General features: G+C 41.5%; 177 protein-coding genes and 6 pseudogenes (2 of these 183 only partly in view). 122 read left to right on the top strand and 61 right to left on the bottom strand.

Going from position 1 to position 230686, the window contains the following annotated elements; genetic code table 11:
- From QR40_RS10655 to QR40_RS10640, 4 genes are all read right to left on the bottom strand, one after another.
- Positions 1 to 144, bottom strand: the start of a protein-coding gene (locus QR40_RS10655; protein ID WP_044294840.1) for an ABC transporter ATP-binding protein. It extends 624 nt beyond the left edge of the window; only the first 144 of its 768 coding nucleotides appear in the window; it begins with the start codon at positions 142 to 144; its stop codon lies off the left edge, out of view.
- A 3-nt stretch (positions 145 to 147) separates the two neighbouring features.
- On the bottom strand, positions 148 to 2466 hold the full coding sequence (locus QR40_RS10650; protein WP_044294839.1) for an ABC transporter permease: 2319 nt from the start codon (positions 2464 to 2466) through the stop codon (positions 148 to 150).
- The gene (locus tag QR40_RS10645; protein WP_044288937.1) at positions 2459 to 3145 is read right to left on the bottom strand and encodes a TetR/AcrR family transcriptional regulator; all 687 of its coding nucleotides are present in this window, start codon (positions 3143 to 3145) and stop codon (positions 2459 to 2461) included. Before QR40_RS10645 ends, QR40_RS10650 begins: the two co-directional genes overlap by 8 nt.
- A gap of 342 nt (positions 3146 to 3487) precedes the next feature.
- Complete coding sequence (locus QR40_RS10640) at positions 3488 to 4240, bottom strand: GntR family transcriptional regulator (RefSeq protein WP_027292860.1); 753 nt, start codon at positions 4238 to 4240, stop codon at positions 3488 to 3490.
- Between the two features lie 166 nt (positions 4241 to 4406).
- On the opposite strand from QR40_RS10640, the gene QR40_RS10635 reads away from it, so the two are divergent.
- Both QR40_RS10635 and deoC read left to right on the top strand, forming a co-directional pair.
- Positions 4407 to 5441: a zinc-dependent alcohol dehydrogenase gene (locus QR40_RS10635; RefSeq protein ID WP_027292859.1), complete on the top strand. Its 1035-nt coding sequence runs from the start codon at positions 4407 to 4409 to the stop codon at positions 5439 to 5441.
- A gap of 34 nt (positions 5442 to 5475) precedes the next feature.
- Positions 5476 to 6171 (top strand): deoxyribose-phosphate aldolase, encoded by a 696-nt coding sequence (deoC, locus tag QR40_RS10630; protein ID WP_027292858.1) that lies wholly within the window; start codon positions 5476 to 5478, stop codon positions 6169 to 6171.
- Positions 6172 to 6359: 188 nt separating this feature from the next.
- Here deoC and QR40_RS10625 read toward each other — a convergent pair whose 3' ends face one another.
- The 10 genes from QR40_RS10625 to QR40_RS10580 all read right to left on the bottom strand — a co-directional run bounded on the left by QR40_RS10625 (position 6360) and on the right by QR40_RS10580 (position 20145).
- A complete protein-coding gene (locus QR40_RS10625; RefSeq protein WP_027292857.1) occupies positions 6360 to 7352 on the bottom strand; it encodes an SMP-30/gluconolactonase/LRE family protein in 993 nt (330 codons plus the stop codon).
- A 129-nt stretch (positions 7353 to 7481) separates the two neighbouring features.
- Positions 7482 to 9560 carry a pyruvate formate lyase family protein gene (locus QR40_RS10620; protein WP_044294837.1) on the bottom strand — a complete coding sequence of 693 codons (2079 nt, stop codon included), beginning with the start codon at positions 9558 to 9560 and terminating at the stop codon, positions 7482 to 7484.
- 157 nt (positions 9561 to 9717) lie between these two features.
- Positions 9718 to 10575: a glycyl-radical enzyme activating protein gene (locus QR40_RS10615; protein ID WP_044288936.1), complete on the bottom strand. Its 858-nt coding sequence runs from the start codon at positions 10573 to 10575 to the stop codon at positions 9718 to 9720.
- A gap of 11 nt (positions 10576 to 10586) precedes the next feature.
- Positions 10587 to 11576, bottom strand: coding sequence for an aldo/keto reductase (locus tag QR40_RS10610; protein WP_044294836.1), 990 nt, complete (start codon positions 11574 to 11576; stop codon positions 10587 to 10589).
- A gap of 46 nt (positions 11577 to 11622) precedes the next feature.
- A complete protein-coding gene (locus tag QR40_RS10605) occupies positions 11623 to 12699 on the bottom strand; it encodes a LacI family DNA-binding transcriptional regulator (protein ID WP_027292854.1) in 1077 nt (358 codons plus the stop codon).
- Positions 12700 to 12715: 16 nt separating this feature from the next.
- Positions 12716 to 13675, bottom strand: coding sequence for a glycoside hydrolase family 88 protein (locus QR40_RS10600; protein WP_027292853.1), 960 nt, complete (start codon positions 13673 to 13675; stop codon positions 12716 to 12718).
- A 14-nt stretch (positions 13676 to 13689) separates the two neighbouring features.
- Complete coding sequence (locus QR40_RS10595) at positions 13690 to 14643, bottom strand: ABC transporter permease (protein ID WP_027292852.1); 954 nt, start codon at positions 14641 to 14643, stop codon at positions 13690 to 13692.
- A gap of 1 nt (position 14644) precedes the next feature.
- Positions 14645 to 16135, bottom strand: a complete 1491-nt coding sequence (locus tag QR40_RS10590) for a sugar ABC transporter ATP-binding protein (protein WP_152614197.1) — start codon at positions 16133 to 16135, stop codon at positions 14645 to 14647.
- A 104-nt stretch (positions 16136 to 16239) separates the two neighbouring features.
- Positions 16240 to 17388, bottom strand: coding sequence for a sugar ABC transporter substrate-binding protein (locus QR40_RS10585; RefSeq protein WP_044294834.1), 1149 nt, complete (start codon positions 17386 to 17388; stop codon positions 16240 to 16242).
- Between the two features lie 15 nt (positions 17389 to 17403).
- Positions 17404 to 20145 carry an alpha-L-rhamnosidase gene (locus QR40_RS10580; protein ID WP_160295797.1) on the bottom strand — a complete coding sequence of 914 codons (2742 nt, stop codon included), beginning with the start codon at positions 20143 to 20145 and terminating at the stop codon, positions 17404 to 17406.
- Between the two features lie 474 nt (positions 20146 to 20619).
- Here QR40_RS10580 and QR40_RS10575 point away from each other — a divergent pair, with 474 nt between their 5' ends.
- Together QR40_RS10575 and QR40_RS10570 are read left to right on the top strand one after the other, a co-directional pair.
- On the top strand, positions 20620 to 22134 hold the full coding sequence (locus QR40_RS10575; protein ID WP_044294830.1) for a xylulokinase: 1515 nt from the start codon (positions 20620 to 20622) through the stop codon (positions 22132 to 22134).
- 137 nt (positions 22135 to 22271) lie between these two features.
- Complete coding sequence (locus QR40_RS10570) at positions 22272 to 24305, top strand: LacI family DNA-binding transcriptional regulator (protein ID WP_044294829.1); 2034 nt, start codon at positions 22272 to 22274, stop codon at positions 24303 to 24305.
- 161 nt (positions 24306 to 24466) lie between these two features.
- On the opposite strand, the gene QR40_RS10565 is transcribed toward QR40_RS10570, so the two are convergent.
- The 6 genes from QR40_RS10565 to QR40_RS10540 all read right to left on the bottom strand — a co-directional run bounded on the left by QR40_RS10565 (position 24467) and on the right by QR40_RS10540 (position 31843).
- A complete protein-coding gene (locus QR40_RS10565; RefSeq protein ID WP_044294828.1) occupies positions 24467 to 25444 on the bottom strand; it encodes an Rpn family recombination-promoting nuclease/putative transposase in 978 nt (325 codons plus the stop codon).
- A 594-nt stretch (positions 25445 to 26038) separates the two neighbouring features.
- Positions 26039 to 27214, bottom strand: coding sequence for a Gfo/Idh/MocA family protein (locus QR40_RS10560; RefSeq protein WP_027292845.1), 1176 nt, complete (start codon positions 27212 to 27214; stop codon positions 26039 to 26041).
- 57 nt (positions 27215 to 27271) lie between these two features.
- A complete protein-coding gene (locus QR40_RS10555) occupies positions 27272 to 28237 on the bottom strand; it encodes an ABC transporter permease (protein ID WP_027292844.1) in 966 nt (321 codons plus the stop codon).
- On the bottom strand, positions 28215 to 29720 hold the full coding sequence (locus QR40_RS10550) for a sugar ABC transporter ATP-binding protein (RefSeq protein ID WP_044294826.1): 1506 nt from the start codon (positions 29718 to 29720) through the stop codon (positions 28215 to 28217). Before QR40_RS10550 ends, QR40_RS10555 begins: the two co-directional genes overlap by 23 nt.
- Positions 29721 to 29837: 117 nt before the next feature.
- Positions 29838 to 30998 carry a substrate-binding domain-containing protein gene (locus tag QR40_RS10545; RefSeq protein ID WP_044294824.1) on the bottom strand — a complete coding sequence of 387 codons (1161 nt, stop codon included), beginning with the start codon at positions 30996 to 30998 and terminating at the stop codon, positions 29838 to 29840.
- 29 nt (positions 30999 to 31027) lie between these two features.
- The gene (locus QR40_RS10540) at positions 31028 to 31843 is read right to left on the bottom strand and encodes a sugar phosphate isomerase/epimerase family protein (RefSeq protein WP_027292841.1); all 816 of its coding nucleotides are present in this window, start codon (positions 31841 to 31843) and stop codon (positions 31028 to 31030) included.
- Between the two features lie 408 nt (positions 31844 to 32251).
- Here QR40_RS10540 and QR40_RS10535 point away from each other — a divergent pair, with 408 nt between their 5' ends.
- The 6 genes from QR40_RS10535 (at position 32252) to QR40_RS10510 (ending at position 39697) form a co-directional block, all read left to right on the top strand.
- Complete coding sequence (locus tag QR40_RS10535) at positions 32252 to 33166, top strand: sugar phosphate isomerase/epimerase family protein (protein WP_027292840.1); 915 nt, start codon at positions 32252 to 32254, stop codon at positions 33164 to 33166.
- 12 nt (positions 33167 to 33178) lie between these two features.
- Positions 33179 to 34357, top strand: coding sequence for a levoglucosan dehydrogenase (locus tag QR40_RS10530; protein ID WP_044294823.1), 1179 nt, complete (start codon positions 33179 to 33181; stop codon positions 34355 to 34357).
- Between the two features lie 184 nt (positions 34358 to 34541).
- Complete coding sequence (locus QR40_RS10525) at positions 34542 to 35288, top strand: ABC transporter ATP-binding protein (protein ID WP_044294822.1); 747 nt, start codon at positions 34542 to 34544, stop codon at positions 35286 to 35288.
- 12 nt (positions 35289 to 35300) lie between these two features.
- Positions 35301 to 37481 (top strand): FtsX-like permease family protein, encoded by a 2181-nt coding sequence (locus QR40_RS10520; RefSeq protein ID WP_044294821.1) that lies wholly within the window; start codon positions 35301 to 35303, stop codon positions 37479 to 37481.
- A 70-nt stretch (positions 37482 to 37551) separates the two neighbouring features.
- Positions 37552 to 39117 carry a sensor histidine kinase gene (locus QR40_RS10515; RefSeq protein ID WP_044294820.1) on the top strand — a complete coding sequence of 522 codons (1566 nt, stop codon included), beginning with the start codon at positions 37552 to 37554 and terminating at the stop codon, positions 39115 to 39117.
- Positions 39095 to 39697 carry a response regulator transcription factor gene (locus tag QR40_RS10510; protein WP_027292836.1) on the top strand — a complete coding sequence of 201 codons (603 nt, stop codon included), beginning with the start codon at positions 39095 to 39097 and terminating at the stop codon, positions 39695 to 39697. Before QR40_RS10515 ends, QR40_RS10510 begins: the two co-directional genes overlap by 23 nt.
- Positions 39698 to 39762: 65 nt before the next feature.
- Here the strand turns inward: QR40_RS10510 and QR40_RS10505 are convergent, their stop codons facing one another.
- Positions 39763 to 40566, bottom strand: a complete 804-nt coding sequence (locus QR40_RS10505) for a helix-turn-helix domain-containing protein (RefSeq protein ID WP_044294818.1) — start codon at positions 40564 to 40566, stop codon at positions 39763 to 39765.
- Between the two features lie 125 nt (positions 40567 to 40691).
- Here QR40_RS10505 and QR40_RS10500 point away from each other — a divergent pair, with 125 nt between their 5' ends.
- Positions 40692 to 41795 carry a uroporphyrinogen decarboxylase family protein gene (locus QR40_RS10500; protein ID WP_044294817.1) on the top strand — a complete coding sequence of 368 codons (1104 nt, stop codon included), beginning with the start codon at positions 40692 to 40694 and terminating at the stop codon, positions 41793 to 41795.
- A 230-nt stretch (positions 41796 to 42025) separates the two neighbouring features.
- On the opposite strand, the gene QR40_RS10495 is transcribed toward QR40_RS10500, so the two are convergent.
- The 16 genes from QR40_RS10495 to QR40_RS10425 form a co-directional block, all read right to left on the bottom strand.
- The gene (locus QR40_RS10495) at positions 42026 to 42235 is read right to left on the bottom strand and encodes a hypothetical protein (protein ID WP_027292833.1); all 210 of its coding nucleotides are present in this window, start codon (positions 42233 to 42235) and stop codon (positions 42026 to 42028) included.
- 206 nt (positions 42236 to 42441) lie between these two features.
- A complete protein-coding gene (locus tag QR40_RS10490) occupies positions 42442 to 43980 on the bottom strand; it encodes a M56 family metallopeptidase (protein WP_160295796.1) in 1539 nt (512 codons plus the stop codon).
- Entirely contained in the window at positions 43925 to 44293 is a 369-nt protein-coding gene (locus QR40_RS10485; RefSeq protein ID WP_027292831.1) for a BlaI/MecI/CopY family transcriptional regulator, read from the bottom strand. The genes QR40_RS10490 and QR40_RS10485 overlap by 56 nt, the downstream gene beginning before the upstream one ends.
- Before the next feature lie 12 nt (positions 44294 to 44305).
- Positions 44306 to 45157: a TraX family protein gene (locus tag QR40_RS10480; RefSeq protein WP_044294813.1), complete on the bottom strand. Its 852-nt coding sequence runs from the start codon at positions 45155 to 45157 to the stop codon at positions 44306 to 44308.
- A 344-nt stretch (positions 45158 to 45501) separates the two neighbouring features.
- Positions 45502 to 47910 (bottom strand): beta-mannosidase, encoded by a 2409-nt coding sequence (locus tag QR40_RS10475; RefSeq protein WP_044294811.1) that lies wholly within the window; start codon positions 47908 to 47910, stop codon positions 45502 to 45504.
- Positions 47911 to 47984: 74 nt separating this feature from the next.
- Positions 47985 to 50438 (bottom strand): glycoside hydrolase family 95 protein, encoded by a 2454-nt coding sequence (locus QR40_RS10470; RefSeq protein WP_044294809.1) that lies wholly within the window; start codon positions 50436 to 50438, stop codon positions 47985 to 47987.
- A 42-nt stretch (positions 50439 to 50480) separates the two neighbouring features.
- Positions 50481 to 51398: a carbohydrate ABC transporter permease gene (locus tag QR40_RS10465; protein ID WP_052430791.1), complete on the bottom strand. Its 918-nt coding sequence runs from the start codon at positions 51396 to 51398 to the stop codon at positions 50481 to 50483.
- Between the two features lie 121 nt (positions 51399 to 51519).
- A complete protein-coding gene (locus QR40_RS10460; protein WP_242849053.1) occupies positions 51520 to 52452 on the bottom strand; it encodes an ABC transporter permease subunit in 933 nt (310 codons plus the stop codon).
- 22 nt (positions 52453 to 52474) lie between these two features.
- Positions 52475 to 54316: an extracellular solute-binding protein gene (locus QR40_RS10455; RefSeq protein ID WP_044294807.1), complete on the bottom strand. Its 1842-nt coding sequence runs from the start codon at positions 54314 to 54316 to the stop codon at positions 52475 to 52477.
- Between the two features lie 306 nt (positions 54317 to 54622).
- Complete coding sequence (locus tag QR40_RS10450; protein ID WP_027292824.1) at positions 54623 to 55042, bottom strand: pyridoxamine 5'-phosphate oxidase family protein; 420 nt, start codon at positions 55040 to 55042, stop codon at positions 54623 to 54625.
- A gap of 73 nt (positions 55043 to 55115) precedes the next feature.
- Positions 55116 to 55472: a winged helix-turn-helix transcriptional regulator gene (locus QR40_RS10445; protein WP_044294805.1), complete on the bottom strand. Its 357-nt coding sequence runs from the start codon at positions 55470 to 55472 to the stop codon at positions 55116 to 55118.
- Positions 55473 to 55586: 114 nt separating this feature from the next.
- The gene (locus QR40_RS10440; RefSeq protein ID WP_044294802.1) at positions 55587 to 56822 is read right to left on the bottom strand and encodes a response regulator transcription factor; all 1236 of its coding nucleotides are present in this window, start codon (positions 56820 to 56822) and stop codon (positions 55587 to 55589) included.
- Positions 56800 to 58611 (bottom strand): sensor histidine kinase, encoded by a 1812-nt coding sequence (locus QR40_RS10435; RefSeq protein WP_044294800.1) that lies wholly within the window; start codon positions 58609 to 58611, stop codon positions 56800 to 56802. The genes QR40_RS10440 and QR40_RS10435 overlap by 23 nt, the downstream gene beginning before the upstream one ends.
- Positions 58612 to 58920: 309 nt before the next feature.
- The gene (locus QR40_RS10430; RefSeq protein WP_027292820.1) at positions 58921 to 59352 is read right to left on the bottom strand and encodes a hypothetical protein; all 432 of its coding nucleotides are present in this window, start codon (positions 59350 to 59352) and stop codon (positions 58921 to 58923) included.
- A gap of 912 nt (positions 59353 to 60264) precedes the next feature.
- Positions 60265 to 60387 carry a hypothetical protein gene (locus QR40_RS32535; RefSeq protein WP_255348041.1) on the bottom strand — a complete coding sequence of 41 codons (123 nt, stop codon included), beginning with the start codon at positions 60385 to 60387 and terminating at the stop codon, positions 60265 to 60267.
- Positions 60388 to 60492: 105 nt separating this feature from the next.
- Complete coding sequence (locus tag QR40_RS10425) at positions 60493 to 60708, bottom strand: DUF4177 domain-containing protein (RefSeq protein ID WP_027294542.1); 216 nt, start codon at positions 60706 to 60708, stop codon at positions 60493 to 60495.
- A gap of 405 nt (positions 60709 to 61113) precedes the next feature.
- On the opposite strand from QR40_RS10425, the gene QR40_RS10420 reads away from it, so the two are divergent.
- Positions 61114 to 61782 (top strand): YkgJ family cysteine cluster protein, encoded by a 669-nt coding sequence (locus QR40_RS10420; protein WP_044294799.1) that lies wholly within the window; start codon positions 61114 to 61116, stop codon positions 61780 to 61782.
- 106 nt (positions 61783 to 61888) lie between these two features.
- Here QR40_RS10420 and QR40_RS10415 read toward each other — a convergent pair whose 3' ends face one another.
- Positions 61889 to 62215 carry a hypothetical protein gene (locus QR40_RS10415; RefSeq protein ID WP_027294540.1) on the bottom strand — a complete coding sequence of 109 codons (327 nt, stop codon included), beginning with the start codon at positions 62213 to 62215 and terminating at the stop codon, positions 61889 to 61891.
- Between the two features lie 129 nt (positions 62216 to 62344).
- Between QR40_RS10415 and QR40_RS10410 the strand changes: the two genes are divergently transcribed.
- The 3 genes from QR40_RS10410 (at position 62345) to QR40_RS10400 (ending at position 65297) form a co-directional block, all read left to right on the top strand.
- On the top strand, positions 62345 to 62764 hold the full coding sequence (locus tag QR40_RS10410) for a potassium channel family protein (RefSeq protein WP_027294539.1): 420 nt from the start codon (positions 62345 to 62347) through the stop codon (positions 62762 to 62764).
- A gap of 117 nt (positions 62765 to 62881) precedes the next feature.
- Positions 62882 to 64003: an ROK family transcriptional regulator gene (locus tag QR40_RS10405; RefSeq protein WP_027294538.1), complete on the top strand. Its 1122-nt coding sequence runs from the start codon at positions 62882 to 62884 to the stop codon at positions 64001 to 64003.
- A 238-nt stretch (positions 64004 to 64241) separates the two neighbouring features.
- Positions 64242 to 65297, top strand: a complete 1056-nt coding sequence (locus QR40_RS10400) for an NAD(P)-dependent alcohol dehydrogenase (RefSeq protein ID WP_044294797.1) — start codon at positions 64242 to 64244, stop codon at positions 65295 to 65297.
- Positions 65298 to 65422: 125 nt separating this feature from the next.
- On the opposite strand, the gene QR40_RS10395 is transcribed toward QR40_RS10400, so the two are convergent.
- The gene (locus tag QR40_RS10395; RefSeq protein WP_027294536.1) at positions 65423 to 65989 is read right to left on the bottom strand and encodes a helix-turn-helix domain-containing protein; all 567 of its coding nucleotides are present in this window, start codon (positions 65987 to 65989) and stop codon (positions 65423 to 65425) included.
- A 193-nt stretch (positions 65990 to 66182) separates the two neighbouring features.
- On the opposite strand from QR40_RS10395, the gene QR40_RS10390 reads away from it, so the two are divergent.
- The 8 genes from QR40_RS10390 to bioA all read left to right on the top strand — a co-directional run bounded on the left by QR40_RS10390 (position 66183) and on the right by bioA (position 74961).
- Positions 66183 to 67259 (top strand): mandelate racemase/muconate lactonizing enzyme family protein, encoded by a 1077-nt coding sequence (locus QR40_RS10390; RefSeq protein WP_044294795.1) that lies wholly within the window; start codon positions 66183 to 66185, stop codon positions 67257 to 67259.
- Between the two features lie 25 nt (positions 67260 to 67284).
- Positions 67285 to 68454 carry a DUF819 family protein gene (locus QR40_RS10385; protein ID WP_027294534.1) on the top strand — a complete coding sequence of 390 codons (1170 nt, stop codon included), beginning with the start codon at positions 67285 to 67287 and terminating at the stop codon, positions 68452 to 68454.
- 15 nt (positions 68455 to 68469) lie between these two features.
- Complete coding sequence (locus QR40_RS10380; RefSeq protein ID WP_044294793.1) at positions 68470 to 70593, top strand: CocE/NonD family hydrolase; 2124 nt, start codon at positions 68470 to 68472, stop codon at positions 70591 to 70593.
- A gap of 55 nt (positions 70594 to 70648) precedes the next feature.
- A complete protein-coding gene (locus QR40_RS10375) occupies positions 70649 to 71047 on the top strand; it encodes a hypothetical protein (protein ID WP_027294532.1) in 399 nt (132 codons plus the stop codon).
- A 177-nt stretch (positions 71048 to 71224) separates the two neighbouring features.
- Complete coding sequence (locus tag QR40_RS10370) at positions 71225 to 71794, top strand: biotin transporter BioY (protein ID WP_044295000.1); 570 nt, start codon at positions 71225 to 71227, stop codon at positions 71792 to 71794.
- Between the two features lie 16 nt (positions 71795 to 71810).
- Complete coding sequence (gene bioB / locus QR40_RS10365; protein WP_044294792.1) at positions 71811 to 72782, top strand: biotin synthase BioB; 972 nt, start codon at positions 71811 to 71813, stop codon at positions 72780 to 72782.
- A complete protein-coding gene (bioD, locus tag QR40_RS10360; protein ID WP_027294529.1) occupies positions 72775 to 73455 on the top strand; it encodes a dethiobiotin synthase in 681 nt (226 codons plus the stop codon). The genes bioB and bioD overlap by 8 nt, the downstream gene beginning before the upstream one ends.
- 162 nt (positions 73456 to 73617) lie before the next feature.
- On the top strand, positions 73618 to 74961 hold the full coding sequence (gene bioA / locus QR40_RS10355) for an adenosylmethionine--8-amino-7-oxononanoate transaminase (RefSeq protein WP_044294791.1): 1344 nt from the start codon (positions 73618 to 73620) through the stop codon (positions 74959 to 74961).
- A gap of 141 nt (positions 74962 to 75102) precedes the next feature.
- On the opposite strand, the gene QR40_RS10350 is transcribed toward bioA, so the two are convergent.
- Together QR40_RS10350 and QR40_RS10345 are read right to left on the bottom strand one after the other, a co-directional pair.
- A complete protein-coding gene (locus QR40_RS10350; protein ID WP_044294790.1) occupies positions 75103 to 75699 on the bottom strand; it encodes a TetR/AcrR family transcriptional regulator in 597 nt (198 codons plus the stop codon).
- 33 nt (positions 75700 to 75732) lie between these two features.
- The gene (locus QR40_RS10345) at positions 75733 to 76461 is read right to left on the bottom strand and encodes a DNA alkylation repair protein (RefSeq protein WP_044294787.1); all 729 of its coding nucleotides are present in this window, start codon (positions 76459 to 76461) and stop codon (positions 75733 to 75735) included.
- Between the two features lie 257 nt (positions 76462 to 76718).
- On the opposite strand from QR40_RS10345, the gene QR40_RS10340 reads away from it, so the two are divergent.
- From QR40_RS10340 to QR40_RS10300, 9 genes are all read left to right on the top strand, one after another.
- Positions 76719 to 78134, top strand: coding sequence for an ABC transporter substrate-binding protein (locus QR40_RS10340; protein WP_027294525.1), 1416 nt, complete (start codon positions 76719 to 76721; stop codon positions 78132 to 78134).
- A 32-nt stretch (positions 78135 to 78166) separates the two neighbouring features.
- A complete protein-coding gene (locus tag QR40_RS10335; protein WP_052377830.1) occupies positions 78167 to 79054 on the top strand; it encodes a carbohydrate ABC transporter permease in 888 nt (295 codons plus the stop codon).
- An 18-nt stretch (positions 79055 to 79072) separates the two neighbouring features.
- Positions 79073 to 79924 carry a carbohydrate ABC transporter permease gene (locus QR40_RS10330; protein ID WP_044289423.1) on the top strand — a complete coding sequence of 284 codons (852 nt, stop codon included), beginning with the start codon at positions 79073 to 79075 and terminating at the stop codon, positions 79922 to 79924.
- A 158-nt stretch (positions 79925 to 80082) separates the two neighbouring features.
- Complete coding sequence (locus tag QR40_RS10325) at positions 80083 to 81867, top strand: sensor histidine kinase (RefSeq protein ID WP_044294785.1); 1785 nt, start codon at positions 80083 to 80085, stop codon at positions 81865 to 81867.
- The gene (locus tag QR40_RS10320; protein WP_044294783.1) at positions 81857 to 83392 is read left to right on the top strand and encodes a response regulator transcription factor; all 1536 of its coding nucleotides are present in this window, start codon (positions 81857 to 81859) and stop codon (positions 83390 to 83392) included. The genes QR40_RS10325 and QR40_RS10320 overlap by 11 nt, the downstream gene beginning before the upstream one ends.
- A gap of 35 nt (positions 83393 to 83427) precedes the next feature.
- Positions 83428 to 84501 carry a hypothetical protein gene (locus QR40_RS10315; RefSeq protein WP_044294779.1) on the top strand — a complete coding sequence of 358 codons (1074 nt, stop codon included), beginning with the start codon at positions 83428 to 83430 and terminating at the stop codon, positions 84499 to 84501.
- A 160-nt stretch (positions 84502 to 84661) separates the two neighbouring features.
- Positions 84662 to 85429 (top strand): GNAT family N-acetyltransferase, encoded by a 768-nt coding sequence (locus QR40_RS10310; protein ID WP_044294777.1) that lies wholly within the window; start codon positions 84662 to 84664, stop codon positions 85427 to 85429.
- 62 nt (positions 85430 to 85491) lie between these two features.
- Positions 85492 to 86193, top strand: a complete 702-nt coding sequence (locus QR40_RS10305; RefSeq protein ID WP_044294775.1) for a DNA alkylation repair protein — start codon at positions 85492 to 85494, stop codon at positions 86191 to 86193.
- Between the two features lie 17 nt (positions 86194 to 86210).
- Positions 86211 to 86468, top strand: coding sequence for a hypothetical protein (locus tag QR40_RS10300; RefSeq protein WP_027294517.1), 258 nt, complete (start codon positions 86211 to 86213; stop codon positions 86466 to 86468).
- 64 nt (positions 86469 to 86532) lie between these two features.
- On the opposite strand, the gene QR40_RS10295 is transcribed toward QR40_RS10300, so the two are convergent.
- Positions 86533 to 87255: a UTRA domain-containing protein gene (locus QR40_RS10295; protein ID WP_044294773.1), complete on the bottom strand. Its 723-nt coding sequence runs from the start codon at positions 87253 to 87255 to the stop codon at positions 86533 to 86535.
- Positions 87256 to 87754: 499 nt separating this feature from the next.
- On the opposite strand from QR40_RS10295, the gene QR40_RS10290 reads away from it, so the two are divergent.
- From QR40_RS10290 to treC, 4 genes are all read left to right on the top strand, one after another.
- Entirely contained in the window at positions 87755 to 88033 is a 279-nt protein-coding gene (locus QR40_RS10290) for a hypothetical protein (RefSeq protein ID WP_044294771.1), read from the top strand.
- A gap of 8 nt (positions 88034 to 88041) precedes the next feature.
- Entirely contained in the window at positions 88042 to 88458 is a 417-nt protein-coding gene (locus QR40_RS10285; RefSeq protein ID WP_052430790.1) for a hypothetical protein, read from the top strand.
- Positions 88459 to 88654: 196 nt separating this feature from the next.
- Positions 88655 to 90586 carry a PTS system trehalose-specific EIIBC component gene (treP, locus tag QR40_RS10280; RefSeq protein WP_027294513.1) on the top strand — a complete coding sequence of 644 codons (1932 nt, stop codon included), beginning with the start codon at positions 88655 to 88657 and terminating at the stop codon, positions 90584 to 90586.
- Positions 90587 to 90600: 14 nt separating this feature from the next.
- Positions 90601 to 92301 (top strand): alpha,alpha-phosphotrehalase, encoded by a 1701-nt coding sequence (gene treC, locus QR40_RS10275; RefSeq protein WP_044294769.1) that lies wholly within the window; start codon positions 90601 to 90603, stop codon positions 92299 to 92301.
- An 83-nt stretch (positions 92302 to 92384) separates the two neighbouring features.
- Here the strand turns inward: treC and QR40_RS10270 are convergent, their stop codons facing one another.
- Positions 92385 to 92771, bottom strand: coding sequence for a desulfoferrodoxin family protein (locus QR40_RS10270; protein ID WP_027294511.1), 387 nt, complete (start codon positions 92769 to 92771; stop codon positions 92385 to 92387).
- Between the two features lie 281 nt (positions 92772 to 93052).
- Here QR40_RS10270 and QR40_RS10265 point away from each other — a divergent pair, with 281 nt between their 5' ends.
- Together QR40_RS10265 and QR40_RS10260 are read left to right on the top strand one after the other, a co-directional pair.
- Positions 93053 to 93682: a CatB-related O-acetyltransferase gene (locus QR40_RS10265; RefSeq protein WP_044294767.1), complete on the top strand. Its 630-nt coding sequence runs from the start codon at positions 93053 to 93055 to the stop codon at positions 93680 to 93682.
- Positions 93683 to 93752: 70 nt separating this feature from the next.
- Entirely contained in the window at positions 93753 to 94766 is a 1014-nt protein-coding gene (locus QR40_RS10260; RefSeq protein ID WP_044294766.1) for a nucleotidyltransferase domain-containing protein, read from the top strand.
- A 184-nt stretch (positions 94767 to 94950) separates the two neighbouring features.
- Here the strand turns inward: QR40_RS10260 and QR40_RS10255 are convergent, their stop codons facing one another.
- From QR40_RS10255 to QR40_RS10250, 3 genes are all read right to left on the bottom strand, one after another.
- Positions 94951 to 96174: a LysM peptidoglycan-binding domain-containing protein gene (locus tag QR40_RS10255; RefSeq protein ID WP_044289422.1), complete on the bottom strand. Its 1224-nt coding sequence runs from the start codon at positions 96172 to 96174 to the stop codon at positions 94951 to 94953.
- A 180-nt stretch (positions 96175 to 96354) separates the two neighbouring features.
- Entirely contained in the window at positions 96355 to 96519 is a 165-nt protein-coding gene (locus QR40_RS31735) for a hypothetical protein (protein ID WP_160295795.1), read from the bottom strand.
- A 92-nt stretch (positions 96520 to 96611) separates the two neighbouring features.
- Positions 96612 to 98219 (bottom strand): dicarboxylate/amino acid:cation symporter, encoded by a 1608-nt coding sequence (locus QR40_RS10250; protein ID WP_044294764.1) that lies wholly within the window; start codon positions 98217 to 98219, stop codon positions 96612 to 96614.
- 320 nt (positions 98220 to 98539) lie between these two features.
- Between QR40_RS10250 and QR40_RS10245 the strand changes: the two genes are divergently transcribed.
- The 5 genes from QR40_RS10245 to eutJ all read left to right on the top strand — a co-directional run bounded on the left by QR40_RS10245 (position 98540) and on the right by eutJ (position 102702).
- Positions 98540 to 98878: a hypothetical protein gene (locus QR40_RS10245; protein ID WP_152614195.1), complete on the top strand. Its 339-nt coding sequence runs from the start codon at positions 98540 to 98542 to the stop codon at positions 98876 to 98878.
- A gap of 37 nt (positions 98879 to 98915) precedes the next feature.
- A complete protein-coding gene (locus QR40_RS10240; protein ID WP_027294506.1) occupies positions 98916 to 99926 on the top strand; it encodes an NYN domain-containing protein in 1011 nt (336 codons plus the stop codon).
- A 101-nt stretch (positions 99927 to 100027) separates the two neighbouring features.
- Positions 100028 to 100846: a DNA-3-methyladenine glycosylase family protein gene (locus tag QR40_RS10235; protein WP_044294762.1), complete on the top strand. Its 819-nt coding sequence runs from the start codon at positions 100028 to 100030 to the stop codon at positions 100844 to 100846.
- Positions 100847 to 100916: 70 nt separating this feature from the next.
- Positions 100917 to 101864, top strand: a complete 948-nt coding sequence (locus tag QR40_RS10230; RefSeq protein WP_044294760.1) for a 2-hydroxyacid dehydrogenase — start codon at positions 100917 to 100919, stop codon at positions 101862 to 101864.
- 19 nt (positions 101865 to 101883) lie between these two features.
- Entirely contained in the window at positions 101884 to 102702 is an 819-nt protein-coding gene (gene eutJ / locus QR40_RS10225) for an ethanolamine utilization protein EutJ (RefSeq protein ID WP_044294759.1), read from the top strand.
- Positions 102703 to 102920: 218 nt separating this feature from the next.
- On the opposite strand, the gene QR40_RS32530 is transcribed toward eutJ, so the two are convergent.
- Positions 102921 to 103043: a hypothetical protein gene (locus QR40_RS32530; RefSeq protein WP_255348091.1), complete on the bottom strand. Its 123-nt coding sequence runs from the start codon at positions 103041 to 103043 to the stop codon at positions 102921 to 102923.
- Positions 103044 to 103353: 310 nt separating this feature from the next.
- Here QR40_RS32530 and QR40_RS10220 point away from each other — a divergent pair, with 310 nt between their 5' ends.
- The 5 genes from QR40_RS10220 (at position 103354) to QR40_RS10200 (ending at position 110110) form a co-directional block, all read left to right on the top strand.
- The gene (locus tag QR40_RS10220) at positions 103354 to 103788 is read left to right on the top strand and encodes a MarR family winged helix-turn-helix transcriptional regulator (RefSeq protein WP_044289421.1); all 435 of its coding nucleotides are present in this window, start codon (positions 103354 to 103356) and stop codon (positions 103786 to 103788) included.
- Positions 103789 to 103806: 18 nt separating this feature from the next.
- Positions 103807 to 105534, top strand: coding sequence for an ABC transporter ATP-binding protein (locus tag QR40_RS10215; protein WP_044294757.1), 1728 nt, complete (start codon positions 103807 to 103809; stop codon positions 105532 to 105534).
- On the top strand, positions 105534 to 107393 hold the full coding sequence (locus QR40_RS10210; RefSeq protein WP_044294756.1) for an ABC transporter ATP-binding protein: 1860 nt from the start codon (positions 105534 to 105536) through the stop codon (positions 107391 to 107393). Before QR40_RS10215 ends, QR40_RS10210 begins: the two co-directional genes overlap by 1 nt.
- A 218-nt stretch (positions 107394 to 107611) precedes the next feature.
- Complete coding sequence (locus QR40_RS10205) at positions 107612 to 107965, top strand: Hpt domain-containing protein (protein WP_027294499.1); 354 nt, start codon at positions 107612 to 107614, stop codon at positions 107963 to 107965.
- Between the two features lie 15 nt (positions 107966 to 107980).
- The gene (locus QR40_RS10200) at positions 107981 to 110110 is read left to right on the top strand and encodes a GGDEF/HDGYP domain-containing response regulator (RefSeq protein ID WP_044289419.1); all 2130 of its coding nucleotides are present in this window, start codon (positions 107981 to 107983) and stop codon (positions 110108 to 110110) included.
- 36 nt (positions 110111 to 110146) lie between these two features.
- On the opposite strand, the gene QR40_RS32055 is transcribed toward QR40_RS10200, so the two are convergent.
- Entirely contained in the window at positions 110147 to 110293 is a 147-nt protein-coding gene (locus QR40_RS32055) for a hypothetical protein (RefSeq protein ID WP_176731126.1), read from the bottom strand.
- A 122-nt stretch (positions 110294 to 110415) separates the two neighbouring features.
- Here QR40_RS32055 and QR40_RS10195 point away from each other — a divergent pair, with 122 nt between their 5' ends.
- The 31 genes from QR40_RS10195 (at position 110416) to QR40_RS10045 (ending at position 161285) form a co-directional block, all read left to right on the top strand.
- Positions 110416 to 110655 carry a FeoA family protein gene (locus QR40_RS10195; protein WP_027294498.1) on the top strand — a complete coding sequence of 80 codons (240 nt, stop codon included), beginning with the start codon at positions 110416 to 110418 and terminating at the stop codon, positions 110653 to 110655.
- Positions 110656 to 110667: 12 nt separating this feature from the next.
- A complete protein-coding gene (feoB, locus tag QR40_RS10190; protein ID WP_044294755.1) occupies positions 110668 to 112815 on the top strand; it encodes a ferrous iron transport protein B in 2148 nt (715 codons plus the stop codon).
- 655 nt (positions 112816 to 113470) lie between these two features.
- A complete protein-coding gene (locus QR40_RS10185; protein WP_044294753.1) occupies positions 113471 to 115222 on the top strand; it encodes a cache domain-containing sensor histidine kinase in 1752 nt (583 codons plus the stop codon).
- Positions 115222 to 116733, top strand: a complete 1512-nt coding sequence (locus QR40_RS10180) for a response regulator (protein ID WP_081998851.1) — start codon at positions 115222 to 115224, stop codon at positions 116731 to 116733. The genes QR40_RS10185 and QR40_RS10180 overlap by 1 nt, the downstream gene beginning before the upstream one ends.
- Before the next feature lie 92 nt (positions 116734 to 116825).
- Positions 116826 to 118172, top strand: coding sequence for an ABC transporter substrate-binding protein (locus QR40_RS10175; protein WP_044294751.1), 1347 nt, complete (start codon positions 116826 to 116828; stop codon positions 118170 to 118172).
- A 51-nt stretch (positions 118173 to 118223) separates the two neighbouring features.
- The gene (locus QR40_RS10170) at positions 118224 to 119111 is read left to right on the top strand and encodes a carbohydrate ABC transporter permease (RefSeq protein ID WP_044294750.1); all 888 of its coding nucleotides are present in this window, start codon (positions 118224 to 118226) and stop codon (positions 119109 to 119111) included.
- The gene (locus tag QR40_RS10165; protein ID WP_027294493.1) at positions 119108 to 119950 is read left to right on the top strand and encodes a carbohydrate ABC transporter permease; all 843 of its coding nucleotides are present in this window, start codon (positions 119108 to 119110) and stop codon (positions 119948 to 119950) included. The genes QR40_RS10170 and QR40_RS10165 overlap by 4 nt, the downstream gene beginning before the upstream one ends.
- Before the next feature lie 13 nt (positions 119951 to 119963).
- The gene (locus QR40_RS10160; protein ID WP_027294492.1) at positions 119964 to 120956 is read left to right on the top strand and encodes a zinc-dependent alcohol dehydrogenase; all 993 of its coding nucleotides are present in this window, start codon (positions 119964 to 119966) and stop codon (positions 120954 to 120956) included.
- Positions 120957 to 120958: 2 nt separating this feature from the next.
- Positions 120959 to 122065: a Gfo/Idh/MocA family protein gene (locus QR40_RS10155; protein WP_044294749.1), complete on the top strand. Its 1107-nt coding sequence runs from the start codon at positions 120959 to 120961 to the stop codon at positions 122063 to 122065.
- 2 nt (positions 122066 to 122067) lie between these two features.
- Complete coding sequence (locus tag QR40_RS10150; protein ID WP_044294747.1) at positions 122068 to 124194, top strand: alpha-L-fucosidase; 2127 nt, start codon at positions 122068 to 122070, stop codon at positions 124192 to 124194.
- 22 nt (positions 124195 to 124216) lie between these two features.
- Positions 124217 to 124858, top strand: coding sequence for a YesL family protein (locus tag QR40_RS10145; RefSeq protein WP_044294746.1), 642 nt, complete (start codon positions 124217 to 124219; stop codon positions 124856 to 124858).
- 138 nt (positions 124859 to 124996) lie between these two features.
- Positions 124997 to 126211, top strand: a complete 1215-nt coding sequence (locus tag QR40_RS10140) for a cupin domain-containing protein (protein WP_044294745.1) — start codon at positions 124997 to 124999, stop codon at positions 126209 to 126211.
- Between the two features lie 376 nt (positions 126212 to 126587).
- Positions 126588 to 131114 carry a glycosyl hydrolase family 95 catalytic domain-containing protein gene (locus tag QR40_RS29740; protein ID WP_052430789.1) on the top strand — a complete coding sequence of 1509 codons (4527 nt, stop codon included), beginning with the start codon at positions 126588 to 126590 and terminating at the stop codon, positions 131112 to 131114.
- A 504-nt stretch (positions 131115 to 131618) separates the two neighbouring features.
- Positions 131619 to 133280 (top strand): sensor histidine kinase, encoded by a 1662-nt coding sequence (locus QR40_RS10130; RefSeq protein ID WP_044294744.1) that lies wholly within the window; start codon positions 131619 to 131621, stop codon positions 133278 to 133280.
- Entirely contained in the window at positions 133261 to 134043 is a 783-nt protein-coding gene (locus QR40_RS10125) for a response regulator transcription factor (protein WP_027294486.1), read from the top strand. Before QR40_RS10130 ends, QR40_RS10125 begins: the two co-directional genes overlap by 20 nt.
- Positions 134044 to 134187: 144 nt before the next feature.
- On the top strand, positions 134188 to 135852 hold the full coding sequence (locus tag QR40_RS10120; RefSeq protein ID WP_044294743.1) for an ABC transporter substrate-binding protein: 1665 nt from the start codon (positions 134188 to 134190) through the stop codon (positions 135850 to 135852).
- Between the two features lie 70 nt (positions 135853 to 135922).
- Complete coding sequence (locus QR40_RS10115) at positions 135923 to 136864, top strand: ABC transporter permease (protein WP_044289415.1); 942 nt, start codon at positions 135923 to 135925, stop codon at positions 136862 to 136864.
- A gap of 11 nt (positions 136865 to 136875) precedes the next feature.
- Complete coding sequence (locus tag QR40_RS10110) at positions 136876 to 137775, top strand: carbohydrate ABC transporter permease (RefSeq protein ID WP_027294483.1); 900 nt, start codon at positions 136876 to 136878, stop codon at positions 137773 to 137775.
- Between the two features lie 45 nt (positions 137776 to 137820).
- On the top strand, positions 137821 to 138756 hold the full coding sequence (locus QR40_RS10105) for a nucleoside hydrolase (RefSeq protein ID WP_044294742.1): 936 nt from the start codon (positions 137821 to 137823) through the stop codon (positions 138754 to 138756).
- Between the two features lie 24 nt (positions 138757 to 138780).
- Complete coding sequence (locus tag QR40_RS10100; RefSeq protein ID WP_044294741.1) at positions 138781 to 141186, top strand: glycoside hydrolase family 3 N-terminal domain-containing protein; 2406 nt, start codon at positions 138781 to 138783, stop codon at positions 141184 to 141186.
- An 81-nt stretch (positions 141187 to 141267) separates the two neighbouring features.
- On the top strand, positions 141268 to 143952 hold the full coding sequence (locus QR40_RS32265) for a leucine-rich repeat protein (protein ID WP_052430788.1): 2685 nt from the start codon (positions 141268 to 141270) through the stop codon (positions 143950 to 143952).
- A gap of 131 nt (positions 143953 to 144083) precedes the next feature.
- A complete protein-coding gene (locus tag QR40_RS10090; RefSeq protein WP_044294740.1) occupies positions 144084 to 146444 on the top strand; it encodes an alpha-L-rhamnosidase-related protein in 2361 nt (786 codons plus the stop codon).
- A gap of 81 nt (positions 146445 to 146525) precedes the next feature.
- Positions 146526 to 149498: an alpha-L-rhamnosidase gene (locus QR40_RS10085; RefSeq protein ID WP_052430787.1), complete on the top strand. Its 2973-nt coding sequence runs from the start codon at positions 146526 to 146528 to the stop codon at positions 149496 to 149498.
- Positions 149499 to 149576: 78 nt separating this feature from the next.
- Positions 149577 to 150653: a family 43 glycosylhydrolase gene (locus QR40_RS10080; protein WP_044294739.1), complete on the top strand. Its 1077-nt coding sequence runs from the start codon at positions 149577 to 149579 to the stop codon at positions 150651 to 150653.
- A gap of 145 nt (positions 150654 to 150798) precedes the next feature.
- Complete coding sequence (locus QR40_RS10075) at positions 150799 to 152352, top strand: DUF5605 domain-containing protein (protein ID WP_052430786.1); 1554 nt, start codon at positions 150799 to 150801, stop codon at positions 152350 to 152352.
- 299 nt (positions 152353 to 152651) lie between these two features.
- A complete protein-coding gene (locus QR40_RS10070) occupies positions 152652 to 154022 on the top strand; it encodes an ABC transporter substrate-binding protein (RefSeq protein ID WP_044294738.1) in 1371 nt (456 codons plus the stop codon).
- Between the two features lie 71 nt (positions 154023 to 154093).
- Positions 154094 to 154954 (top strand): carbohydrate ABC transporter permease, encoded by an 861-nt coding sequence (locus QR40_RS10065; RefSeq protein ID WP_027294475.1) that lies wholly within the window; start codon positions 154094 to 154096, stop codon positions 154952 to 154954.
- Positions 154951 to 155778, top strand: a complete 828-nt coding sequence (locus QR40_RS10060) for a carbohydrate ABC transporter permease (RefSeq protein WP_141728679.1) — start codon at positions 154951 to 154953, stop codon at positions 155776 to 155778. The genes QR40_RS10065 and QR40_RS10060 overlap by 4 nt, the downstream gene beginning before the upstream one ends.
- Before the next feature lie 53 nt (positions 155779 to 155831).
- Positions 155832 to 157502: a sensor histidine kinase gene (locus QR40_RS10055; protein ID WP_044294737.1), complete on the top strand. Its 1671-nt coding sequence runs from the start codon at positions 155832 to 155834 to the stop codon at positions 157500 to 157502.
- Positions 157502 to 158956: a response regulator transcription factor gene (locus QR40_RS10050; protein ID WP_044294736.1), complete on the top strand. Its 1455-nt coding sequence runs from the start codon at positions 157502 to 157504 to the stop codon at positions 158954 to 158956. Before QR40_RS10055 ends, QR40_RS10050 begins: the two co-directional genes overlap by 1 nt.
- Positions 158934 to 161285, top strand: coding sequence for an alpha-L-rhamnosidase-related protein (locus QR40_RS10045; protein ID WP_081998846.1), 2352 nt, complete (start codon positions 158934 to 158936; stop codon positions 161283 to 161285). Before QR40_RS10050 ends, QR40_RS10045 begins: the two co-directional genes overlap by 23 nt.
- 35 nt (positions 161286 to 161320) lie before the next feature.
- On the opposite strand, the pseudogene QR40_RS33965 reads toward QR40_RS10045, so the two are convergent.
- Positions 161321 to 161365: pseudogene (locus tag QR40_RS33965) on the bottom strand (hypothetical protein); the annotation flags it as partial.
- Here QR40_RS33965 and QR40_RS33630 point away from each other — a divergent pair.
- The 9 genes and pseudogenes from QR40_RS33630 to QR40_RS10005 form a co-directional block, all read left to right on the top strand.
- Positions 161360 to 161530, top strand: a pseudogene (locus tag QR40_RS33630) (DUF6783 domain-containing protein); the annotation flags it as partial. The pseudogenes QR40_RS33965 and QR40_RS33630 overlap by 6 nt on opposite strands.
- 297 nt (positions 161531 to 161827) lie before the next feature.
- Positions 161828 to 163063: a HipA domain-containing protein gene (locus tag QR40_RS10040; protein ID WP_044294734.1), complete on the top strand. Its 1236-nt coding sequence runs from the start codon at positions 161828 to 161830 to the stop codon at positions 163061 to 163063.
- 439 nt (positions 163064 to 163502) lie between these two features.
- A complete protein-coding gene (locus QR40_RS10035) occupies positions 163503 to 163799 on the top strand; it encodes a hypothetical protein (protein ID WP_044294733.1) in 297 nt (98 codons plus the stop codon).
- 612 nt (positions 163800 to 164411) lie between these two features.
- Positions 164412 to 165026 (top strand): annotated as a pseudogene (locus QR40_RS33125) (ferrous iron transport protein B); the annotation flags it as partial.
- A 276-nt stretch (positions 165027 to 165302) separates the two neighbouring features.
- A complete protein-coding gene (locus QR40_RS10025) occupies positions 165303 to 167075 on the top strand; it encodes an ABC transporter substrate-binding protein (protein WP_052430785.1) in 1773 nt (590 codons plus the stop codon).
- Positions 167076 to 167142: 67 nt separating this feature from the next.
- The gene (locus QR40_RS10020) at positions 167143 to 168111 is read left to right on the top strand and encodes an ABC transporter permease (protein ID WP_044294730.1); all 969 of its coding nucleotides are present in this window, start codon (positions 167143 to 167145) and stop codon (positions 168109 to 168111) included.
- A complete protein-coding gene (locus tag QR40_RS10015) occupies positions 168101 to 168916 on the top strand; it encodes an ABC transporter permease (protein ID WP_044294982.1) in 816 nt (271 codons plus the stop codon). The genes QR40_RS10020 and QR40_RS10015 overlap by 11 nt, the downstream gene beginning before the upstream one ends.
- A gap of 1 nt (position 168917) precedes the next feature.
- Positions 168918 to 169598 (top strand): ATP-binding cassette domain-containing protein, encoded by a 681-nt coding sequence (locus QR40_RS10010; protein WP_044294729.1) that lies wholly within the window; start codon positions 168918 to 168920, stop codon positions 169596 to 169598.
- A 2-nt stretch (positions 169599 to 169600) separates the two neighbouring features.
- Positions 169601 to 170386, top strand: a complete 786-nt coding sequence (locus QR40_RS10005; protein WP_044294980.1) for an ABC transporter ATP-binding protein — start codon at positions 169601 to 169603, stop codon at positions 170384 to 170386.
- On the opposite strand, the gene QR40_RS10000 is transcribed toward QR40_RS10005, so the two are convergent.
- Positions 170332 to 171171, bottom strand: a complete 840-nt coding sequence (locus tag QR40_RS10000; protein ID WP_044294728.1) for a class I SAM-dependent methyltransferase — start codon at positions 171169 to 171171, stop codon at positions 170332 to 170334. The two genes, QR40_RS10005 and QR40_RS10000, sit on opposite strands and share 55 nt — an antisense overlap.
- A gap of 170 nt (positions 171172 to 171341) precedes the next feature.
- Between QR40_RS10000 and QR40_RS09995 the strand changes: the two genes are divergently transcribed.
- Both QR40_RS09995 and QR40_RS32850 read left to right on the top strand, forming a co-directional pair.
- Positions 171342 to 172079: a PIG-L deacetylase family protein gene (locus tag QR40_RS09995; protein WP_044294727.1), complete on the top strand. Its 738-nt coding sequence runs from the start codon at positions 171342 to 171344 to the stop codon at positions 172077 to 172079.
- Between the two features lie 293 nt (positions 172080 to 172372).
- A pseudogene (locus tag QR40_RS32850) lies at positions 172373 to 172702 on the top strand (dockerin type I domain-containing protein); the annotation flags it as partial.
- Between the two features lie 27 nt (positions 172703 to 172729).
- On the opposite strand, the gene QR40_RS09990 reads toward QR40_RS32850, so the two are convergent.
- Positions 172730 to 173614 (bottom strand): LysR family transcriptional regulator, encoded by an 885-nt coding sequence (locus tag QR40_RS09990; protein WP_044294726.1) that lies wholly within the window; start codon positions 173612 to 173614, stop codon positions 172730 to 172732.
- Between the two features lie 170 nt (positions 173615 to 173784).
- Between QR40_RS09990 and QR40_RS09985 the strand changes: the two genes are divergently transcribed.
- Positions 173785 to 174807 (top strand): epoxyqueuosine reductase, encoded by a 1023-nt coding sequence (locus tag QR40_RS09985; protein ID WP_044294725.1) that lies wholly within the window; start codon positions 173785 to 173787, stop codon positions 174805 to 174807.
- A gap of 75 nt (positions 174808 to 174882) precedes the next feature.
- On the opposite strand, the gene QR40_RS09980 is transcribed toward QR40_RS09985, so the two are convergent.
- Entirely contained in the window at positions 174883 to 176130 is a 1248-nt protein-coding gene (locus tag QR40_RS09980; protein WP_044294723.1) for an alpha-L-fucosidase, read from the bottom strand.
- A gap of 130 nt (positions 176131 to 176260) precedes the next feature.
- On the opposite strand from QR40_RS09980, the gene QR40_RS09975 reads away from it, so the two are divergent.
- The 6 genes from QR40_RS09975 to tnpA all read left to right on the top strand — a co-directional run bounded on the left by QR40_RS09975 (position 176261) and on the right by tnpA (position 193602).
- The gene (locus QR40_RS09975) at positions 176261 to 177097 is read left to right on the top strand and encodes a helix-turn-helix transcriptional regulator (protein WP_044294722.1); all 837 of its coding nucleotides are present in this window, start codon (positions 176261 to 176263) and stop codon (positions 177095 to 177097) included.
- A 565-nt stretch (positions 177098 to 177662) separates the two neighbouring features.
- Positions 177663 to 178463 (top strand): LytR/AlgR family response regulator transcription factor, encoded by an 801-nt coding sequence (locus QR40_RS09970; protein WP_044294721.1) that lies wholly within the window; start codon positions 177663 to 177665, stop codon positions 178461 to 178463.
- Positions 178464 to 178541: 78 nt separating this feature from the next.
- Positions 178542 to 179234: a hypothetical protein gene (locus tag QR40_RS09965; protein WP_044294720.1), complete on the top strand. Its 693-nt coding sequence runs from the start codon at positions 178542 to 178544 to the stop codon at positions 179232 to 179234.
- 148 nt (positions 179235 to 179382) lie between these two features.
- Positions 179383 to 182718 (top strand): hypothetical protein, encoded by a 3336-nt coding sequence (locus tag QR40_RS09960; RefSeq protein WP_044294719.1) that lies wholly within the window; start codon positions 179383 to 179385, stop codon positions 182716 to 182718.
- On the top strand, positions 182718 to 192854 hold the full coding sequence (locus QR40_RS09955; protein WP_044294718.1) for a hypothetical protein: 10137 nt from the start codon (positions 182718 to 182720) through the stop codon (positions 192852 to 192854). The genes QR40_RS09960 and QR40_RS09955 overlap by 1 nt, the downstream gene beginning before the upstream one ends.
- Before the next feature lie 271 nt (positions 192855 to 193125).
- Positions 193126 to 193602, top strand: coding sequence for an IS200/IS605 family transposase (tnpA, locus tag QR40_RS09950; protein WP_027292570.1), 477 nt, complete (start codon positions 193126 to 193128; stop codon positions 193600 to 193602).
- Positions 193603 to 193753: 151 nt separating this feature from the next.
- On the opposite strand, the gene QR40_RS09945 is transcribed toward tnpA, so the two are convergent.
- Complete coding sequence (locus tag QR40_RS09945; RefSeq protein ID WP_044294717.1) at positions 193754 to 196435, bottom strand: leucine-rich repeat protein; 2682 nt, start codon at positions 196433 to 196435, stop codon at positions 193754 to 193756.
- Positions 196436 to 197190: 755 nt separating this feature from the next.
- On the opposite strand from QR40_RS09945, the gene QR40_RS09940 reads away from it, so the two are divergent.
- The 10 genes from QR40_RS09940 to QR40_RS09895 all read left to right on the top strand — a co-directional run bounded on the left by QR40_RS09940 (position 197191) and on the right by QR40_RS09895 (position 207854).
- Positions 197191 to 197889, top strand: a complete 699-nt coding sequence (locus QR40_RS09940; protein ID WP_044294716.1) for a LytR/AlgR family response regulator transcription factor — start codon at positions 197191 to 197193, stop codon at positions 197887 to 197889.
- A gap of 18 nt (positions 197890 to 197907) precedes the next feature.
- Positions 197908 to 199248 carry a sensor histidine kinase gene (locus QR40_RS09935; RefSeq protein WP_027296315.1) on the top strand — a complete coding sequence of 447 codons (1341 nt, stop codon included), beginning with the start codon at positions 197908 to 197910 and terminating at the stop codon, positions 199246 to 199248.
- A 406-nt stretch (positions 199249 to 199654) separates the two neighbouring features.
- Positions 199655 to 200710 (top strand): NAD(P)-dependent alcohol dehydrogenase, encoded by a 1056-nt coding sequence (locus QR40_RS09930; RefSeq protein WP_330373716.1) that lies wholly within the window; start codon positions 199655 to 199657, stop codon positions 200708 to 200710.
- Between the two features lie 135 nt (positions 200711 to 200845).
- The gene (locus QR40_RS09925; protein WP_027296317.1) at positions 200846 to 201874 is read left to right on the top strand and encodes a zinc-dependent alcohol dehydrogenase family protein; all 1029 of its coding nucleotides are present in this window, start codon (positions 200846 to 200848) and stop codon (positions 201872 to 201874) included.
- Positions 201875 to 201951: 77 nt separating this feature from the next.
- Entirely contained in the window at positions 201952 to 203457 is a 1506-nt protein-coding gene (locus QR40_RS09920; protein ID WP_044294715.1) for a sugar ABC transporter ATP-binding protein, read from the top strand.
- The gene (locus tag QR40_RS09915) at positions 203454 to 204428 is read left to right on the top strand and encodes an ABC transporter permease (RefSeq protein ID WP_027296319.1); all 975 of its coding nucleotides are present in this window, start codon (positions 203454 to 203456) and stop codon (positions 204426 to 204428) included. The genes QR40_RS09920 and QR40_RS09915 overlap by 4 nt, the downstream gene beginning before the upstream one ends.
- A gap of 15 nt (positions 204429 to 204443) precedes the next feature.
- On the top strand, positions 204444 to 205523 hold the full coding sequence (locus tag QR40_RS09910) for a substrate-binding domain-containing protein (RefSeq protein ID WP_044294714.1): 1080 nt from the start codon (positions 204444 to 204446) through the stop codon (positions 205521 to 205523).
- A gap of 20 nt (positions 205524 to 205543) precedes the next feature.
- Positions 205544 to 205984 carry a D-ribose pyranase gene (gene rbsD / locus QR40_RS09905; protein WP_027296321.1) on the top strand — a complete coding sequence of 147 codons (441 nt, stop codon included), beginning with the start codon at positions 205544 to 205546 and terminating at the stop codon, positions 205982 to 205984.
- 141 nt (positions 205985 to 206125) lie between these two features.
- Positions 206126 to 207364 (top strand): ROK family protein, encoded by a 1239-nt coding sequence (locus QR40_RS09900; RefSeq protein WP_052378001.1) that lies wholly within the window; start codon positions 206126 to 206128, stop codon positions 207362 to 207364.
- A gap of 55 nt (positions 207365 to 207419) precedes the next feature.
- Positions 207420 to 207854: a DUF3887 domain-containing protein gene (locus QR40_RS09895; RefSeq protein WP_027296323.1), complete on the top strand. Its 435-nt coding sequence runs from the start codon at positions 207420 to 207422 to the stop codon at positions 207852 to 207854.
- 9 nt (positions 207855 to 207863) lie between these two features.
- On the opposite strand, the gene QR40_RS09890 is transcribed toward QR40_RS09895, so the two are convergent.
- Genes QR40_RS09890 through QR40_RS09875 form a run of 4 tightly spaced genes read right to left on the bottom strand, consistent with a single transcriptional unit; the run spans position 207864 to position 211619 of the window.
- Positions 207864 to 208637 (bottom strand): ABC transporter ATP-binding protein, encoded by a 774-nt coding sequence (locus QR40_RS09890; protein ID WP_044294713.1) that lies wholly within the window; start codon positions 208635 to 208637, stop codon positions 207864 to 207866.
- Between the two features lie 38 nt (positions 208638 to 208675).
- A complete protein-coding gene (locus QR40_RS09885; RefSeq protein ID WP_044294712.1) occupies positions 208676 to 209491 on the bottom strand; it encodes an ABC transporter permease in 816 nt (271 codons plus the stop codon).
- A gap of 18 nt (positions 209492 to 209509) precedes the next feature.
- A complete protein-coding gene (locus QR40_RS09880) occupies positions 209510 to 210577 on the bottom strand; it encodes an ABC transporter substrate-binding protein (protein WP_242858481.1) in 1068 nt (355 codons plus the stop codon).
- A gap of 43 nt (positions 210578 to 210620) precedes the next feature.
- A complete protein-coding gene (locus tag QR40_RS09875; protein WP_044294711.1) occupies positions 210621 to 211619 on the bottom strand; it encodes a biotin synthase BioB in 999 nt (332 codons plus the stop codon).
- A gap of 349 nt (positions 211620 to 211968) precedes the next feature.
- On the opposite strand from QR40_RS09875, the gene rplM reads away from it, so the two are divergent.
- The 6 genes from rplM (at position 211969) to QR40_RS09845 (ending at position 216202) form a co-directional block, all read left to right on the top strand.
- Positions 211969 to 212397, top strand: coding sequence for a 50S ribosomal protein L13 (gene rplM, locus QR40_RS09870; protein WP_027296327.1), 429 nt, complete (start codon positions 211969 to 211971; stop codon positions 212395 to 212397).
- A gap of 17 nt (positions 212398 to 212414) precedes the next feature.
- Positions 212415 to 212807: a 30S ribosomal protein S9 gene (rpsI, locus tag QR40_RS09865; protein ID WP_027296328.1), complete on the top strand. Its 393-nt coding sequence runs from the start codon at positions 212415 to 212417 to the stop codon at positions 212805 to 212807.
- 772 nt (positions 212808 to 213579) lie between these two features.
- The gene (locus QR40_RS09860) at positions 213580 to 214194 is read left to right on the top strand and encodes a TetR/AcrR family transcriptional regulator (RefSeq protein ID WP_044294709.1); all 615 of its coding nucleotides are present in this window, start codon (positions 213580 to 213582) and stop codon (positions 214192 to 214194) included.
- Between the two features lie 80 nt (positions 214195 to 214274).
- On the top strand, positions 214275 to 214517 hold the full coding sequence (locus QR40_RS09855) for a PLD nuclease N-terminal domain-containing protein (RefSeq protein WP_052378002.1): 243 nt from the start codon (positions 214275 to 214277) through the stop codon (positions 214515 to 214517).
- A 4-nt stretch (positions 214518 to 214521) separates the two neighbouring features.
- Positions 214522 to 215442 carry an ABC transporter ATP-binding protein gene (locus QR40_RS09850; RefSeq protein WP_044294707.1) on the top strand — a complete coding sequence of 307 codons (921 nt, stop codon included), beginning with the start codon at positions 214522 to 214524 and terminating at the stop codon, positions 215440 to 215442.
- Positions 215435 to 216202 carry an ABC transporter permease gene (locus QR40_RS09845; protein WP_044294704.1) on the top strand — a complete coding sequence of 256 codons (768 nt, stop codon included), beginning with the start codon at positions 215435 to 215437 and terminating at the stop codon, positions 216200 to 216202. Before QR40_RS09850 ends, QR40_RS09845 begins: the two co-directional genes overlap by 8 nt.
- Here the strand turns inward: QR40_RS09845 and QR40_RS33120 are convergent.
- Positions 216188 to 216301, bottom strand: a pseudogene (locus tag QR40_RS33120) (DUF6783 domain-containing protein); the annotation flags it as partial. The gene QR40_RS09845 and the pseudogene QR40_RS33120 overlap by 15 nt on opposite strands.
- Between QR40_RS33120 and QR40_RS33115 the strand changes: the two are divergent.
- From QR40_RS33115 to QR40_RS09825, 5 genes and pseudogenes are all read left to right on the top strand, one after another.
- A pseudogene (locus tag QR40_RS33115) lies at positions 216278 to 216394 on the top strand (DUF6783 domain-containing protein); the annotation flags it as partial. The pseudogenes QR40_RS33120 and QR40_RS33115 sit on opposite strands and share 24 nt — an antisense overlap.
- Positions 216395 to 216651: 257 nt before the next feature.
- A complete protein-coding gene (gene rsgA / locus QR40_RS09840; RefSeq protein ID WP_081998843.1) occupies positions 216652 to 217650 on the top strand; it encodes a ribosome small subunit-dependent GTPase A in 999 nt (332 codons plus the stop codon).
- Positions 217651 to 217667: 17 nt separating this feature from the next.
- Positions 217668 to 218624 carry a GNAT family N-acetyltransferase gene (locus QR40_RS09835; protein WP_044294700.1) on the top strand — a complete coding sequence of 319 codons (957 nt, stop codon included), beginning with the start codon at positions 217668 to 217670 and terminating at the stop codon, positions 218622 to 218624.
- A gap of 217 nt (positions 218625 to 218841) precedes the next feature.
- A complete protein-coding gene (locus QR40_RS09830) occupies positions 218842 to 221553 on the top strand; it encodes a translation factor GTPase family protein (RefSeq protein WP_044294698.1) in 2712 nt (903 codons plus the stop codon).
- Positions 221554 to 221840: 287 nt separating this feature from the next.
- Positions 221841 to 222857, top strand: a complete 1017-nt coding sequence (locus QR40_RS09825; protein WP_044294695.1) for a DUF7309 domain-containing protein — start codon at positions 221841 to 221843, stop codon at positions 222855 to 222857.
- 123 nt (positions 222858 to 222980) lie between these two features.
- Here the strand turns inward: QR40_RS09825 and mgrA are convergent, their stop codons facing one another.
- The gene (mgrA, locus tag QR40_RS09820; RefSeq protein WP_063837262.1) at positions 222981 to 223982 is read right to left on the bottom strand and encodes an L-glyceraldehyde 3-phosphate reductase; all 1002 of its coding nucleotides are present in this window, start codon (positions 223980 to 223982) and stop codon (positions 222981 to 222983) included.
- Positions 223983 to 224098: 116 nt separating this feature from the next.
- Here mgrA and QR40_RS09815 point away from each other — a divergent pair, with 116 nt between their 5' ends.
- The 3 genes from QR40_RS09815 to QR40_RS09805 all read left to right on the top strand — a co-directional run bounded on the left by QR40_RS09815 (position 224099) and on the right by QR40_RS09805 (position 226260).
- On the top strand, positions 224099 to 224941 hold the full coding sequence (locus QR40_RS09815; RefSeq protein ID WP_027296344.1) for an AraC family transcriptional regulator: 843 nt from the start codon (positions 224099 to 224101) through the stop codon (positions 224939 to 224941).
- A gap of 159 nt (positions 224942 to 225100) precedes the next feature.
- On the top strand, positions 225101 to 225604 hold the full coding sequence (locus QR40_RS09810) for a GreA/GreB family elongation factor (protein ID WP_027296345.1): 504 nt from the start codon (positions 225101 to 225103) through the stop codon (positions 225602 to 225604).
- A 2-nt stretch (positions 225605 to 225606) separates the two neighbouring features.
- Positions 225607 to 226260, top strand: a complete 654-nt coding sequence (locus QR40_RS09805; protein ID WP_330373715.1) for a DapH/DapD/GlmU-related protein — start codon at positions 225607 to 225609, stop codon at positions 226258 to 226260.
- Positions 226261 to 226446: 186 nt separating this feature from the next.
- Here the strand turns inward: QR40_RS09805 and QR40_RS09800 are convergent, their stop codons facing one another.
- A complete protein-coding gene (locus QR40_RS09800; protein WP_081998842.1) occupies positions 226447 to 228072 on the bottom strand; it encodes an ABC1 kinase family protein in 1626 nt (541 codons plus the stop codon).
- On the bottom strand, positions 228062 to 228517 hold the full coding sequence (locus QR40_RS09795; protein ID WP_044289706.1) for a phasin family protein: 456 nt from the start codon (positions 228515 to 228517) through the stop codon (positions 228062 to 228064). The genes QR40_RS09800 and QR40_RS09795 overlap by 11 nt, the downstream gene beginning before the upstream one ends.
- Before the next feature lie 271 nt (positions 228518 to 228788).
- Between QR40_RS09795 and QR40_RS09790 the strand changes: the two genes are divergently transcribed.
- Positions 228789 to 230686, top strand: partial view of a cation-translocating P-type ATPase gene (locus QR40_RS09790; RefSeq protein WP_052430782.1) — the 5' portion only. It continues 475 nt past the right edge of the window; only the first 1898 of its 2373 coding nucleotides appear in the window; it begins with the start codon at positions 228789 to 228791; its stop codon lies beyond the right edge, outside the window.

Below are 230686 nucleotides of genomic sequence, written 5' to 3'. Positions count from 1 at the left end.
GGATCCGGACGGCCCCATAATTGCAACGAACTCTCCCTCTTTTACAGAAAGAGAAACTCCGTTTAAAACATTACATTTTTCAGCTCCGTTTCCATATGATTTAACAATATTTTCACCGGATAATATATTTTTATTTTCTTTCATGCGCTACTCCTTTATATTGTCGGATATTTTGATTTGTCCTGCTCCTTTGGTGCCGATAATCGTTGCGATCAGTACCGTGCATACCATCATCAGCGGACATAAAAGGTAGGCTGAAAATGGATTGACCACGAACTGAAAAGACGAAGCGCCAAATGAAGAAATTACCAGGCCAGCGATCAATTCGCCAAGTGTATTTGCCAAAATAGTACCAAGTACAATTCCAATTAGCAGAACGAATACTGATCGGAAAATATACTGTTTTATAAGATCTGAATTTTTAAATCCTATTGCTTTCATTACAGCAATGGCATATCTGTCTTTTGCAACCAGCATTTTCATAAACATCAGCGTAATTAATGCGGTTATGAAAAGAGATGCAGCCATTGCCCCAAATGAAGCCTTTCCAACGGAACTGATCAGATTTCCAAGCGTCTGATTCACATATTCATCAATCTCTGAAACTTTCGCATATGCAAATTTCTGCGCATATTCGGCTCCTTTTTCCGCAACGAAAGAATGATCAGCAAGCTTTGCGGAAAACATGCTCCACATGATATCCGGTGAATGGTCGCGAAAAGAGGCTTTTGAAGTTTTCCCTCCATTTGTTATGTCCGAATACAGCCCGCAGACAGTTAGTTCTTTTACCTTTCCATCTATTATCAATGTAACCACATCACCAACCGTTTTTCCAAGCTCTTCACTGTTCAGAACAGACAGTGCGATTTCGTTATCACCGGAAGGTGCTCTGCCTTTTGAATACTGAACCGGGAAAACCGAATGATCTCCAAGCTCCACTTTTATGCGTTCTTCCAGTCCATTATCCAACTTAACCGGAAAGGTTTTCGTTGTCAGAACCACATATTTTTCGATATCCTGATCTGACTTCATTGTATCAAGAATCTCTGCTGTTTTTTCCGGAATATGGTCGGTCTGCTGCAGGTCAATCCGTATATCACATTTTCCGATGCCCATATAAGTAAAGAAATTTTCTCCTGAAATAGTGTTGTAAAGGTTCTGTGGAACAATAACAATAAATGCCGCAAGAACCAGCACACCCAGCATCGTACCATAAATCCCCTTTCTTGCCAGAACATCTTTCACTCCAAGAAACAGATTTGTATCCAGCAGCCGGTTCTTGCTCAGACTAAAATATTTCGTCCCGGAGGCTTTCTCCCGGGAAGTTCCAAAACGAATTGCCTGGGCCGGAGATATTTTCCGAAAGCGTCTCAAGACGCCGTTTACATAGGCTATGATCGCTGAAAATACAGCCAGTATCCCGATGATGCCAAAAAGCAGGGCAGCAAATTCATTTTCACTTTCTCCCATATACAGCCGGATATTTTCAAGCAGTACCCCTTTAAATAGAAAAGACAAGGCGAATCCTAGAATTGATCCGGTCAATGCAATTACGATATATTTTATAAGATAAATTTTTTTGATTTCCGATACACGAAGGCCAATGGCTTTCATCACTCCAATTTCCCGATAATCGTCTTCCATTTTTGCAAGGAGCGTAAAACGTATACACATGAATGCAATTGCCACTGCCAGTACACTAACCAGCAGTATAATCCCGATCATCATTCCATCGGAGACTGCATTAATCGTTTTAAATAACGGGTAGGTAATCATTGGACCGTTTGCTTCCATCCCTGCATTGGTATATGCTGTTTCAAATGCGGATAATTTGGAAGCATCTTTTAATCGAAATTCGATCAGATATTCACTGCTTCCTGTACCTTTCAGAACCTCATAATCCTGTTTGCTAACCAGAAAACGCTTGGAAGATGAAAGGGTAGAATTCATCTGTGAATCCCGTAGAAACCCTGCAACGATAAACTCTTTACCGCTTATCACCGCCTTGTCACCCACTTTTACCGTTTGATCCTTCCCATAGCAAATCGGAACATAAATCTCTCCATCCGATACGTGAATAACATTACCGCCCAGATCCAGCAGAAAATCAAATTTTTCACTCTGCACGCTTAACCCATTATCCTGAACATTATCGGAGAGAGAGTTTTCACCAAATACCATTTGTGATCCTTCTATGCCCAGGAACTCCAGCACCTGAAATTCCTCTACATTTTCATCAGCGGCTGCGAACTCAGCCAGACGCTCCATATTAATTTCACCGGCATGCATCTGCATAAAATGAGGCGTCTTCGCCTGGGTCATCAGGGTATCAATAGCACCAAATAGATTGACCCCCAGTATTGCTGCCAGAGAAACCAGCATTGCTGCCGCCGCCACAAAAATTACAGTCATCAGAGTTATTGCCTTACTTTTTAACATGTCGTTTCGGATAATTCTGTCATTCATAAATTTCCCTGCTTTCCGATTTTTTCATGGGAACTTCCCCCATATTTTCCTTGTCTATGCCAAACATCTGCATCACATACATAAGACTACCCTCTTTAGCTCCCAGGAGCCTTTCCATATTAAAAATCAGTGCCTGGATGCGGGAAATGCGGTCTTCTTCGGACAGATCCACCATATCACCGTCAAAAACCATATTGGTATATGCAATAATCATTTCCATACATTCATAGGGAAAAGGTGTGTAAAACATCCCCTGCTCAATCCCCTGGCAGATAATACCGGATAATATCCCCGGAACACCATTCAGTACAACCTTTTGTATTTTCTGATGCATAAGCGCATTTTGCGGTTTATGTATATGTTCAATTATTTTCTTACCGCTCCCGCTTCCTATATTCAATGCCATAACAACGCGTACCATGCGTTCATCCACCGGAATGCTCTTATCATCTGCAATCTTCCTGGCTCTGCTTAAAAGACGCACATTATAGCGGTCAATGAGAGCATTCATTATATCCTCTTTGGACTTAAAGTGATAATACAGTGTCCCCCTTGCTATATTGACCTTGCTGAGAATATCATTCGTACTTGTTCCGTCAAATCCTTTCTCTCCAAATAACTCGTCTGCAGCATCCAAAATTTCATTTCTGCGTTCCTCAGCTTCTTTAACGACCCTCATTTATTTTCCTCCACTTTATCTTTTTTATTTTATAGACCGACTGTCTGTCGGTAAAGTGATAGTAACATGTTCATGTGGAAACGTCAAGGTAAATAATAATAATTCTTCACACTTAGATTTTTTCAAATAAGCCGGTGCCTTCAAATCGTTTGGATAATCCTTTCTCCCCATCATTACAAACACCTGCCTTTTCTTTTGCTTAATCTAATTACCATTTGGCCGTTATTCGTCAAAGAATAAAAAGACAACCGCCTCCGTAGGAGGCTAGTTGTCTACAGTCTGATTATTTTATTTGAATAACACCGGTAAAATACGCATCGCAAATGGGGTTGAAAGCATTCATTAATCCTGAGTAAATATCGTTACCTCAAAGCGGTTATAATCGCCCCGGTATCTGGCAATGGAATATTCCACAGGTTTTCCCAGTTCATTATAGCCCGTGGTCTCAAATTTCTGGATAGGCTTTCCTTTACGAATATTCATAAGTTTCACATCATTGGTAGTAGCCTCCACAGCCTCTACGATCCTCTTTACATAGCAAATCTTCTTATCCTCTCTGTTTGCCAGATTCTTATACAGAGATTCCTGCTCCATGTCCAGTTCCAGCAGGAACTCGCAGCCCTCAAGGGGCAGGTATGTTTCCACCAGCACAATGGGGATATCATCCGCAAAACGCTTCCGGTACAGGTAGATCACCTCTGATTTCTCAGGTATCTGAAGCTTCTCCGCTACCATGTGAGATGCATAAAGCACCCGGAATTCCAATACTTTTGTCCCCGGCTTCATCCCCAGCCGTTCCATTTGTTCTTCATATGTCTCCAGCTTCTGCATAAAATCCTGCTGAATTTTCTTCTGGGTTACAAATGTTCCCTTGCTTTTTACCCGGTAAAGCCAGCCCTCCTGAACCAGCTCTGTAATCGCCTGTCGAACAGTAGTTCTGCTTATCTGATAAAAATCGCTGATGTTTTTCTCAGTCGGAATCATTGCACCACTTTCATAATTACCCTGGCGGATTTCTTCCATAATTAATTCTTTCAACTGAAAATACAGCGGAATCGGCACACTTTTATCTAACTTACCTTCTTCTAAAATCATCTTTCCCACCTCCTGAATCACATTTCCATTGTCATTATTTTATAATATTCCTACATAGAAAGCAATAATTATTTCTGTACATTTTCAATTCTTTCTGCTATAATGTTGGTATGTAGGTACATACCAACATTATAGCAATGCAATTCAAAAAAGGAGGCAATACAAAATGAAATCTCTAATCGTAGAAAAAGACGGTACTCTATTGGTAAAGGAAATTCCGGTTCCCAGGTATTCATCAAAACAAGCTCTGGTAAAGACCATCAGCTGCGGGATCTGTAACGGCACCGATGCCAAATTGATCCACCGGCAGTTCAAGGGCTTCAACACAGAAATGTATCCCCTGATGCTGGGTCATGAAGGTGTGGGGGAAGTCGTGGAACTGGGCAGTGAAGTCACGTCCTTTCATGTAGGGGATAAAGTTCTTCTCCCCTTTGTTGATCCTGACCCGGAGCTTTATGGCAGTCTGCAGTCCGCCTGGGGTGCCTTTAGCGAATACGCAGTGGTACATGACCTTGCCGCATACCCCAAAGGAACTGCACCGGAATGCGCCTATGCCCAGACCATTCTCCCGGACTTTGTGGATCCGGTTGACGGAGCCATGATTATCACTCTGCGGGAGGTTTTGAGTTCCATCAAACGGTTCGGTATTAAGGAGGGAGACAGCGTTGCAGTCTTCGGCTGCGGTCCGGTGGGGCAGACATTTATTAAATTCCTCTCTCTTTTGGGCATCCAAAACCTCATCGCCTTTGACATCATAGATGAGAAATTACAAGAAGCAAAAGAAAGAGGCGCCGCATATGCCTTTAATAGCCAGAAAGTAAGTGTCAATAGAAAAATTCACGAAATTTTTCCTTCCGGAGTGCAATATGTGCTGGATGCAGTGGGCATGACATCTCTGATTAACCAGGCTATGGAATATATCTGTGACGGTGGAAAAATATGCTGTTATGGCATTTCTCCCACCTGTGAGATGAACCTGGACTGGAGCCGTTCCGGCTACAACTGGCAGCTGCAGTTCCAGCAGTTTCCCTCTAAAGCAGAAGAAGGACAGGTAAATGAACAGATCAATGAATGGTTGAAAAAGGGTACTATCCGTCTCAAGGATTACATCTCCGACTACTTTTCCTTCTCCCAGATTTCAGATGCCTTTGCGCGTCTGGAGCGCAGAGAAATTTCCAAAAAAGGAATCATTATTTTCTAATAACAGGATATCAAAAAAGAAAGTGAGAACAGCTATGTACAACAGCAAAACTATAACCCAAAACGAATTATGCAAGTTATTTGACCATACCAACTTAAGCCCTTATGCAAACGTTTCTATGTTTGAGGATCTCTGCCGGGAAGCAAAAGAACTGAATTGTGCCATGGTAGCCATCAATTCCTCTCCGGTATCGCTTTGCAGGGATTTGTTAAAAAATACCGGCATCCACGTAGGTGCTGCCATCTCCTTCCCTCTGGGACAGACCACCATCGAAACCAAGGTATTTGAAGCCATAAATGCGATTGAAAACGGGGCAGATGAAATCGACTATGTGATAAATATCGGAGAATTAAAAAATGGCAATACGGATTATATTAAAAGGGAAATGAAAGAAATGGTAAGTGCCTGCCATTCCAGAAATGCGCTGATAAAAGTGATTTTTGAAAACTGTTATCTGACAAAGGACGAAATCAGGACGGTGGCAGCAATTGCAAAAGAAGTAAAGCCGGACTTTATTAAGACCAGTACGGGTTTTGGCACCTCCGGTGCCACTGCAGAGGATGTACGTCTGATGAAAGAAACAGCAGGCAGCGAAGTTAAAGTTAAAGCTGCAGGCGGCATACGTTCCTGGGCAGACTGTAAGGCTATGATCGATGCCGGAGCAGAACGGATTGGTACCAGCAGCTCTTTAAAAATATTAAAGGAGTATCTTGAGGAAAAAGGAAATTAGGAACAAAAAGAACCCTGCAGATTTGGTTTAATCCGGGCTGCAGGGTATTTTATTACTGGTGTGAACGGTTGAGATGGGATCAATTATTCGCATTATTTTGAAGTTTAGTTGTGGAAGGGGACGCTTTGTAGATGGAGTCTCGGTGAATGCCCGCGTGCCACCAAAAAGCGCGAAACCCCACTATAACTTTACTCCAGATCCAGTTCAGCCATAGTTGCCGGCATCTCATGTGCCGTATTGACCTTTCCCTCGCCTGTTACCAGGTCAAAGCAGGAAGCAATTATTTTTCCTTCCCATATAATCGGTTCTCCCGGCTGGTCTAAGCCACCATCCAGGCCATCACAGTCAGGGCTTTGGGCAATTCTTTCAACCTTGCCGTCCGGATGTACTTTAACTATGGCATTATCCGAGAAATCCGCAATGTAAATATTGCCTTTCTCATCACAAACCATTCCATCCGTAGACTTCAGTTGAGAAGCATCCTTTGCGAATATTTCATTTCCACTACAGCTTCCGTCCGGGGCAAATGTAATCCGGTGTACGGCGCCGTCCCCAAAATTGCCTACATAGAGACTGCCGTCTTTTCCGAACACTATGCCGTCTGCACCATACTGGCAATCTTCGTTCTCCGTAATAAAAGTCGTAAAAATATGCTCATCATCCATTGTATTGGTAATTTGTATGTTTTCTTCATCCAGGCCAAAACGGTACACGCAGCTGACTAAATGTCCGCTTCCGTCCGGCGCAGGCACTTTTGTCAGATAACTCTGGGTGACATACATGTAGTCTCCCCGGATCCGTATGCCGTTGGGATGTTCCATACCTGTGGCAACGGTATGCCAGCTTTTGATGCCGTTTTCATCAGCCGTAATTTTCAATACCCGTCCCTTAAATGCCAGTTCTTCCTTTCCCGACCAGCCCTGGTTATCGCAGATATAGATGTTATAAGCATCATCAAAAGCAATTCCCATATTTCTTGCAATTCCTGTTTCCGGGTGAACGGGAACGTCAAACCATTTTGTAATCTTTTTTTCTTTGTCAATGCGTATCACGCATCCTGCCAAAGCATCTTCTGCATAATTGGGACAGGATAGGATTAAATCTCCGTTTTTGTCTATTTCCATTCCGTCCGGTGTACATACATAATCCGGTAAAACCGTAAATAATCTGGGTGTCTGCATCGTTTATCCTCCTTCATATAATTCCTAATAAATTCCTAATTAATTACTAATAAGTTGTTAAATACATGTAACTTTAATTCTATAATAAATATAGAAATTATTATTTTCGTTGACGTTCAAACAAGTTGTTTACTCCACCATAAGTTCCATCCGTTTTATAATCTGATCCTGGTAAACCTCGTCCAGCTCCACAAAGTAGCCGCTCCATCCCCATACACGGACAATCAGGTTCCGGTAATTTTCCGGGTGGGCTTTTGCATCTATAAGCTTCTCACGGTTTACTGCATTGATCTGCATCTGGTGTCCGCCCATATCCATAAATGACTTGACAAACATTGCCACTTTGCGGATGCTGTCATCATTACGGAATAACCGGTCATAGAGTTCTATTGTCAAAGGCCCTCCGTTTGATACCTTCACCAGATCCGGCTTGGCAAAGGATTTGATGACAGACACCGGCCCCTCACATCTGGCAAACAGGCTGGGTGAATAATTACAGGCAAATTCCTCTCCCGCATCCCTGCCATCCGGTGTTGCCTGTAAATTGCTGGAGTGCCAGATGTAATACATGGCTGATCCGGTACCCGCCCGGTAGATTCCTCCCCTGTCATTGACGATTCCTTCCAGACTATCTGCAAAACAATCCAAAAGCCAGACTGCCTGACTGTCTGCCGCGTCATCGTCATTTCCCATCTTGGGACCCTCATAGCGCAGACGGTTGCGCAGATTTTCTTTCCCTTTAAAATTAGTCTGCAAGGCTTCTGTCAATTCCATTGCCGTAATGCTTTTTTCTTCAAATACAAACCGCTTTACAGCAGCCAGAGAATCAGCTCCAGTGGAAATTCCGCTCCCGTGGATACCATAATTGTTATATTTACAGCCCCGGGACACATCCTTCCCCTGCTGTATACATCCATCCATCATAAGTGACATTAGCGGAGAAGGTTCCAGATAGATATTTTGGTACTTCGCAGTCATTTTCTGTATGTTCTGCCGGATACAGCTTTTTACTTCTTTCTGAAATTCCGAAAAATCCCTGCACCTGGGCAACAGTTCCGTACAGGAGGATATAACCTGTGCAAAGGACAGCCCGTCAATATTGGGAATATCCATGCCCTTTCCGGGTATAATGAACTCCCAGCATGCCGCAACTACATAGTTATAGGCATCCGCTTCATCATATCCCCATCTGAGCAGCGCCGGTATTACTACCTCATCATTGCAGTACTGTGGAAAACCAAGACCCTGTTTTGTAAGTTCCGTCCCCCGTTCGTATCTGGAAAGCGGTGTATCATTACACACTCTTAAATTAATCTTCGGATCAATCAGCTTTAATTCCAGACTTGCCTGTATGCAAAGTTCAGAAAGTTCATTGAAGAGGTCCTTGCCGTTCTGGTCTTGTCCGCCCAGAACCATACTCTGTCCATTGTCCCCCTGCTGCATGCCCGTATACAGATCACTGTCTATATTGAAACTGATAAAAAATTCCTCCAGCAGTTCCAGTGCACTGTCCTGATCCAGCACTCCCTTTTCCAGGTCTGCCTTCAGATAAGGATACATATACTGGTCAAACCGCCCTATCGTATTGTGGTAGTTAAAGCTGCACCAGAGACAATAATGAATCAGGCGGAAAAATTGCAGTGCTTCCTGAAAGGATTCTGGTTTATGTGCAGGTATCTTCTGCAAAATACCAGCCATGCGTTCATTACCTGCCTCTTTTGCAGCCCTGGCATACCTGCCTGCAAATTCCTCAATCTTATCCAGTGTCTCAAGCAGAGCATCCAGATACGCCTCCGCCTGTTCATCCTCACCTGTGGACACATCCAGCCGTGCTTCTGCGATCTCCTTTCTTTTTTGGTCAAACCCAGCATCTATTAAACTGCTGTAATCGGGGTTTATATTACAGATCTTTCCCTGCTCATGAATATAGTGGATTTCTTTGATCGCATTCCATTCCTTGCTGGTATACAGCTCGGGCAGTCCGGTTACGGTACGCATCAGGACAATTTTATCTTCCCTGAATACTACAGGCGTTTCCTGTTCCAATATATATTGCAGACGCCTTATGCTTCTTTGCACATCTGATAAACCTTCTTTTTCAAATTGCCCAGCCAGTGTATAAGGATCCTCCGGTCCGGGTTTTCGGTACCGGTGATGGGATTTATCACGGATGTAATAATCCAGTAATTGATTTATTCTCTGATTCATGTTTATACCCCCTCAATAGCGCAAGCTTGCTTGTGCTATTCCTTAATTAGTAGTTTGAAACGATTTTTCTTTCAAACCTATACCCCTGCATACCACTGACAAGTCTGCGGTATGCATTAATAAGTAGTTTGAAACGCTTTTGATTCAAACTTCCTCCTCATAAAACCCGGCATGGAATGCCGTGATCTTGAAAAATACCTACATTCTCATGTATGTTTCCCATGGTATCAAACGCAGGCCGGTACTCTCTTCCCACCATGCCATACTTTGCACCGGCTGTAGTATGGTAAGGCAGAAGTTCCACCCGCTCCAGACCCCTGGCATCTGCCAGCAGCTCTGCCGTATGCCTTAGATTATCATCTGTATCATTCACTCCTGGTATCAGGGGAACCCTTATGATAAAAGGCTTTTTCCCCTGCTTCAGGTAAGCCAGATTTTCTAAAATCTGTCTGTTGGAGACTCCAGTATAGATTCTATGTAATTCCTCGTCAGCCAGCTTGATATCCATAATAACCAGCTCCAGCAGGTCTGTGAGTTCCCGAAACAGCACGGGGCTGCAGTATCCGCTGGTCTCCACTGCTTTATGCATATCCGGCAGCTTCAATAATACTTCCTTTAAAAAAGATGGCTGAGCAAAAGCTTCCCCTCCGGAAAAAGTTACGCCTCCATTGTTTTTCTTTAAAAATTCTTCGTCCTTTTTAAGCCTTTGGACTAACTCTTGGGATGTATATTCCTGACCGCATATTTTCCGCAGGCGTAAGGGACATGCCAAAATGCACTTTCCGCACAGCCGGCAGTTTTTATATCCTCCATAAATACAGCTTTTTTCACATCTGCCGCAATGCAGGCATCCATTCTTACTGACCATCAATTCTCTATGAAAGCTGAGTCCCTCCGGATTGTGGCACCACTGGCACCGTAACGGACAACCTTTTAAAAATACAGTGGTACGGATTCCCGGACCGTCATAAACAGCAAATTCCTTTATATCAAATACCAATCCTTTTTGTTCCATCTTCCTGTGAATTATTCATCTCCTAAAATCTGCTCAATTCGGTTCAGTTCTTCCCTGTCAAAAGAAGCATTCTGAAGGGACTTTACATTTTCCAGAATCTGCTCCTTACGGCTGGCTCCCAATATTACACTGTCCACGCCGCCTTCACGCAGATTCCACGCCAGAGCCATTTGTGCCAGATTCTGGCCTCTTTCATGGGCAAGACCGCTCAGCAGACGGATTTTCTCTATACGTTTTTTGGTAATATCCTCCTCATGGAAATACCAACTGTTTTCATCTCTTACTCTGGACGCCTCCGGAATTCCATCCAGATACTTTTCTGTGAGAAGTCCCTGTTCCAGGGGGCAGAATGCGATGGATCCAATACCCTTCTTTTTCATGGTTTCAAACAGTTCATTTTCCGGTTCCCGGCTCAGCATATTATAACGGAATTGATGAATCAGCAGATGAATTCCCCTTTTTCCCAATATTTCGCATGCTCCTTCCAGTTCCCGGGGAGCATAGTTGGAAACTCCCACATAGAGGGCTTTACCCTGCCTTACTATATCAGCCAGGGCATCCATCGTTTCTTCCATTGGTGTATTAACATCCCGTCTGTGGTGGTAAAATATATCCACATATTCCAGATTCATCCGCTTTAAACTCTGATCCAGACTGGCCATCAGAGATTTTCTGGAACCCCAGTTGCCATATGGGCCTGACCACATTTCATAGCCGGCCTTAGTTGTAATAATCAGTTCATCACGGTATCCCTTTAAATCCCCTTTCAGGATTTTGCCCAGGAATTCTTCTGCAGTTCCGGGAGGCGGTCCGTAGTTATTCGCTCCGTCAATATGGGTAATTCCCTCGTTAAAAGCTGTCAGAAGTATTTCTCTCCCTTTTTCATAGGAAGAGGTTCCGCCAAAACTATTCCATAATCCAATGGCAAATTTTGAAAGGTACAATCCGCTGCTGCCGCATTTGCCATATGCCATATTCTGATATCTGTCTGAACAAATCATTTTTATACCTCCTGCACACTTCGGACAAGCGCGTTTTTATAATTACTTAGATGTCTCCCTGATATTTCATTAAGACGTCATCTGCAATAGCAGCGGATTCCCTCACTACTATTTTCTGTGGCATCATAGGTTCTTTTTTCAATTTTTTACCGTTAATTAAATCCTTTAAAGCGGCATAACACTTCTGTCCAAATGCCTTTTCATCCTGATCTACTGTGGTAAGCGCCGGATAGAAGTACTCCGATGCCACATTGTTATCAAATCCCACCACCGCAATATCCTGGGGCACTCTGCACCCGTTTTGCAGTACTGCCGTGATAAATCCCTGCGCAATCAGATCATTGGATGTAATGACTACTGTCGGTTCTTCTTTAATTGTTTTATAATCTTTAAAATACTTTTCGTAGACCTCATGGCTCTTCTGTATTTTCAGTGTCTCTAATCCTCTGTCCAGAATCACCTGCACCTTTTCCTCGGGAATTTTACATTCCTCCAGGCCTTTTTGAAATCCCTGGTAACGGTCCAGCAGGTTCGTCTGGATATCTATGGTCTCACCCAGATATACAAACCGCCGGTAACCGGAATCGTGCAATGCGTGAACAAGATGGTTCACCGTCGTTTCATTGTCAAATTGGACACAATGGAGCTTTTCGTGCTTTCTGTCGCCTAAAATTAATGGTATATTTGCTTTTTGTACTTCCTGAATGATATCTTCATCATTACCGCCGCCTATGAAAATGAGTCCGTCTACCCTGCGCTCAATCAATGCGGCAACACCATCTTTTTTATTATTTTTATCAAATGCGGCGTCACACAGCAGTACTACGGATTTATCTTTTCTGGCCTCCTCCAGCATACTGGCTGCACAGTGTGCATAAAATTCACTGGAAACATCCTGCATCACCACACCAATCAGACGGGTCCGTTTCTGCCTGAGCGCTCTTGCCAGAGCATTGGGGGAATAATTAAGTTCCTCTACGGCACGTAGTACCCTCTCCTTTGTAGCGGCGGAAATAGGCGCCGTCCCGTTAAGTACATGTGATACCGTACTTGGTACCACACCTGCCAGTTTTGCCACATCACTGATTGTTACTTTGTCACTCTGTAATCGTTCTGCTTTCATTTTCCTCACCTAACCTTTACTCCGTTTTTGTGAGATCAGAAAAAGCCTTTTCCATCATAAGCGTATGCGCCTGACCCTCCACAGAGGTTCCCGGATAGATAAAATCCGGTGAGCTTGCACATCCCTGAACAAGTCCGTCTGCACCTGCCATACTCCATACATACTTTCTGATCACGAACGCCTTGGTAAGGTATGCCTTTTCCACCAGTCCCTTCCGGTATGCCAGGAAGATACTGTATGCCGTCATAGCGCAGACCTCTGTCTCAAAAAACGTCTCGGGGCTGTCTAATATATCATGGAATTTTCCGTCCTCTGTCATATAAGAAAGAATACTGTCAAGCAGTTCTGTAAACCGTTCCTGCAGAACCTCTTTTTCTTTCCTGAATTTCTCCGGCAGGCATAAAAGCAGCCGCAGCAGACCGGTCAGAATCCAGCCATTGCCAACCCCCCACGCGAGTGGACGTTTAAAAGCTCTTTCGTTCTCATCCCATATATGATTATAAAGCCTTTTACCCGGAACGTAAAGTTTTTGCAATATACCAAGCATTTGATTACAGGCTTCCTTATAAAAACCTCCCAGTGCCAGTGCATAGGGGGTGAAAGCTGCTGAATCCGCCCATACTTCCTGGCTCCCCTGCATATGGAACAGTGTTCCGTCCCGGCTTCTGGGCGCTTCATTTAAAAGATAACGGATATTTTTAACCGCTGCTTTCTTATATTCCTCATTATTGGTCCGATTGCCCATTGCCAGGATGGCAGGAACGCAAAAGCTGCTGTCCGTTACCGCAGGGGTATTCTCTACATTACATAGTCTACCGTCTGTGCTCTGTCTGAGTACGATATCGTATGCCACCAGTTCAAGGTTTTCATAGTCACCGGTTTCCAGCATAGCCTGGGCAAAAATCCCCTGCTCCCAACACTGCCTTGTCATACAGAACATTGCCTGTTTTACATTCATCATTACCTCTCCCATCATATCCGGCGACTCCTTTAGTTATTTCTCTTGGATGTTCTCATAGCATCGATAAATACAGCCACTACCAGTACCATGCCCTGTACCACCTGCTGCCAGTAAGCCTGAAGCCCAACCAGAGTCATGCCATTTACTAAAGTAGAGAGAATCGCCACACCAAGAAGTGTTCCCCAGACATTACCGCGTCCGCCCGCCATGGAGATTCCGCCCAGAATAACTGCTGAGATACCGTTCATATCATTACCGTATCCCTGGCTCGGCATACAGGAAGAAGCCTGTGTTACCGTGATAATACCGCCCATGACAGCAGTAACACCTGCAAGGATATGGCATCGAAAACGAATAGAGTTGGTATTAATGCCTGCCAGCTTTGCAACCTGGATGTTGCCGCCTACCGCGAATACGGAGCGTCCAAACTTCGTGTATTTCAATACATACCAGATCAACAGATATGCCAATACCATTATAATCAGGCAAACAGGAACACCAATGATTTTTCCGTTTCCAATAAAATCAAATACATCGTTATCCAGCCGTATGTAACGCCCATTGGTTAGCAGATAGGCAATCCCACGGAAAATAAAGGAGGTACCCATCGTACAGATAATGGGGTTTACTTTCATTACCGTAATTATAAATGCATTGAAGCTTCCGCCTGCAACCCCCACAACCAGAGTAATCAGGATGCAGAGCACGGGATTTAGTCCAGCTTCATAGCACATTCCCAGAACCATTCCCCCAAGTGCAGCCAAGGAATACTGGGAGACATCCAGTCCTGCAAGCAGCATGGCTACGGTAAGACCGGCCGCCATAGTACCCATAATTGACATATAAGAACCAATATTCATAACATTTCTGAATGTAAGAAAATACCTGGAACCAATGGCAAAAATAATCCACAGAATAAGAAGCATGATCAATGCGCTAAGTTCACCGCTGGCATTTTTAAAAAGATTTTTTACTTTATTCATATCAACACTCTCCGATCGCTAATTTCAAAAGATGTTCCTGGCTAAAATCCTGTTTCTGTACTTCTCCTGTAATCCTGCCCTCGCACATTACATAAATTCTGTCGCTCATTGCCATGATTTCCGGAAGCTCAGAAGAAATCATAAGTACAGCCTTTCCATCTTTGCACAGTCCATTAATTAAGTCATAAATTTCTACCTTGGCTCCTACATCAATTCCTCTTGTAGGCTCGTTTAACAGCATGAACTCCGGCGACGTATTCAGTGCTTTTGCAATGACTATTTTCTGCTGGTTTCCTCCCGAGAGGCTTGCCGACGTTGTTTCAATGCTGGGAGTTTTGATGCTGAGTTTTTCTTTCCATCCGGATGCAATCTCTTTTTCATTCCTCAGGTCCAGTTTTTTCTTCCTTATAAGTCCCGAAATGTCAGAAAGGGTAATATTCTCTTTTACTGACATTATCAGGTTGACACCCTCGGTCTTTCGCTCAGCAGGCACATAAGAAATCTTATGGTTCAGGGAATCCAGAGGGGTTTTATTTTCAATGGGTTTTCCATCCATAATAAGCTCAATGGAGTCCGGAGTCTGGGCTCCGTAAATGCACCTTGCCACTTCAGAACGGCCTGCCCCCATCAATCCGAAAAATCCCACTACTTCTCCGCTTTTTACATGAAATTCAATATTTTTTAAGAATCTGGTTTTCAGATTTTTAACTTCAAATACCACATTTCCAATATCACAGGAACGCCCCGGATACATATCTTTGATTTCCCTTCCTACCATATGGGAAACCACTTCATCGGTGTTTGTGTCTTCTACCTTCAGCGCTGTTACATATTTACCATCCCTCATAATTTCAATGCGGTCTGCTATCTCAAACAATTCATCCATGCGATGGGAAATATAGATAATCCCCACGCCTTTCGCCTTTATTTTACGAATCAGCTGAAAGAGCCTCTTTGTCTCTGTGTCATTTAATGCAGAAGTGGGTTCATCCATCACCAGTACCTTTACATGATGTGAAAATGCCCTTGCAATTTCAATCAGCTGTTTTTCCGCTACCGACAGGCGGCTGACCATATCAGTGGGCTTTCTGTGTCCCAGCCCTACGTCTTCCATAATATTTTTGACGCCGGCATAGAGCGCCTGGTAGTCTACTCTCCTTAGGGGCCCCTTTACCGGAACCTGTCCCAGCATAATATTCTCAGCCACAGACAGGTCGTCCAAATAGTTCAACTCCTGGTAGATGACTGCAATTCCCAGGTCAATAGCTTCCTTTGTGTCAAATCCCCTGTGGGACTGCCCTTCGATAATGATCTCCCCTTCATCTGCACTGTACATGCCGGAAAGGATTTTTATCAGCGTTGATTTTCCAGCACCATTTTCTCCCATGAGTGCCAATACTTCACCCTTATACAGATCCAAATCTACCTTGTCCACCGCCACAACACCGGGAAACGCTTTATAGATCTGTTTCATTTCTAAAATTTTTTCCACCACTAATCACCCGCTTTACCAAATTTACTCTGAAGCATGTCTATTATTTCTCAGTTGCAAGGGGGGAGAACATCCCCCCGCCCTTCCTCTCCAGCCGGATTATTTTACTTTGTAAATTCTGACTGTGCTGCATCTCTTTCAGCCACATAATCATCTACGTTATCTGTAGTAACCACAGTTGTCTTTGCATATCTTTCCTTTTCATCCACGCATTTTCCATTCAGGATGTCCGTTGCATATGCAGCAATCTGTTTACCATAATTAAAGGATTCATAGGAAACCGTTACTACCCATGGGTTAGCATCGGGATCATCTTTTGCTTTCTGTAAGTTTTCAACAGATGCCGGATCAGCATTGTGAGAACCGATGATACAGTTTTCTATTCTTCCGCTGACTTCAACAGCCTGTGTGATGGCATATCCACGGTCATCATTCTGTCCTACAAAAGCAACCTTTTCAGCATCGGGATGAGAATCCAGCCAGTCCTGGGTCATAGTCTTTGTCTTCGTATCATCTGCCATGGAATCCAGCCATACGATATTATCTTCACTGACACTGTATGCCTTAGCCAGTGTTTCTGCCGCACCGTCACAGCGTGCTTTTACCGCATCACCTGCCTGGGAGTCATACAGGCACACAATATAGTCCAGTTTTCCGCCGAATCTGCTGTCCACATAAGCACTCAGGCCTTCTCCTAAAGCCACACCTGCATCGTAATTGTTTACACCAAAGAAATAAGCAACATCACCGTAATCGGAATCTACCGAAAGCATTGGGATACCTTCCGCCTCCAGCTGTTCACTGCTGGCTGCTCCCTGTTCGGGAAGGCAGTTAAAATCTACGATAATATCCGCGCCCATCGTTACCAGACTGTCAATCCCCGTCTTCATCTTGGAGGAATCGCGGTCTGTATTTGCCAGGTTGTACTCATAGCCTAAGTCTTCGCAAGCTTTTTTAAGCCCTGCTTCCACTGTGATGAAGAAATCTTCCTTTAACTGCTGGTTGCAATAGCCGATGTTGTAGCTCTTCCCAGCTTCCTGCTGCGTATCAGCCACTTCAGTGCCACCAGCCTCAGACGCTGCATCCGTTTCTGCTTCCCCTTTTGTCTCTGCCGCTTTCGTTTCTGCTGCTTTTGTATCTGCCGATTTTGTCTCCGTTGCTGATGTTTCCTTTGCATTCCCACCGCTGCATCCAGCCAGTAAAGAAACTGCCATTGCCATACAAAGTACCATGCTTACCATTTTTTTCTTCATATTCCTTACCTCCGTTTAATTTATAAATAGTTCTCTATTATTAATACACTGTCGTGTATAATAATCCTGCAGGTTCATAAGCTCTGCCTTCAGTTCATAGACACCCGAGGAAATCCAGATCCTTATTCTGTTTCCTTCCTGCTGCATGCTGTCCGGCTTTCCGGAATTAAATCCGGGATTTTTGCTGCCTTTCGGCAGATGTATTACCGCCTGTGTGTTAACTGGTACCTGACACTTCATGGAGAATATTCCATGTTTCCACTCCCAGTTCACAGCAATCTCACCGTAAATGCTCTGATACCTGGCGCTTGCTGACGTAATTTCCGTGGATACGCCGGGTTCGAATAAAATCTTCTTGAATCCTGGCTCCACTGCCTCAATTCCGGCAAGCCCGGATATAAAATAATCACCTACTGCCGCATACCCTTCATGGGAAATAGCATTCATAGCCTGTGGATGTATCGTGCTGTCTTCAAAAACTGCATCCCACCGCTCCCAGATCGTATCGAATCCCATTTTGTGCATATAACCAATACTTGGATAGGTCGTGGCTGTGAGAAACTGGTTAGCCAGGTCATTCATTCCATATTTTTTGAGAGTTTTGAGAAAATATGGCGTGGTCGGAGTTCCTCCGAACCACCGGATATACCCGGATTTTAACAGCTGTTTTCTAAAATAAGCCAACACCCTTGGCAATGCTCCCCGGGGTATCATATCCCCATAAAGCGCCATCAGATAGTCCCCCTGTTTCCCCCTGCGCAGCATGCCGCTGCGTTCGATGAAGTTTTTCTGGTATGCTTTTATAATGTTTTTATGCAGAAGGCGGTAGGCAGTTTCCGCTTCATCTTTCACAGCCCCGCACAGTTCTGCCATCATATCTGCCGCCACTGCATAGTGGGCTGTTCCCAGCATCAGGGATGAGCATTCTCCATATCCGTGGTTCGTGTCCGAATGATCTGTTTCCTCTAAAATCCCCAGCCAGTCACAGCTTGTGGCGTAGCGCAGATAGCGGTCACTGTTCTTCTCCAGAAATTCAAAGTATCTCTTCAGGGGCTCTATGTAATGCCTGACTGCATCCAGATCTCCATATATTTTATATAAAGCATGTACCATATAAAGTCCGTGGTTAGACTGAAGATCACCAATAAAGGGCTCAATATCCTTCATTACAACAGCAGGAGCAATGGCTTCCAATGCCCCGTCCGCCCGCTGCCCGTCAAAAATATCCCGGCACCATTTATGTATGGCTTCACTTTGGTCATTCAGATAAGCCATGGCATACATGAAATGGTTTCCCTCCATTCCCCAGCCAAGCCTTTCGTCCCGGGCTGTGCAGTCCGTGGGAATTTCAAACATATTTGCCTTCTCCGTGATCCGCACCATTTCAAATACCTGATTAGCCGTTTGATCCGAACAGTGAAATCTGGTTGGGTCCGGCAGAGCACTTCCTATTTGAATGCCTTCTATTGATAAAAACTCTACCTGCCCCTCCACCGTAATCTCCGCGTATCGAAATCCATGATAGGTAAATACCGGACGGAAATGTTCCTTTCCCTCACCCTTTAATATATAGGTATCCTCACATCTGGCTGACCGGTTTCCTTCCAGATGAAGCTTTCCATGTTCATCCAGCATTTCCGCATGACGCAGTGTAAATCGGCTGCCTTTAGTTCCCGTAACGGTACAGGCGCATACGCCGCATACATACTGAGGAAACTTTAAAAGAATTTTATCATATTTATACCTAATAATTTCTGGAATAATATGGCAATGTACTGTCACCGGAGGCCCTGGATGCGGCAGTTTTCGGGGATTTACTTCAGCCCCCGTCTCTGCTTGCTCCCATTCCCCATCCTGAAATCCTGCCAAAGACCAGCCTTCCTGTTCTAAATTTGCATCATAAGTTTCTCCCTGAAAAATATCAGCCTCTCTAATCGGTCCGTAGGAAGCCTTCCAGCTGCCATCAGTTCTTATGACATCGCTGCTTCCGTCCTCATAACGAATATGCAGTTCTGCGGATACCCTTGGCTTGGAACCGTACCACTCCCGGTTATTCAGCCCCATATAACCTGCATACCATCCGTCTGCCAGCCTGATACCAATCGCATTACCGCCTGCCTCTATGTAATCCTCTGCCGGATAAGCTCTGGTATACACGGTCTTCCGGTAATCAGAGAATCCGGGGATAAAAGCATCCTCTGTAACCTTTCTTCCATTTATCTCAGCCTCTATCACTCCCAATGCACTTACATATAGCCTGGCTGCTCTTACTTTCTTCCCTCCAGAAACCATAAATTCCTTCCTCAGGAAGGGAACCGGAGGCAGATAATATTCATTTTTCTGTGACTGAAAGTCATCTGCGCAGTAAAAAGGCTTTTCCCTGTCAAAGGGTTCTCCCACTACCTTATCAAATCCAATCCACAGGGCTTTCCAGTTTTCTTCTCCCAAATCGGTTTCAAACCATGCAGGATTACTCCAGCCACCGGATTTATTTTCCTTATCCCAAACCCGTACTTTCCATTCATAACGCTCCCCGTAATTCAATTCTGGTCCCTCATAAGGAATATACAGACACTGGCTGCCGGTTCTCCTGCCGGATTCCCAAAGAGTCGTTTCCCCCTGCCCAAGCCAAATTTCATACCCAGTCTGTATCTGCCCATTTTCTTTAGCTGTTAAATTCCAGCTGAAAGTGATATTTCGGGGATCTGCCTGAAGCGGACGCCGTTTACCGCTGCATCTTAAATCTCTTATATTCATTCCTTCACTTCCTTCAAGCATGCCTGTCATATCTGAAGTATATTTATCTTCCATCGCCTCTTCGTGTGTACATCATAAAATCGTTTTCTTTTAATTCAAAAAAAGAAAAACTAGTTTACTGATACATGCCGCAGAGAATCGATGGGATAACTCCAACTATTTCTTGTTTCTCTCATGCAATCGTTTTTTTATTATGTCATCATATTATTCCCTTTTTTGTTGTTTGTCAAATATTTTTGTTATCTTTGTCGTTTTCATAATTTTTATACATGCTATTTTTGTGCATATTCAACAAATAAATAACCGTTTTCTAAATAACCAATGTTGTAACATTAGTAAAAAATGGTTTTTAAAAATATATAAAATTTATTTCGTTTTCAATATTTTTATGATTGACTATCTCCATTGTTTCGTTTTATAATGTACCTACATAGTTACATTATATTCTAACAAAATAGAAACGGGGGACTTTATATGAAACAATATCTGCTGGCACATGATTTAGGCACTTCCGGAAATAAAGCTACGCTATTCTGTACGGACGGAACACTTGAAAAAAGCCGGATTGTCACTTACAATACTCACTATTTTAATGACACATGGGTTGAACAGAATGCAGATGACTGGTGGCAGGCCGTCTGCCGCAGTACCCGGGAACTTATTGCAGTGACCGGAATTGCACCGGAACAGATTAAGGCTGTCAGCTTCAGCGGCCAGATGATGGGCTGCCTCTGTGTGGACAGGTACGGGCAACCGCTTCGCCCTTCTATCATCTGGGCCGACCAGCGTGCCGTATCCCAATCCAAAGCAGTAGAAAGCAAGATCAGCCAGAAGGACTATTATCAGATCGTAGGGCACCCAAACACTGCCTCCTATGGCATTCAGAAGCTTATGTGGATCAGAGACCATGAACCCGAAATTTATAATCAGACTTATAAAATCCTGAATGCGAAGGACTACATTGTCTTTCAACTGACCAGTACCTTCTGCACCGACTACTCAGACGCAAACAGCTGCGGCTTTTTTGATATTAAAACATTTTCCTGGTCGGAGAAACTCTTATCCTATGCAGAAATACCCATTGATAAGCTGCCTGACCCCAAACCTTCCACGTTCTGTGCGGGTGGCGTAACTGCAAAGGCGGCGCTTCTAACGGGCCTGTCCGCCGGGACTCCGGTGATAATCGGAGCGGGGGACGGTGTTGCCACCAATGTGGGTGCCGGTTCTATTTCGCCTGGAAAGACATTTTGCTGTCTGGGAACTTCCGCATGGATCACCACTACTTCAGACGCCCCCCTGTATGATGAGCAAATGCGCACAGTCACCTGGGCACATATGGTTCCGGGTATGTATGCCCCTAATGGAACAATGCAGTATGCCGGAGGATCCTACAGCTGGCTGAAATCCGTCATCTGTCAAAAGGAGTCTGAAGATGCTGAATCAGCCCAAATCTCTGCTTATGATTTTATTAACAGAGAGATCAGCAAAAGTCCAATCGGCTCCAACAATCTGATCTTCCTGCCCTATCTTCTGGGCGAGCGTGCTCCCCGATGGGATGCCCGGGCGAAAGGCGCCTGGATTGGGATAAAACCGGAAACCACCAGAAACGATATCTGCCGCAGTGTACTGGAGGGAATTACCATGAACCTGTCCCTCATACTGGATGTACTCCGGCTGCAGACTCCGGTCTCTCAGATAATGGTTCTTGGCGGCGGAGCCAAAGGAGCCGTCTGGCGCCAAATGATGGCAGATGTCTTTAATACGCAGATAACAGTACCTGCACTTTTGGACGAAGCAGGTGCTATGGGCGCAGCGGTAAATGCCGGGGTAGGTGCCGGTATTTTCGAAAACTTCAGTGCCATTGGCCGATTTCTTGAAATCCGATCGGTGCACATGCCGGATGAACAGGCAGTAACTGAATACCTGCCTGCGAAAGAATTATTTAACGATTGCTATGAAGCTTTAAAAAATGTATTTCAGAAAATGTAAATATATATTTGATACAATACAATGGTTCGATAAAATTTGCGCAAATTTTATTGACAAGCCTTGCTCTCCTATTTTATAATAAAGTAAACAGGAATCACAGATGCTTACATAAAATTTAAAGAATTGGAGCTACTGCTATGGCAACAATAACAGACATCGCTAAAATGGCCGGTGTATCCACCTCTACCGTATCCCATGTTGTAAACAAGACCCGTTTCGTCAGTCCGGAACTTGTTGAACGGGTGGAAAAAGCAATCCAGGAGCTGGATCATCCGCCTAATTTTGTTATCAAGAAGAACAAATCTCTTACTCAGTCCTCAACGGATGCCAAATATGTCCTCTTCCTGAAATCTAACAGGAAAAGTAACTTTCAACAGCAGATTGAGAAACAGGCAGAAGCGCTTTTAAAAAATACGCCCTATTCTCTGCTATCCTTTGAGTACTCATACGATCCAAACAGATTGGATATTATTAACCGTTACTTAACTAATGCACCGGAAGCCGCAGGTGCCATTGTCTTTCCTGATGAAGAAGAAACCATTCAGGAATCCTTTTTGAACCATGTAAATTTCCCTGTTGTAATTCTGGGCAGAGAACTGGAAAATTATAAAGCAGACACTATTGTATCTGACAGCTGTGATGGGGGATATAAGGCAACCAGACATTTAATTAAAAACGGGCACGAACAAATCGCTTATCTGGGATCTTCCCAGGACCGTTCACCCAAAAGGCTGATGGGATTTATGCAGGCGCTGCAGGAGTACGGAATCGAAGCGAACCCTAAATATATCGTGACCAATCTGCACAACTCACAGGATATATATAATGTGCTGAACCAGCTTTTTACAGGATATGATGCACCCACTGCCATACTGGCAGCAAATTATTCTATTCTGCTTCCATTGCTGCACTATATGGATTCGCACAATATCAGCTGCCCGAATGATGTTTCCCTGGTGGTATTCAATGAGTTTGATTGGGCGGCACTGCATAATCCCCCCCTTACAACGGTAGAGCAGAATACTGCTGAAATCGCAAATTTGGCAGTTAGTGCACTGATCGAGCGCATTAATTCCCCTACATTGCTGCCCTACAGAAAAATAGTCATTCCCTCCAAGTTAAACGTCAGAGATTCCACCTGCGGCATTGGACGGGGACCTTTCGGGGAAAAAGCAGAAACTATTGAATCCCTGGCTCTGACGCCTTCCGAAGAACAGACCCTGCGGGAGAAAAATTACACAGCTGCTATTTCTTTCCACTATGCCGGCAAAGCATGGATGGAGCTGCACCAGAAAGGAATCCGGGATATCTTTGACAATCTGGGCATTTCTATCATAGCGATTACTGATGCCCACTTTAACCCGGAACTGCAATGCAGACAACTGGAAAGCCTTAAGCTTTTGGAACCCGATATTCTGATCGCCATACCGACAGATAATGAAAAAACTGCCCATGCCTTTCAAAATATTACCCATAGCTCTTCCCGGCTGATTTTAATTACCAATGTCCCGGATGGACTGACACCGGATGATTATGTCTGCTGTGTTTCTGTCAACGAGCACTCTCACGGACGCAATATGGGACACGGTCTGGGCGAATATATGCAAAAACACGGACTCACAAAGCTGGCATTTATCAAACACGGCGCCAATTTTTACGCTACCAACCAGAGAGACCGGGCAGCCGAACAGGTAATAACCGAAGAATATCCCGATCTCCAGGTCTGCGGTACGATTGCATTTTGCTCCGAAGAAGACGTATTTAAGCAAACACTGGATCTGGTAAAACGACATCCTGAAATCGAAGCACTCTATGTTTCATGGGAAGGGCCTGCTATGGAAGCAATGGCTGCCTTAACCCAGATGGAACGCACGGACATCGCCATCGTAACCGGAGATCTGGATTATTCTATCGCTCAGAATCTGGCAAAAGGAGGGATGATCAAAATGATCAGCGCCCAATGTTCCTATGAGCAGGGACAGGCAATCGCCATGGCAGCCGCCAACGCTCTGCTTCATAAAAAGACACCTTCTTTTATCGGCATCGAACCAATTGTTGTCACACCGGAAAACCTTTTAAAATCCTGGAAGAAGGTGTTCAAAGCGGAGCCTTCTTCTGCATTAAAGCTGGCACTGAAGGAAAATCCTAATTATATTTTTTCAAAAGAGTAGCCTTGCAGCGCACTTTTAGCAAAACATTATGAATAATTTGGGGTCAGGTGAGTAAGTGATGCTGTCCTAAACCCAAGCAGAGCACCGGAAACCGGTGCTCATATCATGCATAGCCAGAGGGCTTTACAGCCTCAGTAATATCCATTTCAAGGGATATACTGTTATGCCAAACTATATTCCTGATATAGATTTTCTCTTATATCTTTATCCGTTACCGCTTTTTTCAAATCTATGGTTCGGTTATCATTTATTAAATGTAACGTTAGCTCTGCAAACATCCGTTCTCCTTCCACTCGGCCTTCCACACGCCCTTCCATTCGGCCTTCACTTCTCATATCTTCAAATGCTTTACACATATCGTATTCCTCCTTATCATTTACCTGCGCCTGTTCTATTATCTCTTCCATCTTTGAATCTTCACCCAATAAGATAAAAATTATCTCTATCGTTTCCCGAAGCAACTTACTGTATCTGATCCTGTTCTTCTCCACATGGGCTTTCATTTGGCACTTGTCATCAGCATATTTTATAATGCCAAATACTTCTCTTAAGTCTGTTTGAAAATATTCCAGATGCGCTATCCGTTTTACATCCAAAACATTTAATTTATAGTTCGGCAAATATGGAAGGAACTTCTCCAGATCACCGGACAAATGAAGCATATCGTGTAAATTCAGGCTGCCATCCCAGGGTTTTTCTCCAAAGTATACCACCAATGTAAAAACCGGATGCAGCTTATCCTTTTTCTTCATGCCTGATAAGAATTCTTCTGCAGTTCCATATTTCCCTGTTTGTTTATAGTTTCTTTGTAATTGCTTTACCTGGTCTGCATAATTCATAGCATCATACAGCATATTACGAATTACCATTGCATAATGAACATGCTCCTGGTTTTCACAGGCAAGAATTAGAAAATCTGCCCCAAGAGCTGCTTTCTTAATGATGTCACGGTTTCTACGTACTGACCTTTTAGCGGCATCCGTTTTACCCGGCAGATATTCCTGTGCTGAGTCCAGCGGAACCAAATCTTCGGCGTGTATGATTTGATTTCCGTTAAAACACGCTCCGTTATATAAGTCTGCGAAGTGTTCCGGCTTGCCCAGAAATATTTTTGCTGCGATATCTTTTTCTTGTGTCATAAATTCCTCCTATTCATTCCGAATACAAAGACACAAAAATTAATAATCAAATCTAAAGGGAAACTGTACTGAAAATGTACCAGATTAGTGATGAGCCTTAAGAATTTTTGAAGTAGAAGTGTTTTTGAAATGTATCTCTGTATTTCTTTTTTACATTATACAACACTTATATCATTATTTCAAGTTCTATTTTTATTTTTAATTGCAACATTTTCTTAATAGATTTTTTTATAAATAATATGTTATATTTTGCCTGTATACAGCAATCATTCTTTCTGCGTATTTTAAAATGAATAGTCTGGTTAAAGCCTTGATCTGCTCAAAGAACAAGGAACATTCTGCACTTGTTCATTACCATACGCTCCCAAAACACAAAACGTTTTTACTTAGTTAAACACAAATATAATATGAATAGTTGATCCCTTATAAACTTTTCGCCTGTAGTGGCGCATATGTCATCAGAAAACGCGAAAAACGAAATAGATCATGTACACACACCCATACATAACCTATCCCGCCTTCTCTATCATTAAATCCTCCGGCATTAAATAATTATTCCATTACTTATTCATAATCCTGCCCTTATTTCAGCGCTTATTCCTGCACCTTCTCCCACTGCCTGCTGCCCGCAGATTTTGCTACCGCTGCACAAACTTTCTCAACTCCATATCCCACGGAAAATCTGGTAGAAGGCTGCTCTCCGTTTACAATAGCACTTACAAAGTCAAACATTTCAATCGCCTTCAGCTCTCCATAGCCGATATTCATGCCCGGAATATTCCAGGTTGCATCTCCATAAAAATGCGCGGGACCCGTATAAATAGTTTTAAATCCACGCCTGTCATCGGGATCGTTTGCCCAGCAAACCTGCAGTTCATTAAGCCTCTCATAATTAAAACATACGCTGCCAAGTGTTCCATGAAGTTCCACAGTAATAAAATTGTTCCTTCCCCATGCATTTCTGGTGGCTTCAATGCTTCCCACTGCACCGCTCTTGAAACGAACCAGAAATGAGTCTTCATCATCTACATCCACCGCCTCTTTCTTTGCATTGGAATCCATCTTGACTGTTCCCAGAAGGTCCGTCCCCCCTTCCTGTACCGGCCTTTCAGTAATATAAGTCTGCATCATAGACACTACTTCATCAATATCTCCTGCCAGATACTGCGCGATATCGATTACATGGGATGCAATATCTCCCAGAGTACCTGCTCCGGCCACTTTTTTCTGAAATCTCCAGGACAACGGTGAGGAAGGATCCGCAGACCAGCTTTGCAGATAAGTACATCGTACATTCAATATCCTGCCAAGAGAACCCTCATCGATGAACTTTTTCGCAAGTACAAGTGCAGGCACCCGGCGGTACTGATACGCATTCATGCTGATAATCCCCTGTTTCGCCGCTTCTTCTGCTGCATTTGCCATTTTTTCTGCATCTTCCAAAGTAGAAGCAATAGGCTTTTCACAGATCACATGTTTCCCTGCCTTCAGAGCAGCAATGGCGATTTCTGCATGGGCATTGTTTGGCGTACAGATACTTACAACATCTATTTCCGGATCCTGAATAATTTCCCGGTAATCGGAACACCATTTTTCAAAACCAAATCTTTCTTTTGCATCCGCAGCAATTTCCGGTTCAATATCACAAATTGTTTTCATAACAGGCATTGCCGGTGCCGGCCAAAATAGTTTTGGCAAATTTGAATACCCCACTACGTGTGCTTTTCCCATAAATCCTGCTCCGATTAAACCTACATTTAATTTTTTCATTGTCATTTTCCTCTCTGTTCAATGTGTTTGAACGCTCAATTTTTATCCTTATCATTGTCAGTTCTTTTTCTTCTGCGCCAGATTACTGAGTGCAACCGCAACAACAATGATTGCCCCTTTGACAATTGTCTGCTGTGCGCTGCTAAGTCCAGCCAGAATCAATGCGTTGTTAATAAGTCCCATTAAAATAGATCCAAATAATGCACCGATTACGGATCCTGTGCCGCCTGACATAGAGGTTCCGCCCAGTACTACTGCAGCTATGACAGACATCTCGTCCCCGTCTCCATAAGAATAACGGCCTGCCTGTAGACGCGCTGCATACATGATTCCCGCAAATGCTGCAAATGCACCTGACATAATAAAAGCGGTGATCTTCACTTTTACGGTATTAATTCCACTGTACCCTGCCGAAACTTCATTACCGCCTGTCGCAAGTGTATGGCGTCCAAATGCTGTTTTGTTAAATATCAGAATGCCGATTATGTAAAATAAAACCGTCCATAAAATCAAAACCGGAATGCCGGCGATATTTCCCACTCCAAAGATAAAATTAAATCCTGTATTTTCAATGGGAACTGCCGCCGTATCCGTTATCCACATTGCGCTTCCCCTTACTACCTGCATCATACCCATCGTCGCCAAAAATGCCGGCAGACGAAGTTTTGTGATTAATATACCGTTTACCAGACCTACCAGGCATCCAAATCCAAGTCCGGCTGCCAAAGCGAGTAAAATGGAGTTGGTACTCTTCAGGATCAATGACACGATCATTGCTGTCATTGCCGCAACTGCTCCAACCGTCAAATCAATCTGTCCCGCAGCCATAACAAAGGTACAGGCAACTGCCATTACGGATATCATTGCCGTCTGCCTTAAGACGTTCAATAGGTTATTCGCACCTAAAAACCCTTTATTTCCCAGCGTTACGCTGAATACAATAAATACGGCAACAAAGATAATGTAAACCATATACTTATCCCACTGCAAATTCCCAAGTCTATTCCCCTTTTTGGATTGCATACTGTAACTCCTCCTCTGCTTTTATCTCTTTACGTTCTATTTCTCCCGTAATCCTTCCATCATACAGGATTATAATACGGTCACAGACCGCCATCAGCTCTGTCAATTCCGAGGACACGAAAATTACTCCCTTACCCTCATCAGCAAAATTACGGATCAGTTCAATAATTTCCGTCTTCGCTCCAATATCCACACCGGCTGTGGGTTCATCCAGCATCATGATCTGAGGATTCATATTCAGCCATTTGGCAATTACAACTTTTTGCTGATTTCCACCGGACAGCAGATTAATTCTCTTCTGTATACCATCCGTGATAATATTCAGCTGCTCAATGTTCTTTGCAACCATTTCGTCTGCTGCTTTTTCATCAACCAGAATCTTCTTCTTTCTCAGTTTCGTTACGATGGGCAAAATAGCATTTTCCTTAACAGAATGAATCAGCACCAGCCCCTGTTTCCGCCTGTCTTCCGGGATCAGGGCAAACCCCGCTTTAACAGCATCCCTGGTACTCTTCACTTCGATTACCTTTCCATTTAACAAAACCGTACCGCTTTCTTTTTTTCTGACGCCAAACAAAGTTTCCAGAATTTCAGTCCTTCCGCTTCCCATAAGTCCGGCAAAACCCAGAATTTCACCTTTTTTAAGGGAGAAGGAAATATCCTGAAGCTTACTGTTAATATTCAGATGCTGAACCGTAAGAATATCCGCACCCTTTTTATCATATTTGCGCTCTATCCAATCGAACTTTTTATTCACACCTGCCCCGCCGATCATGTGTGCAATAATATCATCCAGGGTCAGATTACAGACTGCATCGTTATGCACAATGACACCGTCCCTTAATATGGTAATGGAATCGGCTATCTGCATAATCTCATTCATTCGATGGGAAATATATACCATGGATACCCCTTTTTCTTTCAAATCCCCTATCATCTTGAATAATTCTGCCGTCTCAGAATCAGAAAGCGCTGCTGTTGGTTCATCCAAAACCAGTATACGTGCCTGCTTGGAAACTGCTTTGGCAATTTCAATCATCTGGCTCATCCCCACGCTGAGTTTATTGACCGGAACATCAGGATCTGCAGCAATCCCCAGCTCATCCAGAACTTCCTTGGCTTTTTTATTCATATAGGCGGTATCCCGGATGCCATGTCTGGTTACTTCCTCTCCCAGAAATATATTTTCCGCCACTGTCATTGTCTGCACCAGTGACAGTTCCTGAAAAATCATGGCAATCCCGTTATCCTTCGCATCATGGGTGCTGTGAATCATTACCTGTCTGTCATCTATATAGATCTCCCCATCGTCCCTGGTGTAGACGCCTGTCATAATCTTCATCAGCGTAGATTTACCGGCACCATTCCCTCCCACCAGAGCATGTACCTCTCCTTTTGTAAGAGAGAAGTCCACCCCCTTTAGGACCGATACGGCTCCAAAGGACTTTTTTATCCCTTTTAGTTCTAATACATATTGACTCATATTGACCTCCATGTATATCACAGGCACCTTTCATGCGTCCTGTGAAAATTAACTGTTTCTGTCAAAGCGGCTTATAGCGTATTTAAAAATTCATTCCCGCTATAGCCGCCGAAATAACTATTCCTTGTATGCATCCTTTAAAAAATCCGGTGCAGGTACATGATATACATCTTCATATGCCTGAAGTATATTAGAATGATCTACTCTTTTTGCCGGAACCGCCACATAAGCAGGCACTTCTTTACCCAGTAATGCATAAGCCGCCATATTAGCTTCCGCCACACCCTGATCATATGGAAGCTGTGCACCAAGACCTAAAATTTTGCCTGCTGCTATCTCTTTTGCCACATTATTTCCCAGATCAATGGTAGCCAGGAGAATATCATCCCTGCCTGCTGCACGCAATGCCGACAGCACACCTTCACAAGGGATATCCCAATGAGCAAAAATAGCCTGTATATCCGGATTCTGTGTCAGCATGGCATCCGCTACCGCATCACAGCCATTTTCATCCTGGAATCCCATTTTGGATACAATCTCTATATTGGGATATTTATCTTTCATGGTTTTCTCAAATGCTTCCAGCCTCTGATTTGTCACAAAAAAATCCACATCATAATAGACAACACCAATTTTTCCTTCGCCATTTAATGCCTCTCCGATTAAATCTGCTGCTATTACTCCATTTCCGTAGTTATCTGCCGAAACACTTCCCACATAATTTTCGCCTGCCTTAAAACCTTTCGGCACATTATCCATAAATACCAGTTTCGTACCGGCATCGGCAACACGCTGGAAAGCATCCGCAGTCGCTGTGGCATCTGTTGGAATACTTACGAGAACATCCGGGCTTTTTGCCATAATGGTTTCAATATCAGCCACCTGTTGTTCTGCGGAGAAATTAGCATCTGTTGTAGCAACGATTTCAATACCAAGCTCTGCAAACCGCTCCGTCAAACCTTTAAGCTGTGAAGTAGACCAGTCATTTCCACCATAGTGGAAAGAAATGGCAGCTGTATATTTGCCTTCCTTCACTTTTGCAATTTCTTCCTCCGTCAGCGTCAATTCGCTGGCTGGAGTAGCACTCTCTCCGTTAGGGCCCGTGGAAAGGATTTCTCCGGCTGCGGCCGTTTCATTATCCTCTGACTGTATAGAAGTTCCTGCGGCTGTTTCATTATTTCCCTCTGTTGTTGTCACTGTATCGGTTGTGGTGCTGCAGGCTGCCAAAGAACAAACCATAACTGCGGATAATAATACACTTAATATTTTCTTCTTCATCTTATCTTTCCACCTCGTACTTTCTGTGATTACAGTAGCTTTCCTTTTAAATATTCATAAGATGTTTCACAAGCTTCACAGGGATCTCCGGAATACCCGTCAATCTCTACGAGCCAGTCGCCCTCATACCCCTTATCCTTTAAATAGGAAATAATTTCTTCCAGATTGATGCGTCCTTTTCCTAATGGTACAAACTCACCGGCTGAATTCAAATCTTTAAGATGTACATATTTAATTCTGTCATAATACTGCTTTATCATTTGAAGGGCATCAGACCCGCCTGCTGCCAAGTGCGCAATATCCGGGCAGAAAGAAATATCCGTTAAGGAAAATAATTTATGGATCTGATCCGGTTTTTCCGCCAGTGAGCCCAAATGCGGATGATAGCTGGGGATTAAACCGTATTCTGAAATAATTTCAGCAGCCTGATCAATCCCTTTTGCCAATCTGGGATAATCTTCTTCCTTGATGCCCGAACCGTGTATAGATCCGCCTCCCAGTACGATATGCCTGGCTCCCAGCTGACTAGCAATGGAAGTTACCTCTTTTAATTTATACAATTCGTCTTCCAGCGCGTCTTCATAAATAAAATGGCATCCTGCATACACGCCTAAAACAGATACACCATATTTCCTGCAGATATCCAGGAACTTACCGGGATTATCTTTGTAAGCGCGTATATTGCCCTCAAATATTTCTATGTATTGGTATCCTCTGGCTGCAATTTTAGAAATCGCATCTTCATCATCACACATTGTCACGTAACCTACATCTTTCATGCTGGTAACGCCGCCTCCATCACCTGTCAATGGACCAAAAGCATTTGTCATGTATCCTAGTTTCATAATAAACCTCTCCTTTTTCGCTAAATTTTTATTTATTTGCGCAAATTTGTTTTGTGGTTTTATATTAACTTATCTTTTGTGCATTGTCAATATTATTTCTCTTTTTTCTCTTACTAAATCATCACTTTGTATATTTTCCTCAAATAAAGTATCGAAAATAGGGGAATCCCACCTTTATTTTTGTGTATTTTTATTATCTCCCCTGTTATTCCTTTTCTCTTATTTTTCTGAACCATCTATTTTTTCTATGATTAACTGGTTTTTATCATTGACAAAGAGAGGTATTTCGGTTTATGATGGATTTGTAGTAAAATTTGCGCAAATATTTTTTTTGTATGGTCACTAATCACAAGATTCTCTTCGTGGAATCTCAATGAATACTCCCATTTAAAAGAAAGGATTACTGCTATGAAATTAGGATTTGTAACTGCTATATTAGATCAGGAAGATTTTAAAGAAGTGGTAGACACTGCTGTTTCCATTGGTTATGAATGCCTGGAAGTTGCCTGCTGGCCTGTGGAAAAAGCATCCAGGCGCTACGCCGGCGTAACCCATATTGATATCGAAAATCTGAACGAAAGAAAAATCCAGGAAATCAAAGCTTACTGTACCGAAAAAAACATAGAAATCTCCGCCCTGGCTTATTATCCCAATATGCTTACGGAAAATCCAGAAAAAAGAAACTGCTATATTAAACATTTAAAAAATATGATTTGTGCCGCACCCAGACTCGGCGTACCTATGATTACAACTTTTATCGGAAGAATGCAGACAAAGACTATAGAAGAAAATCTTACTGAATTTCAGAAGGTTTGGAAGCCAATTATAGAGCTGGCTGAAAAACACGACGTGAAAATAGCTATTGAGAACTGCCCCATGCTTTTTGGTCCTGATGAATGGCCGGGCGGACAGAATCTCATGACTACTCCTGCAATCTGGCGGAAAGTATTTTCTCTGATACCCAGCAGACATTTTGGACTTAATTACGATCCCTCACACTTTATCTGGCAGGGTATTGATTATCTGAGACCGCTTTATGAATTCCGGGAGAAAATTTTTCATGTACATTATAAAGACATTAAAATCTATCCGGAGAAATTAAAGGATACAGGTATTATGGCATACCCTCTTGAATATATGTCACCAAAGCTTCCCGGGCTTGGGGATGTGGACTGGGGTAAATATGTATCTGCTCTGACCGACATAGGATATGACGGCTGTTCCTGCATCGAAATTGAAGACAAAGCATTTGAAGGATCAAAGGAAAAAATCATCGATTCCCTGAAACTTAGTTACCGCTATATGCGTCAGTTCATCATTTAAGGAGGACGATCTATGAAAACTTTAAATATCGGATTAATCGGAGCAGGCTTTATGGCAAAAGCCCACTCTGTAGCTTATGCCGGAATGCCTATGTTCTTCTGGCCTGCACCTGCTATCCCTTTCAAAAAAACGATAGCAGACATCAATGAAGCTGCTGCCCGTGACGCAGCAGAAAAATTTGCATTTGCATCCTATACTACTGACTGGCACGATATCATCAATGACCCGGATATTGATGTGGTGGATATCTGCACACCCAACAATGTGCATGCTGAAATCGCAATCGCCGCTGCCCGATCCGGAAAACATATTCTCTGTGAAAAACCCCTGTCACTGACCACCAGCCAGGCTAAAGAAATGTATCTTGCAGCGAAAAATAATCACGTAAAAACCATGGTCGCATTTAATTATCGAAGAACTCCTGCGGTACAGCTGGCTAAAAAATATATTGAGGAAGGAGCAATTGGTAAAATTTTAGATTTCCGTGGCACCTACCTGCAGGACTGGTCAGCTGATCCGGATTCACCTCTTTCCTGGCGCTTTCAAAAAGACATCTGTGGCAGCGGTGCCTTAGGTGATATCGGAACCCATGTTGTAGATATGCTCCGGTATCTCGTTGGAGAATTTACCAGTGTGAATGCCAGGACTGCTACCTACATTCCTGAACGACCGGTACAATCCGGTATGTCTGACAGCCTCGGCAATACAAAAGGAGGTGCAGACAGTATCCGTCAGTCAGTAGATGTAGATGACCAATGCTGTTTTATGGCTGAGTGTGCCAATGGTGCATTTGGTACGATCGAAGCCACCAGAAATGCCTGGGGTAGGAATAATTATATTACATTTGAAATACACGGCTCTGAAGGATCTATCTGCTTTAATTATGAACGGAGAGACGAACTTCAGGTATGCTTTGCTAAGGACGGGGATGACAGACGTGGTTTCCGCACTGTTTACACGGGCCCCTGCCATCCCTATGGCGAAGGATTGTGGCCAATTCCGGCACTTGGCATTGGTTATACGGAAACAAAAATTATAGAATGTTATGATTTTTGCAAAGCCATCATGCAGGACCAGGAAGTCAGCCCTAATTTCCGGGATGGCTACGCCATTGAGCTGATCTCAGACGCCATATTAGAATCAGCTAAGACAAGGGTATGGACGAAGGTAAAAGAGGTAGCGGAAAATTAAATAGCCAGGGTACTGTTTTTTAAGCAGTACCCTGGCTTAATTCTTATATTTCAGTCAAAGACACCCGCGCTTCATACGGTCTCATCTGCATTATATTTTCATAACCCTGCGCAAATTACTCATGCAATCCTCCTCTCCCTTTTCTATACTGTCTCATATACCAATTCTAAAAGGAGATTTTATTATGAGTATTTTGTTATCTGCAAATGAAGTTACGAAGATATACCAGAAAAACCAGCGTCCGGGGCTGGACCATATTTCATTCCAGGCTGAATCCGGCGAATTTATCGGTATTATGGGAGCGTCCGGATCTGGAAAAACCACTTTATTAAACGTATTATCCACAATAGACAATCCTACAAGCGGAGAGATCATCATCAATGGTATTCTGTTAAACAGTTTATCAGACCGGGAATCCGCTGATTTCCGCCGGGATCATTTAGGCTTTATTTTTCAGGAATACTTTTTATTGGACAGTCTCACGATCAGGGAAAATATAGCAGTTCCGCTGACCCTGAAGAAAATGTCCCCTCGGGAAATCGAAAGCAATGTCCTCAGGCTTGCCAAACGGTTTGGCATTGCTTCCCAGCTTGACAAATATCCAGGTGAGCTTTCTGGCGGGCAGAGGCAGCGTGCCGCAGCCGCCAGGGCTGTTATCAAAAATCCCAGCATATTATTTGCCGATGAACCCACCGGTGCCTTAGACTCCGGTTCCGCAGCAGAGCTTCTGGATACTCTGTACGAAGCAAACAAAGATCTGGGAACCACGATCTTAATGGTAACCCACGATGCATTTGCTGCAAGTTATGCAAAACGAATCCTCTTTTTTAAAGATGGCTGCATACTGAAAACACTTTGGAATCATGGCATCAGCCGAAATGACTTCTATGGAACCATCATGGAAGAAACCACCCGGATAAATCATGCATGACAGGAGAACCTTATGAATATTATTTTGATAGCTATAAAAAATCTGAAAAAGAACTTTTCCTTTTACACACTATATCTGATATCAGCATCCTTAGTAATAACGATCTTTTTTGCTTTTACCTCTTTTTCTATGAATGACGTAATGCTGGAAAAAATCTCTTCTGATGGAAGAGTGGAAATGATGTGCCGTACGGTTTCTGTTTTTCTTATGGCATTTGTTGTCTTCTACATGACTTACTCTAATGGATTTTTTCTGCGTCGAAGGACCAGAGAGCTTGGCATCTATGCATTGCTGGGATACCGAAAATCAGCTATCATGCGCCTGTTAGCCCTGGAGAACTTTTTTATTTGTACGGCTTCACTGATCATCGGCGTTCTGGCCGGCGGATTCTTGCACAAAGGTGTCGTTGCCTTTATTACTGCACTTTTGAATCTGTCTTTATCAGATGAAAAAATGATACTTTTTAACCCTGGGGCTATAGTCCAGACAGCTATATTTGTCCTCGCCGTTATTTCTGCAATGTTTCTTTCAAATGGAAAAGTAATCCGGCAGACTTCACTTTTGAACCTGATACGCCTGGAGAAACATGCAGAAAAGAATATGAAAACCCGGATCGTTCCTGCCATTTTGGGACTTTTGATGATTTTATCCGGATACTTTTTAGCATTAAATATTTTACAGGGAAAAGAATCCCTGTGGATTACTGCCGGATTCACTCCAATCGGTATGCTGACCCTCTTGCTTGTAACATTCGGAACCGTATTTTTTATCAATTCTTTCCTGCCCTGCTTTATGTCTCTTACCAGGGGCAGCAAACGCTTTTATACGGAAGTGCGCATTATTACTATCCCGAATTTTATTTACCGTATTCGAAGTAATGCCAGAACCATCATAATGCTGACTCTTTTTTCCGCCGCTACCCTGACCATTACGGGAGTGATGGCACTTACATTATACTATCCCATTGCAGCAGTTTCCCGCATTGCACCTTCCGAGATTGAATTCCGGGTGGAAAATGCGGAGCAGATCCCGGCAGTCAAACACATCCTTGCGGAAAGTCAGTCCCTCGAATCAAATCAGACCCTTGCGACAAATTACTCCCTTGAATCAAATCACTCCCTTGTGACAAATAACTCCCTTGAATCAAATCACTCCCTTATGACAAATAACTCCCTTGAATCAAATCACTCCCTTCTGGACAATATGGATTCTTCCGGCGTTACACTTACACTTACAGACATTATAAAAGTAACCTCCGACGCCAACGTACTTCCCATAGAATATCAGATTGGCAGTGCAAAAGGAGATGCAAATAACGAAAAACTCACAAGAGTGCCCGGATTTGAATGTATTTCTGCATCCTCTTATGAGCAGTTAATGACTGCCCAGGGCAGATCAGATTCTCTGGAAGGTTTACTTCCTCTTACAGAAACCCAGTGCATCCTGGTGAAATACGAACCCAATGCAGATGGCTCTGATGAAACCGGCTGCGTATATCCGCTGCTCACCGATAAAGGCCCCCTGAATCTAAAAGTGAAAAGTACTACCCTGGCCAATCCCATTTCTTTTGCCAACAGTATCGGCACTTTGATTATCAGCGATGAAGCTTATAACCGGCTTGTTAAGATGACATATTCCAGGACTACCGTGTTAAGTCTAAATGGTCCGGGATTAAAAAATAATGAGTCTATCTATACAGCCATGGAAAAAATCACAGATAACAGCCCTTATCTTCAGGGTAATTCCCATCGGATTCAAGAATTACTTACCCTGAACAGCTCAACTTTTCTTCTGATCGGATTTCTGGTGGTTTTATTTTTCATCGCTACAGGAAGCATTTTGTACTTTAATAACGTCTCAGCCATAACTGATTCCAGAGAAGACTTGGATATTTTAAAGAAAATGGGCTACAGCAGCAAAAAAATTAAGATAATAATCAGAAATCAGGTGTTCACTTTTTTTAGCATCCCTTTTATAATTGGATTAACAGACAGTTTATTTGCTCTGCTTGTTTATAAGCGGGGATTGATGCAGAATTTATTGGGAGATACACTGATTCAATATTTACCTGTTGCAGTCTCCGTAGGAGTGACTGCCGCCATATACATGATTTACTATATGATTACCAAAAGAACGTGCTATAAGATTATTTTCAGCAGTTCTGTGCATCATGCTCCCCAAAGTCCTAATTAAAATTGTTTCGTTTGATACTGTTTTAATCTGCTCTGGAGCGTGTCTGAATATAAAAATGGAGATATAAAGAATGAAACCTAGAAAAATCAAATTGCTGTTTTTAGCAAATCACCTGATTACCATGTTATATATCGCAAACATTACCGGGCCGGGCCGATTATCCGAGTCCACAAGCTTAGTTCCATATCTTATTTCAACGCTGATACTGCTTGATATCTCCTATATTGTTACCTGCAACCTTAAAAATAACAAGATGCTGAATCTGTTCTGTGGATTGCTTGCTTTAAATTGCTGGTACATTGTGTTTACACTGGACCCTTCCCGGGCAGGCGCTGTGGCACTGACCGCTTTGGGTCCTGTTATTCTCTGCGCTTCAGCCAGATTTACTCTGGTATTCTTTTTTCAGGATACCGGATATCAATATAAACGTTTTACCGGAATACTGATGTTTTTTACCTGTATTGGATCCATTATCGGGCTTTTTATCTCTCCCCGGGTATTTGCATTTATGTTCGGAATTCAATTTCTCATCACTGTTTTTTGTTTTTTCCTGATCCTGATCAAGCATCACAAGCGGATGGGTTTTGTCTGGAAAAATGAGCGTAAATCTATACTTACCTCGTTTTTCCTGATCTTTGGAAGTTTTGCATTATACTGCATCCTCACGGCTAAGGTGCCGGGGCATCTTGAGAATTTTGGTGTTTACCTGATTGTACTTCTGTTCTTTTTTAACATTCATGCCATATCGTTTAAAAAGTCGAAAAGTACTCCTTTATCATCTGTATTTCATAAAAAACAGGCATGGATTATGTTCCTGTTTTTTGCTTTAGCCGTTATACTCATTTCCTATTTATTGAAATTCAGCTTCCGGGGATATTTTCTTATCATTAATCTGTTCATCTGGCTGGTATTTTTGTGTAATATTATGCTGGAGCAGAATTTCCGTATACAGAAGTTTTCCTTTCTCCATCCCGGTTCCTACAATAAAGTACTGGAACAGATTCGGCGGGAAGAACAGTTAAAAGCTGATTTCTCCAACTACCTTCATGATGAGGTGCTGCAGGATGTCTTATCCCTTAAGAATCTGATGAGTAAATCCGGTGATCCAAAAGTGCAGAAGCTCATTTTAAGTACTCTGGATGATCTAAACGGAAATATCCGGAAACAAATGCAGGACTATCATCCGGCGCTCGTAAAGTCATTGACTTTGAAGGAAAATTATCAGAACCTGATCGAAGAAACGGGCAGGTCATTTCCTTACCGTACCATTATCACCACCTTTACATGCCCGGACGATTTATTTTTGGTCGAACCCTATCACCTGATCATATACCGATTTATAAAAGAACTTGCCACCAATGTATATAAGCATTCCAAAGGAAACTATATGTGGGTTACATTGTCCCAGGACAAAGGAACTATTCATCTGTGTGTCAGTGACAACGGCACTTCCTGCGCAGATACCATTTTGCTTTCTCCCACATCCGATCACAAAGGGATCTCCTCCATTCAGGAACAGACACTTTCCTTGTGCGGTGAAATGAAGATTCAGGATAACACTCCCCGGGGGATATCGGTTCATATAACCATGCCTATGAAAGGAGAACATTCTTATGAAAGTTTTGTTAGTCGATGACCATATCCTGTTTGCCAAAAGCCTTGAAATCGCCTTAGAAGGCCAGGATGGCATAGAGTCCTTTTCATCTATCCGGGATACCAGACATATCCGGGATGATATTATACGGCTGAATCCGGATATCATCCTTATGGATATCAATCTGAACCATCTCAGCAGTGAAGACGGACTGTCACTTTCCAGGCGCATTTTAAAAGAATTTCCACAGCAGAAACTGGTGATGCTCTCCGGGTATGATCTGCCTGTTTACCGGAGAGAAGCACGTAAATTAGGTGCAAAAGGATTTATCAGCAAAACGGTTTCTCCGGATGAACTGCTGCGTATACTCCAGATCATTACTTTGGGAAATACTTATTTTCCAAATACAGATTCTTATATCGAGGAATTGACCGACAGCGAAAAAGAGGTGCTTCAACTGATGGCAGAAGGCTTGAAACGAAAAGAGATAGCATACCATCTTTTTATAAGTGAACGTACCGTTTCCAATCATTTGCAGCATATATTTGATAAATTACAGGTCTCCTCTTCTGTGGAGGCAATTGCAAAGGGGCTGCAGCACGGATATATTCCTCCTGTATGAAACCAGAATGCGTCAGATATTGGGATTTGCCCGATCTCTGACGCTTTCTCAATTATTACTGCTTTTTACTTGGTATCTGTTATTATTCCCACAGGTGTATTACCACTGCAATTGCGAAAATGCAAAGGTGTTACCCCCATTTTCTGCTTAAACTGCCGCGAGAAAAATATACTGCTCTGGTACCCGCAGAGCTCTGCAATTTCACTCATGGATTTATTACTGTATTTTAACAGTTCCCCGGCCTTTTTCAGGCGCAGATCAATCAGATAATTTTTAAGGCTCATTCCGGTGGAGGCAGTTAATATCCGGTTAATCGTGCTTTTATGGCAGGCGAAAACAGCAGATAATTCCTGATGAGTGATACCCTCCTGCATATGTTCCACAATATAATCCAGGATCTGGCCCTTCATCTGATCCTGCTCCTGACCTCCCATAACCTGTGACTGAAGCAGTTTCATAACCAGAGATCCTAACAGGCTGCTGCAAATCTGGCTGGAATACATACGCCCGATGTGATACTCCTTTACCATTTGCTGAATCGTTTCCACTAAAAAACTATTTTTCAGAATATTCGTCTTATGATAAAGTCCTGCCAGTGCCATTCTGTTTTCCGGCGATTGATCCTGCAATACAAATTCGATACCGGATAATAAAAAGGGATCTTCCACATCCGCTAAAATTGTATTTCCCACACCCGGGGGCACATAAAATAAGTCCCCCATAATTGCAGGACAGGTTTTATTTCCTATGACATACCGCCCTTTTCCTCTGTGAACATAGAGCATATAATGGTAATCAAATACCCTGCGTGATGTTTCAAACCCGCTGTCACACTGATATAGATTAATTACATTCATTTTCAGCTTCATTTCTAACCTCCCATGTTTTATATATATGAGTCATTTCTTTTATTTTTTGGTCTTTTACTGCATTGTAACTGATTCGATTCTATTATATCATAATTTCATAAAAAGAAATATAAAGGAGTGTGCTTATGTATAAAATTCAAAAAGGAAAAGAATCCATGACCGCTAAGGAAAGAGTAAAACGCACTTTTCAATATGAAAAAACAGACCGGGTTACCATCGGATACGATGCAAACCCTGCAGTTCATGAAAGATTAAAAAAGGCTCTGGGCATTGACGGATGCGATGACGAAACCCTTCTCCAGATATTAGGTGTAGACTACCGTCCCATCCAGGCACCCTATACCGGACCCGAATTATTCTCTGTCCCAGCCAACAGAAGGGTCGACCAACTGGAAGGCAGCATCATGCGCTGGGTGGAACATGACACCGGCGGATATTGGGATTTCTGTGATTTTCCATTAAAAGATGCCTGTGATGAAGCTTTTGAGAATTTTCCGGTACCGGATCCGGATTGTTTTGATTATGAGGCGGCATGTGAGCTGGCAAAATCTTACGGTAATCAATTTGCACTGTTCACAGGACATGCCGGTATGCCGGATATCATTAATTCTAACGGCCGCATTATGGGCGTAGAAGATATCCTCTGCCATCTGCTGGACCAAGACGAAGCTGCCATGTCACTGATCCGCCGACGTGCTGATTTTCAGTTAAAAATGTTAGACCGTCTGCTCCATGCATGTAAGGGGCAGATTGACTTTCTCTGGATGGGTGAAGATCTGGGAACACAGATCGGCCCTATGATCAGCCTGGAACTTTACCGGAAAGTATTAAAACCAATCCACAGGCAATTTGCGGACCTGGCTGACTCCTACCACATCCCCTCCCTGATTCATACCTGCGGATCATCAAGCTGGGTATATGAAGATTTTGTAGAAATCGGAATCAAAGGAGTGGATACCCTGCAGCCCGAAGCCGTAAATATGTCTCCCCAATATTTAAAGGAACATTTTGGAGGCAGGCTTAATTTCAGAGGATGTATCTCCACCGCCGGCCCCCTTGCTTATGGGTCCTGTGAAGATGTAACAAACGTCTGCAAAGAAACCCTGGATATTATGATGGAATGCAGAGGATATCATTTTGCCCCCACACATGCTATCCAGGATAATACACCCGTAGAGAATATCATTGCCATGTACCAGGCTGCACATGATTATGGGTATTATAAATAAGGCTATTTCTAATCCATACCGGTTAAAGAAAGAGCCTCAGACTCAAGAAGAAATTTCTCCATTGTCTGCGGCTCTGTCACTTGTGTCACTTTTTTACACAAATAAAGCAGTGCCTGTATGAAGCACTGCTTAACCTTACTTGAAACGTTACTTAAAGTTTTCCGGGCACCATCTCTATCTACAAAGCGTCCCTTACTCAGACAAACCTAATTATAAGATGCAATGTAGTACTAATCCGTAATCATCATCATAATATCTTCGATGGATTTTCCGCTTTCCTGGATCATATCATAGAGATAACCCAGCGCTTCTTCTCTCTTCTTGCCTTCCAGTTCTTCTCTTTTACTCAAAAGTTCATCCAGTTTCGCCTGCGCTTTTTCAATCTGTCCATCCAATACTTCGATTTGATCATCAATTGATTTTCTTTGTCCTCTTGCCATAGTATTATCCTCCTCAAATTCACTTATTTATTCTATATGAATATATTAGTTCCAAATGAGGATTTTGTCTAGTATTTTTACTGAAAACTCATACAAATTTATTGCCTTTTTTATTATTCTCGGTTCAAAATATCTAATTCTACAAAATCTCCTAAATTTCCTATCTTCTGGGTAATTTTTTCTCTCGCTGCATTACTGAACGCTTCTTAACTGTCATAGTCTCCGCCTACTGCTTCCATCAGAGCATTGCTGATCTTCTGTTTTATTTCGGACATATCTGACCCGTACTTTATAAGCTCCCAAACATCCCGGCCATTTACATACGCCTTTACCAGCCAGGGCGGCGTCCCTCCTGTCATGGGGCTGACCGGAATTTTCTCATTGGGATCTATCAATGCCAGATCCTCGTTATTCATTCGGATTGCCATTTTATCATTGCGGATATCCATACCTTCCTGCTCATACAAGGCAGCAACCAGACGATAGGTTATCCCTTCATCATCCACATTTGCATTTACCTCTTTATAACCCTCGGGTACTTTTACCGGATCAGAATCTGTATCCGGATATGCTTCTGATTGGATACCACCCATTATATCAGAGACGATTGCGATACCTCCTGATATGGATTGGTACGGAAAAATATCTGCTCCCTCTTTGTCCTGTGCAAGTGCCATAACAGATCCGGAGCACAGTACCAGACTGCATAAAACAGCGACTGGCAGTATTCCTTTCTTCTTGGGCAGATGTTCTGTAGTCTCACGGATACGTTCTTTCATATGAACTAAATTCCCCGATAGGCGAAAACCTACCGACACGGGATATTTTTTGACGGGTGTCCTTGCCGCACCAATGAGAATCGACGCATATTGAAACCGCAGTCCTTTATCTGCCTGATTTAAAACAAGTGTATCACATGCAAGTTCACATTGATGCATATATTCCCTGCATATCCAACGAACGGCAGGATTGAACCAATGTAAAGCTGATGCCAGAGCCGCAATTGTTCTCCCCCACAGATCCCATCTCATATAATGTGCCAGTTCATGGCGTAAAATCAAAATTGTTTCCAATTCGGTATAGTTTTTCTCCGGTACCAGAATAACAGGGTGAATAAGACCGGTAAGCAAAGCCGTTTCCACAAAAGGACAACGGTATATCTTCCGGCATTTTTTTATACCAAGGGGCCTGCCTGCTGCTTCCAGGCATTTATCCATCCATGGATCGTTAATTTCCTGGCACCATCTGCGTTGCATGTTCCGAAAAGAAACCCATTTCCCAAGCCCCCGGACTGTCACCACCATCACTCCTGATATCCAGACCACAACGATTCCCCAGAACAGAAGCACCCCATAATCCAAAGATGAACCGGTCTGAGTTGTGACTCCCCCAGATGTATAGTTTTCTTTTTCTGCCCCCCGATCCTGCGTAAAAGCTTCTGCAGACTTAAATACGGATGTACTCTGTAAAAATTCCGGCGCTTTTACTTCCACCATGGGAGTAAATACAACAGGCTTCATAGGAAATAACAATCCGGCGATTAAAACCATCCATAAAAGTGCCCGCCCGGAAGGAGCTACCCACTGCAGCAGGTCATTACGCAATACAATTAATAATATCCCCGCTGCTGCAGTCATTAAAACAGAAGAAATGATAAGAGAAATTAATAAATCAAACATCCGGTATGTTTCACCTCTTTTCCAAATCGGCCAGCCATGCCTCCAGTTCCCCAATACTGTTGTCATCAAGCTTTCCCCCATCATACAGCGATGCCATCAAGCTGCTGATAGAATTACTGTGATGGGTTTCTACAAAGTTCTGGGTTTCAAATGCCAGATATTCGTCTCTTTGAATCTGGGTCCAGTATATCCGCTCCCTGCCTCTTTTCTCACTTCTTAGAAACCCCCGTTCTGTCAGTCGGATCAACAGGCTGATCAGCGTCTGTGCCTTCCAGCCTTTTTCCTCCATTCTTTCCATTAGCATGGGAGCCGTGACCGGCTGTTCACATTCCCACACCTGTTTCATAACTTCAAATTCCGCATCCGGTAATTTTTTCATGTCTGTATCCTCCTAACCAACTCGATAAAGCATCATCTGTATCAATCCCAGCACCAGAAGATGTCCGGGATAAAATCCGTAAAAGAAATATTGAAATGCTTTGGATTGTTTTCCTTTTTCTCCATTGTACTTTAAAGTTAGCAAAACCGCAAGACAATGCCCTGCTATGTACATTCCGATTGTAGTAACCATCCGGATATCAAAATCAAATAGAAAACTTTGGAAACGCCAAAGCTGAAGTCCTGCTGCTAGCAGAACGCCGATAGTACCCCGTTTTGCTTTGCTCAAATTCCTGCTGTAATAGAAGAAAAACACATATGCAACACACTGGTAAGAATATTCCAGATCCAGTTTTACTGTAACCCATGTAAGGAACAGAACCACCATTGCGGCAATTACCGGCCTGGATTTTAGGCGCCGGCTGCACCAGAGAGCGAATAAATCCACTGCCATAGTGAACATAATGTTAAACCGCATTTCGGTTATTGGTATCAGATGGCCTTCACCAAATAACGTATATGGTATTTGAGCAAGCACACCGAAAAACAGGAGCCTTCCGATATATTTTCTTACATCTTTCGTGTGTTGAAATCCATTTGCCAGCAGAAAGAAAAACAGGACTGCCGCCATTCTGCCGATGATTCCCACTGAATAAGCCAGTGCCTGAATACATCTAATTGCTATTCCCTCTATTGCCGGAAAGCTTCCAAAGAAATCATACAGGTTTCCTCTTACCACATCCCTGACACAGAAAAAATCAGGACCATAGTACTGACAGATTAAATGATCGGTCAGCATAGCAAGTACCGCAATTATTTTTATTTTTCTTGTATTTATATTTACACCTTCTTTCTTATTAGACAATTGTCTTATTTGAATTATACATTTGTCTAATTGGAATGTCAAGAAAATCTTTTCAAGTATAAAATATCATTTCTGTGTACTGTACCAGATAAGCCGTCTGACAGATACGTTCTTTGTCACGATCTGTTAAACGGCTTGAGATTAAGATAAGAAGTAGAATGGAAAGATATCTTCAGAAAATAAAGTGTGAAAGAAAATTACGATACAGAAAGGATGCCACTATGCGATTCTTTCAACCCGTTTGATTGTGGCAGTATTGCAGGCTTGCCTGCAAAATGGGAATAAATATGGCTGAAAAATCATTATATCCGTGTTCAAATTCAGGCATAATATTAACGGGCAGCTTAATCATAGCTGTCATACAGACTGGTTATCACCGGTATTTCCCGGGTCTGTCTATCTGTCGTGATGATCTTCTCCATACCCGGAACCAGATCAAAATAGTTGTCACTTAGCAACAAATCCTCCTGAAAACTGATTTCTACAAATTTGCAGAACTGCCCTGCGGTAATCCGGTAGGTATTTCCGTCCAGCTTTTCACAGTGAATCTCTGGCTTTTGGAAATCAAAATGTTTTGCAGGCTTAAAGATAACTGTTCCGCTTCCAATTGTTTTCTCCTCCATGGTAAAGACATATGCTGCATAATATCTGCGGTAATCTTCCTCTTGCTGCAATTCCTCCTGAAAATCTATTACTTTGATACACTCAGAATGCAGCCTTTCTACCGAACACAGAAACTCCTCTTCTTTGATAAGCCCCCGCTCCACGTGGCGCAGCTGCCACTTTAAAGTTCCCTGTACCTTCACCAGTGTCTCATTCGTAAGATGGAGTTCTACTTTTGTCCCCTCTTCACAGGCAGAGGCAAGTACCGGCTCAAAGAAACGCTTCGCTCCATATTGCAGTGCCTTCCATCTTCCGAAGCAGTCGATGCTTGCCCAGGAGGCAACCGGCCAGCAGTCATTGATCTGCCAGAATAACGCCCCCATGCAGCGGCAGTCATTACGGTTTCTCCGCCAATGCTCCACCCCATAACGAATGCCCTCCAGCTGAATCATCTGTGAAAGATAAACAAAGGATGCAAAGTCTTTTGGAAACTTAAAATATTGTGCAATATAAGTATTTATCACTTCATTTCCGTTTTTACTCTTCTGATGGCCCTCCATTACATAAGAAAATATATTTCTGTCTTCCGGTAAGGTAAAGCTTTCGATTGTCTTCATGCAGGGAAAGGACTGCAATCCAAATTCAGAGTTAAAGCGGGGAAAAGTTGTCCGGAAATACGTAAATGGTTTCTGTCCATGCCAGACGTTCCAGTCATGGGTATCCCCTATATCCATATTTTCCACGTCCTGCATACTTCCGGAAGAAGACGGAGAACTGGGCCAATAGAAGATATCCGGTGCTTCTTTTGAGACCAGGGCTTTCATATCCACTTCAAACTGCTGTACATACATATCTTTATATTTCTGTTCCATCGTGTCCCAGACCATCAGCTCCGTTTCATTATTTCCGCAAAGCAATGCAATACAGGGATGATGCTGCAGTCTTCTGGTAAGCTGAACTACCTCTGCCTCCATATTTGCCCGTTCATCTCCTTCCCAGATCGTAACGATATTGGCAAACATAAAATCCTGCCATACCATTATACCGGTCTGATCGCAATAATCCAGAAATGCTTCTGCGGGGTATACTCCTCCGCCCCAGATTCGAATCATGTTAAAGTTTGCTTTTATACAGCTGTCAATGAGCTGCCGTGATTTTTCTTCCCGTATTCTTCCAAACAGGCTGTCTTCCGGTATGTAGTCTGCGCCCTTTGCAAAGACTTCAACATCATTGATTACAAAATGAAATGTTTCACCAAAGCAGTCTTTTTCCTGTTTCACTGTCAGGGTACGCAGTCCTATTTTCTTTTCCAGCATATGAACGATTTCATTTTCATGCCACAGCTTTGCACATACGATATAGCGCGGCTGTTCTCCATAATTAATGCACCACCAAAGCCGGGGATTTTCTATCATACAGGTCAGGTGTCCATCAACAGCTGCCTCTTCACAGAGCACTTCGCCCTCTGGGGATAAAATACTGATCCCGCACTTCGTATCCGGCAAAAAGGTCTCCCATTCTATATCACAAACCAACTCTACTTTTCCAAACCGGTGGTTCTGTCGGATCTGCAGTTCCTGAATCCTGCCAGCCCGGTATCCTTTGAGGGAAATCGGACGCCAGATTCCCATATCTGCAAGTTCAGGTCCCCAGTCCCATCCAAACATACAGGCTGCTTTTCTCATCTGCATTTTTGCCTGGAAGAGGTGACGGTCCAGATCCATATAAGGATGTTTTGCTTTTATGTTCTCGATTTGTCTGTAAGGTGAGGTAAAGGATACGGTAATTTCATTTTCTCCCATTCTTAACGCTGCTTTTACCTCTGCTTCCAGCACCATATGCATATTTTCACAATGCCGCACCAATATTCCATTAATATGAATGTCTGCAATGGTATCAATCCCCTGACATTCCAGCTGGATACTGTCCATGCTTAACAATTCAGGACTCACCAGAAACCTGCGCCTGTAATCGTAATCTTTTTCGGAAACTGCTTTGGCTCCCGCTTCATGATCCCGGTAAAAGGGATCCTGTATCTCTCCTTCCCGCAGCAGATCTTCATATACGGATCCGGGTACCACTGCAGGAATCCATCTTTCTTCTCCCCTGGCTCTCATTTCCCAGGTTCCATTTAAATTTAATTCTATCATTTTGAGTTCTCCTGTTCAGATCTAACCCGCAAAGTGGGACGTGCAGATAGATGCAATGATTTTTCAGACATGCCCTAATCCTTCAACTGATCTAATATTGCCCAAACGCCCTCCTGCAGCTGGACCTCCATCTCTTTTTCACCATAGCGGATTCTCTTTTTATCACTGCACGCTCCCATTATCTGAAATGATATGAGCTTTCCATTTTCCCATTCAACATCTGCGGTATGTCCGCCTCTGATACGGCTGCCTTTCAAATGCCCATGCTTCCAATCCGCCGGAAGTGCCGGCAGAACTACTACCTGATCTTCAAAGCTCTGTAACAGCATCTCACCGATCCCTGCTGTAATTCCGGTATTTCCATCCAGTTCCCAGGTACCGCACCACATGGATGTCTCATCGCTCATAACCGATGCCAGATTAGGTTTTACCAGTCTCTTAACCGTATCATTCAGTATTTTCCAAGCCTGTTCCCCATCGTTCATTCTGGCATGATATCCCACAAGCATCGCCATTCCCCAGGATGTGATTTCAAAATTTTCATACCTCAGCTCTAATGTCTTCTGAGCCGCATGCTTTAAATCCTGGTCTGCCCGGGCATCAATCTGATGAAATGGATACAGCCCCAGCAGATGGGAAGTATGCCTGTGATTTGGAATCGGTTCTTCAAAATCTTCCATCCATTCCTGAATCTGCCCTTTTTTTCCGATTTGATAAGGCGGAAGCTTTGGCAATATTTGATCTATGCGCCCCACCAATTCCAGGTCGGCGCTCTCCAGTTCCTTTGAAGCTTTTCTTGCAATTTCCAGAATCTCCCTGACCAGCACTACATCGCAGGTGGTGGACAGGGACAGAAAATAGTTTTTACCATCTATGGAGAATTGATTTTCCGGAGAATAGGAGGGTCCTGTCATATACCACCCGGTAACTTCATCAAAAAATAAATAATCCACTGCAAACTGAGCTGCACCTTCCAGAATCGGATACGCGAAATCTTTCAGGAATGCCCTGTCTTTTGTAAACTCGTAATAATCCCATAACAGCGCGGCTGTCCACGCACCCCCAAAGGAGAAGACACCCCAGTTATAAGACCAACCAAGTGAAGTGAAACCCCAGGGGTTTGACGTTACATGGGCAGTCCATCCCTTCACCCCATATGCTTCCCTGGCTGTCTTTTTGCCGGAGGGGACCAGCGTCTGCTCCAGCCAGTGAAATAACGGCCAGTATGCTTCCGTAAGGTTGCAGGCACCTGCCAGCCAGTACTGCATCTGTATATTCATATCAATATGCATGTCCTGGGTACAGTCTATCCGATTGTAAATGTTATCATTCCAGATACCACCCATATGAGTGGGAAGAGGTGCGTCTTCCCTGGAGGAAGCGATCAGCAGATATCTTCCGTATTGGAACATGAGGGCATACAGATCAGGGTCACTTGCACCTGCTGCTGCCTGTTCGATTCTTTCATCGGTAGGAAGATTCCAAGGAACGGCTGTATCTGGTTCTGCCATTCCTGCGGTTTTTCTCTCTGCCACAGCTGTTTCTTTCCCGCCCTCCAACCGGATATCCATTCTACGATACCGATCCTTCACGTCACGAATATGGATTTCCTTTAGCTCTTCATAAGTTTGGCTCTGCACTGCATTCAGCTGTTCTTTTACCATATGATCCGCGTCATCCATAAACATATTGGTTGCCAGCCCCATCCGCAGCTCTATTGCCGTCGCCTGATCTATTACAATACACCCGGATTCATATCTGGATTTCCCATCGGTCAGGACACGGATTCTGCCGTTTAAATGAACACCGCATTTTCCATCACTGTGGAGATCCTCCAATGCATCCCCGTTAATCAGGTAATCCTCATCTTCTATTCCTGTTATTCCGGTATTATTTCCGATTCCGTCATAACGGATTTTAATCTGAAATTTTACTTTTTGCCAGGAATAAAACTTCATCAATACGATCTGGTGGGGACCGGATACGAATACTTCCCGGACAAATGGATTGTTATGAATAGTAAATTCTGTATTTGCAATACCGGCACTGATATCCAGGCTTCTTCGTAAATCAGACGCCTTACATTCATCCCCCTCCATACACAGGTCTAATTCTAATTCCCCCACAGGCATATTGGTTCCATAATTATTTTTATTTCCGGTTAGATTTCTGCCAAGATGATCTGCCTTTTCATAATCCTTATTTAATAAAACCTGCCGTATCTGACCTAACAGCTCTTTTGTACCAGGACGGTTGTTTTCCGAAGAAGGTTCTCCTGACCAGAACGTAGATTCATCAATCTGGATCCGCTCCGAAAGCCCGCCTCCATATACCATAGCCCCTATTCTGCCATTTCCCAGGGGCAGCGCCTCAATCCACTTCTTTGCCGGCTGCCGATACCATAATATATCTCTGTTATTCATATTTATTCCCATTGCATATTGCAGGCAAGCTGCAATACTGCCACAATCAAACAGATTGAAAGAATCACATCGTGGCGTCCTTTCTGCATCGTAATTTTCTTTCAACCTTAAACCCCCTTTATAGCGGGATCCGCCTGCGATGCTGTATTAGCCTTTCACTGCTCCCATCATAATTCCTTTTGTAAAATACCTTTGCATAAACGGATATACTGCCAGGACAGGAATGATGGTGAGCATTGCAATAGCGGAACGTACCGACAGAATAGACGGGCGGTTCATTACCATTGCCGTTCCAGCCGTCTTAGGGTCATTCATAACTACGTTCATGTTTTGAATTACCTGATACAGCATCAGCTGCAGTGTCTTTAAACCGTTATCCTGCACCAGCATCAGGTTATCATACCAGGAATTCCACTGGGCAACCGCACTGAACATTGCTACCGCGCCGAGAATCGGGGTTGATACTGGAAGTATTATTTTAAAGAAGGTGGTAAAAAATCCTGCCCCATCCATTCTTGCAGACTCTTCCAGTTCCGCCGGAATTCCTTCAATATATGTTTTGATTAGTATAATGTAAAACGCTGACATGGCAGTAGGTATTACATACACAAAGAAATTATTTTTCAATCCATAAGTTACCATGGTGATTACCCAGGGGATCATTCCTGCATTCAGATACATGGTAACTACAACAAATTTATAGATTCCTTTGCGGTATGGCAGCTCTTTCTGGGTTACCAGATAGGCAAACATGCTGCAGCACACCAGCGTGATCACGGTTCCAATTACTGCTCTTGACAGGGAAATCACAATTGGCTGCAGTATCCTGTTATTGCCAAAGATTTCCCGGTAACTGTTCAGCGATACATTGGTGGGAAATATGAAAAACCACCCTTCTGCCTGCTTGGGATCGCTGAATGAACTGATTAACAGGCAGTAAAAGGGATAGATGCAGACTATCAGCACAAGAAGCATAAATATAATATTGATAACATCGAATACAGTCATCTTTTTTTTCATTATTGCACCCATTGCATATTGCAGGACTTGCTGCAATACTGCCACAAATAAATCAAGTTGAAAGAATCACAGTGTGGCTTCCTTTCTACTTAGCAATTTTCTTTCAACTTTTAACCCATGAATATCGCAAACCGGTTTACGATATTCCTAAATAAGCAGTGTGATCTTAAAAGATAGAACTGCCCCGAATACGCTTCACGATAGAGTTAGAAAACAGCAATAACCCAACACTTAACAGCGATTTCATCATACTCATCGCAGTACCAAAGGAATAATTTCCCTGTACAATTCCCATTTTATAAGTATAGGTATCAATTACTTCCAGCTTATCCAATACCATGGCATTTCCGAAGACATAATACTGTTCAAATCCTGCTCCCGAGAGCACATTTCCAAGTCCCAGAACCAATAATACAACGAAAGTAGAGACCAGCCCGGGAACCGTAATGTGAAGCATCCGCTGGAATCTGCCTGCACCATCTACTTCAGCTGCTTCATACAGCTGGGTATCGATACTGGCTATTGCCGATAGATATAAAATGGCACTGTAACCCATATTTTTAAATAAATAAGTACAGGTCTGCACTGTCCATGCCGTTTTGGGATTGGTAAGTACATTTAACGGCTGGTCAATAAGATGCAGTTTTTCATACAGCAGTGTATTTAGCATTCCATCTGAAGGAGAAAGAATCGTCACAAAAGCCAGATACAACAATACATATGAAATAAAATATGGTATGGTGGAAAATGTCTGCACCACCTTTTTTAACCGCCTGGTGGAAAGTTCATTTAATAGAATTGCAAAACATGCCGGGACCGGCAATGTTATAATAATCAGCCCGCTGAGTACAAATGTATTCCTTACTACGTTTAATACCTGTTCTCCATTGCTGAAAAACATCCTGAAATTTTGCAGACCTACAAATTCCAGCTTATTCAGGGGAATTCCCGGATAGTATTTAAAAAAAGAAATAATCCAGCCTGCCAGAGGGGCATAGCAAAATGCCGATATAAACATAATAAAGGGCAGGCTGATCAGCAAGAGCTTCCGCTTTGTAGCGCCATTTCTGCCGCTGACATTACATATTAAATTTTTCAAACAACTACCTCCTTTCGCCTTATTATTTTAAATCTATTTTATAAGCAGTCATAGCTTTGTCGATCATGGGATCCAGATCTTTGTGCAGCTGGTCAAAACGGTCCGTGTACCATTTCACTACATCATCTACACCCATTCCTGCAACCTTATCCATGGTTTCCTGCTTTAAAGTCTGAAATTCATTTTCATCTTTTGCATAAACAAGCTTAAATACTGCTTTATACATATATTCATTAATCTGGGCATACTTTTGTTTGATATCATCCGGTTTGGAGCCGATACCGCTGGTGTAGGTAGACCAGATCACATTTGGAAGCTTTTCACCGCTTCTGGTCTTATAATTTTTAAAATAATCCGTAAAACTGTCCGCTCCGTAGAATGCCAGGGCATCTTTCTTTACCGCTGTATAATTATCCAGATTCGGTGTCTGTTCAGGTTGGATATAATTGCCGTCAGAATCTACATCAATGTGCTGGAAGGCGTTAATTCCGGCATATTTCCACTTTCCGTATGTTTCCGCCATATCTACCACGCCGCCCTGATTATCTGCTACGTATTGATCGGTAACCGTGGGAATACCGTCCTTTACTTCATATGCCATGCCTTCTGCTCCCTGCGTAATCATGCGGGATCCTTCTTCCGAGAAGCACCAGTCCAGAAATTCCATTGCTTTCTCCGGATATTTGCACTTACTGGTAATCGCAAATTCATTTCCACCCACAACTGATTCCCAGTAAATCGACATAGACTGCACATCATCCAGCATCTTAATCGGCATATATCCGGAATCTTTCATACCCAAACCATCTAGAAGTGCTTCTTTATTCATGACCTGCCAGCCGTTTAAAGCAGCAAGATAACCGCCCTTGTCCGTTTTTTCTTTGTACTCGGAACTGCTCATGGTCACCGCACCGGGATCAATCAATCCCATCTGATTAGCTTTATAGTAGAAGTCTACACCTTTCCAGAAAAAACTGTCAGGATCTAATAATGGTGCCTCTACCTGTTTCGTCCCATGGTTCAAATATACTGCATAATTTCCTTCGATAGGTTCGTAACCTTTGGAGAGAGGATAATCCCGGTTGACAAATCCATCGCCCATCCCCTGCGGATCCGCAAAACCCCCGCCCAGAGCATAGATCTTTTCACCTGCCGGTGTCTGTGGATTGTTATCCTGCATTTCTTTTAACATATCCAGAAATTCTTCATCTGTCTTAATATCCGGATATCCCATCTCTTTGTATAAATCCCAGCGCACCCAGTTGGCACTTCCGGGCAATTGATCCAGTCCCATTCCGCCCCAGCCGCCCAGGCTGTAAAAATGTCCGTCCTGATACATATGGTCTCTGCGGTATTCATTTCGAATGGTAAGCCTTGGATCTTTTCCGATATGCTCTGTATTAGCAGCCAGATCATCTAATGGAATAATCATCCCGGCTTCCACTGCCCTGTTTAGATTATTTAGAATCTCCGGATTTCCCGCAGGTGAACCAAAATCCATAATATCATCCAGATCGTTACTTGCCAGCTTCGTCGCCAGAAGTTCATTAAAGGTACTTGTTTGTGCCGTTGTATTTCCAAGACTTGAGTCTACGGTCAGCTCAATTCTTATTCCCAATTTATCTTCGATATATTTTGCCACGGGATCCTCTTGCAATCCTGTGTATTTGGACTGATTCCGTATGAACATCTTCAAAGTCACCACATCATCGTTCCCATTTTCCGAGGAATCTGCATTCCCACCCGTATCCACTTTTTTTCCGGCATCTGCTCCAGACTCCTGTTCGCCTCCACATCCTGCCATAGTTGAAACCATAGCTGCTGCCAACAAAATACTTACGACTGATTTCATTCTTCTTTTCATTCACTTACCTCCACCTTTTTATCTTTTATTTTCCCGGTAAATACACTCCTTCTGATTGGCCAAAATCCAGAATATGCATCAAGGCATGCGTTTTGTCTAACCTTGCAGTGCCATGCATTTATTTACTATAAATATCATAGAACATATTATTTTTTTATACAATTTAAATAATTATATATTGTTATAAAAATTATTGTTAGGAATATCGTATATATTTTATAGTGTTTTTGCGCTCATACCCGGCATATTATGAACAAAAAAATCTCTGTCCTGCCGTTAGGCGATACAGAGACTTTTATACAAAAATTATTCAATTTCAAATGTTTCAGAGCTGAAATTACTATAATATCTGCCCTGTCTGGCAGTAAAACGCAATACACAGTAATCCGGGTCAGTCACACCTTTTGAGTAATACATGGTATCACCTTCCTGCCATATCAGCTCTTTGTGTTCACGGTCTTCCAGAACCTCCATTGTGCCAGTCAGCATAATGCCCCTAAAGAATCTTTTATCGCAAAAATATATGCATGCCTGAGGATTGTTCTTATACTGCCCCACCCTCATGGATGAAGTATTCGTTGTAAAATAGAACACTTTGATTCCCTCTCTTTTTCGTGGCGGTAACATGGCTTTCGTATTTGGACAGCCAGATTCATCCACAGAACTTATAAATGAAACGCTTTGCTTATCAATTAAATTTCCAATTGTTTTTACCGGATCTTTCACTTTAGCACCTCCTTATTTTTACCCTTATTATAAGTGAGACATGGAGAATCGTAAATAAGTCACTTTTTTGTAACTATAACAATCCTTGTGCTTTCAGAAAATCCTCCCGATGATCTTCTATCATCATTTCTATTCCCACGCTTTGCATAATTGATACTGCTTCAAAAATCTTTTTCCCCCGCTCTGTAAGAAAGTAGTTTGATTTTAGCGGGTAACCGTCATTTATTGTTTTGTCTATCAGCCCATACTCTAAAAGCTCATTCAGATGCTGTACGAGCATTTTTTGACTGACCCCCTGAATGGATTTTTTTAGATTGGATAGTGAAAATCCGCCTTTACTAAGCTGCCACAAAATAATGGGCTTCCATTTTCCTTTTATGATATCATGTGTCATTTCTAACGGACATGTATACTCACCTCGTATTTTCACGCTGCATCCCTCCTGTATATTTATTTTCCGGTTTCTTATCCGAATGGATAAAGCCAGAGCATTATTAAATTCATTGTTAAATTCACTGTTAATTACGCAATGATGTACCAGTCCTTACAAACGGGCATTTTCTCCAAATATTTTCTTATACTCTGCGGGACTAACCCCTGTCTCTTTTTTAAATACAGCACAAAAGTATGTAGTATTCTGAAAACCAACTTTGGCGGATATTTCTTTCGCACTGCTATTTCCCTTTTTCAAAAGCTCTTTTGCTTTTTCAATCCGGATTTCTTTTAAGTAATCGGAAAACGATCTGCCGATGTCTCTTTTGAAGATCTGGCCGATATAGGCTGCATTGCCCCGGAAATGCTGAGCCAGGGATTTCAGGGACAGATCTTCCTCATAATGCTCCAGCACATAATTTGCCAATCGCAGGGAAAACGGTGAAGAGTTGCTGCTTTCTTCCGGTTCATCCCCAGCTGACTCATTCGGAATTTTATCCAGATAAATGCCTCCAGCCACTGCTTTTGCAAAGCTGTCTGCCACCTTCCAGTAATCTTCAGCCGGACTTCCCAGCAATACATACAATTTAACCTGCAGTTCATTTAATACCATTTCCACACATTGGTTAATTGCCTGTATGATAGGTAACTGGTCTTTTTCTTCCTCATTCCGGCAGAAGACCACTATGGTATCCCCATCGTAATTACGCGAATAATAACAGACACATCTTTCAGACAAAATAGAAATACAAATACGGTGTATTTGATTTTTAAGCTCGATCTCCCGTTTCATATCTTTTCCAAGAAGACGCAGAATACAGGGCTGATAAGACGCTGCTTCTAAATCCAGTTCCAAAAAATCCGCTCTTTCCTGAAGTTCATTTTCTCCAATTGATCCATACATCCAGCGGTTGATTATATTTTCACGGATGAGATTAATGTCCAGCTGGGCTTTCATTTTCAGGTTGCGTTCCTGATCCAGATGCTTGATCACAATTTTTAATGTCTGTCCCAGTTCTTCATGACTGACAGGTTTTAAAAGATAATTTTCAATTCCCAGAACCGCCATTGCCCGCACATACTCAAAATCATCATATCCGCTTAGTACGATAACATGGATGTCCATTTTTAACTCCCGGATTCTTTGCAGCAGCTCCACACCATCCATTTTCGGCATCCGGATATCGGTAATGAGAATCTGGGGTGACTCTTTCGCTATGACCGCGAGGGCTTCTTCCCCATTGCGTGCAGTCAGCACCGTTTCAAAAGAATAGTCCCATCTGTCAGCAAATGCTTTCAGTCCCTCGCAGATCATTGGCTCATCATCAACAATTAATATCCCGTACATAACTCTCCAACTCCTTTTTCTTCATTGCTTTTATTTTTAATATTACTTCTGTACCTTCCATTTCCTTGCTGAAAATCTGCAGCATATAATCGTCTCCGTATACAATCCGCAGCCTGTTATTTACGTTATAGATTCCGATGGATTTCTGAAACAGCTCATCCTTTTCCAGATTCTCCCGGATTTCCTGCAGCCTCTCAGTTTCAATTCCACTTCCGCTGTCAGAAATGGTAAATACAATATCTTCCCCTTGTTTCTCTGCCAGTATTTTTATTCTGGAGGGATGTTCCTCCGTGCCTACATCCTGTATTCCATGTACCAGTGCATTTTCTAATATAGGTTGTAAAATATGCTTAATGGTAGCATAGCGATAAACCTCCTCATGGACTTCTATCTCATACTCCATGCGGTTCCCCAGACGGAACCGATATAGCTCCAGGTAAGATTTTACATAATTCATTTCATCCCTGTTTGTTACCACCACATCTTTTTTCATAATATTCCGGAACATATCAGAGAGAATCCAAATCATTTTTCCTGCTTCTTCTTCGCCCTTCATATACAGGTTCATCCGAATTGCCTCCAGTGAATTATATAAGAAATGCGGATCAATCTGCGCCTGCAGAGCATAGAGTTCCATCTCCTTCTGACGAAGCTGATAGACATACTCTTTCTTAATGTGGGCATCCAAAACGGCGCACATCTCAATCAGTTCCGAGTGTATATATCCCACTTCATCACGGTATCTGCGCTGTTTCTTAAAGTTAGTAAGCTTCCCCTGTTTCACCTGATCCATGGTTTCCTTAATGGCCCTCACCCGGTTGGCAAAAAACTTTGTACTGATAAAATTCAAAAGTGCGGCGCATAAAAGCACCAGAATCATAACTTTGAAAATATTGTACTGCAAGACCCTGACATCATCCATAATCGCCGCCATAGGAATGGGATTGATTACATAATAGCCGCCTTCACTGTTATAAACAGAATTATAGATCATATCCTTACCGGATAAAGTGCTGTCCCTTTCAATCAGCAGATCCATTTGGGGAAATGCTCCTTCTAATTGATATTCTGACGACGAATCATATATCAGACCTCCATTTTCATCCATCACCCAAACACTTCCCTTGATATATTTATCAAATCTCCGGTAACAATTGCGAATATTCTTGGCATTAAAACACATAGCCATCGTCCCGATTTTAGTTGCAAAATTTGCAGGATCACGGATCGGGTCAAAAATAAAAATAGAAAAAGAATTATTACCCGTATATTCATTCCGGGCGGATACCAGTTTTGTCTTTGACTCTTCCAGATATGCAAAATCATGGACCGTATTCACAAAAAATTGATATTCCCCCGAGTTTTGAAATGATCCAAACTGCAATATCTTCCCGGTATTTTTTCCATACAAAAAAGTGCCGTTAAATTGGTTATCTACGGCATATACCGTCTGTGTGATATTTTTCTGCACTTCCTGTAAGTGCTCCGTATAATAATCCTGCCGTTCTTCATTGATAATCTCTTCAATCAGATGAGCCCACTTCTCATCATCTCTGTATAATTTTTGATATATAGATTTTTCATCTACAATTTTAGACTGCAAAAAAGAATCAACCGATTCGATGACCTGTCCACTCATCTCCAACGCCTGATCCTTCTTAATCGTTATCAGATTTTCTGTTAATATCAGAAACAAGACAAAACTGGATATGATGGTAATCAACGCATACACCAGAAATATCTTGTTAAAAAAGCTGTTTTTTCCCGCTGTCTTATCCTTAATCTTCACTTACCCCACCCTCAATAGTAACCATTTCCTGCACCGGAACGTGTCTGACCGCTTATGTGCCGACAGACCCACGGATAGATGCAGGATGTCTATAAAATTTATGATAGCATAGGGGTATTTTATTGTCAAAACAAAGCTTGCTTTTCCTTTAATTTTCTGTATTTTCTATCTTTATTCGCGTAGCGCAGCCTTTCACTCCGGACAGAAAATGGCCTCCTATGAATAGACAAAGTAAAAGCCGGAAATTTGTAAATGTTTACTCAATGTACAAATTTCCGGCTTATCGATTTACGTCAATTCTATTTTTAATTATAAAAACTCTTTTAACTTCTCTACATTTTTTTCTTCAAAATCCAAAAGTTTTTTCATCAGTGAAACAATATCTTTTTCTGCATCATGCTCATATTTTTTGATGCTCTTAATTGCATCTATAATGCCCATGTTACTTCCTGTCAGCATCATTTCCGCGATATGGCTGTTTGATTTATCTGTCATTGTTTTGACATTAATCATAACATTGGATGTCATTTTCTGAAAAGCACTGATATCTTTTTCATTGTATCCGTTCTCATTCAGCATTGCTTTCGACTTTTCATTGAATTCCCGGTATCCTTTTAACTGGCTCTCGATCTGCTTGCGAAACGCATCACTTTCCACAATATCAAGCAGCTGATTTAGCGTATCCACGCCCATTCCCGAATTCTGATAAATAAAATTTAATAACTCTGCATTTGCATTCATAATATTCCATCTGCCTTTCCGTACATTTTACATCAGGCACAAATTGGCCTGTCCTGCAATACCTATGATTACCATATGAGCCATAAATATACATGGTATGGAATGTATATTTGGGTTTTGCTGAGGAAGGGGACGCTTTGTAGATGGAAGTAGTGCGCGAAAAGAGAAGGGGGCGGATCATGGCAGGCGTTTGGAAGGCTTACCGCAGAACTGGCATTTTCTAACCTTCCCAGAGCGCTTTTTGGCGGCACGCGGGCATTCGCTCCGAAATCCTGATGCATTTCGCAGCTCACTGCCCGCTTAGTATCCGATGGGAGCCAGTCGAATACTATCCACCAAAAAACACTCCGGCAAGGTAAGTAAATGCTCAGATCTGCTATACGCCTTCCAAACGCCTGCCATGATCCGCCCCCTTCTCTTTCCGGGATGCAGTTTATTGATACAAAGCTGGTTTTCTCAGCATGGTTGGGCCCCGGGGTTGTGGCATGCTGTACGCTATTGGCATAGAACACTTAAAAACCAATAAACCAGCTGGATGTTATCACTCTGAACTGTCTCTAAATTCTACTAAAGTATATTTGTGGTTATAGTACCTACATCCAGTTAAGTCTGTGATCAGGAAAACAGGTAAAATTTCGTCTTATCATCCCCCTTTCACACTGAACTGCCKTAACACACTCTGTTGCATCCAATAAAGAACAGCCTGCCACAGCCCAGGGGTCCAWCMTGCTGAGAAAACCAGCTTTGTATCAACAAATGCTATCTCGGAAAGATGGGTGTGGGAAACTGGTATGGGCGGAGGAAGCGTAGAGCWGAGCTGAGTATTTACTTACCTTTTCGGAGTGTTTTTTGGCGGATAGTATTCGACTGGCTCCCATCGGATACTAAGCGGGTACTGAACCGAGAAATGCATCAGGATTTCTCGGTGAATACCCGCGTGCCGCCAAAAAGCGCTTCGAAAAGGTTAGAAAATACCAGTTCTGCGGCCAGCTGACGGAGCCCATGCCAGTTTCCCACCCCCATCTTTCCGTACACTACCTACATCTACAAAGCGTCATTACTCACCTAAACCCCAATATAGTTAAACAAACAGCTTCAGGAAATTAAATCCTAAAGCTGTTTTCGTATATTTTAATAAAATTATTGTGCTTCCCGTTCAAAAATTATTTGATAATTCATCGCAGAATAAATTCCGGTTTTCTCATTAAATGGAACGACAACCTGCTTCAGCCGCCATCCTTTTTCGGCTTCCATAAGTATGGTTTCTTTGCATTCTTCGAAAGTGTCCCCGGCTTTTGTTTTGAGGCCATTTTCTTTTTTCGGTATTTCCACAAATTTATACTCGTACTTTTTCATAATCTTATCCCCCTGGACTCGTCCAAATATGTATAAATATATAACTCTAATTAGTGTCTATATAAGTATTATAATAAGGGAAACTGTCAATGTCAAAGATTTCTGAGAATTAAGGTATTAAGGTATTGTATATGAGAATTAAGGTTGTAAAATATATTAAGAAGGTATAACCCGGACGTGGGATCCGGGCTATGAGAGAAAGTAATAACATTAGTTGTTATTACACTAATAGTTTAATATACATTTCTGGTTATGTCAATAAGAAAAAGCAGGAATTGTGGGATTAAATCTTAAGTGAGGGTGAGTGGTATTGCTTTTTCATCCGATAATTATTGAAAATAAACAGGTGATAACATATAATAATGTTTAATATATGAAAATAAAAAGTTATATGAGGAAAATAATATGATTAGAGAAGTAGACCTTCAAGAAATATCGGATGGAAAATTATATGGATTAAATGATATGGTGAAAGCAGACTGTCAGGATTGTAACGGGTGCTCCGCCTGTTGTCAGGGAATGGGAGATTCCATAATTTTAGATCCTCTGGATATTTACCGGTTAACAGCCAATCTAAATTGCTCTTTCGAGGAACTGCTGATGGATAAAGTTACATTAAATATCGTAGACAAAATGATATTGCCAAATCTGAAAATGGCAGAAGGATCAGAGCACTGTGCTTTTTTAAATAAAGAAGGAAGATGCAGTATTCATAAATTCAGACCGGGAATATGCAGGATTTTTCCCCTTGGAAGATTTTATGAGAACAATTCTTTTCAATATTTTTTGCAGATCCATGAATGCAAAAAGGACAACAGAACTAAAATAAAGGTTCGGAAATGGATTGATACACCGGATGCAAAAAATTATGAACAATTTATTGTGGAGTGGCATTATTTTTTAAAGGACATGCAGAAGATGCTGGAAAGTGAGCAAAACGATCATCTGATGAAAGAGGTTGGGATGTACATATTGAAATATTTTTATTTAATGCCCTATGATAAAGGCAATGATTTTTATGAGCAGTTTCGGGAACGGCTGGAAACGGCAAAAGAATTTGTGAGGACCTTATAAAGAGATAAGGTCCTCACAAATAGGATGCAGGGGCAGCGTATCACATAGTTCCTGCAGTCTATATACTCTGCGAATAGATTGGCTGTTACAAAATCAGCAGCTAAGCTTATAGCAGTTGCTGGTCAAAAGTGATTTCATCAAAGTTTTCGTTATTTTCAAGATCATGCTGGTTATGATAGAATTTTACAGTAAAGGAATCGGCATCTGAATCCGGATTCTCATGCTGGTATTCCTTAAAGGTTTCCAATGCAATTTCTTTTAATTGGGCAGATGACCAGGTGTTAGTTACAATAATGTTCAATACGCAGGTATTGGTACGGTCGGCTTCGGTACTGAATGCATTTACTACTTTATATTCCGGACCTTTCCATAGGGCGAAAGCCCAAAGGGAAGCAAGACATACCAATGTGACAAGGATTTTCTTTTTCTTCATAATGAACACCTCCTATCTATACTGTACCATAAATGGCAGTGGTTTTATGCTGGTATTTGATGGGAGTGCAGAGAAATAGCGGGAAAAATCTGAAAACGCTCTGAAAATGAAATGTAAAAGGAATATAAAATGAAAAAATTAAAGAGACTCTGGAAAATTTTAAAAATAACAAATGTAGATAAGATGTTAATTGGATTTTTGCTGTTTATACTGGCAATTTCCTTTGCATTTCTGGCGGCAGAACCGGAAGTAAAGACATATGGAGATGCACTGTGGTATGCATTTAGTATTATTACAACCATCGGTTTCGGAGATTACTATGCGGTTACGGTTGTGGGGCGGATCTGCACGGTGGTTTTGGGACTTTACGGTATTTTAATCGTTGCGCTTATCCCAGGGGTAGTGGTCAGTTATTACCTGGAATTTATTCAGAGCAAAATGGATGAAACAACCGGTGTATTTCTGGAAAAATTAGAAAACCTGGATCAGTTGTCTAAGGAGGAACTCCGGGATATTTCTGATAAAATTAAGAAGAGCCGTTATAAATGATGTCCCTTACAATAAAAAATGCGAGAAAAAACAAGTTTTTATTGTATTATGAGAAAATCTTATCTATAATATATTTAATAAAAGGATTTATAAAACTTTCATAAGCAGGTAAAAAGTATGGGAAGAAATGGTAAGATAATAGAGACGAAACGTATGAATAAGATTCGCATTGCCAAATTTATATCATCAAAAGGGGTTACATCAAAAGCTGAGATTGCAAATATACTGGGATTAAGTATGCCTACGACACTGCAGAATGTAAAAGAGTTAGTAGAGGAAGGCATCGCTGTGGAAAATGGAGTATATGAGTCTACCGGCGGGCGAAAGGCAAAGGCACTTTCCATTGTCCCGGATATCGGATATGTGATTGGAATTGATATTACTAATCATCACATTACGATTGTGCTTGTGAATATGAAAAAAGAACTTTTGCAGATTGAGCGGATCAGAAAAACATATGCACCGGATTTTTCATATTATGAAGCGCTGGGTGACTTCATCAGAAGGTTTATCTTAAAATTAAAGGTAAAGAGTGAAAAAATTCTGGGTGTGGGAATATCACTGCCCGGAATTGTAGACCAGGAGCAGAAACTGCTGATACGCTCCCATACATTGGGTGTGAGCAATGTCAGCTTTAAAAGCTTAGATGAGTTTATAGATTTTAATTTTGCGTTGGAAAATGATGCAAACAGTGCAGCATATGCAGAACTTGGAAACGAGACAGAAAATACCGTATATCTGTCATTGAGCAATACGGTAGGCGGAGCGGTCTTTTTGCATGACCGTCTGTATCTGGGTGAAAATTTTAAAAGTGCAGAATTTGGACATATGGTAATTGAAAAGGATGGACGAACCTGCTATTGTGGCAAAAAAGGCTGTGTGGATGCCTATTGTGCGGCAAAAGTCCTGATGGAACATGCAGATGGAAATCTGGAGACGTTTTTTGACAAGCTAAGGAAACAAGATGAGGAATGCCTCAGAGTCTGGGACGAATATCTGGAGTATCTGGCATTAACCATTACAAATCTGCGCATGGCATTTGACTGCAACATTATACTGGGTGGGTATGTTGGGGGTTATCTGGAAGAATTCCGGATGGACCTGAATAAAAGAGTATTGAAATACAATAATTTTGATATAGATACGTCCTATATCAGAATGGGAAAATACAAACTGGAAGCATCCGCCTACGGAGTTACCATGGGATTTGCAGATGCTTTTTTTGAAAGTTTGCAGTAAGTGAAGATAGGACTAGTGTACCAACTAGTTGGATTAGCAAAGAAACTCTTTTGGTTTAACCGGAAGGGTTTCTTTTTATACAAATTACATAATATTATCGAAATAATTTGGGTGAATCAACGAAAATAAATTTAGGGATTGACTTTTGGGCAAAATGGAATAATAATATAATTACTTTGATAAAACATTTAATAAAAGAAATGAAGTTATGCATAGCATGTAAAGGAGAATGATGATTATGGATGGAAAAATGAAAGTTGCAGTGATGAATGGAATTGGTAAAATGGGATTTGAAGAGCGTGAGATTCCTAAGGTAAAAGAAAACGAAGTTTTGGTGAAATTGGATTATGTAGGAATCTGCGGTTCGGATCTTCATTACTATGAAACCGGCGCTATCGGAGATTATGTGGTAGAGCCTCCTTTTGTACTGGGACATGAGCCGGGCGGCGTAGTTGTGGAAGTTGGCGAAAGCGTAACGCATTTGAAGGCAGGAGACCGTGTTGCTCTGGAACCCGGGAAGACATGCGGGCATTGTGAATTTTGTAAAACCGGCAGATATAATCTGTGCCCGGATGTGGTATTCTTTGCAACACCTCCGGTAGACGGGGTATTCCAGGAATATGTGGCGCATGAGGCGGATCTGTGTTTTAAACTTCCGGATAATGTCAGTACATTAGAAGGTGCACTGATTGAACCGCTTGCAGTGGGATTCCATGCGGCAATGCAGGGAAATGCACATGCAGGCCAGACGGCAGTTGTTATGGGAGCCGGATGTATCGGCCTGGTTAGCATGATGGCATTAAAGGCAATGGGCGTATCCAAAGTTTATGTGGTGGACATTATGCAGAAGAGACTGGATAAAGCAATGGAATTAGGAGCAGACGGAGTAATCAACGGGTCAGAAAAAGATGCGGTGGAAGAAGTATTGCGGCTGACAGGCAATAAGGGCTGCGATCTTGCTATCGAAACGGCAGGTACACAGATCACAACAGTACAGACAATACATATGACGAAAAAAGGTTCCGACATTGTCCTGGTTGGCTATAGCAAGAGCGGGGAAATGACCCTTCCAATGAGTCTGGCTTTAGATAAAGAGCTGACCTTTAAAACCGTTTTCCGCTACCGCCATATCTATCCAATGGCAATAGAAGCAGTTGCTTCCGGAAAGGTAAATCTGAAGGGAATTGTTACGGATATATTCAGGCTGGAGGAAGCCCAGAAGGCAATGGACTACAGCGTAAATAATAAGGCAGATGTGGTGAAGGCTGTTATCAAAATATCAGAAGAAGCGTAACCAGGCAGAAGTATGCGCATAAAATTCTAGAACCATATTAAATACAGCATAGAAAAAGACAGGGGCAATCAGTTCCTGTCTTTTGTGTATGTTCTGATGCGTGTATAAATTACCGGGAAGTCTGATTAATTCAAAGCCATATTCCCCCAGACGGGAGGTGTGAGGCTTGAAATGCCTTCCACCATCGTATCATGGTCATTTCTGAATAAATGCGGGATATCTTCTTTAATCAATGAAGAATCCCCTTTTTTTAATATAATTTCATCATTTCCCACAAGAAGGGTTAATGTTCCCGACAGAACAGTTACGATTTCCTCGGAATGATGGACAACCGGAAGTTCCGAATCCTGTGTATGGGGTTCGATGGTAAACCGGATCATCAGGCTTTGGGGCATAAATTTATGGGAAGGGAGGGGGCTTAGAAAATGATAAGTAACAGATTCCTGGTGGTTGTGCATACGAATCTGCCGGTCTTCCCGAATTGTAAGTGCCTCATCTTCTTCATAGTCCAGCAACAGATAAAGCGGTACATCCAGAGCTTTGGCAAGCTTTCGAAGGGATGAGAGGGAGGGTTCTACCTGCCCGTTTTCTACCTGGGATATGTAGCCAATGGAAAGACCGGTTTCTTCAGCCATGATTTTCAATGTTAAATTTGCTTTTTTTCGATATTGTTTAAGTTTATTACCAAGCATGGTATCCTCCTGATAGTAGTGTCTGTGATTTAGTCTGTATTTTATTTGATTATAGCATATCTAAAAATAAAAGGGAAACATTTTAAGTAATACTAAAATTTCAGAAAACAATTGACATATAATTATATAAATAGTAATATAAATCTAAAATATTTATAAAAAGTTTAGTATTTATAAAAAAGGAGAAGCGGATATGAAGATTGTTGATTTGAAGTTGGAAAAAATTCGGATTCAGTTAAGCGAGCCTTTCCGGGTAGCATTTGCTGTTATTGATTATTCTGAAAATGTACTGGTGAAAATCATTACGGACGAAGGGATTGCGGGATATGGTGAGGCAGCACCGCTGGCATTTGTGACCGGTGAAACCATTGAAGGGGTTATAGCGGCACTTCAGATGTTCCGTCAGGGACTGATCGGGGAGGATCCTCTGAATATTGAAAGGATACATGCTCTTATGAATGGTGCAATTGCAGGAAATACTTCTGCAAAATGTGCAATTGACCTGGCGCTTTATGATATCCGCGGCAAAGTGATGGGACAGCCTGTATATAAGGTACTGGGCGGATTTGCAAACCAGGTAGTCAACGATATAACCATTGGCATGGACGAAACTGAAAAAATGGTAGAAAAGGCCAGACATTACGTGCAGGAAGAAGGATATCATATCCTGAAGATTAAGACGGGAAGCAATCTGGAAAAGGACATAGAAAATATACATAAAATCCGGGAAGCGGTAGGACCCCATATCCGTCTCAGGGTGGATGCTAATCAGGGATATTGTGTAAGCGATGCGGTAAAAGCACTGGATGCATTTGAAAAGGCGGGTGTTGAAGCTGTGGAACAATGCCTTGTGGATTGGGATATGGAAGGCGCAGCCTGTATTCGCCAAAAAGCAAGAGGAATCAAGGTTATGCTGGATGAGTCTATTCACAGCCCGATTGATGCAGCAAAAGCCTGCAGGCTGGGTGCTGCCGATACCTTGAATATCAAACTGATGAAATGCGGCGGCCTCTATCAGGCAGAACAGATCAATGCAATCGCAATGGCTAATGGAGTAAAATGTATGGTTGGGTGTATGCTGGAAACAAAACTTGCCATCACTGCCGGACTGAGTCTGGTTGCATCCAAGCAGAATATTACCGAGGCGGACTGCGACAGCTTTCTGTATTATAAGGATGAATCAACGGGCATGAGCGGCGGGTTTACCAGGGAGGGAGATATCTTTACCCTTTCAGATAAGCCGGGATTTGGATTAGATATTAATTTCTAGAAGACTAAGGAGGAGGGTTTATAAAATGACATTACCTATTTTTAATTCGACGGAAAGTTTGCTGGCGGTTGTATTTATCATGATCGCTTTCAGTATGTGGCTGCAAAAGTATTCCGCCCTGAAAAGCATCGGTCCGGTACTGACCGTGATCGTGATCGGGATTATTTTATCCAACTTGAAAATTGTGCCGGGCAGCCATGAATTATATGGTACGCTGGGGACATATTGTATTCCAATATCAGTATCGCTGTATCTGCTGAATGTGGATTTCCAGGGCTTGAAAAAGCTTTCCAGGCAGCCATGGATCGCTATTATCTGTGCGGTTTTCAGTGTGAGCATCATCAGTGTCATATTTGGGGTAGTATTTGGAAATGTCATTCCGGAAGGCTGGAAAGTTGCAGGGATGTTCGTAGGTACCTACACAGGCGGAAGCGCAAATCTGACGGCAATAGCAGTAGGGCTTAATGCTGCACAGGAAACCATTGCTTCTGCAAATGCAGCTGATTATGTAATCGGAATCCCGGTACTGATTCTTTTATTTGCAATGCCGGCTATCCTTCGGAAAATGAAATGGATTGAAAGAGTATGGCCTTACCATTACACCGAAGCAGAACGCCAGGAAAGTGACGGCTCAGGCAGTCTGATGGGATCGGATACCTGGAGCATCCGGGATATTGCTTATCTGCTGGCACTTGCCATTACGATCTCTACAGTGGCAGGAATCATATCAGCTAAGCTTTTCCCAGAGTCTTTTATGAGTGCCGGTAAAATTCTTTTAAATACAACGATTTCTCTGATTATGGCACAATTACCTATGGTAAAGAAGCTGAAAGGAAATATGAGCCTCGGACTGTTATTCGGTATGATGTATCTCTCTACCATTGGTTTTATGGTGGACATCCGGGCATTTTTTGGATCCACACTGGCAATTACGCTGTTTTGTGCATGTGTAATTTTTGGTGCAATGGCACTTCATCTTCTGATTCTGCGCCTGTTCAAAGTGAAGTATGAATATGCTGTATTGTCTATTACAGGAGCGATTGCAGACGGGCCTACGGCTGCGCTGGTAGCGTCCGGCGGAGGATGGAATTCCCTTGTGGGAATCGGTCTGATTATGGGTGTAATTGGCGGAGTATGCGGAAACTATGTGGGAATTGGTGTTGCGTATCTGATTAAAATGCTGATCGGAGCTTAAAAGGGAGGCAGAGATATGGTTCAGTGGAAGTTTTATACTTCGGGAATATTGTATGGAATCTTCTGGCAGGAAGCGGACGGATTTTATTGCAGAACATTGGATTTTACCAGCGGGATACTGACAGAAACGGTTGTATTTGATGAAGCGGTGAATGAAAAATATAAGCAGATGAGCCGACTGGATATATTGAGGTTTCTAAGGCGTAAAGATACTTATGAAAAGATTTTCACCGGCTGTGACCAGCCTGAAGCGGATACGCCATTTGCGGAGCGCTATACGAAAAGGCTAGATGGCATCTGGGGACAGAGAGATATCAAGTTCCCTCAGAATTTCCTGGTATCGGAATCAGTTCTGGCCGGGGTAATCTGCCCGAACAGGGAATGTGCCTGGATACTGGTACGGGATGGGTATGAGAAAAAAACTGTACTGAAGGATTGGATAAATTATGACGGCAGATACCACAAGCCCTGTCCGGTCAGGTATGCCGGGATGTATGATGTAATCACCCGGGATGGAATTACACTGTCAACCGATGTCTATCTTCCGGGGAACGGGGATGGTCCGTTTCCAACCATGCTGGTGCGTACTCCTTACGAAAAAGAATCCGGTGCAGAAAATTATTTCCGCTATGTACAGCGTGGATATGCGGTTGTGATTCAGGATGTCCGTGGGCGAAACTTAAGCGGTGGAGAGTTCCTTCCTAATTATTATGAAGTGGAAGATGGCGATGATACTCTGAACTGGATTGCTGCGCAGCAGTTCAGCAATCAGAAGGTTGGGATGGTAGGAGGTTCCTATCTGGGGTATGTACAATGGGCAGCGGCAGCCAGTCAAAACCCTTATCTGTGTGCTATCTTAAGCATCGTATGTGCGGGAAGTGCATTTGTGGATGTACCAAGAAGAGGCGGATGCTTCACCTCCGGAATGCTGGCATGGTCGTTTGCCATGTCTAAGAAGAAAATGGATCCGGCCCTTATGGTACGGGATGATTGGGAAAAGGTTCTGAATATCCGTCCCTTGTCCCAGGTAGCTCCTGAGGCACTGGGTTATGATATTCCCTTCTTACAGAAATGGCTGAAGCATACGGATAATGATGAACTGTGGAAGCGTTCGGACTGGCAGGCCAGGAATCCCAAACAGCGTATTGTGCCTGCTCTGATTATGTCAGGATGGTTTGATGATAATGGGATGGGAACCACTCAGGCGCTGGAACTTACAAAGGACTATCCGGAGGGAATGCGAAAAGTGATTCTTGGTCCATGGATGCACAGCGGCAATGCTAATTATGATATTCATGGAATTCACATGGGCATGGATACAGTACGATTTGATATTGACCTGATGTTTTTCAAGTGGATTGATCATTTTCTGAAAGGACGGGACAACGGGATCTGCAGCACTTCTCCGGTAGAGTATTATACACTGGGCGAGAATAAGTGGAAACAGGCGGACCGGTGGCCGATAGAGCGTGCTAAGAAGAAGGTGCTTTATCTTTCGGGGACAGGCAATGCGGCAAGTGAAGCAGCTGGAAACAGTTTAAACGGAAAATCAAATGGCATGCTGACCGGTAATCCGGGTGCAGATGGCAGTGATACTTATAGCTATGATCCGGAAAATCCCGCTGTGCATCTGATTGACATGTCGGAAAATGAGCTGGAAGTTCCGGAAGATTATACAGAGGAAGAGAAACGAAATGATGTACTGGTCTACAGTACGCCTGTTTTAAAAAAGGCAGTTACCATTACCGGAGATATGCTGGTTAAATTATACATCTCTTCGGATGCACCTGACACGGATTTTATTGTACGTATCACGGATGTACAGGAAGACGGGCGTTCCATTAAACTGGCTGACGGTATGCTGTGTGCCAGGTACCGGGAAGGATTTGAACAACCTGTATTTATGGAACCGGGGAAGGTGTATCCCATTCAAATCAGAACCACAAAGATTTCCAATACCTTTCAGCCCGGTCACCGGATCCGCCTGACGATTACATCCAGTGCGAAGAACTTTATTTTTCCAAACAGTAATACCACAGGTGGATTTGACAGTGAAGAATTCATGGTAGCTCAGAATACGGTCTATTATGGTAAACAGTACCCTTCGTCTGTGGAGATTAGGGTGGAAGAAGCACTGTAAAATGTTATAATTATAATAAAATTGTTTATAACAGGAAAGAAAGCAGGGAGAAGATATGGCTAATGAATTTGATTCTGAATTTAGCAATGTGAAGTATCTTGACAAAGAAAATATAGTATTTTTAAAGTGGAAAAAGTTTTGTTGTTTTGGTGACTACAGAAACCCTACAACATTTGCGCTGAATTTATTACGTGAAAATCCAGGCAGCAATTTTGTGATCGATGCACAGAATGGATTTGAGGATGAAAAAGCGGATGTGGAATGGGGATTCTCCTTTCTGCTTCCGGAAATGGCAAAGACGGATTGCAGATATGTAGTTTTTATCATGAATGAAGTAAATGAAATTGAAGAAGAAATGGATATGTGGACTAAAGAATTCAAGAAATATTTTGCAGTGAAAAAGGTGGAAAGTTTTTCCCAGGCGAAAGAATATCTGGAAATGGTTACTGTGTAAATTTTTATTTTTCTATTTTATTAATTATTTTTAAGTAGGTAAGCCGCTGGTCAAAAGATCAGCGGTTTTCTCATTTGCATATTGTTAACCAAAAAAATAAATTAGTTGACAATAGGACGGGGCTATTATATATTTACTGGTGTAACAGTTATTCAGATGAGAACAGATATTATATTTATGGGAGGTGAAAAATTGAAAAAACGATTGAAAACAAGTGATATGGTAATGTGTGCGTTGTTTACGGCATTGATTGCTGCAGGAGCATTTATAAAGATTCCGGTTCCGGTAGTTCCCTTTACACTGCAATTTTTATTTACCATGCTGGCCGGACTTTTACTGGGTGGTAAACTTGGAGCACTAAGCGTATTTGTATACCTGATACTGGGGCTCGCCGGCTTGCCGGTATTTTCCGAAGGAGGCGGTATCGGTTATATTTTCAAACCGAGTTTCGGATATATAATTGGATTTGCAATTGCCAGTTTTGTGACGGGACACATGGTTAGAAAAGCAGGCAGTTTACATATGGGCAGGATACTTGCCGCCAATTTTACAGGGCTTGCAATCGTATACGGCGTAGGAATGCTGTATTACTATCTGATTTGTAATTTTGTCATTGATATGCCAATCGGTCTTTGGCCATTGATTTTATATTGTTTCATTCTGGCGGTACCGGGAGATATTTGTCTTTGTTTTCTGGCAGCGTTCATTGCAAAAAGATTAAAGCCGGTTATCAACCAGCTTTTATGAAAGAGGAGGAGCAGCATTGTATAGTGTAGAAGGTTTAAAGGAGAAAATTTGGAACTCAGGTACGATAAACAAGGAGGAGGCGATGTTTTTGGCTGAGGCGCCGCTGGAAGAACTTTGCAGGGCAGCGGATGATATACGAAAAAAATTCTGTGAAAATGCATTTGATATCTGTACCATCATAAACGGGAAAAGCGGAAGATGTTCGGAAGACTGTAAATACTGTGCCCAGTCCGCTTATTATCCGGCGAAAACAGAATCCTATCCGCTGATGTCATCTGAAGAGATCGTAAGTCAGGCAGTCTATAATGAAGAGCGCGGTGTACTCCGTTATTCAATTGTCACATCCGGAAAAAGGTTAAGTGAAGAGGAAATAGACCAGGTCTGTGAAAGTATACGTCAGATCAGAAAGGAATCAAATATCGCTGTCTGTGTGTCCTTTGGGTTGTTGAATGAGACACAATACCGCAAGATCCGGCAGGCGGGAGCTACCAGAGTACATAACAATCTGGAATCATCCAGGCGCTATTTCAAAGAGATTTGTACAACCCATACTTATGACGATAAAATAGAGGCATTGCTTGCTGCAAAAAGAGCTGGTTTAAGTATCTGCAGCGGAGGCATCATGGGGCTTGGAGAAACTATGGAGGATCGTATTGACATGGTGCTGACACTGAGGGATCTGGGTGTAAAATCCATTCCGGTAAATCTTCTGAATCCTATTCCAGGGACCCCATATGAGGGAAAAGAAATATTATCTAATGATGAAATGTGCAGGATAACAGCTGTTTTTCGATTTCTGATTCCGGATGCGTCTATTCGGCTGGCGGGTGGAAGAGGACTTCTGACGGACAAAGGTGAGCAGTGCTTTTCCTCCGGTGCCAATGCAGCCATATCGGGAGACATGCTGACCACGTCAGGGATCAGTATCCGGCAGGATATGGAGATGTTAGAAAAATTAGGGTATAAGGCGGTGCTGTATCATGGGTAAGAGTATATTTATAACAGGAACAGGCACCGATGTGGGGAAAACTTTTATTACGGCACTCATAGTAAAAAAACTGCACGAAGCAGGGAAAAAAGTGGCTTATTTCAAGGCGGCTGCCAGTGGAAATGTAAGATCAGAAAAAGGTCTCATTCCGGGGGATGCGGATATGGTCAGGAAAATTTCAGGCATTGATATGAAGCTGTCTGATATGATTCCTTATGTATATGAAAATGCAGTTTCTCCACATCTGGCTTCAAGAATAGAAGGAAATCCGGTAAATTTGGAAGTTGTAAAACAAAAATATGCAGAACTTTGCCGTCATTATGATTATGTTACCATGGAAGGAAGCGGTGGAATCCTTTGTCCGGTCTGTTTTGATGAAAAGGAAATCTGGCTGGAGGATATTATTAAAACCCTGGGCCTGAGTTCAATCCTCATTGCAGATGCCGGACTTGGTACAATTAATGCGGCAGTACTGACAGTTGAATATATGAGGCAGAAGGGATTGCCGGTAAAAGGTATTATCTTAAATCATTATCATCCTCAAAATCCCATGGAAGAAGATAATAAAAAAATGATTGAACACAGAAGCGGCATACCGGTAATTGCATGTGTGGAGGATGAGTCCGGGGATCTGGATATAGAATTACCAAAGCTGATGCAATTATATGAGTAACGGAGGAAGAAGTTTTAAAGAAAATTTACATTCAAACTACTAATTAAGGAATAGCGCAAGCCAGCTTGTGCTATACAAGGTGATAAGTGTGAAACAAAAATCGTTTCAAACTACTAATTAAGGAATAGCCCAAGCTAGCTTGCGCTATACAGGGTGATAAATATGAATTTAATTGAGAAGGACCTAAAGTATATCTGGCATCCATGTTCCCAGATGAAAGACTATGAAGAATTAAAGCCAATTGTAATTGATCGTGGAAAAGGCGTATATTTATATGACAAGGATGGAAAATCCTATCTTGATATTGTGAGTTCCTGGTGGTGCAATCTTCTGGGACATTGTAATCCGAAAATAAATGAAGGGATGAAGCAGCAGCTGGATCAGCTGGAGCATGTAATATTTGCAAACTTTACCCATGAACCTGCAATAAAATTATGTGAAGAGCTGGCTGGGATATTGCCGGAGGGACTCTGCAAATTTAACTTTTCCGACAATGGATCTGCAGCAGTAGAGTGTGCTCTGAAGATGGCATTCCAGTACCAGTATCAGACCGGACATCCAAAGAAGACGAGATTCATGTGCCTGAGCGAAGGATACCATGGGGAAACCATCGGTGCTCTGTCCGTTGGCAGCATGGACCTCTACGCTAAAATTTATCAGCCGATGCTAATGGATACCATACGGATAGAAGCTCCGGACTGTTATCGGTGTCCCTTTGGAAAATGCAGGGATGATTGCGATGGAGAGTGCATCTGCCATGCCGAAAAAGCATTTGAGGAATTTGCAGATGAGACCTGTGCAATGATTGTAGAGCCTTTGCTCCAGGGCAGCGCTGGAATGCGGATGTATCCTCCGGTTTATTTAAAGAAACTGCGCCGGCTTTGCGACCGTTATCAGGTACTTTTAATCGCCGATGAAATCGCAACGGGATTTGGCCGTACCGGCAGGATGTTTGCTTTCGATTATGCGGGAGTCAGTCCGGACATTATGTGCGTCTCCAAAGGACTTACCGGGGGCTATATACCAATGGCAATTACCATAACTACGGATCAGATCTATGATGCTTTTTATGCCGATTACAGTGAAGGAAAAGCTTTTATGCACAGCCATACATACAGCGGCAATCCTCTGGGATGTTCGGCAGGGCTTGCGGTACAGAAAATACTGCGGGAAGACCATATATTAGAACAGGCTGCCACAAGAGCAATTTATTTGAACAAAAAAATAGAAGAAGCTTTTTTGGATCATCCCAATGTAGGGGAAATAAGACATCTTGGATTAATCAATGCCATAGAGCTGACGCCGGATAAAAAGACAAAGTCAGATTACCCTTCCCAGCTGCGCATGGGTTATCAGATATATAAGGAAGCGTTAAAGAAGGGCCTGATCCTACGTCCTCTTGGCAATGTACTTTATTTTAATCCGCCGCTGATTATTAATGAGGAAGAAATCGATAAGGCAGTAAATATGTGCAGGGAGTCAGTTCGTGAAGTATTGAAAGTCTGATTGTAGTATTTATTGAAGAAAGTATTCGACTGGCTCCAATCGGATACTAAGCGGGCACTGAGCCGAGAGATGCATCAGGATTTCTCAGCGAATGCCCGTGTAAAAACGTCTCTTAATCAGCAGATCCCAAACGTACAGCGCTTACTGTTGCAGAATATTTTTTCTATATCCATTAACCATATATTCTATCGTAAGCCCTATTTTTTGATTGATCTCGGCAGTTTTATGCACCGGGTAATTTAACGCCAACTCATTCAATGCACCTGAAATGCAATAGGTCATTAATTTTGTATCAACGTCATCCGCCAGGTAACCCTGATGTTTTAACAAGTCAATATGCGTCTGCAATACATCCATTGAATTTTCAAGGTCTGCTTTTCTCCAGGCATCCCAGCCGATCACAACAGGGGCGTCCACCAACAGGATACGCCTGCAGTTTTTTGCATTGGCGCCTTTCACAAAACCCAGACATCCAAATGTAAGCTGCTGCCACGGATCATCACTTTTTAATGCTTCTTTTTCAATATGTTTTGCAATATCTTTTTGAACAATCTCCAGTACCGCAAGGAAAAGTCCCTGTTTATTCTTAAAATGGTGATACACCGCTCCCCGTGTCACGTCAGCTTCCTCAGCAATTTTTTCCAGAGATACATCATAGTATCCATGTTGTGTAAAATGTTTTCTTGCAATTTTCAATAAGGCTGATGTTGTCTTTTGTCTGGCTTCTTCTCTTTTCATTACTGTAAACTCCTCCTTATTTTTAATTTTTCCTTACTTTTGATTTCTCATTCCGTGTTTGATGATCCATTCCTGTGCTTTGCTGGAGGGTGTTTTCCTCCATTGTGCAATGATAAGATCTGCCTTCTCCGGCGATTCCCGATATAAATCATTCAGATTATTGCCAACGCTTTTTTGTACAAACATTTCAGGATCATCTTTTAAATTAGTGAGTATTTCTGTGTACCGTTCAAATTCATCCAATGCGGAAAGAAGTTTTATACCCCAGGGCAAGCGTATTCTTACACCTTCACTGGCAAGCCTGCGCACATGAACATTATCATCATGTGTCCAGAGGATCAGCTCATCCATTACTTCACCTGGATGCTCCTTCAGCAGAGGACGGATAGCAAACTCACCAGTAAAACGTTTTGTCAATTCTTTTAGGAAAGCCAGAGACTCCTTCCAGTTTTCGATTCCGTTACGTTCAACGTATCTCCCAATAGGCCAGAGCCACCATCCAAGGTTAAACATTCCTTCCGGCTGTGTTAATTCCGGGCCCAGCAGCTCATAAAAGGTTTGTATATTTTTCATATAATCATTCCCCATGCTTTTTTCCATGGCATCAACAATACAGTCAAACCTTGCAAATAATTCTTTGTCGTCAAGATTTCCGATTAAGTCACTGCAAAAGTTCTGTGAGTTGAAGTGGGGCATTACTGAGTACAGTTTTGAAGAAAGTTCCAGAACATATTCGTCATTGTAATGCTCTTTGTGCTTCATATGTATTACCTCCTTTTCAATGCTTTATCTTATATTAACATACGTACAGTATGTACGTCAAATTGTTTTTTCAGCTTTTGTAACCGTCAATGGGCAGCAGATTAAAGTCTGATTTTGGTTCTTGGAAACGGAAAGTAAAAAGCACAAATATTACATCTCACACACGGCTGATACATTTCAAATTAGATTTATATTTGGTAAAATATGTATACAGAACAAGTAACAGAAAAAGATGAGAAGCAAAGGAGAAGCAGGGTATGAAAAAAGGATTATTAGTAAAATTGTTGTCAATGGCAGTTGCAGCATCAATGATAGCAGCAGGCTGCGGTGCTGCCACAGAAACATCTGAAACAAAAGAGTCCCGGACTAACGGGACAGAAGCAGTATCGAAAGAATCAGCCAGTGGGACAGAAAAGGCCGGTGGCGAAACGGAAAAAGCCGGAAAATCAGCCGGAGAGAAAAGTGAGGGCGATATCCCATCGGAATTGACACTTTACACCTATTATGCAGACAGTGCAATAGAACAGGTTGACAGAGCACTGGAGATTATGAAAGAGACATATCCGGATTTAAAGATAAATATTGAACATCGGACGGATTCGGATGGAAGTGTCTTAAAAACAAGAGCAGCCGTTGGAGAATTGCCGGATATATTTGAATGCACCGGACAATTAACGGATCTGATGGTGAAATCAGGTGATTTAGCAGAATTAGATTCTGTTATTGAAGAGACGGGTTTCTTTGATAAGTATCTGGACGGAAATTTTGAAGTAAAAAGATCGGCTGACGGACATTTTTATGCTATATCATCAACTACACCGGAGTGCTGCCTGATGTTCTATAATAAAGAAGTATTTGCGAGACTGGGTCTGAGTGAACCGAAAAATTTTGATGAATTTAAAAATGTGGTAGAGAAATTAAGCGGGGACGGGATGATACCTTTGGCTCTGTTTGCACAGCAGAAATGGCCGGGGCTTCAGATGTTTGATATGGCAGTTATAGGGGAGGGCCAGCCACTTGGCATTACCGGTTTAGATGATGGAACTGCGAAAGTTACAGATCCTGAATATCTGGCAGCAGCTAAGAAGCTGTCTGAGCTGGTTTCTATGGGATTGATCGGCAAAGGTGCATTAAATACAAATGCCAGTCAGGCTTTCGAATTACTGGAGACAGGACAGGCGGGTATGCTGGTCAATGGCAGCTGGTTTTTCAATGATGCGGCAGTTGGGGGATACGGAGATAAAATAGGATATTTTGAATATAATCCCTTTGCGGACGCAGGAAAAGAAGAAGAAATGCATTGGACAAAATCCGGCGGAACCGGTGCAATGGGAGGATATGGTGTAAGTGCAAAAGGAAAATATGTTGAATATTCTAAAAAAGTGTTGATATCATTTTTAGAGGCAAGAGATATAGCAAATGCAGAACTTGGTTCTCTCAGTGTACGAAAAGAACCGGTAAAACCATTAGAACCAAGAGCAGAAGCATACCAGGCTTATGCAGACAGCCTTGATAAAATAGAATCTACGACTAAATATGAATGGGCTTTAAATAATCAGGAATTAATTACCGGTCTTGAAGATGCTTGTGAATTGCTGCTTACCGGATTAAGTACTCCCGAAGATTATATCGCAGATCTGGAGGAACGTATTTCTATGGCACTTGGTGAATAGATCAGGAAACTTTTCAAGGAAGAAAGGGTAAGATGATGAATCCGTTATTTAAAAAGAAAAAAGCTGCTATGTTTCTGTTTGCTGCACCGGTTGTAATCTTATTTTCCATAATTATAGTGATCCCTCTGATACAATCTGCAGCAATGAGTTTTACGGAATGGGACGGTATTAATAAAGCTGTTTTTAATGGACTAAGTAATTATAAACGTCTTTTTACATCCAGAGATTTGAATGTTTCCATACGGAACAGTCTTTTATATTCTGCAATACTGACTGTTTATCAAATTGGTATTGGAACGCTACTTGCATATTTTATTGTGAATTTCAAGATTAAAGGGAAGCGGTTTTTTAAAGATGTATATTTCTTTCCGGTTTTGTTGTCCGTATCTGTTGTCGCTCAGCTTTGGATATCAATTTACCATGGAGATTTTGGTTTAGTAAACCAGCTGTCCGGCTTGTTAGGATCAGATTGGAAGCAGAACTGGCTCAATGAACCGGTAAAAGGAATTATTGCAATTGTGATAGCAGAATCCTGGAAAGGAATGGGATATCATATGCTGATTATTTATGCAGCAATGAAAAATGTTCCTGATGTTTACTATGAAGCATCTATCATTGACGGGGCGGATAAAAAACAGCAATTTTTTCATATTACCCTTCCCCTGACAGTGTCCACGATAAAAGTCAGTGTGGTTATGTGCATTACTTATGGATTCAGGGCATTCGAAATGATATACCTGATGACTGGAGGCGGTCCCGGCAATTCCAGCTATACTATGCCAATCATGATGTATAAGGCATTATTCAGCCTGCAGAAATATGGTTATGGAAGTGCGATAGCAGTAGTTATAGTGGTGATTTGTGTAGGGATGATGCTTATTATAAATAAATTAACAGAACGTTTTGATGTGCAGTATTAACTGATTTGGAGGTATGGTATGAAGAAGATAAAATCTTCTGAGAGAAAAATAAAATCTTCCAGGATAATCGTATATACCATTATGATTCTCTACGGAGCGATATGTCTGTATCCGGTTATCTGGATGGGATTTTATTCATTGAAGAATAATGAAGAAATATTTGTAACGAATCCTTTTGGTCCCCCCATGATACCCCAATGGGGAAATTATATCAAAGCAGTAACACAGTTTGATATCCTTTTGTATTTTAAAAACAGCATCTGGGTTTCGCTGGCTGCAATGTTTCTTGGAATACTGTTTTGCCTGATGTTTACATACGTGGTGTCCAGAGTGCGGGTACGAACCACAAAAGCACTGCATTCTATGGTAATAGCCGGAATGTTTATACCGATACAGGCAGTTATGACACCTCTGGTTGTTATGGTGAAAAATCTACATTTGACAAATACATTGTGGTCTTTGATTGTTCCCTATGTTGCTCTTAGCTTTCCCTTTGGCGTGATGGTTCTTTATGGTTTTTACCGAAGCCTGCCGATTGAGTTAGAGGAGTCCGCTTACATGGAAGGAGCGGGTTTTTGCAAAACCTATTTTCGTATCATATTACCCCAGATGAAATCAGCGGTTTCCGTGTTGATCATTTATCAGTTTATATCCCACTGGAATGAATTCAGTCTGGCATTAATTTTAATTACCAAAAATGAGTTAAAAACACTTCCGTTGGGACTGGCAGGTTTTTATGGGCAGTTTTCTACGGATTGGGGACCGGTTGGAGCAGCATTGGTAATTGCAAGTTTCCCGGTAATCATGCTATATGTATTTTTCAGCAATAAAGTAAGTGATGCCATGGCTTTTTCCGGAATGAAAAATTAAATTCATTGTGGGGATACTCCTATCCCTTTATAATATTAGATGATATAAACTTGCATTCTTTTGAATGTACGGGAGAGATTTTGATATTGCCTGTACCGGAGCCTGTTTAACACGCTCCGGCAATGTTAATACAGCTAAAAATAAGATGGAGGGAATGGATGAAAAAGAGATTACAAAACATGATGATTCAACAGCGAATCAGCTATTCTTTTATTATATTTTTTACAGTATTTGCAGTATGTGTCATCATTGGGCTGCGAGGGATTTACAAAGACCAGATGTATGAGAAACTCATTCAGGGAAGGAACTATGAAGATAATCTGATTGTGCAGCAAATCGGGATGTTGTCAACAAATCTGAATAGCTGCTGCAACAGTGTCATTGTGAATTTAAACAATACCCCAGGTCTGAAAAAAAATAATTCGCTGTACCCGGATTTATATGACAGCGCAGCCAAACAGACGATATTAAATATTATTGAAAATAGTTTCCTGATGTTTCCCGATGTCAGTCAGATTGCTGTTTTGTATAGTAACGGGGATCTTTACCAGAAGGATCGAAACCGTTCTTATATTTGCTCGGACGGGAATGATGATTTAATTCAGCAGTTTGACTCTATGGGAATATCGACTACGGGACAATGGTATTATTCATTACAAATGGAATCAGCCTTTTCAGAATTCAGCCTGCACTATGTAAAAACGCTGCGTGATGTAAAAGAAAACACGGATATAGGCTATGTGATATTGGAGTTGGATGAGCAGAATATTTATGATATTTATCGAAATAAGAATAGCAGTGAGGATGTAGAGTTTTATCTCCTGGACTATAATCAAATGATGATTTCCAGTGATGACCGGGACGCCATGAACAATATTAAAGCGATTTCAGCTTATGATTCACAACTGGGTTATTCAAAAAATATCATCCGTAAGCTGGATGAGAAAATATCTGATACAGGAAACTATTACACCAGTGAATATCAGGTAAATGATTTATGGAATCTGGTATCTGTTTTAGATGTGAAATCCATGCTCTCCGATGTAAATAATATTACTATTGTGATCATCAGTATCAGCCTGGTATTGCTTATGATATTTTATATGCTTACAATCATGATTGCCAGGCATATAGCCGGACCGATCTCAGCACTATCAGAACATATGAGAAAATTCACGAAATCTTTGCCGGAGAAGCTGCCGGATATTGATACACATAACGAAGAAGGTATACTGATTTCCAGTTTTAATCAGATGGTTGATATGAACCAGCAGCTGTTTGAAGATATTACAAATGAGAAGAAGGAAAAAAGACAGTTAGAGCTGGCACTTTTGCAGGCCCAGATCAAACCCCATTTCTTATATAATACATTAGATACCATATTTTGTCTGAATAGTATGAAACGTCATGCAGATGCCAGCCGGATGATAAAATTACTGGCGGGATATTACCGTCTGGTTTTGAATAAAGGACTGGACTGGGTCTGGCTGGATCAGGAACTGGATGCATTGCAGAAATATCTGGATATCCAAACGGTTCGTTATCAGGACAGTCTGAGCTATTCCATTGCCATGCCGGAAGAATTAAGTGCATTACATATCCCTAAATTAACCTTGCAGCCATTGGTGGAAAATGCCATTTATCATGGAATCAAACCCCGGAATGGTAAGGGACATATACTGATAACGGGAGAATTGGAGGAGGAGTGGGCTTACATCCGTGTGATCGATGACGGCATAGGGCTGACTAAGGAAAAGTTTGCGCTGATATTATCCGGGGAACAGCGAGAGACGGATTCGGAAAGTTTTGGATTAAAAAATGTGTCAGAACGCTTAAAGATTTTTTATGGAGAAGGAACCTGTATTCAGTTAGAAGATACCCCGCTTGGCACCAGTATTGTCTTGTGTATTAATTTAAAAAGGGGTGAAGAGCATGAGCTATAAAGTACTGTTGGTGGATGATGAGAGTATATATCTGGATTACCTTAGCCAGATTATAGACTGGGACGCTATGAAGTGTTCTATTTGCGGATATGCAAAAGACGGAGAAGAAGCGCTTCAGGTTATTCAAAAAGAAATTCCGGATATCATATTTATGGATATCAATATGTCCAGAATGAATGGACTTGAGGCATGTGAGGCAATCAAATCATGGAGCCTGGAATCAAGAGTAATTATTATGACAGCATATGATGAATTTTCTTTTGCACATCAGGCGATTAAGCTTAATGTTTTTGATTATCTTTTAAAACCTTTTGACGGAGAAGAACTGCAGGAGGCACTGGGCAAATGTATAGAAGACATTGAGACGTCAAAGAAAAACAAACAGATGCAGCAGGAGTTATTTTTAAGGGGGATAATAGAATTCCAGCCTGATTTGGATATTATAAATGGAGAAATAGCCCAAACAGGTTCGCCGTCGCTTGTTACCATGGTAAAAATAAGAAAGGGTTATGCTAATTATAATTTGTCAGTAATCAGGAACCTATTAAATCATTATTTGAACTGCATAGGTATCGAGAATTATTGCCTGAGAAATGATGGGAGCTGCATTACGCTTGTACATGTAATGAATTCCGGCGAGAGATCTATGGATGAAATAAAAATAAGCTATGCGAAGCTTTTGAAAGATGAGGCGGCTTACATGCTGGATTCGGTGGCCATGGGGAATATTGTACCCGGATTGGATCAATTACAGAATTCTTATAAACAGGCACAGATGGTTTTCGAGAACAGTATCAAGGTAGATGGAAAAATCGCCTGTTTTAGTGACATACAGAATCTAAGCAAAGAAGTTACATTTTACAGCACACAGGATGTGAACTTACTTATCAAGTATTTTGAAATGAGAGAATACGCAAAAGTGGATACGATTATAGAAAAAATGTTTGGACTATCGGAAAACCAGATGTTTTCGTTTCAATATGTGATTTCTATATATCATGCACTTTCAATAGGAGTCCGTTCCTATTTTCATTATAATAAAGAAAATCAGCTTTCGGATTATATGCAGACTCAAGAATGTATAATTACGGAATTAAAGGATTGTTTTTCCTGTCATCAGGTAAAAGATATCATTAAAAATTATGTATATGAAATGCTGACAGACTGCACTTATATACAGATAAGCAGTAAAAAAGAAATATTGGTTACAAAAATTGAAAAATACTTACAGAGCCATTACAGTGAAGCAAATTTATCTGTTAGTAATATAGCAGAAAATTTATTCTTTGAAAACAGTTATATAAGAAGGGTTTTTAAGACGCAGACAGGCAGGACGATCATGCAGAGACTGGAAGAGATACGAATAGAAAAAGCAAAAGAATTATTACGGGATGATCAATACCGATGCAGTGAGGTTGCAGAGATGACTGGATTCTCAGATCAGTTTTATTTTAGTAAACGTTTTAAACTGTTTTGTAATTGTACACCATCAGAGTATCAATCCGGATCTTTGCAAAGAAGGTAAACAAAATAAAATGTAGACAAACGGAGGAGTAAAATATGTTATATTGTAATAATTGGGATAAGATAATGGTGCGATATAAAGAGTATTGGGCATTAGAAAATCATGACCGTCCGATCTTAAGCATCCGGGCACCGAAGAAGGATGCCCAAAGCAGAGCAGAGTGTTTTCCTGGTTCTTTAAAGGAACAATGGATGGATACTGAGTATATGATAAAAAGCAATAACCGGGAAATGCAGAACACCTATTACGGAGGGGAGGCATTTCCAGCATTGAATCCTAACCTTGGACCGGATTATTTTGCTGCTTGTTATGGAACAGAGCTTGCATTTGGCGCGGATACCAGCTGGTCTATTCCTTTTTTAAGTGATGATGATGTAGAGGAATATCAGGGATTTCTTCTCCAGACCCAGAATGAGTATTACCGTAAAATGATAGAAATGACGAAAGCAGCGGTAGAAGATGGAAAAGATAAATATTTGGTTGGCATCACAGATATTCATCCTGGGCTGGATGGGTTAGTATCCATGCGGGGGCCTCAGGAACTCTGTATGGATACACTGGATAATCCGGAGTTTATTAAAAAAGGAGCTATGGATCTGCTAGACGGTTTCAAATTCATCTATGACGAGCTGTATGCACTGACGACAGCATGTCAGAAGGGCAGTACTAATTGGATGGGGATCTGGCATGAGGGCAGATGGTATCCAACCTGCTGCGATTTTTCCTGTATGATATCAGAACAAATGTATGAAGAACTGGTGGTGGAAGAACTGGAAGAAGAGCTGAAATTCTTAGATGCCAGCATCTATCATCTGGATGGACCGGATGCTCTGAAGCATTTAGACCGCTTATTGAAAATAGATCATTTAAAGGGGATCCAATGGGTGTATGGTGCAGGACAGCCTACGGCTTCTCACTGGATTGAAGTATTGAAAAAGATTCAGGATGCAGGTAAAATGATTCAGATTGAGGTAAGGGCAGAAGAGCTGGAAGTGATGCTTGAAAATCTGCGCCCGGAAGGTGTGATGTATACGATAAATGCAAAATCACAGGAGGATGCAGAAGACTTGTTAAGAATAGCTTCTGTTTATAAGAAAAAGGTTTTCTAACCCTTTAAAGAGTAGAAATAAATGCTGCTTTGCAATAGAAAATATAAAAATAAATATTCATGAATAGACATAGCGTTCCGAATGCATTAAAATAAAAGCAAATGTTACTTCAAAAGAAGCTGACGATTACGTGAACCTGTAATTAGGTAAGGGAGGCTTTATGACAAATAAAGAAATAATGGAAATTGCTATGCAGCAATCAGCATTCGATCTGAATTGCAGTGTGGAGGATTTTAAGCAAGGTGAAAATAAAGTTGTTATATCAAAGGCAAATGACCAGGCAAGGCGTTATCTGGAGCTGCCTTTTTTCTGCAATCTGGTTTCTTATGGAAACAATATTGTGGCTTCTGTTGATCCCAGAGTGAAAGAGTTTGTTGCTGGTTACGTAAATCGTTTTCAGGTGGAACACTGCTTTGAAACGCCGGATATTCATGTGCTGTCAAAGGAATTTGAAAAATATGATAAGTCCATATGTTTTATGGCGGAATATTTTTTGCCGGACGTAACACAGGTAACCCCACAGCCCTGTGATTATGAAATTCGAATTCTGGAACCAAAAGATTTCGCAGAACTCTATACCGAAGAATGGAGCAATGCCCTTTGCGAGAAAAGAAAACACCTGGATGTGCTGGCTGCGGCAGCTTTTGACGAAGGTAAAATGATTGGAATGGCGGGCTGTTCTGCAGACTGCGATACGATGTGGCAGATCGGCATTGATGTTTTGCAGGGATATCGTAAAGGAGGTATTGCATCGGCACTGACCAGCAGGCTGGCAATCGAGGTATTAAACCGTGGCAAGGTACCGTTTTATTGTGCGGCATGGTCTAATATCGGTTCCGTCCGCAATGCAGTCAGAAGTGGATTTCGACCCGCATGGGTGGAAATGACAGCGATTGATAAGAAAAAGGTGGAGGAAATGATTAAGTGACAGCAGATAACATTCGAAGTAAGTGGAAATGCGAGTAGAGCTGATAAGAGAGGGCAGGTTACATGAGCAGGGAATTTAAAGAAATCATGAAGCAGTTATCCGAAATGGGGGATGACAAAAGAAAAAAATACAATAAAAAACTGGGGGCTGATGATAATCAATTTGGTATTGCCATGGGGAAACTGCGTGCTTTGGCAAAGCAGATTAAAACAAACCATACCCTGGCGCTGGAATTATGGGAGAGCAGAAATTATGATGCCATGGTCCTGGCCGCAATGCTGTTTGACAGTAAGCTGCTGCGGGAACATGATTTTGAAGAATTAATAAAGGATGCATATACTTCTAATCTGGTTGACGAGCTCATATTCCGTGCTTTATCATTGAGCAGTTATGCGAAACAATATTTGAAAAAATGGGCGAAAATAGACGATGATCGAATTGGACAGGGAGGTTGGGATCTGGCGGTTGCACTTTTAATAAAGGGCGAATTGCCGGATGACGAAATCGAGGAATTACTGGTATATATAGAAGAACATCTGGCAGGTGCACCTGCTGCAAAGCAGTGGGCGATGAACCGTTTCCTGTGCGAAGCCGGAATCCGTGATGACAAGTATACAGACCGGTGTATTGCAATGGGAGAAAAACTTGGGATTTATAAGGAATTAAAAGTAGCAAAAGGATGTACTTCGGCCTATGCGCCGGAGTGGATACAAAAAGGTATAGAGAACCGAAGAAAAGCCAATAATAGAAAGAACAATCATTGATAGAAAGAGGAAGAACAGTGAGCGAAATGGAAAATGAATCTCAAAAACAGGGGCAAAACCGCTTTTTAGAATTTATTATGGAGCGGGTGGCACCCGGCAGTGAAGAAGAGGCGAAAGGTCTTCTTACTGACAGTTTCTACAGAATGGATCAGGGTAAACTGACGAAAGAATACCTGGATGAATTTATGCCAAAGCTGTTATTGTTGTTAAAAGAAGAATATATTGAAGAAGTAACACGTGTTATGGTTGACTTTAATTCCAGAAATGTAAATTAGTGTTTCACATGAGAAATTCCGTAAGCAGACAGTGTCCTTGTCTTTCTGTCTGCTTACGGGATTTTTATTTTCTGGTTGCCGTATCCTGAAAGCAGAAATAATCAGGCCGGTGGCGGGATTGGGTAAATTCGAACATGACACCATCATCATTGTAAGTCTGACTGCTGATTACGGCCATACAGTTATATCCATTTAATTCCATATATTTTTCATCAATCTCAGTTACCCGCTCTACCGTCATAGTACGTTTACTGGTGACTATGGAGATATTTAGGATCTGCTCCAGATAGTCGTAAATGGAGTTTTGGGCTATATCAGCAGTAAGTCCTGTTACAACACTTTTCAGAAAATAATTGTGATCGATGATCAGGGCTTTTTGGTCCAGATAACGAAGCCTCTGAATATAATACAGCTCACTTCCTATCGGAAATCCGGTACGTTTTTCGATTTTTTCGTCACTGACCAGATCATCTACAAAACACAATACTTGTGTTTTTGCTGTCCTGTTATTGCGAAGTGCAGATTCTTTAAAAGATTCAATCCCCGCCAGAGTGAAGGAATTCTGTTCCACAGGTTTGAAGATATTGCGGACACCTTTGCCATGCAGCGTCTGGACATAGCCCTCTGTAACAAGGCTGCTGACTGCTCTGCGGATTGTATTGCGGGAACAGTTATAAGTGGTTACCATGGTATTTTCCGATGGAAGCAGTTCTTGGAATGCAAATTCCCCGGATTCTATTTTTCGTTTAATATCCTGATAAATGATGTCGTATTTTGCTTTTGGCATATTAACACCCTTTCTATTCTTGTTTAAACATCTTTATACTATTATAAATCGGGTCAGGAGAATGTCAAGGAAAAAACTCATCCATTTTCAAAATCATCTTGTTATCATCGTATCCGCGGTTGCTGGAGAAGGCTGCCTTACCAAAGTGTGCTGCACACGGCTCCATTGCATCGAATGAGATGGTATTTGCGTATTTATAATCCTTCTCAGAAGAATAAAGTAATTGACAGCAAACAGATAATTTGCTATTATTTTTGTAAGATATTGGTTTCGCGCAAAAGTTTATCTATTTTGGCTGCATTCATTAATTCGTATTAATAATTTAAGATTTAACTTCTGATTTCAGATTCAATTCTAAGCTTTATATCAAAGCAAAATTCACTTATAAAACAATGTAAAAGGAAAACCATTATCTGTAATGCCGGAGCGTTTCTGTTTAATTGCGCCCTGTATTTGAAATAGGTAAATTTCTGCATAAGTAAATAGAAAGAGAGGTTGTATGCAGGAAGAGAAACAAAAGCAGAATAGTGCCAATCAAATTGAAGACTCGGCAATGAAAACGATGGTTCGTTTTTTTGCAGATGAGATGCTTCCCTATTTGGGTATCCAGGGTAAGGTGAAACGGATTGCTCCAACAGAAGAAATTCATATAGAAATAAAAAGGCTGTATGAGGATATGAATCTGGTAATGGAAGATGGAACCTGGAAACATTTTGAGTTTCAGTCAACAAATGGCGGAGGCCTATTTCACGGGAGGATTTGGTCTCTCTGGTATTAACACCGCTGATGCAGGGAAAAATACCCATCAAAGACCGCATAAAAAACGCTTTTCAGATATTGGAAAAAGAGAGGTGCATGAAGGATGAAGAATCACAAAAAATCCAGGCTGTAATTTATGCATTGGCTGAGAAATTTTTGAAGAATGAAGAAATGGATGAAATAAAAGGGGTGATAAATATGACAAGGTTAGGACAGATGTTAGTAAATGATGGTATAGCGCAGGGCTTAACCCAGGGAATAACCCAGGGAATGTCTCAGGGAAAGGCAGAAGCCGTTCTGGAAATTTTAAATATTAAGGGAATGATATCAGATGATTTAAAGCAAAGAATTGTCACAGAAAAAGATGTGGATGTACTGACGAAGTGGATTAGAATAGCGACGGTTTCAAATACCGCTGAGGAGTTTCAGAAGCAGATGCAGTAATGGGAAACTACGCTGAATGAATGGGTGCAAATTTTTGCAGAAAAATGGAAGAGGTATCCTTTTTGTGATTTTTTAATTTTCTCAGACAGGTAAATGAAGCATGAAAACTTTTTTTAAAAGTGTTGACATGTTTAAACAAGTTTGCTATACTGTACTTGTTCAAACAAGTTATTTTATATGGATTGGGAGGTTAGAAATGGCAAATTATACGGATGATGTTAAAAAATTATTGGAGCTTATCGGGGGAAGAGATAACATCCAGGCAGTTTCACACTGCATGACCAGAATGCGCTTTGTGCTGATAGACCAGGAGAAGGCAGATGAAAAGCAAATCGAAAAAATTCCCAGTGTAAAAGGTACATTTACCCAGGCGGGGCAGTATCAGGTCATTATAGGAAATGATGTGTCCGGTTTTTATAATGAATTTACCAAATATGCAGGAATAGAAGGCGTCAGTAAAGACCAGGTGAAACAGGAAGCAAAGAAAAAGCAGAATCCGCTGCAAAAAGGAGTATCAAATCTGGCTGAAATTTTTGCGCCGCTGATACCTGCAATTATTGTAGGCGGTTTAATTCTCGGATTCCGTAATATTATTGGTGATGTTAAATTTCTGGAAGGCGGGACCAAGACACTGACCGATGTTTCCGTGTTCTGGAGCGGGATATACAGTTTTCTCTGGCTGATTGGAGAAGCGGTATTTCATTTTCTTCCGGTTGGAATCGTATGGTCTGTCACGAAAAAAATGGGAACTACGCAGATTCTTGGTATTGTGCTGGGAATTACGTTGGTCTCTCCGCAGCTGCTCAATGCCTACGAGGTAGGGCAGGCGGCAATGAAGTACTGGGATTTTGGCTTCTTTCAAATGCAGATGGCGGGATATCAGGGACAGGTTATTCCTGCGATACTTGCCGGATTTACCCTGGTATATCTGGAGCGGTTTTTTAAGAAAATCACACCTGCGGCTATCAGCATGATTGTGGTTCCGTTTATGTCATTGCTGCTTTCCGTTATCGTTGCCCATGGTATTTTAGGTCCGATTGGATGGCAGCTGGGTTCCTGGATTTCGGCAGGCGTTTATGCAGGGCTTACTTCAAGCTTCCGGGGATTGTTTGGAGCATTCTTTGGATTTATTTATGCACCTTTAGTAATTACGGGGCTGCATCATATGACCAATGCAATAGATTTACAGCTGATTGCGGATTACCAGGGCACAATTCTGTGGCCTATGATAGCCCTTTCCAATATTGCACAGGGCTCCGCCGTTTTAGCTATGATCGTATTACAGAAGAAGAATGAACGTGCTCAGCAGGTAGCAATACCGGCATGCATTTCCTGTTACTTAGGTGTTACCGAGCCGGCAATATTCGGTGTCAATTTAAAAGCAGGTTTTCCGTTTATCAGCGGAATGATCGGTTCCGGTATAGCAGGCGCACTGGCGGTAAGTACCGGGGTAATGGCTAATGCAGTAGGCGTTGGAGGTATTCCCGGAATTCTTTCCATTAAAACAGAGTTTATGGCGGTGTTTGCCATTTGTATGCTGATCGTACTGGTAGTACCATTTGTTCTGACATGGATTATGGGGAAAAAGAAACTTACTTTACAGGAGAGAGGGATCGCGGCAGCAGAGGTGGATACAGCTAAAGAAATGGATGCCGCTGCTCCTTCCAAAAAAGAACAGGTTCTGATGTCTGTTTTAACCGGTAAAATTATTCCGATTGAGGAAGTACCGGATGATGTGTTTTCACAGAAAATTATGGGAGAAGGTGTTGGAATAGAACCGGAGAGCGAGACAGTAGTTGCACCTGCGGACGGATCCGTAAGTGTTGTAATGGAAGATTCCGGACATGCCTGCGGTCTTGTACTGGAAAATGGAATGGAGATCCTGATTCATGTAGGGATTGATACTGTAGATATGAATGGAGAAGGATTTGAACTCTTTGTAAAAGAAGGAGATACCGTTCGCTGCGGCGATCCATTGATTCGCTTCTCAAAAGAGAAAATTAAAAAAGCCGGTCATCCGGCAACTACGGTATTTATTGTAACCGATGAAGGGAATGCATCTAATATACGCTTCCTGTCTAACTTGCAGGCAGAAGCAGGAGAAACTGTTATTGCGGCATATGAATAGAGGAGGATGGCACCATGACAGATTTTAAGAAAAGCACAGTTTATCAAATTTATCCAAAATCCTTTGCTGACAGTAAAGGAAACGGAACCGGTGATCTGAGGGGCATAATCAGCAAACTGGATTATTTGAAAGAATTGGGGATAGATTACATCTGGCTGACTCCTTTTTTTCTATCACCCCAGAAGGATAACGGTTATGACGTTGCAGATTATTATCAGATTGATCCTTCTTACGGGACAATGGAGGATTTCGAAAATCTGGTAAAAGAAGCGGCGAAAAGGGAAATATCACTTATGCTGGATATGGTATTTAACCATACCTCAAACCGTCATGAATGGTTTCAAAAAGCATTAGCGGGTGATGCGAAATATAAAAATTATTACATTTTTAAAAAGGGAAGAGGATCTGGAATTCCACCAACGAACTGGGAAAGCAAGTTCGGTGGTAATGCCTGGGAGTATGTAGAGGCATTTGACGAGTATTACCTGCATTTATTTGATGTATCCCAGCCAGACCTGAACTGGGATAACGAGGATGTACGAAAAGAAATGCAGGAAATAGTTCAATTCTGGATGGGGAAAGGTGTGAAAGGATTCCGGTTTGATGTGGTGAATCTGATCAGCAAGGAAGCATTTGAAGATGATTATGAAGGGGACGGCAGAAGGTTTTACACCGATGGTCCCAATATTCATAAGTATTTAAGAGAGCTTAATGAAAAGACATTTGGAAAAGAAAAAGGAATAATTACTGTAGGGGAAATGTCCAGTACTTCTATGGAAAACTGTTATCAATATGCTGGAGAAGAAGGAAAAGAGTTTTCCATGGTTTTTAGTTTTCATCACCTTAAGGTGGATTTTATGGGTAACGAAAAATGGGTACTGATACCTTATGATTTTGCAAAATTAAAGCAGATCCTATTTGACTGGCAGACGAATATGGCAAAAAATCATGCATGGAATGCGGTGTTTTGGTGTAATCATGACCAGCCAAGAGTGGTTTCTCGTTTTGGGGATACGAAAAAGTACTGGAAAGAATCTGCGAAGATGCTGGCAACGGTGATTCATTGTCTGAGAGGAACCCCTTATATTTACCAGGGAGAAGAATTGGGAATGACTAATGCAGAATTCGTAGATATCTCCCAGTATCGGGATGTGGAAAGCCTGAACCATTTTCAGATCCTTCAGGAAAAAGGATTAAGCAAAGAACAGGCATATCAGATTCTTATGGCACATTCCAGGGATAACAGCCGTACTCCCATGCAGTGGAGTGAGGAAACCCAGGCAGGATTTACAAAAGGAGAACCATGGATAGAGGTAAATCCTAATTATAAGAAAATTAATGCCAGAGAGCAGTTGGATGATCCGGATTCGATCTTCTATTACTATAAGAAATTGGTCAGCCTGCGTAAAGATTATGAAGTGATCGCCTATGGGGATTTTGAAGCGCTGGATATAAATAACCCATCTGTAATGGTTTACAAGCGCACCTATAAAGGTGAAGTACTAGTGGCAGCAAGTAACTTCTATGGAAAAGAAGCAGGGTGGGATCCGGGAATGGATCTGGGGGATTATCAATGTCTTCTGGGAAATTATGATGGGCAGGCCCTTATGAAAAGTTATGATAGCCAGGGCCTTATGAAAGGTTATGATAGTCAGGTTCCTGAGAAAGTGACGGTTCTGCGTCCATATGAGACAAGGTTATATTATAAGAAATAAAAGTATATGATTATAAAAAGCAGCCGGAAACAAAAATGATTTTTTATTAAAATCAGATTTGATCCGGCTGTTTTTATATTTCTTTAGACTTCTGTTTTCCAGAAACCATGCAGATTGCAGTAAGCATAAGCTGCAATTGCTTCATCTCCGTCAGTTAATACAAAATTTGCTACCGGCTCACAGGTTGGACAGAGATTTATTCTCTGACAGCCCATTTTTGTCTGCAGATACACCCATGCAATGCTGTGCTCTTCTGTCATTGGGTGATAGATACTGCCGACTTTAACAGTAACCTGATTACCGCTGATTTCAATAATGGGAAGATGTTTTTCCGAAGCACCCTCAGATGTATTGGGTTTCAGTTCGGTAAAATCCTGACAGGTACAGGATGCTGTTGGGTTGCCGGGACTGATCACTTCAAGGACGAGATGGTTTTCTCTATCAATAATAAATTTTGGTTCTAAATGCATGTTGATACCTCCAATTCTTATATTTACCCTGTTTATTTTTGCCTTAAATAGATATCTTATGTATAGGGAATGATTTTCTTTGAAAAATGAAATAAAAGAAACGCTTGGCAAAACAGTAAGAATATAATATAATGTGTAAAAATAATCGAAATACTGACATCCCGTGAACAGGGGAATTATGAACAGGAGATATAAATAGGAGGCGGACCCAGGTGAAACGCTGTATTGCATAAACTGGAATAGTAAAAAAGAAAATCAGCATAAAAACAGGAGGATTTGAAATGACTATTCCAGTAAATAAAATATATCCAAGAAGTAATGATAAAGAGACCGTATATTTAGACCAGGTAGTAACAAACCCAAATATCAAAGTAGGAAAATACACCATCTATAATGATTTTGTAAAAAACCCTGCAGATTTCGAAAAAAATAATGTTCTGTACCATTATCCCGTGAATAAAGACAAGCTGGTCATTGGGAAATTCTGTTCCATTGCCTGTGGAGCAAAGTTCATGTTCACCAGCGCCAATCATGCTATGGGATCTCTTTCTAACTATACATTTCCCATTTTTTTTGAAGAGTGGGATTTGAAGAAAGAACATGTAACTGATGCATGGGATAACAAGGGTGATATCATGATTGGAAATGATGTCTGGATCGGATATGAAGCCGTAATTATGGCAGGCGTGCATATCGGAGATGGGGCTGTAATCGGAACCAGAGCGGTAGTAACAAAGGATGTGCCGCCCTATACCATTGTAGGCGGAGTTCCCGCAAAGAAGATTAAAATGCGCTTTGACAGGCAGACAGTGGAAGACCTGCTGGAATTAAAATGGTGGGATTGGACGAGTGAAAAAATAAAGAAGAATCTTTCTTTGATCATGAGCGGAGAGATTCGTGGATTAAAGTGATTTTCTAACTAGAGAGGAAAGTTTGTGAGTATATCGCAGATTTATCTGCGATATACCACAGGGTACAACCATGAACTTTAAAAACCTGATACATACACCGGAGTATAATTTCCTCTGGCAGGATGAGCATCTGGGAAAGAACCTGATTCTCCTTTCTGTTGCAGGAAGCTATGCGTATGGAACAAATAACGAATTCAGCGATTATGATGTCCGTGGGATTACCCTCAACCGCAAGTCGGATCTGATCGGACTGAGCAGCTATGATCAATATGCAGATGATAAAACAGACACTACAATTTACACTTTTAACAAGATTATAAAGCTGTTAATGGACTGTAATCCCAATACCTGTGAAATGCTGGGACTAAAACAGGAACATTATCTGTATTTATCCCCGGTGGGACAGGAACTGCTGGATCATAAGAAATTATTTTTATCAAAGCGCGCTATTCACTCCTTCGGTGGTTATGCCGGTCAGCAGCTGCGAAGACTGCAAAATGCTCTGGCAAGGGATACAATGCCCCAGGCAGAGAAGGAACAGCATATATTGCGGTCTGTAGAAAATGCCATGTACAATTTTCAGGAGCGTTACGCACAGTTTGGAAATGGAAGTATCAATATTTATCTGGACCAAGCTGTAAACCCTGAATTTGAGCAGGAGATTTTTATGGATGCAGATTTGTCCCATTATCCATTGAGAGATTACCGCAATATCTGGTGTGAGATAAACAATGTGGTAAAAGAGTATGACAAAATTGGTAAACGCAATCATAAGAAAGATGAAAATCATCTGAATAAACATGCGATGCATCTGTTGCGGCTTTTTATGATGGCCATTGATATTCTGGAAAAAGAAGAGATTTGTACTTACCGGGAAGAAGAGCATGATTTGTTGATGAGTGTCAGAAATGGAGCATTTCAAAGAGAAGACGGCATGTACCGGGATGAGTTTTATGAAATATTGTCGGGTTATGAAAAACGATTGGATAATGCGGCGAGAAATACCGGTCTGCCGGATGCACCTGACAAAAAGAAAATCGAAGATTTTGTTATGAGTGTTAATGAAAGAGTAGTTAAAGCGTAAATAAATTCGTATATGTATTGAATGGGAAAGGTAATTAAATGAAAAGATAATTTAAGCTGCCCTGCAGTATTGTATAACAATATTGCAGGGTAGTTTTAATTGCAATCAGATATGCCCTGAATTCTATTTTTCATCCGCCACAGAACGTGTTTGAAAATTCATTCATGTTATCAGCACATTTTACTTAGCTTGGAATCTGCAGTTTCTGCCCGATTAAAATAAAGTTTGGATTTGAAATATGGTTAACAGATACAAGAGCGCTGATTGTAGTGTTGTATTTAGCGGCTATAGCCCAGAGGGTGTCGCCGGATTTTACCGTATACCATTGAACCGGTTTTGAAGAACCGGAATCCGGCGTACAGGGAATTCTGAGTTTTTGGCCAGGATAAATCAGATTCTCATTGTGAATCTGATTCAGTTTTACAAGGTCTGCAATACTGGTATGGTAATTTCGTGAAATTGCCCAGAGTGTATCCCCTGGTTTTACCGTATAGGTCAGGTACGTATCTTCAGACGGTGTATTATCCGGTATGGGAATGCGCAGTATCTGACCGGGATAAATAAGATTGGGGTTTGCAAGAGCATTTTCGTTTGCAATTGCGGTAATACTGGTGTGATAGAGCTGGGCAATATTCCAAAGTGTATCACCGGATTTAACCCGGTATTCCACATATGAAGTAGAGGGTTCCGGTGGGGGAGGAACAGGATTTACCGGGCCGCTGTTGTCCAGAAAGATGCCATCGGTAAAATAGTCCAGATCGACATTTGTACTGATTCCCGGAATCCTGCCTGTGTCCGAATGCTGCCAGCCAACCCAGAAATTCCAATTTGAATTATCGGATGGGGAAGCTGCGCCATATTCGGCTACCCACAGTGGGTAGTCAGTAATCGCTCCGCTAAATGTGTAACCTGCATTATAGGAATCACTATAGACCACAGCTTTCTTACCGCTTAACTGTTCTACAGTCTGGATAAATGCCAATCCAATGGCATTTATTTCTGTATCTGTCAGATATTGCAGATCTTCAAAATCCATAGCCAGCCTGCAGTCGAAGTCCTTGTCTTGGATAGTGTTTACAAAAAATTGTGCCTGATACTGTGCCTGGGAGATGCTTCTTGCGGTTACATAATGGTAAAAGCCAATGGACAGCCCGGCAGCAGAGGCCTTGGCGTAATTGTCTTCAAATTTTGGATCAATATAATCGCCACCGAGGCTGGAACGTATATAAACAACCTGAATTCCAGAGTCAGCAACCTGTTCAAAATCAATATCTTCCTGATAAAAGCTCACGTCAATACCAAGGTAGAGGGGATGTGAGGAAGGAGGAATCGCACAAACAATAAATACAGGAAAAAAAGAAAACAGCAGTAACGTAGATAAGAGAATGGCTAAAATTTTCTTGAGCATAAACCCTCCTTTGTCAAATATTCGTTTTAAGATAATATATGGTACAAGAAAAAAATTGTTATGAAATCATTGCAAAGAAATGAAAAATGAGAGTAGAGTAATTCAAAAGTGACAGAAAATAAAAATGTGCCGGATAATAGAAAAGCACCCGGATTTAAAATAATCCGGATGCTTTTGCGGCTATGAATTCTTTTTCTTCTTCTTTTTACTTTTACTTTTTGTACTGGATTGTGCTGCTGCTTCTTCTTCCTCTTTGTCCAGTTCGTTTACCATGTGTTCCATAACGGATTTACAGGACTGGGGAAGTTCGGTAACATCATAATTATTATAACCTTTGTTTTCCATATTCAAATCTCCTCTCTTTTCATGCATATACTTTGCATAAGTGTTATGGCAATCGCCTGCCATATTACTTAGTATGCACAGCAGGCAATTTCTTATGAGAGTGTATTATCGTTTAAGACTTCAGTATTCAGCAAATCTGACCTTTTCGCACAATGTAAAACTTCAAATTGTAAAATTATTACATTAATTGCAGCATTTAAGGCATTCATAACAATATCAGCAATGACCGCCAATCCAAGTGCTTCTGCGGGAATTCCGGCCTGTATAAAAAGAACGGCATAACCTGCAAGAAATCCACCGGGAATAGATGGAGCTGCCGCAGCCAGTGTAAATGACACAATCATGGTAATTACCAGCATAGCTATGGTTATTTTGATCTCGAATGCCTGTGCAGCAAATACAGTAAGCAGTATTAAATGCACCACGGTAGCAGGTTTAAATACAACGCTTCCAAAGGAAATGGTAAATTTGGAAAGCCGGTGGTCAATACCCAGTTTCTTATCGCAGTTGTTTCGCATATCAGAATAAGCTGCGGATGAGGAAGCATTTACTAAGGCAAGAAAGGAGGAAGGCATAATTTTCTTCAATATACGGATTGGCGAAATTCCCTCTTTTACCTTTACCGATACCAGATACAGGAGGAATACAATTGCCATGCATAGCAGATAGACACCTGCCATTTGCAGCATATATAAAAGAAGAGGTATGTAATTGCCTACGATAAGCCGGTAAATACTTAAAAAAACGAAAGCCGGTGAAACGGCGGAAATAAATCCTAAAATACTTTGCGATATAGCATTGCACTGTTCAACTAACTGTCCGGCAATGCTGATCCGGTGTTGCAGCAGTACCATTGACATTCCCACAAGTATAGCCAGAACAATGATCTGTATGGCATTTCCGGTCTGGAACGGGTCGATGACATTTTCCGGAATGGCATCAAGTAGCAGTTGAAAAATGGATTCTGCCTGAATGCCGTCTGCACCTGTTGAGGGAAAATGCACCTTTGTGAACAAGGCTGCCGCAATCCCTCCTAATATGGTCATTGTTATGAGAATTGCGCTAAAGTGCTGCAGTACTTTTTTGCCCACACTTCCCAGCCGGTTCGGTGCTCCGATATGGTAAATTCCCCATACAACGGCAAAAAACAGCATAGGACAGACCACCGTTGTCAGAATACCGGCAAATGTGTCAAATAGAGGGATTGCTGCCTGGTTCAGCAGAAAATCAGAAGCATCTATAGGCAGGTAATGGGTTACCACACCTGCGGCCAGTGCCAGGATGATCGCAATTGCGATAGGCAAAAATGGGTTGGAAGCCTTGTGCTTGATACTAACTGAAACAATATTCATTCCCTTGGAGTACACATAGCCGCATCCGCTGCCAATAGCCGCAAGAAACGGCTGGCTGAAAAATGCATCTCCAAACTGGTCATCATCATTCTGCTCGTAAGGGTTTGCCTCTTTGCCCTGTACCTTCAGTGTTATCTGTATTTTTTTCAGACGTGTCTGGATAATTAATTCGCCGGAATTGGGTGCCAATCCTTTTTCCATCCAGCTATCCAGTGCCTTTTCCAAAGAGAGACGTATCTTTAATATTTCTTCCGGTGCTGCAGAAAGCTGCTGCAATGTTTCTTCTATGAGATCTGCAACCATATCCGCATTCTGTTCCGACAATATAAATTTCTTTGTTATTAACATCTTGCTATCACATCCTTTTCGGGAGCAATCTAAGAGATTTTGTTAGCCGCTCTGTATATTTATATTATGTATAAGTTTCAAATTATATTAAAAGAGTATACCATACCTGATGTAGAAAACAATAAAAAATGTATGTGCAATCATTTATAAAAAGTGAAGATAAACTTATGAAAAGGTTAAGATTGATTCTGAAAGTTAAGGAAAGTATACGCGTCCGGAGTAGGAAATAATAACTTTATCAAAGAATCCCTCAGATAACATTGCTATTTGCGTTCATTTAAATTATAATAAAATAAGAAAAATTACGCAATAAGTGCCAAATGAAGGAGAAGATCGGGAGATTGGAAAAAGGGAAAGACTACGACGAAATAATGAAGGACAATCCGGAACTGGCAGAAAAGCTGAACCGGGCTTCCAAAGAAAGGTTGTTAGATAAGAGAAATATTGACGGGGTTGCAAGAGCGCTGTCCCGTTATGTTTACAAAAATAATTCTGCAGCAGATATAGTAATAAAGGCGGTAAAAGAGGGACGTTGGCTGCAATTGGAACTTCTGTATGGCTATTATAGCGGGTTTGAAGATGACCGAAATGAGGGCGGATGTGCAGTAGCGGATCTGGAACAGCTCTTGAAAGAACTGCTTCGGAGTCTATTGTATTAATTCACATGATATGAAATGAAAAGAGGGTAACAAAAAAATGAGAGAAAAAACATTTGCAGTATTGATCGATTCAGACAATATTTCTTCAAAATATATATCTTGTATTCTGAATGAAATGACCAAGTACGGAGTCATCACATACAAGAGAATTTATGGAGATTGGACCAGTGCGCAGACGACGAGATGGAAACAGGCACTCCTTGAGAATTCTATTATGCCAATCCAGCAGTTCAGCAATACCGTAGGGAAAAATGCAACCGATTCCGCATTGATTATTGATGCCATGGATATATTGTATACCAATAATGTAGATGGTTTCTGTATCGTTTCCAGCGACAGCGACTTTACACGGTTAGCGGGGAGGCTGCGGGAATCCGGTAAAGATGTAATCGGAATGGGAGAGGAAAAGACTCCAAGATCTTTCCGTGCTGCCTGTACGGTATTTACGAATCTGGAGATTTTGCTGGAGCAGGATGAAGAAACACAGGAAGAAGTCTTTGTTCATAAGAGCCGATTAAGTGACAGCTCAATCGGCAGCAGAAGCCGCCTGGGAGACAGCCAGCCGGGGATGGAAGACAGCAGTATTATCAGCAAACGTGTCATTGAGAATGACATCGTATCCATTATAACAGAAAATGATGACAAGGACAGAATGACCGGGCTTGGGGAAATCGGAAGCCGGCTGGTGAAGAAATATTCGGATTTTGATGTCCGTAATTATGGATACAGTTCCCTGTCAAAGTTTTTGGAAGAAATGGAAAGCTTTGAACTTACCAAGAACAATAATGCCATCATGGTTCGTATGAAAGATAACAATATTAAGAAAGAGCAGCTGTCGGAATATGCCATTAACCTGGTACGAAGCAGCGGCAGGGAAGGCATGGAACTGGCATTCTTAGGCAATCGGATTCACCGGAAATTTGATAACTTTAAAGTGAAGGATTACGGTTATGCAACTTTTGCAAAATTTGTACAGAGTATTGGGCAGTTAGAAATAATTGAAAACCGAACGAAAAATAAAATTGTACATTTAAAGTCGAATGATTAGAAGTATGAGGTACTAATCAATTGCTTTAAACAAAGATACAGATACCGGAGATAAGAAATTTATATATAATACATTTACACAAAAGACAGTAAGGAAAATACATGACAGAAAAGACAATAAAGATCATTAAGGACTTTGATATAGCACAGATTGCTGATTCCGGGCAGTGTTTCCGCTTGAACAAAAGGGAAGACGGCAGCTATTCCCTGATAGCCCGGGAGCGGTATCTGGAGATAGTGCAGCAGGAGGAAGAAATCACTTTTTTCTGTGAAGAGAATGAATTTCGTGAGATCTGGGATTCTTACTTTGATCTTACGACAGATTATGGAGCATTTAAGGCACAGATTGAAAGTAAGGATCTGTACATGCAAAACGCTTGTGCATATGGCAGAGGGATCCGCATCCTGCGCCAGGAGCTTTGGGAAATGGTAATTACTTTTATCATATCCCAGCAAAACAACATTCCGAGGATTAAAAAATGCGTAGAGTCTCTTTGCAGAGCCTATGGAGAAAAAAGAACAAATTTCCGGAATGAAACATATTATACGTTCCCCAAACCGGAGGCGCTTGCAGGTCTGGGTGAAGAGGATCTGTGTTCCTGCAGCCTGGGGTACCGGAATAAGTATATCAGAAAGACCGCAGATATGGTCGTAAGCGGAGGTTTTGATTTATACCGTCTCTATGATTTAAATTATGAGGATGCCAGAAGAGAACTTTTAAAGTTATGCGGAGTTGGAATAAAGGTGGCAGAATGCATATGTCTGTTTGCACTGCATCATATCGATGCATTTCCCATAGATACCCATATTCAGAAGGTATTAGACCGTCATTATCCGGAGGGTTTCCCATTTTCAAAGTATCAGGGATTTGCCGGAATTCTGCAGCAGTATGCTTTTTATTATGATGTTGAGGGCTATTGATTTCTGCGGACGGCTGATGTATACTCTATTTGAATTTTTTAATTTTACCAAAGAATAAAGGAGTAATTTCATGAATATTGTAATGTTAGAATCCCTTGCAGTCAGCGAGGATATATTAAAAAGCTATATAAAACCGCTGGAAGAAGCAGGACATACCTTCCGCGCATATGAAAAGAGCAGTGATGAGGAAGTATTAAAGGAAGAAAGCAAAGATGCGGATATCCTGATACTGGCGAATATGCCGCTGAGACAGGAAGTAATTCGCAATTGCAGCCATTTAAAATTTATAGATGTGGCATTTACCGGTGTAGATCATGTAGATCTGGAGGCCGCAAAAGAAATGGGAGCTGCCCTTAGTAACGCTTCCGGATATTCAAATGAATCAGTAGCAGAGCTTACGCTGGGCATGATACTCTCACTTCTTCGAAATGTTCCTCAGGTGGAAGCACGCTGCAGGGATGGAAAAACGAAGGATGGTCTTGTTGGTTTTGAATTAAAAGGAAAAACTGTGGGAATCATAGGTACAGGAGCAATCGGAATGCGTACCGCACAGCTTTGCAGTGCATTCGGCTGTAAAGTCATTGCCTATAATGGATTTTCAAAGAAGGAGAACAGTGAACTGATCACTTATATGCCGTTAAAAGACTTGTTGGAAGAAGCAGATATTGTAGCACTCCACTGCCCGTTAACGGAACAGTCCCGCCATCTGATCAACCAGGAGACCATTGGATATATGAAAAAATCTGCGATCCTGATAAATGCTGCAAGAGGACCCGTAGTGGATTCAGATACTCTGGCAAAGGCACTGAATGAAGGACGCATTGCAGGAGCAGGCATCGATGTATTCGAAGTGGAACCTCCGCTTAATACCGATCATCCGCTGCTTCATGCGAAAAATACCATTGTAACTCCCCATGTGGCATTTGCTACAAAAGAATCTATGGAAATCAGAGCTGAAATTGTGTTCCGAAATATCGACCAGTGGTTAAAGGGCGAGCAGATCAATAAAATATTGTAATTACGGGAGAGTTTTTTGAATGAATATAGAAAAAGTAAATGAGTACATGAAAAAGGTCACAGAAGCTGAGACAAAAACTTTCCCCTATAAAGGCAAGTTAAAGGTAGGATTGGACCTGGGTACGGCATATATTGTAATTGCTGTATTAGATGAAAATAATCAGCCCGTGGCATGTGAAAAGCAAAGTGCCAGAGTATTGAGAGACGGTGTTGTGGTAGATTATCTGGGCGCACTTGAGATTGTCAAAAAATTAAAGGCAAAGCTGGAAGAACGTTTGAAATGCGAATTGACACAATGTGCGATTGCAATGCCGGCAGGTACGCAAAGCAGTTTAAAGACCCATACTTATGTAGCGGAAGGGGCGGGGTTCGAGGTAATCAATATCCTGGATGAGCCATCTGCCGCCAACTCAGTCTATGAGATTAAAGATGGAGTAATTGTTGATATCGGAGGCGGTACTACAGGGCTGGCAATCATCAAAAACGGCAAAGTAGAAGAAATTCAGGACGAGGCAACAGGAGGAACCCATGTGACCCTGGTTCTTTCCGGTAGATATCACATATCTTTTGAAGAAGCCGAGGTAATGAAACAGGATTACAGCAATCATAAAGAAATATTCCCGGTTGTAAAACCGGTTTTCGAAAAAATGGCATCCATTGTCAACAAATATATCCACGATCAGAAAATCAAAGGAATCTATCTGTGCGGAGGAACTTGCTGCCTTACAGGAATAGAGGAGATCTTCGAGAAGAAGACAGGAATTAAAACAATAAAGCCGGAAAATCCGTTTTTGGTGACACCGGTTGGTATTGCTATGAATTGTGTGTTTATCCAATAACGAACAGCCCGCCACAGCCCAGGGGTTCCAACCTGCTGAGAAAACCAGCTTTGTATCAACGAATGCTATCTCGGAAAGATGGGTGTGGGAAACTGGTATGGGCGTAGGAAGCGTAGAGCAGAGCTGAGTATTTACTTACCTTTCCGAAGTGTTTTTTGGCGGATAGTATTCGACTGGCTCCCATCGGATACTAAGCGGGCAGTGAGCTGCGAAATGCATCAGGATTTCGGAGCGAATGCCCGCGTGCCGCCAAAAAGCGCTTCGGAAAGGTTAGAAAATACCAGTTCTGCGGCCAGCTGACGGAGCCCATGCCAGTTTCCCACACCCATCTTTTCGTACACTACCTACATCACAAAGCGTCATTACTCAGCGAAACCCAAATTTAAAATAAAATTATTCGCTGAAGTATTAAAAAATCTATTCATCTAATTTATGAAATCTTCAAACCCAGATCAATTGTAAATTATCATAAATCTATCCGTAACAGAAATCGATAATCTAAAGCATATATTTTCCGAAAAATGAATTCCAATCCAAAAACAACAGATATCTCCCTCCCTCCATTATCAAAAGAGGTATTGACTCCCGTCACATATAGCGATATAGTTAGTATACTAATAGTTAGTTGACTAATGATAGGAGGTATTACAAATGAATATAAATATTAAAAAAGATTCCCTCCACCTGCTTATCTCAAGGACATTTCATGCCCAGAGAAATATGATCCGCCCCAAACTTCTGGAAGCGGGACTTTGTGTGGGGCAGCCTAAGGTTCTGCATTATCTCTATGATCATGGAGCATGTATGCAGAAGGAACTGGCTTCGTTTTGCAATGTGGAGCCGGCTACCATGTCGAAGATGCTGGATACGATGGAAAAGAACGGATTGATAAAACGAATGGATGTAGCGGGAAACCGCCGGGCATTTCACATTGTACTGACGGATGCAGGGCTTGTTTCCCTTGGAGAGTGGGAAAAAATCTGTGAAGAGGCAGATGAAAAAAGCCTGCAGGGATTTACAGAAGAAGAACGGGAGCAGTATCGGAATTTTTTAAACCGGATGTATGAAAATATAAACGGCAAATAGCGGGAAGGAGAATGTGCAATGATTCAGAAATTCATGAGATATTTTCATAATTATAAAAAATATCTTTACATTAGCTGCATTTGTGTAGTGCTGGAAACCATGTTTGAATTAATTATTCCCATGATTATGGCAGATATCATTGACGTAGGCGTGGTGAATAAAGATGTTCCGTATATCTTTCTGAAAGGTTCTCTGATGGCATTGTGTGCTCTTTTATCACTGTTTCTGGGAATCTTATATGCCCGTTTTGCGGCGCTGGCGGGACAGGGATTTGGGGCAGAGCTTCGGGGGGAAGAATTTCGCCGGCTTTCGGAGTTTTCCTTTGGGAATATGGACCGGTTTTCTACTTCCTCACTGATCACCAGGCTTACCAGTGATGTAGCTGTTCTGCAAAATGCCATCAGCGGAGGAATACGGCCGGCTGTTCGGGCACCTGTCATGCTGGTGATGGCAATCACGATGTCATTTGTGATTAATGCCAGGCTGGCACTTGTCTTTGTGGCAGCAGTACCGATTTTGGCCGTTGCACTTATTTGCATTATAAGGAAACTGCGTCCCATGTATGGGAAAATGCAAAAAGCTGTGGATATGGTGAACCGGGTGACCCAGGAAAACCTTATCGCAATCCGGGTTGTGAAATCCTTTGTCCGGGGAAATTATGAAAAGGAAAAGTTTAAAGAAGTAAATGATAATCTACAGTTTACCAGCGAAAAAGCTTTTCATACGGCAGTGCTTAATATGCCATGTTTTCAGTTTGTGATGTATTTTACCATTGTGGCTATTCTCTGGTTTGGCGGCAATCTGATATTTGTGGGCAGTATGAAGGTTGGGGAACTGACCGGTTTCTTAAGTTATGTACTGCAGATATTGAATTCCCTGATGATGCTTTCCAATGTATTTATGATGCTTACCAGAAGTGTTGCGAGTGCAGGACGTATCCAGGAAGTCATGGAAGAACAAAGCGAAATCAAAGATGACATGGCAAAAGATATAGAAGTAGGAAGTGGGAGCATCGATTTTGAACATGTCAATTTCAAATACAAAGAGGAAGCAGAAGAATATGTACTCAGCGATATTACATTTCACATCGAAGCAGGGCAGACCATTGGTATCATAGGCGGCACAGGATCTGCCAAGACATCGCTGGTGCAGTTGATTCCGCGGCTGTACGATGTGACGGAAGGAACCGTTAAGATTGACGGTATCGATGTAAAAGAGTATCCGATGAAGCATTTGAGAGAAGCAATCGGTATGGTATTACAGAGAAATACATTATTTTCGGGAACGATCCGGGAAAATCTGCTCTGGGGAAATGAAAAGGCGGATGACAGTGAAATTAACCGGGCATGTCATATTGCATGTGCTGACGAATTTCTGAAAAAGATTCCCCAGGGTCTGGATTTTGATCTGGGTCAGGGGGGGGTCAACGTATCCGGTGGACAGAAGCAGCGTCTCTGCATTGCCAGGGCATTGTTAAAACGTCCTAAAATACTGATCCTGGATGATTCTACAAGTGCGGTGGATACCGCAACGGAAAAGAAGATCCGGGACGGACTGGAACAGTACATGGGAGATACCACAAAGATAATAATCGCCCAGAGAATCAGTTCTGTCAAAAATGCAGACCAGATTATTGTATTGGATGACGGGCGTATCAATGCGATAGGAACCCATGAGACGTTAGTGGAGACAAACCCCATTTATCAGGAAGTATATACTTCGGGACAGGAAGGAGCTGATAAATAATGGCAAAAGTAATAGGATATAAGAAGCCCAGAAACATCAAGAAAACCTTAAAAACTATGCTGCGCTATTTTAAACGCCATATCTTTGCGCTATGCCTGGTGACGGTTATGGTTGTAATATCAGCGGGAGCCAATATTTACGGCACTTATCTTTTAAAGCCTATTGTAAACGATTATATCGTTCCCGGAGATATACCCGGGCTGATTAAAATGCTGCTCTTTATGGGAACCATGTATCTGACCGGAGTTTTATGTACCTTTGGTTATACCCAGTTGATGGTGAGAACGGCACAGGCAATGGTAAAGGAAATCCGAAGTGATCTGTTTAGTAAGACCCAGAATCTGCCGCTGTCTTACTTTGATGCAAAGACCCACGGCGAGTTAATGTCACGGTTTACCAATGACATGGATACGGTACAGGAAGGGTTGAACAATAGTTTCACCATGGTAATACAAAGCTTTATTGTCACCGTGGGAACGATTGTAATGATTGTGGTTTTAAATGCCAGGCTGAGTCTCGTTGTTTTTGTATCTTTTATCTGTATGTTTGCATTCATCCGTTACAGCAGCAAAAAAAGCCAGAAGTATTTCGCACAGCAGCAAAAATATCTGGGAAGCCTGAACGGGTTTGTAGAAGAAATGGTGGAAGGCGCTAAAGTGGTCAAGGTGTTCAACCATGAAGAAGAAAATATCCGGGAATTTGAGAGGAGAAATGAAAAACTCCGGGCATCTGCAACAGAAGCGCTCACTCATGGGGGACGAATGGTGCCGGTAATTGTCAGCATTTCTTATCTGAATTATGCGATTTCAGCGTGCATTGGCGGTTTGTTTGCAATCAGCGGGCTGATGGATCTTGGCAGCTTATCCAGTTATCTGGTATATGTACGGCAGACAGCAATGCCGATTAATCAATTTACTCAGCAGATGAATTTTATACTGGCGGCAGTCGCAGGTGCGGAGCGGATATTTGAAGTTATTGAAGAAGCAGAAGAGGAAGATGCTGGAAAGACTACACTGACGCCGGTGGTTGCAGGCGCAGATGGAAGCCTGGTGCCATGCAGGGAGCGGGATCATCACTGGGCATGGAGTTGTCCTGACAAAGATGGAAAAGAAGTTCTGGTTCCCATGAGAGGAGATGTACGTTTTCATGATGTATCCTTCTCTTATGAAGAAAATCATGAAATTCTGCACAAATTAAATCTCTATGCCAAGCCAGGGCAGAAGATCGCTTTTGTGGGTTCAACAGGAGCCGGAAAGACTACCATTACAAATCTGATCAACCGTTTTTATGAAATTAATCAAGGCGTCATCACCTATGATGGAATTGATATAAAGCAGATCAAAAAGGATGACCTGCGCCATTCATTATCAATGGTTTTACAGGATACCCATCTTTTTACCGGAACAATTGAAGAAAATATCCGGTATGGAAAACTGGATGCGGATCATGAAGAGGTGGTTGCGGCAGCAAAGCTTGCCAATGCCCATTCCTTTATCCGGAGGCTGCCAAATGGATATCAGACCATGCTGCACAGTGACGGAACCAATCTTTCCCAGGGACAGCGCCAGTTATTGTCCATTGCCCGTGCGGCAATTGCTGATCCCCTGGTACTGATACTGGATGAGGCAACCAGTTCCATCGATACCCGTACAGAAAAGCTGATCGAAAAAGGCATGGATAAACTGATGCAGGGAAGAACTGTATTCGTCATAGCTCACCGTCTGTCCACCGTTCGAAATGCCAATGCCATTATGGTTTTGGAAAATGGCTGTATTATTGAGCGTGGAAGCCATGAGGAATTATTGGAACAAGAAGGTAAATATTATCAGCTTTATAATGGTATGTTCGAATTGTCATAGGGACAACAAAATATTTTTGATAAAGCCTGGATGCCACGTAAACCACGGATTAATAAAGGATATCTGGCGAGATATGCAAGAAGTGTAACTTCCGGGAGTACAGGCGCTGTACTGGAATAAACAGGCATTTTAAAAACCTGCTCTGAGCCCAAATATCATTGACTATTCAGGTTTACACCTTTATAATAGATATAAAGTGAACAGGATAGGAGAAGGTTATGGAAATAAAAAACGTATATGAGGAATTAGGGCAGGAAAATTATTCCGCCGTTAAAGATCGTTTTTGTGGCAATGAAAAATTGTTAGAGAAATTTGTGAAAAAATTTCTTCTGGATCCTACGTATGAAAAACTGGAAGAGTCTGTCAGCGCAGGAGACCGGCAGGGTATAGAGATAAATGCCCACACATTAAAGGGGGTTGCCGGTAATCTGGGATTTTGCAGCCTGCAGTCAGAATGTGCGGAACTGGTTGGCTGTATCAGATTAGATAATAATGAGCAGATTCCGGAGTTATTTGAGCGTGTAAAAAGCACCTATACGAATATCATACAAGTAATCAAAAAACTGGATTAGGGCAGAGGGTGGACTATGGAACAAAAAAGAAGAACCATTTTAATAGTCGACGATATGGAGCTGAACAGAGCAATCCTCAATGAGATGTTTTATCAGAATTACAATGTACTGGAAGCCTGTGACGGTGAGCAGGCACTGCAGTTAATTTCTCAGAAAAAGCATGAGATTGATATTATACTGCTGGATATTGTAATGCCTGTAATAGATGGATTTGGAGTATTGGAAAGTCTGCAGAGGCAGAATCTGATGGAGCGCCTGCCGGTGGTTATGATTACGGCAGAGAATTCGGAAAGCGTTATGAAAAAAGGCTATGCAATGGGAGTTACGGATATTATAACGAAACCTTTTAATCCAGACATTGTAAGAAGGCGTGTAAAAAATGTACTTGCTTTATACAGCAGGCAGGAGAGCCTGGAAGAACTGGTTGAACAACAGACACAGGCGCTGCGCAATCAGACCAGACAGCTTCTGGATGCCCTTAGCAGTATTATAGAGTTTAAAAATATGGAATCGGGTCAGCACATACTCAGAATTCGTATCATAACAAAGTTTTTACTACAAAAATTATCTAAGAAATTTCCGGGATATGATCTTACTGCAAAGCAGATAGATACCATATCAGAAGCTGCTGCAATGCATGATATCGGAAAAATCGCTATTTCCAATTCAATTTTAAATAAACCGGGAAAGCTTACCGCTGAAGAATTTGAGATTATGAAAACTCATACGGTAAAAGGATGTGAGGTAGCAAGAAAATTAAAATATATACAAAACCAGGACTTTATGGGATACTGCCTGGACATTTGCCGCCACCACCACGAGCGCTGGGACGGCAAAGGGTATCCTGACGGTCTGAAAGAGGATGAGATCTCCATATGGGCACAGGTAGTATCTCTTGCAGATGTCTATGATGCGCTCACAAGCGAACGGGTGTATAAGCGGGCTTACAGCCATCAGGAAGCCTTATATATGATTCAGAATGGTGAATGCGGTATATTTAATCCCCGGCTTTTGAAATGTTTCATGGAAAATGCAGATGAGATGTATCAGTATCTTTTAAATTTGACGGATGAAAATGCAAGTACCTTCGGTTATGAGGACGAATACGAGCAAAAAACAACGGCCAATATGACAAATATTTCCGACCGCACCTTACAGTTATTGGAGCTTGAGCGGGAAAAATATAGAATTATAACGGAACTGTCAGGTGATATCGTGTTTGACTATGACACGCAGAGAGATCTGCTAAGCTTCTCAGAGAAATTCAGGGAAGTTTTTGGAAGAAATATCATAATAGAAGATGCCCGGCACTGGATGCAGAACAGTGGTTTTTTGTATGAGCAGGACAAAAGCAAGTTTATAAAGCATCTGATGATTCTTACCAGTCAGAATGTAACCTGTAAAGTTCAGGTGCGTCTGATGGTAACTCAAGATACTTATGAATGGTTTGACGTCTATGTCCATTCCATCTGGAATCAGGAAACCGGTGAGTGCCTGACCCTGATGGGCAAGATGGTCAACGTAGACCAGCGTTACAAAGAACTGGAGCAATGGAAGAAAGTAGCCAATACCGATGCCTTAACAGGTCTGTATAATAGAAAGGCATTGGAAGAGAAGATCAGTGAGGTGCTGGTCAACGAGCATGCACAGCAGTCAGCACTCTGTTTTATAGATTTGGATGATTTCAAACAGGTAAATGATGGTTATGGACATCCTTACGGAGATGAATTATTAATTGAAATTGCCAGACAATTAAAAGGCTGTGTCAGAAGTACAGATATTACCGGCAGAATAGGCGGAGATGAATTTATTGTACTACTTCGCAATATAAAATCGGTTCGGGATATGATGGAAAAAGCATCACAGCTTTGTCATACTCTCGGGAAAGGATTTAAGGGATATAACTATTCCGTCAGCATAGGAATTGCGGTATTCCCCGAAGCCGGAAAGACTTATGAAGAACTGCTCAGCCGGGCTGATCAGGCATTATATTGTTCCAAAAATGCAGGAAAAGACCAGTATGTGATCTATGGTGATGATACGGCAGAGATGCCATTTCGTTCTCTGTTATCAGAGGTGGACAGTTTTGTGCAGACCGAAAATGAACTGGCCAAGATTTTAAATAATGCGGGTATGGAAAAATAAGGCGGATATAACTGCCTTATTTTTTTACCCTTTTATTTAAACATTATATGTTACAATCGTCCATTTTTCATTTTGTTTCATTAAAAAGCAGGGAGTATTTATTTTTTTACGGTAATAGTATTCAAATAATTTTTGAAAGAAGCGGTAGTCTAAAAATAAGGCAATATTTTCGTTTACAGTCATATATACATCTCCAATCATTCAAAAATATTAGTATTCATGTAACCATATGGCCTCCGGCAGCATACATTAGAATATAGTATCATACTGCTCTATTCTAATTATATTCCGGAGGAGAGAAATATATGACGCATATTGTACAACTTACTGAATTAAAAAGGGGAGAAAAAGCAGTGATTACAGAGCTGATCTCTTTTAAAGAAATGAGGCGCAGGCTTCAGGATATGGGAATGATAGAGGGGACAACAGTAGAATGTGTGGGAAAAAGTCCTTTGGGTGACCCCTGTGCTTTTTTAATTAGAGGTGCAGTAATTGCTCTTCGTAAAGAGGATGCGGGAAGTGTAATGGTAGAATGCAGTGATTAATAGGAGGCGCTTATGGGAATAAACAGGTCATCATCAGGAATGAATTCTGTTGACAAAGAACTCGTAATTCAAAAAGAAAGAGAAGAAGATAAGGTAATTGCACTTGCCGGAAATCCCAATGTGGGGAAAAGTACTGTTTTTAATCAGCTGACGGGCATGAAGCAGCATACCGGAAACTGGCCGGGAAAAACGGTTGCCAATGCCCAGGGATATTGCTCTTATGGGAATCAGGGTTATGTAATGGTAGATATTCCGGGATGCTATTCCCTGATGGCGCATTCCATTGAAGAAGAAGTGGCAAGAGACTTTATCTGTTTTGAACATCCGGATGCAGTCGTGGTAGTTTGTGATGCAACCTGTCTCGAACGTAATCTGAATCTGGTATTGCAGATACTGGAAGCTTGTGCCAATGTAGTAGTTTGTGTCAATCTTATGGATGAAGCAAAGAAAAAGCAGATTAAGATACAATTAGAATCATTATCTGAAAAGACAAAGGTTCCGGTAATCGGAATAACAGCCAGAAGCAAAAAAGGTCTGGATCAGATCTTTGAAGGTCTGAATCAAATCTGGGGCCAAACAGAGAACAAGGAACCACTTGTGACCTATCCTGATTATATTGAAGATGCCATTCACCAACTGGAGCCAGCCGTAGAAAAATTATGCAAAGGAGTACCAAATTCCAGATGGCTGTGTGCCAGACTGCTGGATGCAGATGAGTGCCTGCGTAAATCAATGCGGCTGCATATCGGAAATGATCTTCTGGAAAATGAAGAGATACATAATATCCTTTCCGATATTAAATCCAATTTGTCAGACTCAGAAATTTCCAGAGAACAATTGAGTGATGATATCGCATCTGCCTTTGTAAAGAAAGCAGAAGATCTATGCAGAGATACGGTTGCTTTCGAAGATAAATCTTATAACCGAAAAGACCGCCGGCTAGACCGTTTATTCACAAGTAAGGTAAGCGGGTTTCCGATAATGTTCCTGGTCCTGCTGTTTGTCTTCTGGCTTACAATCACCGGGGCAAATTATCCGTCACAGCTTTTGAGCAAGGGTTTATTCATGTTGGAAGACCAATTAGTATTACTCTTTCAAAAAATAGGTGCCCCCACAATCTTATATGAAATTCTGGTATTTGGAATATACCGGGTACTGGCATGGGTAGTGTCCGTCATGCTGCCGCCAATGGCAATTTTCTTCCCTTTGTTTACACTGTTAGAGGACTTTGGATATTTGCCGAGAGTCGCATTTAATCTGGACAGGTGTTTTAAAAAATGCCAGGCGTGCGGGAAACAGGCTTTGACTATGTGCATGGGGTTTGGCTGTAACGCAGCCGGCATCATCGGCTGCCGCATCATAGATTCTCCAAGGGAACGTTTCATAGCAATCATCACCAATAATTTTGTCCCCTGCAATGGAAGACTGCCAATCTTAATATCAGTAATTTCCATGTTTTTTGTAGGAAAGGTAACCGGAGTGTTTTCCTCCCTGTTGTCAGCAGTCATTTTAGCAGGAATTATCGTACTTGGCGTAATAATGACCCTGGTAGTATCCAAAATACTGTCCAAAACAATATTAAAAGGAATGCCATCATCCTTCACTCTAGAATTGCCGCCTTACCGAAGACCACAGATCGGAAAAGTGATTGTGCGATCCATCTTTGACCGTACACTCTTTGTATTAGCCCGTGCAGTAGTGATTGCAGCACCTGCAGGACTGGTTATCTGGCTGATGGCAAATCTGTCAATTGGAGATATGACCATATTAACCCACTGCACCCAGGCACTGGATCCCTTTGCAAAGATGCTGGGTATGGATGGCGTTATACTGATGGCGTTTATACTGGGTCTGCCTGCAAATGAAATCGTGATCCCGATTATGATCATGACGTATATGGCACAGGGCAGTCTGTTGGAAATTAATGACCTGGATGTACTAAAACAGCTGCTGGTACAAAATGGATGGACCTGGGTAACGGCAGTCAGCACCATGCTGTTTACGCTGATGCACTGGCCCTGTTCCACAACGTGTTTAACCATACACAAAGAGACGCAGAGCATAAAGTGGACGCTGGTCTCGGTGGTGGTACCAGCAGTTGTGGGGATCGTGGTGTGTTTTGTGTTTACATCGGTGGTAAGGCTGCTTGGGATTGGGTGAGATTATTATGAAATAAGTGGGAAAATGAGAATTCAGGAGTTGCAGAACCTGGCAGGGAGTAAGTCAGATTGGGTTTATTGCAACTCCTGTGAAATAACAGGAGCAGGTTCTGTTGTCCTTCAACAAAGATTTGAAGCTTTGAAAACTCGAATGAAAGTTTTGCCGACATGAACTGTGGTATCCTAATCAGCCCGTCATCAATGTCGATGACACTGATGTGAATAAGAGTCGGATTTAAATTTGAATCCCTTGACCTGGTACGCAATGGCTTGACATCTACCTTCATTCTATTGAATTTGATTGGCTATATGTGTTAATCACTTTTCCGTGATCCATTTCAATGACGCTGTCACATAATAAGTATAGTAATAATAATATATTCTAAACATATTGTCAATAAAAAGGTAGATTACAAAAAACGACATGGTAAGTGATTCAAAACTGCGTCAGGGCAGGATTAAATCAGTTAGTAAATCATAAAAAATAGCACAAATTAGAATATTTTTCCACTTCAATAAGAAACGCTGGTTGCTATAATGATAATAGAATAGAAATGTATGCAGCGGGGATATACAAAATGCCTGCTTTGTGGCCGTTGCAGTAATACACAGAAATTTAAAAGGAATGAACCAATCTTCAGCGAAAGGAGAAGTGGATGAAAAAACTAAAGAATATGGGACTTGCCAGGAAGTTTTCTGTCACAATATTATTCAGCCTGATACTGCCGCTGGTACTTCTTTTTAGTATCATGAACAGTGTAATCGCCAGTGAATTTATGGAGAAGCAATATGAAAAGGAACTGGAAGTATTAAAACAGTCGAAGCCCAGCCTGGAAAATGTGCTGGAGGATACCCAGACTTTATCCAGAAATATTGTGGGAAACAAAGAAGTTCAGGCACTGTTGGAGGAATATGAGAAGTCAGGTATGGTGAATGAGGAGACATTGAGCAGAGCTAAAATATACATTGAAGAAATGATCTATATGAAACGTTATATTTCCTCCCTGTCCCTATTCAGCAAGGGAAAGACTCTGTATCAATATGGAGGATATTATAAGAGCGAAGATATCTTTGATTTGCCGGAGCTGGAAAAGAAGCTGGGCGAACTGGATGGAAAACCTATGTGGGATTCTGCCAGAATGCATAGGGGATATATAGCTGGAAAAGAAAACTGCCCCATGGTGTCTGTATACCGTATTATCAATCATCTGTATCGTCTGACTCCCGTGGGAGCAGAAAGAATCAGTATCAGTGAAGAATACCTTTGCTCATTATATGCGTCTGCGGAGTCATCGGAAGAAGATCAGTCATACATATTTGATGAAGATGGAAGAATTGTTTCTGCCAGAGAAAAAGAGCTGCTAACAGGGAATGTATCAGAAGAGATTGTAGAGAGAGTGAATGGACAGGATGGATATTTCGTGGAAGAAAAACACGGACAGGCAGTTTTTTATTACAAGGTTCCGATTACAGGCTGGACGGTAGTTCGGACCAAAAGTATGAGTGTTTTGCAGGAACAGATTCGCATGATCAACAATATTATCTGGATGTGTCTGACGCTGGCAATTTTCTTTGGTTTTGTGTTTTCAATAGTACAGAAACACTCTGTCATTGATCCGGTAGTTAGATTGGCAAGTGACGTAGAAAAGGTGGATGAGGGGAATTATGACATTAAACTTCATACTGGAAACCAAGATGAGATTGGAATGTTAAATCAAAGTGTCATTCAGATGACTTCCCGTATCCGGGATTTGATTGAGACTGTCTACAAAGGGCAGATTCATATGAGAGAAGCGGAAATCCTGTCTCTTCAGGCTCAGATTAACCCTCATTTTCTGTATAATACTTTAGATACCATGAGATGGATAGCCATAGAGCATGAAGAGGATTTGCTGGCATGTCAGATTGAAGCATTATCAAGTATGTTCCGCCACGTACTAAATAACGGTAAAGAAGTGACCACAGTAGAGGAAGAGGTTGCACATCTGAAAAATTATCTGGAAGTACAGCACTGCCGTTTTGGGGAAAAGATACAGGTAGAGATGAATGTGGATGAACAGCTATATTCATGCCGGGTATTGAAGCTGATTCTTCAGCCGCTGGTAGAAAATTCCTTTGTTCATGGGTTGGAAGAAAAAATTGGGGGAGGAAAGATTTCGGTTTCTGTGACAGGGGAGAAGGGAGCAATTGTTTACCGGGTTACTGACAATGGGGTTGGAGTGGATGCGGTAAAAATACGGGAGATATTGAGGACAGAAAGTCAGACAGGAAAGATATACGCACTGAAAAATGTAAATGATAGGATTAAACTTAAGTATGGAGAAGCGTATGGGGTAACTTTTCAATCGAAAGTAGGAGAAGGAACAGAGGTAGTGGTTCAGATTCCCAGGGCATTAATGGAGGACTAATGATGAAAGCGTTGATTGTAGATGATGAGATGCATATCCGAAATGGATTGCAGAAAAGCGTAAAGTGGAGAGAACTTGGAATTGAACAGATATTTACCGCAGAAGATGGCAGGGAAGCACTGGCAGTCTGTCTAAAGGAAAAGCCGGAGATTCTAATTACGGATATCCGGATGCCTGGAATGGATGGACTTACATTGGCACAGGCAGCAATTGATAAGGCCAAAGTGAAAAAAGTGGTGATACTAAGCGGTTTTTCTGAGTTTGAATATGCCAAAACAGCGATCCGTCTGGGAGTGGTGGATTATCTTCTTAAGCCAGTGAAGCTGGAAGAATTATCAGTTCTTTTGAAAAGAATGGTAGAAGAAATCCGTCTGGAGTCCAGGCAGAAGGAATTACAGAACCAGGAAATGGTATGGGAAGTGATACGGGGAACAAAATCTCCCGGAATACTTCGAACATTATTTGGAGAGAACCAGGGAGAAGTACTTCTGGCTGTATTAGAGAGAGATGTTCCTTATGGCAGATGCTTTTCCGTTTTAGAAATAAAGACAGAATATATGCAAATTCTGACAAAGATGGAGAATGAAGTGGTTCTTCTTTTTCAAATAAAGGGAAAAGATGATCGTACAGAGTATCATAATGTATTCTATCAGGAACTACATGCAATAAACCGAAGGCAGAATACCGGGTGCAGCTGTTCCATAGGGGTCAGTGAAAGAGGGCAGCTTAAGGATATCTGCCGGTTGTACCGACAGGCACAGGAGGCATTGAAACGCCGCTTTTATAAAGGAAACGAAAACTGTATATTTCATGAAGAAGTAGAGGAGAATGAGAAAAAATTTTACCCTTTATTGAACTTAGATAAAAAGGCTATTTCGGAAAGTGTTTCGTTGTTTCAGATAGATTTGCTGCATGATCAGATTCACAGGCAATTTGAGTTTCTCAGGAAAGAAAGATGCATGGAAGAAAGGGTTGTTCAGGAACTGTGTCTGGGGATACAGAATATTTTATTTGAGAGCATGATGGAGAGAGGGGTGGACATTGCAGGAATTTTGAATCAAAATCAGGAGTTGTTTTCCGGGCAGATGTCCTTTTCTTCTATTACAGATTACGAAGCCTGGATATCCGATTATTGTTATCTTCTGTTAAAGGGATTTGAAGATTTGTCGGGGAAGAGATACAGTGCAGTTATTTCAAAGGCGGTGGATTACATTAATCAGCACTATTCAGAAGAATTGTCTCTGGTACGATTGGCAGAGAATGTCAATAAATCTACCAGTTATTTTAGCTGCATATTTAAAAAAGAAATGGGTGTGAATTTTAATGAATATTTGAATCAAGTGCGAATCAGAAAGGCAAAGGAACTGCTACGTGTGCCGGACGCAGTTATTTATGAGGTGTCAGAGAAGACTGGATTTTCAGACTATAAGTATTTTACCAAGGTATTTAAAAAGCAATGCGGGTGTTCGCCCAGTGAATATGTTAAAACCGGAGAATGTAAGATATCGTAAAAAATTGCACATAATCGAATTTTTGTCCTCTGTAAGCGGAAACAAATAAAAGGTAAAATTAAGTTACCAAATGAAACAAAGGAGGAAAAGGAATGAGAAAAAGAGGTTTAGCAATGGGACTTACTGCACTGATGACAGCTGGGCTTTTGACTGGATGTGTGAGTGGACAGACTCAGACAACAGAAACGACAAAGGTGCCGGAACAAAAAGAGACAACGGCTAAGGACACGGAAGCAAATACGAAAGGGGCTGAAAAAACATCAAGTGAAAGTTCTTCAGAGGACGTGGTCACTTTGGAGCTGTTCTGGCAAAAATCAAATACCAATGTTATTCAGGAGATTATTGACAAATTCGAGGCGGAAAATCCCAATATAAAAATTGAATTGACAGCAACTTCCTCGGATACGGGAAAGCAGATTTTCCAGACCAGAATGGCCACCAACGAACCCATGGATTTAGTGCAGCATTGGCCATCACAGGCTGAATTCAGGGCTATGTGCAAGGAAGGCAGAATGGTGGATTTGTCTGATTATGCATGGAATGACAATATTATTGATACCTATTATGACATGTCTACCGTAGACGGAAAGTTATATTCTGTGCCCCTCTCTATTAACGCAGGTGTTGTAGCGTATAATAAAGAAATTTTTGAGGCAAACAATCTGGAAGTTCCCAAGACCTGGGCTGAGTTGGTTAAGGCAGCGGATACTTTGAAAGCAGCAGGAGTTACTCCTTTTATTTTCAGTAATGGTGATAAAGAAAACTGTTCTCAGAAATTCCATATTATGACCGCAGCGGTTGCAGATGACAAGTGGAATCCATATGATTTCTATGTGGGAATGTATGAGGGAAGTGGAGCAAAATTTGCAGACAATGAGTACTCGAAGAAGGCTGCTGAACGTCTGTATCTTCTTTCCAGTGAATATGCACAGCCAGACCCTATGAGCACTAATTATGATTTGGCAATGCAGATGTTCGCAAATGGTGAGGGAGCAATGATGATTGCCGGAACCTGGGCACAGTCAGACATTGAAAAGAACAACCCGGAGATTCAGATGGGCATGTTTGCAATGCCGGCAGATGATGGAGTTAATATGTTGATTTCCGGAATTGACCCTGGCATTGCAGCCATGACAGGTACCGGGAAAGAAGAGTATGCGGCAAAATTCCTGGAGTTTGTGACCAGAACAGAAAATGCACAAATTTATACAGATTATGATAAGTCCCCAAGCCCGATTAAAGGGGTAAAGACGGACAATCCTACCATTGATCTGATGCTGAGTTATATTGAAGAAGGGAAAGCAATTCCCTGGTGGCGTGATTATATCAGTACTGGTGTAGTCAGTGATGAAGCAGATTTGGCACAGGCATTTTTAATGGATGGTGATTTGGATACTTTCTTAACAGGTGAGGAAGAAATTGTACTGCGTAAGGAATAAGGAAAAAGCGGGATGAATTCCCGCCTTTTCTAAAACAGAAAGGAGGCCTATATGAGAAAGAACAGTATCAGCCACAAAAGAAATGTTTCTTATATGCCTGTCATCGCTATAGCGTTACTTTTATATACCGTATTTTTTATTGTTCCGGCTGTTTACAGCTTCTATTTTAGCCTGACAGACTGGAATGGTTTTTCTCTGGAATACAATTTCGTAGGCTTAAAAAATTTTGTGAAAGTATTTCAGGATAAAGACCTTTTTAATTCTGTGAAATTTACGGTTATCTATACAGTAGTTATCAATGCCACAACGATACCCTGCTCGGTGATTTTAGGTGTTTTTCTGACAAAGAAATTAAAAGGTGTTAATTTCTTCCGTTCCGTGTTTTTTTATCCGGCCATTATTTCCATGTTATCTCTAGGCTTGATTTTTAATGAAATCTTTCGCCGGATGCTTCCTATGATTGGGGATGGTTTGGGAATTGGATTTTTGCAGACCAGTTTGTTATCTACAAAGACTGGGGCAGTGATAGCCGTAATCCTGTTGGGGTTCTGGCAGAATTTATCCATTCCTACCGTTTTGCTGATTGCTGCACTGCAGAGTGTACCCCAGGAGCTGACAGAAGCGGCGAAGATAGACGGGGCAGGTGTGATGGCCAGATTTCGCGTTGTGACATTTCCGTTTCTGGCATCTACCCTGGTGATCTGTTTCGTAAAAGGAATCCGGGATGCCCTGGTAGTCTTTGATTATATTATATCGCTGACACAGGGGGGACCTGCTAAAGCAACCACCTCTATGGGATATAAGATTTATCTGATGGGAAGTACAGACATGAAGTTCTCCCAGGGATGTGCTACGGCAATTGTTCTATTTTTTATCATTGCCCTGGTATCGTTTCTCATCATGAAGGTAATCGGGAGAGGAGGTATTGAGCAACAATGAACAATATGCGGACGAAGAAAAGAATTACAAATATTTTGACTTACTTCTTTCTGGTATTCTGGTTTTTATGTATTGCTCTGGTGTTATATGTAACGATAGTCAATTCTTTTAAGACACAGGTAGAATCCAGCAAAAGCTTTCTGACACTTCCGGAGGCATTTCAGCTCGATAATTATATTGCTGTATTCCAGAGAAGCGGATTTGTACAGGCAGTGGGCAATACCATCTTTTTTACATTGATTTCCATTATCATAGTAGCCGTTTTCGTGCCAGCAGTGTCCTATGCGGTGAACCAGATGATCCATCTTAAAACGGGAAAATTTTCTTTATACTATATAACAGCAGCGATGTTTGTTCCTTTCCAGATTGTAGCATTACCTTTATCCATGTTTATGAAAGCTCTGGGTTTAGGAAACCGGCTCAGTATTGTTATTATATTTATCACGTATCCATTGATACAGGGGGTGTATCTGTGCAACGGCTATCTGAAGACAGTGCCAAAAGAACTTGCGGAATCCGCCTATGTGGAAGGTGCAGGCACCTGGAAAACCTTTTTTTCTATAGTATATCCAATCATGAAACCGATGACAGCCACCATCATTATCACTAATTTTTTGTGGATGTGGAATGAGTTCCTGATTTCACTGATGATTCTGGGGGCGGACAAGAAGACACAGACTCTGCCATTATTCATCTACAGTTTTAAAGGACAGTATTCCATTGAGTATAACCTGCTGTTTGCGGCAATAGTATTGTCCTCTATTCCACTGACGGTAATGTATGTGTTCTTACAGAAATATATTGTAGCAGGTCTGGCAGGCGGAGCAGTGAAGGGTTAGGTAGGATGATGTTATGAAGGGTTTACATTATATTGGAAATAGACAGGCCAAGATCAGGGAGATGGAGATTCCAAGGCCAAAGACGAAGGAAGTATTAATAGAGGTAACCTTATCTGCACTCTGCGGCAGTGAAAGAAATGATTATGAACAAGGCTGTTCCTTCGTGTCAGGTCATGAGTTTGTGGGAATTGTAAGGGAAGCAAAGAATTGCAGAGAGTCAAAGCCCGGTAACCGGGTAGCTGTAAATGTAATAAAAGGCTGTGGGAAGTGCTATTACTGCAGAATGGGAAAATCCCAATTCTGTGAGTCCATGATAATCTGTCAGGGAGGGCATGCGGAATATGTCTGTGTACCAGAGGAATGCTGTCTGGAGATACCGGAAGATGTAGAGGATCGGGCTGCGGTATTGCTGGGTGGTGATACCCTGGGGGTTGCATATCGTGCAGTACAGAAATTACCGGCAGGGATGGGGAGGGTGGCATTGGTAATTGGGGCTGGGCCAATTGGTCTGGGTGCCGTGTCACTACTAAAATATTACGGATATTATGTTGTGGTCTGGGAAATGAATCCGGTACGGATGAAATATGCACTTCTGACCGGAGCCGATGAAGCAATGGATTCTGTAGATTTAAATTCAGAACAGAGGATAAAAGAATTGACGAATCGCCTGGGGGCGGATGTGGTATTGGAATGTTCCGGAAATCCGGTGGGACAGAAAAATGCACTTCATGCAGTGAGGCCGGAAGGTACCGTAGTTTTCTGCGGAGAGAACTACAAAGGGCTGACGATTGTACCTTCCGAGGATATTATACATAAGGAGATTACTTTGACCGGAGCTTTTTATTTTACGGGACAGGATTTCTATAGTCTTTGTGAATTGTACAGGAGAGGATTTGAACCGGGGAAAGCAGTCAGCCATATCTGGAACCTTGCCGAAGCCCCATTGGCATGTAAGATGTTTTTTGAGGGAAAAACCGGCAAGGTCTTGTTGGAGAGGAAGGTGTAGAAATGAAGTGTTTATCTACCGTCATAGTGGGAATGGGAGAACGGGGAAAGGTACATCTCCACGGATTCCTGAAAAATAGAGATATGTTTGAAGTGAAAGGAATCTGTGACAGGAGAGAAGCGCATCTTCAGGAGTCTGTCAGGCAGTATGGCATCAGCCCTGATATCTGCTACACAGATGCAGAGGAAATGCTGAAAACGGTTAAACCCGATGTGATGGCTTTTGTGACCATGCCTCATATTCGTCTGCCCTTGGTGAAACTGGCAGTGAAATATCAGGTGAAAGGTTTGCTTTTTGAAAAGCCAATGGCAGTTTCACTGGAAGAAGCAGATGAGATTGTACGCTTGTGTGAGGCACATGAAATTAAAACCATCGTTTGCCACCAGCATAAATACCTCAATTCTTTCCTGGAATTAAGGAAGGCTCTGGACAGCGGGGAACTGGGGCAGATTACAGATATCCGTGCAAGCTGCCAGCCCCAGGCTTCCCAGCTTGGAACCCACTATTTAGATTATATGATATGGGCTAATGGAGGAAAACAGATTGTAAGCGGAGTGGGACATATTCATGGCAGTTTTTATTTAGAGGACAGCCATCCTTCACCCGATTATGTTATGGGACAGTTAATTTTTGAAAATGGTGTACGGGGATTTTTAGAATGTGGGTATTTGGCGAAGCAGACGGAAAAGTATCAGGCTTGCTTTAGCCATGGCAGCGGGGAGCCTGCTTACTGGACAGATGACAGGCTGACGGTCTATGGATCAAAAGGATATGCCTGGGCTTCCTGCAATGGGAAATATGCGGTCTTTTCTCCAGAAACATCCCCTGAGATAAGGCATGGAGATTATCAGGATTTTTTCCAGCGGGAGCAATTTGAAGCACAAGTCCGCTATACGAAGGAGTTTGGGGAGTGGATGTTGGGAAAGAGAGAGCGCCACGACTGCGATGTAAAATTAGCATATCATGGACTTGAGGTGCTGGAAGGCATTTATAGCAGTGCCCTTGACTGTACCAGAGTGGATTTTCCGCGGGTTTGGCCCAATAAGTATGAAGCATTGGAAGAATGCAGGAAAAGATTACATAGAGTCACTTACAGAAAATGGAGGTAATTATGGATAAATGGTATAAGAAGCATTACCGAAGAACATTACTGGACATGCATATTGAAGATTGGAATGAAGAATTCCTGTCCCAATATGACCCCAAGAAGTATTTTGAACTATTGAAAAAAGCTGAAATTACAGCACCGATGATATACGTGCAGTCTCATGTGGGGCTCTGTTACTGGCCTACAAAGACTGGCATCATGCACAAAGCATTCCATGGAAAAGAAGACATGGTAAAGCAGGTTTTTGATATGTGCCGGGAGGCAGAAATGCCAACGGTTCTGTATTATAGCATCATTTTCAATAACCGGGAATATGAACGCCATCCGGAGTGGAGAATGAAGGATGCAAATGGACAGGATTCCAGATCGAATGGAGGGCGGTATGGGTTGTGCTGTCCCAACAATGAAGAATACCGGGAGTTTGTGAAAGCACAGATTCGGGAATTCTCCCAGTATTTCCAGTTTGAAGGTGTATTCTTTGATATGACCTTTTGGCCGGAGGTATGTTATTGCAAATCATGCCAGAAGCGCTGGAGAGAAAAACATCAGGAGCCAATGCCCGAAATAGTGGACTGGAACGATGAGAAATGGCTGGCCTTTGACCAGGAGCGCCATGAGTGGATAAAGGAATTTGCATTCCTCTGCACCGATGAAGTACATAAGTATTCTCCCGAAGCAACCGTAGAGCATCAGTATGGAAACTCCATTGCATTTTGGAGATTTGGAAATAACGAAAATGTATCTATGGCAAGTGATTATATTGGCACGGACTTATACGGAGGAATCAGGCAGCAGTCCTTTGCTTGTAAAGCCTGGTACCATCTTACCAAGAACAGACCTTTCCAGTATATGACAAGCAGATGCTATCCAACCCTCGCGGAACATACTTCTATGAAATCCTATGACCAGCTTCGGCAATGTGTAGCCATGACATATCTTCATCACGGAGCCAGCCTGTTGATTGATGCCATTGACCCCCTGGGAACCATGGATGAGCGGGTATACGAACTGATTGGAAAAATCTACGGGGAAATGAAAGAATATGAGCCTTACATGACAGAAGGAGAACTATCCTTTGATATCAGCTTATATTTCAATTTAAACGGAAAATATGACCCCAGGCAAGAGGGAATTCATGTAATGGATCATCGCCTGGACAGGGATAAAGGCAGCGCAGGTACCATGCCTCATTTCGATGCATTGATGGGAGCTTCTGATATCCTGGCATCCCATCATATTCCCTATGGAATTGTAAATAACTGGAGGCATGAGGAAATACAGAAACATCCGGTTCTGGCAATTATGGATGCGCCAGGGCTTTCTGAAGAAGAAATCTCGGATGTGATATCTTATGTGCGTGATGGAGGAAATCTGTATTTAAGCGGTTACACAGATAACAGGCTCCTGCAGAAATTCTTTCATACAGAAATGGATGGGTATACAGATGGAAGAATGACATATCTGGCACCCTGCGGGGAATCGGGGATTATGGAAGGATATAGTACCAGAAAATATCCGCTTGTGATGTTTGAACCGGCAGTAAAATTAAAACCAGGATACATGGGAACTAAAATGGCAACATTGACGTTCCCCTATACAAAACCAGGCATTCACTGGTCTATGTTCCCTACGGATGTTCATGAGGAGGAATATGTGGACGTAAATTCAGATGCATATCCATTTTCTACCATACACGCAAATCCTCCTGGAATAGAGACAGAGATGCCGGGTATGCTGTATACCACCTGCGGGAAAGGAAAGGTCATATGGTCTGCCCTGCCTCTTGAAAGAGCTGAGAGGTACCAGCATGGAGAGGTATTTATAAATATAATGAAAATGCTTGCCGGTGGTGCGTTTTCCATTCAGGTAGAAGCAAGTGAAACAGTAGAGAGTATAATCTTCGAAGATAAACCGGCTAAATCCCTGTTAGTGGGGCTGATTGAAACCAGAAACGGTTATACCATTGCAGACACCCATGATATCGTCATTGCACTCAATACACCTGTGAAACCGGCAAATGTATGCATGCTGCTGGAGAAAAAAGAAATACCTTACTGCTATGAAGACGGATGTTTAAAGATACATCTGGATAAAATATCTGTTTTTGCCATGTTACAGATTCAGTGGTAAAAAGTTGTGAAGGAGGATGCTTATGGAAAAATTATTTGCACTGGATGGGAAGTTCAATCAATTTATGTCAAAGGCAGCAGACCTTCTGCTGTTGAATCTCATGTGGATGATTTGTTCCCTGCCGATTATTACAATCGGGGCATCCACTACAGCATTATTTGATGTCCTGATCGAAATGACAGAGGATAAGGAAGCTTATGTAGTCAGAACGTATATCCGATACTTTGCCAAAAATCAAAAAGAGAGTACAAAGCTCTGGTTATTATTTCTGACTGTACAGACACTGCTCTGTGCGCTCTTTGCAAGTGGCTTTCAGGTGGGAAGTAGTGTAATTGTAGCAGGGAGTATGATTGGAGAGGTATTTTTCCTGGCCTGTACGGTTTTTGCCTTTCCCCTTCTGGCATGGACTGGTGACAGGAAACTTGGAAGTTTGCTGAAGAAATCAGCCTTCCTTGGTGTGGCGGCACTACCCTGGACGGGAGTGCTGCTCTTAGGGAGTGGTATCCTGATAGCTGTCACACTGTACTATCCACTTCCAGCGGCGCTGCTGCTGCTTTTTATAGGTGTGGCAGGTATTTCTTATATGATGAGCGTCATATACCGGTATGTTTTTCAGAAATATGGTGTGTTAAGGGCAACGGAATTAAAACATGAAGTTATCTGATCGGGAAAAGCTTTCTGCCTATATGGGAAAACCAAAAGAAACAAAGATGTTTACATTTACGGCGGAAATTTTAGAAGAGAAAGAAAAGATTGCCTTGTACAAGGAAAGGGCAGAGTACTCTAGAAAGGAAGGATATTGATGGAGAAAAAGGAATTAGCAGTAAAAGCATTACAGAAAGGAAAAGGTATCTTCCGGTTGGCACCTACCTGGGTTCCCAGGTCATTTTGCAGACCAGGAAAGAGGATTAAGCTGCATCCGGATGATTACTATGCACTGGGGGCAGAGAGGGGCGGTATCGATGAAAGATGGTTTGCATCCACAACCTGGGCGGAAAACGGAGAAGGGACACCAGAAGATGAAGGCATGAGTTATATTGTGGTGGATCAGGAAGGCAAAGAAAAAATCCTCCTGAAGGACGCCATAGAGCTTTTGGGAGCAGAAATCGTGGGCGATTATCTGTGGGAGAAGTATAGGGGGTGGCCCATGTTTTCCAAATTCTTTGACAATGCAGGGCCTCTTCCTCACCATATTCATCACCGGGCAGAACACGCAGCCAGGGTAGGGGCTTCCGGCAAGCCGGAGATGTATTTCTTTCCATCCCAGGTTAATAACCATGGTGGAGAGTTTCCTTTTACTTTCTTTGGATTTAATCCGGAAACTGAAAAAGAAGAAGTATTAGATGTACTCAAAAATTTCACCAAAGGAGACAATAATATTCTTGGTTTATCCAGAGCTTATAAATTAGAACTGGATATAGGATTTGATGTTCCCCCTGGAGTGATGCATGCTCCCGGAAGTCTCTGTACCTATGAACCGCAGTTTGCCTCAGACGTGTATGCAATGTATCAGTCAGTACTGCTAAACGGTCAGGTAATCGGAGAAGATTTGCTGTGGAAGAACACTCCTGAAGAAGAAGTCGGAAACTATGAATATTTGCTGGACGTGATTGACTGGGAGGAAAATACAGATGCAGATTTCCATAAGAAACATTATATGAGGCCAAAACCGGTGAGAGTGGTAGAAGATATGCTGTCAGAAGGGTATTTAGAGGAATGGATCTGCTATAAATGCAGTACCGTTTCTGCAAAGCGCTTAACTGTATTTCCGGGACAGAAAGTGGTAATCAAAGATGCGGCTGCCTACGGTATTATCTGTTTGGAGGGACATGGAACATTTGGACAGTGGAAATTGGAAACACCGTCTCTGATTCATCTGGGCGAATTGACAAATGATGAATTTTTCGTGACAGAACGTGCTGCAAAAGAAGGAGTAGAAATTATCAATGAGTCATCCACGGAAAACATTGTAATTCTAAAACACTTTGCTGAAAATCCAGAGTTGGTTTTGAAATAGCTTTTCAAGTGCATACAGCATGAGAACTAAAGAATCAATAATACATAGCCACAGGGCTTGCCGGGGCAGACGAAGGAGCGGATGCAGGGTAGCAATAGGAGGTGGAGCAATCACCAACCGAACCAGAGACTGGGAAGAATCTGGGCTTTCCCCCTTATAGCTTATGAAATGGTTTTTTGTGATTAGCATCCTTAACAAAATACTAAATTCATAAATAAATTCTAAAACTCAACAATCACATTAAAAAATTGAAAAATTTGGTCAAGAAAGTACTAAAGAAATTTCTAATACCGCGCTACTATAAGATTAGAATTGTTTATTGCCCATATGATAGCATTAATAATCATAAATAAATTATAGTAGAATGGAGGAAATTATGAAGAGTAGAGAAAGAGGGATTAGCAAGGGTATGGCAATTGTATTGACAGTTGCATCAATTCCTTTTAGCGGCAGTGTATCTGTGCAGGCTGCGTATCAAAAGGTTAATCAGGCTCCGATGAGTATTGTATTTGATGAACCGGTATCACAGGGGCATGTAAGTGGTGGGGATAGTGATACGGAACGGTGGCAGCAGTTATCGTTTCCTATAGGAAATTCTTACATGGGTGCAAATGTCTATGGAGAGATTGAGAAAGAACATCTTACTTTCAATCACAAGGAAATGTGGAATGGAGGACCCTCAGAGACAGAGCCCTATACCGGTGGGAACATTGAGGAAGTAAACGGTCAGCCTATGGCTGAATATATGCAGTCTGTGCAGAATGCATTTCTAAACGGAGATGGAAATGCGGCTTCCATGTGTGATTCCCTGGTTGGAAAAGAGAGCAGGGAATACGGGGCTTATCAGGCATGGGGAGATATTTATCTGGATTTTAACAGAGATTATATGTATGAACCAGAATCTTCTGATGGTGTTATCAGCGATACCAGCGACCGTATTCGATATGGAGATGGATGGAAAAGATGGGACCAGGGCTCCTGGGAGGCGGGTTCAGAGCATTACAATGAGGCACCGGGTACTTTTACAGTGAACTTTCAGGGAACCGGAATGCAGATGATTGGGGTAAAGGCTTCCAATATGGGAGACTACAGGGTAACCGTGGACGGAGAAGTGGTAGATTCAGGAACTATGAATGCTTCTGAAAAAATGGAAAATCAGGTACTTTTTGAAGTAAGTGATTTGGAATACGGCAAGCATGTTCTCACATTTGAGTCTCTGAAACATGAAAGTGGAGCACAGAAAACATCTTTTGATTACCTGAAGGTTTTGTTTGGAGAGACAAATGTAAACTGGAATGTGGAAGCACCCGAAGAAGGTCTGGAATTTACAGGAGAATGGAAACGATGGGACCGTACAGAGGAATCTGACGGGAATTCCTGGTTTGGAACAGACGAAGTCTATGTGGATGGCGATAAAGCGAAGGATGCTTCACTGACCTACACATTTACGGGAACGGGATTTAAGCTGTTTGGCGCTATGAGTTTTCAGGTAGGTACATTTGAATATGCATTGGATGACTCAGAGGAATACACGGCAGTCAATACCTACTCTGATTACTACAGCCGCAGATGCCAGCTGCAGGTGAACAACCTGGAGAACACAAAGCATACTCTGAAAATCAGGGGTGTGGAGGGAAGTAAGGTATCCTTTGACGGTATTGCAGTCAACCCTTACGATATGGAGGCGGAGCTCCCCCGTCCTGAGCATACGGAAGTAACGAATTACAGCAGGGAGCTAAATCTGGACAACTCCATCGCAGAGGTCTCATTTGACAGGGATAACACACATTATCACAGAGAATATCTTGCCAGCTATCCCGATGGGGTCATTGCGATGAAGCTGACTGCAGAAAAGGCAGAAGGCGCTGGGGAGGATACGCAGATGCGTCCACTGGAATTTGAGGTTAATTTCCCCATAGATCAGCCCGAAAAAAATGCGGAAAGCCTGGGTAAGGATGTTCTTTATGAAGCATCAGGGGACAGTATTATCGTTTCCGGTAAACTCAGGGATAATGGAATGCAGTTCAATGGAAGACTGAAGGTCGTTTTGCCGGATGGACAGGGAAAGGTGGAACCGCTGGCAGGTACCACAGACACACTTGCGGTGACAGGTGCAAGGGAAGCTTACATTTTCGTGTCAGCGGGAACGGATTATGACAACAATTATCCGGTTTACCGTACAGGGGAAACATCAGAGGAATTGTCACAGCGTGTGGAGGGGATTCTGGAGGGAGCATGTCAAAAAGGATATGAAACAGTAAAGAAAGATGCAGTTGCTGATTATAAAGAAATCTATGATAGAGTAAAAATTGATCTGGGTCAACAGGAAACAGGTATGACCGCGGACCAGTTAATGGCGTCTTATAAGGAGGGTAGCGCCGATGCCGCTGCACGCAGTTATCTGGAAACCCTGATGTTCCAGTTCGGGCGTTATCTGCAGATTGCATCCTCCAGAGAAGGGGATAAACTACCGGCCAATCTCCAGGGGGTATGGCTGAACAATTCCGGTGCTGCCAACGATCCGGTAATGTGGGGATCAGATTACCACCTGAATGTAAATATGCAGATGAATTACTGGCCTACTTATGTGACCAATATGGCAGAATGTGCTGAACCAATGATCCGGTACATGGAGGGACTGCGGGAACCGGGACGGCAGACGGCCCAGGTATACTTCGGAGTTGATAATTCAGAGGGACAGCAGAATGGATTCACAGCAAATACCCAGAATACGCCTTTTGGCTGGACCTGTCCGGGCTGGACATTTTCCTGGGGGTGGTCACCGGCAGGTGTTCCCTGGATGCTCCAGAATGTTTATGAGGCATATGAATACTCAGGAGATGTTAACAAACTGAAGAATGAAATCTTTCCTATGATGGAAGAGGAGGCAAAATTCTATCAGTCCATTCTGAAAAAAGCAGTGGATCCAGACGGAACTGAGCGCTATGTTACAATACCTGCTTTTTCCCCGGAACATGGTCCATATACGGCGGGAAATACATATGAAAATACATTAGTATGGCAGTTATTTAACGATTGCATAGAGGCAGCAGAAATATTGAACGAAACAGAACTGGGAACAGTATCGCAGGAACAGATTGATACCTGGAAAGAATTTATGGATGGACTAAAACCAATAGAAATCGGAGACAGCGGACAGATTAAAGAATGGTATGACGAGACAAGCTTTGGACAGAACACATCAGGCACTATTCCTAATCATTCAGGGGGACACCGACATATGTCCCATCTTCTGGGACTGTATCCGGGAGATCTGATTACAGTGGAAAATGAGGAGTATATGGAAGCGGCAAAAGTATCCTTAAACGACAGAGGTGACGATGCAACAGGATGGGGTGTGGCACAGCGGCTGAACACATGGGCAAGAGTCGGAGACGGAAACCGTGCTTACCAGATTATCAATTCCTACTTTAACAACAGCGTTTATACCAATTTGTGGGATGCTCACCCACCCTTTCAGATTGACGGAAACTTTGGATATACCAGTGGGGTCGCTGAGATGCTTATGCAGTCGAATGCGGGATATATCAATCTGCTTCCTGCACTTCCTGAGAATCAATGGGTTTCCGGATCGGTGAGTGGTCTGGTTGCAAGAGGAAACTTTGAAATCAGTGAAAGCTGGGAGAACGGTGAATTGAAGACAGCACAAATCATATCCAATAACGGAGGTGAATGTACGGTCCAGGGAAAAGGATGGAAGAGTGTCTCTATTACGGATCAGAACGGAACTCCGGTAAAAGTGGAAACTACCGGAGAAAAAGAGGGAAGGTTTTCCTTCATCACAGAAGCAGGAAGCACCTATATGCTTACCGGCAGCAGCGAAGAAATGCCGGAACCTTCCGAAGATACAGATCTGACAAGCCTGAAACTTGCGGTTGTTATGGCGGAAAGTATGGCGGCAGAGCAGGAAGAAAACAAATGTTACACAGAGGAAAGCTGGGCTTCGGTGGAGCAGGCATTATACGCAGCCAAGGAACTTATGGAAAACCAGGATATCAATCAGAAACAGGCTGACGAAGCTTTTCTGGCACTCATAACTGCATGTAATATGCTGGAAAACGGGACACAGAAGGTGGGATTGAAAGCAGCTATAGAAGGCACAGAGGCGATACTTGCAGACACAGAGAGTTTGTCAAAGTACACAGAAAAAAGTGTGGAGGCGGTCAGAACAGCCCTTCTGGCAGCGCAGCAGATATTTGAAAACAGCGGTTCCGACCAGGGAACGATCAACAATGCGACCACAAATCTGCTCACTGCGGTAACGTCTATGCTGGTGAAAGAAGATGACACAAGACTTGGCATCCTTATACAGACGGCAGAAGAGATTCTGGAGAAAGAAGATCAGTACACACCTGCAAGCGTACAGAAGCTTCGAGACGCACTGGAAGCGGCCAGGGAAATTGCGGAGAGTGGACAGGCAGAAGAAGCAGACATCAATGAATCATATAGGAACCTGTCAGAGGCAATGATTTCCCTTGTGAGAAAAGGAAACAAAGAAGAGTTGAAGGCCGCACTGGATAAAGCGGATGAGATTCTGAAAGAGTTCGGAAAATATCTGGAAAGCAGTATGGAAGGTCTCCGGGAAGTGGCAGACAGTGCACATGCTGTGTATGAGAATCAGAACGCAGATGCAGATGAAATAGGGAAAATTTTGAAGAAACTTGTTGGAGAAATCCTGGAGGTACGCCTCATGGGTGATGTGGACCAGAACGGTATGGTGAATACCCGGGATGCGGCAAAGCTGCTTAGATACAGCGCGGAACTGGAACAACTCTCAAAAGTACAAATCCAGACAGCAGATGTAAATAGGGATGGATTGGCAGACGGAAGCGATACAGCTGTCATCCTCCAGTATGCATCAGAGAAAATCAAGTCATTCTGAGCTCGGAAAGACATGATACGGTTGAAATAAAGGGACTAAGGGATTGCGCACTGCAGTGTTTATTGCAGTGTGACAATTCCTTTTTAGTTGATAAATTAAATGCGTGTGATTTGGTGGGCAGATATTGCAGCCTTAATGCAAAGGGGAATGTCACGTTCCCAAAATCCTGCAAGGCTTATTACTACCATAACACACAGGATGACTGGGTAGAAATAACAGACATTTCACAGGAGGACTTACGTCTCCTGCAAAGATAATAAAAAATATAGAATAATATAGAAAAATATACCCTCTTTTATCTGACTATAGATTAGTCTTTTAAAAGAGGGTTTATTTTTTTCTTTGTTACCTTATGATGTATGATATTTTAATTTCAAAAGAGATTATTACTCGGTTTTTTGGTCAAGATATGATAAACTAAGGGTAAATGCAAATCAGGAACTCAAAGTATGTATAACTGGTTTCAAGGTTGCTGTAATTAACCTGAAAAGGGAGGAATTATTTATGAAGAAGAGAGTTTGCCATTTGTTTAACTCCATATCAACCAAGGTTATTTTGATTATGCTGGTAATGGTGCTGCCGCTGAATCTGATTGCCATCATCGCAAATGAGAAGGTGATTGATACCATGGTAAACCAAAATAAAATGTCCGCCCAGACTCTGGCGGATACTTTTACGTCAGAAATCGAAACCCAGATGACGAATACCCATACCTTATTATATTATTTTTTAACCAAGAATCCGGATTGTATCCAAATGAAACTTCAGGAAGAAGATAATTATACATATCAAAGCTCGAAGCAAAAATTGTTTTTTAGCCTGAAATCTATGGGAAGCATGACGGATGGTGGAGACGGCTATTTTTATTATATGAAGAAGATGAAAGATGTGGTTGTTTATGATGAAAACCCTAAGGATAGTAATAACCTGTACCATACGATGAATGAATTTATAGAGAAACAGCTGGATGACGGAATTACAGGCGGGTGGCATATTTATGAATTTAATTCGTATAAATACTTGTTTTTAATAGTGGAGCAAAAAAGTATGGTCTATGGAGGGTGGTTTAATCTGGATGCACTTATGAAGAAACTGGAACACAGATTGAGCTATACTGATTATTCAATTGATTTGTCAGAGGGTATGAGCCCTTCGAATACCAGCGATCGCATTGTTGTTTCAGCGAATTTGAAGAAGCTTAATTTAGTGATTAGTGTAAAGAAAAGTGAAATTGTAGGCGGAATATCTAAATATGTCACGGCATTGCAGACCATGGCATTCTTATATTTGGCATTGATACCGCTTTTGTTTTTATTTTTGAAAATCATTTTAATAAAGCCGTTGAAAATAGTAAATCATGCACACCGCCAGATAAAAAAAGGCAATCAGGACTACAGAATCAGTGATAAAGCTAATTCTGTGGAGTATATGGAAGCATACCAGTCTTTTAACCAGATGGCGGATAACATCAAGGCCCTGCGGATTGAAGGCTATGAAAAGGAAATTGCAAGGCAGAAAATAGAACTTCGCAATCTGCAGCTGCAGATTCGTCCCCATTTCCTTCTGAATACGTTTAACCTGATATATACCTTATCACAGCGCAAAGAGATGACTGCGGTTCAGCAGATTATCATATACCTCTCAGAATATTTTCGGTATATTTTCCGAAGTGAGAAGGAATTAGAGCTTTTTCCCAAGGAGCTTAAGCTGATTCAGGGTTACGTAAAGATGGTTTGCATCAATTATTCAGGAAACGTGGAAGCAGAGTATCATATAGAACCGGAGGTTCAATATGTCCGGGTTCCGCCGCTGCTGATACATAATTTTATTGAGAATGCAGTTAAGCATGGAGTGAAGCAGGGAACCATGCTCCATATAACGGTTACAGGACGATATGCGGATAAAAAAGTAATCTTTCAGATTACGGATGACGGCAATGGCATGAGCGGGGAGTCCCTAGAGAAATGCAGGAAGCTGCTGCAGGGAGACACAGAGCCGGAGAATTTTACCTCTGGCATCGGATTATCCAATTCCATACGGAGATTAAGGCATTTTTATGGTCCGGAAGCAAAGATTGAAATAATGTCAGTACAGGGGGAAATGACCTCTGTGATCATACAATTCCCATACAATTTGGAGGTAGAAAATGAAGTTACTATTGATTAATGATGCTATTTTAACAGTTGAGACAATGAAAACAGATATTCCATGGGAGCAGTATGGGGTGGAAGAGGTATTTACCGCTTATGATGCAGAAGCCGCCAAGCTTTGTATCCAGAAAAATCCCATTGATCTGATGCTCTGTGATATTGAGATGCCTGGTGAAAACGGGATAGCAGTACTGCGCTGGGTCAGGGAGAACAAAAAGGAGATTGAATGTATTTTTTTAACCTGCCATGCCAGCTTTGAATACGCAAAGGAAGCGATTCAGCTGGGCTGCCAGGACTATTTGCTGATGCCAGCCATGTACGAGGATATCGGAGCGGCTGTTCTTAAGGTGGTTAACCGGATTAAAGATAAACGGGAGTCTGCCCGTTTTCAGGAATACGGCAGGCAGGCGGTTAAGGAAAAAGTGGAACTGGCAACAGAAAATTTCGGACAGAAGAAAACGGAAAAATCGGTGGATGCAGCGATAAGCTATATTGTAGAGAACCTGTCCAGTGAGACGCTTTCTTTAAATGAAATAGCTGAAAAGCTGTTCATACATCCGGCATATTTAAATCGGATTTTTAAAAAGGAAAAGAATATAACCGTTGGCCAGTATATAATTACGGAGCGGATGAAGATGGCAGCAGAGCTGCTAAAGACCAGGAATCTTAGCGCGAATGCTGTGTCAGAGCTGGTTGGCTATAAGAGTTATGCTAATTTTAATTCTATGTTTAAGAAATCATTTGGGTGTTCACCATCCCAATATAGTGGAGAAGATTAAAGGATAAGTAGAGCCGTTTTTCATATGCAATAAAAAAAGTAGTTCGTTTTCGAGAGATTCCAGTTTGAAAATAGTATGGTATTTAGAGTCAAAAAAAAGTATAAATAAAGCATAGAAACAAATACCTATTTAAGGAGGAAATTTATGAAGAGGAAAGTAGTTGCTTTATTAGTATGCAGCAGCCTGGCGGTAAGTATTTTAGGAGGATGCGGACAACAAAAGGAGACGAACGGGAACGAGACAAAAGCGGAAACAAATAAAGATACAAATAAAGAAACAAATGAGGAATCAAATAATGAAATAAAGACGGAAGCTGTGACATCTCAGGAAGATACAGCGAAAAGCAGTTCAGAGACAGGGAAAGAGGGAGCGTCAGGTACCGAGTCGAAAGCAGATGGAGATATTGTAGAAATTTTCTGGCAGTATCCGGCAACCAGCGAGGTGACGGAAGGATTTTACCGGATGGAAGACGCGCTGAACGAGATGATGGAAAAAGACATCGGTGTTCACGTAACCTTTGTACCGACAGATCTTATGACTTCCCAGCAGGATGCTACATTGATGATATCATCCGGAGAACAGCTGGATGTTTCACTGACAGCCTTTACAAGTGTGGGTAATCTGGTTGAAGATGGTCTGATTTTACCTCTGGAGGAATACATGGAGGAGTATGGCAGTAAGATTGAGCCAAACTGGATCAGTGGAAATTATTATGATGGCAAGCTGTATTCCCTTCCATCTTGCGTAAACAAACTGTATCAGACTTATGGATTCAATATGAAAAAAGAATATTGTGATAAGTATGGATTTGAACAGGATGACAATAAAATTTATACGTTAGAAGAAATTGAAAAGATGTTCGAAATTGTAAAAGAAGGAGAAGGCAAGGATTTCTATATGATGACTCCCTGGAATAATACATATGAGCCTTTGAACTACAGCTATCAGGAATACGATATGTTATCGGGAAGTTTTTCAGCTGGCGTATTGATGTTAAACAGAAGTTTTGAGGATACGACCATTTATAATTATTTTGAAACAGAGGAATATAAGAAATATTGTGAAATGATGTACGACTGGGCAGCAAAGGGATATATTGCACCTGATGCAGCAGTGGATACAGACTTCTCAAACCGTGCTATGGAAGAAAATTATTTAGGAAGCTTTGGTTATTGTGAGCCGGAGAGCGGTATGTTGACAACAAACTCCACCTGGGGACAGGATGTAGTCCAGTTCCGTACAGTTGATGGATTTATCAGGCTGAATGGCGGGTCTAATGTTAACTGGAATGTACCTATTACCTCTGCAAATCCGGGGAAAGCAGTAGAAGCAATCGCATATGTACTTACAAATAATGAAGCAGGTACTTTAATTCAATACGGATTTGAAGGGGAAGAGTATGAAGTAGTGGAGGATAATGGAGAATATCAGGTAATTAAGTATCTGGCTGATGACGTTACACAGCTTCCTTACAGCAATGTATACGGTCTTTGGGGAAATCGCCTGACTCTGCCGGCTGTATATCCTGCTGATATCGATCTGAGTAAAAAATGGCTTGATTATGAAAATGCATTGCCCAAAAGCCGTTATTCACCGGCGATGGGTTACAGCTTTAATGCCAGCAGCGTAACCACCGAAATTGCTGCAGTTGAGACCGTGATGGAACAGTATTGCTATAGCTTTAATGCAGGAGCACTCGACCCTGAAAAAGCTCTGCCGGAATTTAATGCCGCGCTAAAATCAGCAGGCATTGATAAAATAATTGCAGAAAACCAAAAGCAGCTTGATGCATGGGCAGCAAGTAAATAATCTATCATGACAAAGGGCTGCTGTTACTTACAAAAGTTAGCGGCAGCCTGAAATATTATAGGAGATTAACATGATCGGAAAAAGAAAATTACCGGCAGCAAAGAAGAGAATAGGACTGAAAAAGGTACTGCCATTTTATCTGATGGTTTTGCCTGGATTAATTTACTTATTGATTAATAACTATTTGCCGATGTTTGGCATTGTCATAGCATTTAAGAAAATGAATTATACCAAAGGTATTTTTGGAAGTGACTGGAGTGGCCTGGATAACTTTCGGTTTCTGTTTGCATCAAAGGATGCCTGGTCCATCACCAGAAATACAATTTGTTACAATATAGCCTTTTTTGTAATTGGAACTGTTTGTGCAGTACTGCTGGCGATTTCGATCAATGAAATTCGCTCAAAGCATACTTCTAAATTGTACCAGATATTTATTTTACTGCCTTATCTCATGAGTTGGGTTGTTGTCAGTTATCTGGGATATGCATTTTTATCCAGTGAAAGCGGATTCTTGAACAAGACATTGTTTCCGGCGATGGGGCTGAAACCGGTTAATTGGTATCAGGATAAGACTTATTGGCCGCTGATTCTGATATTTGTAAATACATGGAAAAATGCAGGATACAGTATGATTATCTATTATTCCAGTATCGTGGGAATCAGTCAGGATTTTTTTGAAGCAGCACGGATTGACGGAGCATCGAAATGGAAACAAATCAGATATATCACGCTGCCCTTATTAAAACCTACTGTAATTACGCTGTTTATCTTAAGTGTAGGCCAGGTATTCCGTTCTGATTTCGGGTTGTTTTATCAGGTGACAAGAAACAGCGGGCCGCTGTATGAATTCACCAGAACAATAGATGTATATGTATATCAGGCATTGATGAAGAATGCGGATTACGGAATGGCAGGAGCAGCAAGTGTGTACCAGTCTATCTGTGGTTTCATCCTAATTTTAATCGCAAATAAGATTGTGAAAAAGTATCAGGCAGGCAGTGCGCTGTTCTAAAGGAGGCATAAATGAAAACAAGAGAAAATATGAGGACACAAATCATCACGAATGCAATCTGTATCATTGCGACTGCTGTTGCACTCTTACCATTCATTCTTTTGATTATTGCCTCATTTACAGATAATAGCTGGGCATCCGTCAACGGATTTACTTTTTTTCCAAAGGAATGGAGCTTATCAGCATATGAGTACATTGCTATGAAATGGCAGACGATTGGCCATGCTTATTTGATGACCATTATTGTAACTGCTGCAGGCACAGTGGCATGCCTTTTCATCAGCGTCTTATTTGCCTATGGCATCAGCAAGCAGTGGGTTCCGGGTATGAAAATTGTAAGCTTTCTGTTGATTTTTACCATGCTGTTCAATGGAGGTCTGGTGTCCACTTACTACTGTTATAACAAGATCTGGAATATTAAGGACACCATATGGGCATTAATTGTCCCGAATATGATGATGAATGCATTTAATATCATACTGATCCGGAATTATTTTATCAACAGTATTCCCATCAGTTTGGAAGAAGCAGCGAGAATAGACGGAGCCGGTGCGGTGCGGATCTTAATATCTATCGTGATTCCACTTAGTAAACCGATCATTGCAACCATCGGACTGATGACGGCTCTAAGCTACTGGAACGACTGGCTGAATGGTCTGTACTATTTATCAGCAAGAGGTGGTTCGGAGTATTATACCATTCAGATTGTATTGAATAATATCAGCAATGATATTCGTGCGATTTCCGCTGCAGCAACGAGCAGTGCGGCAATGGCGACGAATGTAAAATTGCCATCCACAACAATTCGGATGTCTATTGCTGTGATTGGTATCATCCCCATAGTGGCCATTTATCCGTTTTTCCAGAGATATTTGGTAAAAGGAATTACACTTGGAGGTGTAAAGGAGTAGCAGCGTTATTTATTACACGGTATGAAATACAGGAGGAAGAAACCGATGATTTACAGTAATTATTCATTTACAATCCCTCAGGAAAAGCAGGTCCGGGTCATTATTGATACGGATGCTAAGAATGAAGCAGATGACCAGTATGCCATTGTACAGGCTTTACTGAGTCCGAAGCTGGACAATGTAGGATTCATTGCCGCACGTTATGGATGCTTAGAGGACAGTGTGGACAGAAGTTATGCTGAACTGGAGAAAATATTTGATTTGATGGGCTTAAAGAAAGAGGATATGTTGTATCATGGAGCGCAGAGTGCGTTAAGGGATGAGCTTACCCCGGAGATTTCTGAGGGGGCAGAATTTATTATAAAAGAAGCACTTAAAGAGGATGAACGACCTTTGTTTGTACTGTTCCTGGGCGGCATAACCGATCTGGCAAGTGCCTATTTGATGGAGCCTGGAATTGCAAAGCGTTTAACCGCTGTCTGGATTGGAGGAGGTCCATATCCCCTCGGAGGGAATGAATTTAATCTCTGGAATGATATCAATGCAGCAAATGTTGTGTTTGCCTCGCCGATTGAATTGTGGCAGATTCCACAAAATGTATATAAGCAGGCAGCGGTTACGCTTGCCGAACTGGAATACCGGGTTCGTCCTCAGGGTGAAATCGGAAAATATCTGTTTGAGCAATTGGATGAATTCAACCAATGCGAAGGTGTTCGTAAGATGGATTATTTTACCGGAGAAAGGTATATTCTGGGTGACTCTCCGGCGGTTGGCGTGCTTTTGTATGGAGATAGCGCCAGTTATGAGTGGCGGCAGGCACCGCGGATAGCATCTGATATGACCTATGTACATCATGGAGTCAGCCGTCCCATCCGGGTGTATGATCAAATTGACCATCGGCTTCTGCTGGAAGATTTTTATTGCAAGCTGGCATTGTTTGCACAGAATGGAGTATCCCGTAACGAACGGGATAATATGTAAAAAATGAATGGAGAAATAAAGCTTATGAATCAATCATATAGGAATACGCAACTGAGCAGTGAAAAGCGGGCAGAATTGCTTTTACAGGAAATGAACACAGAAGAAAAGCTTGCACAGCTGACCTGTTTCCTGCCTGCAAAGGATCGGATGGAGGAATTAAAGGAGAAGTGCAGGAATGGTATTGGTGAGATCAGTACGCTGGAAATGAGAAATATTGAAAGTCTGGAAGCAGTGGCTGATTTTCAGCGGGATGTTCAGAAAATCATTATGGAACAGAGCCGCCATCACATCCCGGCGATTTTTCATATGGAAGGCTTATGCGGTGCGTTTATACAGGAAGCAGCCAGTTTTCCGGCTGGAATTGCACGAGGCTCATCCTGGGATGTTGAATTGGAGGAAAAAATTGCAGATGTTGTGTCAAGGCAGGAACGGGCAGTGGGGATTACCCATACGTTAGCTCCGGTACTGGATGTGGCAAGAGATCCCCGCATGGGAAGGCAAGGTGAGTCCTACGGGGAAGATGCAGCATTGGTATCCGCAATGGGAGCAGCCTATACGAGGGGGATTCAGCAGGGAGAAAGTGCAGGAAGAAAGTCTGAAGCAGTGGCGAAACATTTTTTGGGATCCCATCATACGCAGGGAGGAATTCATGGCACTCACCTGGAAATTCCGGATCGTCTGCTGCGGGAAGTGTACGCAAAGCCGTTTCAGGCTGCAATCAGCGAAAGCGGGCTAAAGGGAATTATGCCTTGTTATTGCAGCATAGACGGAGAACCGGCATCAGCATCGGCAAAACTTCTGACCGGGCTGCTGCGGGATGAAATGAAGTTCGATGGCGTGACCGTTTCGGATTACAGTGCAATCAGCAATATTCACGAAGTGCAGCATGTCTGTGAAAGCTATACAGATGCAGGCGAGCAGTCATTGCTGGCAGGAATGGACGTGGAGACGCCAAACCGTATGGCTTTTAACGATGAACTAATGATCAGGCTGCAAAATAGTGAGAAGGGCATAAAGCGTTTAGATCAGGCAGTTCTGGGCGTGCTGACTGCGAAGTTCAGAATGGGATTATTTGAAAATCCTTATGCACTTGCCGGTCAGGAATTAAAGCAGACATTTCTGGCAGGGGATGAAGAGGAAATTGCTTTACAGGCAGCTAGGGAGTCTCTGATCCTCCTTAAAAATAATGGAATACTTCCGCTCAAAGGAGGTATAAAAAAGATTGCCGTTATTGGTTGTCATGCTGAGAATGCCAGGGTCTTCTTTGGTGACTATACCCATTTGAGTATGTCTTCAGCAGTGCTGGCAGTGGCAAACTCCATAGCAGGAATTGGTGAATCGGGAACTGCGGGGAATAAAGACGCGGTTCTGATATCGGGCACCCAGGTTCAAAGTGATGAGACAGAAGAATTTATGGAGTTATTAAAGCTTCAGAAACCAAATGCTCTGAGCTTACTGGATCAACTGAAAAAAGATCTGCCAAATGTGGAAATTAGCAGTGCATACGGTTATCCCGCAGCGGGAAGTGATGAATCCGGATATGGGAAAGCATTGGAGATTGCAGCAGCAGCGGACCTGGTAATTATGACCCTTGGCGGCAGGTATTGCAGCTGTTCCATTGCGACTATGGGGGAAGGTGTAGACAGTTCAGATATTAATCTTCCGTCGTGTCAGGAACATTTTATCAGAGAGGCAGCAAAGCTTGGAAAGCCCATGGTGGGCATACATTTTAACGGCCGTCCCATATCCAGTGATGCAGCAGATGAATGCCTGGACGCAATACTGGAAGCCTGGGCACCAGCTGAGGGCGGTGCCAGAGCAATTTCCGAAGTGCTGCTGGGAGCATTTAATCCATGCGGAAAATTACCCGTGTCAGTTGCTTACCACACCGGACAGCTGCCTGTATATTATAATCATCCCTGGGGATCAGCATGGCATACGGGACGCAGCATAGGTTTTCAGGATTATGTGGATTTACCTCATACCCCACGCTATTGTTTTGGCTATGGCATGTCGTATACGCAGTTTGAGTACTCAGCGTTGCATATCCAAGCGAAAGAGATTTCTCCGGATGAAACAATTATGATAACCTGCGAAGTTAAAAATACCGGATCTGTGGATGGAACAGAAGTGGTACAGCTGTATTTTTCCGACAGCTATGCCAGTTTACAAAGACCCGTTAAGGAACTGGCGGGATTTGCCAGGGTGACTCTGATGGCGGGAGAAAAGAAGCAGGTGAAATTTATAGTGGAGCCCGGACAGCTGGCGTTTCTGGATAAAGATATGAAATGGAAGATTGAAGCAGGTGAATTCAAAGTAATGATAGGCAGTTCCTCAGAAGATATTCATTTAGAGGATTGTTTTGAAATAACGAATAACCTTTTTATTCAGGGGAATGAGCGGGGATTTTATGCAAAGGTGGAGGGATAGATTAGAAGTGACGGGATGAGTTTATTGGGATAGAAGATTTTTTTACTTGAAAATGAAAGAGGAATATTGGGAGGAAGGAAATTGAGAAGATTAAATCTTATGAAAAAAGTGTTAGCGGGTTTTATGGCTTTTGCAATGGTGATGAATGCCGGATTGCCGGCATTGGCTAAAGAATCAGATATCATTCTGGAAAGGGAGGCAGAAAGTAAAACGGGAATAGAAGTGGAAGCGCAATCAGACCTTATGGCAGCAGAACAGAAGGGTGTGGCAGAAGGAGAAGTAACTGCTGAGGGTCTGTTGGAGGGCTATGCCAATACGACGGGTATAGACCAGGCTGACAGCCCCACCATTACGTCTATAGAAGAACTTACTGCACCGGTACCGCATCTTAAAGTTATGGTTACAATTGGCAGCTTAGGCGGATTTGATGTGCATCTTCCTCCGAAAGATAAATTTGAGGGACGCTTTTACCAATTGGTGCACCCAACATTTCTGGACCGGAATGTGTCCGATCATAATATAGCGCTTGCTTATGACAGCGGGGCATATACCCTGCAGACAAGCGGAAGCGGCTTTGTTAAGGTTGGAATTAATCTTGACGCGGCTGCAGCACATATATCCAGAACGATTGCGAAAAATTACTATGGTTATGAGGATAAGATTTATGGCTATATTTATGGTGGCAGCGGCGGTTCCATGCAAGTAGTCGGGGCAATGGAAACCACCAACACCAAACTGCAGAATATATGGGATGGAGCGGTACCGTATATTACAGCCTCTCCGGTTTCACTTGGCAATTTTAATATCAGATTATTTGCCCGTGCTGTTCTGGAAGAGAAAGCGTCGCTTATTAAGGATGCGGTGAGTCCCGGAGGCAGCGGTGACCCTTACGCGGTGCTAAATGATATGGAAAGCGAAGTTCTGCGTGAAGTTACGAAGTTAGGCTTGCCTTTGCAGGCATGGGAGAATTATGAATATTTGCTTTTGATGAATAATCATAAAACTTTGCAAGATGCCCTGGCTGATGCAGAAGGTATTACAACTAATTTATATAAAGAAAAATTCTGGACTGAGCCGGGGTACCTGGGGACAGAAGATTCAGAGCTTGGCAGACTTTTTAGAAAATTAAGAGATTCGGGTATCAACCAGGACGGACTTTCGAATATTGCATATCACAGGCATATAGATCCAGGGATGACCTATCATACCTGGGATCATTTAAAAGATGCTGAGGGGACACCTTACTATGCACAGATCGGAGGACAGCATTCAGGCGTTGGAACAGCGTCTATGATGTCAGGCGGCGCCTCTTACTCCGGGAAGATTGGCATGAAGGTTATTATGATTCAGAATCTGATGGACGTTGATTCCTTTCCAACGGACGGGGACTGGTACAGGCAAAGGGTAAGGGAGCAGGGACTTGAATCAGATTTTAGAATCTGGGTTAACCAGTATGCGGATCATCAGGAGAACAAATATATGCATTTAGATCATCCATATCCCCTGGAAGATCTTCCGGAGCGTTTAATCAATTATGTGGGCAGTCTGGAACAGGCGCTGCGTGATCTGTCGGCTTGGGTGGAGGAAGGCGTGGAACCTCCTCAGTCATCCAGTTATGAAGTAGTTGACAGCCAGTTTGTTTTGCCGGATGATGCTGCGTCACGCTGGGGAATACAGCCGGTAGTTGATCTGTATGCAGATGGTGCCAAGAGGGCAGATATTGCTGCTGGCGATACCGTTACGTTAGAAGCAGCAGTTCAGGTACCGCCCGGAACAGGTTCTATTGTAAGTGCCAAGTGGGATTTATATGGTGATGGTAACTTCGTTGATACAGATTATGAAACGCTGTCTGACGGTAGTGTAATTGTCAGGGGCTCTGCAGTATATACCCAGCCTGGAACTTTTTATCCCCAGGTGCGGGTAGCCTCTCAGCGTGAAGGGGATTCAGACACACCATTTGCAAGGGTAGAGAATCTGGGACGTGCACGTGTTGTTGTAAAAGCCCAGGAACCGGATACTGAAGAAACGGAACCAGAAACGAAACCAGAAACAAAACCAGAGACAGAACAAGAGACTGAAAAAGGACCAGAAAATGCTAAAATTGATATCTCCAAGTCTGTTTTAAGTAAAATTGCCTCACAGGTATTTACCGGAAAAGCCATTACACCAGAGGTTCGATTAACATGCAATGGCAAGACAATGGCCAAAGATAAAGATTATACAATTTCTTACAGCAAAAATGTCAATATCGGTAAAGCAAAAGTGGTAATAACAGGCAAGGGTAATTACCAGGGCAGCCTGTCCACCACATTTGCAATCAATATGAAAAAAGGCAGGAGCTACACAATAGGCAACTACAGGTATAAAGTGACGAATGCCAGTGTCAATGGAAAAGGAACGGTAACCGTAACCGGTGTTAAAACAAAAGCATTAAAATCCATCACCGTTTTGAATACCGTAAAGATCGGAGGAAAGTCATTTCAGATAACTTCCATTGGAACTGGTGCATTTAAGAACTGCAAAAAAGCTACCAGAGCATCCATTGGAAAAAATGTGAAAACGATTGAGGCAAAAGCATTCCAGAATTGTAAAGGATTAAAGAAGATTACAATAAAAAGCACAGTGTTAAGGAAAACGGGAAAACAAGCGCTCAAAGGAATCAACAGGAATGCCAAAATCATAGTTCCCGGGAAAAAATTAAAAGCTTATACAGATCTTCTGAAAAATAAAGGACAAAAGAATACCGTGAAGATTAAAAACAGATAAACTGATTCAAGTATAGCCTCTCGGAATCTCTGATAAAAGCGGATTTTCCGGGAGACTATTTTAAAGTGGAGATAAAGAGTTCTATATGATCAGAAAGAGAAATGTATGATGAGTGAAGGGAGTTTTAGTCAATGTTTAAAAATGCAAAATGGATTGGAGTTCCAAAGCAGGAGCTTCAAAGATGTAATATTTTACAGGGAGAACAGAACAACAGATTTGCTTATTTTTATCTGGATATCCCGCTAAAAGAAACCGGTGTGCTGAAGATATGTTTATCTGCCGCAGCAAGGTACCGCATGTGGGTAAACGGGCATTCTATATTATCAGGACCCTGCAAAGGAGACCGTTATCGACAGTATTACGATGAAATCATGGTATCAAAATACCTGCGGACAGGAACAAACAGAATTGCCATTCAGGTGCTGGCATGCGATTCTTATATTGTAAATAACAGGATGAAAACCGGCACCCAGCCTTTGATTGCCTATGCAGGTCTTCCCCTGGGACACCGTCTTGCAGTCCAGGGAGGTATATTCAACGCAAAGGAAGAAAAAATTGCCGATATTACAACAGGTATCGCTGACTGGAGGGTGCGTCTGGAAGGAAGCTATCAGTTGGAGTTTCAGGAACCATATCTCACTTGGTTTGGGGCAATAGCAGAGCGTATTCCCAAGACAGCAGTGCCTTTTTCCTGGAAGAAGGCAGAAAGCCGGATAGAATTTCAAAGGGCAGAGATGCTGGAACCGGTACAGACAGATGATGGGAATGCAGGTTTTGGTAATATCGGTGCGCTTGTAATGAAAGAGCGGGAGATACCGCTGCTCTATGAAACCGAGAATACCTTTCAAAAAGAACTGCTGGAGCAGGTTATTCCAGGGGATATTCATATCGGGAAAAATACCAGAAGGGAGTTTATCCTGGATGCGGGTGAAATAAAGACAGCCTTTGTGAAATATGCATTTTCCTCTGGAAAAGATGCAAAGGTAAGTTTTACATATGCAGAACGGTTTATGGGAGGGCAGGTGGATGTCAGGCGGGATGATTATATAAACGGCACGTTGGACGGGATGCAGGATGAAATTTTTTTGGATGGTACGGAATTGCTATATGAACCTTTCTGGTACCGCACGTTTCGTTTTATTAAGATTGTAATAGAAACCGGTGACAATGAGGTGTATTTTCGAGAACCGCATTTTATGGAAACCGGATATCCCATTGAGGTACAGACCTGGGTGGATTCCTCTAACAGCTGGGTTAAAGAAGTCTGGGAAATCTGTGTAAATACGCTAAAGAGATGCATGAATGAGACCTATATGGATTGTCCCTATTATGAACAGATGCAGTTTCCCATGGATACCCGTCTGCAGGCACTGTACACCTATATTTGCAGCAATGATACCCGGCTGGCAAAAAAGGCAATTAAGGATTTTCATTATAGTATTATTCCGGACGGGCTGGTTCAGGGGAAATACCCCTGTTCCCATACACAGATTATTTCCACATTTTCACTGCACTATATTTTTATGCTTAAGGAATATTATATCCAGACCGGTGACCGGGAGACGATCAGAAGATATCGCCCGGATGTGGATCTGATATTAGATTATTATGACCGCAAGATCAAAAACGGGCTTGTTGAAAATCTGGGCTATTGGGAATTTGTTGACTGGCAGCCTGAATGGGAGGCACAAAATGGTTCCCCCGAGGCCACGGCTTATGGTGCCTCTACGATTATTAATCTGATGTATTCTTATGCACTATCCTGTGGGGCGGATATAAATGAGGAAACCGGGCGGTGCGGCGTGGCGGCAGAGTATCGTAACCGCCAAAGAAGCATATGTGATGCAGTGGAGAAACTTTGCTGGTCAGAGAAGAGGAAGCTATATCGGGAAGGACCGGAGTTTGAACAATACAGCGTTCATGCACAGGCATGGGCGGTCTTAAATAAAATGAAGGAAGGGCGCCTGGCAGGGGAGTTAATGGAACGGGCATTGGCTGGTACCGGTGTAGTTTCGTATTCTTTTTCCACCAGCTTCGAGCTGCTAGAAGCACTTGCCCTTGCCGGAAAATATGAACTGGCTAAAAGCATATTTAAACAGTGGCAGGATCTTAAGGGCAAGGGCTGTACAACCTGTCCTGAGGTGCCGGTAAACAGCCGGAGTGATTGTCATGCATGGAGTGCCCAGCCGATCTATGAGCTGATTCATCATATCCTGGGAATCCAAATAGAAGAACCGGGCTGGAAAAAGATCAGCATAAAACCCCATTTATCTTTTGTCAGTGATTTGAAAGGGGAACTGATCACACCAATGGGGATTCTGCGTTTTCAGATGGAAAAGAAGCAGGGGGCAATACGCGGGGAAATCTTTGTTCCTATGGGTATGGAAGCATCTTATACGGACGGGGAAGGGGCAGTAATACCATTAAATATGGGAGAAAGTAATGAGATTATTGTTGATGGCCATCAGATCAGAGAAGAGAGTAAAGCTTAATTGCCGGGGAAAGTCCGGCATTACAGAGATAGTCAATGAATTTAACCTTTGTGGACTGAAAGACTCAGAATGGAGAAAATAATGAAAATTGTAAGATGCAGAACGAATCATATGAAAAACCCGTTGGGATTTTGGTTTGAACAGCCTGTTATATCATGGACAGTAACGGAAACCTTGGATAAGAAGCAGGAAACAGCCAAAATAGTAGTGGCATTGGATGCCCAATTGAACAAGATCATATATGACACCGGTAAGGATAACACACTGTCTGGCTTAGGTACGACCATCCCCATTGAACTTTTGCCGTTTACCAGATATTACTGGCAGGTATCAGTTTGGGGAGATGGGGGAGATGAAGGGGTTTCTAAGGTTTCGTGGTTTGAGACGGGGCGTCGTGATGTACCGTGGAAGTCCTGCTGGATTACACCTGCATGGGAAGATAACGCCATTCATCCATATATCTGGCACAAGTTTACCCTGGAACAGCCGGTCAGATCAGCCAGAGCCTATGCAGTTGGCGTGGGGATGTATGAACTAATGTTAAATGGGTCCAAAGTGGGCAATGAGTATTTTGCACCGGGCTGTACCGTATATGAAAAGGGAATACAGTGTTACACCTATGATATCACAAAGTTTTTGGGAACAGGAGAAAATGTAATCGGGGCTATTTTAGGCAATGGCTGGGCAAAAGGACGTTTCGGTGTCTTTGGTCCGGATGTGCATTCACAGGCATCAGACAGGTTTGCTTTGCGGATGGAACTGCGCATCACTCTTTTAGACGGGAGTGAAATGGAGATTGGGACGGATGAAGACTGGAAATGTATTGAAGCACCAGTCATAGCAGATAGCCTTTATGACGGAGAAATCTATGATGCCCGCAAAGAAATCAGTGGCGGTCAGAGGTCTGAATTCAATTTGGATAAAGATTCTGGAACAACGGAACCGGGCAATTTGGATAAAGGTGCTGGTACACTTGAACTGGACAATGCAGACCTGGATGCAGTACGGCGGTGGGAGCCGGAAAACTTAGGCAGGATTGTGGACCGGCTGTCGCTGCCGGTGTGCAAAAAGCTAACGGTGAAACCTGTCTCGCTTTTTAGAACGAAGAAGAACGAACTGGTGCTTGATATGGGACAGAACTTAGCAGGGGGGCTGGCTGTACGGATACATGAGCCATGTGGTACCAGGTTAAAGTTTAGTTTTGGAGAAGTATTGCAGGATGATTGCTTTTATAATGAGAATTTACGAAGTGCTAAACAGGAGTACATCTATATTGCCAATGGGGAAGAACGTATTGCAGAGCCGCATTTCGTATTCTATGGTTTTCGTTATGTTAAGCTGGAGGGATTTACGAAAGAGCCGGTCATAGAGGATTTTACCGGATATGCGATGTATTCTGATTTAGAAGAAACCGGTCAGATTACCACTTCTGATCCACAGGTCAATCAACTGTTTGAAAATGCCAAATGGAGTCAGAGAGGAAATTTCGTGGACGTCCCGACGGATTGTCCGCAACGTGACGAACGGATGGGATGGACAGGAGATGCTCAGGTTTTCAGCGAAACTGCCTCCTACAATATGGAAACTTACGAATTTTATACGAAATATCTGCAGGACCTTTGGAATGAACAAAAACTACAGAATGGAATGGTCGGAAATATCATTCCATCTTTTACGAAAAGGAAAACGGATGTCAGCGATCCGATTCAGGGTGGATCTGCTGCATGGGGGGATGCCGCGGTTATAATACCCTGGCGCCTGTATCTGCATTATGGGGATATCACGATTCTTAAGCGCCAGTATGAGAGCATGAAGGCCTGGGTAGACTGGATCAGGCGGCAGGATGAGGCGGATGGCTGTTCCTGGCTATGGAGGACAGGATTTCAATTTGGTGACTGGCTGGCTCTGGATGGCAGGACAGCAGGCGGAACCCAGGGAGGCACAGATAAAGTCTACATTGCATCTGCCTACTATTCCTACTCGGCGGATTTGGTCAGCAAAAGTGCTAAGGTACTGGGTTTTACGGATGATGAAGAATACTACCGGGAATTGTCGGAGAGGGTAAAACAAGCGATTTTAAATGAATACTTTTCACCCAACGGCAGATTGACAATCAAAACCCAGACGGCATATATTCTCGCCTTATATATGGAACTGATACCAAAAGAGTGGGAAACAAGAGTGGTGGAGGACTTAGCAAGGCGGGTGGAAGAGGATAACATGCACCTGACAACAGGATTTGTTGGAACACCGTATCTCTGCCGGGTATTGTCTGCGCATGGCTATGCAGATCATGCATACCGAATCTTTTTTCAGGAAGATTATCCGGGATGGCTGTATGAGATCAGGATGGGAGCGACAACCATCTGGGAAAGATGGAACTCCATATTACCGGATGGCAGAATATCAGACACCGGTATGAATTCATTGAATCACTATGCCTATGGGTCAATTGTAGAGTGGTTGTACCAAAGCGTTTGCGGACTGCAGATTCAGGAACAATATCCGGGATTTAAGCAGTTTGTGATAAAACCCACTCTTTGCAAAAAGCTGAAATATGCACAGGCAGACTATCAGTCACCGGCAGGCTCTATTCACAGCCGCTGGGAGGTGGCGGATAATAAGATGCAGATGAATATTACGATACCCTTTGATGCTAAGGCGGCAGTTTACCTTCCCTGTCCAAAACCGGAAACAATTGTGGGGATCGACAGTCAGCTCCTGCAGGAAGCCAGCGGCGGGTACAGGTACGCAGATCTTCCGGCAGGAGAGTATCAGATAACCTATGATTTACAATGGGATGCAGGGGCGTGCTATTCATTTGATTATTCGGTGAATGAAATGATATCGGTACCCGAGGCGGCAGATATTTTATATGATCTGACGGATAGGATTGGGATCATGTCAAAGGATCTGGCACCGGATCTTAATAAACCACTGAGTGATGCCCTTAAGGAAATGGATCCGGCTGCCCTGGAACAAATTCGGGAACTTATGGACCTTGAGCAAATGGAACGCAGGCTTCAAATGATACCGGTAACAAGAATAAGGTGAACATGCAATTTCAGACCGGTTCCTGAGCGAACGGATATCAGGAATGAATCAATAGACAGACTTGAGGAGGTAATATAAATGTATCATACAATACGTCCCGGCCAAATCTGGCTGGATACAAACGGCAGCAGAATACAGGCACACGGTGGTTCCGTAATATATCTGGACGGCGTTTACTACTGGTACGGTGAAAATAAGGAAAAAACCACCGGCAGAGATGATATCTGGCATTGGGGAGTGCGGTGCTATGCATCAGCAGACCTGTATAACTGGGAGGATAAGGGGGTGATCATAAAACCGGATACAGAAGATCCAGCATCTTCTCTGCATCCCACAGCGATGATGGACCGTCCGCATATTATTTACAACGCGGATACCAAAAAGTATGTTTGCTGGTTAAAAATTATGAACCGAAATGGCTCCCAGACAGAAACGATATTGACGTCCGATCACATATTAGGACCATATACAAAAGTCCGGGAAGGGCTGAAACCCTTAAATATGAGTGCCGGGGATTTCGACCTGGCGGTGGCACCGGATGGAAAAGCCTATTATTATTTTGAACGGGTACACAGTGAGACGATCTGTGCTGATCTGACGCCTGACTATACGGACGTAACCGGATATTACAGTACGCATTTTCCCCATAGTGGACCACCCTATGTAAGGGAGGCAACAGCACATTTCATGAGAAAGGGCAAACATTACCTGCTTACATCGGGAACAAGCGGCTACCTTCCCAATCCTTCAGAAGTTGCTGTGGCGGATACCTGGCACGGTCCGTTTCGTGTACTTGGAAATCCCCATTCCGATGATGAATCAGGGACATCTTACCATTCACAAATTTCGTCAGTATTCAAAGTGCCGGGAAAGAAAGACCTGTATATCGCCTGCGCCGACAGATGGCTGCCTGAATTCGTACACACCGGCTACGAAGATTACCGGAAAGTATTTGAGATGGCATTTCATCCGGATGAAGAGAAAAGGAAGGATATTGATGAAATCATATCCTCAGAAGGGCTGGACAGGCATCTGGTCCATGATGTAAACAGAAATACTTCTATTGCTGATTATGTATGGCTGCCACTGCGGTTTACGGACGGCATGGTATATGTGGATTGGAAAGAGGAATGGAAGATCGAGGATTATGAGTAAGCGGCTGAATGGAAAAGAGGAATGGAAGATCGAGGATTATGAGTAAGCAGCTGAATGGAAAAGAGGAATGGAAGATCGAGGATTATGAGTAAACGGTTGAATGGTAAAGAAGAAAGCAAGCTTGCGCTATTGAGGAGGTATATAGATGAAGCAATATGATGTATTAGAAATAGATTTAATAGGATGCGATCCCGGAAATGACTGGGTGCATGTAAATGTTTTAGCGGAATTTGTACTGAATGGAAAGCATTATACCAGAAAAGGTTTCTATGCCGGAAAGGGAAGATACAAAGTGCGGTTTATGCCGGAAGAGCCGGGTATTCTGCACTATAATGTGAGCGGGATTGTGCAGGCGGCTGGAGAAAAACAGGTAGAACCGGCATCCGATGGCAGGCACGGGATGGTAAAGGCTGAAGGAACTGTTTTCCGATACCAGGACGGGACAAAATACCTGCCTTTTGGTACCACTGTGTATGCTTTGCTGCACCAGGAACATCAGGTAGTGGAACAAACTATGGAGACCATGAAGGGTTCACCATTTAACAAGATCCGCTTCTGCGTATTCCCCAAACACTATGCATTTAATGATAACGAACCAAAGCTCTTTGCATTCGAGAAAAATGAAGAGGGCAGCTGGGATGTGAACCGTCCATGCATGGAATTCTGGGAAGAACTGGAGCTGCGCATTTCACAGTTTGATGAAATGGGGGTACAGGTAGATTTAATTTTATTCCATCCCTATGATCACTGGGGGTTTATGCATCTTAATCGGGAAGAATGCCTTACTTATCTGGAATATGTGATACGAAGGATTTCAACATATCCAAACGTATGGTGGTCACTGGCTAATGAATACGAACAGATGACAGATTTTACAAAGGAACGCTGGGAAGAAATGGCGGCCTTTTTAGGAAGAAATGATGGGGGCGGGCATTTGTTAAGCAACCACAATTTTGTACATCCGTGGGATTTTTCCAATACGGATACCACCCATGTCTGCTTGCAGAATGCGGATGCCCCCAAAATACCGGCACTGTTCCGGAAATTTGGTAAACCGGTTATCTATGATGAACTTGGCTATGAAGGAAATATTCCCTACAGCTGGGGAAATCTGTCTGCGTTTGAAATGGTGAACCGTTTCTGGAAGATCGTCTGCTATGGGGGATATGCCACTCATGGGGAGACTTATATGGACGAGATGAATGATGATCAATGTCTATGGTGGAGTAAGGGCGGAATCCTAAAAGGGCATAGTATGGAGCGGATAGGCTTCTTAAGAAAATTGACGGAGTCATTTCCGGGAACGCCGGTTTTATTTAAGCCGGAAGACAGTCTGCAAATAGAGAACCGGGCGCAGTTAAAACAAATGCTGGAACAGAATATACCCGGCGTCAGTGATAATCCTGTATATATCTGCATGTCGAACATGACAGATGAAGAATTCACCCATATGCTGGAGTTCTTCACAGATCCGGTTATTCATGTGGGGAAAGAGGTGTATCTGAAGTACTTTGGAGACATGTGTACGATTTATGGTAAAATGCAATTACCGGAAGAACATCTTTATACCGTGGAGATCATCGATGTATGGGAGATGACTAGGACAGTTGCAGCTGAACATGTGAATGGTATTTTTGAAGTGAAACTTCCGGGAAAACCGGGGATTGCCATACTGGCGGCAAGGGAGACTGGGGAATAGTAAAGGGATTGCTATGCAATATTAATATGTTTTCTAACATGAGAAATAAAGCCGGGTATCAATATGATACTTGGCTTATTTCGATTAAGTGCGGATAGAACGCGTTGAAAATTCATACCTGCCATCTGCATGCTGTCAGAAGCAATTTTAAAACACATTCCATTGTACGTTCTGTATTAAAAAATTATCCTTGGATTTTACATGCAACTTCCTTTAAAATTCTATGGCAAAAGTTTTAATAATCATCTAGAATAGCACTACAAAGTACACATCGATGTATCATGTTAAAGGAGGATTATATGAAAAGGAAATTAGTAACATTAGTTATGGCATCAGTAATTATTACAGTTACTGCATTGGCAGGTTGTGGAAATGACAATGGTGGTAATACGGGAACAGTTAAGACGACGGAGGTTACAGATAAGGGAAAAGACACTGAGAAAACGGATAGACCAGATACTGAAAATGAAGAAGAAGTAACATTGACAGTAGGATATCCTACCAGTTTTGTACCGGATGCTTTTGAGGTAGTGGCAGAGATGGCGAAAGAGCAGAGGGGGATAACAATAGTGGCTCAGCCGTATTCCGATGCAGATGAGACAACCCTGCGTTCGCTGCTGGCCAGCGGTGAGGCACCCGATTTGATATTTTATAATTCTGGAAGTCTTATGAAGCGTTTGAATCCCTCGGAATATTTCGTTGATATAAGTACCTATGAAAACCTGATGAATCGAATCGAGGATACTTTTAAGAGTTCTGTGACAGTAGATAAAGCAGTATATGGAATACCTCAGTCTGCATCAATGGGTGGAGGGGTTCTTTACAACAAAGAAATGTATAAGAAATACGGATTGAAAGTGCCGAAAACATGGGATGAGTTCCTACAGAATTGTGAAGTACTAAAAGAAGCAAAAGAAACTGCAGTGATAGGAACCTTTGGCTCTTCATGGACAAGCCAGCTGGTATTTTTGGCGGATTATTACAATATCACTGCTGAAGAACCGGATTTTTCAAAAGAATTTGAATCTGGAAAAGCGAAATATGCAACTACACCAATAGCAGTCCGCAGTTTTGAAAAATATGCAGATATTATTCCTTATTACAATGAAGATTATGCAGTGGCTACCTATGATGATGGATGTGTGATGCTGGCCGAAGGAGAAGGGTGTCATTATTTTATGCAAACACAGGCATTATCTAATATTTATTCATTATACGGTAAAGATGTGGTAGACAAGATTGGTTTTTTTGCGGTTCCTGGTGATGATGCAGATAAAAACGGAATGACTGTATGGCCTCCAAATGCAGTATATGTAAGCAAGGACAGTGACAAAATAGATGCAGCGGTAAAATTTCTGGAGTTTTACATATCTGATGAAGCCCTGGATGCATACAGTGAAATTCAGTTACCAACAGGTCCTTACAGCGTCGTTGGATATGCATCAAAAGGGGAAGCTTTTAAAGCGGTAGAAGAAGATATGCAGGTGTATTTTGACGAGGGGAGAACAGCGCTGGCGCAGGAATATGAAACACCAGTGAAGGGACCGGGATGTGAATCTATATGTGTTGAAGTAGCTAACGGACAAGTGACTGGTCAGGAAGCAGCTGTGAAATATGATAAGGATTGTTATAAACAAGCTGTACAGCTGGGACTGGATTGGAGTGAATAGCAAAAGGATATGGGCTGTGTGTCTTGAATAATAAGGCTCACAGCCTGTTTTAAAGCAGAAAGGAATTGAGCATGAAACAGGAAAAAATGTATTCACATAAATTTTTACTGCCGGCAATGATTGTATTTGGGGTGTTCTTTATGATTCCAACTGTTATATCTATTTACTATAGTATGACGGTTTGGAACTTTGACACGGCTACATTTTGTGGATTTGATAATTATAAAATGTTTTTTGATGATTCATCTTTATCGATAGGAATTAAAAACACACTTATTTATTCTATTCTAACGAGTGGTACAAAAGTTTTGCTGGCATTTGTTATCGCTTTATTTTTAACAGGAAGATTAAAGAGCAAGACATATATTCGATCTGCTGTGTTTTTTCCGAATCTTGTTAGTACTATTGCAGTTGGGATTACGTTTAGCAGCTTGATGCATCCAACAAAAGGTATGATTAATAAAATAATAGAGTTGTTTGGATTAGCTGGCGTGAATTGGCTGGGAAATGCGGATATTGCATTATATTCTGTTGTTTTAGTGGATATATGGAAAGGGTTGAGTGTTGCAGTAATTATATATATTGCTGGAATACAGTCAATCGATCGTACCTATTATGAAGCTGCTGAGATTGATGGAGCCAATAAATGGCAGAAGATGAGGTATATCACCGTACCGTTATCTGCAAGTGCCAGAAATTCTGTAATAATTCTATCGTTTATTGGGGGAATTCGAAGTTTTGATCTGATATGGTCTATGACAGGTGGTGGTCCTGGATTTGCAACAGATACGTTAGCGTCAATAGTATACAAACAGTATGTCAGTGGTTTTTATGGACTTTCAACAGCAGGCAATGTGATTATGCTAGTGCTGATTATCGTATTGGCAGTACCGCTGCAGAGCTATTTATACCGTAAGGAGGCACAATTATGAAAAAGTATAAGATATGCTGGTTAAAAGAAGGTATCGGATGTTTCATGGCAACGTTTATTTTTGTCCTCCCCTTTCTCTTTATGCTGTTTAATTCTCTAAAAAGCAGACCTGAAGCTAACAGATTGAGTTTCTCTCTGCCGACGGAACTGCATTTTCAGAATTATATTGAAGTGTTCACAAATAACAATTACCAAATTGTTATGGCATTTAAGAACAGTGCAATTTTAACACTGGGAGCAGTGACTTTACTCATTTTCTTTTGCTCGATGGCAGGCTACGTGATACAAAGAAGAAGAAGCGGCATGACTAAAATAGCTAATCTGATGGTTATGATTGGTTTAATGCTGCCGCCATCCATCTTACCAACGATTTGGCTGCTTAAAATATTTCATATCTACAAGACAATGTTTGCAATGATTTTGATTGAAACTTCGCTATTAATTCCGTTTACAATAATGCTGTATCGTGGTTTTGTGGGAACAATTCCGGTCGAACTTGAAGAGGCTGCTTATATAGATGGATGTTCATCATGGAAAGTGTTTTTTAGAATTATTTTCCCGCTGCTTAAGCCTGTTACGGCAACAGTGATTATTTTAAATGCCGTAACAGTATTTAATGATTTTACAAATCCGTTATATTTTCTTCCGGGTTATGAAAATTCGACGGTTCAGTTAACCTTATTTAATTATAAAGGAACTTTCCAGAGCTCATACAATTTATTGTTTGCTGATATCATTATAATTATAGTTCCTATGCTTATTTTGTTTCTGATTTTTAATAGAAGAATTGTAGAAGGAATGGTGGCAGGTTCCGTAAAAGGATGATTGCAGGCAGCTGAATCTTCCGATATACTTAGGTTAAATTAGGAGGTTATGATATGAAATATAGCCGGAAGGTATTTTTCCTCTTTGCAGCAATGGGAATTATTATTGCAGTGATATCATTTAGTTTTTACTATAACCATAAAATTCAAGTATATGAAAAGGAAGAACAGGCGGTACTAAAAAAGCAGGCGGAACAGATTGGTAACAAGATGAATACGGCGGTGGAACAGATGGAATTTGCAATAAGCTTTATTTTATCTGATATAGATGTTCTTAACGGCATGAAGATACTAGTATCTGAAAATAAACGTCCTGAAGAGAAATATGATGTGGCAGAAGCCATTAGAAGTATACGCATTAATTTGGGGGCGTGGTATCTTAATCGTAATTTTTCTAATGTAATTGTATTCAACAAAGATGGGACAGCTATAACGAAATCAGGTAAACTGAATGAAGAATTTGTGAAATCTGAATTAAAGGAACAAAATTATCAGGAGATGACTGAACATAAGAAACAGGGCAGGATAATTCGTTCGGTTCATCCAAGTAATTGGGATGACAGTAATAAACATGTCATATCCATGGTACAGGAAGTCAAAGGATATCAAGGTACTTATATTGAGGTAGAATATGACATTACAAAGTTGGAACTGCCAGATGACATAAGTTATATTATTCACGATAGTCAGGGGAATCCCCTGATTGATAATATTCAAAACAGCAATGATCAGGAAATTATTAATAGTTTTTCATCATCTTTGACAGGAATCAAAGCGTCTGTTCTTGCTGATGGTAAGATACTTAAATCAAAGGCACGTATGGCATCGTATCCGGATGTAATTATTATCCTGGTATTTATTATCGTTATTCTGATTTTTGTTCAGCTTTCAACCCGTTATTTAACGAAACCAATTATTGAGATATCGGATTTAATTGAAAAGAAGGATATTGAAAATCTCAGAGACCCTTTTGTTTTTCATTCAAATATTAAAGAAGTTGAATCTCTCGGAAAATCATTTGATCATCTGCTGAAGCGGCTGGATCATTCACTGGAACTTGAAAATAGGGCAGTGAAGCTGCAGATGCAGGCTCAATTTGATGCGTTGCAGGCGGGTGTTAATCCGCACTTTATTTTCAATGTGTTAAATATTATAGCAAACCGGGGAATGAAAGCGAATGATGACATGATTTGCCGCATCTGCAGCAAGCTTGGTGCCATTTTACGCTATTCCACTAATACGCGGGAACGGGAAGCCCCTGTAAGTGAGGAAATACAGTATCTCAAAAATTATTTCTTTCTGATACGTGAGAGGTTTAAAGAAGATTTTACTTATGAATTTATGATTGACAAAGATATGGAAAATATGATGATCCCCAAACTTGGATTACAGCAACTCGCTGAAAACAGCATTAAACATGGTTTTGGCGGATCTAAGATGAATGTTGTGGTTAGGGGCGAAAAGTTAACAGATGGTTGGTTATTAGCTATTCAGGATGATGGCTGTGGATTTCAAGAAGAGAAATTAAAGAATGTTAGAATGAAAATCGAAGAAGCTCGTAATGAACTGTTATGCAGCCAGCCTGGGTTTGAAATTGGAGGAATGGGAATTGTAAATACTTATCTGCGCTTTTTTCTGATATATGGAGAAAGATTGAGTTTTAATATAGAAAATAATGACATCGGTGCATTAGTGACTGTGAAGATATGCCAGGAGGATAAATAATGTATAGAGTAATACTAGTGGATGATGAGGTTGCAGCAATCGAATATATCCAAGGGATTATTGAGTCAAAATGCACAGGCTTTGAAGTAGTGGGAACAGCGAAAAGCGGAGAAAAGTGCCTTGAAGTTTTTGAGCGTTCGGGAGCAGATGTGATAATTACCGATATTAAGATGGCTGGTATAGGTGGAATGGAGCTAATTGAAGAGATAAGAAGAAGAAATCGGGATATTCAGCTCATTATTGTAAGTGGCTACTCAGAATTTGAATACGCAAAGAAAGCGATTACCAATCAGGTTTTTGAATATATCTTAAAGCCCGTGGATCCGGAAGAATTTACAAATATTATGGTAAGGCTTTTTCAAATGTTGGAAAATCTGGAACTCAGCGAGAAGAAACAGCTGTTCAAGGACTTATGTCAGGGAATCGCAGTGGAAAAAGAAAAACTTAAGAGATTTTTTGGAAATGAAGAATATTATGCATTTCTGTTGCGAAGAAATCATTTGCCTGCTCAGTTTCGGGATAATAAAAATGCGGAAGTAGTGACTAATATCTATGGTTCATACTTTCTATATGCCAGGGATGAGGAGGAAGCATTTTATCTGTTACCAAAGAGCTGCTTGAATTCAAAAAGAGAACTGAAATTAATAATAAAGAAGTGCAGCGAGAAATTTTATCAGGAACAGGGATTTTTAACAATTGTTGAAATTCCAAGAGCTTTCGGTATCGATATGATGACGACATTAATTGGTGAAGTTTATAAGACACTGCAACAATGTTTAATCTGTGGAATCAGTCAAAATATTGTTCTTAGAGAACAACAAGAACCGGTTGATATTAATGAGGAAGAGCAGGACAGAATACAGAAGATTGTATTTTATTTAAGTAAAAAACAATATATTAAAGCAAAAGCAGAGCTTAAAATACTGTGTTTAAGTTTTGAAAAACGTCGAGTTGTGCAAGTACAGGTAGAAACTGCGATCAAAAAAATTTGCCGCTGTAGTTATTATAACAATGATAGTGAATATCTCCTGAATGAGATATTGTATCATTCTTTAAGTATAGAGGAGTTATTTCAAAATATCTGTGATTTTCTGTTTAAAGAAGAGAAAGAAGGAGGAAAATTGGATACACCTGAGTATTTCGAATCTGTTTGCCGTTTTGTGGAGAGTCACTTGGCAGAGCATGTTTCATTACATTCAATTGTAAATGAATTCCATGTGTCACAAAGTCATTTGAGTTATATTTTTAGAAAATATGCCAATCAGTCGTTTAATATGTATCTAACATCAAAAAGAATTGAAAAAGCAAAACAGATTCTCATGAGAGACCCGGATATTCTAATTAAAGATGTAGCTCTAATGGTAGGTTTTCGTGATCAATTTTATTTTAGCAGAGTTTTTAAAATGTATACAAATGTGAGGCCAACAGAGTATGGGAGCAAGAATGATGGATAAAAAGTTAGAATGGAAAGAAGCAATGTGGCTGGGGATACCAATGAGTGAGAAACGCAGATGGAATATTCTGCATGGAGATTTGAATGGACGTTATGCATATTATCGATGTGTAGTTGAGAGTGGAGAAATCGATAAAGCGGTAATTAATATAACCGCTAATTCCAGATACCGCTTGTGGGTCAATAGTCATTCAGTATTATCTGGTCCCTGTAAAGGAGATCGTAACCGACAGTATTATGAAACTGTGGATATTACCAGATATATGAAGACCGGTAAAAATATTCTGGCAGTTCAGGTGCTATTTTGTGATCCTAATGCAGTATCACACCAATATCAGGAACGTGCTCCTATATTTGCAGTATCATCGCTGCCAGCAGGGCATTTACTGGCAGTAGAGGGGAAGGTTTACGGTAAAGGAAAAGATGTAGATCTGACGACGGGAAAAGCACCCTGGCGGGTATATCTAGATGGTAGTTTTTATTTGATATCAGATGAAATAACAATGAATCTGGGGGCTGTTTTAGAAAATATTGATTTTAGAAAACACCCTTTAGGATGGAAGACGGAGCAGTATGATAGCAAAGGATGGGCAGAACCGCTTAGATGGGGGCTGGTAAAAGCGGATGGGTTGATGGAAAAGGTGGGTCTTTATGGTGCTTTCAGAATACAGGAGCGTGAGATACCGTTGCTTTATGAAGAACAGCAGTTGTTTACAGAAAAATGCAATCCGGAGCTTCTGGTACGAGAAAAATGCATGTTGATAAAGCCTGATAGCTGTCAGAAAATAATTCTTGATGCAGAGAAGCATACGAATGCCTATCTTAAATTTCAGTTTTCAAAGGGAACCGGAGCAAAAGTTCGTATTACATATAGTGAGAAATATAGTGCAGCAGGAAGTGAAATAAAAAGGACAGATTATAAGAACGGAGAACTCCGGGGAGAAACGCACCAAATAATTTTGCCCGGTCAATTATTTACTTATGAGCCTTTTTGGGTGAAGACCTTTCGATTTATTTGTATCGAGGTTCAGACCGCTAAAGAAGAAGTACAGCTTTATCTTCCTCAGATGTATAGAACGGGATACCCGCTTATGATCGAATCTACTATTAAATCTTCGATAATCTGGATTGAAAGATTATGGGACATGTGTATTCGTACACTGCAAAATTGTATGATGGAAACCTATATGGACTGTCCCTTTTATGAACAAATGCAGTTTATTATGGATACCCGGTTACAGGCGCTGTTTACCTACTCGGTGAGCAGTGATGTGAGACTGGTAAAGAAAGCGCTCAAGGATTTCCATTATTCAATGATTCCGGATGGATTAATTCAAGGGAAATATCCAAGTGCATTTCCACAAATTATTTCGACATTTTCCTTACATTTTATTTATATGCTGGAAGAATATTATCTACATACAAAAGATATAACAGAGTTACTGCGTTACCGGGTTGATGTTGATTCTATTTTATCGTACTACGAGCTGCATATGGGGAAAGAAGGATTAGTGGAACATCTTGGTTACTGGCAATTTGTTGACTGGCAGGAAGCCTGGAGAGATAATATGGGGGTTCCAACGGCTGCATTAACCGGACCATCAACGATTATCAATCTGATGTATGCGTACGCATTAAAATGTGGTGCCCGCATTAACGAAATTACCGGAAGATATGGTATGGCAGAAGAATACACACGGCGGCAACAGAATGTATTGATCCAAGTTCAGAAGTTGTGCTGGGATGAAAAGAATGGTTTATATAAAGAAGGTCCAGATACTGACGAATATAGCCAGCATGCACAGGCTTGGGCCATTTTGAATAGAATGGTTACCAAAAAAGAAGGAAGTATTATACTGAAGAAAACACTTGATTATCCAAATATTCTTCCGTGTTCTTTTTCTACCTCTTATGAATTATTCAGGGCATTTGAGTGGGTTGGAGACTATTATCTAACGCAGGGATTTATGGAGAAATGGAAACGCCTGATTGAGTGGGATTGTACAACTTGCCCGGAAGAGCCTGAAAACGGACGAAGTGAATGCCATGCATGGAGCGCCTTACCACTTTTTGAATTTAGCAGAAGTATTGCAGGTATCAAGATGGGAAGTCCAGGGTGGGAGACTGTTTTGATCCAGCCAAATCTCGACTATGCAGATGATATAGCAGGTAGTGTAGTAACTCCAAGGGGCAATATAAATTTTGACTTCTGCAAGTGCGAAGGAAGGTATAGGGTAAATATACCAAAAGGGTTAACTGGAGAATTCATTATGCCGGATGGATGCCGAAAACCAATTGGAGAAGGAGTCACAGTTCTTGAGTGTGTTTGAAAATTGCTTTCTGACAGATGTGCGTCACAGTTTGTGGTAGATTTGTCCCGGATGAAGGGCGCGTAGCGGGCTACGCAACCTGAATTCGGGGCAAATATGCCGCAAAGTGGGGTGTGCAGATGGCAGGAATGAATTTTAAAACTACTACAACGCACATTTCTTTAATGAATAATCCCTTAGCTTTTGATATAATAAAGAGGGGTGATATAAAGTTGAATCCTACAAAGTTTGATCCTGTTGCATGAAAAAATGATGTTCTGATGAAGAGAATTCTAAGCAGTTTGAATTTATGTTTGAAACGTATCTTCATAACTATGATTGTGCTTTTCGCTGGAAACGTCAATATTGAAGAAAAAGTATGCTATTTACAGGGTGTTTTACCTATTTACATGCACTAATAGTTGTCAAATGAAGGATGCACAGAAAGAGCTGACATACTTTTGATTATAATATCTATACACAAAATGCAAAACATAGTACAATAAAAGAGTATTAGAGAAAATATAGTTTACAGGAAATGTGTGTTTTAGAAAGGGAAGTAAATGTCAGAAAACAATTTATTTTTACTTAAACATGAAAATGAAATAGTTGCATCTTTGCATATGGATTTATTGGATGGTTCTATCCGTAAGGTTAAAATAGAAAATGGAGAGTTGCTGCCACCAGGGGGCAATCTTTCAACAGAGGAATTAAGGCGTTGGTGGATACGCAGGGCGGTACCACAGCTTCGTGGAAATATCAAAAAAGTACTGGAAGAATCAGGTACAATCAATACACAAAGTTTACTGCTTCAAAATCTTGGAATCAGTTTGTCAGACCATTACTGGATATGTCCTGTCGATTATAGTTTATCATGGGAACAGATAAATCCATATGAGAATGATTTCCGGGATACCATAGGCGAGATACAGTTTCGCCCTTCCAGCCAATTTGATTATAATGGTTCGTCATTTGTTCCGGGAGCATCGTTGCAAGGGGAGTTGAAGAAAAAATGGGTAATTGGTGATGACGGGGACAGATATTTGATAAAAGGAAATTATGGCTTGTCTTTCCAGCAGAGCATCAATGAAGTAATAGCAACAAGGATTCATGAAAAACAGAATAAAATGTCCTATACAACATATGATCTTATTCAAATAGAATTAGACGAAGAACAGGCACTTGGCTGCGTGTGCAGAAATTTTGCCAATAAAAATGTTGAGTTTATACCGGCATATGATGTGGTTTCAAGCGTTAAGAAAAGAAATGACCTTTCGGAGTATGAATCTTTTATAGCCATATGTGGTATAAATGGACTTGATATGGATTATGTTCGTAACTTCCTGGAATATCAAATACTGACTGATTTCATGATAACGAACACAGACCGGCATTTTAATAACTTTGGTGTTCTTCGTGATGTAAATACCTTAAAGTATATAGAAATGGCACCAATTTTTGACAGTGGCAACAGTATGTTGTGGAATCGTCGTTTTCTGCCCGAAAAAGAAAAAATAAAATCAAGTCTGTTTTCAGTTCCGGTGACTTCCTTTAAAAAAAGTGAACCAGAGCTTCTAAAGTATATAAGGGATTTCAGGGCAGTTGATTTGTCGAAGGTTCCATCTGACCGGTTGATTATAGATCTTTTAGAAAAAGATAACATGGAAAGCAAAAGAATGGAAAATTTGCTGAACTGGTTTCATGCCAAAGTCGATGTAATTCAAGAATTGCAATTAGGAAAGAAACTTGAAAATGTAGCAGAAAGAAATTATATAAAGAAACCAAGGCTTTCAAAATAAAAATAGCTTGCTTTCTACAAATATACAGTGCATTAGCAACTGTAGTTAATATATATGACTCATAGCCCAGACACCATATCTGGGCTATATTTAACAATATTATAAAAGGTAACAGTAAAGTAAGCTTGCAGCTACTGATATCCATACGACAACCAACGGATCAGCTGCAGACAATAGACTTTATATTGATGCGAGTGGACCAAAAGGAATAGGAATATGTATTAATATTATTGTGCAGGGAACAGCAAGTGTTACCATTAACAGCAACATAATTGTTCTGATCAGCCGTATTTTTAAATCAGGCACGCCTGTAGTTGAACCTAATATGTTAAATGAATTCAATAAAAATATTATTGGCATTTAACATGTTTATTAAATACTATAATTTTGAACTATAATTATCAGAGAAATAAAAAATATGAAAAAGAGGAAAGATAAAATGAAACCAGATATAGAAGTGATTTTTGAGTTTTGTAATAAAAATGCAAAGATTTGTAATGGATACAGACCCTCACATCTAATAAAAGAAAATTATTTAACAACAGGAGTGCATCATTATAATAGTGAATGTTCAACTAAGTTGGACAAGGTTTCTGGAACAATTACTTTCATATCTCCAGAAGAATATCCGCATACAATGTGGTTAGGTAAAAGAATTCAGATGTATGAAGGTAGTAGATGTATTGGCTATGCTGAAGTTACAAAAATATTAAATCTTCTTTTATTAAAGAATTGAGAAGTTCAGGATTTAGCAGGACTAGGACTGCTTTTTCTGCCCTTATGACTTCAATATTTTTACCTTGACGTCTCCAGTATCTGACCATATTGTCTGCAGGGGTCTGGCGGGATCAGGGTTTATGCTTGGAAGTATTGTAGGGAGCTGTATCTACAGGTATTCGTTATCAAACGAATGCTAAGAGTGTTTTATATGGTATTACGTTAAGGTCCGAAAGATCACGCCATGGAGCAAAACATTAAATATGTTCCAGATAAGGATAGAAAGTCTGTGGGGCTGACAATTAGAAGTGCTGCTTCAGCGGCGGGAAAGAAGATAAAGGAATTTAGATCAAAGCATCATAAAATGTACAGTTGACAACTTAACTTAAATAGAGTAATGAATGATTTCTTAAATAGATACCAGTAAGATAGACAACCATCAGTGCTGATATCAAGAAAGACAAATAGTGAATGCGTTGAATAGCTGCAATTATGGGTGTGTTTTAGATAATCAGGTATGATTTCAACCTGGGGCCTTACTAATAATAGGTGAGGCACAGGTTTATACTAGCAAATATAATTCGTATGATGGCAAATGATAGTGAATTTATCTTTTAGCATAATAATTTACAAGTATACATATACCATGTGCATGGGATTTGGTTGTAACGCAGCCGGTATCATCGGCTGACGTATTATCGATTCGCCCAGTGAACGTTTCATAGCAATGATCACCAATAATTTTGTCCCCTGCAATGGAAGACTGCCCATTTTAATATCCGTTATTTCGATGTTTTTTGTAGGAAAGGTTACAGGTGTATTTTCGTCGCTGTTATCGGCAGTCATTTTAGCCGGTATGATTGTACTTGGCATACTGATGACTCTTGTGGTATCCAAGTTATTATCTAAGACAATATTAAAAGGAATGCCTTCCTCATTTACACTGGAGCTGCCGCCTTACCGGAGGCCTCAGATCGGAAAGGTAATTGTGCGTTCGATTTTTGACCGGACACTCTTTGTCTTAGCCCGTGCAGTTGTGGTAGCGGCACCGGCCGGGCTGATTATCTGGCTGATGGCAAATCTGTCAATTGGTGATATGACGGTTCTGACCCATTGCACCAGAGCACTGGATCCTTTTGCAAAACTACTGGGAATGGACGGTGTAATATTGATTGCTTTCATTCTGGGGCTGCCGGCAAATGAAATTGTAATACCGATCATGATCATGACATATATGGCACAGTGAAGTCTGATGGAAATAAATGACCTGGATGTACTGAAGCAGCTTCTTGTACAGAACGGATGTGGGGTTCTGAAAGGTGAGGGGGTGTGAATTAATGTGGAACTAATGGGAAGGGATGTCTAAAAAAAGGGAGTCCCGCTAAATAATGTGTCCACACTTATGGGTACATTATATATTGAGTTGGAATACTTTTTCAAAGTTTCAACCCCTAGGGGGGCTTGAAGGCGCTGAATAGGTCATGTTATCATACGAGAGAATTAAAAAAATGGAGGATTACAGATGAAAAAGAAATGCAAAAAAATTGCAGCCATTCTGGCATGTGCGGCATTGACCATGGCGGTATTAGCCGGATGTGGGAAGAGCACTGCATCACTGGAAACTACGTCTCAGCAACAGAAAGACGAAGAAAAAAGTACAGGTGAGGCACCAGCAAGTGAGTCTGAAAATGAGTCAGTAAGTGAGTCAGCAAGTGATGAAGCAAGTGAGTCAGCAACAAGTGGGCAGCCGGCAAGCGAGGCAGCACAAAGCAGTGCTGGTACAGACAGTTTAGTTGTGGCGATGACAAAGGATCAGAGCACGATTACCCCTTTTACGTATATTAATGGAACACCGGGATTTGATGTCATGAGATTTATGTATGACAGTCTCTTTACAATCAATCAGGAGAATGAAGCAGTACCCTGGATGGTGGATGATTCCTACGAAGTAAGTGAAGATTATAAAACCTATAAGGTAACGCTTTTGGAAGGGCAGAAGTGGCATGATGGAAAACCTGTTACAGCAGATGATGTGAAGTTTACCTTTGAATATGTGCTGACGCAGACACTGGGAAGATGGATTACGATTGCATCCCAGGTGGAATCCATAGAAGTGAATGGGAATGATATAACATTTACTTTATCTGATCCGAATCCTGATTTTATCCGCTCAGGGCTGGCTGATATGCGAATTGTTGCCAAACATATGTATGAAGGGGTAACCGATGGCACTACTGTGGAGAACATGGGAAGCGGTGCTTATAAAATGTCTGAATATAAGCCGGAACAGTATTATACACTGGAAACCCAGGAAGATTATTTTAAAGGAACGCCAAAAGTAAAGACCATTCAGATGCCTGTTATTGCAGATGGCGCTGCGAGGCAGCAGTCTCTGATTTCTGGTGAAATAGCGGCATATACAGGAAGTATTACGCCTGAAATGATTGATACCTATGAAGCGGCAGAAAACATTAAATTGATTGAAACAGAAGGTTATGCGTCTACCCTCCTTTTATTTAATTGTGAAAGAGCGCCATTTAACGAAGCTAATTTCAGAAAAGCACTTACATATGCGGTAAATTTGGACGAAATTATAGACCAGGTATGTCTGGGCAGAGCGCAGAAAGGAACAGCGGGATATATAAAGAGTGGTCTGAAAGAGTATACAGAAGGACTGGACTATGAATTCAATGTTACGAAAGCAGAACAGATGCTGGATGAACTGGGGTATACTGAAAAAGACAGTGATGGAATGCGTCTTACAAAAGAAGGTGAGAAGATGGATCTGGAACTGCTTGTGCAGTCCGGTAATACGCTTCGCATGCGTACGGCTGAGCTTCTGGCAGCGCAGCTTGCCAAGGCAGGAGTCAGAGTGACCGTGAACGCTATGGAATCTCAGACCGTGGATGAAAAGGTATGGCCGGAATTCGATGTATCAAAGGGCCGTGATTATGACATGGCTATGTGGGGCTGGTCAGCGCCTGTTATTCAGAAAGCAGGCAGTATTCTCACCTCCTGTTACAGCGATTTTGTAGAGGGAGGAGATAATCTGGGAGGATATAAGAGTGAGGCTTTTGATACTCTGGCGGCACAATATCTAAAGAGTGCGGATGTAAATGAAAGACTGAATCTTTCACATGAAATGCAGAAACTGGCGGCTGAGGAAGCTCCCTTTGTAACGCTCTTCTTTGAAGATACAATCAGTGCTGTAAATACATCCTTATATGATGGATGGGTATCGGCAAAAGGAACCTATGCGTTTCATACATTCTCTTTCCTGCCCCAGGAAAAATAACAAATGCAAATAAAGATACACAATGGCATTGGACTGCTGTTGTGTATTTTTCACACAGGAGAAAATATTGAAATATCGTATAACACATTACATAGTTTTACTGTCGGCAGTGGTCATATTGAACTTTTTTCTGCCAAGGATGCTGCCGGGGTCACCCATCGCTCAGCTGGCGGGTGAAGAAGTGGGCAGTATGACACAGAGCGAAAGAGATCGGATCCTATCAGCCTATGACTTGGATAAGCCGCTGACAGTGCAGTTTTTTACCTATATCAGGAATATTGTTACACTGGATTGGGGGATTTCTTTCTCAAAAAAGCAACCGATCACTGATTTATTGAAGGCAGCAATCCCCTGGACACTTCTGCTGGTTGGCTGTAACTTGATTCTCTCTACCATTTTGGGAACATTTTTAGGTGCACTATCTGCCGTTTTGAGGAAGAAGAAGAAAGACATGAAGCTGATGCTTTTGGTGATATTGTGCAGTTCCCTTCCTGCTTTCTGGATAGGTATGATTTTCATTTCCGTTTTTAGTGTAGGCCTTGGGTGGTTTCCTGTCTATGGCGCCTATTCTATGTTTAGCGGACTGGAAGGGTGGGCATATGCCAAAGATGTTTTTGGACACCTGGTTCTTCCGGTTACGACAATGACTATCGTTTCCATTTCGGTCTTTTTCACCACGTCAAGATATAGCGTTTTGGAGACGATTCATCAGGATTATGTATTTATGGCAAAGGTAAGGGGAATTCCCAAAAAAAGAGTGCGTTTTTGCTATATGATGAGAAATGCACTGATTCCGGTATTTACCGTTTTTATGATGGAGCTTGGGAGCGTTTTAAGCGGTTCCGTTGTGATCGAGAGTGTCTTTGCATATCCGGGCCTTGGCAATCTTCTGTATAATGCTGTTTTGTCCAGGGATTATCCGCTGATGCAGTATGGTTTTCTGGTTTCCTCATTTATGGTAATTGCAGCCTCTTTGCTGACGGATATTTTATATTCCAGAATTGATCCCAGGATGGTAGATGAAGATGAAAAATAGAAAATTATTTATAACAGGCATAGTTATTGTGGTATTTTTCCTGCTTCTGGCAGTGTTTGCTCCGGTGCTGGCACCTCATGAGCCGGATGAAATAGTCGGACAATCCTTTCAGGCACCCAATGGAGATCATCTGCTGGGGACAAATGATATTGGACAGGATGTATTGACGGAGCTGCTTTATGGAGCAAGATATTCCATTGCTATCGGATTTCTGGCTATGGCTATTTCTGTGGTGATTGCCTTGACTATTGGAATTATATCAGGATGGTGCGGGGGCTGGCTGGATAGTATTCTGATGAAAATCACGACTTTTTTTCTGACTATTCCTTACCTGCCCCTGGTGATACTTCTTGCAGCTTTATTAAAAGGCGGATTGATTACCACTGCCCTCATTTTGGGAGTCACATCCTGGGCGGAAATGGCTAAGGTAGTGCGTTCCCAGGTTTTGAAGATCAAGAAGCAGGAATATATCCAGACCATTCAGGCAATGGGGGCAAAAGATGGATATGTTTTGACCAGACACATTTTGCCGGAACTTTTATCCTTTATTGCTTACCATATGATCATTCGGTTCAAATCTTCCATATTGGCAGAGTCATCATTAAGCTTTCTGGGACTTGGGTCTGCAGTTGTAAAAAGCTGGGGTTCTATGCTGTATTATGCACAGGCTAAAAACGCTTTTCTGACAGCTAGCTGGAGGTGGCTTGTACTTCCACCGGGATTCATGATTGTAGCTCTGATCTTTAGCCTGATGCTGATTGGATATAGTATAGAGGGAAAAGTAAATCCCGGAAGGGAGGCTTAGTATGGAACAAACAATATTAGAAGCAAAAAATCTTACGGTTGGTTACGTCAGCAACGCCAGACCAGCAGTGTCAGGGCTTGATTTTACGCTTGGGGAAGGTGAAACATTGTGCCTGCATGGACAGTCAGGATGTGGTAAAAGCTCTGTTGTATGGGCAGTTATGGGGATGATGGAGGCTTTAGGGGGGTATGTACAGGGAAGTCTGCGTTATAGAGATAATGAACTGATCGGTTTATCGGAGAAAGAATATGATAGTATCCGTTGGAAAGAAATTGCGCTGGTACCCCAGTCTTCCATGTCATCCTTTAATCCAGTGTATAGAATTGGAAAAACTTTGGATGAAATGCTGTGTCTTCAAAATCAGATAAAGGAAAAAAATGAGCGCAGGGATATCTGCATGGAATTAATGGAACTTGTCCGGCTTTCACCCAATATACTGGATTCATATCCCCATGAACTGAGCGGGGGTATGCGCCAGAGAGCGGCAATTGCTTTAGCCATACTTTTACATCCCCGGATCTTGATTCTGGATGAGGCAACTACAGGACTGGATGTACTTGTAGAAGCGGATATTTTATGGATGCTGAAAAAGCTGAGGATGCAAAAAAATATGTCCATGCTGTTTATCAGCCATGACACAAGGATTGCCAATGCTTTCTGTGACAGGAGGATTGAATTTTGAATATGGTACTGGAAGTGAAGGATGTTTCTAAGACTTATAAAGTAAGACAGAGAAGTAAGAAAAAGGAAACGAAAGCGGTGAGGGGCGTTTCTTTCGATTTGCCTGAGGGAGAACGGCTGGGAATTATCGGAGCCAGTGGATGTGGGAAGAGCACACTTTTAAAATTGGTTCTGCAAAGCCTGAAGCCCGATGGGGGAGTTATCAGAAGAAACGGAAGGGTGGGCTTTGTATCCCAGGATCCATACAGTTCACTCTGTAAAAGGCTGCCTGTGGAAAACTGTATTGGAGAGCCCCTGCTGTTTACCGGACAGGCAAAGAATATGGAACAATGCAAAACGGCAGTTTGGCAAGTAATGAACGATGTACATCTGGATTACGAAACTTATGCAAAGAGACATCCCCATCAATTAAGCGGTGGAGAGCGTCAGAGAGTATGTATCGCAAGGGCACTTATTTTACAGCCGGATGTTCTGATTCTCGATGAACCAACATCCATGCTGGATTATCAGGTAAAGGCAAGCCTGGGAGAAACCATATATTCTGTCTCAGCAGAGAGAAAAATGGCAATTTTGCTGGTCACGCATGATATTGAATTTGCCCGTAATCTGTGCGACAGAATATTGGTGATGAAATCCGGTGAAATCATTGAGTCCGGCAACACAGAGGCTATCTGGAAGAATCCAGGAAATGCATATACAAAAAAACTCTTTTTTGCGGCAACAGACCTGGAGAGCTATTGGCAGTTAAAAGACAGAATGCCAAGCCTGACACTGGATGAGTCATTATAAAATCCATGGTCTGCATGTTCATGAATATAGGATTCTATAATGGGAAGCCATGTTTCTGATGCTTCTGGTATAGACATGTAATACCCGGTCAGCCGTAGTATGGCTTCGCTAATTGGCTCTCTGTGATTCCAGGAGCATACGACGTGAGTAAGTTCAGGGTTATATCCCATGGTACGCAGCAGGTTTAGAGGATAGGTGATATGATTGCTGCCACTGTGAGAAAGGGAATGACCCAGAAGCCGGTGGTTAAGGGAGTCCGCTGATGGGGCGTCAGGATTGGGCATGGGATCAATTCCAATGTAAATACAGAAACGGCTGCATACAGAAATCATTTTAAGCAGTGCATCCGGGTGATATAGTCCTGGCGCAAGGCTTGCCAGAACGATGTCAAACTTACGGGAACCAAAATCATAGGAACCGAAATCACCCTTTAATATATCGAAATTATTCTGGTCTTGAGAATGCATTTTTTGACGAAGAATGCGGTTCATGGAGTCTGAGATGTCCATGGCAGTTACATGGCTGCAGAACCTGGAGAGGGGAAGCGTGTAGGAACCGGTGCCGCTGCCGATATCAAGAACATTGTATTCGTGATTTAAGAGGCCCTTTGAAGAGAGCAGATCCAGTACGGCAGTGACACGCCTGGTACTGCTGCCCATGGTTTGGTCGTAATATTTGGCGGAAGCGTTCCAGCAGATGCTTTCATCTGTGAAGGTTTTTCGAAAGAGGGATTGTTTTGCCGCATCTTTCCAAAGGGATATCCAATGTGCAGAAGAAGTATTCATGGTTTATAAAGTCCTTTTTATGTTTTACAAAATTATAGCATGTGAATGGAAATAAAATGAAGCCCCTGGTGGGGATAAGTTTAAAACATGAAGCGTTTCAAACTTTCTATCGGTGCAATACCGAAGACTTGTCTGCGGTATGCAGGGGTATAAAAATGGAGGTAATATAAATGGGTAACAGGATATTATTATTAGGAGTATATGGAATGGAAATGGTTGAATGCGGCGGCGTCCTCTGCAAAAACGCGAAGAATGGAGGCGTTTCCCACGCAAGTATTATGTTCGCAGGGGAGAAGATGAGGGAAGGACTTGAAAAGGCTTCTGAAATTTTAAATACAAGTATAGAATATCTGGGTATGGATTCCGGTGAATTAAGTGGTACACTGGAAGAAAAGCTGCAAATCGTAAAAGTGATCCGTTCTTTTAGGCCTGACATCATAATCACTCAGGATCCGGAGCATTGCGTAAGTGACCTGGATCCGGGCAGGAGGCCGGCAATGACCGTACTGCTGGAAGGAATTGCACTTGCCGGAAGAGCATATGCACTTGATAAACTGCCGGGATTGGAGCCTTGCAGATGCAATAATATTTATTACATGACACCGGAAAATCCAAACTGCCTTGTAGATATTTTTGATGTCTGGGATGAAAAATGCCAGGCGATGGATTCTCTGGAGTCTCAGATTCTGTTTATCGGCGAGCTGACCAGTGAAGAAAAAAAGGCACAGTATGCAAAATTCATACCAGGGCTTAATGAGCTGCAGTCACCATTGGAGCAGGGGACACAGATGAAGCGTCTTATGGATACGGCTTATCATCTCTACCAGGGGTCTACGGGACATAATGATGTGTTTTTATCAGAATGTTACAGAAAAGAAGGGATGTTTGTATTAGAGGAGCTGTTTTGAGAGAATAGACAGTTATATATTTATGTTACCGTCAGCTATGGCTGGCGGTTTTAAACTTAATAATGTTCGCAACCAAAATACATGATAATTAGTTAAAGCCAGCAGAGTATCATAATAAAATCCTAAACTCGTAAAAAAGTTCTAAATCATTAAAGTACATAACCCTGGAATTCTGTGGATCTTGGTCCAAAGCTGGATTTGCCTGAACTTTTCGTAGATGCAATTCAAGGTGTTGACCTGAAGGTTTTGTCAGCCATGCATCATGCTTATAATGTCACGGGGGGATGTGTTAGATGAATCAACAGTTTCAGGAGTATATATGGCGGGTGGAACGGAGACACCGCTTGTATATACCCAGGATGAAGCGGGATTTCATATCACATTGCCAGAGACGCAGGATTCTATTGGAGCCTGCTGGAGCGTATGGTGTGCTGGATCAGGATGCCAGTGCTTTGGGGGCATTAGCCCGTCTTCTTGGTGACGTGGATCTGAACGGCATCGTTGATACTCAGGATGCAGCAGAACTGCTGGAGTACAATGCAGAATTAAAAGAGCTGAGCCGGGAACAGGCAGAAGTAGGAGATGTAAACCGGGATGCCGCAACTGACAGCAGTGACGCATCGGCAATCCCTCAGTACTCGGGGCTTTTTTCAATTTTCATACTTTTTAACCAGCCGAATCAACAAATCCATAGCTGGTGTAACCCACTTATTCTTATGATAAGCACAAACAGCAGTAATCTCAGGAGTTTCCATGGACGTTATGACCTCCTGCAGGATTCCCTGCTTTAATTCCGTTGCAACCGCAAAACGGGGAAGGCAGGCAATGCCAAGATTGCTCTGTATACACCGTTTGATTGCCTCTAAGCTGCCAATCTCCATTTCACCATTGAGAACAATGTCCATAACAGACAGATAGTGAACAAAACGTTTGTGATAAATGCTGTTTTTATCCACGGTCAGCAGACAGCTTTTCTTGCGCTGGTGCCTGTCTGTAAAATTCAGTTCATCTCCGGTAAGCATGGGGCTTGCAACAAGAACAAGAGGATAAGAGGTTAAGCGCTCTATCACAGCAAAAGAACCATAGCCATCTACATCATAATGAATGCCCATATCAACCCCGCCACTTAATACCTGCTCCCGAATCAAATAACAATTCGATAGCTGCAAAGAAAGTCTGACGTTAGGTGCTTGCTGCCGAAACTGCTCTATAACAGGCTGCATTTTATAATTTAATAGAGTTTCAGGAAGTGCAACATTTAGATTTCCTGTTAATTCGCGATCCTTTCTTCCGTAATTCTCCATCTGCTCAACTGCTTCCAGTACAGTGTCCACATAGGGAAGTAACTCCTTGCCCGCCTGTGTTAAAACCATTCTGCGTCCGATTTTGTCAAATAACTTGACAGACAACTCTTGTTCCAAAATCTGTATCTGCAAAGTAACCGTCGATTGGGCATAGTTAAGCTGCTCGGCTGCTTTTTGAAAGCTTCCGGCTTCTAAAATGGTGCGTAATGTTTGCAGATATTTAAGTTCCATAAAAAGTCCTCCGGGTATATAGTTCAGAATTATCGAATTTAATATTTTGTTATTTCTATTTTACTGAATTGTTTCTAGCTGATATTATAATATAGATAGATAAAAAGGTCAAGGAGGAGGTTACTGCCGCTCCAGACAGTGTCAGCTTACGAAATGAGAAAGGATAGAAGATGATTACAGCAGAAGAGCTTGTAAATCAAGCTATAAATCTGGGATATGACAAATGTGGAATTATCCCTTTGGATGCATTAAGCGGATACACAGAGAAATTGACAAAGCGAATTCTCAGGTTTCCAGAGACAACGGGCAGATATCAAAAGCTTTTTCAGCTGGCGAATCCAAAAGAAAGTTTTCCTTGGGCAAAAGCGGTAGTCGTTTGTTCTTTTTATTATGGTAAATACCGGATTCCGCAAAATTTGCAAGGATATATTGCCAGATATTATTTGACGGACAGCAGAAAAAATACATTGACGGAGGGGTATCAGACAAGTGTGGACTTTGAGCATTTTTTATGCAGCCAGGGCTTTCAAATTGCATTTGATCGTGATTTTGGCATTGTTCCGCTGAGATGGGCGGCAGTGGAAGCAGGACTTGGCATCTTCCGTAAGAACAACTTCTTTTACACCGAAAAAGGTTCCTGGCAACATATAGAAGCCTTTTTAATTGACCAGCCATTGGTTTATCGAAACACCCACAGCCTGCGCCCTTGCTCAGACGCCTGTACACTTTGTGCCACAGCCTGTCCAACTGCATCTCTGTGTGCACCTTATGTAATGAACCGTAATACTTGTATATCTGATCTAACCACATGGAGTGGCTGGGATTTAGACAAAGAGCCTCTGAACAAAATGATGGGAGATTGGATCTACGGCTGTGATGCGTGTCAGGATGTATGTCCTTATAACAAGCATGCATGGACAGGAGAAAAAGAAAGTAAAAGCCTGGAAATGATTGCACCGGGGATTTCACTTATAAAGCTCGTAGAAGCTGAATATTCATGGCTGGAGGAAGTGTTAAATCCCCTTTTGTGGTATATTCCGAAGAATAAATGCTGGCGCTATAAAACAAATGCATTGAACGCAATGAGAAATAGTTGGAAGCCAGAATATATGGCCACTGTACGCAGGGCATGTCAAGACGAAAAAGCCCAGGTCAGACGAATGGCAAGGTGGGTCTCTAATCTAGTTTCATAAGGATGAAAAGAGAATGTGAAAAAAAGAGGCTGTGAAAAAATGATATCTCATTTTTCGCAGCCTTCTATTTTACTTCTATTTCAATGTCTCAAGCAGCAGTTCCTTTTCGCCCATTTCAACACAGATCACGGTATCGATGGGATGGAAATCTGACTCATCTTCCGAGATTTCGAACATCCAGCAAGAGTCACCTTCGCAGCTTTTGACGCAGTTTCCGATAACAGGCTTACCGCTGTGAAGCAGATATGCTTTCTCAATGGTATTGGCGATGTTATTCAGCAACAGTTTTTTCACTGGTTTTTTCAAGTGAATGTATAAACGATAGTCTTTGCCGGTAAAAATCACATTGTCCATTTCATAGACATAGTGGGGAACTGGCTTTGTTGCATAGACACTGTCTCCGCAGCTTTTTAAATATTCCGCTATGCTGTCAAGGATGCGGCAGCTTTCTTCTGGGATGCTTCCATCAGCTTTCGGACCGATATTCAGCAGATAGTTACCACCGCGGCTGTTGATTCTAAGCATTAAGTGTATGATCTCCTCCGGTGTCTTCCAATTATGGTCATGCTTACTGTAGGCAAAAGTATCATTCAGGGTCGCAGGAACCTCCCAGTCTCCGTTAAATGGCAGTGATGGTATTGCATTGTCACCGGTTGTCATATAATCACCAATCTGGTTGCCAATTCTGCCGCTGACAATGCATGCAGGCTGTATGGATTTGATCAGGTCATAGATCTCCTGGCTTTCTTCTTTTGTACAGCCCATAGGCGTATCCAGCCAGAGCATGTGTACATCCCCATAGCCGGTAAGGAGTTCTTTAATCTGAGGAAGGCATTTTTCATCTAAATAACGGCGGAAGTTTTTTCCATCGTTATTTTTCTTATGGATATAACCATCAGGATGATGCCAGTCCTGAGCCTGTGAGTAATAAAGGCAGAATTTTACATCATACTTACGGCAGGCTTCACCCAGTTCTGCCACGATATCCCTGCCAAAAGGCGTTGCATCTACTACATTATAGGAAGAACAGTGTGAGTGATAAAGTGCAAATCCATCATGATGTTTTGCAGTAAATGTCAGATATTTCATTCCCCAGTCACGAGCCTGGCGGACATATTCGTCGGCATTGAAATTAACCGGATTAAACTGAGCTGCCAGTTTTTCGTATTCCGGGATAGGAATATCCAGATCATTCATGATCCATTCTGCGATATTATCTGTAACTTTTCCATTGTATTCTCCTGCTAGGATGGAGTAGAGTCCCCAGTGGATAAACATTCCGTATTTGGCTTCTTTAAACCATTTCTGTTTTGTATCATACATAGCTGCATCTCCTTTGATTTTTCGTGTCTGAAGTTAAAAAACTTAAATTAATTCGTCTTAACATACCAATATTATAAGATTGACACCATGAAAAATGCAATGTAATATTATAATGAAAGGATGTGATTTTTTGACTTTTCCTGATGTCACCACTAAAGTTGTACACTGCGTATATTACCGTAATAACGAAAGCTGGAACCATCCGGTAAATATATATCCCTATAATACGCTCTATCTGGTTCTGGACGGCGATGGTGAAATTCTTGTTGATGGCAAAATTATCAGACTATTGCCGGAGCATGCGTATCTAATCCCGCCTAATACACAGTTTTCCTGCAAGTGCAGCCATTATATAGAAAAGATATACATCGACTTACACGCCGAACTGCTTCCCGGTCTGGATATTTTCGGTGCTCAAAATGACATTGCTTTTGTCCCCCTTGCCCGGGAAGAGATTCTGGACGTAGTCAGACGCAGCAACAGCCGGAATACCTTGGGAGATAACCCGGCTTTTACTGTTTTAGAGCCAGCTTCTTTCTGTGACAAGCTATGGTACGATGCTTTTTTGTTAAGGATTTTATCAGATCTGTTACCGGACAACTGGACATCCCCGGATATTCAGTTCATGCGGTATCGGGCTATTCTGGATGATATTGATGCCAATCTGTCTGCTGCATTAAGGATGAGCGATATCGCAGCCAGACATGGCTGGCATCCTGCTACCCTCAGCCGGGCATTTCAAAAGGATTTCGGCTGCAGTATCAAAACATATTCGGAAAACCTGCTTTCTGCCAGACTCCGCCAGGAACTGGTAACCACAGATAAAACCATCAAAGAGCTGGCTGTGCAGTATCAATTTTGTGATGCTTACTACCTGTCGGCTTTTTTTAAACGGCGTGAGGGCATTTCACCCAGCGAATACAGGAAGGTTAATATGAGAGTAGACTTGTATCATGAAACTAATTAGAGGTAAATACTTTGGAGAAATTTATATGTAATCCATATATTCCTATTTTTTCTGGAGGCATACATTATTGAACCGTTAACGGACAGATAAAATAAATATAGAAGTTAAAAGCTCTGAAACTTTATAAAAAAGTTACAGGGCTTTTATTTTGTGGCTTATACAGTCGAAGACATATATGTCATTTTTTAGGGAAATTTATATGCCTCCTTGATTGGCTGTCTTTAAAATATACAAAATAAAGTTTTTCACGCTTTGTATGGGTTACTGGTGCATATCCATAGGAAAACAAATGAAATTTAGATATAATTTAAGGTGAACTATAGATAAATATAAACCTGGTAAAATAGTAAAATCTATACATGAAAATGACCGGGTAAAATTCCATGAGGTGAAAATAAGGAGGGAACGGATTCAGACGGATATAATTTGGGGCTCTATGAGTGTGATCATACATATGCACATTCACATCGAAAATATGCAATTCACCACAACTTAGGGAAAAAAATTTGACATTAATCGTTTCTATCATCTAAGATCTTTAAAAAAGCTTTGGGAGTGTGGTGTTATGCAAAAATTGAAAATTCAGGAAGCGGTTACAAGAACTCAGGAGTGCCTTAATTTTTTTTGGCAAAAAGACAGTTCTTACATTATTCGGCAGCTAAGCGAAGAGGTTGTCTGGATAGGGGCATTAAAGAAAGAATTTAAACATGGAAAGGATATGGTCGTACAGGATTTGGTAGAAACCAGCAAAGCCAATCCTAAATGCCATTTAATGCAACAGGAGTTTTGGTGTGTTGCCCATGACAGGAAATCTTGTCTGGTGATGGGACGTTATCTGGTGACTACAGATCAGAAAACACAATTGCTATTGCAAGAGGAGCAAAGGGTGACATTTAGCTGGCATTTAAAAAATGGTGAATTGAAAATTATATATATACATATTTCAAGTCCTCTTGAGTACTTAGGGGATTATGAGCTCTTTCCATGTAAACGAGGTTCAATGACTTACGAATATCTGAAAAAACTGATAGAAAATGATAATGGAAAAGATCATCGATTAGAAATTAGGGATAAGTATGGTTGTGTACACTATTTAAAAGAGTCGGAAGTGGAATATGCGGAAGCCCAAAACCATTATACAATGTTTCACACTGTTAGGGAAAACTGTATTGAGGCCAGAATTTCCTGGAAAGAATGTCATGGTATCCTGGGACAAGACTTTGTAAAAGTTCATCGCAGTTATATCGTGAATCGAAGTTATGTGAAAGCTTTGCGTAATTCGGAATTAATCATGATTTCCGGATCACATATTCCTATACCAGTGAAAAAATATAAAAATATATATAAAGAGCTTATGTGCGAGTGATAAAGTTCGACTTACAGAAAGTGCGTAAAGTGCGTTTAAACGCAGAAAAAAATATTATAAAAATTAGGAGGATTTACTATGAAGGCAAATGTTTTGAAGAAAGAGAGTGTAAACATTAAATTAAATAAAATCAATGGCGATCATGCGAGACTGGATTATCATGTACTAATGGAGACGATGCCTGGAACAGATAAGAACTATTTTGCGATATGGCCGGCAGATGACAGTGTGAAAGGACCTGCGATACCATGGAGAAAGCAGCCGTTAAAAACTTATGTAATGCAATCAGATTATCAAGATGGAACAATCACCATGGAGGATTTAAATTTATTTGAAAGAGGATATATTATAGGATATTCTCTTGCTGCTTACAACCCGGGTTCTCAAACGAACAATTTTTGTTCAACGGTTTATGTTTCTTCCTTAACTTCAGGTGCAGAAGTTATTAATAAATCTATTTGCATTGATGTAGATTCGGTTGAACCAACCTCTGTTATGATTAAATATGATACTTGTGTAAATTATCGTCCAAATGACAATGGAAACTGGATTGGAATATGGGATGCGTTAAATGATTTATATGTAGATTTACCCAAATGTGCATCCAGAGTGGAAAGCAATACTCAGTCAGGGGAAATTGCGTTGGATGGCTTTCCTGTAGTAGCTGGACATAGTTACATAGTGGGCTATTTCACAGACGGATGGAATGTTAAAATGAGTGCTTTATCCCGAAGCGGTTTAGCTGCTATTACAACCTTCGCGGCTGAATAAAAGGCCGAAGTAAGATAGTGGAGGATATATAGGTTATATGTCGGCATAGTGAAAACGCCATAAAAGTATCATCTCATACTTTTATGGCGTTTTGGTATTTATCCGTCTGAATTTAGATTGGACAGGTATTGCCGGAAAGGAGACGGTCATGCGGTTTAGAAAAATGACAATGAGCTGTTATACAGCTTACGAAGAGGAAAATATGGCTGAAGCATTTCTGTTCTTAATGGGAGAGGAGTGTGGGCCAAAGGAGATATCATTAGAGGAAGCATTCCTTGACAGGGATAATTTAGGAATCAGCTTCTGGTTTCCAGGGGGGCAGTTCCCACTATCACCAGAAGAAGCAGATAAGATTCGTGAGCAGTTGAAAAGTGTTCTTTTGGGAAATAACACGATTAAGAGGGCTATATTCTGGCTATGTGATGGAAAAGAACCATTAGCGGAGAATATGACCAGACTGGGTCTTATAACAGAAAAGAATGAGGAAGCATTTACCTATGGAAACTGTCAGTTCCCGATAGTCGATAATCTACGGTTTGAGATTAAGAGCTATGCAAAGATAAAAATAGCACAAGACAAAGTCAGCTTACATAATACACAAAGCAGGGACAACGTATTTGACTTTCTACCCGGCTTCAAAAAAGGTGATTATAATATTTTTAACTGTGGAATTTCATTTGAGAAAGGATGCTGCGGCAGCCTTGTATTTAACATGGATATTATGATGTCGGAGTTTTTAAAAGAACTGACACCTGGATTAGAGTACAGCTATGTGACAGAAGGAAAAGTAGAAAGTGTATACACCCCCCTTTATCAAATGAAAGAAATAGAGCCTAAGGATTTTCTGCTTTCCCTCTGTGTAATCATAGATCCTTGTGACATTTGCAATGAACAGAAGCAGCCGTCGGGACAGATGTCAGATTATAGAAATCATCGAACGGTTCTGAATGTTCTGAATGAAAAATCTGATACGCCCTTTCCCACAAACTTTACTACAATTTATGGAGAAACGGTTTATCTGGATTTTGTAAATGAAGAAGACAGCCACTATCCGTCAAGATTTACATTCTCAAAGACGAAGCAGGATAAGCATCACAGGCTCTGTCCGGAGGGAGAATTTTATCTGTACGGAACAGAAGGAGCAAAAGAGATATCACTTTTATGCGGAAGGAACGCAACAGAATATCTGCAGCTTCAGGCAGGGGAGAAAATCCGTTTTCTTTCAGGACAAAATGCTCATGCACCAATTGTGGAAGGAAGGGCATTTCAGGTTGGAGAAGATTATGATGCAAACGCATCGAATCTTACAAGGGCATTTAGAACCTCCTGGATAGGTGTAACTGAAGGAAAATATGTGTCTGAGCCGCCTGGATTTGCACTTTATGGCATGGAACCGGACTCTATGTCGGAAATATTGGTGCATCAGCCGCCGTCTATCCTTCTGCGTGAAACAAAAGAGGGGATTTGTTTTCCTGTGATGCCTTATAAGCAGGCTTTAGTTCGTGATAAACAGAAACTGGAAAAGCTTGAGGATAATATTTTGACAAATGTGCGTCAAAAGCAGATTGGAAAATACGGTTGTGAAAGGTGTATTTCCGGAAACGGGAATACTTTGGAGAATACCACTATAGTGACACCGTCGGGATTCTTAGCAAATATGGAAGGAAACCGGTTTAGAAATATCAGGCTTACAAATGGAGAAGGGGAGGATGGCATTTGTTTTTGCAATCCTGCTGAGGAGTTAGTGCAGGTTTTTCAGTCTCCAAGTCTGTGCCTGGTGGCAGTAAATTCTGAGTATTTGGGAGAAATGGATGATGAAGCCAATACTGCCTGTTTTCGGAATGTGTGCAGCATACAGGATTGGACATTCCGGGCACAAGTGGGGTTTGACTGCAAATATGGCAGCTATGGGGGAGTAATGATCATCAAAGGATGCAAAGGAAAATTATTTGACCCTGATGATTTGAAGGAAAAGAAGAAAAAGCGAAGCTTGATTAGTTGTATAGATGCATGGACCTGTCGCGGTGAATTCTCTTCTCCGGTAACCAATGCAGGAAGTAAGGGTGATATGTCACAGCAGCCGTTACTGATGAAATGGATTGAGAATTATTTTAAAGATGCATATGAACAAACAGACCAGGAATATTTTTCACAGTTTTGTGATGTTATAACGGATGAAAACTGGCAGGGAGTACTGTTTTTGCGACTTCCGCTGGAAGCAGAAAACATGCCCGCACAGATGGCAGGGCTTCTGTCTGGTGCAGCAAATGCAGAGAAGCTATGTGTTCATCATTTAGGAATCACTTTGAATACTATAAGTGTGGAGAATGGACAGATAAAGCAGGATAAGAATAGTTCCTTATTCGGATTGATTTGTTACCGGGATACGAATCTGGGACAGGGAAAGGTAGAGGCAATTATGCCAAAGGATTTTGGGAACGAAGAATTTCGTCTGTTGGAATTAAAAGTGCTGTTTCGGGATTCGGCTGTGGTAAAGCAGTCCTGTAAAGCGCAGATTTCATTTGCCCGATTGTTTGGTTCATCAGTTAAGGCCATGAAGGACGGAAATCCGTATCGTGCATTGCTGTTGGAAGGCCATTACCAGTTGAGAGATGGAGCAGAAGTATTTTTACTGCAAAACAAAGAAACCGGTACATTTGAATTGGACAGCAATATTTTAAAGGTAGTACGCGTTACAGATGTGGAAATGATTTCCCCCACTTTTGACTGTACCCGCTTTGCGTTAAGCGGAAGTTTACACTTCCATACCGTCCCCGTTATTTCAGATTCTGAGATTATGGTTGATTTGTTCTCGTTTGGAGAGGAAAGCAAAAGCGGTTTGATTTTTTCCCATGCGGAATTGGAAATGAAGCTAAAAGAGAATGTCCAGGAATTTACTTTCTTTGCAGGCAGTACACAATTTGATTTATTAAAAAGCGAGCCAGGAATACATAGTCTTTGTTCGCAGCTGCATCTTCAGCTACTGGACATGGTGGATGGCAATATAAATGGGTGGAAGGGGGACGGGTATGCAAAAGTTATACCCTGTGTACGTTTTTCGGAAGAAGGAGAGGGTTCCTGGATAGGTCTGGAGTGGAAGGCTGAGCTTGGATCTATAGGGGAATTGGCTGGAAAAGCAGGCCTGAAGAGCCAGCTTCTTTTGGCATGGAATACAGAGAGTAACGGTGAAAGTATAAAAGCTTTTATGGGAATAAAAATGCCAGGGACCGGAAAAACGGAAGATTTCTTTCTGCAGAATATACTAAGGCTTTCCATTGGTTCTGTACGTCTTGCATATGATAAAGAAAATCAGTCATTTATCCTGATGCTCAACGAGGTCGCAGTGAAGGCTTTTGGAATTGGTAAACTGCCTCCCAATGGAAATATTAGTTTTTACCTGTTTGGTTCTGGAGCGGGAATCAGGGAAAAGGGAGTTGGCTGGTATGGATTTTATCATACGGAGAAAGGGAAGGGGGTAGAGTGATGCCTATAAAAATTACGGAATTTATTAAAAAGGTGCTGTTAGCAGCAGACGCAGAAGAAAGAAAATTGTACGAAATGCTGCTTGCAGAAATGCAAATAAAGATGCATGAACCTGACCGTACAATGAGAATATTAATATGGAATTCTCCGAATTTTGGACATCAGGCGAATACGATTCATGTTATGAGGCATTTTTTGCGTACATTTAAGCCAACAGGTCAAATTGAAGTAGTTTACGATGATGATGATGAAAATGATCAGTGTTTTGGAAGTATGCGGGAAAAGCTGCAAATACTGGTTCCGTTTTTTAATAAGGAAATACCGGATAGGCAAACGGTGAATATGGAAGGGGTATCAGTACGTTTTATTCCTTTCGTTTATGGTCGTACAAAACTTAATATGATGAATTATGGTCTTACTGGTGGGTTTGATTACGATGACATAATGATGAATGAAGAGTTTATTACAGAGATGTTTTGGAAACTACAGCCATATAAGTGGAATCGTCCAAGTGCTTTTTATGAAGAGCAGACGTTCAGTTTTGATAAAATATCAGAAAATGTGGCAAGTGGTCCATTTTCTGATATGGTTTATAGCTATGAACCGGTAGATTATACATTAACGAATGAGGTGCTGTATTGGTATACAGGACCGTTTTCCGGGGAAAAACTTCGGCAAAATACTGTTTTGGCAAAGTGTTTGTTTGAAACAAAAATTTCTGAAAAACTCTTGTGGCCTATTTATGGAATTCATGCAATGAAAGCGTTCAGTATTATTCCAGAGCTACTCCTTAAGTTTATAATAAGTGGTCTTCTTACTGCCAGAAGCTTAAAAAAACCAGTCCTGATGGTATTGCTTTGTGATTTCAAAGATGATACAGTGACGCTAATAGAGTTTTTAACCTCATTCCTACTAAAAGATGTTGAAAAAGCTAAAGAGGTTTTGAAACAATACATTGATGAAATAAAGTATTTAAGAGATGTTTCTAGAGATAATAGTAATGCTAATGTGTTTAATTTTACAGATCCAATTCTAGATAGTATTCCGGAGACAATAACGTCAATATATAGTATGTTTGACAATCTGGATAATATTAAAATTTATTCGACCATCACAGAAACATTAATAACGGAGATAAATCAGGATACAAGCATTTCCATCCATGTTCTGTTCCTGGGAAATGTACCAATTCCTGTATTTCAGAAATTTTTTTCCGAAGCTGATTTGCCGCCAGTATTTGAGGGACAGGGGACATCTAGCATGATGATTTCTTCGGGAAAACCATTTATACAATTTAACGGCGGGAATAATGGAGGTATTAATAACTATAATGTATTTAGGGTTCCTCAAGATATATCACAAACTCTTCAGAAGAATGCGTCATTGTTGATTCCACTCAGTGAAAATAAAGAAGATTTGGGAATTAGTATTATGAGGTTTAGCTTATTTCTAAATGACTGTTACAATGATATATACAAAAACTATTTCCAGCATATTTCCCAACAATCAAGAAATATAGTGAATGATAAATTTCTTATGGGAATGATAACAGGCTGGGGATTAGTAAGACGAGAAATTGTAAATCGTAAAAAAAATGTCATGCCTGAGGTACTGGATGATATATTACAGCAATTGAAAGAAGCTGCGTCCAGTGGAGTGCTGGACTTGGACCGTGTTTTTGCTGAAACCAGTCTGCAGTCTTCCCTGAAGGATATTCTGGGTGAAATCAGAATTACAGGCGATTCCATGGAGGCAATTCCGGAATATTGTGAAGGGATTTTGAGTAAAGTAATACTTCGAAACGCACGTACAGAAGTATATGGCATCGATATGGATGTAGAACTGGAATTTGTTCAGGCTATGGATGGATGGTCAATGGAATCTACTTTTTGTTGTGAATCATTGGAGACATGGGAGTTTCTTCCATGGGTGCATATACAACAGATAGGATTCGAAATGACTGTCGCGGAAAATGGCCTGCCTCCGTATGGGGCGATTACAGGTCGTATTGGAGAAATCGAGACAAAATGCCGACTGTTATATCCCACCAGAAACGGAAAATGGGATTTGGAGGCCAGATTTGATACGCCACAAACCGCCATGGATATATTCTTTAAACTGTCCGGAAATCTGAATTTTTTAGAATCTCTCCCGCCAGGATTAAAAGAATTGTCAGGAATTGGTGTGGACAGATTACGTTTTCAATATGACACCAATGAGGAAAAACTGCAAGAAATAATTATCGGACTGTCTGCAAAAGAAGAATGGATTTTTCACCAAAATCCGAACCTGTCTGTGAAGCCGTCAGTGGAGCTGAATATTTTAAATCCCACAAGCTTTGATACAAGAAGCATAAGCGGCAAGGTTACCGGGGTTTTTCGCATTGGCGATGGGGAAGATGCCGGGGAATTATCGGTAACAGCATGCTACCCACCATTTAAAATTCTGGCTCAACTTACAAAAAATAATATATTATTTTCGGATCTTCTGCGTATGTTCTTACCTCAGGCTCAAATGAGTACTTCCCTGGCAATCAGTGCATTACAGATGTATATAGAGCCTGAAATGAAAAGTTATTCTATATATGGAGCAATTGATACAGACCTGGAAGTAGCGGAAGGGTTTATAATTACCGGCCTGTCAGCAGGTGTATTTAATACCAGTGGAGAGGTTATGGCCAGCCTGAAGGGAACCATGCAGTTTCTTCCGAAAACAGCAAACTTTTTATTGCGTCTGGAGGCAAACTACCATACCGGAGCAGGATTTCGTTTTATGGGGACTTTGGAGAGCGGTGGTGAAGCAAAAGTTTCGGATTTAATAGCAGAATATGCTCCACAGCAGATTACCCTGGCATCAGACGAAAATACCCCTCAATTCCCCCTGGGTAAGATACAGGCAGTATTTGAGACAGAATCAAAAAGGTGGAGTTTTGAAGCAGGGTCTAAGGAGCCGTGGAAAATACAGGCGCTGAATGATTTGAAATTGTCTGCTAAAGTGAAAATCGGAACAATTCCGCCACAAGGACAAGAAACGGGAATGGAAGAAAAAGATCCTTTTTTTGCTTCTGTATGGGCAGAGTTTTCATGGGAAAATGTAGACTTAATTATATGGTATAATTATTCAGGAATTCAGAAGGACTATGGTCTGGGTATTACTTGTAAAGGAATCGGTAGTGCATCACTGAAGCCGGATGAAGGGGGTGGGCACAAAGCGGAAATAGACCTGGAACCCACATTGACAGTAGGGGATCTGATAAGGCAAATGATAACCTGGTGTACGGGAAGTCCATTCGGACTTGAGGAACCATGGAATTTATTAGAGAAAATTCCACTTGGTGGTATGAAGCTGATCTATCATTTTAGAACAAAAGAAGTAGAATTTTTCTGGGATATTGGGCTGATAGACTTAGGGATTGCCCGGATAGACAGCATCAGATTTACATATGCTTCTGATTCCAATGATTCCGGGAGAAAAGGACTGTTTGTAGACATAAAAGGTTCTTTTATATGGGATAAGGGAGAATACATGAGATGGGATGCCAGTAAACCCGGACAAGCTCCCGTACCGCCTGCATCGGGTACTTCTTACTTTACTTTGCGGACGCTGGCAATGGGGCAGCATTTATGGATACCTGGATTAGACAGCGCCGGTTCGGTAGAAAAAGCAATGGAAGCAGTTGAACAGAGTTTTCAGCCGGCAACGGGAGAAAAACTTCCTCCTGTATCTTATTGTGCAAAGAGCTCATGGCTGTTTGCCACTGATTTTGCTATACTGAAAGAAAAGGGAGAAACTGCATATATGATCGATGCTCAGGTGGTATTCAATGATCCTGATATTTATGCTTTGCGTCTGCGTCTGAACGGAACGGCAGCAAAAGTATTTAAAGGTCTGGATGTGCAGGTATTGTATCGGAAAGTGACGTCTTCCATTGGTGTATTTCAAGCGGAAGTCACATTGCCGGACAAAATCCGTTATCTGACCATTGGTGCTTACAGTCTGACATTGCCGGTATTTGGCTTATCCATATATACAAATGGAGACTTTCAGATAGATGTTGGTTTTCCATGGAACGGGGATTTTACCAGATCGATGGCAGTAGAAGCAATCGTTTACCCCGGTATTCCAATTATGGGTGCGGCTGGATTTTATTTTGGGAAATTGTCGGATGAGACGGCAGGCGATGCAATACCCCATACGTCAAAAGGGAGATTTCAGCCGGTGATTATCTTTGGATTTGGTCTGCAGGTTGGCCTTGGCAAATCTGTACATTACGGGATTCTAAGCGCAGGATTTTCGCTTACCGTTTATGCTATATTAGAAGGTGTACTGGCAAAATACAACCCATATCAATCAGCCGTAGAAACGAAAGCAAAAGATGAAATATCAAAGACAACCGATCTTTCAGAAGATTATTATTTCCGTCTGACAGGTACGGCGGGTATTTCAGGTCATTTATTTGGAAGTATTGATTTTGCCATAATCAAAGCAGAGGTGGACATCTCTATTCAGATTGGAGTACAGTTTACTTTTGAGGTATATCGCCCGGTAGTACTAACCGTGATGGCATCGCTGTCTGCTTCATTGTCTCTGCAGATTAATTTAGGGATATTTAAAATTAAAATCCATTTCAGCTTTTCCATAAAGATTAAAGAAAGTTTTCAAATAGGGGAATTTCAGGAAGCACCATGGGATGAGTTAAGGACAGAAAACAGAGGTGTAATAGCTTCGCCGGTGAACAGGCGGCTGAGCAAAATGGCGGAGCCGGGGGATTATTGTTGGAATTTTAATGCCTTAAAAGAAATAGATAAAAAAACGCCTCTTTCAGGATTTTTAATGGTTTCACCGGTATTGGCAGCGGATGAGTGGGGAGAAACAGAAGACCGTACCTGTCTGGCGGTAATGCTTCTGCTGGAATCCTTAGAGGCTTTTCCGGCATTAGTTGAAAGATTTGCATGTTTTCTAGTGGCGGCAATTCAGACGGATGAAAGCTGTTCTGAGTGGGATGCAAAGAATAAGATTCTTTCAAAAAAGGAACTGGATTGGATGACTGACTTTGGTCTGGCATCTACACAAGAAAATCTTACACCTCTGAGTAAGGACCATATGGAGCGTTTCCTTAAGGAACAATTTGCGGTTACGGTACTATCAAAACCCAAAGAAGATGGCGAAATCAAAGCAGTGTATTTTCCTGTTCCAGGTGGCCTTTCCCTCAGTGTGGGTTCGAAAGTGTCTTCTATGGATTATACGTTTGGAAGTTACAATCAGGTAGCGGAAGGAAAACTATTGTCTCTTCGGAGGATGTTTGATGAGCTTGCGGTTAAGGTTGCTGAGGAAGATTCCAAAAGCACAATGGGAATCAGGGACGGAAATAGATGTTCTATGGGAGAGTTTTTATTTGCGGATTATTTTCTTTTACTGGGAAGGCAGGTGGCGCAGGCGTTAAGGGAACAGCTGCGTAATTATCAGTTCTGGTTGTCCGGTAAGGAAACAATAAAGGAAATATTAACATGGGTTAAAAGTGAAAGTGGTACCGATTATTCAATTTATGATATTATGGCTGGAAATATGGAACATCCATTGGAAAAAGATAAAATATTGGTAATCTTAGAAGGAGAGACATATCAGATTAAGGAAGGAGATACACTGCAGTCCATTATTCGAAGTAAGGGTCTGAAGGCAGAAATGCTTGCCAGAACAGAAAACGAAGCTGTCAGCGGCCTGTTTCATAAAGGTGAGGGAGAACATGCGATATTAAATCTGCCCCATTTGGAGCAGCTTCGGCTCGTGCATCTTCTTGCTGGGATAAAGAGAAACAGATCTGTTGAACAGATTGCCGGAATGGTATCAAGATATCATATGCATGGCCTTCGAATTCCCACGGAAGGGATTACCCCGTTGGCTGGTGGAATGTGGGTAAAACAGGAGAAGGGGAAATGGATGCTTCCGGAAACGGCGGGCTTGTATGCTCTGACGGGGCAGCAGTTCCAGGTGCCGGCAGACCTTAAAGAGGAACTATATATCCGGTTCAACGCAGCTAATGTTATGTGGCTGGGATTTGAGAACTGGAAGAGTGGTGCTGTAAAAAGTGATAAAACTTATGAAATAATAATAGCACCGAACGATGAAACAGTGAAAAGGCTGTCTTTCTTAAAAGCTGCAGGAAAAGAAGGGGGATTCATGGAAAACTGCCATCTGGACATTTTGGATATGAAGTCTGAACAGCCGGTTACTGCAAGCTTTGCAAATCCGGTGAATTGGAAGCCGGATGCAGGTGTGGTATTGCCCGTTTTGGGAGAAGAAACGGTACAGTTTCAAGCCTATCCTTTACCGGATGGAATGCAGGGAAGCTATTGCCTGTATTATGCAGCTTATGAAGAGGCCCAAGGAGTTCTGAAAAAAGAAAGGGCAGTGAATTATGGATGGGGCACCAGTCTTACATTTTCTGTTTGCAGAAATACGGATAATGTGGAAGGTGCATGCACTTATGAACTGACCGGAATGAAGCAAACACAGATAAAGCAACTGGAGCAGCTATTGGAAAATAGGGAAAAATATTCAATCTGCAATCGGATGATAGGTTACACTTCTAACACCGGGGATCAGTATCAAATGGAATGTGACGGACCAAATGCTGTTGATATGGCAATGCTGAGGCTTAATTTATCAACAGAGACCCATCCTTCAGGCTTGGGAGATCAACAAGATTCTGATATGCAGAAATTTCTGGAGCAGCTTTGGGAAGGCAGTGTGACTAACAGTGGAGGCTATTATCTCTATTATTGGAACAAAGAGAAAAAACGAGGGCTGCCGGAGAGTGCTTTTAAGGAAGACGGGACGGCGAGTATCACACTTGTACTGGTATATGATTCAGCGCAATATAAAGGCGGGGACTACATAAATACCCTGTTATGCGGATACCTGTTAGAAAAAGGAACATTTCCCCTGGCAAGCGCTGATGACGGTCGTGTTACCGTAAGCCCCATGACTGCTCCCGGAGTTCTATCACTGGGCTGTCAGCGATTGAAACCCATAGATACAGGAGACATTCAGAATATTGAGGATGGGAAACATTTTCTGTCCAATCAATTCAGTTTGTTATCCAGCAAGATAGTGGACAACAGAGATTTCAAAGGCAGTAATTACGGAATGCCCTGTGGTCCGCTTGGTGAAGATACTTTGCTTTACAAAACCTCTCTGCCGTACAGTAATTTTACCAAAAAGGAAATTGTGTCAGTTGAAAATCCTGGCAGTTTAAAAGGAACCAGCCCTTATGCAGGTGTCGGTAAAGTATTTCAGGTAGAGAGTGAATGGCTGGATTATTATGGGAACCGCCTGTCAGGAAAAGCAGAAATGTCACAAATTCACACTGGTTATGGTGATAAACTCTATCCCATTTCCACCTGGCCTTCAGTGACTGTCCAATGGGAAGTTCGGAAAATATCAGAGAACCCGGAATTACTTCTTTTACTACAGTTTGATGCTTCCAGGTATGAAGCAGAGGACGGGCAGAGAAATGCAGCGCAGACGTTACGGTTTTATCAGTCTTTATATGATCAACTGATGGATTCAAACGGAATCGATCTGTGTATGGAACATTCCCTGTTAGAAGGAGAGGAAATTCTATTTGAAGAGGAAGAGTGGCAGCAGTTAACAGGGTGGTTGTTTCAGGCGGACGATTCGGTTTCCGGTTATTTGCAGAGTGTGTCATCCGGTGGCCGGCCAGCTGTACCGGTTGAGAAAATTATCAGATTTTCTTTTCAGAATAAAAAATTAAATACAAAAGAATTATTCCCTCTGACAGTAAATCTTGGTATTAAGAGAAGAAGGCAGATTATGATGGAAGGTATGGAGCAGATAGAAGGCATATTAGAGACGAAAAGCAATATACCGCCACATATGATTTTAGATGAATCAGGCACCAGGACTTTAGAGAAATTTGCATTCCATATGGAAGAAGCTTTTAAAGAAGAATATGGGCTTCGGGTGATGGCATCCGGAACGGATTTTAACTGTGCAGACACTTCTTTATATGTGATCCGTCTTGGAAAAAACGGGGTTGGTATTCAGTTCAGGGAAAAACCGGTTATAGGCGTCATTCGGCCTGTATCTAACCGATTATGGAGTAGTGTAAAACCAATACCCATGAAGAGATACACCACAGAAGGCGGACTGGAGCAAAAGCCTGTAAGTGAAAAATCATTTACGGATATAGATGCGGACCGCTGGCTGAAAATTGTCCTGTTGGCGGTGGATGATATGCTTACGCCCAGAAATGCGGCTGCGATTTATTTAGCGGATCAGGCAGGACAGGGACAGGGGGCTTACCTGGAACAAATCCAATTATCGAAAGAACAGCTTGCTAAAAATCTTAGCTATCTGCTGATGCCGGTATTTGCTGATGAAGGGAGAACACTTTCTAAAAAGGCAAGAGAAAGTCTCAGACAAAGGCTGTTAAATAAGCTTGGAAGCTTTTATCAGGTGCATGCCGTTCTGGATTATAAGGCAGAGGTAAATGGCGGGATTGTAGAAAAGGACAGAAAAGCACCTCGTTTCTACGGGCAGGCGGAATTCGAAACGAAAGGATCGGATGTGGACATTATGGTTTCTGACGGAAAAATTGAGCTTGGGAAACCACAGGGACATATGGCGGTATCTGTGTCTGCTCAGGAACTTGCGCGGTCCGGATCAGGCGAAGTAGTATCTAATATTCAGGGAAGATTGGGATATCATATTACCCATGTGGAATATGATGTACATGAGATGAGAAATATAAAGGAATTTGAAGCATCGAAATGGCTTGGATTTGTTACGAAAGAGAATGTGAAAGCTGATATGGGAGAACTGGCAATTCCTATGGTTTTAAGAAGTTATCCGGATTCTCCTTATATGATTAAGCAGGAGGATTTATCTGCTGCGGGAAGTGATAATACCTGTTTAAAAAATGTAAGTCAAGATTACAGCAGGCTCCTTATATGGGACTATTCTTTTACGTATTCGCTGAGTTATCATTATCCTCAGGATGTGATGCATTGCAAAATATTATGGAATCAGCGAGACATAGTAAAAAGTGACGTTTCGAATCTGTTCTTTGAAGCTTTGGCACAGTTTACGGAAGTGTATCCGTATCTTAAGAAGGATATGGACAGAGAAGCAGCCATATTAAGTCCGGAAGGCGACATCAAGCCGGTTCAGAAGATTTTAAGTGCTTTTAGTACTATTTTGAATGAGGTAGCGCAGGCTTCCGAACATCTCCTGACAGTTGAAAAAAGGAATGATGATGCCCAAAACGATTCCTTTCTCATAGCAGAGACATCCGTGGACATAGAGGGCAGAGAAGTCTATATGATAAAACTATTTGGAGAAAAGTTAAAAGGCAAAATAATTCCTGAAATTTTGTTGGATACGCAAAACTATGAAGCCGTTCCTTATACAAATACAGAGAAAACAGAACCAAATCTCCTGGGGGATCCAATGGTAAGCTATGTTTATAGACGCAAAGACACAGAAGAAGAATTTCTAAGTGCAGCAGATGGCCAGAAGATAAAAGAGAGAACTGTCTGCCTGAGAGGATTGAACTTGCTGGAAATGCAAAATGCCTTAGCTCAGATATCGGTAATACGTAATAGCTGTCTGATGCAGGATTCTTCCCTGGATCAGAACCGGGAGATTGCAGAGCCATTTATTTACAGTACCGGAAATGTAGCTTTTGAAAATCCATACTTCGCTTTCAAGGATATTAGTCAGAAACTGGATATCAAACCGAAAGAAAAAGAATGCCCGATTAGCCACTGTTTTGAAGAACTTTTCAAAGAATTATTCCGGGAGAGTAAGGGAATGGAGATGAAAATTCAGCTAGAGGCAAAATATATCCGTATCATTCAAAATGGGCTGGCACCTATGGAGTTACCGATCTTTCTGCAAACGCCTATTTGTATAAAGGCAGGAGCTACGGAGAATGTTACGAGAGAATGGGAAAACAGGATTCAGAAATGGATGGAAGAGCATTATGACAATAAACCGGAAGAAAATAGTGCACTGCGATTTGATCTGATCTTATTCTCATCATTAACGCCATTGCCAAAGAAGCTGCTGCGTTTTCAGAATCTATGGTTTTTATACGGAAACCCGGACCTTTAAATTAAATCAAAAAGAGAATTATATAAGAAAAAGTTTTTCAACAGGACATCAGATTTTATAAAGTTATTTGATGTCCTGTATTTTTGTTAGGGCATGGCCCTGTTCTCCATTGAGGAGTTTTTCGTTGATCCGAAAAACGGAACTTTGGAGAACAAATAAACCACCTGCTCTGCGGGTGGTTGGAATAGCTTTAGCGTTGTGTAAAAAACCTCCAATGATATAATAAAAATAGGTTCGCCAACCGTTTTATAAATCAAAGGAGGTAGTCCAAATGGACAATAATAGTTTAGCACACACAAAGTGGAATTGTAAGTACCATATAGTTTTTGCACCGAAATATAGAAGAAAAATTATATATGGCGAGTTGAAAAAGGATATTGCAAATATCTTAAGTATGTTATGCAAGCGCAAAGAAGTGCATATTGTGGAGGCAGAAATCTGTCCAGATCATGTTCATATGTTAGTAGAAATACCGCCAAAGATAAGTGTGTCAGATTTTGTAGGGTATTTAAAGGGAAAAAGTACCTTAATGATATATGAGAGACATGCTAATCTCAAATATAAGTATGGAAATAGACACTTTTGGTGCAGAGGATACTATGTAGATACAGTAGGAAAAAATGCAAAAAAAATAGAAGAGTATATTCGGAATCAACTAAAGGAAGATTTGGAATATGATCAAATGTCTTTGAAGGAGTATATTGACCCGTTTACGGGTGAGCCAGTAAACAAAAGCAAAAAGAAATAAGCCCAAGGGGCTTAGCAGGTAACTGATGTTGCGGCTGGCGAACCTTTCGATGAGTCTTTAGACTCCAGTACCGGAAACGAGCCCTTATAGGGCGGAAAACAAACCACCGGCTAAGCCGGTGGTACTGATTAGATGTCAGGACATACATTAATCATTTAATCTTAACTTTTTTTATTTTACTAAAAGGTCCATAAATTTTTATGCTACCAATTTTTTTATAGGAGCGTATTTTTACATAATATATCTTTTTGGATGACAATTTATTGATAGTTTTAGAAATGCCACTGAAAAATGTTTTTCTATTATTTTTGAAGGCTTTACTTGTTGAGCAAATTAGCTGGTAACCACTAGAACCAGTTGTTTTTTTTACCTGTACCGATAATGTTTTTCTTTTGAGACTTTTCAGTTTAACAATTACAGGAGGCTTTGGTGAAATATAGAAATATACTTTTTTTGTACCATAGCAAGCCCTTATTCCCTTAACAATAACAGTTGCTTTACCAGGTGTTTTATTATTTTTATAAGATATAATATAATCGGTATTCTTCTTTAGTAACTGGTTGTTCAGCGTAAGCCTAATCGAAGGTTTATATGATTTTCCATTATAAGTTTTTTGTTTAATGGAGGTTGCTACAGCTTTTGATATGTTTTTACGCAAAAGTTTGGGAATTTCAACTTGTTCTATCGTACCGCAAGTACTGCAGGCTCGGGTTTTAACACCGAATTGATCATAAGTGGATTTTCGTTGTATCTGCCAATTTTTATATTTGTGAGCTGTACGCTGATTGGCTGCTGACAGTATAACCAACCCACATACGGTACATTTTAATATCTTTTGTCCATTTGAAATACAGGTAGGTGGATGGGAAATTATCCAGTTGCCAGGATGATGAGAGGATTTTGGTATTATCTGCTCTTCACGGGTTTGACAAATGCTGCAAGTATGTGATTTTAAACCTTTTTTCATACATGTAGCAGCAATCTTTTCCTCCCATGGATCGTAGGAATGACTAAAGTTGCTACATATTATTTCACCTGAGTCGGTATTTAAGTAGTAGGTTTTATTATCATAATACAATGTTGACTCTTTATAAATGGAATGATCAGAGTTAATGAAATATATTTTATCTTTTATTAAAACCAAACCATAAGAATCAATCATTTTCCCCTCCTCAGGTGAAAAGTAATATGTTTTTCCATCAACATCTTGGAATCCTGTTTGCATTTCATTGGTTTTTCCAAAAAAGTAGGTGAAGCCATTAATTTCATACAAACCAAATACTAAATTTCCATGCATATCATAATAATATTTTTTACCGGCATGAATATACCAGTTTTCAATGCGTGACACGGATTTTTCATAATCAATAATAACGGGCGTTTCAGTATCTATTTGAGTGCCTCCTGTTTCATCTATACAGGTGGTTAGAAAATCATTACGAAAGCCATTTTTAATTTTATCACTTTCAACGTATAGTTTACTACCACGGGCAAGGCGATCAAAAGAGCTTTGGGAAAGTTGTATAGTGTTTTTGAATTGTAATATAAATTCAATTGAAACCTGAGTTTCAACAAAAGCTAGTGAATATATTGTTTTTACTGTTGATGGTATAGTTATTTCCTTCGTGTATTGTGTGCCGCTAAATGCAAATTGACAGATTGTGTTTACACCATATGGTATAGTATATGAATTACATGGATATGAGGCAGGGTAAATAGCCAACATATACTCATTACCACCTTGATAATAAAGTACTCCATCTTTGTCAAACAACATTGGATTCCCCTCTTCAACATAAATTGCTGATAAGGTGTAGCAGTTATAGGTTGTATACATTGTTCCTAAATTAATAAGTGATTTAGGGAAGTTAATTACTTCAATGCTCTTCATATTATAAAATGCGTAATCTTTGATGCTTTCCACTTCAGTAAAAGATAATTCGGATATATAGTAATTATTAAAAAAAGCTCCTTCATCAATGATCTTTACGCTTTCCGGAGAAGTATATAATTTTCCGGGAAGCTTTGCTGGATATAATAACAGTGTAGATCCATCCTTAGTCAAAAGGACACCGTCATCGGATTTGTAATATGCATTTGCTTCCGATACAGTTATGTTCTCTAAAGAGAAGAATGTGGCGTCCTCATCAAAATGCTCCAAAGAAGCGGGAAGATCTATCCTCTTAGCCGCAGCTTTTGATAGAGCACCATTATGAATATTTGTAACACCTTCGGGAATTGCAATTGTACCTGGAATGCCTGTTAATTTACAATTTTTACCGATTTCAGTAACTAAATATTCTACATTCTTATAGAATGCAGTCCAAGGCTTGGAAGCATCACCATATATAAAATTTCCGTTGGCATCCCGTCTGGCATTATCAATCAGCATAGCCGTTGGCTTCTCGCCAATGGTTAATATCTGATACGTACCCAAAGGGGTACTAAAAGTATCTCCCACCTCCGCTGTATTCTCAGATTCAGAGAATGTATTATCAGTTGAAGAGTATTTGTCAGCAGCTGGTTCATTTTCCTTTTCATCATTATCATATTCGATCACTGATTCAGAAAAAGGTTCTGTAATTTCTACTTCGTCGGTTGAAGTGATTTCGTTGTCAACAGTTAGTTCGCTATCAGAAGTTATTTCTTCTGTTTCGGATAAACGCTCAATTATTAGTTCACCAGATTCATCAGGAATATTGATTTCAACCATATACTCCGTTTGGGGCATTTCTGATACCACACTATCAGAGGCAGCATATGCAATAGTTGATAAACCCAATGATGCGGTAAGTGCTATTGATAAAATCTGTGTCCATAACTTAACTTTCATAATTATACTCCCTTCATACAGAAATATGAACAGATTTCTGTATACTTATTATTTATAATTAAAATTTTTAGTAAATTCTCTGTAATTTATTACATAACCTTTCAAATGATATAGTTCCAGATCATATCAGCAATCCATCGCTTTCTGAAATTATAATCATTAATATTGTGAAAGTCATAAATAGTCAAAAAGGTATAATCAACAATACTTTTTTGTATACAAAGTATTTGGTATATTTCCGATTATCTTATTGTGGGATTTTAATATTAATAAGAATTCCTTTATAAATCTAAAGAATAAAAAGGAATAGATCAAAAGACAAATATGATTAAGTTAGCTGTGTAAGCTTTTTCTTATGTAAGACGAATACACGTGGTTCATTCTAAATAAAATTGTGGATATTAATTATTAATATGATATTACCAACTTTGCAATGTGTGAGCGGGAGTGCAATGGGATAAATAACATATTTATATTGTTTTTATTATACATGAAAAGACATAAGGTAATCAATCATTTTCTATCAAAAATTTCAGCTGATTTTCCGGAAGTATTTTTACCTGCTTAGCTTCCTTAGGATTATGCATTTTAATAATTATATTATTTTCTATAGCTGCAATATAGCATAGTGATCTCTGAAAGGTTCTTCTGCCATACGTTAATCCAAAGTCCCGGTATCTTGTGCTTTTGTTCTTGTATCTTTGAAGGGAAGCTATTATACTGGAATTAACAAAAATGGAAGGCAGGAATACAAAATGCTTAAGGTAGCTGTTTGCGATGATGAGAAATTAATCGTTCAGCAGATTAGAGATTATATAAAGAATTTCCGGATGTTATGTCTGGTGGATGCCTATGAGAGCGGGGAAGAATTGCTTAGGGGGCATAAGGTATATGATGTTATTTTCCTTGACATTGATATGAAAGGGATCAATGGAATTAAAACCGCACAGAAGATAAGAAGCTACGATAAAAAGGTGAAAATTATCTATGTAACAGGATATGATGATTACCGGAATTATGCTTTCTCAGTACATGCTTTTGCGTATCTGATTAAACCGGTAAGCCCGGAAAATATTCACAGGCAGTTGGAAGAGGTTGTGGCATATACGGCGGAGGAGGAGCCGGAGCAGATGCTGCGGTTTGAGACGGAAGATGGGGTACATGAGATAAATGTGAAGGATATTTATTATTTTGAGTATGCTGACCGGAAAATACTGATCAGGACGAAAGCAGGAGTTTTACGGATGCATGGCAGTATAACGTCAATGGCAGTAAAGATGGAATCGTATGGTTTTTATATGCCTCATAAAAGTTTTTCTGTTAATTTGTTTTATGTCAAGACGATTAAAGGCTACGATATTCATATGATGGATGGAAGTATGATTCCCCTTTCACAGAAGAAGTCCGTGGAGTTTAGGGAAAAGTTGAGCCATTATATGGCTAACCGTATTTGATGGAGGGCAGTATAAAAAATGGCTACTTTAAATGTGGTATTGGGAATTATGGAATTGAGCGTGATGATTTATTGCGCATATTATTTTATGAGCCATATTGAACGGAATATTTACAGGGCAAAATGGTGGTATATAGCAGCATTCTTTGTTTATGGTATGATTATTATTTTAGGTGTGATATTTAGAAGTACTAGTTTAAGCATGGTCTCGGGAATTTTGTATCTGGCGGTGATGGGGCACTTCTTATTTAACAGTAATATGCTATATATTGTCTATTATGCTATGTTTACACTGATAGGGGTTTTGGGACAGTCGGCTATTTTGAATCTGTCTGCACTGTTTATTCCTTCCATGGATATAAACAGCGCTCTTTTAATGGCGAATATTGCGTTGATGCTAAAAATAGTGCTGTATCTTTTACTGACAAAATTCATGGTGTTTTTTGTGAACAGGAAGAAGATAAATAAAATTAATAAATGGCAACTGATCAGTATGTATATGGTGCCGGTATGGAGTGTCATATTTCTGCTCTCATTGGTTCAGGTAGGAGCAGTTTATATCCAGTTGTATGGGATTACAGTCATTGCGGTTAACATCGTGCTGCTTTTGATTCTGGATGTTTATTTTATTTATCTGGGCGGATATATTTCCAAATCTAATGAATTGGAAAAAGAGCTGCAATTGTATCATCAGCAGAATGAACTGCAATACAAATACTATGGGGATCTGGAGAAGAAATATCAGGATTCCCGGAAGGTACTGCATGATATGAAGAACCATCTCATAGCTGTGGAGCAGCTGTACCATATGCAGGAGTCAGATGCAGGGAATACTTATGTGAAGGATATGCATCATATGTTAAATGTCCTGGGAGAGCGGTTTTATACCAATCATAAAATGTTAAATATTATTTTAAATGACAAATTGAGTAATGCAGAACGGGATGGAATTGATACAGCGGTTGAAATAGGTGAGGTCAGTCTGGAATTTATGAAGGATATTGATGTGACAACCGTGTTTGCTAATCTGCTGGATAATGCAATTGAAGCAGCCAAAAGAGTGGGTGAACACCCGTATATACGAATTAAGATGAATTATTTTAATGAATTTGTTGTTATTAGTATCCGCAATTCACTTCTGGCTGAGGGAGCATTGATTTCAGCCCAAAGCGGTGAGACGCATAGAAGCCGCCATATTCCTAAAGGGAGCCACCATAACCGTAAAGGGAGCCGCCACATGGGATATGGGCTGCAAAATGTAAAGAAAACCCTGGAAAAATATAACGGAACAGTGCAGACAGGAAGCTCCGACTGCGAATTTCAGGTGAATATAACATTGCCAAAACCGGAAAGGAGATAAGACATTAAATCTGCTGGAAAAGGATAGGGAATGGAGAGGGAGAAGGGCGGCAAATCTTGAATGGTTTGCAGGATTCTTCACAATTTCATAAAAGGGCGGATGCCGGGTAATCACTTTTGTGGTGCCCGGCTTTTGTTTTGTTGAATTCTTCCGTTAAGTGCTGGGAATTACCCTGATAAATAGTGGATTTACCAAACTGCCATACAGAAAAAAGGCGGACTTTTTATTTTTTGGATATTTTGCTTGACAAATGACAAAAACTTTTGTAAAATATGTTTAAAATAACTTTTAGAAAATATATTTACAAAAGATATTTCGAAACTAAACGGATAATGATGCGTCATAATAAGACGCGTCTAAAGCGGAAATGATGCCAGCAAAATGATATGAACAGATAGGAGGAATTATGGAGCAAATGGAGAAAAGGATGAAGGCAGCTTATATGGACGGAACATTTCAGATCATATACCGTGACATTGAGAAACCAGAGCCGGAAGAAAATGAAGTTTTGGTCCGAATTGAATATGTAGGAATCTGTGGATCAGATGTTCATTTTTACGAAAATGGAAGAATTGGAGATTTTGTTGTTGACGGACCATTTATCCTGGGACATGAAGCGGCAGGCATAGTAGTGGAAACAGGAAGTAAAGTTACTGATTTGAAAAAAGGAGACAGGGTGGCACTGGAGCCAGGAATTACCTGCGGAAAATGTGAATTTTGTAAGACAGGAAGATATAATCTGTGCCCGGACGTAAAGTTCTTTGCAACCCCGCCTTATCATGGGGTACTGACAGAATATGTGGCACATCCTTCTGATATGTGCTTCAAGCTGCCGGAGAAGGTGTCCACAAAAGAAGGAGCATTGGTAGAACCTCTGGCTGTAGGGCTTCATGCCGCAGCACAGGGAGAGGTTGAGCTTGGGGACAGCGTGGTGATACTTGGGGGCGGATGCATCGGACTGGTGACATTACTTGCATGTAAAGCCAGAGGTGCAGCAAATGTAATTGTTGTGGATATGCTTCAGAAACGTTTGGAATATGCAAAGAAACTGGGTGCAAACCATACGGTTAATGCGAAAGAGATGAACGTAGAAAAGGAATTGGAACGGCTTTTAGACGGAAAAGGGGCAGATGTTGTTATAGAAACGGCAGGTGCGGTAAAGACCATACAGCAGACACCGGAAATGGCAAAAAGAGGCGGTACGATTGTACTGGTAGGAATGGCGCCCCAGGATGTCATAGCATATGATTTTGCAAAAATAATGGCGAAAGAACTGAATATTAAGTCCGTATTCCGCTATCGAAATCTGTATCCGGTAGCAATCGCCGCAATTGCAGACGGGAAAATTGATGTTGGACAGATTGCAACGCATGAATTTGATTTTAATAATGTTAAATTGGCATTTGACACTGTGATTGATAATGCACAGGATGTTGTAAAAGGGGTAATTAAGGTTTCCTGACCTGTTTTAAAAGCCGGATCGCTGGATATTACAAATGATAAATATCAGCAGCAGAGCTATCCAGAGAGGTGCAGGAGGCGGCAGTAGAAACAGGCAGCAAATAGAAGTGTGTAAACCAGAATGGGAGGAAAACCAATGAAAGCAGTAGTGTACAGTGAACCAAGAAAATTTTCAGTCACAGAAATTCCAAAACCGGAAGTAAAAGAAAACCAGGTACTGATTAAAGTAAAATCCTGCGGGATATGCAGAACAGATGCCCATATTCATGAAGGGGAATTTATAGCCAGATTTCCACTGACACCGGGACATGAATTTGCAGGTGAGATTGTGGAAACGGGATGTGCCGTGAAGGGATTTACAGTGGGGGACAGGGTGACGGGAGATAATACCGTATTATGCGGAGAATGCTATTATTGCAGAAGAAATATGCCGTTATTCTGTGAAAATTTTTACTCACTGGGATGCAATGGACCCGGTGGTTTTGCAGAGTATGTGGTGGTAAATTATGATAAGGTTTTTCCAATCAGTGACAAACTTAGCTTTGATGAAGCCTGTTTCGCTGAACCACTCGCCTGCGCCATCCATGGCATGGATGTGATTGATGTCCAGTGCGGTGATGATGTCCTGATTTTTGGAGCTGGCCCCACCGGAATATTATTAACCCAATTGATACACCAGGGAGGAGCTGCAAATGTGGTAGTCTGTGCATCCTCAAAGGCAAAGCTGGATCTGATTGAGAAAAATGGTTATGCCAAAACAGTTTTGATGGACAGGAATGACTATAGTGTTCACACAGAGCAGCTGAATCAGATGTTTCCGAAAGGATTTGATGTGGTAATCGATGCAACCGGGGTACCGGCAGTACTTGAACAATGCCTGAATTTTCCTAAGGCAAAAGGGAAAATCGTGGTTTATGGAGTTGCCGGAAATGAGGATACAATCCGAATAAAGCCTTATCAGATATTTGAAAAAGAATTAAAATTAATAGGATCTTTTGCCCAGACACATTGTTTTGACCGGGCTGTTAAATTTATGGAAGAGGGCATTGTTAAAGTGGATGACCTGGCAAGCCATCATTATTCCCTGGATGATTTCGATAAAGCAATGGATCAGATGTTAAATGGCAGAGGACAGATGAAAATTATTATTCATCCAAATGAATAGAGCGATTTTGACGGCTTGTGGCTACCAGCAGGAGAAATCAGGCTGAATTATGCAAAAAGAGGAGGGATTACTTCTTCATGGCAAATGAAATTATTCTGGAAATGAAGAATATTACAAAAGAGTTTCCCGGGGTGAAAGCACTTGATAATGTAAAGCTGACACTGAAAAAAGGTGAGGTACATGCACTGATGGGGGAAAATGGTGCAGGAAAATCTACCTTAATGAAAATTTTGTGCGGTGCTTATACTAATGATAAAGGAAACATCTCTGTAAAAGGAAAAGAGGTGAGCTTCCATTCCACAAAAGATGCAATTGATCATGGAATTACGATGATCTATCAGGAACTGAACCTGGTTCCTGAAATGACAATTGCAGAAAACATCTTTCTTGGAAGGGAAAGCAGCAGGGCAAAATGCCTGATAAATAAATCCGAGATGAATCGGAAAGCAAAGGAACTGCTGGATGAGCTTGGAATGTCCGTGTCACCCAAGATGATTTTAGGAGAATTGACCGTTGCCGGACAGCAGATGATTGAAATTGCAAAAGCAGTTTCCTATCACTCCGATGTTATGATCATGGATGAACCAACCTCTGCAATTTCGGAAAAAGAGGTAGAACAGCTATTTCGCATTATCCGATCACTAACGGAAAAAGGCGTAGCTATCGTATATATATCACATAAAATGGACGAAATATTTCAGATTGCCAATACCATAACCATTTTAAGGGATGGACAATGGGTTTTATCAAAGCCGGCTTCAGAGTTAGATGACGGACTGTTGATTCAGGGAATGGTTGGACGCGAGCTTGGTGACTATTATCCGAAAAAGGCTGCGAAAATTGGGGAAACAGTATTTAAAGTAGAGGGGCTGGATGATGGAAGACTAATCCGGGATATTTCCTTTGATGTAAAAGCAGGTGAAGTTTTAGGATTTGCGGGTTTAATGGGGGCAGGCAGAACAGAAACAGCAGAGATGGTATTCGGACTCCGAAAGAAAAAACAGGGGACGCTATACCTGGAAGGAAAAAAGATCAAGGTCGTTAATCCCAATCAGGCGGTAAAAGAAGGAATTGCATATGTGCCGGAAGACCGGAAGCTCAGAGGTCTGAATTTAATTGGCAGTGTAAAGGACAATATTGTAATATCCGATCTGAAGAGACTGAATAAGAAATTATTTTTGAACACCAGAAAGCTGAATAAAGTAGCGGATGAACAGATTAAGCTGCTGTCAATCAAGACACCTGACAGGGAGGCACTTGCCCTGAACCTGTCAGGAGGAAACCAGCAGAAGATTGTTTTTGTAAAATGGCTGCTGACGAATCCGAAAGTGCTGATATTGGATGAACCAACGAGAGGGATTGATATTGGAGCAAAAACGGAAATTTATGAACTGATCAACCAACTGGCGGCAAAAGGAATTGCAGTTATCATGATTTCATCAGAGATGCCGGAAGTGCTTGGAATCAGTGACCGGATACTGGTATTTAGTGAGGGGCGGATTACCGGAGAGCTAAAGAGAGAGGAATTCAGTCAGGAATTGGTTATGCAGTATGCAACGCCACACAAGGAGGGACAGGAATGACAGAGAAAACCGCAAATCAAATGACAAAACGGTTAAATGGCAAAGATCTATTTAATAAATATGGTATTCTGATGGTGTTTTTAATTCTATTTGTGCTATTAACACTAATTACCAATACCTTTTTTACATCCAGAAACCTGATCAATGTATTAAAGCAGGTGTCAATTAACGGTATTATTTCTGTGGGAATGATGTGCGTACTGTTGACAGGAGGCATTGATTTGTCCGTTGGATCAATCGTGGCACTATCGGGTATTGTAGCCACGACCTTTGCCCATCCGGGAGAATATCCCGTGATTGTACCCATTATCCTTGGGGTTCTGGCAGGAGCAGCCTGTGGTGTAGTAAACGGTACACTGGTAGCATTTTTAAACCTTCCGGCATTTATTGCCACCCTTGGAATGCTGTCTGTCGCATCGGGAGTTGCGTTGGTTTTAAGCAAAGGACGTCCGATCAGTAATCTGAGTGAACAGTTCCGTTACATTGGAGGGGGAACAATACTGGGGCTCCCTATATTGATCTACATATTAGCTGCAGTATTTCTGATTGGGTATCTGATATTATCCTGGACAAAATTTGGGCGGTATTTATATGCTATCGGTGGAAATGAAGATGCTGCGAAAGCATCTGGATTAAGTGTAGCAAGAATTAAACTATTTGTATATATGATTTCCGGAATCTGTGCAGGGCTGGCCGGAACTGTTCTGGCATCCCGTATCAATGCAGGCCAGCCAAATTCAGGAGAAGGCTATGAACTGGATGCCATAGCGGCAGTCGTAATCGGAGGCACCAGTTTAAACGGAGGAATAGGAAAAGTGTCAGGTACAATCCTTGGAGTATTGATTGTGGGGGTTATCAATAACGGTATGGACCTACTGAACATTTCTTCCTATTATCAAAAGATTGTCAAGGGGTCTATTATTGTACTGGCTGTACTATTAGACCGCATAACAAAAAATAAAAACAAATAAAAAGGAGATCAAGGTATGAAGAAAAGAGTGGCAGCATTAACGATGGTTTGTGTACTCGCAACAATTTCACTTGCAGCCTGTGGGACGGCGGATTCAAAAGGGACAACAGAGGGCGGCTCATCGGCTAAGACAGAGGCAGGTACAACAGAAGCAGCAAAGCCGGAAACAGCAAAATCAGAAGCGGAAGCGGATGCAGCGGATGCGGTGGATGAAGCCATTACGGAAGCAGCAGGTAAGGCTTCCGGTGAAAAATATAAGATTGTATTTTCTTCCTATAGCCAGACCGCACAATTCCAGGTACTGCTTGCGGAAGCCATGCAGGATTATGTCAGTGAAAAATATGCGGACACTGTGGATTTCAGTGTTTTAGACGGAAATATGGATTCTGCAACCCAGGTGGGCCAGATCGATAACCTGATTGCACAGAATGTGGATGGAATTTTAATCTGTCCGATGGACGGGGATGCACTGGTCCCGGCAGTAGAAGCTGCAAATGAGGCAAAGGTTCCGTTGATTACAGTAAATGCCCAGGTAAATTCCGATGAGGTCCTGGCGCATGTGGGTTCCGATGATATCGTTGCAGGAGAACTGGAAATGCAGTATGTAGCAGATCAGCTGAATGGTAAAGGAAATATTGTGATTTTACACGGACCAAATGGTATCTCCGCAGAAGTACTGAGAAGAGAAGGCTATGAAAATATATTAAAAAAATACCCGGATATTAAAGTTTTAAGCGAACCAACCTGCAACTGGTCCAGAGAAGAGGCTCTGTCCACAACAGAGAACCTCTTACAGGGAGCCGATGAGATTCAGGCAATCGTAGCACAAAATGATGAAATGGCGATGGGAGCACTGCAGGCAGTCCTGGATAACGATATGGGCGATAAAATCATTGTAACAGGAATTGATGCCATTGACGATGCAAAAGCGGCAATTGAAGCAGGAACGCTGTCAGCGACCGTATTCCAGGATGCAAAGGGACAGGCAGAAGCCGGCATTGATGAGATACTGGATATTGTGAAGGGCGGAGAACCCAAAGATGTATCAATCCCGTATGTTCTGGTAACCAAAGATAATATAGCCGATTATAAATAGAATAAAGAAGAGGGGTTTGTATGAAAAGAGGCGGGGTAATCAATAAAAAACTCAGTGAACAAATAGCAGGATTGGGGCATACGGATTATTTTATGATATGCGACGCAGGCTTTCCCATTCCGGAAGGCGTGGAGAGAGTGGACCTTGCGCTTGCATTTCAGATTCCAACGCTTAAGCAGTGTTTAAAAACCGTGTTGGATGAGGTTGTTGTTGAAAAGGTTTGCATAGCCGAAGAGATGGAGATATATAATCAAGACGGCTATGGGTTTGTTAAAAATGTGTTTGTGAACCAACCGGTGGAATCTATGCCCCAAAACTTACTTGCCAGGATGGCAAAAAAATGCAGGTTTATTTTAAGAAGCGGTGAACTGGCTCCTTATTCCAATGTAATAATGCAGGCAGCATCAGGTGTTGAAGAATATAAAAAAGCATTTATTATTGATATGGATCAGATAACTTAGAGCTATGAAAATGAAAAAGCGGAACATGCTCTGTGTTCCGCTTTTGATAGTTCTAGGCTCTGGCAGTTCAAAAAATTTGAATACGCAATATAATTGTGAATTCTCCAAACTGCTATGCGGACGCTATATACGACTGTTTTTATGGAAGAAAAATTTATACAGAAAAGATGTGACTTTACGAATATGGAAGAATTTGGTATAATGGAACAAATAATTTTAGAAACCCCGGTGGCTAGAAAGGGGAAAATAGGGATAGTGAGTATGAAGAGTACCAGCATGGAATTAAAAAAGATCAACCGTAACAATATCTATCGGCTGATTCTGAATGACAAGAAGATATCAAAGCAGGATGTTGCCTATAAACTGCGTCTAAGCCTTCCAACCGTAAGTCAGAACCTGTCAGAATTAATGGAGATGGATTTAATTGAGGAAACAGGAACCTTTGAATCGACAGGAGGCAGAAAAGCAAAGTGCCTCTCCTGTAATGGGCGTGCGAAGGTGGGAATTGGACTTGATATAACCAAAAACCATATCTCCCTGGCAATTGTGGATCTGACAGGAAATATGGTTGACTGTATCCGGGTCAGACGTACTTTTGAGGCGGACAAGGCATATTATGAAGAGATACGGTCGCTTTTAGAGCAGATCGTTGAGAAAAACCAGATTGACCCCAAAACGGTGCTGGGAGTTGCAGTGACACTGCCGGCGATAATCGGTGGGGATCGAAAGAGTATCCCACAGGTGTATTTATTCTCTCTTCCTCCTGATTTTTATGAGGAATTAAAAGAGTATATCCCATACCCTTATACTTTTTATAATGATTCAAACGGAGGCGGATTCGCTGAAATGTGGTATCGGGAAAAAGGAAAGAATATTCTGTATCTGTTTCTGGGGCCTACCGTGGGAGGTGCCATTTTGCTGGATGACAAGATTTATTATGGAGATAACCAGAGGAGCGGGGAATTCGGACACACAACGCTGGTGCCGGGCGGTAAGAAATGTTACTGCGGAAAAGAAGGATGTGCGGATGCATATCTGGCTTCCTCCATCTTATCGGATCAAACCGATGGGAGTCTGGAAAGATTTTTTAAGCTTCTGGATGCAGGCGACGACCAATGCAGGAAAATATGGGAAGAGTATGTGTATTATCTTTCTGTACATATTAATAATCTGAGAACATTTTTTGACTGCAAGGTAGTATTGGGCGGTTATGTCGGCGGATATATTAAGAAGTATATTAAGGATATCCAGATCCAGGTAGCCGGGCGGAATACCTTTGAAAATGATGGCAGCTATGTGGAGGCCAGTAATTTTTCCTGGTGGTCATCTGCGGTAGGCGGAGCGCTGTTATATGTTTCTGAATTTATAAAAGAAGTTTAATATAATACTGTTAATTAAATTGAATAGAGTTGGAATAAAGACCAGGGGAGGCAGCATGGCAGGCAGAGTCAAAAATGCAAAAATGCTTTTTTTAACAGGTTTCATTCTGCTACTTGTACTAAGCACAGGGTGTATGAATAAAAGCACAAAGCTGGCAGAGGGATTTGATGCGGAGGAATTAAAGAAGGCTTCCGAGCAGGTAGTGGATCAGGTTAATAAGAATGACTATGACAGTTTTATTAATGATGCAGGAGATGAAGTAGCAGAGAGTATTTCACAGGAGAAGTTTGAAAATGAGGTTGTGGCATATGCGAACAGCAAGGGAGCCTTTCAATCTTACGGAAAGCAGGCCGTTATCGGGAAGAAGTATGAGAAAACAGGAGAAGACTGCGGTGTAGTGGTAATGGCAGCGGAATATGAAAATGGAACAATACAGTATACCATAAGCTTTACAAAAGAAATGAAATTGAATGGGCTGTGGTTAAAATAATAGGGTAAATCAGGAGCATGAGAATAAAATGTTCCTGATTTCTTTTTTTGTACGGATAAATTCCGGGGAGTCCAGGCAGGAGGAAGAAGGTGAATCTATGGTAAAAGCCGGCACTTTTATTTCTTTTAAAATACCCCGTGGACATTTTCCAAATATATAAATGCGGTCAGCGAGAATCATAGCTTCTTCAATGTCATGGGTTACAAAAATAATGGTTTGTTTTAACTTTTCCCAAATGGAAAGCACCAGCTGCTGCATTTGAAAACGCAGCATGGGATCCAGGGCTGAAAAAGGTTCATCCATTAAAAGAAGCTGGGGATGCAGGATTAAAGTGCGTGCAAGGGCAGTCCGCTGCTGCATACCGCCGGATAATTCGTTTGGATAATAATTTTCAAATCCGTTTAAATGAACCAGACCGATGTATTCACGGATAGTCTCTTCCTGATCTTTTTTGGAAATGTGCCTGCGGTTTAGGCCATAAGCGATGTTTTCCCGGACATTCAGCCATGGAAAAAGAACTGGCGCCTGGAATACGACCCCGCGGTTAGAAGCAGGACCGGTGATTGCCTGATTTTCCAAAAGCATTTTTCCGGTGTCCGGGATCTCAAATCCTGCAATCATATTCAGAAGTGTGGTTTTTCCACAGCCGCTTGGTCCCAGAAGCGCTACAATTTCATTGGGATTTACGGATATGTTCAGGTCCTTAAATACACAGATAGAATCCTGAAAAGAGGAGCGGTAGCTTTTCGATACGTTTTGAACGGTTAAAAGATGATGGACCATGAGAAACTCCTTTATATATACAATTTAATGCAGTTTAATTATTTAGCATTACACTTTTTGACAGGATAAAACAGATTGCAGATTTTTACCAGCAGAAAATCTGATACTTTGCCGGTTACTGCGATAACCGCCATGCAGGCAAGTACGATATCCACATGTCCAAGCATACGGGCATCTGTCATGATAGCGCCAATACCCTTTGTAACACCGGTGACTTCACCCAAAACCAGGTAAGCCCAGGAGATTCCAAGGCCCAGGCGAAGACCTACCAGAACGGAAGGGAATGCACTGGGCAGGGTCACCGTCCAAAAAAGGGAAAAAGAACCTGCACCCATCATTTGACCTGCACGCAGATAGGAATCAGGAACTTCTTTTGCACCTTGGGCTGTGTTCATATAGATTGGGAAAAAGGTAGCAAGGGATATGAGAAAATGCGTACTTTTTTCGCCAACGCTGAACCAGACAATTGCTATGGGCAGCCATCCGATACCCGGAACTGCTCTCAGAGCATGGACAAACGGATCAAATACTTTCTGCAGCAGGCGGACTCTTCCGGTGAGAAAGCCCAGGATTACGCCAAGTAGTGCAGCGGTCAGAAACCCTTTTAAGACGCGGAAGCAGCTAATCCACAAATTATCAAAGAGTTTACCGGAGTAGGGAGTGACTTTTGAATTACCCAAAATAAAATCAATAATTACGTTCCATAGTTTCTGGGGAGAGGGGAGTACATATTCTGGAACAGCCCCTCTGGTGGTAGCCAGGTACCAGAGCAGAAGGAGAATTCCGGGAATTAATAATCCCCACAGACCAGAGGTTAATGTTGTCAGAGTATTTCTTGCATGTTTTTTGTCCATAGTGCCTCATTCTTGTCATTAATTTTTCTTTGCATTTTCCAGGAAGGTAAGATCGAATAAGGAATCAATGTCAGGCATCTTTGTAATGATACCGAGATCCAGCATTTTCTGCGCCAGATTTTTGGTGTTTTGGATAAAGGCATCATCGATATCCCAGCACAGCTCGATATTGTCGGCTGCAATCTTCAGAAGATCCTTTTCTGTTCCGAATTCTTCCGCCTTATCCAGCCAGGCATCCTGATTTTCATTTAGATACTGAGTTGCCTTGATGTGGGCATCAACCATTTTCTGAACTTCCTCAGGCTTATTTTTAATCGTGTCTTCCGTTACGATCATAGCGGCATTTATGGTTCCGATGCTGTCATCAAAATATGGATAGCTTAAGATTTTCCCATAACCATTTTTAACTGCTTCAGAGGGGTAAGGCTCGCCGCTGCAGAATGCATCAATGGTACCGTCAGCAAGTGCCTGGCCCATATCAAAGAAATCAATCCGAACCAATTCCACATCTTTTTCCGGATCGATGCCATTGCGTTCCAAAACATCTAATAATAAAGCATGATGCATGGTGCCGGGAACATATGCAATGGTCTTGCCCTTTAGATCTGCCTCGGTTTCGATTCCTGAATTTACCCCGGCTACCAGAGCAGAACACTTGTTGCACAGACTGGTTACAATGCGGACCGGTTCATTATTGGACGCAGCGGTAATGGCTGTTACCAGGGTAGTTCCGGTCATATCCAGACCGCCGGATAAAAGGGCAGTTTTCTGGTCTCCGGGATTTGTAAATGGGAGAACTTCTATACCGGAGCTTTTATCGATAAACTGGTCATAAAAGAAGGGCTGGATTGTCTGGGCGGTTTTCCAGGTACCGACTTTTAATTGCGCGGCATCTGGTGCAGCCGTATATGCGGGGGCAGCATTTTCTTTTGCGGATGAACTTTCGGACGCTGAAGGGAATTCTTCTTTTGCATCATCCGTGGATTTTGTAAATTTTTGACAGCCGGCAGCAAATAGCATACTAAAAGTAAGTAACAGGATCAGAAATAAAAATGTAAGTTTTCCTTTAATGGTGTGCTTTTTCATGATATGTATCCTTTCATATAAATTATATATTCAGACCTGAAAATTAATCATTTCCTTCCTGATAAACGGTGTACCCACTATTTTGAAACCATTGTTTTGCTGTGTTTACATCGAACTGTTTCCACTTTTCATTTGGAAAACAGCAGGCATCTCTGGGAATGGCGCCTGTTTCTATTACAACTACATTGGCACCAAACTGAATTGCCAGCTCACTTGCCGGATGTACGCAGATTCCCGGAACTTTATAGCCGCATGCCAGCCTGGTAACTGCGATAATCTGGGCAAGTCTTTTATCACTGATCTGAGGGAATTCTCCGAGAGGAGTACCCTTGACCGGAACTCTTGCCATTGCGCCAGATACAATAGCGCCGTAATCGATAGTCATTTGGCAGATGTCTGCAATTTCTTCATTTGTATGTTCAATACCCACTGGTTCTACCAGGAAAACCAGCTTCAGGGGAGAATTTTTGCATGCATTAAGAGTTGCAGTACGCTCCTCTTTTTTAAATCGGGTATCTTTGCCTTCGCCTAAACGTAAAGAGTGATAAATGAAATCCACACCGCGTCTGGAAAGCTCGTGAGCTTTCGCAGTATCAAATTCACCGACGTTTAAACCGATTTCGTAGGTGCCCGGTACTTCTTGGCGAATCGTCTGAATGAGTGCTTCCAAAACATCCAGGCTGTAAAACTCCGTTGTTCTTAGTACAATCCAGCGTACTGTATTTTCAACATAGTATCTCACATTATCGATAATCTCTGACTCGGAAAAATCCCGTTCCACTTCAACCAATCCCCATTTTTTTCCAAGAGAGCAAAAATCGCAGTTCATCGGGCAGGCTTTAAAATCAACTCCCATAGCGCCCCAAAGGTAAGCACGTTTTTCCGTAATTGTTTGAGCAGCCTCAAAAGCTGCATTTCCAAGTGCCTCAAATGCCGGAGAGTCCAGGGGAATGGACAGAAGGTCAATCATGAGCTGCCGGTCAAGGGATTTCTGATTTAAAGCTGCATTTTTTGCATACTCGATTTTTTCTAATATATTCATTGTATTCTCCTTCAATAAGCTTTATAATAAAAGTCTAGCATATTTTGTGGAATTTTGGTGGTTAACAATATAGCTTTTTGGTAAAAATTTTAGAAAGTATAAATTTTTTACTGTTTTGTGGAGTGATTCAAAAAGGATCTTGTTTTAGATCAGTGAAGCTAAAATGAAACTGCCCGTTTCAGAAACAAAAATTCGAAAAATTGTGGAAAAATGTGTGAAAAAGTTATTGACACACACGGTGATGTGTAATATAATATCTCAATGTGACGTAGTACGTAGACGTTAAAAACCAAAGCCCCGGTGAGACGTTTTACTATAGAAACAGTTAATTATCCAAGGAGGTAAACCAATGAAGAGTTTTATGGCGAGTCCAGCAACAATTGAAAGAAAATGGTACGTAGTTGACGCTACAGGATATACATTAGGTCGTTTAGCATCAGAAGTAGCTAAAATATTAAGAGGAAAGAACAAACCGATCTTTACTCCTCACATCGATACAGGTGATTACGTAATCATCACAAATGCAGAAAAAATCCAGGTAACAGGTAAGAAATTAGATCAGAAGATTTATTATCATCATTCAGACTACGTTGGTGGAATGAAAGAGACTACCTTAAGAGAAATGTTAAACAAGAAGCCGGAAAGAGTTATCGAGCTTGCAGTTAAAGGCATGCTTCCAAAAGGACCTTTAGGAAGATCCATGATGACAAAACTTCACGTGTACACTGGTGCAGAGCATAATCATGCAGCTCAGAAACCAGAAGTATTAACATTTTAAGAAGGAGGTAAAAAACATTGGCTAATGCAAAATTCTACGGAACAGGAAGAAGAAAAAAATCAATCGCAAGAGTATATTTAGTACCTGGAACAGGTAAAGTTACTATTAATAAAAGAGACATCGACAACTATTTAGGTCTTGAGACATTAAAAGTTATCGTACGTCAGCCGTTAGTAGCTACAGAGACCAACGATAAATATGACGTTTTAGTAAACGTACATGGTGGTGGAACAACAGGACAGGCTGGTGCCATCAGACACGGTATCTCCAGAGCATTACTTCAGGTAGACAGCGATTTCAGACCAGTTCTGAAAAAAGCAGGATTCTTAACAAGAGATCCAAGAGCAAAAGAAAGAAAGAAATACGGACTCAAAGCAGCTCGTCGTGCACCTCAGTTCTCCAAGAGATAATAAGAAGTATTATAAGAAAATTAACAGAACCCTTGAAAACTCAGTGTTTTCAAGGGTTTCTCTATGTCTAAAGCAATTATGTGAAAGCCTAAAAAGTTATGAAAACATGTTCGTAACAGACAAGTAGCGGACACATAACAGACAAAAAAGGGGTATTTGAGATAAGACTTATATGGTGGTAGATCAACAAGCGTCAATAAAGGTTTGTCAGAAATAAATTTGATTAGTGGCGTTTTGATGTCTGGGCAAAAAGAATAGGGGGTATTGAAAATCAATACAATTTATAGATTGTATTGAGATACTCCATATGATAAAATGGACGCAAGGACAATCGTGTTGCAGGGTGAGTTGACTCCTATTCTTATAGAATGGGGGTGATGCTTATGAAAAATCATTTTGATTTTAAGGATATAATGACTTTTGGTCTGTTCCTTTTGGCATTACTTACATTCGTTTTTTCGTTTTGTAAGTAGTTCTACATAGCAAAACCGCCCTTGTACTTTGGCGAGTAAGGGCGGTTCTTTAACTAAACTTATGGGTCAACCCCTTGTGGGCGGTTGTTCCTTTTCTATCTATAATATAACATAACATGATATTAAATTCAATAAAAATTTGAGTAATTAAACAGTTTAGAATATTATCAGAATCTGTGGGTAACTAACACGTAACTGACAAATGGCTCATGAAACGCCTATTTTTGGGGTTCGGAGTTCTCCAATATTGACAGTTTGTCAGTTGCGTGTTATTCTATAATAAATTAAGGAGGATAATTATGAGACAGGTGAAGGAACCGGAAGTTCGCAGGGCAGAAATTATCCAGTCAGCTAAAAATTTGTTTTTGATAAAAGGTTTTACAAATGTTACGACGCAGGATATCGTAGATGATCTGAAAATTTCCCGTGGATTGCTTTATTATCACTTTAGGTCTAAGGAGGATATTTTAAAGCATATTGTTGAAGTAGAAGCTGCAGCTGTAAATATGTCACTGCGTAAAATAACATTTGACAATACGTTAAGTCCGGTAGAAAAAGTAAAACTATTTTTTAGTGCGACGATTATTCCTGAATCAGCTAATACAAGAGAAAACCGTTCTTTACAAGAAGCAGTCCGGATGCCCGAAAATACTTATATGATAGATCAGATTTTGCGAAAGTCTGCGGAAACTATGGCGGAGTATTTTGAGTCCATTTTAGTTCAGGGTAATAACTCTGGGGTTTTTTCTGTAGATCATCCCAAAGAAGTCTCCGTTTTTTTAATAACATCTTATCTGTTTACTTTAAACAGCAGGGATTTTTATGCAGAGGATATGGAGGCTGCCAAAAAGTATTTAACTGTTTTCAATCAGCTGCTAGAGAAAGTATTAGGCTGCAAAGAAAATACATTCTAATATCAACGATACTTTATGGTGTCGTTGATATTATTTTGATAACTAACTGACAAGTTGTCGGTAATAAAGGAGATGATTTTATGGGGATTCAACTCACGATGGAACAAATCAAGAATTTAATTCCGATACTTGTTCCCATTATTTTACTGCAAGGTGTATTAATGATTGTGTCACTAATCAGTATTCTGCGAAAAAACGCATCTTTTGATAAAAAGCTTATATGGATGATTGTTGTTATTGCGGTAAGCCTGATTGGCCCGGTAATTTATTTTGCATTGGGAGCAAAGCAATTGGATGAAGATGCATCGGATGGAAAGGAGTAATTGTATGGACGCCATTACAACAATTGGTTTAACCAAGCAGTACAAGGATTTTCATGCAGTGGATAACCTCTGTTTAAATATTCCACAGGGTTCGGTCTGTGGATTTTTAGGAAGAAACGGAGCCGGAAAAACAACTACCATCAGAATGCTGGTTGGGTTGGCACGTCCCACCTCAGGAAAAATTATCCTTCACGGCAGAGAACGGGTTTATGGAGAAAATAGCAATTCTGATATCAGCTATTTACCGGATGTACCCAGCTTTTATAGTTATCTTGCGGCACATGAATATCTGGATTTTTGTGGCAGACTGTATGGAATGAGTGCGAAACAGCGTGGGATGCGGACAAAATACCTATTAGAAAAGGTTGGATTACAATATACAAAAAAAGCAATATCCGGATATTCAAGGGGGATGAAGCAACGCCTTGGAATAGCCCAGGCACTTATGAATTCTCCGAAAACTATCTTCTTAGATGAGCCAATCAGTGCCCTCGATCCTATTGGCAGATATGAAGTGATGGAAATTATTCGTTCCTTACAAGGAAGTGTGACCGTGTTTTTCTCCACGCATATCCTTGCTGATGTGGAGTCCACCTGTGATTATGCAATTATTATGGACCATGGAAAGATTGTTGAGGCCGGTTCAATGGGAAAAATAAAGAAAAAATATGCGGGAAAATCGGCACAGATTAAATTCTACACGGAGGAGGATTGCGAACGAATGATGAAGATTTTTTCTAATTGCAAAGATGTTCTATATGAAAAATGCAATAATTTTGAGTTAAAGCTTTATGCATCTGATATGCAGATGCTAGGAAAAATACTCCCTCACATGTTGTTAGAATCCCAGGCAGTTTTAGAGAAATACCAGGTTTCAGCACCCACACTGGAGAATATTTTTATGGAGGTGACATCGAATGAGTAGTTTTATAACCTTTTATAGAAAAGAATTGATTGAAGGACATCGTACCAAAAAGATCTACATTCTGATGGGTATTTTTATGTTATTTGGAATGGCAAGTCCGATTTTAGCGCGCTATATGCGGGAAATTATCAGCCTTGCCATGGGAAGTGAAGCTCCAATACTCGTAACGGAACCTGTGTGGACGGATAGCTGGGGCCAATTTTATAATAACCTGGCACAGATAGGAGGAATATCCATTCTCTTATTATTCATGAGTGCTGTCTCCGGTGAAAAAATCAGTAAAACAGCAGCATTAACGCTCACGAAAAATCTCCCCCCGGCACATTTTATTATTGCAAAATACTGTGCGGCTGTCTTAATAGTTGTGGCAGCTTTTTTACCGGCATTACTATTATGCTGGGGGTATACCTATTACCTGTTTGGCATTGCAGGCCGGCTATGGGATGTATTCATTAGTGCTGCCTTATATCTAATGTTTGCTATTGTTTTGCTTGCGGTTACGATATTGGCAAGTTCCATAGCAAAAACGGCGGTGAGCTCTGCAATCTTTGCGTTTGGAGGATATTTACTCCTGATCGCTTCTGCTTACCTTCCAGCCATTGGGGGACTAATGCCGGGGAGATTGCTTTTGGCATCGGCAGGCGCAGTCTCTGGTATTGTTACTGTTCAGGGAGTAGCTGGTCAGATACTGGTAGCGATTGTATTTGTTTTGGTATGTATCTGGAGCGCTGTCAGACTGTTCAAATCACAGGAAATTTAGAATGCTAGAGCGTGTTTTAAAATTGCTTTCTGGCAGCTGTGCGTCACAGTTTGTGGGAGATTTGTCCCGGATGAAGGGCGCGTAGCGGGCTACGTAACCTGAATTCGGGGCAAATATGCCGCAAAGTGGGGCGTGCAGATGGCAGGAATGAATTTTCAAACAAGCTCTAGCACTTTTGCCTATCCTTTTTAAAGAGAACCTTTTTAAAGAGAACTATTGACAAAATACCCATTGTGAATTAAACTATAGGGGCAAATAATAACCCGATTTTGATATTCGAAAGGAGTGAATGTATTATGAAAAAACTGGAAATGGTGATTTGTAATTAATTTAATACTGTGTACACAGAGTCTAAGACTGATGTGTGCGTGTAACCCTTTCGTAAATACTGTATAAAACAGACTTGCCAATGGGCAAGTTTTTTTGTACCCAAAATTGGAGGAAATAATTTGAAAATAGTTAAAAAAGAAAGTATTATTAAGGGCCGGATCTGTGAGGTCCAACGTAAAATCTATACAATCGAATCTAAAGATGGAATTGTAAATGCCCAGTTAAAGGGCACGTTTTATAAAGAGGATAGGGAGCTTCCGGCAATTGGTGATTATGTTATGTTTGAACATAATCCTTATGGAGTTTCTTTGATCAGAGAAGTCCTTGAGAGAAAAAGCATTTTGAAGCGGCCAGACCAGTCAGGACATGCAGCAGGATTTGTTAAAAATATGAAAGAACAAATATTAGCTGCAAATTTTGATTTCGTATTCATCGTTGTTTCATTGAATAAAGATTACAATCTTAATCGCATCACAAGATATATTACGGTAACCTTGCAGGGCGGAGCCATGCCGGTTGTGATCCTATCTAAAGCAGATCTCTGTGAAGACAAAGAAAAATATGTGAGAGAAGTGAGCTGCATCTCAGAAAATGTAGATGTATGCGCAGTCAGCGCACTGACAGGAGAAGGGATGGACTGCCTAGACGCATACTTGCAAGAAGGCAGAACGATTGTTTTAGCAGGATCTTCCGGGGTTGGAAAATCAACTTTGATAAATGCAATTACTGGAAAAAACATTATGAAGGTTAGTGAAATACGTGAATCAGATTCGAAAGGACACCACACTACCACACATAGACAGTTAATTACCCTTCCATCGGGGGTGACAATCATAGATTCTCCAGGGATAAGAGAACTGGGGATGTGTGAGGTGAATGAAGGGTTAGAAAACACATTTACGGATATATCAGAACTTATCAGCCAATGCCGTTTTTCTGATTGCAGACATATGACGGAACCTGGCTGTGCTATCATAGGGGCTATTCAGAATCAGACACTGTCAAAATCCAGGTGGGAATTGTATTGCACCCTGAATGAGGAAAATAATTCATGGAGAGGAAAAAGCAGTACAAGATCCGGTAAAATGAAAAAGAATAAGAATAAAAATCAAAGATAGCATAGGAGGTGGCGGAGGTGATAGAATTAAAAGATTTAGAGAATAGATATCTGAAAGGTGCGGTTGCACTTGCTGTAAATGAATATGAGCAGGAGCTCAGGAGTTGTAGATTATTAATACAGGATGATTTTAGGGATAAGATTAGCCATACCATTGAAGTATTATTCCAAAACAGACTTGGAAAAGCCGCAATTCTGGACAATACTCTAATCGGCTATTTGGCCTTCACAGGCCCGATAGAAGGAGCTTTTGGAAATGTGAGAGGGGTATTTTCACCAATTGGAGGAAGTGCGTTTTCAGGAACGGACAGAGGCAGACTGGCATCTCTTTTATTTGCAGAGGCAGCAGAAGAGATCGTCCAAAACGGGATCTGTGGATTTGCTTTGAGCAGATATGCACACGATGACGAAGCCGGCAGAAGTCTTATTATGAATGGGTTTGGTATAAGATGTGCGGATGCAATGCTTAGGCTGTCTGACAGAAAAATTGTGGAAAAAGCAGATAGGGAATTAAAATGCAGAGAGCTAACAGGCAGAGATAAACGATTAGCAGAGCCACTGAAAATGGGGCTGATACACCATCTTCGTAAAGCCCCCACGTTTTTTTGGAAAAGTACAGATGAAAATTCTGAATGGTTTTACGAAGATCATGTCAGAATCTTTGCTGCTGAAAAAGACCGGAAAATTATTGGTTATATGGCTCTGGACGATGTGGGGGAAACTTTTTTATCAGAACATCCGTCCATATCTAATATATGTGGTGCCTATGTGGAAAAAAATTATAGAAAATATGGCGTGGCACAACAGTTATTGGAATATCTATGCCAGATATGTGAAAGTGAAGGTAAGACATATCTTGGCGTTGATTGTGAAACAATGAATCCTGCAGCATTAAGGTTCTGGGGGAAATATTTTGAAAATTATACTTATAGTTATGCTAGAAGAATTGATGAACGTCTGTTGGTTATGAGGTAGACCTCAATAAAAGGTTACAGACATTTTGCAGGGAAATCGCTGCAGCAGATAAAGGCCTCTCCGAATAGCGGAGGGGCTTTAAACGGTTCTCAACATTTTATTTTACTTTATAATAGTCATCAGCGGACAGGAATGTTATAATATTTTTATTCGGTTTCATGTTAATTCCGGATATAACGAATGAAAATAAAGTAATATGATATAAGTGAGAATGCAAATGAAAAAATTAGTAATAGGAATTTTAGCCCATGTAGATGCAGGCAAGACAACGTTGTCTGAGAGTATGCTGTATCTGAGCGGCAGTATAAGGAAATTGGGAAGAGTAGACTATGGGAACGCATTTTTAGATACCTATGAACTGGAACGGGAAAGGGGGATTACCATTTTTTCCAAACAGGCAGTATTTACTTTGGGAGAAACACAGGTGACTCTTTTGGATACCCCCGGGCATGTGGATTTTTCAGCGGAAATGGAGCGTACGCTTCAGGTACTGGATTATGCAATCCTTGTTATAAATGGGGCTGATGGAGTTCAGGGGCATACCCAGACGTTATGGAGGCTGCTGGCACGCTATCAGATTCCTATGGTTTTGTTTGTAAATAAAATGGACCAGAATGGAACGGATAAAGAAGCACTAATGGCAGAATTGAAAAAAAGGCTGGATGAAGGGTGTACCGATTTTGGAACAGAGCAGAACCGGGATGACTTTATGGAAAATCTTGCAATGTGCGACGAGACATCCCTGGAACGGTATCTGGAAACGGGATTGCTAGAGACGGAAGATATTATCAGATTAATAATGGCAAGAAAAGTGTTCCCCTGTTTCTTTGGATCTGCACTAAAACTTACCGGTGTTGAAGAATTTCTAAAAGGGATTGAAACATATATGAAACCTAAGGTATTTCCGGAAGAGTTTGGGGCAAAAGTTTATAAGATTGCGAGAGATGACCAGGGAAGCCGGCTGACATATATGAAAATTACGGGAGGAAGCCTGAAAGTGAAAACTCTTCTGTCTAATGGTTCGGGGAGTACTGCTGAAAGAGGAACCGGGGAAGAATCTGAATATTGGGAGGAAAAGGCAGATCAGATCCGTATTTATTCCGGGAGCAGATATGAGATGGTAAATGAGGCTAAGGCAGGAAGTGTGTGTGCAGTTACAGGCCTTAGTAAAACTTATCCCGGCGAAGGACTGGGGATAGAAGCAGCATCTGAGATCCCGGTTTTAGAACCGGTTCTGACCTATCAGATTCAGCTTCCGCCGGAGTGTGACGTACACCGTATGCTTTTGCAGCTGCGACAGATGGAAGAAGAAGATCCGCTGCTGCATATTGTATGGAATGAACAGCTAAATGAGATTCATGCCCAGTTGATGGGAGAAGTGCAGATCGAGATTTTAAAAAGACTGATTTTGGAACGGTTTGGCGTTGCGGTTGAATTTGGTACCGGAAATATTTTATATAAAGAGACCATACAGGAAGCGATAGAAGGGGTGGGGCATTTTGAACCCCTTCGCCACTATGCGGAAGTTCATTTACTGATGGAGCCTTTGGAGGCGGGAAGCGGTTTACAGTTTTCGTCTGCCTGCAGTGAAGATATATTGGATCGGAACTGGCAGAGATTGATTTTGACACATCTGGAGGAAAAGGAGCATTTAGGAGTACTGACAGGATCACCCATTACAGATATGAAGCTTACGGTAGTTACAGGACGGGCGCACCAAAAGCATACGGAAGGCGGAGATTTCAGACAGGCGACTTATCGGGCTGTCAGACAGGGGTTAAAGAAAGCAAAAAGTATTTTGCTGGAACCGTACTATGAATATCGTTTAGAAGTCCCGGCGGAAATGATTGGAAGGGCATTAGCGGATATGCAGAAAATGCACGGAACCTTTGGATCGCCTCTGATGGAAGGGGAAATGTCTGTACTTTCGGGAACTGCGCCGGTAGTGACTATGAGGGATTATCAGACGGAGGTAATCGCATATACCAAAGGAAGAGGCAGGTTGTTCTGTACATTTAAAGGATATGCGCCCTGCCATAATGCAGATGAAGTAATAGAAGCAATTGGGTATGATTCTGAACATGATCTGGATAATCCTACCGGGTCTGTTTTCTGCTCTCATGGGGCAGGCTTTGTGGTTAAGTGGGATCAGGTGCAGGAATATATGCATGTGGAAAGCGGATTATCCTTACCGGAGGTGGAGGTGAAAAGAGGTATTTCAGAAGCGCTATCCTCATCGTCTGTGCCGGGGGAGTCGGGGGGCTGGCAAAGTGAAAAAGAATTAGAGGAAATCTTTGTCAGGACATTTGGACCGATTAAACGGGAACGAAGTGATTCCTCGTTTCGCAGTACCTCTGTAAATAAAGACGAGACCAAAGTAAAGATCAGGCAGAAACCGGATATGCAGGATGAGTATCTGTTGGTGGATGGCTATAATATCATTTTTTCATGGGATGAACTCAAAGATCTGGCAGAAGTCAATATTGAGAGTGCCAGAAATAAACTGATGGATATACTATGCAATTATCAGGGATATAAAAAGTGTACTCTGATTCTGGTTTTTGATGCTTATAAGGTGGAAGGGAATATTGGAGAGGTGCTTTTGTACAACAATATTCATGTGGTTTATACGAAGGAAGCGGAGACGGCAGATCAGTACATTGAGAAAGTAGTGCATGAGATCGGAAGAAAATATCATGTGACAGTGGCTACTTCTGATCGCCTGGAACAGGTAATTATCATGGGACAAGGTGGAAATCTGCTCTCTGCAAGGGGGCTGAAAGAGGAAATTGAAATCGTGAATAATGAGATTCGAAATGAATGTCTGGCGAAACGGCAAAACAGCCGGAATTACCTGTTTAACCATATGTCGGATGAAATGGCTGATTATATGGAGGATGTGCGGCTGGGGAAGAAAGAGATAAAATAGTTTCCTCGCTGGGACTCTTATTATTACCGTTAATCCCTGAGAGAATTTCGCATTAGGGATTAATTTTAATCAGAAAGTTCTGCGGGATGGCAAACGCATTCCTGACTGATTTCCTGGAAATACATGGATAAGACAAGAGAATAAGCAAGGAAGAGCTAAAAAATATTACGGCTTATTTTATCAACCATGGGATGGACAGTAAGGATGCGATATACAGATGCCAAATGTTTACCTGTATGGATTGAAAACAATTTAATTCGTACTCAAGAGAAGGGAGAAAATACAATTTGAGAAAAGAAGCATCGATTACATTGTGGAAAGAATTATATCAGGTTGCATTGGAACTAAAGGCTTTAGAGCCCTGGAAATATTTTTGGGACTGTGATCTTGTGTCCATAGAACTGCAAGAATCCGGGGAAGATGTTTTTTGTAGTATCATGGGATCCGGCGGAAATTATTATGGTGTTGGCGTTTATGAGGGGGTAGAAGGTCTGGAAGATTTTGAAATGCTTACATCAATGGAAAAATTGGGTCTTCCCTTTGAATATGTGATGTTTGAACAGTCAAGTTTAAGCTGCTGTTTTGGGGATAGAGAAGATGTTCCACCAGAGCAGAAAAAATTAATCAGGGAACTTGGGTATAAATTCAGAGACAAAGGGGAATGGCTATATTTCGAATCATTTAAGAAGAGATATGCACCTTATATTCCGGATGAACGGGAAGTTAAAGTTTTACTTGAGACCTTTAAAGGGCTTATTATGGCTTTTGTAAGTGTTGTCTATAGAGGACTTAAGGTAGATTTTGAACATGGAGAAATGGTGAGACGTGTCTATAATAAAGAACGTGATGAGTGGCAGAACTTTGCAATACCTTACCCTAAAATTCAAAAAAATTTTCCTAAAGTTACTTTTCGGGATGATACAGTAAAAAAACGCTTAAAAGGGTTGAAAAAGAGCAATACAGAACTTGTAATTGATATTGCGTATATGAATACCAGAGTTCAGGAAATAGGACATGACAGACCGGTTAATCCATTACTGTTTATTGCGTTGGACGGGAATTCGGGAACAATTATAGAATTGGATTATTTGCAAATGGATACAAATGAAATTGATAAAATATTACAGTTTTTTATTTTATATGTGGAAAAAAATGGACTTATGAAAGTAATTCGTGCCAGAAATCCATGGGTGTTAGCTGCGCTTAAGGATATTTGCAAATATTGTGAGATAAGGCTGGAACAGGATTCGTTATATGAGTTGGATGATATGCTTCATGAAATAAAATCATCTGTTATTCCGTGATATAAATGTCTGGTAGATATGTAAATTGCAGTGCACGGAAGCAGTGCAAAATCAGGTCAGAAATCCAATAAAGGTTTCTGACCTGATTTTTTACGTTAGGATCTTGACAAACCCTCACAATACTTATGAATGGCAGACGATACTATCTATTTGTTTCAGTTCTTCTTCTGTAAAAGAGGTGTTTTCAAGTGCCTTTATATTTTCCAGAATCTGCTCCGGCTTACTTGCACCGATGAGTACGGAGGTTACCTTTCCATCTCTTAAAATCCAGGCAAGAGCCATCTGGGTCAGCGATTGGCCTCTATTTGCAGCAAGTTCATTTAATTGCTGAACCTTATGAAGCATTTCGGCATTCAAGTCTTTTTCGTGTAAATAGGGGCTTTTGTGACCTCCTATACGGGAATCAGAAGGAATACCGTTTAAATATTTACCGGTTAGTATGCCCTGCTGAAGCGGGCTGAATGCGATGCAGCCTATACCGTGGTCGAATAAGAAGTCTTTTAATCCATCTTCTTCTATCCATCTGTTTAACATGGAATAGGAAGGCTGGTGGATGACAAATGGTGTTTTCAGTTCTTTTAAGATAGCATATGCTTTGCTGGCTTCTTCCTTTTTATAATTGGATATGCCAACATATAAGGCTTTACCCTGGCGCACAATCTGGTCAAGTGCCAGCATGGTTTCTTCCAGGGGGGTATCCGGGTCGGGTCTGTGGTGGTAAAAGATATCTACATAATCAAGTCCCATTTTCTTCAGGCTTTGATCCAGGCTTGCAGTGAGGTATTTACGGGAACCGCCGTTACCATATGGTCCCTTCCACATGTCGTATCCGGCTTTGGATGAAATGATCAGTTCATCCCGGTATTGCATCAGGTCAGATTTCAGGATTTGTCCCATATTGGTTTCTGCACTGCCATAGACCGGACCGTAATTATTGGCGAGGTCAAAATGTGTAATTCCGTTATCAAATGCGGTGAACAGAATTTTTTTCATATCCTCTAAGTTATTGACGGAACCAAAGTTGTGCCACATTCCCAGGGATAATGCCGGGAGATACAGGCCGCTGTTTCCGCATTTATGATATTGCATTTTATTGTCGTATCTTGTAGGATCAGCTGTGTACATAATTATTTCCTTTCTGGTTTTTTATACATTTTATATCAGAAAAGTAGTTTATACTATGGACTTTTCGGACTGGATATTTTATGATAGGTTTGTATTTTTAACATAAGGAGAACATTATGGAAAGTCCAAAAGTAGAAAATCAGATCATTTGGCCCCAGCATTGTTATGTGAATGGGAATTGGAAATGTTACAGTATGGAAAAGCATTCACATGGGGGCCTGGAAATAAATTATATCTTAGAAGGTGCCTGCACTTATATCGTCGGTGAAAAAGAATACCGATTAAAAAAGAAAAATATGATCATTATAGAAGGAGAATATCCACATCAAAAAGTCTTTGACCGAAATGTACCCTGCACAGTTATGGGAGGGGAGTTCCGGTTAAAAGAAATGAACATACCCATGCTTTCTTTTGCTGCCCTGGCAGAGCATGACAGGCAGCTGGGAGAATTTCTGCGTCAGTTGAACGGATGCAGCGTGATTGAAGATGCACATCTGCTGCTTGGGGATTTCGGAAGGCTGCACAGTGAATGCCAGGATAAAAACCGGGAAATATATATTGCTACGCTGACGAATAAATTCTTAATGGATACAGCAGATGCTTATTACAGTAAAAATCCTTCGGTTAAGGCATATATAGTCCAGATAAAGGAGTATATCAGAAATTATTTCTGCAAGCTCTCAAATATACAGGAAATAGCAGAACAGGTTCACTTAAATTCCACTTACATGGAACGGATTTTCAAACGGGAAGCCGGATGTACAATTTGGCAGTATGTAATGGAATGCCGAATGAAAGCTGCAAAAGATCTGTTAGAAAACTCCCGGATTCCCATTGGTGAGATTGATCTTCTGATCGGGATGAATTCCAGGCAGACCTTTTATATTCAGTTCAAAAGGCATTACGGTGTCTCGCCGGCGGAGTATCGTAAATTATGCCATAAAGATAAGGGTAAATAATGAAAAATAAACCGAATTAAATCGGGAAGTTCCGCAAAAAAATGCAATGACAAACAGAGCAGGATAGTATATAATTGGCATCATTAACAGAAAAAACTGGAACAAACCAAAAACCAACAAGTAACTAATAAGGAATCAATCTGGAAGAAAGGAGCCAAAATGCGGGAAAAGCTGACGAAAAGCGATGTAAAGAAGATAGAAGAAGAAATCGAGCACAGAAAACTGGTTGTGCGCAAAGAAGCACTGGAAGCAGTGAAGGAAGCCAGAGCACATGGAGATCTGAGTGAAAATTTTGAATACCATGCGGCTAAAAAGGACAAGAACAAAAATGAAAGCAGAATCCGTTATCTGGAGAGGATGCTGAAAACAGCAGAGATTATTACCGATGATTCCAGGGAAGATGAAGTGGGATTAAATAATACAGTAGAAGTTTATTTTGAAGAAGACGAAGTTTCTGAAAAATTCAGGCTGGTTACATCCATCAGAGGAAATTCCATGAAAGGATTAATCAGTACGGAATCTCCCATTGGAAAAGCAATTATGGGACACAAGGTAAATGACCGTATTTTTATCAGGGTAAATGACAATTATGGATATTATATTGTGATTCGGTCGATTGAAAAGACCTTGGAAGATGAGGCAGATCAAATCAGAAGTTTTTAAATATGGAGGCAGAGATGACATTAAAAGAACGCATGGAAAAAGGATTTTTATACTACGAAGAAGGAAATGAAAGTGAAGAGGATCAGAGATACGAGAAATTAATTGAGAAACAGAGACAGGATTGCAAAGAATTGATTTTTGATTATAATGCAACCCGTCCCTCTGACCTGAAGGCAAAAAAAGAGATTTTGGGAAAACTTCTTGGAGAAATGGGAGAACACATCTGGATTGAAGCACCGGTATTTATGTCTTATGGATGTAATGTACATATTGGAGATTATTTCTATGCTAACTTTAATCTGACAATTGTGGATGATATTGATGTGTATATCGGAGATCATGTCATGATTGCACCGAATGTAACAATTTCCGCTACCGGTCATCCGGTAAATTATGAATTCCGCCGCCGGGGTACGCAGTTTTCCATTCCGGTTGTAATTGAAGATGATGTCTGGATCGGTTCGAATGTAGTGATTTTACCGGGAGTCCGAATCGGAAAGAATTCGGTTATTGGAGCAGGCAGTGTAGTTACCCACGATATACCTGCAGACGTAGTGGCGGTAGGAAATCCATGCAGGGTTATGCGTCAGATAACGGAGCGTGACAAGGAGTATTATACGAAGGATAGAAAGGTAGACGGGGAATTCCATATATAGGAATCGCCCAATTATCCAGAGCAGACTGCATACTACTGTGAACTGGCAGACAGATTGGGACTGATAAAAACCATGGGGAGTGATTTCCACGGGAAAACAAAACCATCTGTGCGTCTGGGGGCAGTTAATGGCGATAAGGAATAAAAAGAATAAGCTTTGATATCCGGTCATTACGGAAATCAAAGCTTATTTTTTTCGTCTGAAAATAATTTGAATCAGCAGGCAGATTATCAGAATCCCGGAAAGAGAAAACCCGGCAAAACTAATCCATGGCATATAGAAGATTTCCGGAGTTATATCGGTCATACAGATGAGGCTGGAGCCGATAAATAATGCAGCAGCCAGAATTCCCAGAACCAATCGGTCCGTCATACGGTGCATTCCATATAGGAATTCCCTGGAATCAGGTATCTCTAGATTTATTTTTGCCTGACCATTTTTCGTTATATTCAGGAGATCGGACAACTGAGCCGGAATATCCAGGAACTTATCAAAGGAAGTGTAGATAGATCGGCCTTTGTGCAAAATCTCTTTTTTCCAGTCCAATTCCTTTAGTAAGAGCGATGACATGTGGGCAGAGAGAATCTGCAGTATATTTACTTTGGGTGAGCAGATGCTGAGCGTGCCTTCCATTGTAATCATACTTCGCCCCAGCAGTGTAATATCCATATTAATGGCGATGTGGTGTTCCTTTACCATATCCAGGAGTTTTTCGATCAGTTCTCCCAGTTTCATATTGCCAAAATCCATGGAGACATATTTACTTACAATGTCATCAATATCCGTATACAGCCGGGCATGGTTAATTCGTTCTTTTGCTTCGCCTAAAGCCAGAAGTACATTTTTTAGCTCATAAATATCGTTTTTTAAGATAGAAAGTATGGCCCTTCTTAAGAGCTGTTTGTAAAATTCAGATAAATGACCGGTCATACCAAGATCCAGCCATGCAATCTGTCCGCCTGAGATGCGGATATTGCCGGGATGGGGGTCAGCATGGAAGAAACCGTCTTCCAGAATTTGTTTACAATAATTCTCCGCTGTCTTTTCTCCGATTTCCGTCATGTCATAGCCCTGTTTTTCCAGATCTGTAATATGATCAATGGGGATTCCTTCGATATAATTCATAACCAGCATGCGGGAAGTGGTGTATTCGTGCAGAACCTGAGGACAGGTGATGTAGACAATTTCTTCCTGGTTTTTATAAAATAAATCCAGGTTTCTGGCTTCCAGCAGGAAATTCATCTCTTCCTGTGCGGTTTTCCAGAGCTCATCCAGAACCGTTTTAAAATCAATTAAATTACCGGTTCCCATTGTTATTTTTAAAATACGGACTGCTTTCTTAAGAAGTTTTATGTCATTGGACATGGTTTCTTTAATTGCCGGTCGCTGTACTTTTATTACAACGTTTGTACCATCTGATAAAGACGCCATATGCACCTGGGCAATAGAAGCAGAGCCCAGAGGCAGCGGATCAATTTTTAAAAATATCTCACCGGATGGCCGTCCAAGCTCTTCTTCTATAACAGATTTTATGATATCAAAAGACAAGGGCTTCACCTGCGTACGAAGTCTTGAAAGTTCTTTGCAATATGCTTCCGACAGCATATCAGAGCGCATAGACATGATTTGTCCCAGCTTTACATAAGTAGGACCCAGATCTTCTAATATTTCCCGCAGCTTTACCGGCGATAAGCCACGGGTGATATGATGCTTTTTCAGTACGTCCAGGATGTCTTTCAGACGACCGCCGGGGAAATCTTCCTCCCTGGTATTCAGTGGGGGGATGTCCTGTTTTAAAGTATCATTGGTCATGATCCTTTTCTTCTCCGCTTATATCGTTTTGTGCTTCTGCCGATTTGCAGCAGCAATCTTCGGTTTCGTCAGAACTGCAGCAGCAATTCTCACTTTCATCAGAAGAGTTACAGCAGCAATCTTCCCCGTTTTCACAGGAGCAGTTTGGCTTTTCTTTCTCCATTGCAGCAATTTTTTCTTTTAATGCTTCCAGTTCCTCTTCGGTCATGTGATTTACTGCTTTCATGACATCTTTGTATTCCCTTACAATATTGACAGTTACATGGTCGTTCATTTTTTCTTTGGCATTCCGCTTTAACTCTTCATTTAATACCTTACCCTGTTCAACGGTAATCTCACCTTTTTTTACAAGGGTATCTATGATCTCCATGGTAGATTCCGCTGTGGTAGCAATTGCGCCAACGCCTGCCAGAAATATTTTCTTTAAACCTTCACCTAGTTCCATATAAGTCGTCCTTTCTATGTTTGCTGATGTACAGTTACTATTTTTATAGTATAACATATTATCAGACGATTTTTCGCTTTTAGGAAAATTTTATAAATTTATTAAGATTTTATACATAAGAACAAAATTATAATTTATCCATGAATTATTAAGAAATTGTTTAGCCTGACTTTACACAGACTTTACATAAAAAGGTTAGACTAAAATCTTAATATGACCTTTTACAGAAATGGCCGGACAGATATTCACCGGCTGATGAGAGGATGGTAAAATGAAAGCAGAGGTTGATTGTAAGTCGGGATTAAATAAAAATGAAATAGCAGACAGGATAAAAGAGGGGAAGCAGAATATTGTACAGAGCAATATTACAAAGACAAAAGGACAAATTATTAAGTCTAATGTGTTTACTCTGTTTAATCTGCTGAATGCGCTGATCGCAGTTGCCCTGGCAGTAGTGGGTGCCTGGTCCAATATGGTGTTTACCGGTATTATTCTTTTAAATATTATCATTGGGATTGCACAGGAATTAAAGGCGAAAAAACTGGTGGAAGAATTATCATTATTATCCATGCCCACAGTAACAGTAATCCGGGATAGTGAAGAGCAGACGATTTCAGTGGAAGAGATTGTATTGGATGATATAATGCTTCTGGAAAGCGGAAGGCAGATCAGCTGCGATTCTATTGTGATGGAAGGAGAGCTGGAAGTAAATGAGTCACTTCTGACAGGAGAATCGGATTCTGTTATAAAAAGAGCCGGAGACAGGCTGCTTTCCGGAAGCAGTGTAATCTGCGGGAAATGTTACGCGCAGGTAGAACATGTAGGGAACGAAAATTACGCTGCAAAGATTTCAGAAGAAGCAAAGAAAATGAGAAGCGTTAACTCAGAGTTGATGAATTCTATGAAAAAAGTTACGAAGGTTACAAGTTTCCTGATTATTCCGCTGGGCGTGATCCTTTTTGCGGAAGCATTTTTCTTAAGAGGGGATTCGACTTTCAGTGCGGTAGTATCCAGTGCGGCCGGATTACTTGGAATGCTGCCCAAAGGATTGGTTCTTCTGATCAGCATTTCACTGGCTGGCGGTGTGATAAAGCTGGCGAAACAAAAGGTTCTGATACAGGATCTGTATTCACTGGAATCCCTTGCCCATGTGGATATTCTTTGCCTGGATAAAACAGGGACGCTTACCGAGGGGAAAATGCAGGTGAGCAGGACTTATGATCTGGCGAAGGAAAGCGGCATCGAGGTGGATTTCCATAAAATGATGGGCAGTTTTTTACATTACAGTGATGACAATAATGCTACTTTCCAGGCTTTGAAGGAATACTACAAGGAGGAAGATTCTTATACAGTTATCGGTAAAATACCATTTTCCTCCCAGAGAAAGTGGAGTGCAGTTTCTTTTGAGGGGGGCGGAACATTTGTTGTCGGAGCGCCGGAACGTCTGTTAGATGGCAGGATACCGGGATTTCTTCAAAAAGAGATTGAAAATGGAAAGCGGGTTATTATTGCAGGCATCACCCGGGACCAGGTACAGCCGGACGAAACCCTTACAAGAGTCTGCCCGTTAATGGCTGTCGTTATCAATGATAAGGTGCGGGAAAATGCTTCGGAAACACTGCGGTATTTCAGGAAGGAAGGCGTGGAGATTAAGATCATTTCCGGTGATAATCCGGCAGCAGTATCTTCAATTGGTAAAGAGGCAGGGCTGGCTAATTACCGGGCGTATATTGATATGAGCACCATAGCGGAAGAGGCAGATCTAACCCGGATTACTTCAAAATACACCGTATTCGGACGAACTACTCCATTACAGAAAAAACAGCTTCTGCAGGCAATGAAAGAACAGGGGCATTCGGTAGCAATGACAGGGGATGGGGTGAACGATCTGCTGGCACTGAAAGAAGCGGACTGCAGTATTGCCGTTGCCGAAGGAAGTGATGCGGCTAAGCAGGTTGCTCAGGTAGTATTGCTGGATTCTGACTTTTCTTCCCTGCCGGATGTGCTTTTGGAGGGCCGGAGAGTAGTAAATAATGTAACCAGAGTAGCAGGGGTATTTTTTGTAAAAACCATATACTCCGTGTTATTAACGGTGATCTGTATCTTGTTAAATATGCCGTTTCCATTTATTCCGATACAAATTACACTGATAGATGCTGCGATTGAAGC

This window comes from Robinsoniella peoriensis, from assembly GCF_000797495.1.
GTDB lineage: Bacteria > Bacillota > Clostridia > Lachnospirales > Lachnospiraceae > Robinsoniella > Robinsoniella peoriensis.
The sequence above is the reverse complement of the archived record's forward strand: the minus strand, read 5'-3'. Positions and strand labels throughout refer to the sequence as shown.

Excerpts from the sequence above, each read along its gene's own strand:
- QR40_RS09910 (WP_044294714.1), top strand. The coding sequence starts at position 204,444 with ATGAAGAAAAGAGTGGCAGCATTAACGATGGTTTGTGTACTCGCAACA.
- QR40_RS09810 (WP_027296345.1), top strand. The coding sequence starts at position 225,101 with ATGCGGGAAAAGCTGACGAAAAGCGATGTAAAGAAGATAGAAGAAGAA.
- QR40_RS09855 (WP_052378002.1), top strand. The coding sequence starts at position 214,275 with ATGGGGATTCAACTCACGATGGAACAAATCAAGAATTTAATTCCGATA.
- QR40_RS10400 (WP_044294797.1), top strand. The coding sequence starts at position 64,242 with ATGGATGGAAAAATGAAAGTTGCAGTGATGAATGGAATTGGTAAAATG.
- QR40_RS10170 (WP_044294750.1), top strand. The coding sequence starts at position 118,224 with ATGAGAAAGAACAGTATCAGCCACAAAAGAAATGTTTCTTATATGCCT.
- QR40_RS10520 (WP_044294821.1), top strand. The coding sequence starts at position 35,301 with ATGAATATTATTTTGATAGCTATAAAAAATCTGAAAAAGAACTTTTCC.
- QR40_RS10010 (WP_044294729.1), top strand. The coding sequence starts at position 168,918 with ATGGAACAAACAATATTAGAAGCAAAAAATCTTACGGTTGGTTACGTC.
- QR40_RS10375 (WP_027294532.1), top strand. The coding sequence starts at position 70,649 with ATGGCTAATGAATTTGATTCTGAATTTAGCAATGTGAAGTATCTTGAC.
- QR40_RS09920 (WP_044294715.1), top strand. The coding sequence starts at position 201,952 with ATGGCAAATGAAATTATTCTGGAAATGAAGAATATTACAAAAGAGTTT.
- QR40_RS10195 (WP_027294498.1), top strand. The coding sequence starts at position 110,416 with ATGACGCATATTGTACAACTTACTGAATTAAAAAGGGGAGAAAAAGCA.
- QR40_RS10485 (WP_027292831.1), bottom strand. The coding sequence starts at position 44,293 with ATGAAAAAATTACCGGATGCGGAATTTGAAGTTATGAAACAGGTGTGG.
- QR40_RS10230 (WP_044294760.1), top strand. The coding sequence starts at position 100,917 with ATGAATATTGTAATGTTAGAATCCCTTGCAGTCAGCGAGGATATATTA.
- QR40_RS10535 (WP_027292840.1), top strand. The coding sequence starts at position 32,252 with ATGAAATTAGGATTTGTAACTGCTATATTAGATCAGGAAGATTTTAAA.
- QR40_RS09990 (WP_044294726.1), bottom strand. The coding sequence starts at position 173,614 with ATGGAACTTAAATATCTGCAAACATTACGCACCATTTTAGAAGCCGGA.
- QR40_RS10290 (WP_044294771.1), top strand. The coding sequence starts at position 87,755 with ATGCAGGAAGAGAAACAAAAGCAGAATAGTGCCAATCAAATTGAAGAC.
- QR40_RS10415 (WP_027294540.1), bottom strand. The coding sequence starts at position 62,215 with ATGAAGAAAAAGAAAATCCTTGTCACATTGGTATGTCTTGCTTCCCTT.
- QR40_RS10575 (WP_044294830.1), top strand. The coding sequence starts at position 20,620 with ATGAAACAATATCTGCTGGCACATGATTTAGGCACTTCCGGAAATAAA.
- QR40_RS10165 (WP_027294493.1), top strand. The coding sequence starts at position 119,108 with ATGAACAATATGCGGACGAAGAAAAGAATTACAAATATTTTGACTTAC.
- QR40_RS10605 (WP_027292854.1), bottom strand. The coding sequence starts at position 12,699 with ATGAAAGCAGAACGATTACAGAGTGACAAAGTAACAATCAGTGATGTG.
- treP (WP_027294513.1), top strand. The coding sequence starts at position 88,655 with ATGGCAAATTATACGGATGATGTTAAAAAATTATTGGAGCTTATCGGG.
- treC (WP_044294769.1), top strand. The coding sequence starts at position 90,601 with ATGACAGATTTTAAGAAAAGCACAGTTTATCAAATTTATCCAAAATCC.
- QR40_RS10305 (WP_044294775.1), top strand. The coding sequence starts at position 85,492 with ATGAGCAGGGAATTTAAAGAAATCATGAAGCAGTTATCCGAAATGGGG.
- QR40_RS31735 (WP_160295795.1), bottom strand. The coding sequence starts at position 96,519 with ATGGAAAACAAAGGTTATAATAATTATGATGTTACCGAACTTCCCCAG.
- QR40_RS10175 (WP_044294751.1), top strand. The coding sequence starts at position 116,826 with ATGAGAAAAAGAGGTTTAGCAATGGGACTTACTGCACTGATGACAGCT.
- QR40_RS10025 (WP_052430785.1), top strand. The coding sequence starts at position 165,303 with ATGAAAAAGAAATGCAAAAAAATTGCAGCCATTCTGGCATGTGCGGCA.
- QR40_RS10070 (WP_044294738.1), top strand. The coding sequence starts at position 152,652 with ATGAAAAGGAAATTAGTAACATTAGTTATGGCATCAGTAATTATTACA.
- QR40_RS32055 (WP_176731126.1), bottom strand. The coding sequence starts at position 110,293 with ATGACTGTAAACGAAAATATTGCCTTATTTTTAGACTACCGCTTCTTT.
- QR40_RS10390 (WP_044294795.1), top strand. The coding sequence starts at position 66,183 with ATGAAGATTGTTGATTTGAAGTTGGAAAAAATTCGGATTCAGTTAAGC.
- QR40_RS10510 (WP_027292836.1), top strand. The coding sequence starts at position 39,095 with ATGAAAGTTTTGTTAGTCGATGACCATATCCTGTTTGCCAAAAGCCTT.
- QR40_RS09960 (WP_044294719.1), top strand. The coding sequence starts at position 179,383 with ATGCGGTTTAGAAAAATGACAATGAGCTGTTATACAGCTTACGAAGAG.
- QR40_RS10050 (WP_044294736.1), top strand. The coding sequence starts at position 157,502 with ATGTATAGAGTAATACTAGTGGATGATGAGGTTGCAGCAATCGAATAT.
- QR40_RS10210 (WP_044294756.1), top strand. The coding sequence starts at position 105,534 with ATGGCAAAAGTAATAGGATATAAGAAGCCCAGAAACATCAAGAAAACC.
- QR40_RS10530 (WP_044294823.1), top strand. The coding sequence starts at position 33,179 with ATGAAAACTTTAAATATCGGATTAATCGGAGCAGGCTTTATGGCAAAA.
- QR40_RS10585 (WP_044294834.1), bottom strand. The coding sequence starts at position 17,388 with ATGAAGAAAAAAATGGTAAGCATGGTACTTTGTATGGCAATGGCAGTT.
- QR40_RS09895 (WP_027296323.1), top strand. The coding sequence starts at position 207,420 with ATGGCAGGCAGAGTCAAAAATGCAAAAATGCTTTTTTTAACAGGTTTC.
- QR40_RS10040 (WP_044294734.1), top strand. The coding sequence starts at position 161,828 with ATGTCAGAAAACAATTTATTTTTACTTAAACATGAAAATGAAATAGTT.
- QR40_RS10455 (WP_044294807.1), bottom strand. The coding sequence starts at position 54,316 with ATGAAAAGAAGAATGAAATCAGTCGTAAGTATTTTGTTGGCAGCAGCT.
- QR40_RS10565 (WP_044294828.1), bottom strand. The coding sequence starts at position 25,444 with ATGACACAAGAAAAAGATATCGCAGCAAAAATATTTCTGGGCAAGCCG.
- QR40_RS09965 (WP_044294720.1), top strand. The coding sequence starts at position 178,542 with ATGAAGGCAAATGTTTTGAAGAAAGAGAGTGTAAACATTAAATTAAAT.
- QR40_RS10220 (WP_044289421.1), top strand. The coding sequence starts at position 103,354 with ATGAATATAAATATTAAAAAAGATTCCCTCCACCTGCTTATCTCAAGG.
- QR40_RS10645 (WP_044288937.1), bottom strand. The coding sequence starts at position 3,145 with ATGAGGGTCGTTAAAGAAGCTGAGGAACGCAGAAATGAAATTTTGGAT.
- QR40_RS09805 (WP_330373715.1), top strand. The coding sequence starts at position 225,607 with ATGGAGGCAGAGATGACATTAAAAGAACGCATGGAAAAAGGATTTTTA.
- QR40_RS10395 (WP_027294536.1), bottom strand. The coding sequence starts at position 65,989 with ATGCTTGGTAATAAACTTAAACAATATCGAAAAAAAGCAAATTTAACA.
- QR40_RS10555 (WP_027292844.1), bottom strand. The coding sequence starts at position 28,237 with ATGCAATCCAAAAAGGGGAATAGACTTGGGAATTTGCAGTGGGATAAG.
- QR40_RS10065 (WP_027294475.1), top strand. The coding sequence starts at position 154,094 with ATGAAACAGGAAAAAATGTATTCACATAAATTTTTACTGCCGGCAATG.
- QR40_RS10215 (WP_044294757.1), top strand. The coding sequence starts at position 103,807 with ATGATTCAGAAATTCATGAGATATTTTCATAATTATAAAAAATATCTT.
- QR40_RS09980 (WP_044294723.1), bottom strand. The coding sequence starts at position 176,130 with ATGTATGATACAAAACAGAAATGGTTTAAAGAAGCCAAATACGGAATG.
- QR40_RS10625 (WP_027292857.1), bottom strand. The coding sequence starts at position 7,352 with ATGCAGACACCCAGATTATTTACGGTTTTACCGGATTATGTATGTACA.
- QR40_RS10410 (WP_027294539.1), top strand. The coding sequence starts at position 62,345 with ATGAAAAAATTAAAGAGACTCTGGAAAATTTTAAAAATAACAAATGTA.
- QR40_RS10180 (WP_081998851.1), top strand. The coding sequence starts at position 115,222 with ATGATGAAAGCGTTGATTGTAGATGATGAGATGCATATCCGAAATGGA.
- QR40_RS10550 (WP_044294826.1), bottom strand. The coding sequence starts at position 29,720 with ATGAGTCAATATGTATTAGAACTAAAAGGGATAAAAAAGTCCTTTGGA.
- QR40_RS10635 (WP_027292859.1), top strand. The coding sequence starts at position 4,407 with ATGAAATCTCTAATCGTAGAAAAAGACGGTACTCTATTGGTAAAGGAA.
- QR40_RS09860 (WP_044294709.1), top strand. The coding sequence starts at position 213,580 with ATGAGACAGGTGAAGGAACCGGAAGTTCGCAGGGCAGAAATTATCCAG.
- QR40_RS10240 (WP_027294506.1), top strand. The coding sequence starts at position 98,916 with ATGAGAGAAAAAACATTTGCAGTATTGATCGATTCAGACAATATTTCT.
- QR40_RS09845 (WP_044294704.1), top strand. The coding sequence starts at position 215,435 with ATGAGTAGTTTTATAACCTTTTATAGAAAAGAATTGATTGAAGGACAT.
- QR40_RS10160 (WP_027294492.1), top strand. The coding sequence starts at position 119,964 with ATGAAGGGTTTACATTATATTGGAAATAGACAGGCCAAGATCAGGGAG.
- QR40_RS10130 (WP_044294744.1), top strand. The coding sequence starts at position 131,619 with ATGAAGAAGAGAGTTTGCCATTTGTTTAACTCCATATCAACCAAGGTT.
- QR40_RS29740 (WP_052430789.1), top strand. The coding sequence starts at position 126,588 with ATGAAGAGTAGAGAAAGAGGGATTAGCAAGGGTATGGCAATTGTATTG.
- QR40_RS09815 (WP_027296344.1), top strand. The coding sequence starts at position 224,099 with ATGGAAAGTCCAAAAGTAGAAAATCAGATCATTTGGCCCCAGCATTGT.
- QR40_RS10640 (WP_027292860.1), bottom strand. The coding sequence starts at position 4,240 with ATGATTTTAGAAGAAGGTAAGTTAGATAAAAGTGTGCCGATTCCGCTG.
- bioA (WP_044294791.1), top strand. The coding sequence starts at position 73,618 with ATGAATTTAATTGAGAAGGACCTAAAGTATATCTGGCATCCATGTTCC.
- QR40_RS10570 (WP_044294829.1), top strand. The coding sequence starts at position 22,272 with ATGGCAACAATAACAGACATCGCTAAAATGGCCGGTGTATCCACCTCT.
- QR40_RS10145 (WP_044294746.1), top strand. The coding sequence starts at position 124,217 with ATGGAAAAATTATTTGCACTGGATGGGAAGTTCAATCAATTTATGTCA.
- QR40_RS10085 (WP_052430787.1), top strand. The coding sequence starts at position 146,526 with ATGAAAATTGTAAGATGCAGAACGAATCATATGAAAAACCCGTTGGGA.
- QR40_RS09925 (WP_027296317.1), top strand. The coding sequence starts at position 200,846 with ATGAAAGCAGTAGTGTACAGTGAACCAAGAAAATTTTCAGTCACAGAA.
- QR40_RS10440 (WP_044294802.1), bottom strand. The coding sequence starts at position 56,822 with ATGTACGGGATATTAATTGTTGATGATGAGCCAATGATCTGCGAGGGA.
- QR40_RS10150 (WP_044294747.1), top strand. The coding sequence starts at position 122,068 with ATGGATAAATGGTATAAGAAGCATTACCGAAGAACATTACTGGACATG.
- bioD (WP_027294529.1), top strand. The coding sequence starts at position 72,775 with ATGGGTAAGAGTATATTTATAACAGGAACAGGCACCGATGTGGGGAAA.
- QR40_RS10285 (WP_052430790.1), top strand. The coding sequence starts at position 88,042 with ATGCAGGGAAAAATACCCATCAAAGACCGCATAAAAAACGCTTTTCAG.
- QR40_RS10235 (WP_044294762.1), top strand. The coding sequence starts at position 100,028 with ATGACAGAAAAGACAATAAAGATCATTAAGGACTTTGATATAGCACAG.
- QR40_RS09830 (WP_044294698.1), top strand. The coding sequence starts at position 218,842 with ATGAAAAAATTAGTAATAGGAATTTTAGCCCATGTAGATGCAGGCAAG.
- QR40_RS10295 (WP_044294773.1), bottom strand. The coding sequence starts at position 87,255 with ATGCCAAAAGCAAAATACGACATCATTTATCAGGATATTAAACGAAAA.
- QR40_RS10600 (WP_027292853.1), bottom strand. The coding sequence starts at position 13,675 with ATGATGGGAGAGGTAATGATGAATGTAAAACAGGCAATGTTCTGTATG.
- QR40_RS10260 (WP_044294766.1), top strand. The coding sequence starts at position 93,753 with ATGAACTTTAAAAACCTGATACATACACCGGAGTATAATTTCCTCTGG.
- QR40_RS10265 (WP_044294767.1), top strand. The coding sequence starts at position 93,053 with ATGACTATTCCAGTAAATAAAATATATCCAAGAAGTAATGATAAAGAG.
- QR40_RS09970 (WP_044294721.1), top strand. The coding sequence starts at position 177,663 with ATGCAAAAATTGAAAATTCAGGAAGCGGTTACAAGAACTCAGGAGTGC.
- QR40_RS10105 (WP_044294742.1), top strand. The coding sequence starts at position 137,821 with ATGATTTACAGTAATTATTCATTTACAATCCCTCAGGAAAAGCAGGTC.
- QR40_RS10595 (WP_027292852.1), bottom strand. The coding sequence starts at position 14,643 with ATGAATAAAGTAAAAAATCTTTTTAAAAATGCCAGCGGTGAACTTAGC.
- QR40_RS10310 (WP_044294777.1), top strand. The coding sequence starts at position 84,662 with ATGACAAATAAAGAAATAATGGAAATTGCTATGCAGCAATCAGCATTC.
- QR40_RS10650 (WP_044294839.1), bottom strand. The coding sequence starts at position 2,466 with ATGAATGACAGAATTATCCGAAACGACATGTTAAAAAGTAAGGCAATA.
- QR40_RS09875 (WP_044294711.1), bottom strand. The coding sequence starts at position 211,619 with ATGAATATATTAGAAAAAATCGAGTATGCAAAAAATGCAGCTTTAAAT.
- tnpA (WP_027292570.1), top strand. The coding sequence starts at position 193,126 with ATGGACAATAATAGTTTAGCACACACAAAGTGGAATTGTAAGTACCAT.
- QR40_RS09890 (WP_044294713.1), bottom strand. The coding sequence starts at position 208,637 with ATGGTCCATCATCTTTTAACCGTTCAAAACGTATCGAAAAGCTACCGC.
- QR40_RS10350 (WP_044294790.1), bottom strand. The coding sequence starts at position 75,699 with ATGAAAAGAGAAGAAGCCAGACAAAAGACAACATCAGCCTTATTGAAA.
- mgrA (WP_063837262.1), bottom strand. The coding sequence starts at position 223,982 with ATGTACACAGCTGATCCTACAAGATACGACAATAAAATGCAATATCAT.
- QR40_RS09985 (WP_044294725.1), top strand. The coding sequence starts at position 173,785 with ATGATTACAGCAGAAGAGCTTGTAAATCAAGCTATAAATCTGGGATAT.
- QR40_RS09900 (WP_052378001.1), top strand. The coding sequence starts at position 206,126 with ATGGAAGAAAAATTTATACAGAAAAGATGTGACTTTACGAATATGGAA.
- QR40_RS10505 (WP_044294818.1), bottom strand. The coding sequence starts at position 40,566 with ATGAAGCTGAAAATGAATGTAATTAATCTATATCAGTGTGACAGCGGG.
- QR40_RS10090 (WP_044294740.1), top strand. The coding sequence starts at position 144,084 with ATGTTTAAAAATGCAAAATGGATTGGAGTTCCAAAGCAGGAGCTTCAA.
- QR40_RS10250 (WP_044294764.1), bottom strand. The coding sequence starts at position 98,219 with ATGTTAATAACAAAGAAATTTATATTGTCGGAACAGAATGCGGATATG.
- QR40_RS10110 (WP_027294483.1), top strand. The coding sequence starts at position 136,876 with ATGAAAACAAGAGAAAATATGAGGACACAAATCATCACGAATGCAATC.
- deoC (WP_027292858.1), top strand. The coding sequence starts at position 5,476 with ATGTACAACAGCAAAACTATAACCCAAAACGAATTATGCAAGTTATTT.
- QR40_RS10140 (WP_044294745.1), top strand. The coding sequence starts at position 124,997 with ATGGAGAAAAAGGAATTAGCAGTAAAAGCATTACAGAAAGGAAAAGGT.
- QR40_RS10405 (WP_027294538.1), top strand. The coding sequence starts at position 62,882 with ATGGGAAGAAATGGTAAGATAATAGAGACGAAACGTATGAATAAGATT.
- QR40_RS10075 (WP_052430786.1), top strand. The coding sequence starts at position 150,799 with ATGAAGCAATATGATGTATTAGAAATAGATTTAATAGGATGCGATCCC.
- QR40_RS09930 (WP_330373716.1), top strand. The coding sequence starts at position 199,655 with ATGGAGCAAATGGAGAAAAGGATGAAGGCAGCTTATATGGACGGAACA.
- QR40_RS10545 (WP_044294824.1), bottom strand. The coding sequence starts at position 30,998 with ATGAAGAAGAAAATATTAAGTGTATTATTATCCGCAGTTATGGTTTGT.
- QR40_RS10370 (WP_044295000.1), top strand. The coding sequence starts at position 71,225 with ATGGGAGGTGAAAAATTGAAAAAACGATTGAAAACAAGTGATATGGTA.
- QR40_RS10525 (WP_044294822.1), top strand. The coding sequence starts at position 34,542 with ATGAGTATTTTGTTATCTGCAAATGAAGTTACGAAGATATACCAGAAA.
- feoB (WP_044294755.1), top strand. The coding sequence starts at position 110,668 with ATGGGAATAAACAGGTCATCATCAGGAATGAATTCTGTTGACAAAGAA.
- QR40_RS10580 (WP_160295797.1), bottom strand. The coding sequence starts at position 20,145 with ATGAATATAAGAGATTTAAGATGCAGCGGTAAACGGCGTCCGCTTCAG.
- QR40_RS09885 (WP_044294712.1), bottom strand. The coding sequence starts at position 209,491 with ATGGACAAAAAACATGCAAGAAATACTCTGACAACATTAACCTCTGGT.
- QR40_RS10035 (WP_044294733.1), top strand. The coding sequence starts at position 163,503 with ATGAAACCAGATATAGAAGTGATTTTTGAGTTTTGTAATAAAAATGCA.
- QR40_RS10330 (WP_044289423.1), top strand. The coding sequence starts at position 79,073 with ATGAAGAAGATAAAATCTTCTGAGAGAAAAATAAAATCTTCCAGGATA.
- QR40_RS09795 (WP_044289706.1), bottom strand. The coding sequence starts at position 228,517 with ATGGAACTAGGTGAAGGTTTAAAGAAAATATTTCTGGCAGGCGTTGGC.
- QR40_RS10610 (WP_044294836.1), bottom strand. The coding sequence starts at position 11,576 with ATGATTTGTTCAGACAGATATCAGAATATGGCATATGGCAAATGCGGC.
- QR40_RS09945 (WP_044294717.1), bottom strand. The coding sequence starts at position 196,435 with ATGAAAGTTAAGTTATGGACACAGATTTTATCAATAGCACTTACCGCA.
- QR40_RS10380 (WP_044294793.1), top strand. The coding sequence starts at position 68,470 with ATGGTTCAGTGGAAGTTTTATACTTCGGGAATATTGTATGGAATCTTC.
- QR40_RS10100 (WP_044294741.1), top strand. The coding sequence starts at position 138,781 with ATGAATCAATCATATAGGAATACGCAACTGAGCAGTGAAAAGCGGGCA.
- QR40_RS10515 (WP_044294820.1), top strand. The coding sequence starts at position 37,552 with ATGAAACCTAGAAAAATCAAATTGCTGTTTTTAGCAAATCACCTGATT.
- eutJ (WP_044294759.1), top strand. The coding sequence starts at position 101,884 with ATGAATATAGAAAAAGTAAATGAGTACATGAAAAAGGTCACAGAAGCT.
- QR40_RS09800 (WP_081998842.1), bottom strand. The coding sequence starts at position 228,072 with ATGACCAATGATACTTTAAAACAGGACATCCCCCCACTGAATACCAGG.
- QR40_RS10115 (WP_044289415.1), top strand. The coding sequence starts at position 135,923 with ATGATCGGAAAAAGAAAATTACCGGCAGCAAAGAAGAGAATAGGACTG.
- QR40_RS10000 (WP_044294728.1), bottom strand. The coding sequence starts at position 171,171 with ATGAATACTTCTTCTGCACATTGGATATCCCTTTGGAAAGATGCGGCA.
- QR40_RS10345 (WP_044294787.1), bottom strand. The coding sequence starts at position 76,461 with ATGAAGCACAAAGAGCATTACAATGACGAATATGTTCTGGAACTTTCT.
- QR40_RS09850 (WP_044294707.1), top strand. The coding sequence starts at position 214,522 with ATGGACGCCATTACAACAATTGGTTTAACCAAGCAGTACAAGGATTTT.
- QR40_RS10475 (WP_044294811.1), bottom strand. The coding sequence starts at position 47,910 with ATGATAGAATTAAATTTAAATGGAACCTGGGAAATGAGAGCCAGGGGA.
- QR40_RS09915 (WP_027296319.1), top strand. The coding sequence starts at position 203,454 with ATGACAGAGAAAACCGCAAATCAAATGACAAAACGGTTAAATGGCAAA.
- QR40_RS10185 (WP_044294753.1), top strand. The coding sequence starts at position 113,471 with ATGAAAAAACTAAAGAATATGGGACTTGCCAGGAAGTTTTCTGTCACA.
- QR40_RS10005 (WP_044294980.1), top strand. The coding sequence starts at position 169,601 with ATGGTACTGGAAGTGAAGGATGTTTCTAAGACTTATAAAGTAAGACAG.
- QR40_RS10060 (WP_141728679.1), top strand. The coding sequence starts at position 154,951 with ATGAAAAAGTATAAGATATGCTGGTTAAAAGAAGGTATCGGATGTTTC.
- QR40_RS10340 (WP_027294525.1), top strand. The coding sequence starts at position 76,719 with ATGAAAAAAGGATTATTAGTAAAATTGTTGTCAATGGCAGTTGCAGCA.
- QR40_RS10385 (WP_027294534.1), top strand. The coding sequence starts at position 67,285 with ATGACATTACCTATTTTTAATTCGACGGAAAGTTTGCTGGCGGTTGTA.
- QR40_RS10425 (WP_027294542.1), bottom strand. The coding sequence starts at position 60,708 with ATGAAAAAGTACGAGTATAAATTTGTGGAAATACCGAAAAAAGAAAAT.
- QR40_RS10205 (WP_027294499.1), top strand. The coding sequence starts at position 107,612 with ATGGAAATAAAAAACGTATATGAGGAATTAGGGCAGGAAAATTATTCC.
- QR40_RS09955 (WP_044294718.1), top strand. The coding sequence starts at position 182,718 with ATGCCTATAAAAATTACGGAATTTATTAAAAAGGTGCTGTTAGCAGCA.
- QR40_RS10080 (WP_044294739.1), top strand. The coding sequence starts at position 149,577 with ATGTATCATACAATACGTCCCGGCCAAATCTGGCTGGATACAAACGGC.
- QR40_RS10255 (WP_044289422.1), bottom strand. The coding sequence starts at position 96,174 with ATGCTCAAGAAAATTTTAGCCATTCTCTTATCTACGTTACTGCTGTTT.
- QR40_RS10560 (WP_027292845.1), bottom strand. The coding sequence starts at position 27,214 with ATGAAAAAATTAAATGTAGGTTTAATCGGAGCAGGATTTATGGGAAAA.
- QR40_RS09935 (WP_027296315.1), top strand. The coding sequence starts at position 197,908 with ATGGCTACTTTAAATGTGGTATTGGGAATTATGGAATTGAGCGTGATG.
- QR40_RS09880 (WP_242858481.1), bottom strand. The coding sequence starts at position 210,577 with ATGAAAAAGCACACCATTAAAGGAAAACTTACATTTTTATTTCTGATC.
- QR40_RS10155 (WP_044294749.1), top strand. The coding sequence starts at position 120,959 with ATGAAGTGTTTATCTACCGTCATAGTGGGAATGGGAGAACGGGGAAAG.
- QR40_RS10430 (WP_027292820.1), bottom strand. The coding sequence starts at position 59,352 with ATGAATGCAAATGCAGAGTTATTAAATTTTATTTATCAGAATTCGGGA.
- QR40_RS10245 (WP_152614195.1), top strand. The coding sequence starts at position 98,540 with ATGAAGGAGAAGATCGGGAGATTGGAAAAAGGGAAAGACTACGACGAA.
- QR40_RS10490 (WP_160295796.1), bottom strand. The coding sequence starts at position 43,980 with ATGACAACAGTATTGGGGAACTGGAGGCATGGCTGGCCGATTTGGAAA.
- QR40_RS10500 (WP_044294817.1), top strand. The coding sequence starts at position 40,692 with ATGTATAAAATTCAAAAAGGAAAAGAATCCATGACCGCTAAGGAAAGA.
- QR40_RS10615 (WP_044288936.1), bottom strand. The coding sequence starts at position 10,575 with ATGGAACAAAAAGGATTGGTATTTGATATAAAGGAATTTGCTGTTTAT.
- rbsD (WP_027296321.1), top strand. The coding sequence starts at position 205,544 with ATGAAAAGAGGCGGGGTAATCAATAAAAAACTCAGTGAACAAATAGCA.
- QR40_RS10120 (WP_044294743.1), top strand. The coding sequence starts at position 134,188 with ATGAAGAGGAAAGTAGTTGCTTTATTAGTATGCAGCAGCCTGGCGGTA.
- QR40_RS10270 (WP_027294511.1), bottom strand. The coding sequence starts at position 92,771 with ATGCATTTAGAACCAAAATTTATTATTGATAGAGAAAACCATCTCGTC.
- QR40_RS10620 (WP_044294837.1), bottom strand. The coding sequence starts at position 9,560 with ATGAATCAGAGAATAAATCAATTACTGGATTATTACATCCGTGATAAA.
- QR40_RS10200 (WP_044289419.1), top strand. The coding sequence starts at position 107,981 with ATGGAACAAAAAAGAAGAACCATTTTAATAGTCGACGATATGGAGCTG.
- QR40_RS10320 (WP_044294783.1), top strand. The coding sequence starts at position 81,857 with ATGAGCTATAAAGTACTGTTGGTGGATGATGAGAGTATATATCTGGAT.
- QR40_RS10495 (WP_027292833.1), bottom strand. The coding sequence starts at position 42,235 with ATGGCAAGAGGACAAAGAAAATCAATTGATGATCAAATCGAAGTATTG.
- QR40_RS10045 (WP_081998846.1), top strand. The coding sequence starts at position 158,934 with ATGGGAGCAAGAATGATGGATAAAAAGTTAGAATGGAAAGAAGCAATG.
- rplM (WP_027296327.1), top strand. The coding sequence starts at position 211,969 with ATGAAGAGTTTTATGGCGAGTCCAGCAACAATTGAAAGAAAATGGTAC.
- QR40_RS10325 (WP_044294785.1), top strand. The coding sequence starts at position 80,083 with ATGAAAAAGAGATTACAAAACATGATGATTCAACAGCGAATCAGCTAT.
- QR40_RS10125 (WP_027294486.1), top strand. The coding sequence starts at position 133,261 with ATGAAGTTACTATTGATTAATGATGCTATTTTAACAGTTGAGACAATG.
- QR40_RS10420 (WP_044294799.1), top strand. The coding sequence starts at position 61,114 with ATGATTAGAGAAGTAGACCTTCAAGAAATATCGGATGGAAAATTATAT.
- QR40_RS10015 (WP_044294982.1), top strand. The coding sequence starts at position 168,101 with ATGAAAAATAGAAAATTATTTATAACAGGCATAGTTATTGTGGTATTT.
- QR40_RS10335 (WP_052377830.1), top strand. The coding sequence starts at position 78,167 with ATGATGAATCCGTTATTTAAAAAGAAAAAAGCTGCTATGTTTCTGTTT.
- QR40_RS10055 (WP_044294737.1), top strand. The coding sequence starts at position 155,832 with ATGAAATATAGCCGGAAGGTATTTTTCCTCTTTGCAGCAATGGGAATT.
- QR40_RS10315 (WP_044294779.1), top strand. The coding sequence starts at position 83,428 with ATGTTATATTGTAATAATTGGGATAAGATAATGGTGCGATATAAAGAG.
- QR40_RS09995 (WP_044294727.1), top strand. The coding sequence starts at position 171,342 with ATGGGTAACAGGATATTATTATTAGGAGTATATGGAATGGAAATGGTT.
- QR40_RS09940 (WP_044294716.1), top strand. The coding sequence starts at position 197,191 with ATGCTTAAGGTAGCTGTTTGCGATGATGAGAAATTAATCGTTCAGCAG.
- QR40_RS10540 (WP_027292841.1), bottom strand. The coding sequence starts at position 31,843 with ATGAAACTAGGATACATGACAAATGCTTTTGGTCCATTGACAGGTGAT.